We start from the raw sequence: 230,686 nt of genomic DNA, 5'->3' as shown, positions 1-230,686 counted from the left end.
CTTGATGCAACGACATTCGAAATAAATATTCTTTCTAGGATTTACAAATAATAAAAGCCAGAGTTTAATTTACAAGTACCTATTTTGTAGATTAACTCTGGTTTTTTGTTGTGTTGAACAATATTCTTTATAGAAGCAACAATCTTTGAGAAAACAGCCTTTTTGATATACATTTCACTTTACAATTTAAGCTACAAATTCAGGTTTTGCGATAGGAAACGGAACCCGTTAACCTCAATGAGCCTCCTTTTTCAGTGTTACTTGTTCATCATCCGTGCGAAGATACCTTTTTCAGGGGGTTTTTCTTCGATAACTTGTTCGCGTTGCTCAACTCGCAGACTATTAATAACATTCATAATCGCGTTATTTTGCATTTCTACACGATCGAGCTGTTGCTGGTGCATGGCACTTGGTTCGTTTGCTTTTTCTACTAAATGCTGCATCATCGAGCCCAACTCTTGCTTTAATGTATTATTTTGCGTCATTAATAGCTCGTTTTGTTGACGCTGTGCTTGAATCAATGTCAACAGTTGTTCATTTTGCTGCTCAATCCCATAAACATGCCCAGCAAGTAGCTCCATTGACTGGCATAAATCCTCGTACCTCGCTACCTCTAGCACCGGCTGAGGCGCTACACTTTCCGGTTTAAAACCGGGCGCCACTACAACCTGTGCGGCTTCCTTCAATTTCAAACCACGCTCTTTACTTAATGCGATTAACGCCTTAAAAATATCGACGTCTCGATCGGTAAATTGACGATAATTGCGGTGATCTCGTACTACCACATAGCCACAATCTTCTAAAATCGTAACGTAATTTTTGACAGAGGCTTTGCTAACCTCAACAAGCTCGGCGAAATCTGCCGTCGTATACTTACTACTATTCATAGTTCTACGGTGCTCCTTCATCGTTGCGTATGTATTTGTTCAATTATAGCATTTTTACATCAAAAAAGGTTGCCCTGCATAGCATTAGGCAACCTTTTTATCAAAAATAATTAACGTACTTCTGTGCCTTCGATTGTGGCGATGGCTTTTAGTACTTTATTGTGTGCTGCTACAACTTCTTCGTCCGTTAATGTACGTTCTGGGTCGAAGTATGTTAATGAGAAGGCAACTGATTTTTTACCAGCTTCCATTTTCTCACCTTCGTACACGTCGAATATGCGGATGTCTTTTAGTAGTTTTACGTTAGCTGCGCGAATCACGGATACAACTTCGCCTGCCGCTGTTGCGCGGTCAAGAACAAGTGCGATATCACGAGACATTGCTGGGAAACGTGGCACTGGTGTGTAACCAAGAGGTGCTTCGTTCGCTGATGCTGCAAGTAATGCTACTAAGTTCATTTCCATTACGTATGTGTCTTTTACGCCCCAAGCTTTTTGCTCTGCTGGGTGTAAGCCTCCGATAATGCCGACTTTTTCGCCGTCAAGTAAAATACTTGCTGTACGGCCTGGGTGTAAGCCGTCAACTTCTGCTTTGACGAATGATAAACGCTCGCCTAAGCCCAGTTTACCAACAAGACCTTCTACAATGCCTTTTAACACGAAGAAGTCTACTGCTTTGTGCTCGCCTTGCCAAGCGTGATCTACCCATTTACCTGTTAACACAGCTGCAACATGCTCTTCCTCGACCGGTTGACCTTCAGCTGATTGGCCTAAGAATACAGAACCCACCTCATAAAGTGCAACACTGTCAGCTTTACGTGCTACGTTGTATGCTGCCGCTTCGATTAAATGCGGTACCAAACTTTGACGTAATGTTGAGCGGTCTTCACTCATTGGCATTAGTAAGCGAGTAACAGGCTCCGTTTTCAGTGCAAAGCGTTGAGATAAGCTTTCCGACGTTAAGGAGTAAGTTACTGCTTGATAAAGTCCAGCACCTTCCATGAAGTTACGCACAACGCGGCGTTTTTCTTGGTAAGGTGTAAGACGACCCACTTGCGCGCCTTCTGGTAAAGTCATCGGGATTTCATCGTAGCCGTGAAGACGTGCGATTTCTTCCACGATATCTTCTTCAATTTTAATATCTTGACGACGTGTTGGTACGTCGATAATTAACAGACCGTTCGCCGCTTCTACGTCGAATTTCAAACGATCTAAAATTGTTAACATTTCTTCTAAAGAAATTTTCATACCAAGACGTTCGTTGATGAAGTCAGGTGACACAACGACGCGTGCTGGTGTTTTATCTAATTCGTCTACGATACAAGTACCTTCTAGCACTTCGCCGCCAGCTAGTTCAGCTAGTAATGCCGCTGCACGTTCAGCTGCTGGTACAACACGGTTTGGATCAACGCCTTTTTCAAAACGAGCAGATGCGTCAGAACGAAGACCTAAATCACGTGAAGTTTGGCGTACTGTTAAACCGTCAAAGTAAGCAGATTCAATGACTACAGTTGTCGTTTTTTCTGTTACTTCTGAGTTAGCACCACCCATAATACCTGCGATTGCTACTGGCTCTTTACCATTAGTAATGACTAAATCAGACGCTTTTAATGTGCGTTCTTGGTCATCCAAAGTTGTAATTGTTTCGCCTTCCGTTGCTTTGCGGATAACGATTTCACCTGTTGCAAGGCTATCGTAATCGAAAGCATGAAGCGGTTGGCCGTATTCCATTAAAACGTAGTTCGTAACGTCTACTACATTATTATGCGGACGTACGCCAGCTGCCATTAAACGGTGTTGTAACCACATTGGTGATTCAGTGATTTTCACGTTTTTCACAACTTTTGCTACGTACATTGGATTCGCTTGTAAATCTTCCACGCGAAGTTTTAATACATCCTCCGCTTTTTCAGAAGATGTCTTATATGAAATCTCTGGGTACTTTACTTCTTCAGAAAGAATCGCACCCACTTCGTATGCTACACCTAACATAGATAGAGCATCAGAGCGGTTCGGTGTTAAACCAAGCTCTAACACTGTATCGCGTAAGCCTAAAAGTGCAAGTGCATCAGAACCTGGCTCTGCATCTGCAGGTAATACATAAATACCCTCTGCATAAGCTTTCGGTACAAGCTTGCCTTCGATTCCTAACTCTTGTAATGAACAAATCATACCGTTTGACTCATGGCCACGTAGTTTTGCTTTTTTAATTTTGATGCCGCCTGGTAAATGTGCGCCTGGACGGGCTACTATTACTTTTTGGCCGACATCGACATTTGGTGCGCCACAAATAATTTGTTGTGGCTCAGCTTCCCCAACGTCCACTTGGCAAATATTTAATTTATCTGCTTCAGGGTGTTTTTCTTTCGATACGACATGACCGACTACAACTTTATCCATACCGCTTGCACGATCGATTACTGCATCTACTTCAATCCCAGAGCGCGTAATTTTTTCTGCTAGAACTTCAGGTGCTAAGTCCTGAGTACTTACATAATCTTTTAACCATTCTAATGAAACTAACATGTAATTTTCTCCTCCTTAGCCTTCCGTACGCTCGAATTGTGATAAGAAACGCGTATCATTTGTATAGAAATGACGAATATCATCCACGCCGTATTTTAACATCGCAATACGCTCTGCACCGATACCGAACGCGAAACCAGATACTTTCTTCGGATCATAACCGGCCATTTCAAGTACGTTTGGATGCACCATACCCGCACCTAAAATCTCAATCCAACCAGTTTTCTTACATACGTTACAGCCTGAACCGCCGCACTTGAAGCAAGAAATATCCATCTCAACAGAAGGCTCTGTGAATGGGAAGAAACTTGGGCGTAGGCGAATTTCACGCTCAGCACCAAACATTTTCTTCGCTAATGCATCTAATGTACCTTTAAGATCACTCATGCGAATATTTTCGCCGATTACAAGGCCTTCAATTTGCATGAATTGGTGAGAGTGTGTTGCGTCATCGTTGTCACGACGGAATACTTTCCCAGGGCAAATAATGCGAATTGACTCGCCTTTTTTCGCTTCCATTGTTCGCGCTTGTACTGGAGACGTATGCGTACGCAATAATATTTCCTCGGAAATATAGAAAGAATCTTGCATATCACGAGCAGGGTGACCTTTAGGTAAATTTAGTGCCTCGAAATTATAATAGTCTTTTTCCACTTCAGGGCCTTCTGCGATTTCGTAGCCCATACCAACGAATAAGTCTTCAATTTCTTCAATAACACGTGTTAATGGGTGACGGTTACCAACTGCAATAGAACGACCTGGTAACGTTACGTCAATGGCTTCCGTTGCTAATTTTTCAGCAATCGCTGCTTCTTCAAAAACTGCCACTTTTACTTCAAGCTGTGCAGTTACGTTTTCACGCACAGTGTTCACTAAAGCTCCCATCTTCGGGCGTTCCTCTGCCGATAATTTCCCCATACCTTTTAATAAATCCGTAATGGGACCTTTTTTCCCTAAATACGCCACACGCACATCATTTAATTCTTTTAAGTTTGCTGCCGCTTCAATCTTTGCTAACGCTTCTTGCTCTAACTGTTTTAATTGCTCTTCCACGTGTAAAACCTCCTTATAAAAATGCATAAAAAAAACCCCGCCCCTAAGAAAGGGACGAGGACATAATTCGCGGTACCACCCTAGTTATTGCGCGACAAAATTACGCGCAATCACTTCATTGACATAACGACTAAGATTAAAGCCGGCTTACCTTTACAGCACACGCTGGTCCCGGTAGCTGCTCGCGGGGTGAATTCAAAACTGCATTGTACGGCGACGGCTTTCAATCAAAGGCCTACGCTCCCTGTCGTCCATTCACAATCTTTACTACTTCCCGGTCAAAGCATTTACTATAAATTATTTACATTCAAATGTGATTATACAATAATATGCCACTGCAATTCAAGGGGAATACCATACTCATGTAAGTCTATCAGAAATTCCCCATTACTTTTTCAGCTTTGTCATCTCATCTGCAACAAACTGTACATTCGTCCCAACGATGACTTGAATGCTATGCGGCCCTACAATATTAATGCCAAATACGCCTGTGTCTTTAATTTGCTTTTGATTGACCCTCCCCATCTCTTTGACTTCAATACGTAAACGCGTCGCGCAAAAGTCAATAGATTCAACATTACTAGCACCACCTAAGCCTGCGTAAATATCAGCAGCTATCTTCGCAAAAGATGAATTTGACGATAATCCTACCTTTTCCTCTTCCTCATCCTCACGCCCAAGCGTTTTCAAATCAAATTTCACAATTAAAAACCTGAATACAAAGTAGTAAATCACAGCAAACACTAACCCCTGCAACACCAACATCAATGGCATATTGGCTAGTGGCAATCGCATACTTAAGAAATAATCGACAAACCCTGCACTAAAGGTAAACCCCGCAGTCCATTGGAAGGAAGCCGCGATGAATAAAGAAAGACCTGTTAACGCCGCATGCACCACATAAAGCATTGGCGCTAAAAACATGAATGAAAATTCAAGTGGCTCTGTAACACCTGTAAAGAATGACGTAAAGCCTGCTGCCAATACTAAAGAAGCCACTTGCTTTTTCCGTCTGGTTTTCGCCGTATGGTACATCGCAAGACCCGCAGCTGGTAAGCCAAACATCATAATTGGGAAAAAACCAGCCTGATACATGCCTGTTATTCCTTTAACACCCGAGCCGTCCCAGAACTTCCCGATATCATCAATACCAATTGTGTCAAACCAGAATACTGAATTTAACGCATGATGTAACCCCGTAGGTATTAATAGACGGTTAAAGAAACCATACAAACCAGCGCCAGTAGCACCTAAAGTACTAATGCTTTCACCGAATGATACCAATGCGCCAAATACGATTGGCCAAATATAAAATAAGATTGCAGAAACACCAAGCATCACGATCGAAGCCATAATCGGCACAAGTCGCTTGCCACTAAAGAACGCTAAGAAATCTGGTAACTTGACTTGACTAAAACGATTATACAAGGCTGCTGCTATCAAACCTGAAAGAATACCTATAAATGCATTATCAATTTTTTCAAACGCAGCATCCACACTCTCCACATCCACACCTTGTAAGAGTGCAACTGTGTTTGTAGACAGCATCGTCGTCACAACCAAAAAAGCCACTAGACCACTAATTGCCGCTGAGCCATCCTTATCCTTTGCCATCCCAAAGGCAACCCCGACTGCAAACAATATCGGGATATGATCAATAATCGACGCCCCCGCCTTAATTAAAAACGCCGCTAAGACACTGCCCGAACCCCAGCCAGTAGGTGAAGGGTCAATCCAATATCCAATCCCCATCAAAATAGCCGCTGCAGGCAACACAGCAACCGGTAACATCAAAGAGCGACCAAGTCTTTGTAGATATTTCTTCATACGAAACGATCCCCTTTTCATAGTTAATGAGGTAATGACTTTAAAAATATGTGATTAGGAATGAGAGCACTTGCATTTACCTTCTAGTTGTCTAAACGCACCTCCCCTATCTCTACTTCACAAAAACTGTCATTAGCACGGTTTCGCCCATAATACCTTTCGTTGACCCTTCGAATTGTATTTGTCGGTCTACGCTATTTGTGATGACAATTGGTGTAATGATACTCTTCGCATTTGCCGCTATAAAATCCCAATCTACCGCGATTAATAATTGCCCTACTGAAACGTTATCCCCTTCCTTCACCAACACAGTGAAGCCCCGCCCATTTAGTGAAACCGTTTCCAAACCGATGTGAACTAAAATCTCTGTTCCATCCTTTGAACGAAGACCAATCGCATGCTTCGTTTCAGCAAGGAGAATAACCGTCCCAGTAATTGGCGCATGTATATGCCCCTTTGTCGGCAACATCGCCAACCCCTCACCTAGCATTTTTTGGCTAAAAACAGGATCAGGCACTTCCTCAAGCGGCACAATCACCCCGTCTACAGGTGCATAAATGCGCAACTTCCGTTTCCCGAATAATTTTGATAGCATCCGCACGACCTCCCTTGCATATATCACGATAGAAGGACTCAAAAAAATGTATACTCCACTATATTGTTATGTCGGATGATGTAGAACGGAAGAAAGCATGGCACACAGGAAAAGAATGAAAAAATTCTTTTACTGTTTGTTAGCTCTATAAATTGATGCTTTCTATTTGAATATTACCCACAAAAAAACTAACCCTAAAAAGGATTAGTTCAATAAATTTTGCACCGCTCGTACAATACTTGATGGGTTTCCGAGTATTTCTTGTTCCTCAATCTGTTCTGCACCAACAATTAACGTATTATCTTTTAATGCAAAACGATGCTCCGCAAATTGAAAGGCCACCACGAAACAAGAATCTGTTAAACGTGATGAATCCAGTTCGACGATGATATCACGTGAAACACGACGCAATGCTCGCCAAATTGCAAACTCTACTTTGCTTCGTACAAATAAATCTTGTAAACTAATCGCCTCTTCTAGATTTACTTTTGTCGTCATAAAGTTACCCTCTACAATGCTACCATCTACATCAATACCCATATTAGTAGTCCAAGCATCAATCTCAAAAACAATCGAATTCTGCTTTTCCTGTAGAACTTTGATTTTTCCATGTTCAATACGTAATTCACCTTCAATATAAAGCACAAGCCATTTTGCTTGTGAGAAGTTTCCTGGCAAATCAACTGTTAAAACTTCAATTTCGCGTTCCTTTAAATCATAAGAGGGAACCTTAACAAATAATGCTAGATCTTCTTGCGCTGTCCGCTTTGGTTCAAGCAGTCCAATTGGTAAGATCCCTTCTTTTAGTAACTCATCTCCATTTTTATTCAACAAATTATGAATCACTTCTGTTACAAGCTCTGTCGCGTTCGGCAAGAATGGTAAACCGCCAATGTTCACCGTCTCAATGCTTTTATACAAAGGATGTTTCTTAAACCCTTGGCTATCTTTCCACGGGAATAACACATATGCCCCGAACGCAGTACGCTCATATGCCCCGTTATTAGCTACAACAATAGCATCACGGTAACGGTGCATCGTGTTAATGTCTTCTTGTTGCGGAGAAGGCCCTAATTTACTACTAAAATCAATTTTATACTTTGCGTCGAAAATATATTGGAACTCGTAGTTTTTACCTTTTTTCGCAATACTCAACATCGAATCTGGCTTTTGCTGTACAGTCGGAACTTGTTTTCCTGTATCATACTGATAAACTAACGAAATTTTTTCACCCGTTACTTTATGTTCAAATGTACGCTCAATACGTTGACCATCTGTTAAATTTACAAATAAACCATTCGAGTTAAATTCAATGATGTTTTGCGTTAGCGTATGGCACTCTTTTGATAAAATTTGACCTAGCTTTAAAAACGTCCAATATTCGTAAAGCTTCCAAATATTTTTCAAAGACATTTTATAAAGTTCACCTTGAAGAACAATACTCTGTGCTAGAATTGAATAAATTTGATGTACTTCACGGTATCCAGGTGCCATTTGTAACACTAAGCTATGGACTGAGCGATCTAGCTGGCCGATGCTCCGCCAAAAAGGTGAATGTAATCGCTTCTGCATCCAACTTTCAGTAACTCTTAAATCATCTACTAATTTTGGTGAAAGAGTATGTGTTTTATCCTTCGACTTAATCACTTTTTCAAGGACTTCAATTAATCCATGCAACCTCGACGTTATACGCTGAATTGTCCATTTTACATAACGATTTTCAAGTGTATCGAAAGTTTGCTCCTTTTTCATGAGCAATCCTTTAGTCGGCATCATTTTCTTTCCCGCAATATCAAACCCTTTACCATTAGACATCTCCACGAATTGCCGAGCATTTTTTCGTAAATAAGCACGTCCGCTACTATCTTGCTTTCGCAAACTCTCACCACGTACTTCGTTATAATGCTTCGTCAGTTGATGATGTGGCATGCGCTCAATTTGCTCAATAGCCTTTTTATAATTTTCAATATGCGCTGAAAATAATCGGTAAAACTCACCGAGCGTCGGGTCTTTATAATACTTTGCTTCGCCTAATACGTATGTACGCTGCACAAAATGATACGCTAAATTATAAAGCTCTTCCTGTACTTCAAATAATAAGTCCTTATAATCTGTTTTGTAGTCAAGCTTTGTCGGAAACACTTCCATGAGCACATCAAATAATATCGTATCGCCTTCACGTATTTCAAATGAAGATAACCCTACTTCATTTTGAAAATGTAATGTGCCAGATAAAAAATTCATTCGCTTCGTCTTTGTTACCGCTTCTCGGAAAGGTTCATATTCATGATAAAATGATACTTCATGCCCTTTTTCAGGTTCGATGATAATTTGATAAAAACCATTTTCAAAAAATATCGGTGGCAACTCTTGACCTGTATACGGTACAAGCTCACCTGTCCGTGCGTCTAATATTTCCGCACTACGCGCTTCACCTAATGAATCAAAATGAAACTGCATCCTATCTTGCACACTATACGGGACAAAGCGATTATGATAACGGTCGAAATTCAAATCTCCTTTAACAACTAACGTAAACGCATCCGTTACAATACAAAGTAGCTCAATGTTTTTACGCGATCCAGAAGGAAGTGAAGCCATCCGCATCTAACCTCCCTAGCATCTCCTCAACTTTAGCGATACTCTTTGGATATTTAGGCTCTAAACCATCTTCTGTTTGAACAGTCCATGATTCTTTTAAACCTATTAATACCGCACGAACAACTTGTCCACCGCTAATACGAGGTAAAATCTTTTGCATATAGCAAAAATCCATCGCCTCATCTTCACTAAGTATATTAGCTTCTGCATTATGAACCATATAAAAACAGATCTCGTCTCGAACACGATAACCAACTTGGGCGTTTGCATTCGCTAAATGAACATTGACTGCTTCAAGATCTCTTGAAATCTTCTTAATAAGATCCTGGTGCTCCTTAAATACATCGATTAAATGAATATAACTCGCTTCTAGATTTTCATTAGAAATCACCTTTGCCGGCACTATTTCAGTAACCTCTGTTAAAAATTCAAAATGATTGAGCTCAATTTGGTTAAATTCTATTGTATTCGCACGATCTAACACTTTTTTACTAAACGGATGTGTCGTCTCGTCCATATTAACTGTCCCAACAATATAAAGATTGTTCGGTAAATATAGCGGTCCTTTTGGTGATTCACCAAACGCACCTTTTTGATAAAGCTTGGGATCTACAAGTGGTGAAGATGTAATTCGACCGTCCTCACCTTTCTTTCGACTTTCCATAACACTAAGTACATCACTAAAGTAATACTCTACTCGCGCCAAGTTCATCTCATCCAATAAGGCAAAGTGTGGTAGCTCAGGATAATTCATTGCGTGCTCTACAATCTCTGCAAGTGGACCCTTTTTATACTCTTCCTGCAGCGTTAAATACCCTAGCAAATCCGAACTATCGCTCCAATCAGGACGTACAGGAATTAACTTAAATCGTCCATTCTCTTCAGTTGCACCAATACTTTCAGCAAACAGTTGGACAATCTTTGTTTTCCCTGTTCCGGAAATTCCGGAGATTATCACAAATGGTTTGCTGCGGAGAGATAAATAGAGGTTTTTAATATTTTCAAGAGAATAGTAAAATCCTCTCGAAAGAATAAAATTATAAATAAATAACGACAGTTCTGTATCATCATCTTTTTTAGGAGGTTCAACTTTACCTTTATTCATTTGACCCAAACTCCCAATGTCATTGAGTTTTTTCTCAACAAATTGAACCACTTCTCTATTTCCCATTTCTACCAACGCTACTTCATTTTCACCTCGCCCTTTAATTTTATAAATACTACTATTCTCTTTAACTCCATATTGCCATTTTCTTAATCGTGGATTGCCTGGTGGACTGTAAATATAATTAGGGTCTGTGAGCTTAGATAAAAACTCATCTAAATCTCCAATTAATAACTTTTCAAAAAATCTAATAATAATTAGTTTTATTTTTGCTTTTGCAATTAAATTTTTCACTTCAACAATTGTGTTATAGTTCACATCAAAAAGACCACCAACTGCTTGAATCGTAGGCGATAATACAAGAATATGTTCATTTTTAAAAATAACAAATGAACTTACTTTTTCTAATTTTAAATCTTGCGTTAGTAATTCTATATTCACTTCAGATTTTTCTTTATTAAAAGCCATAGAAATTCATTCCTTTCAGAAATTCAGGTCGGTTTTTTTAATAATAGAGTGCTCGTGGTTCCCACGTTAATACCTAATTTCTCTCATGGATTCAGCTGCCCAACCTTATTTAATTAGTTTATTTTTGTATAGTTGCCAGCCACTCATCGCATCACTAGGAACCGTCAAATCATTATCCTAATAACGACATAAAATACGATTATTAGTGACTTTCTCTTCGATTGTTTGCACACGCTCACGTCCTATGGCCACGTTCAGCCGGAACGGAAATCAACCCCAAGTTATAGTGATGATCCATTAATTACTTTGTATTATTAATATAGCTCCTTGCGAATTCACAAGGAGCTATAATTATTATACCAACTGACTCAACGTAGCAGCTGATTCTTTTTTAAATTCTTCCCAACAAGCTACTTGCTTAGCCCATTGAGTTACATTTCGATCACCAGCAGAGTCTTTTAGGAAAGATAATGTGTTTTGAGCAATGGTTCTTACAGTGCTTTCCCAACTATCTGATACGGCTTGCTTATTCCAGATTTCCATTAAATCTATTTGTTCGCCATATAAATAAGCTAGCATTGCTACCGTGTAATAAATTACATTCGCTCTATATCCTTTAAGTCCCATTTGACTTACAATATCGGTAACATATGAATTAATAATTTTTCTTGAAATTAATAATTTATAATAATCTCCATCAATATTCTTTATACTTGATACTCCATCTTCATCCTCTAAAGGCTTCCAATATTGGGCATTAAGATTCATAAATTGTTTAAAGGCTTCTTCCCCACCTTTACTTGATACATGAGGATATCCTTCCCAAGACATAAAGTACTTTGCCAGTTCAACTTTCGTAATGACATTATCTTTAGGGTAAACTTTTTTAAAGACAGTTTGCTCCTTACCTTTAGTTCTACGTCCAATATCAACCATATATTGACCACGTGCACGTTCGAAGTACCATTTAGATTCCTCTTTACGATTATCTTGACTAGGAATCCACGTACTTCTTGAGTATTTTTCAATATCAGACATAAACCTAGTGTTAGCTAGTAAATCAGATTTATTAATTTTATTTTGTGTATTTGCATACTCCGATATTTTAGAAACCAAGTCATCTTCTAATAAATATCGGTCTTGTTCGTCTTCAGCAACTTTAATAATAGTTAATTTTGCTTGTATATATACTCCATCTAAATCTTCACCACTTTTATAAGCTTGGTGTATAGAAGCAGTTGTTTGGCCACCATTAACAATTTGCCAACTTGTTATTCGCGAAATACGATAAAGGTTTGTATCACCAATTCTTTCAATATCTCCACCTTTTGCTACACTTGAAATACCATTGTTATAAGCTACAAACATCTCTCGTTGTACTGGATCTTTTAAAGTATCCCTAATTCCTTTATTTGTTCCACCACGAGCTTGTAGGAATGAGCGAACATTACGCTCTACTAATTTCGGGCCCCATTCATCATAAAGCTCAGCTAATAATTTTGCTGGTATAAAACCTATATAACAATCAAAATCATAGTTGCTTTGGGAACCACTATTTTTTGGTACGTACATCATTTCTATAGCTTGTCCGTACTTCTTTTCAAATTCAATATCAAAATCACGCATTCCTTGCTCAGCTTCAGATAGTCGATAAACTCGATCCATATCCCATACATGTATATTTACTGTTTCTACTCCAGGTATACTTACTTCAACTGGCTTATTCGTCAAATAGAATTTACTTGTTAGCACATAAATATCTACCTCTTCAATAGCATTTCTATTTTCATTTATTAGCTTTGCAAGTTCTCTAAACTCTAAGCCCTCACTGGAGTTAAAGTAAATACCATTTGAATTAGTATAAAAACGTTTGGCTTTATTAGCCAATTCTGTTATTGCCGTTTTACTGATTTCCGGTAAATTCTCTTCATCGAAATCGATATCATAATCAACTACATATAAACTTAACGTATTCGCCTCTTCTTCGTACATAAATCCATTTATTTTAATATTGCCCTTTATATACGGCACAATAATTGAAGGTTCATCTTCTTGATTCATATAAGATAACATTTCTGTGAAAAATGGCGTTTCTCTGCTACCAATTGCAGTTCCTTTTACCTCTACTGCATCTATAAACTCTGTTAAAAATTCTATTTTTTTTCTGTCTTCCCTCATACTTCATCAACCTTCTTTATTCGAATAATAAACTTTATCTGTTTCAATTTTATAATCGATACAATGAGACAAATCAATTGAATATGATACATTTGATACGCCAACAGGTAAATCATTTCTTGTTATCTTCGGAAATTGTTCTGTTACTTCGTAGGCTTCCTCATTGTGTATATAAAAGAAAATATCATTATAGATACCATCTAAAATATATAGTTCAAGTAAAAAATCATTAAACCGAACTAGACCCGTTTGGGATCTTGCATTTAATTGTGACCGTATAGAATCCATTAAATTCTGAATCGACAATCCATCTGACTGTGTATCTTCAATTTTAAGAACATATAAGTAGATTTTCTGTATTACATCACTTAATTCCAGCTGCGTTTCATTTGAAATACGTATCCCATCATGAATTTTCGGTGACGTCGTTTTAATTTCAACTCCGATATTCTTTTTCACAAAATCTACTCTATGTCTTGTCGGCCCCTTCCAAGCATCAATAATTAATGGTGGTTCATCTTCGAATTTCCTTAGCCAAGAGTCTATGTAGTATAATTCGCCGAATACCCCCATTTGTTCTTCCAGGGAAAGACGTATATTTGACTTAAATCGGAAGAAATTATGCCAACGATCCAGTACCCCATAGATGACTGTAGACAAAGGTTGGTCCTCATTTATTAAAATGTGGTCAACTAAGCTTTGTAGCAGCTTTTCAAAAATTTCTTCACTACCTTCATCATCTTGAGCAATAATTAAAAAAACCTTCTCTTTTAAAGGACCAATCTTCTCAAAAAACTCTTTGGTTACGGATACTCCTTTCCATTTAGGAAAAGACTTCATTTGATCATCATTCCAATTTTCATCCGTGATATCAATATAGATTCGTCGTTCTTTCGTAATTAAATCTATCCCTATCATCATAATAGGTTCATTAAATTGGATTGTTTTAAGTTTATAAACTTCTTCATTCTGCGCTGTTTCGGCTTGGTCTATTAACTTTCGGAAAGCTTCTGTAATATTAATCATTTATACACCTCGCTTAACAGTCTTATTCACAACATAATTACCATCTTTTTCAACAACAATTCCTTCATCATCCTCAAATTTTTCTGTTATTTCTGGGAAAGAGAATGCAAATCCAATCGGTACAAATTTTTCATTAAAGTCGTAGCTTAAAGCTTTGAATCTCTTCACTTTTGGATGTAAAGGATAAATCAGCAGAGCTGGATTATTTACATTACGCTCCTCTTGGCTAGCTATATTTAAATCAATAAATTCCTGTTTACTCGCAACTAAAGCACCTATATCAACTGTGTCTGATATCCCATCTACTTTTTTAGTTACAGCACGAATTACAGCACTATCCAATTGGAGTTTCCCAAGACTTACAGGGTATTTTTGAATTCCCTCATTTACTACATCTTTTTTCTTTAATGTAGACACTGTACCATCTACTACAATTACATTAAATTTATTTAATTCCTCTTGAACATTCATTCGTTTAATAAAGGCTGCAATATCTTTACTATTCACCTTATTAACTGAAGCAGCAGTTTGATATTCTTCTAAATATTCAATTACCAAATCACTAGGAACATCACGAGCAATATAATATGACGTATCCCCAGTTTTTTTATTGAATGGTTCTTCGATTTTATTAATTAGATTTATAGTCGCATTCATATTTTGTCGCATTGTTGATTCTTTTGCATCGAAAATACGAGTTTGTCTCATCATACCACTATGACTAAATAATTTTTCTGCAGAACGCATTTTAGCCATACTTGTAACCATCATTTTCTCATGAGCTAACATTTTTACCGCATAGCCTTCTGGCGTAATATTTTCATTATTTGCCACGTATTCAAATTGTTTTCGAAGTTCGACCATAACATATGCCATATGTTCAAAGTAATCCGCGATTGTTTCAGAAGTATATATACGGCATAAATCCATATAGCCTGTTCTAAACCCAAACCATCGACCCATTTGCATTAATGTGTCATACATATTTGTTCCACGATAGTAATATGAAACACTTAGGCCATCAAGTGTTAATCCTCGGGATAATTTATCTCCACCAATCGCTATTACATTTAGACCAACATCTTTATACGTTTCATATTCTAAAGCTTCCCCACTATGTCCATTTATCTCCATTATGCGAACGTTACTCACCAGAGATTTAATCTCTTTAAACACAACTTTCCAATCATAAACGGTAAGTTTTTCATCATATTCTTGCTGCACTAGCACGTGATCATTCAAATATAGATTTTTTAAAGAGGCAATATATTCACTATCACTGTTATATAAAATATCGTTACATAACTCTTGATAATATTTTTCTACTACTTCTTTCATAGCACCTTGTGTATCCGTAAATCGTGAAGTATGGATAAGCATCGAATTATGTTTTCCAGTTTGACCTCGGAGATTACGTATTGCTATCGCAATTAAAAATGCTAAAATTGCTTCTCGCATCGATTCTGGAACCTTTTTAAATTTTTCAGAATCAGTTGTTTTCTTCATACTATCGAATAAATCCAGATCTTCCTCTTTTAAATGTCTTATAAATAATGGTTTATCATCTTCCATATAACCTGTTACGTTGAAATATTCGGCCGGTCCACAATAACCTTTTGGTTTAGGTAATGCTACTACAAAATCTTTCGGATATAAATCTTTACCTGCAGTATCATGTTGCGCATCAGTTCGAATTAGAAGGTTCGCAAAAGGAGTAGCTGTATATCCTACATAGGCTTTCTTTTTAAACAATTCTAATATTTCTCTAATTAGTTTATTTATAGTTTTCGGATCTTCCTCTTTATTCGCATTAGAAGTATCCACACTAGCTTGATCTGCTTCATCATCTATAATTAATACTGGTACATCTTCATTTTTAGTTGATAGCATTATGCTTTGAGATAAAATTTCTTTTAAAGATTCCAATACAGATTTATTTTTTTTCACAATCAGTAAGTTTCGAGAAAGAAAATCCCGTTTTTTTGTATGAGCTAAAGTGATGTCCTTATCTTTAGTAGTCCATGTGTCTACAAGTGGACCATCAATTCTAATTTGAGCTACCCCAATTATTTCATCTGTATTTTCATCAATTCCGCCAACCACTTCTTCTTCTAAACGAATTTGTGTCTGAGAGCGTAAGTCATTATGCATCCCGGCTAGTACAATAACTAATTTATAGCCCACATCAAACGCTTTATTAATTAAGCCCGTAAAATTGGCTGTTTTACCCGATTGAACATATCCAAGTACCAAACCACGAACGTCAAAATCTTCTGTACTTTTAGGATTGCCAATAGAATTAAGAATTTTGTCCGTAGATTCATTGATAGATTCTACAGTTTCTTTTTCCCACTTCTTATATTCTAAAAGATATGTTTTATATCTTGGCCAGAAAAATGAATACGAGGGATGCGTACTTCCAAACCAGTTTTTCGCTCCGTTACCTTGCATGACAGGAGTCTTTGGGATATCAATGGTCCCCCCGTAAGTTTCATACATTTCTAATGCTAAACTTTCTAAATCTGATTTTTTAACATCATAATAGCCATTTTGCAGTTTTTTTTCTGCGATTGCTTGTGCTTGCTCAAAAGGTGAATCAATACCAGTATTTTGCATAACTTGAAATATCGCTTTAAATGTAGCTTTATAATCTTCTCTCATAGCTTCATTCATTTAACTAGCACTTCCTTTTCAATAAAATTCCTAATTGTTCTTCTATTAATGGATTCGAACCCTGGCATTAAAGATATCGAGTCGACAATTGATTCAACCTCTATTTCATCATTAAATGAGAATAAACTATTTGCTAATTCTGAAATGATGAATTTTTTATTATCATCTAACTCTTGAATATCTTCTTCCTTTTTCAGCATTGAATCAGATTGAAGTAAATTGATTGGAGAACCTGATTCGACAAGTTTTAAATAAAAATTTAATTTCCTTCTAGTCTCATCATCTATTTGTTTTAATACTTCCATTAAAATAGGATGATTTCTATTTAATATATATGAGCTATCTATTTCATCATTATAAAGTTCCCAAGTGTGCAGTGACCCTTTCATTTTACCTGTTTTATTTGAAGGTTTTGCACGATATAACATTATTTCTTTAGACACTTGTCTATAGTATTTCCCTATCGCTTTTAGATTTTCTTTAGCGTCTTCAGGAACTGAAATGCTCGACTTCTTAATGTCAATTTTCCAATCTTCATCTGCATCATTTGTAAAATCAATTTTTATTCGAACTAACTCAGAAAAATTATCTTTAGTAAACATGCCAAACCAATCACCGAAGTTCACTAATCGACCTTCTCTGTATATATAAAAGCCTTGTTGATCACGCCATCCCTTAACACCTGCTGCCTCCTTATATTTTGTTTCATTGAATGCAGAAGGGTGTGGTAATACATATGGAGTGATTTTCACTCTTTTTCTATTAACTCGAATTATTTGAGTTTCTCCTTCAATAGTTTTAGGATGTTCACTTAAAAATGGATCCCAAGGGACTAAAAAATTATTATTCATAAATATATTTAAATTATTATTTAATTTTAAGTGAAAGACCATTTCTAGATATTTTTTAATTCTACCAACTTTTCCATAGAAACTACTTGATTGAATTACTTTTGGTGTGCCATATCCACTAAAACGATCTAATTTATCTATTAAAATAATTGTTCCTTCAGATTCAAATTGTCCCATTCTTTCTTTTACTTCTAGAGGGATTTTTTTAAAAAGGGCCCATTCATTATTTTGGCTAACATAATCTAAATCCCAACTACGTTCTGAGATAATTCCATCCTTTTTTGTTAGTACACTTAAACGTTTACCTAATGAAAAAGATGCAGTTTTTAACCCCATACCAAATCTACCTAGTTCATGCTGCTTTCTTTCTTCACGCGGATCTTTTGAACCTATTGTCATAGCTATTTGTAACTCTTCATCTGACATTCCTGTTCCATTATCTTGAATAATAATGTATCCATCGCCAGTATTATATTCAAATGTTATATGAATATCAGTTGCCCCAGCATCTATGCCATTATCTACAATATCTGCAATAGCTGTTTGTGCATTGTAGCCAATATTTCTCAAAGATTGTATTACAGGAGCCGCTGACGGTCTTGTTAATATAGTATCCAATTTTATCATCTCCAACTAATTACTCAGTACTTTAAGATTAACAGATAACAAAAAAAAATACATGAAGAACTAGTCATCATGTACTTTGAATATTAAATTTCAAATTCCTCAGATAATTTTTTATCAGGTTTCTCACCCATTATATACAACATTTGTTCAGCTACTGCTCTTGCTAACAAGGGTGGAACGGCATTTCCAATTTGCTGATATTGTTTATCTTTTGTACCCTTGAAAATAAAATCATCCTTAAATGACTGTAAACGTGCAGCTTCTCTAATACTTAATGCTACAGGATTTTCAGGATGTTGCCACATAGACTTTCTCACATTAATTACTGTTGGAGAGGGTTCATCGTACTTCAATCTCAAATATACGGTATTTTGAGTACGAGATCCATCTGTATAAGAAATTTCTTTCAATTCCTTCGAAAGACTGTGGAAGTTTTTTCCATCATTTTCTTTTAGAGCTTCGAATCTTTGTCTACTTAAAGGCTCACTTGCTGTATTAATGTGATTATAAATCACATCTTCTTTCATATTCGAACGGAAATACTTTTGCATTTTAGTAATGTTTTCTGGTAATTGATAAGGTAAATTATTTTCTACTACATCTTTTGCAGGTTTAATTGTCTCTAAGTCTTTAATTGCATCATAAACAGTAAAAGGCAATTTATTAGATTCAATTGTCGCTGGCATCTTAACATCACCGTTTTTAATTGCACTTTTTTTAACGCCCAAAATCATAAATCGTGCACGCTTTTGTGGTGTATAAAAGTCACTTGCCATCATTACCTGAGGATCGATATCATATTGTATATATTTAAAGAAGACAGTTAAATATTCAACTATATTATAGGACATCACTTCAATACTCACTCTGATTTTCCCAAAATTCACAAGAGAAATTTCTGGTTTTCCTAGACAAATAATTTTTTCTTTCTTTAGTTCATTCATGTATCTTAAGAGCTGATTAATATCAATGAAATCATAAAGTTTATCTAATGTCTCTTTATTATCATTATTACATTGTAAAATTAATGACTCTAAAACTTTTGTAGTTGTATCAATAATTTTCTTCAGACTATTATCTTCATCAGTTAGTGGTGATTCATAGGAATTAATCTCTTTTATAATTTCCTTTATTTCTTCTATTTCTTTAGTTTTTTCAACAACGTATAATTTCTTTTTCTTTAAATTACGAATAATACTACGCATTCTAGATAGATGAGTTTCTTTAAAAATTATAGGATTTTGCACTTCACATGCAGTTAAAGCCTTTATTAATTGCTCTAACTCACAATTGTTCGTTTCAATTAAAGTTAGTTCTTCAGTTACCCAGAATGGTTTATTTTTCGAACCATTAATTTCTTTTAAATGATTTTCTGAACTATAGGCATAAATTGTATTTTCAATATGCTCTGTTACAAAAAATTTATGTTTATCGGAGTTCATGGTCTTAACATTTTCCATTAGAAATGCAATCGGTCTGATTTCGTCGATAGCTCTTGCATACTCTTTTACTAGCTGATTGTTACCTGAAATTAGATGATTTTTTTGTCGATTCGCATTTGAAAACCCCTGACAAGGAGGTCCTCCAATGACAACTGTTTCATTACCATTAATATTTTTTTCTTCTAAAAATCGATTGAAATCAATCTTTGTTATGTCACTTATCCCACTATCTTCAGCTTTAATAATTATGTCTGGGTTTTTACCATGATTATCAATATATGTTTGTGTTGCTTCCTTATTAATTTCAACAGCACCAATTACTTCAAATCTTCCTGTTTGCTCAAATCCGTTGCTTAATCCACCAGCACCTGCAAACAAATCAATTAACTTAAACTTATTACTTTTATTGCTCATGTATTTCTCTCCTATGTTAAAAAACTATAGTTGCAGCATACCTTAAATCTACATCTATTTCAAGCAAACAGCGAACGTATTTTCTATAAAAAGTACATAAGCGTCAAATAACACCCATCTAGAGAATAGATGACGTTGTTCGACGCTTACATCGGATTCCCAAAGTGAAAATCCAGTTTTTTTAGTTTAAGGATTGTATCAATTATATCAATAATGTGCCCGTTATACTTGCGGTGTTCGCTTTTAATTTCCAGATGTATTGTTCACTCCTGCAATAGAGAAAAGGCGAGTAGAATTTTCAGGGTATGCAGGTTTTAGAAAAAAACATAATAATACAAATTCACTTTCCAGTAATTGTAAGAAAAATAACAACGCAGAAGAAGGCCTAATTATAAGTTAAACAATCAAGCCTGTTGGGCCTTGTTGTCTCTTTGTAATTCAAATCTTTTATAATCGCGCCCGACAATTCAATATAAACACGATTAATATATTTTCCCAAATTCATCACAGTGGAATTCAATCGTAAAAGCTTTTTCAAATGTTAGTCCATTATAATTGAAAATGCCTTCAATGTAGATACGATATGTTCGCCCTCCGTCTAGTATCGTAGCTTGCTGAAATGTTTGGTCCCACGTACCACGATGGTTAACCAATTTGGTTGAAATCGCATCCACCTCGCTAAATAATAGACGGTCCTTCTCCGAATTATACTGTGTATCAAATGTCGCTGTGACCCCAATGTTAATTAGGATATCGGAAAAATATAGATACCTGGCTTTCATTGTTTCGCCATTTGGATTAGTTACAGCAGGCTTTAAATTAGTAGACATCGCAGCAAGTTTTTCGCGTTCCGTTGCTAAAAACGCATCCACTCCCGCTTGAATCCTTTTTTCAAACACTTGCGGTTCCACCCAATCCGATTCTTTAAACTCCTCCATTGGTGAAACGCCAATAGAAATACCGATTTTCTTCTCCATTGCTTTCTCGATAATTTCTACATACTGCTGATGATACTGCCGCTTCTGTTCTTCCGTAAGTGTCAACACCTCATTCGACTCGAACGTATCTACTTGCTCCTCTTCTAACGGTGTCGGTACAGCATGCATAGTGGACGTACTTGGCTCCCCCACGCCTTTAAAAGAAAAGACAAATAGACATGTTGCCACTAAAAGCGCCAGACTGACTGTGGCAGGGATAAAGACGTACTTCTTTTTTGAACGTGTTGGATGTTGTGCATTGATTTTTCGTATGACATTTCGCTGTTGCTGTGTCGTATCACCGATTTTCATTTGTAATTGTCGTTTAATTTCATTCACTTGTCAGCACCTCCCATTGTTGAGTAGATAAGTTTTCCTTCAAACACTCCTTCGCCGTTTTCAACCGATATTTAATCGTACTTTCTGATGTATTTATAATCGTTGCGATTTCACGTATCGTTAATTCTTTAAAATAATACAGAATAATGGCTTCTCGAAATTTAATGGGTAAGGATAATACAGCATCAGCCACAATCAATTGTTCATCTTGCATAATGAGACGATTTTTCGGACGAATCATCCCAGTGAAAACATTCGTTAGTGTTTGCGTCCTGTATCGCCAGCTTTTCAAATAATCTTTGCAACGATTAATGGTCATGCGTGTTAAGTAGGTTCGCAAGCTTGATTGCGCTTGAAACTGCTCCGACTTTATCCAATAGTTAATAAACACTTCTTGTACTATATCTTCCGCAGCATTCCAATCTTTCACATAGAGATAACTGAGCTGAAGCAAATAATCATTATGTTCATGTATGATCGTTTGAAAGCTCGCATCCTCTAGTTGAACCATATGTATCCCTCCTTACTACTTATTAGACGATTCTGAAAACACTAAAGTCAAAACATATATATTTTCGTAAAAAAACAAGCCATGAAACATGACTTGTTAATGATGTACTCATTTTTAGTTTAATTGTTTTGTTCAAGTTGTCTTCCCTTTTACCGAATAATAAAGTCCATATTATTCCACTCACGTGCAAAATCAATATAAATTCTGCATGCTTTTTATTCGTTAATATTCATAAAAAAGATTCATTACAGAATAATAAGCTCCGTTTTCAATGACTTTAGTAGAAAAAAACACACTTACTTATGATACAGTTCACCGCAACATGTATATATGCGGTTACTAAAACGGCTTGAAACCTCTTATATATTATTATAATATAATAAAAAATAACCTTTCTTCGCGTAAATAATTTAAATATTTTAGGGGATTTAAATGAATAACAAAAAGCTATATTTCATTTCTAGATTTAAATCAATCGTACTTTATCTATTTTTCTTTTTCATTGTTCTTTTCATTATTTCCAAAATAATAGGTCCTCCTAAACACTATAAAACTCCTATATTAGCGATGATTTTCGGTGGATTTATTTTGGAATGGTGGCAATATCGTGATTGGAAAAAGAACGCTCATAAATAAAATGTAAGACTATCTAAATCATCTTCAAATCAACGGTTTAGATAGTCTTTTTTAAAATCGCCCTTACTTATGATTCAGTTCACCAATAATAATCCTAAAACGCCTAATCAAACTATGTATTTGCTAATAATAACAATATTTAATCACTAAATCAGCAAAAAACCTTACCTTTTGTCTACGAAATCATTTACGTTGACCAAAACACTCCCGTCGCAAATGATGTCAAAAGTGCCACATCGAATCAATTTTTTGTAGATTCCTTTCCAAATTCACCACAAAATTGTGCGCCATTCAATTCTTTACGTTCCTACGGCGAGCTACGTGAGAATGCTGCACAGCTATACATACCAACATCTTTCGTTGACCTCATCGTATTTTTTATGCCCTTTGAAAAAAAACGACGAACATTTTCTAACTCGACTTAGCGCATTTTTCAGAATTGATATACGACATATTTTTAAATAAGTGACCAATATCGCTGAAACCCTTGGTATTACCGATATTTCTCTCAAAATGACACTTATTTTTAAATAAGTTGTATATCGATTTTGACAATCGGGCTTTTTAGCATTTAAAAAGTATTCAAAAAATTATTTTCACTTTGCATTCGCACCACCTTTATGAAAACTTGCAATAATATATTTCTTTAGATAGCCTTAATGCTATCTAAGGAAAAATTGAATGGCCAAAGAATTCATGAAGTTTTATTGGTAAAGCGCTACTACCGTTTGATTCTCTTAGCAAAGCAGATTATATTTCTTCATTAAAAGAGTTTGGAACCTATCATGATGAAGAAACAATTAAATCAGTCGAGAATATGTTTTCGTTAAATTTTCATATGACAGATGATAAGAATAAGTTTGGCATGAAGCCGATTATTGAATTATATAGTGCTCACTATCAATAATTCTCTGACAAAAGCTTCTACTTGTTCTTCCTATATAAAGTAATGTTTCTTTTTCACCGTATGCTCCATACCATTTAATATGTACTCTTGTCATAATCTTTATCATCCGTCGCGCCATTTAAGATGTCGAAATAATTGCCTACTTTTTCATCAATATAGGCGATTCGTTGTTTAGCCTCCTCCAATTGGGTCAGCGCAACAGCCTGTTGCCTGCGCATAATCTCATAGCGCTCCTTCACCGTGGAATCCCCTTCTTGACAAAGGCTGATATACGTTTTTATATCATCAATCGGCATGCCGCAATGCCTTAAATGTTTCACACACAAAAGCCATTTAACCGTTGCCTCATCAAACAGACGATTATTATGATCGTCCCTCCTCAAATTCGGAACTAATCCCTGATCCGTATAGTAGCGCACCGTGTGGTTGGTCATATCAAGCAGTGCTGCTACTTCTTTCACTGTGTACATTGTTATCCCTCCCTATTATGGACGGCCAAATGACTGACTATAAAATTGTCCGGATTGGACCATTTCGCGTACCTTATCTAAACGGAGAGACTCGTACTTCGCTAGTGCTTGAATGGCCTCTTGTCCGTGTATTCCCTTTTCCACGCATTTTCCTAGTGCCACTGCATCTTGTAATGATTCGTTAAATCCGCTAGCCGTGACGGGAGCTGGTACATGTGCCGCATCGCCAACAAGCGCAATCCGCCCGTTCACTAGACGGTCCGGAACATATTCTTTAATCGGGATTCCTATGAGCGTGCGTGTTTGAATCGCATACAGCGCTGCGGACTGCCATGGTTCTGGCCAATATGAAGCCTGTTCCGCCAGCTCATTCAACGTCTGTTCGGGAATATCCGAACCGTTCAATGAATGGCGCACAACCATCCCGTCTACGCTACCAAGACGGCGCAGTAAATCACTTCGTTTATTATCGTACCATGTACAACCAATTCGCCGGCTCTCCGACTCCGAAGAACCTTCCTCTCTTTCAATAACGGAACCGAACTTAAAGCCATCGAAACTATCAAACATTTCCACCGCCGGCCCATCATAGTCAAAGCCTGGACGAAGGTGTTCAGGCAAGTCATCTTCACTCATGGAAGCAATCCACCCCATATATCCCGAGTATGTGGCATGTGGCTTATGCGGTGCAATGTGCCCCCGCACCTGACTGTTATGTCCATCCGCACCAATCAAAATATCACCACGGATCGTCTTTCCCTGATCCGTCACAACCCAAGCCGCGTCATCGTCCTGATCTAGTGCCACAACGCGAGTATTATAACGCAAATCAATTTTGACATTCCTTTTCGCTTCTGCACGTAAACGAGACTCAATCGATGACCAAAGTTGGACAGAACTTTTCCCGCCCGAAACGAGATTTTTGAGTAGCTTTTCCGTCTTGGATTGACCAAATGTTCCGCCATCTACTCGCAGCCCCGAACCACCGCGCCGATTTTCTCCGACTTTATCTACAATAGTTACGTGTACACCTTCTTGTGCAAGTGCAATGCCTGCCATCAACCCTGAAAGCGATGCGCCAACAATGACAGCCGTCGCGATTTGATCCTTTGTATTTTCGAATATATTTTTCACCATGAGCCCTCCCTCATTATTAAGGCAGTATATCACCTTCGAGTAACCCGAAGTCAATATACATCAGCAAGCTTTTAAACGTAAAAAAACCCTTACTACATTAGGATTTTCTCTAGTTTATGGAAATAACGTTCTTTTACACATACTATTTTGCATCCTCGGACCTAGTTCATTCATTTAATTATCTCAATAAAAAAAGATGACACTTAAGTTGGCATTCTTAAGATCATCTTCTGCTGTTTATCAAACTATATTCATTGGTTGTTTGGTTTTAGAGCAATAGCATTTTCGGTAATCTCACTGATATGCGTCACACGATTTCGACCATTCTCTTTCGAAGCATAAAGCGCTTGATCGGCGTTCTTCAAAATCGTAGCATCTGAATCCTGCTCAGTAAATGTAGCGATACCAATACTCACTGTTAGACTACCTGTTTTCCATTGTGCATGCTCGACGGTTTGACGTAACTGCTCTGCTATGATTTTGGACTCCGCAAGATCTGTATTAGGCAAGATGACGACGAACTCTTCACCGCCGTAGCGAGCAGCGATATCTGCCTCACGAGTCTGCGTTGTCAAAACGTGCGCTAATTGTACCAGCACCTCGTCACCTACTTGATGGCCGTATGTATCATTCACCTTCTTGAAGTGATCAATATCCAGGATAAGCAAAGAAAAAAATTTTCCCGTTTCTCTATATAAGGCGATGTGTTCTTCTAACTTTTCTTGGAAGAACCTCCTATTTTTTAATCCCGTGAGCTTATCTGTAACAGACAACTCTACCAAAATAGCATTCATTTCCATGAGCTCGGTTTGTTTTTTTTCAATTTCCAGATGCAATTGCTCCAAATTTGCGAGTGCTTGATCCTTTGCTACATACGCCTCTTCCATTTGCTTTTTAGCTGATCGTAGTTCTAGTTCATAATCAATGCGTTTTTTCATCTGAACGAGTATACAGTCAATTCTCTCCACACCATCATTTTTATATCGTCTACCGTTTAATAAATAGGGAACCGTTATGCCCTTACTATCCTTAAAACTGATAAATAATTCTTCCACATATTCATTCAGATTAATAGTAGGATAAAAATAAGAATGGAAAATAAGCTTATTTGCAATAGACATGAGGCTTTCAACATGCTCATTTAGTAAATCCTTCTGTTCATACCCCATCCATTCAAGGAAGGTTTGATTGACCTCGGTAATGATCCCTTCAGTTGTTATGGACATAAATCCACATGGCGCATAATTCAATCGTTCATACATTTCGATTATCCTTTCCTATTCCTTTCAAGATATTCCTGAATACAGCGAATCGTTTCTTCAGGATGGCTAATATGCGGATAATGACCTTTTGCCTCCATTAATAAAAACGTACTATTTTTTAAATGACTGTGTAGATATTCCCCTGCTTCAATCGGTACAATACTATCCTCAGAACATTGCATGATCAATGTTGGAACCGTCACTTTCGCTAAATCGCCGCGATGATCCGATAAAAATGTTACTTCCGCAAATTCTCTTGCAATAGTAGGATTTCCTGAAATGAAGCTACGTTCTAGATCTTTTGATAATGTCGGATTCTCAGGTTGGTTCATGGCAATAGGTGCTAGATAGCTAGCCCACCCTGCAAAATTCATTTCCATCATATCCAGTAATTCTTTAATATCGCTCTGCTCGAACCCTCCGTGATAACCATTCGTATCATTTAAATAACATGAAGATGGCCCAATCATAATTAGTTTATCAAAATAATCCGGGCGCTCGATGGATGCAAGCATGCCGATCATAGAACTGATTGAGTGTCCGATAAAGATAATATCTTTAAGCCCCATTGACTCGACGACATCTAACACATCCTGTACATAACCTTGCAATGACTTATATTTTTCAGATTGATAGGCACTTAAATCAGAATTCCCCGAACCAACATAATCAAACAACACAAGCTGATACTTTTCCTGAAATGCAGGTGTGATATACCTCCACATACTTTGATCGCAACCAAATCCATGTGCAAACACAATCGTTTTTTCACCTTGTCCAATTACCTTCACATTATTACGGTCAACAATAGCATTCATCGTATATACTCCCTCTAGAAATATCTGTAATACCTCCATTTTGAAGGTGAAAACAATAATTATCAAGATAAATCATATTTCTACTTTTAGCGAAATTTCTTTCATTTTAAGCTCTTTCGTTAAATCCGGGACAAATTTTTCACTAACTCCGCTTTACATGTATACCATTACTCTCTAATAAAATACTAATAAATGTATATTACTTAATAAATATGTATCAGCTTATTTGTTCACCATCTATGAAAACATAAAAAAAAGAAGTTAGCGATAACTTCTCATTTTTGCTTCAAGATTATTATAATTAGGCTTCTTTATCCTATTATTAGTTCCACAATCCTGCTTTTTCAAATTTCTTTTTGCCTTTAAATGCAAAGATAATAGCCCCTACATTCAAGATCAACATTATAAAAATACCATATAACACATAAGAGTAACTACCTGTTAATTCAAAGATAAAACCATATGCAGGTAATGCAACAATACCAGCAACTGCTAATCCCGTTATTGCAAGTCCATAGATTTGACTGAACTCTTTATTACCAAATAAAGCTGTTGTTAAAAGTGGACCTAATGTGCCAAGAGATGCAACAACAAATCCATATAGACCAGTAGCTATTGTAAACATCATTGGATTTTCAGGAACTATTATAAGAATTCCTACTGGAACTAACCCTAGAAGCATAGCGGAAACCGCTGTATTCTTCACGCCTATTTTATCACTGAGGAAACCGAAGAATATCGCTCCAATTACAACACCTACCGACCAAGCGCCCATTGCATTACCGGCAAACTTGATATCATAGCCTAAACCCATCGCGAATGGCGCAACATGTTGGTTAAAAGCAGCTATTGATGTATCAAAGAAGAAGAAAAGTAGTAAAAAATAAAATGCACTCGATTTTTTCGCTATGGCAGCAGTAACCCCGCTATTTGTTGTTGTTTGAACTTTAATCTCTTCATTTGGCTTAACTTCATCCATGCCATATGGCTGTAAACCTTTTTGTTGTGGAGCCATTCTAATCGTTAATAACACTACTGGAATAACAACCGCCATTACGCCTATCCCTAAGAAAATATACGTATTTCTCCAACCTTCACTAGCGATTAAGTTACCTGCTACCGGTTGAAGGAAAGCACCTATTAAACCTCCAGCTCCCACCATAATACCTATAGCCAAGCCTTTGTGCTTTTTAAACCAATTATTAATAAGTACAGGGCCTGCTAATTGTGTTACTAATACAGATCCCATTGCCATTGGGATAGCAAACAGGTACCAACCCCATACGGAGTTCATTAATCCAAACATTGCAAAGGAGCCTGCCTCCAAAATAACAGCTGCTACTAAAAGTATTCTAATGTTATATTTCGCCATCATCTTACCTGCAATTGGTAGTGATATCATTGTTACAATTGAAGATATACTAAAGTACAATGTTAAACTTCCCATTCCAATACCTAAATCTTCTGTAACTGGAGTTAAAAATAACCCACCTGTATTCATAATGCCACCTTTAGCAGCTCCTACCATTACAACTAACCCTAATAATACCCACCAAGCATAGTGGATTTTTTTCTTTGACTGACTCATGATGTCTTCCTCGTTTCAAAATTCAATTGCATGCCATTTTGTTGACACAAATCGTTATTATATTCGCTATCAAAAAGTAAGATTATTTTTCTGTTTAATAGATTTCAATTTTCGGCACCGTTGAATTGAAATTCGCAAGGTAACTTTTAATTCCTGAGTTACTTTATGTAACAACAATAACCTACTAATTATTTTGTGTCAATACTATGAACTTTCTTGTTTAACACTTTTAAATTAATAGAATTTTATGATACAATTACGTTCTTTGTATTTTGTTATTAATAGTGTAGACGAAACAAAGTATTTGTATTTTAAGGAGAGGCTAGTAATGAACGAAACGTACGATGAAGAAGGTACATACAACAAATTTGAAGAAGCCTATCAAATTATAGGGAAAAAGTGGGTATGTTTAATTATTCATTATTTACTAAATGAACCAAAAAGATTTAGTGAAATCAATTCTCTAATTCCTAGTCTAAGTAAGCGTGTTCTTACGGAGCGGATGAAAGAACTTGAAGATTGTGGGATTATTTTACGTAGTGTGATCACAAACCGTCCCGTACGTTCTGAGTATTCCTTAACTAGAAAAGGACACAATCTAGGAATTGCACTTCAAAAAGTTGAATCTTGGGCTGAAAAGTGGTTGTAGATTGATTTTGATATAGAAAGTCACAGACTGACAGATAATAACTAAAAAAATAAAATGTAAAGTGTTTCTCAATATTACTTATTTGTTCATAGTAGCTTTTTCTTCTAACCAATCGCCATCAATTTTGTATTATGCCTTTTTATTCGAGTTTTAATTTCAGTTTATTTTCATTGCTATACTTTGCGATTACGTTATATAGATAAACTTTTTTCGTTTCGTAGTTTTTAGATACAATTAAGTTCTGACATCGCTAGTATCCTTATATATACCTCTACCGATGAGATTCGGCATCTTCATAGGAGAGTGACAAGTCCTTATTTATTCACAAAAAAAGTGTAGACTTCTGTACAAGTTAGTTGTACAAGTCTACACTTTTATTTTGCTATATAGGCGCTCCTTACCAAAACCTCCACTTACAGATGATTCTATAATGAGTAGCATCTTCTATCCACGCTAGTCTAATACATGTTATCGCGCAATACCTAATAACAAAAACCATATTTTTTCATATACTTATATGATTGAGTCTTTTCAATTAAGGAGAGGAACGACATGGATGTATATGTTAGACAAGGGGATTCGCTTTGGTACTATAGCCAAGTATTTAAGATGCCTCTACAACTGATTATCGATTCCAACCGAAACGTTAACCCACAAGTACTTTCGGTAGGTCAGGCAATTAAAATACCAGGATTTGTGACTGTCGATTATCAAATAAGGCAAGGGGATACTTTATGGTCTATTGCCCAAAGTAGAAATCTTCCAGTAGACACCCTTTTTCTTGTGAACCCTGACCTTAATCCAAACCGCTTGCAAATCGGACAGACGATCCGAGTGCCGCAGCGGATTACATCAAGGCTTGTAAACGGTAAACAAAATTATGACTACAACATCATGATGAATGACATCAGAAGATTGCAATCGGTTTACCCATTTTTACAAACCCCTTCAATTGGAAATTCTGTTTTGGGGAGAGAACTACCAGAAATACTGATTGGTAACGGCGCCAAACGAGTTCATTATAATGGTTCATTTCATGCAAATGAATGGATTACGACACCGATTATTATGACCTTCTTAAATGATTATTTACTTTCTCTAACGAATCAACAACCGATTCGTGGGCTTTCTACGCCCCCTCTTTATCAACAAACGACCCTTTCCATTGTGCCGATGGTTAATCCAGATGGTGTGGATTTAGTATTAAATGGCCCACCCGATAATGAACCATGGCACAGCCAAGTTATCGAATGGAACAATGGCAGTTCAGATTTTTCCGGTTGGAAAGCCAACATTAGGGGCGTAGATTTGAATGATCAATTCCCTGCCAAATGGGAGTTGGAAAGAGAGCGGAATCCAAAGGAGCCTGGGCCAAGAGATTATGGAGGTGAAAAGCCTTTATCCGAACCTGAAGCTATTGCGATGGCAGACCTCACAAAGAACATGGATTTTGCAAGAGTACTCGCTTTCCATACACAGGGAGAAGTAATTTATTGGGGTTTTGAGGACCTTGAGCCTCCTGAAAATGAAGTCCTTGCCCAAGAGTTTGGTCGTGTCAGTGGTTATCAGCCAGTTAAAACAACTAATAGCTATGCCGGCTATAAAGATTGGTTTATACAGGACTGGCGAAGACCTGGATTTACAGTGGAGCTTGGTAAGGGAGTAAATCCGCTTCCACTTTCTCAATTCGACGAAATCTACGAAGATGTCTTAGGCATTTTTCTTTCAGGCTTATATTCATGAGTATTCAACAACATTCTGAACTGGGTTATTAACAACTCAGTTGTGTTGAGTAGGTAAATATTAAATTGTAATTTACCAAATAATTCGTTATTTATATTTTTAATACTAGCATATGTTCTTACATTTTTAGTTGATTGGAGCGGAGGGTGCTCGACTCCTGCGGGAAATACAAGCAAACCGAGACCCTGCACGGAACGAAGTGGAGGAAGCGGCTCGGTGCTTGCCCGCGGAAAGCGAGCATCCCGTAGCGGAAATCAACCTACCACTTATATATGAATGGTTAATAAACACGAATATTAACAACTATCACTCCTCCTATAACAACTAAGCTTTCACCAATAATTAATCATTTTATTGCTCATTACATATGATGCATTAATGAAACTGCTTAGGGGGAGAGCTAATGATTATACATGTCGTGAGCGCTGATGAAACGCTTTGGCAAATTGCGAACAGCTATGGTGTCGATGCGAATTCAATTGCTCAAATAAATGCATTACCCAATCCAAATCAATTAGTGGTAGGTCAGTCACTCGTCGTTCCCACACCGTATACAACCCACATTGTCAAAAGCGGAGAAACTTTGTGGTCGATTGCTCAACAATACGGCGTTTCCATTCAATCAATTATTCAAGTCAATCAATTAAGCAACCCAAATGCTCTAACACCTGGTACGAAACTATATATTCCACCCATTACACACATCGTGCAGCCTGGAGAGACACTACAACAAATCGCGAACCACTATGGTACGACCGTTCAAGCTATTATTAATGAAAATCAAATCACAAACCCAAATATGCTTTATGTTGGGATGTACTTAGTCATTCCCAGACCAAAGCCGAAGATTGAAGTAAATGCTTATACGTATCAATCGAACGAGGAAGCTGTCCAATCCCTTAATGCCATTGGCGATCTTCTTACTTATTTCAGTCCATTTGCTTATATGATTAAGGAAGATGGCACTTTAGAGCCCTTTGATGATAAGCAAATGGTGGATGCTGCCATTTCGAAAAATATAGTTCCGATGATGGCGATTACGAACTTCACTTCAACTGAAGCTGGATCCAATTTGGCGCATGTCGTTTTGTCCAATCCTGAACTACGAGAAAAAGTCATTACAAACGTGCTTCAAGTGATGCAAGAGAAAGGCTATAAAGTGCTAAACATCGACTTTGAAAATGTCTTACCTGCCGATCGTGAAAATTATAATCAATTTCTTCAATTAGCTGTTGACCGTCTCCACCCTAAAGGATATTTAGTCTCAACTGCGCTTGCACCAAAAACGAGTGCCACTCAAACTGGGACTTTATATGAAGCACATGATTATGAGGCCCACGGGCGAATCGCTGATTTTGTGGTGCTGATGACATATGAATGGGGCTATCGACTAGGCCCGCCACAAGCCATCTCCCCAATTAACGAAATGCGAAAAGTTGTGGAATATGCTCTATCAGTGATGCCTGCTGAAAAAATATTTTTAGGTTTCCAAATTTATGCCCGAGACTGGCTTCTCCCACATGCTAAAGGCCAAGAAGCGGAGACATTTAGCCCTCAAGAGGCGATTCGAAGAGCTGTAAAATATGGTGCAACTATTCAATATGACATGAAAACACAATCCCCATTTTTCCGCTATGTCGATGAACAAGGTCGGGAGCATGAAGTATGGTTTGAAGATGCCAGAAGCGCTCAAGCTAAATTTGACATGACTAAACAATATAACCTTCGCGGAATCAGCTACTGGGCATTAGGTTTCCCTTATCCACAAAACTGGGTATTGTTGAATAATAATTTTACTATTAAAAAATAAACACCTTAACTAATATGTTTTTAAATACTCTATATGAGCAAAAGTGCATCCTGAAAATACCCAATCTTTCTTATAAGGATTCATCACCATAACGAGGAGTTGATTTCCGTTCCGGCTGGGCGCTTTCCGGGGGGCGTCCGATGAGCCGTTTCACTGTTGAATCTAGTAGAGTCGTAAAATCGCTTCCACTTTTTCAATTGCATGCCATCTACAATTTTCTTAATAAGAACAAAATTCGACTTCAATTATTTCGCAAATAAACACTAAAAACATATTTTTTTATCATATTCTTCATATTTCTATACAACTAAAGACAACAATTCATCTCTTTTCACTTCACTTGTGACAAATTTATGAAACCCTATTTACCCCACACAATATGACATTTTTTTTAAATGGAGTGTTATAAAATGAAAAAGTTGATTTGATATTACTCGACAATTATTTCAAAAACTAGAGAGAAAGATGAGGGTGAATTATTGTGATACGTTTTATGTGTAAAAATTATTTGAAGGTTGAAATTGAAATAAAAAGAAAGGTTATGTATAAAAAAGCGAAAGATTTAGGGTTCACACACCCCCATGTCGTTCACTGTAGTCAAGAATTAGATGTTCTACTAAATAAGTATTCGTCACAATTATTTTAAGCGAATAAAAATAGCGATCCTTTTCTCCATATCACAGAGAAAAGGATCGCTACATACATTTTTGATTGTTTTTTTCAATGAGGCTACTTTATTTCACAAAGCCATAAAGGACAATCCCTGTCGCTACAGCAACATTTAGTGATTCAGCTTGTCCAAAAATCGGGATAATAATATTTTGGTCCGTTTTTGACAACAGCTGCGGATTGATGCCACTGCCTTCATTGCCCATCATAATCGCAAATGAGCCTGAATGTTGAATTTCGCTATACGTCACAGCATCATCTTCAAGTGCTGTACCAAATACCGGAACACCATTGTCTTGTAGCGCATCAATCCAATCCTCTAAATCACCGCGCACAACCGGTATATGGAAATGCGAGCCTTGTGCTGAACGAAGCGTCTTCGGATTGTAAAGATCTGCACAGCCCTTACCAAGCACAACCGCATCTAGTCCAGCCGCATCTGCCGTACGGATCATTGTGCCAATGTTACCTGGATCTTGCACCGCATCCACTAGCAATACCTTGCGCCAAGTAGCCATCAACTCTTCTTCTACTATCTGTTGCTTGCAAATAGCAAATACACCTTGTGTCGTTTCTGTTTCAGCAAACTCTTTCGCTACAGCTGGCGTTACTTCTACGATCGCCACGTCATCAATCGGCCAAAGCAGTGGTAAATCGACACCTTCACGTACGATTAACTGCAAGATCTGTTCTTTATTTTTTAACGCTTCCTCTACCAAATGGAAGCCTTCTACTAAAAATTCTCCTGATCGTTCACGTTCTTTGCGTGTCGTTGCTAACTTCTTCCAATATTTAACTAATGAATTTTGCGTTGATTCAATTCTCTTCATCTTACTTTGTACCGCCCTTTTTTTATATACTGTTCATTATTATAACGTACCAAGCACCAAGTGTCATATTGAAGCGTAAAAAAAGTGAATCCCATAAGCAAACAGTAGGAATTCACTAATGAGCTTATTTCAAATAATCTGGTTCAATCTGATTGTATAAGTATTGCAACTCGAGCAATTTCCATCGATAACGTTGCATCATTTCCTCAGAAGCATTTACTTCAACGTAGTGATTATGTTGGAAGACAATTTTAATCGGACCATTAGCGGTCGTTTGCGTAAGAAAGTTCAAGCTAAATACCCATACTACCTCTTTGAATCCAAAACAAGGTAGCTGCATAGCAAACAAACCTTTTGGTGACAACATAATAGGTGGATTTTTCACAAAACCTGTTGTTTCACGTGTTGCCTGAAGACATCCAGCCAGTGTTGAACCATTCATAATACAAAATCGATTCATGATTTCATTCACGTTCTTTTTCGATAACAGCCTCCCCTTTTCTGTAATCAATACTGATGAATAGCCTCCCAAATAATACGGTGCTATTGCATAAACTTGGTTCTCTTTCAGATATTGAAATTCCTTCATATCACCTTCCGTTGTCAAACTCCCTCAAAATCTTATCCAACTTCCCAGCTCAATGCGTCAATCTATTGTATTTTTCTTCTCGATGTATTGCATGTTATAGGTGACCATTCACATACACTTGGCTAAATGTCCTTCACATCTTGTCGACTCACTAATTACAGCCCGGCACAAGAATTAGCTCTGTATATTTTCTATTGTTGACATTCGTTCTCGAGTTACTAACAGGCATTTTCAACGCTACCGTTGATTACTCAACAAGATTATGTATGTCGAATACTTATGGATTTTTGAAGTGGCTGCATATTTTGACAATACGGCATACCTCCCTTGTTTTTAAAATTGCAAGGTAACCCATACAGCTACAGGTTTTCATCCCTTGCTCACTTTCAACAAAAAAATCTTATTCACCAACTGACCACCAAAGCTACCATTGCAAAAAGTTAGACGTTCACTCACTTTCCTCTTTGCGATAACCACCTCTTCTCTATTACTTATAAACTAATTATAAAATCAATTTTCAGAATTTTCAATATATTTTTACAATAATTTTCAATTACCTGTTAGTAATTACTTATATTCATCATTTAAAATGCATATTGAAAGTATCTAAATACCCATTCCTGCTAAATTATTGGTTATGACGATTTAATTGATGATTCATTTTCTAACTTTTGAAAATTACTTAAATGACTCAATTATATAAGTTAAACATAAGAATCCAGCATACTGATGCCTATACATTTGCTGAGCGCGAATGTCCGTAGTATTGTTTACTCGCTCGATGTTAAGGGCTGCTACCAATTAAAAAAATCTCTACCTTTCATTATAAAAGGAAGAGATTACTTTCAAATTGAATATTCTTCTATAGCATTAAGACGACTGAGAATATCCGCTGTATGGAGATGGAGTTCTTCGAAAGTTGCGACCAATTGCTCGGCAGTAATTGGCTTGCTAAATAAATAACCTTGAATGTAATCACACTCGCCCTCTAAAAAGAATGCGAGCTGATTGATTTCCTCAATGCCCTCTGCAACAACTTTTAACCTTAAATGCTTGGCCATAGATAATATCATAGACACAAGAGCCTCATCATTTTTGTCGTGCTGAATGTTGCGCACGAAAACACGGTCGATTTTTAAGCAATCGATTGGAAAGTCCTTTAAATAAGATAATGATGAATAACCTGTACCGAAATCATCGACAGCAATTTGGATACCAAGAGATTTCAATTCACGTAACAAGAGCGTCATTTGATCAATATTCATCGTCATACTTTCAGTGATTTCAAGCTGTAAGTAATGCGGTTCAAGCTTTGTTCGTATTAAAATATCTTCTACCTTACTGACTAAGTTTTTTTGAAATAATTGGCCTAGTGATAAATTTACGGCTATCTTCATTTTTGGTAGGCCTAATTCTTGCCACGCCTTTGCCTGCAAACAAGCTGCTTCTAATACATATTCTCCTAATTGGATAATAAGCCCAGATTCCTCTGCAATCGGAATAAAAATAGATGGGGAAACTTGACCACGTGTAGGATGTTGCCACCTTACAAGTGCCTCCACAGACTCAATTTTCCCGTTTTTCAAATTGACCTGAGGCTGATATTCCAGAAAAAATTCGTTATTTGCTAGCGCCTGATGTAACTCCTGCTCGAGACTAAGTCGGTCTGCCATGCCATCTGACATGCTTGGCGTATAAAATAGCATTCGCTTTGGAAAGCGACTCGCTTCTTTCATGGCTAACCTTGCTTGCATGAGTAAAGTTTCCTCAGACCCGCATCCTTTTGTATGTAATGCAATGCCGATATTAAGATTTCCATTTAACGAAAAATGCTGTATTTGCAATGGATCCTTCTTCATAGCAGACTTAAGTGTATAGCAAAAATGTAGTAATTCTTCCTTATTTTCATAATGTTTAATATAAATAACGAATTGATCTTCATGTAATTTTGCCGCAAAGTAATTCACTGGACATACGCTTATGATTCTATCTGCAACAAGTTTTAGCATTTTATTGGAATAACTAATACCAAGTGACGAACGAATTGTCGCTAAGCGATCAATTTCAACAGCAATGATAGCTTTTGTTCCATTGTCTACTTGTAAATCTGCCTTCAAAGTTTTCAATAAGAAACGCTCATTTGCAAGTTGTGTCACGTCGTCATGATATGCCTGATAATGTAATTCCTTTTCCGACTGTTCTAAGTTTTTTTGAATTTGCAAAAGCTTTTGGTAAGGTTTCTCTACAGATACATAGTAAATGGATTTAACAAAAAAGAAGTAGGCATAAATCTTATAAATAAGCGCTACTACATTACCGATGGCATAGGGATCCTTATAAATGGCAAATAAGACATCACTTATAATTAAATAAACTGATGCACTTACAAGCCAAGTGACTCGCTTGAATGCAAAATGATATTTTTTTATCAAAATAACAATAGCGATTACTTGTAAGCACGTTGCCGACAATTGCAATATGTTCTGCCAGAATGATTGCTGAATACCTACCACAATAAATGGCTGTAAAAAACTTGGTGGTTTAATTAGGATTACCAGCGTAATAACCGCTAAAATACTAGCTTTTCCGTATTTAACCAAACGGTGATTCGATTGGATAGGCTTTTCTCTTTTCATAATCATCAAGATAAAGCCGACTGCTAATAACAAACGTACTATGAGATGTAACCACATAGCTAAATAGGATGTTTGTATAGTATTCACAGAAACAAATGAATGTACTTCAATAATATTTACCCATTCGAAGAGGGCAATGATAAAGAAAAAGACACCGATGTTTAGCATTCGCTCTAACTTTAAATGTGAAAATACTAACCAAGTCTGTATGGCAATAGCCATTGCAAACACTATTATGATTATCTGTATAGCTAAATGAAAATAAATATATTGTTCATCCTTGAAAACATCATAAAGATGTTCACTATAAAATAGTATTGGCAGAAGTAATAGCAATGGCATGAAAATATAAACTATCTCCTTTTTTTCGATATCTGAATTAAAATGAAATCTCTCCAAAGCTATTCCTCCATTATAAAAAGTCCTTCAATTCGCTTATTACTAAAACCAATAATTACTAACTATTTTTTAGTCACATTATCAATTATTTATATATTTGTATAATTTTCAATCACATTCTACAGAATATCACTATTCCTAGTATTTGTGTACATAATATAAAAACACCCCAATATCCTATTACAATGAGCATTGGGATGTTATTCTTGAGTATTTATTGTTAAAAATTACCTATGAAAAGCTCCGAATTTTAGTCATTAGTCTCATACGTCTTTTTTTAATAGCCTCTACCGAAATAGAAAACTGTTGAGCTATTTCTATATAGCTATAGCCATCAACATAAAGTAATTGAAGTAATTCCACTTCTTCCTTCGATAGAAATTCGAAAAGCATTTCTACTAATTCAGAGCAATCCTCTACTACTATAGATTCACCACGAGTCAGTAAGACATTCAATGTTTCATCTTCCATGAGTGTGTAGCTGCTCTGATAACGCTGTTCGCTTGAAAGCTCGTTCAGAATACGACCTCTAACAGTTGTATAAATATAAGATGAAAACTTACCTTTAGTAGGATTTGCTTTTTGCCATGCCTCCCACACTGCAATCGCGGCAACTTGGCGATAATAGTCATAATTTTTATACACATTACATTTCAATAAAATCGCTGTAATCATTGGTTGCACAAGCTCTAGCACTTCTTCAAACGATTGTTCTGGCGACAACACAATCGCTTTATTCTTTGCATCAATCATTGGTTCATCCTGACGACTGTGCACAATCCATTATTCCTAGGTGATTCCATCGTAGCCTGTTCAAAAAACAGTGTCGAATAGCTTATTCGGCGGTTTTTCTTATGATTATTTTTACTATTTTCTATATGAAAATAGTAAATTATTAAGAGAAATTTTATAAACCACAAGTTTTTTTAGTACTTTACATACATATTTTTTGAAGACCTGGACAAATTATTACTAAGGAGGCGATTTAAGATGAATTTTCAAATTAGAGATGCCATTAAAGCAAATGTAAATGGCCAAACAGCAGCAGAGTTTAAGGACATTGTAGAGGATGCGATTGCACGCGGTGAAGAACATCTATTACCTGGACTTGGTGTATTTTTGGAAAAGTGGTGGCAACAATCAAGTCCTTCTGAAAGAGATGCCTTTACACAAAAGCTAGAGCAGGGATTTGCACACTAATCTATTTTTATGTATACATGCATTCCATTCCTTCCAATAGCATGATAAATTAGATTTATCAGAATTATTCGGAGGCGAGTGGAATGACAATTGGCATTGAACAAATAGTAAACCAACTTAGAAATATTTTAGCGTACGAGCAAGTTTCTACCAATGAAACGGTGCGTGAATTGCATGGAAGAGACGAATCTCACCATGCAACTAGTCTTCCAGATATCGTTGTGTTTCCTCACTCGACAGCTGACGTGAGCGCTATTTTGCAAATTGCGCATGCAGCACGTGTAGCTGTCGTGCCTTTTGGCGTTGGCTCAAGTTTAGAGGGAAACGCGATTCCGATTGAACAAGGTATTTCTATAGACTTCTCAAAGATGAATACGATTTTAGACATTCGTCCTGAAGATTTACTTGTAAAAGTTCAACCTGGTGTCACACGCTCCCAACTTAATAAAGAGCTGAAAAAGCATGGTTTGCAATTTACTGTAGACCCTGGTGCAGATGCGACGCTCGGAGGTATGGCCGCAACAAATGCAAGTGGCACAACAGCTGTGCGCTACGGGGTCATGCGTGACCAAGTACGTGATTTAGAGGTCGTTCTTGCAGATGGCACCGTTATTCATACAGGTAGCTTGGCGGCAAAATCTTCTTCTGGTTATCATTTAAATGGCTTATTCGTAGGATCTGAGGGTACACTCGGTTGCTTTACAGAGTTAACTTTAAAGGTTTATGGGATTCCTGAATTTGTAACAGCAGGGCGAGCAGTCTTTCCGACAGTTGGCGAGGCTGTCAGCGCGGTGGCCGCTTTGTTACAAGCTGGGATTATGGTCGGTCGTGTTGAGCTCGTCGATGAAGCTTCCATGGTACAAGCCAATATATACAATGAAACATCCTATGAAGAAAAGCCGACATTGTTTTTAGAATTCCACGGTAATGAGACCGGTATGCAAGAAGATATTGAATTTGCCACAGCAATTTTCGAGGATTTTAATTGTAGTTCGATTGCCTTTGAGACGGATAACGCCGCACGCAATAAGTTATGGGAGGCTCGTCATTCTCTCGCTTACGCCTATATTCATGCATATCCAGGAAAAAAACTAATGTCCACTGACGTCTGTGTACCCATTTCTGTACTAGCTGAAACAATTTTATATGCACGTAAACAATTAGATGCGGTTGGCCTTGCCGGTGGACTTGTTGGACATGTGGGTGATGGTAACTTCCATGCACTACTAATGCTTGACCCGGCGAATGCAGAAGAACAGGCCAAAGCCGATCGATTCAATGAACATATTGTCCAGTATGCTCTGTTACGTGGCGGTTCATGTACAGGTGAACACGGTGTAGGCATCGGCAAGATGAAGTACCAAGCGACAGAACACGGCGCTTCCTTACTAGTCATGAAGAGCATTAAAGCCGCACTTGACCCACATAATATTATGAATCCAGGGAAAATCTTTACGATGTAGTTTTTTAGATTATGAGGGACTTCTAGGGAAAGTATAGCGACCTAAAAAATTCAGCACTTAAAAACACGGCTCCGCTTAAAATAGGAGACCGTGTTTTTTAATATTATTAAAAAAAGTACACATACACTATTGTTCAACGAATGAAATCCGCAAACACATTAGGTGTATTCACACACCCCCTTCATCTGAAAATAAATACATTGCACTAAAAATTCGAAAACAAATTACAATACCTTTCAAACTATTTATATTTTATAACTATGTCCGTTTCGTTAATCATTTTATTACCATTTATGGGTAAAGTATTATTTTTAAAAAACTTTAATCCCTCTCCCCTAATGCTAATTCCATATTTTACGGTATTTCACTTCAACAAAAGAAACTTAAATAGAAAAATACCATAATTATTTTTGGATAAATATCTTGCATATTCCAAATAAATCTAATAATATACGAATGTGCATTTATACTCATTTTTCAAAAAAATACACACTAAAAAACGATAAAGGCAAACTTATTGAAAAATAAGGACGCAAAGCCACGGGTCTAAAGTTCTAAATTTTTGAGCTACGATCGCCAGGTTACCGGGTAGTCTCTATTTAAGAATGGCTATTCCATATTTATTTGGATATAGTCTTTTTTTTGCCCGTAAATAAAGGAGGAATATTCTGGTAAAACCATTTCTACTTGCACTAACATAATTCTAACTTAGAGGGAGTTCAACATGAAAATCGTAAAAATATTTACTGCATTTATCCTAATGCTATCATTAGTAGCTTTTGGCGGTCACCAATGGAATCAAGATGATACTACTGCAATAGCAAAAGAACGTCTCAATGAAAAAGTTTCAAAGCCTTTTAAAGTAGCAAGCATTCAATTTAACGCAATTTTAAATGAACGCGATAAAAATGTAACAGAGCTATTAAAGTTAACGGAAGAAGCTTTCAAGGCAGGAGCTAAGTTAGTTGTTGCACCTGAAATGTCAACAACTGGTTACTACTACGCTGACCGTAAATCTATTGAACCATTTGTAGACACAATTCCAGGTAAAACTACAAATGCTTTCGCCAAATTAGCAAAACAATATGATGCCTATGTCGTATTCGGGATGCCTGAAGTAGATCAAGAATCTGATTTGTATTATAATTCTGCCGCATTAGTTGGACCAGAAGGATACATCGGCAAATACCGCAAGACACAAATGTGGGAATCTGAAATGCACTGGGCTGCTTGGGGCGACTTAGGCGTACCGGTTTATGATACAAAAATCGGTAAAATTGCTATTAACATTTGTATGGATTCAGCTTATTACGAAACTGCTAGATTAGCAGGCATTAATGGCGCTGATATTCTTGCATTCCCAACAAATTCTTCAGCACAAGCAATCTCAGCTCTACCAGCAAGAGCTATGCAAAATGGTATGTATGTTGTGAGTTCAAACCGTTCAAATACTGAAAATGGTTTCCATATGATTGGTGGTAGTGCTATCTGGTCACCAGAAGGACATAAACTTGCAGAAGCTCCTGTTGTAATGACTGAAAAAGAAGATATTGACGAACCAACTACTATCTACGCACAAATCGACCCAAAACAATTTAATAATAAAAATAAAGAAGCACTACAAGAAAGACGACCTGAGCTTTATAAAGAACTTATGCAAACAGTTGCACCTTGGGACTATACAAAAAATACAACTTCACATGAAATAGTAGCAACTGCCGTTCAGTACGAGCCTGTAATTGGAAATAAAGAGCTCAATAAAACAAAAATCATCAGTTTAATTAAACAAGCAAAGCAAGAGAACCCTAAATTAAACTTAGTTGTTTTACCTGAATTATCATTAACAGGTCCTGTCAATAAATTAACAGAAAAAGAAATTAATAATCTTTCTGAAGATCCAAATGGAGATTCTACACAATTTATTACCGCACTTGCAAAAGAATTGAACATTTCAATTGTTTATGGATTTATCGAAAAAGATAATAAAAATCTTTACAATTCAGCACAACTTATTTCAAATGATGGGAAAATTGCTGGTAAATATCAAAAAACACACTTAAGCACTAGTGATAAAAAATGGGCGACAGCTGGTTCATCACTACCAGTATTTGAAACAGAAAACCTCGGGAAAATTGGCATACTTTTAGGCGAAGATGCGATGTATCCTGAAGCATCTGGTGTATTAGCGGTGAAACGCGCAGATATGATCGCAATTCCATCGGCTTGGAACGGCCAATATGGCGGTAAAATGGAAATCAACAAAGTTATGTCTGTTAACAAATATCCAGAAAATTCCATGGTTATTTGGGATGCAGTAGCCATTGGTGCACAAGCTTATACTGTAGTAGCCAATTACGTTGGTACTGAAGATAACTACTTAGGTGGCAGTAGTTTATATACACTAGATCCTCTATATGGACTTGACCAACCAGTAGTAGCATCAAGTAACAAAGAAGAAGCGGTAACTGTTACATTTGAAACGATTCAAGCAGATGCTTGGTTTAACCAAGAGATGTTAATTCTTTCAAGACAGCCTGCTTACTTTAAACCATTAATATTAGAATAAATGCATTAGAAGAAGGTACAGTGGTGTACCTTCTTCGTGCATAAACAGAGGTGGAAATGTGAGTAAAGGTAGATTTTCATTTAAAGCAAAGCTATTAATTTATTCATTACTTCTTTCATTATTACCAATGACCTTAATTGGACTGTTTGTTAATGCTGAGGTTAGTGAATCAACAGAGGAAGATTATATTAAATTTAGTGAACGAGAAATTAAGCAAGTTGACAATGCACTTTCAATCTTCTTCCAATCAATTAGAGAAAATGCGATGTTGTTAGCTACCAACCCATCTATAGTGAATGCCGATAATAGCATTACATCTTATGTAGATATTACAGATAGTAATTTACTAGAAATGACACCGTCAAAAAATGGGGCAAAAGAGAAAGCCATCTATGACGTATTTGCACAATTCGGGAAAACACATCCTGATGCAGCCTATGTTTACATGGGTACTGCTGATGGTGGATATGTTCAATATCCTGAAGGTCCTACTATCCCTAATTTCAACCCAACTGATCGTCCTTGGTATACGACAGCTTTAGAAAATCCAGGAAAAGTAAAAGTAACGAGTGCCTATGCTGCAACTGGAATTGATGGGGTTATCGTAAGTAATGTAGTGACTATTGAACAAGATGGAACGCCAATAGGTGCACTAGGTATCGATGTTAGTCTAGACGGATTAACTACTATTATTAATGATATAACAATCGGAAAAAATGGCTATGTAATTTTAGTACAAAACGATGGCACGATATTAGCAAACCCTGCTAATCCTAAACTAAATTTTGAAAAAGTCTCTAAATTAGACGTACCTGCTTTAAAGAATTTAGAAAAAGATGGGACAGTTGAAGCAAAAATTGATGGGAAAGACTTCTTATTAAACGTAGTAAGTTCTAACAATGAAGGTATGAAGTACATCGCTGTTATTGAACAAAATGAGCTTGCTGCTACTGGGGATTACATAGGGAAAATCATCATTTTCTTAGGCGCCATTTTTGCAGGTCTTGCGGTGTTAGTTTCGTTTGTAATGAGCTCTCGTATAACTGGAAACATCAAAAAAGTGAGTGACATATCTTTAGCCATGTCTACAGGCGATTTAACACAACGCATTTTCATCAAAGCCAACGATGAAATTGGAGATATGGGTAAAAATTACAACATTATGGCTGAGAGTTTGAAAGAAGTCATTACAAAAATCTCAGATGGCTCTCAACAATTATCAGCGACATCTGAAGAACTAGCTGCTGGTGCAATAGAGAACCAAAAAGCATCAACTCAAATATCAGAATCTATTCAAAGTGTTGCTGCAGGGACCGATGAACAGAATATGGCTATGGAGCATGCTGTAGGAATAATAAATGAAGTTTCCAAGCATGTAGAAGACGTTACTGGTAGCATGAATGATGTAAGTAATTCGATTGATCTTTCAGCTGAAACAGCTAAACAAGGTAGTGAAGTTGTCAATCAAACTGTTAAACAAATGGATGAGATTGATAGAAACGTTACCTCTTCTGCTGAAAAAATCGGCGAATTACATGAAAAATCGAATGAAGTAAGTCAAATTAGTTTGATGATACAATCAATTTCCGAACAAACAAATTTACTAGCATTGAATGCTGCAATTGAAGCTGCAAGAGCTGGCGATCACGGTAGAGGCTTCGCTGTTGTAGCAGATGAAGTTCGTAAACTTGCGGAACAATCAAGCCATTCGGCACTACAAATAAGTGAAATTGTTATGGATATTAAAGTTGGTATTCAAGATTCCATGGACCTTGTAGCACAGGGATCGAATTCAACAAAGGAAGGTTTGAAACTTGTGAATCAAAGCGGAAGAGCCTTTAACGAAATCAAAGACTCCGTTTTAACTGTTTCAACGAATATTAATGAGGTTGGTTCAGCCATAACTAATATGAAACATCGTATTTCAGAGGTGGTCAATCAAATTGAGCATGTGTCTCGAACTTCTCTAAGTGTGAATGACCATTCTCAAAATGTTGCTGCATCTTCTGAAGAAATGAGCGCATCCATGGAAGACGTATCATATGCAGCTAAAGAATTAGCGAAAATGGCAGTAGAACTGGAAGAAGTAATACATCAATTCAGGTTGTAATTGTAAAAAGGAGCTAGCTAACGCTGAGGGCACGGAAAAAATGTTTTTTTAATAAATTCTCTAATAAAAATAGGACCTAAAGGATTTTGCGCTCTAGCATTCGCTTTCCGCAGGCACAGCGTAAGCCGCAACCCTCGCTACGCGCGGTTTGTTGCGTCTTACGTCTTGTGCTGTTCCTGCTGGAGTCTCACGCTGCCGCGCAAAATCCTTGCATAGTAAAATAATACCCTATGAAAAATTACTATAAAATAATCTTAGTTTAGAGTTTTTCAGTGCCCTTCTAACGCTAGTTCTTTTTTGTTTACAATTTGACAAAACAGAACTAATCCAATTATGGTGTAGAATTGCGACATCTATCTCGTGTTCTATTGATTTACTACGTGCCGCACAGTTGGCTATACTCCGCTATAAATAACATACAGGATAACTTTTAACTGAGGAAAATACGGCCTCATCACAACAAGTTCCTCAATTTAAAAACCAAACACCATTTTTTTGTGCTTGGGGTACGTAGCCATCACGCTTTGGTGTTTTTTGGCCACCTGAGCATGCTGAAGTTTTAATCTCAACAGAAAATGGCGGTGTAGTCATGTACATAGATACACACTCCACTAGTGGTAAATGGATTATTACAACGCTGGATCTAGATTTCCACTACGGCTCTTACTTCATACCAGCAACTGATTGGTTTTTCGAAGGCTTCTTCCCTTATTTAGCATACGGGGAAATCTAATATGTAATCATATTGAACTGCGAATTTTGTGCGGTTTTTTCCTATTCATAACAAAAAAAGCAACCCAGCGTCTCCCAGGTTACTTTCACTATGTAGCGATGAAGCCATCCATCTTGATAACGTACATCGCGCGTGGTTTACATCCCTCTGTCTGCATGCCACTGATTATGTTATTCACATTGGCACCCTCTGTTGCCAATGTGAACTCTATATATAGTACTTCTCAACCAGAGAAGCATATGTCGAACATTACGCTAGAATTGAAGCGAGTACTGCCTTTTGAGCATGTAAACGATTTTCTGCTTGCTCAAAGATGTAGGAATTTGGACCATCGATAACAGATGTTGCAACTTCTTCCTCACGGTGAGCTGGTAAACAATGTAAGAACATGTAATCAGGTTTTGCATTTGCTACAAGCTCATCGTTGATTTGGTAACCAGCGAAGTCTTGTAAGCGTTTTGCAGCTTCCTCTTCTTGTCCCATCGATGTCCAAACGTCTGCATATACAGCGTCAGCATCTTTGACTGCTTCTACAGGATCATTCGTAATTGTAATTGTACTACCGTTTGCTGCTGCGATAGCGTGTGCTTTTGCGATAACCTCTGAATCGCATTCATAGCCAACTGGCGTTGCGACTGCCACGTGCATACCTACGTGTGCAGAAGCGACTACTAATGAGTGCGCCACATTGTTGCCATCTCCAACATATGCAATTTTAAGTCCTTTTAGTTCACCTTTATTTTCAGCGATTGTTTCTAAATCCGCTAAAGCTTGGCAAGGGTGATAAATATCTGTTAAGCCATTGATCACTGGAATTACTGCATGCTCGGCAAGTTCTTTCACCATCGCATGAGAGTTTGCACGAATCATAATGCCGTCCAAGTAGCCTGATAGCACATGTGCTGTATCATGAATTGACTCACCGCGTCCGATTTGTAAATCACGTGCATGCATAAACATACCTTTACCGCCCAACTGATTCATACCTACTTCAAATGAAATACGTGTACGCGTTGAATGTTTTTCAAAAATCATGCCAAGCGTTTTACCTTCTAGTAATTTAGGGCATTTCCCTGCTTTTGTAATTGTCTTTAGTTGCGTTGACAGTGCTACTAATTGCTCTACCTCTTCACTTGTATAGTCAAGCAATGTCAGTAAGTCTTTCCCTTTTAAACTGGATACTAACTTTAACTGAACTTCTTCTAGTAATTTCATTGCTCTCGCTCCTTGCTTTCGTTGCTGTTGAGTTTATTATATACATGCATAAATATAAAATCAACTGAATTTTTATGTTTATTTCAAAAAGTTAGAATTCACATATACTTTGTGTCAAAAATACGACTTAACGCATTTTTATGCATATTACATCATTACACTTCCACCATATACCCTCTTAAATTTATAGTCAAAGACATTGAAAAATTTAATTGCTGATAAATAGAGATGGGTACTTTTACAAGAGTATCGCATCACCGTACCTACTTCTTTCTATTTAAAGAAAAGCAATCAGGCGTATTGATTAATCATTTTCACCCAATCCTAATAATAGAAAAAGTTGATTTCCGCTACAGACTACTAGCTCCCCTGCGGACGAGCGTCGAATACCCCCTGCTACACTCTACAAAAATAGCTCTCTATTTCCGGTAAATCTTTTTATGAGAAGATTAGTATATAACGTCAAAAATACAATATTACCCCAATTGACACTTAAAAAAGCAACAGATTTTTTGAGTGCCCACCATGCGTTTGATAGCAAATTATTGATTTAAACAGAAAATTATTAATTTTACCTACAAATTAAACGTTTTTTCCTCTTATACTTCTTAATAACTAGTAACTTCCAATCATTTACTAAATTATACTTGATATGACTTACAAATATCCCTTAAAATACAATTAGTGATAGTGATGCTATCATTTTCTGAAGATTCAATACATATTTTATATTATAGGAGGTATAACCATGCCAGCAAAAAAACCTGCACAATGGCACGAAGAAGTCGATGTAGTAGTACTCGGAACAGGTGGAGCAGCATTTACATCAGCTATTTTAGCTGCTGACCAAGGCGCAAAAGTTTTAATGCTTGAAAAAACACACCAAATTGGTGGTACTACTGCTTATTCAGGTGGCGTTCCTTGGATTCCAATGAACCGCTATATGAAAGAAGCAGGCATTGAAGATTCACGTGAAGATGCACTCAACTTCATTAAACGTCTTTCACAAGGGAAAGAACCAAATCCGGCATTAATTGATGTATTTGTAGACAACGGTCATGCAATGATCGACTATTTACATGAAAATACACCCGTACGATTCTCTGTACCGGGAACATATTCAGAATATTACGCCCATTTACCTGAAGCACTTCATAACAGTACACGTTCGCTCGATCCAGATCCATTTGATTTAAATACAATTGGCGAATGGGGCTCATTAGTTCGTCAAAATCCATTATTCCCGCCTCTTACACTAAATGAGGGTGGTGCAATTGGTGGAATCGATTTTACAGTCGTAGCAGACCGTATGGAAAATAACATTGTCACAATGGGACGTTCTCTCATCGCTTCATTATTAAAAGGTGCTCTTGACCGCGGTATCGATATTCGCATCAATACACCAGGTAAAGAGTTAGTAGTAGATGACAACGGCAATGTTATTGGCGTTGTGGCGGAAAAGGACGGCGAAAAAATTTACATCGGCGCACGTAAAGGTGTTGTTTTAGCATCTGGTGGCTATGAATGGAATAAGGAATTAGTGAAAACCTTCCTTAAAGGTGAAATCACGCATCCAATGTCCCCTCCTGGAAACGAAGGAGATGCACTGATTATGGCAATGGAAGCTGGTGCCGCGCTTGGCAATATGAGTGAAGCTTGGTGGTATCCATCCATGCAAGATCCAACATTTGAATACGAAGGCCACATTATCAACCAGACTGGTAGTGGTCGTATGGGTCCTAACAGTATTATGGTCAACAAGTATGGTAAACGTTTCGTACACGAAGGCACTACATACAATGATTTACCACGTGCATTCTACGAGTTCGATCCTGTAAAACTGGAGTATCCAAACGAACCGCCTGTATGGATGGTTTTCGACCAACAACTAAAAGACAGTACAATGATTATTACAATGATGCCAGGCGAGCCTACTCCTGATTGGGTAGACCAAGCGCAAACGCTAACGGAATTAGCTGAAAAAATCGGTGTAGACGCTGCTGGCTTAGAAGCGACAGTTGCTCGTTGGAATGAACATTGCGATAACGGTGTGGATCCGGATTTCCACCGAGGCACAACGCATTTTGAAAACATTTTAGGCGGTGGCGGTAATGCCGAAGCCAATCTTGGTCGCATTGAAAAAGCACCATTTTATGCAGTACCTGTAAACTTTGGCGCACTTGGCACGAATGGTGGACCAAAGATCAATGAACAAGGACAAGTGATGAATCTTCGCGGCAATGTAATTGAAGGCTTATATGCTGCAGGTAATGCCGCAATGAGCATGCTTGGCCCAATTTATCCAGGTGCTGGTGGTACGATCGGGCCAGCTATGACAATGGGATATGTACTAGGAAAAGTAGTAGGTGCCACAGCATCTCGTACTATCTAATCTAACTAGAGAAATGAGCGTAAACAACTATGCCAAACGGAACACATACAGTAGAACTACAAGTACCAATCGAAAGAATTTGGGCTTTCGTGCAAGACATGAACAACTGGGCACCTCTTGTACCTGGTTACATTCATCACGAAATATTAAGTGAAAACCAATCTACTTGGGAATTCAAAGGCGATCTTGGCTTCATGAAGAAAAAAGTTAAATTACAAGTAGATATTACTGAATGGCTAGAGCCAACAAAAGTAACATTCAACCTTAAAGGACTTTCTGACAACTTTAACGGTGGCGGTTACTTCGAGGCACAAGTCATCGATGCGAACTCCACGCGCATGACTGGTTATTTAGACATTACAGCTGGTGGTATGATGGGTGCAATGATTAACACCATTCTGAAAAACTTCGTACCGGAAACAGCTACTGAGCTAACAGACACAATCGCTGCAAAAATCCACGAAGTTGAAGGTGTAACAGCTTAAATTTCCAAACTCAACAAAGAGGTTAGTTCACCTATGTGAACCAACCTCTTTTTTTTAGAAAATAATTACCTATGTAGTCTTTAGATTAGTGTTTCGGTTTTAAATAATCTAAAAATATATTTTTCACAATCATCGCTTGATCGGTTGGAATGAAATCCAACGTTCCCATTCGCGCACTTTCAAAAAATGATAGCTTTCTTCCAAAAATGCCAAACACATTTGCCATGGCACTCATCGTTGCTTCTATTGAAATGTCTTCTCGTACAGACTTATCCTCAAGTCCTTCACGAATCATTTGCGCAATAGTATTCGTAATATTAGCATAGGCCTCGTAGTATTGAGCGATATCTTCAAGTGGTTCCTGTGAAAATGCTACATACGTCTCAAATGCTTCAAGTAGCTTCATCTTATCTAATAATTCTGGTTCTGATAACTTTATGTAGTGATTGAGTACCTTTTCAAATTTCTCATAGCTCGTCCCACCACTTTGTAATATTTTTTCAAATGTCGGTAGACTTTGCTCTAATATTTGCCTGATCACCGCAATAATTAGCTTATTCTTCTTTGGGAAATAACGAAATACTGTTGCAACACCAAGCTCTGCCTCATGTGCCACATCCTGCATTGTCGACCACTCAAAACCCTTCCTCACAAAAACTTTAAAAGCTGCCTGCAAAATATGCTGTGTGCGGCGCTCACGTAGAACCTTACTTTTTTGTTCATTCATGCTTTACAACCTCACCCCTATTAATCACTAGTGACCTTACTAAAAATTTACAATTTTGTCAATTAGCAATTTTATTATTTTATGTAACTCCATTGAGAAAAAAGAGCCTACCTCTGAAGGCAAGCTCACTTTACGTATTTAGTCAAAAATAATTTTATTCACTGCATCACGGTCTAATTTCTTAATCACTTCTACGATTAATTTAACGGCATTATCGTAGTCGTCACGATGTAAAATTCCCGCATGTGAGTGGATGTAGCGTGTCGCAATACCGATTGATAGTGCAGGGATACCGTTTGCAGTTACGTGAATAGAGCCAGCATCCGTACCGCCACCAGCCATCGCCTCAAATTGATAAGGGATGTTATTTTCTTCTGCTACATCTAGTACAAATTCACGTAAGCCACGGTGTGATACCATCGATGCATCGAACACGACGATTTGTGGGCCAGCACCCATTTTACTATTTGATTCTTTTGGAGTTACTCCAGGTGTATCTCCTGCAATACCTACATCCACTGCAAATCCGATATCTGGTTGGATTTTGAATGTAGACGTTTTCGCACCACGTAGGCCGACTTCCTCTTGTACATTGCCCACTGAGTACAAAATGTTTGGATGTTTTTCATCTTTTAATGCTTTCATCACATCAATTGCAATAGCACAACCAATACGGTTATCCCAAGCTTTTGCTAATAAGTATTTGTCGTTTTTCATGACGTTGAATTCAAAATATGGTGTCACCATATCGCCAGGACTAACGCCCCATCCAAGTACTTCATCTTTAGAAGCTGCACCGATATCGATGAACATATCTTTAATATCTACGACTTTGTTGCGTACTTCAGCCGGTAAAATGTGAGGTGGTTTAGAACCGATTACCCCGATAATTTCTTCGCCTTTACGAGTTGTAATCGTCACACGTTGTGCAAGCATTACTTGGCTCCACCAACCGCCAACAGTTTGGAATTTGATAAATCCTTTGTCATCGATTTGTGTTACCATGAAGCCGACTTCATCTAAGTGTCCTGCGACCATAATTTTAGGACCATTTTCATCGCCCACTTTTTTGGCGATTAGGCTACCTAAATTATCTGTTTCAATTGAATCTGCATAAGGTGCAATGTATTGTTTCATCACTTCACGTGGTGCACGTTCGTTACCTGGGATACCATTTGCATCTGTTAAATCTTTAAACATTTGCAATGTTGAATCTAATTGCGTCATGATTTTTCCTCCTAAATCTTATGTCTTCCCCTATTATAATTCGTTTACCGAAATATTTCTAATAAATCGTCTGAAAATTGAGGTAAAAAATAAGCATTCCCGAAAGAATGCTTATTTATCTTAATCTTGTTCAAAAATTGTGTCAGCAATGTTGTTGGCATGGTCGCCAATACGTTCTAGATTACTGATAATATCCGCAAATACAATGCCTGCTGAGCCCGAGCAAATACCTTCATTCAAACGTCGAATATGGCGTTTGCGTAATTTACGTTCCATTTCATCAATACGGTTTTCTTGCTCTCTCACTTGCTGTGCCAACGACACATCGCGTGTATCAAGTGCCTGCATTGCTACTTTTACTGTATCAATGACAAGCTCAAACATTTCCTCTAGCTCTTGCGTTGCTTCTTGACTAAGTTTTATGCGGTTCGATTCTTTATAGTCAATAAGCTCGATTAAGTTTTCTACATGATCACCAACACGCTCAATATCCCGAATATTTTCAAGTAACGCATGATGGATATGAGAATTTGCACCTGATAATGATTGCTTCGATAAGCTAACTAAATAATCCGTTGTTTTTTGATCGAGATTATTAATTGCCTCTTCTAATTGTGCAGCTGTGTTTGCCTGCTTCGTATCCATTGTTTTTAAATAATCGAGTGATGCAAGTAAGCCTTGTACACCAAAATCACCCATACGCACAACCTCTTGTTTTGCTTGTCCTAACGCAATACCTGGCGATTTTGTAATCAACGAGTAATCTAAGAACTGCGGTTTATATTCAACAATTGTGTCCTCACCTGGAATTAGTTTCGTCACGACATAAGCCCAAACACCTATTAATGGTAGCTGAATAAGTGTATTAGCAACGTTGAACGATCCATGTGCAAAAGCAATTTGCATTTTAGGTTCTAATCCTAATACGCCCGAAATCCACTCGATATAATTCGTAAATAATCCAAGGATGAGCAAGAAAATAATTGAACCAAATACATTAAATAATACGTGCGTTGCCGCTGCACGCTTTGCCGCAACAGAAGCCCCTAATGCTGCCAAAATCGCAGTAATCGTTGTCCCGATATTATCACCGAAAAGTACTGGTAACGCACCATCAAGCGTTATTAAGTTTTCTGCATATAAGCCCTGTAAAATACCTACTGTTGCAGAAGATGACTGTACAATTAACGTAAAAATCGTACCAACAATGACGCCTAGAAACGGCGAATCACTCATATTTAGAGTTAAATCAATAAAAGCCGGCCATTCGCGTAAAGGTTTCATACCGCTCGACATCAACTCTAGGCCGATAAATAAGCCCGCGAAGCCGAATAATACTTGACCAATATTTTGAATTTTACTTTTCTTAAAGAAAAATAGCAGGACTGCCCCAAGTGCCATAATAGGATATGCATATTCCCCTACATCTATCCCGATGATGAAGGCAGTAACTGTCGTCCCGATATTCGCCCCCATGATGACACCAATCGCTTGTCGTAATGTCATAAAGCCAGCGCTAACTAAACCGACCGTAATGACGGTTGTCCCTGAGCTCGACTGAATAAGTACTGTGACAAAAATACCAACTAATACACCCATAAATGGATTGGTCGTAAAACGATCTAATATATCTCTTAAACGGTCTCCAGCTGCTTTTTGCAGACCATCGCCCATATATTTAATTGCAAATAAAAAGAGCCCTAGACCTCCTAAGAATTCGAAAATCATTTCCTGCCAATTTAACTCCATGTTGCCACTCCTTCATGTTTGATCACATTCATTATAAAAAATCGCGCCCTTCTGTGTTGACCTTCAGCAGAGTTTTAACATTTTCTTTACATAGTGTTTACAATACAGCCGTATTTTCGGCATATTTCTTTATAATTTTATGTTACGCTTTATGTTTAAAGAATTTTCCCTCTTTTAGGCAAAAAAAACCTTATGAAACACAATGAATGTGTTTGCATAAGGTTTTTCGCTAATAGCCCGTACGTTGGCGTTTATAATTTTCCTCATTTTTTTCTATATACGCACGCACCACATCTTCAAAGCTAAAACCTAAATTATAAGCAATTAATCCATAGCATTGCCAAATAGCTAGGTAGTCATCCTCTGTCGGATTGTGGATAAACGTTAAAATTGTATTTTGCGTCATTAAGAAAATTTCTGTTAAATCCTGCTTTTCTTCAATAACTGGCCACTTCTCGATTGCCGTAAAGCCTTTGAGTAAGCCCAGTGATAAAATAAAGTGGATTGAGTCTACATACTCTTCTAAAATTACATTTCGTTCAGAAGGACCCTTCGTGCTCCAAAATTTAAAGCACCGTGTTTCATTAGCAAGCTCTGCAAGCTCTACCATGAGTGCAAGTCCCTTCTCCTTAAAAACATCGCGCTCAATCTTCTGCGTTTTCTCGATAAAGGTATCTAGCCCTTTTTGCATTTCAAACAGTTTTTGTAAATTCATTATATTTCTCCTAATTTTTTTTTTTGAAAAATGAAACTAATTGCACCCCCTAATCGTATAGAAAAGAATAACCTTTATACAAGGGGGAAAATCTAACATGTTGCCATTACTAATTCGACTTGCTGTCATTGCGCTTATTATTTATGTATTTTATAAAGCGATTCGTTATATAACAGACCCAAAGCGAAAACTGGACGAGGCCTACGAAAAAAACCAATATTATTTTTATGATGATGTCAAAAATGTCCGTAAGAATTTCTTCATCTCCTACAAGGGTGCACTTTTTGAAGGCGAAAAATACTTAGGCACTACAGAAGATGCTTTTGAAATCGTGACAATTTTCATCGGTGCACGTGACGCCGCTACATTGCAAGGTCTCACAAAAAATGACTTCGAATACCTGCAACAAGAGATTTTAACGAGCTACCCAAATGCAAAAATTAACTGGAAACAACCTATTGAACAGCTTATGCGCGATACGTCCTCGAACTGAGGGCGTATTTTTTTGTTATCGAATCGAATTTTAGATTTATCAAACAGTTTACTAATTTTATCGGATAACTTTATTAAATTATCTACACCAACCTTACAAACACATAAAAAGCACCTCCCAACTAAAGAGAGATGCCCCATAAACGCACAATCATGAATATTTGCAACGCGGCCAGTAATGGAAAGCCGAATGCGAAGCTATTATGACGCGTTTTGTGGCGAAATAGATACATGCCTAGTACACCACCAACAGCACCACCACAGATTGCTAGAGTAAATAATGTACGTTCAGCAATTCGCCACTCCTGCTTTTTCGCACGAGATTTATCCATCCCCATGAAAACGAGCAATACAAGTGAAACAACTGCCATATAAGCAAGTAGAGCCTGTGCCATAACTACCTCCTTAGCTAGAAAAAAAGACTGACGGAAAAATCCATCAGCCTTAAATGTAAATATTTTTGACATAATCAAAAATTATTTAGCAATTGCACTTTTAGCAGCATCTGCTAGTTGTGTGAATGCTTGTGCATCAGTTACAGCTAGGTCAGCTAACATTTTACGGTTAACTTCGATACCAGCAAGTTTTAAACCGTACATTAAACGGCTATATGAAAGACCGTTCATGCGAGCAGCTGCGTTGATACGAGTGATCCATAATTTACGGAAATCACGTTTCTTTTGACGACGGTCACGGTATGCATATTGACCTGACTTCATTACTGCTTGGTTAGCAACTTTGTATAATGTATGTTTTGAACCGTAATAACCTTTTGCTAATTTTAAAACCTTTTTACGACGCTTGCGCGTTACTGTTCCGCCTTTTACGCGTGGCATACTAATTACCTCCTGCTTTTCATTTAAAAATGAATTTTATGTTTTTGTTCGATCTTATTTCATGTAAGTAAGTAACGTACGGATACGTTTGAAATCACCAGATGTAGCGATTTTAGCTTTACGTAGTTTACGTTTAGCTTTTGTAGATTTGTTAGCGAATAAGTGGCTACCAAAAGCACGGTCAAATTTTAATTTCCCAGTACCCGTTTTTTTGAAACGTTTCGCAGCTCCACGGTGTGTTTTCATTTTTGGCATGTCGAATTCCTCCTAAACTGTTCGTTTAATATTATTTCTCGTTCTTTGGTTGAAGAACTAAGAACATGCTTCGGCCTTCCATCTTCGGCTTTTGTTCAACCGTAGACACTTCAGCACAAGCTTCAGCAAAACGATCTAGCACACGCTGACCAATCTCTTTGTGTGTAATCGCACGACCTTTGAAACGTAGGCTACATTTAACTTTATCGCCTTTTTCAAGGAATTTGATAGCGTTACGTAGCTTCGTTTGGAAATCATTTTCATCGATTGACGGGCTCAAACGAACCTCTTTCATCACGATTACTTTTGAATTTTTACGAATTTCGCGGTCTTTCTTTTGCTGTTCAAACTTAAATTTACCATAGTCCATGATACGAGCGACTGGCGGCTTGGCTTGAGGGGCCACAAGGACAAGATCCAAGTTTACACGAGTGGCGATTTCCAACGCTTCATTACGTGTCTTTACACCAAGCTGGTCACCATTGTGATCGATTAATCGAAGTTCACGTGCGCGAATGCCTTCGTTTACATACATGTCTTTGCTAATAGTAATCCACCTCCAAGTAGTTGTCGCGAATACATGGTTTGGGCAAAGCCTTGCCCGGTTGAACGGTACAACCTTCTAGCGTCTGTCCATAAAAAAAAGACGGACATTTTGAAGATGTCCGCCCGCTATATGTGCATACGCCATCAAAGCGTAAAACAATTCAACGTGTCATAACCTTGAAACAACTCATAAAGAGCGTTAATCAGGTGAGAAGCGGGCAGCCTCTACTTCAACCACAAACTTTGTATTCATTAACCTTCACAATAGTATCATGTCTTTTTTTGAAAGTCAACTATATTTTATATCATCCATATATAAGCTCGATTCTACTACTAAATTACGATAGGAACACTCGTGTTTCTTCCTACTATAATATACACGATTATTTATTAATTTCAAAATTAAGACAAAAATACTTAATGCCAAATATTACCTTAACATTTCTTGGTATTTGTTTTATGATTATTATGAAAGTACAAATATTCTAACGAATTGAGGAAAAGCAAATGACTATTCGTAAAAAACTTTTATTAAGCATTGGCATTTCTGTTATTGTAACATTACTCGCATGTACCGCTTCTTTCTGGCAATTACGTAGCATCGAATCGCAATACAACAACACAATAACAGTCGGATTACCGCAATTAAAACTAGCTTCCGACATTGAATACTACACACAAATGCAAATGACACAGGTACAGAGCTATCTACTGGGCGATCAAGAAGCACTTGGTCTAGTTAAAGAAGTGCAGCAACAAATAAATAAAAACACTCAAGAGTTAAATACAACACTCAAAAACGATGAAGCACAACTGTTACTAAAAGATGTTATCCGAGATGTTGAGGCGCTTGAAAAAAGTGTAAATGAAACTATTAATCTTAATGATACGAAGGATGTAACTACTGCAGCTGCCTACTACGTGACAGATGTAAAAGAAAAAAGCACACAAGCAATTGCATCAACAGGTGAATTAACAATATTAATCAGTACTTTTTTTGATAATGCAATACTTGAGGCCGATAAAAAAGCACAACAATCGTTATATACTGGCACTCTAATTTTTATTATTGCTATTTTCATCGGAATTGCAACTTCATTCATGTTAAATCGATTAATCGCTATGCCATTAAGAAATTTACAAATTAACGTACAACAAATTGCCGATGGTGATTTAAGCGTTCCTACATTAGAAATAAAATCAAAAGACGAAATAGGACAATTAACAACTTCGTTCAATGTAATGAAGGATTCATTACAAAAGCTAATCATACATTTATCAGACAATGCTACTCATTTAAGTTCGTCTGCTGAAGAGTTAAGTGCATCAACCGAAGAAGTGACTGCCTCAGCCATTGAGATGGCACAGCGTTCTGAACTAGGTGCTCAAAATACGCTATCAGCAGCACAAACTGCTCAGGAAAGTGCAGTAGCGATGGATGAAACTGCTTCTGCAATTCAGCGGATTGCTGAATCTTCACAAATGCTACACAATAAAGCTTCTGATACAGCAGAAATAGCCGATCAAGGGGCAACAAATATCAATTCTGCTAGCAAGCAAATGACAACAATTTACGAATCAACTAAGTTAACAACTGAACTCATTCAAAAATTAAGTAAGCAATCCGAAGAAATTGAAAGCATCTCGCGCGTAATCACAAGCATTACAGAACAAACTAACTTACTGGCACTAAACGCTGCCATTGAAGCTGCACGTGCCGGAGAACATGGTAAAGGCTTTGCCGTTGTAGCTGATGAAGTACGTAAACTCGCTGAAGAATCAAATGCATCCGCAAGTCAAATCGTCGCATTAACAAATGAAATTCAAACAGAAACGAAAAATGTGGAAAAAGCAGTTCAAGAAAGTTTACAAACTGTAGAAGCTGGAGTTGGGATTATTAACGAAGCTGGCACATCATTTAGCCAAATCGAAAATGCCGTAGACGATATGAAATCACAGATTGAAGATATTTCTGCCATCACAGAAGAAATTTCTGCAGCAGCTGAAGAGGTAGCCGCTTCTGTTACTGAAATCGCAATAGCTGCGAAAACTACAGCTGAACAAGCTGAAAGTTCAACAGAGGCTTCACAACAACAATTATCGACAATGCAAGAAATTAGCGCTGTCTCAAATGACTTAAGTAACCGTGCAATCGATTTACAAAATGCGGTCAATCAATTCCGCATTTAATAGAAAAAGACCTCGTTCCTATTTTGGGACGAGGTCTTTCATTTAATCATGTTAAAAATTAGAAGCGAGCTACTTCCGCTTTAATATTTGCCAAGAATTCTTCAAAGCTAATTGTTTCTGAATCTTTAGAGCCGTAACGACGAACGTTTACGCCACCAGCTTCTACTTCTTTATCCCCAATGACAAGCATGTACGGGATTTTTTTCATTTGTGCTTCACGGATTTTGTAACCTAGTTTTTCTTCTCGGTCATCCATTTCTACACGTAAGCCTGCAGCTGTTAATTGTTCTTCGATTTGTTTTGCATAATCGAAGTGTGCTTCATTCGATACAGGAATCACTTCTACTTGTACTGGTGCTAACCAAGTTGGGAAGGCACCTTTGTATTCTTCGATTAAGAAGGCTACGAAACGTTCCATTGTTGATACAACACCACGGTGAATAACAACCGGACGATGTGGTTTACCATCTTCACCAACATACGTTAAATCAAAGCGTTCTGGTAATAAGAAGTCAAGTTGAACTGTAGATAAAGTTTCTTCTTTACCAATTGCAGTTTTTACTTGTACGTCAAGTTTAGGACCATAGAATGCAGCTTCGCCTTCAGCCTCGAAGTGATCTAAGCCAAGTTCATCCATTGCTTCTTTTAACATACTTTGTGCTTTTTCCCACATCGCATCGTCATCGAAATATTTCTCAGTATCTGCCGGATCACGGTATGACAGGCGGAATGAGTAATCGTTTAAATCGAAGTCTTTATAAACTTCTTGGATTAACTGAACTGTTTTTTGGAATTCTGCTTTAATTTGATCTGGACGAACAAAGATATGTGCGTCGTTTAAAGTCATCCCACGTACACGTTGTAGTCCTGAAACAGCACCTGACATTTCATAACGGTGCATTGTACCAAGTTCAGCGATACGTAATGGTAAGCTACGGTAAGAGTGCATACTATTTTTGTACACCATCATATGGTGAGGGCAGTTCATTGGACGCAAAATTAATGTTTCATTATCCATTTCCATTGGAGGGAAAATAGAATCTTGGTAATGATCCCAGTGACCAGAAGTTTGATAAAGTTCTTTTGAACCAAGTACTGGTGTGTACACATGTTTATAACCAAGAGATAATTCTTTATCCACGATATAACGCTCAATCACACGACGAATTGTCGCACCATTTGGTAACCAAAGTGGTAACCCTTGACCGACTTTTTGTGAAGTTGTGAATAACTCTAATTCTTTACCGATTTTACGGTGGTCACGTTCTTTTGCTTCTTCAAGCATTTGTAGGTGATGTTTTAGCTCTTCTTTTTTGAAGAAAGCTGTACCGTAAATACGTTGTAGCATTTTGTTATCAGAGTTCCCTCTCCAATAAGCACCTGCTAATGAAAGAAGTTTAAATTCACGAAGTTTCCCTGTTGATGGTACATGAATACCACGGCAAAGATCGAAAAATTCACCTTGGTAATAAATTGACACTTGCTCATCAGCTGGAATAGCCTCAAGCAGTTCTAATTTGTATTCATCGTCAATTTCTGTGAAGATCGCTTGTGCTTCAGTACGTGAAACGTTTTTGCGTTCGATTTCAAAGTTTTCAGCAATGATCTTTTTCATTTCTTTTTCGATTACAGGTAGATCTTCTGCAGTGATTGGTGTTGGTGAATCGATATCGTAGTAGAAACCACCTTCGATCACTGGGCCAATTCCTAATTTAGCGTCAGGGTATAGACGTTTCACCGCTTGTGCAGTTAGGTGGGCTGTTGAGTGACGTAGAATTTCAAGTGCTTCTGCATCATCTTGAGTAATAATAGCAATTGTTGCATCTTCTTCAATTGGTGTTTTTAAGTCGACTAACTCACCGTTTACTTTACCTGCGTAAGCTTTTTTACGAAGACCTGGACTAATTGATAATGCGACATCATCAGTAGATGTGCCCTTTGCAAATTCCTTTACTGCGCCATCTGGAAAAGTTAATTTAATCATATCTGACATTTTGTTTGCACTCCTTCTTAGGTTTAATTGTGATGCATGATGCGACGGAAATTTCGTATTCGCCTTATGTTGAGCGATTTACCACCGATGTTAAGCGACTTACTTCAAAAATCGCCTGAAAAACAAAAAAGCCCCGTCCCTAACGAAAGGGACGAAGCGTATGCTCGTGGTTCCACCCTTCTTCCTTCCGACTAAAAAGTCAGACGAAGCTCAAGGCTAGCTAACGGGCTAGTACCGGCGAAAGATTATTCCCTTTCGCTGCTCAGTAGGTAGTAAATCATATGCTCATACTAGGAAGCTTACAGCCGGCGACTTCCCTCTCTAAAAGCAGATACACAAGATTCATGTCCTCATCAATGCATTTCATTGATATATATTATATGTGACAGTATACGCTCGATTGTCATAAAATGCAACCTTCAAAATTACCCTCGGCGATTTTTCCCACCCATTTGAACGGGCTCGGTAATCGCCTTAATGCGCTCCATAATACGCGCCGCTTTCACGACCTCTAAATCGCCCTTTTGTGATTGTGCTAAATGATGCTCTAGCTCATCATAATTAAAGTTCGACGTAATAAAAGTCGGCAATTGCTCGGCCATACGATAATGAAAAATTGTCCCGAGTATTTCATCACGTGTCCAAGCCGACATCGTTTCCGCTCCTAAATCATCGAGCATCAGTACAGGTGCTTTTTTCACGTAATCAACTTTCTCTTGCAACGTATTATCACCAATAGCATTTTTCATTTCTCGTAAAAATTCTGGTACAAACACGACTACAGATTTCACTTTAAGCGTCGCAAGCTCATTTGCTAGTGCACCTAAAACAAATGATTTACCAACGCCAAACTGACCATATAGATAAAAGCCCTTTGTCGGTAATACTCCTGTTTCACGCGTTTTTTGTACAAAATCAGCAGCACGATTTGCAATATCTACACGTGAATAATCATCAATGAATAAATCACCTATTGTCGCTTGTAGCACATCTTTTGGCATATGCATACTTGCAATCATATTAGCGACATCACGGCGATCATCCTCACGTATTTTTTGCTCACAGCGTACATAATCGATTTCCACTGTATTTCGTACTGTGCGCAACTTCGGAATAAAGCCTTTTAAGTAATTTGTGCAATGAGCCGTATTGTCACAGCCGCAACATTCCGTTGATTGATTAATAAATTCTTGTAATTTTGGCAAATTGCGTTCAATTGCGTCATAGCTCAATTCCTCCATATGTTCAGCTAAAAAAGCCTGCACACGTGGATTTTCTAAAATTTCTCGACGCATCGCCTCGTAGCGTTCTTTAAAAGATGGTACTTTTACTGCGCGCTGTAGCGGTCCATTAATTGGTTCGATGGTTATTCACCTACCTTACTTTTGTTGATTGCCTAACTTGTCTAATATTTTTTGACGTTCTTTTTCAAAATCCGTTCCGCCTGTACTTGTCTTGTCTGCCGGTACTTCTTCTGATTTTTCATTACGCTTATAAAACCAATCGGGCACTTTTTCCTCACGGCGATTAGTCGAGCGTCCTTTTGTATAATTATTAGTTTTACTTGGTGTTTGCGGCTTGTTTTTCCAAGCCGTATATTTATCATGCTCTTTGCGTGCAAGCTCCATTGCCTCTTTAGCTGTTTGCAAATTTTTTCGCACCCAATGGTCAGCAATTGTTTCTACATATTTTTTCGGCAACTTCATGTCAGTTGTCAACATAACGTACTCTAGCAGCGCGTTAACTACGCCAACAGGCATGCCGTGTTGCACAATTAAGCTATCCGCAAGCTGGACAGATGTTTGTAGCGGCTCTTTGCCGTTATTGATATCGCGTAATACTTGTACGGGCGGTGTTGTCTCTAAATAATGTTGCAATTCCTGATCCTTTGTCATTTGGGCTGTATCCTCGACACTCGGCGTATCATAAACACGCGCAAGTTTCGGTGGTTCCTTAGAAACTGTCAGCTTATAATAATCAGCTGCTGCCTTACGCAATCGTTCCAATGAAATACCTAAATCATCATCGAGAGCTAAAATAACGACCTTTTGCATATCCAACGCCGTTAAATTATATAAGAAGGCAAGCTTCGCAATCGCTTCACGCACCTCAAGTGTCAGCAAACTCGACGGTACCAACTGCTCAGACAGCCCTGCTTGTAATAAATTAAAGTCGAACTGTTCAAAGTAGAAAGGATATGCTTTTTGAGGCTTTACTTTTAAGCCATCATCACTTTGTAAATCAGCTGGAATATTCGTATTCACTGGCTTATAAACATCAATAAAAGCACGCGATACATCCTTGTATTCCGCCTCTCTTGCCGGTAAAATAAAGCGCTGACGCAACTTACGATACGCCTGTTCTCCTATTTTACTAAATAAAAACATCGACAAAAGCGGGTCCTTCAAAAAGCTGTCTGCATCAAGTGGACGTGCTAGTTCATATAAAAAGGAACGCTGTTCTTCACTTTCTTTTTTCCACGTACGTAACAAACCAATTGCCTCTAAAGCAACTCGCGCCTCAAACACTTTGCCAATTGGCATCCCAAGCACATTCATTAAATAATAATGCGATAGATGTTGTGACTTCATTTGCTCGGCCTCAGCCCATAACGTCAAATACAAACTAATCGGCTCAGCACCAGTTAATGGCTGATAAAACAGTGTCACCAGCTGACGTTCCTGCGTTGAAAGCGCATGAGGTAAGCGAATGTCAAAAGTATCCGATGGCTGTAACTCCTTATACAAATGAATCAACGCCATTCATCCTCTCTTTTTGCCACATTATTTTTGCTCAGTTTGTCGTTGGATAATTTCTTTTAATTCCTCAATGAATACGTTGATATCCTTAAATTGACGATAGACAGATGCAAAGCGTACATAAGCAACCTCATCAATTTTCGCTAAGCGATCCATCACCATTTCACCAACATCCTCAGAACGCACTTCTGCATTACCGATACGGCGTAAATCTTTTTCAATTGAAAGTACCATTCCCTCTAACACTTCAAGTGAGACAGGACGTTTTTCGCACGCGCGAATTAAACCACGCAGTACTTTTTCTCGGCTAAACTCCTCGCGTGACCCTTCTTTTTTCACAACGACTAATGGCGTTTCTTCAATTTTTTCAAACGTTGTAAAACGGAAACCACACGACTCACATTCACGACGTCTACGTATTTCTTTATTATCATCTACAGGCCTCGAATCTACTACACGTGTTCCGTTAAATTGGCAAGATGGACATCTCATATATTTACTCCCCTGATTTTCCTACAATTTAGTATTTCTATTATAACAAAATTTCCCCCGTGGACAAAATCACTTTCTTTTTCGGAAGTTAAGTCACTTCCTATCGACCTTATACAACAAGAAAGCACGTCAATCATACACCAACATGTTTCTATCATGCATTTACTCATGGCAATCATGCACAACTTACCTTCTATTATGCACGCTCTATAGCAAATTGTATATTTCACCAACTAATTCACACGAAAAAACACACTGAAATCGAGAAGATTTCAGTGTGTTTAAATTCTACGTATTAAGCGTTTACTGCTGTTAGAGCTTTTGAAACTTTTTTCGCAAGATCCACTACACGTGCAGAGTAGCCCCACTCATTATCGTACCAAGCTAGTACTTTCACTTTACGGCTAGCCATAACGATTGTAGAAAGACCATCTACTGTAGATGAGAAAGTTGTTGTATTGAAGTCAGACGATACAAGTGGTTCCATTGTGAAGTCTAAAATACCTTTCATCGGACCTTCAGCGGCTGCTTTTTTAAATGCAGCATTGACTGATTCCACTGTTACATCAGTATCTAAATCCACAACAAGATCTACTAGGGATACGTTTGGAGTTGGAACACGTAGTGCCATACCATGAATCTTGCCATCTAGCTCTGGTAATACTAGTCTTAAAGCTTTTGCAGCACCCGTTGATGTCGGGATGATTGATTGTGCACAACCACGCGCTCGACGTAAGTCTTTATGCGGGTTATCAAGATTCTTTTGGTCGTTTGTGTATGAATGAACCGTTGTCATTAAACCGTTGTTAATGCCAAATGTGTCGTTTAATACTTTTGCTACTGGTGCTAAGCAGTTTGTTGTACAAGAAGCGTTTGAAATCACGTCATGTTTTTCAATATCAAGTAATTCGTCGTTTACACCTAATACAACAGTGATATCTTCGTTTTTACCTGGTGCTGTTAAGATAACTTTTTTTGCGCCTGCTTCTATGTGCATTGCCGCTTTTTCACGTTCGTTGAATTTACCAGTTGCTTCAATAACGATATCTACGCCCATTGCAGCCCATGGTAATTGTAGTGGGTCACGTTCGCTAATAATTTGTACGCGCTTACCATTTACCAATAGTGCATCGCCTGCTGTTTCAATTGTACCTTCGAATGTTCCGTGATTTGTGTCATACTTAATCAAATGTGCTAACGTTTCAGCTGGATAGCTGGCGTTAATCGCAACGATATTTAAATCCTTTTGTACGATCGCTTGACGGAAAACCATACGTCCGATACGTCCGAAACCATTAATAGCAATAGATACTGTCATTTGTAAATCCTCCTGTGAATACGTTTTCATATTAGTTATATACTATACGAAATTAGTATAACACAATTTTAAAAAAGATGAACATTAAATACTCACATTAAAAAAGTTCTTTTATTCTGACAAATAAAGCGAACATAATACCCTCAAAGTTTATGCTTATTTTTCGTCGAAATGCATAAAAAAAAATGCATAGCGATGATTTTTCGCTACGCACCTAAACTATATAACTTCCCAATGAGTAAGGATTTTTTCCAGTTGCTCCTTCGTTTGTTCTAGCTTTTCATTATTGTAAATAACGGCGTGTGCACCCTTTTCCTTCACAGAAACTGGCAATTGCGAATGAATGCGAGCAAGTGCATCTTCTTTAGATAATGCGTTACGTTCCATTAAACGTTGTAGTTGCACTTCTTCTTTGACCGACACAACTAAAATGCGCTCAACAAAATGTTGTAATTTACTTTCAAATAACAATGGAATATCCATCACGACATGCTTTTCGCCTGCTGCTAATAATGCATCACGTTGACGGATCATTTCCGCACGAATAGCCGGGTGCATGATATCATTTAAGATTTTTCGTTTAGCAGGTTCGTGAAAAATAATATCGCCAAGTTTCGCCCGATTTAAATTGCCATCTTCAAGTAAAATATCTTCCCCAAAGTTTTGAGCAATTATTCCGAGCGTCTCAGTACCTGGTTCTACCACGACACGTGCGACAACATCCGCATCAACAATAGGTAGGCCAAGTTCCTTCATCATTTTCGCTACTGTACTTTTTCCGCTTGCAATACTGCCTGTTAATCCGATAATCATAAGCTAAATCCCCTTTAATGTTGACAATTTGGACAAAAGACAGACGTGCGTCCCCCAATTGTCATTTGACTCGTTGGTGTCCCACACGCTGGGCACACCTTTTTGCCGTACATTTGTAGCCGATTTTGCATACTACCAGCCTCGCCGTTAATATTACGGTAATCTGAAATCGTCGAGCCACCCGCTTCAATACTTTTACGCAATACAGCTACAACTGCATCAAATAGCGCTCGTTTACGCTTTTCACTAATGCGATTCACTTTACGTGCAGGGTGAATCCTCTCTGTGAATAACGCTTCAGTTGCGTAAATATTGCCACAACCTGATATTACTTGCCCATCCATAATTACTTCTTTGATAGCCTTTTTCTCGTATTTTGGCAAAAGAGTTTTCGCAATGAAATAATCACTAGCTTCCTCATCAAATGGCTCTGGGGCCATTTTGGTTAGGGGTGCATGATCCTCCAAATTCGCTAAAAAACGTAGTTCCCCAAAACGTCGGATATCCGAATAAATTAAAAATCGACCATCCGTTAAATGAAACGTCGCATGAATATGCTTTTTAAATTTTGCCTCACTAATATCATCCGGGGAATCAACGACAAACCACGCGCCTGTCATTCCTAAATGACTCACTAAAAAATATGGCACATCTTCTTTTAACAAATGAAAAAAAATATATTTTGACCGACGCACAACTTTCGTAATTGTTGTATCGGCAAGTACCGCTTCAAATGCATCAGGCTCAGCTTGTTTGACGATACATTGCTTACCCTCACTAAAAGATAAGCGAATCGTCTCTGAAAGCTCGACACTTTCTATTGTTTTGCCCTCAATTTCTGGTTTTAATGCCCTTACGACACCTTCTACCTCTGGTAATTCAGGCATACACTCTGCCTCCTTACTTTGCTTCGTACCAAGTTGCACCGTAGTTGACATCCACTTTTAATGGCACGGCAAGCGCGATCGCATTTTCCATTACTTCTGGTACGATTTTTTCTAGCATTGCTAATTCTTCCTGTGGTGCTTCGAAGATTAATTCATCGTGCACTTGTAGTAGTAATTTCGCCTGCATATTTTCTTTTTTCAAGCGTGCATCCATATCAATCATCGCTTTTTTAATAATATCGGCCGCCGAACCTTGAATCGGCGTATTCATCGCTGTACGTTCTGCAAAACTACGTAGGTTAAAATTAGAGCTCGTAATATCCGGTAAATAGCGACGTCGATTTAAAATTGTCGTCACAAAGCCATTGAATTTCGCATCTTGTATGATATTGTCCATATAACCCTTTACACCAGGGAAGCTCGCCAAATATTTCTCAATAAATATCGCCGCCTCTTTACGTGTGATGTCTAAGTTTTGTGACAAGCCATAATCACTGATACCGTACACAATCCCAAAGTTAACAGCCTTTGCTGCACGACGCATATCGCTATCCACTTCATCTGCAGATACGTGGAACACGTCCATCGCCGTACGTGTATGAATATCCATTCCTTCACGGAAAGCTTCCACTAAGTTTTTATCCTCTGACATATGCGCAAGTACGCGTAGTTCGATTTGTGAGTAATCGGCAGAGAACAATATCCAGTTTTCATGCGACGGCACAAATGCTTGACGAATTTTACGTCCTTCTTCTAAACGGACAGGGATGTTTTGTAAGTTTGGGTCGGTAGAACTTAAACGACCAGTCGACGTTAATGCCTGTTGGAAACGCGTATGCACTTTCCCGTCATCTTCATGAATTTCTTTTAATAGACCTTCAATATATGTCGATTGTAACTTCCCTAATTGACGATACAAGAGGATATGCTCAATAATGGCATGCTCTGGTTTTAATTTTTCTAATACATCAGCCGCTGTTGAATAACCTGTTTTTGTCTTTTTAATAACAGGTAATCCTAGTTTATCAAAGAGGATAACCCCTAGTTGCTTTGGTGAATTAATGTTAAATGCTTCGCCAGCTTCCGCATAAATATCCTGCTCAATGACAGTCAGCTTTTCACCTAACTCTTGGCCCATCTTTTCAAGCGTTGCTCGGTTGACCGTAATCCCTTCACTTTCCATCTCGCTTAAAATCGAAGCAAGTGGCAGCTCAAGGTTTTTATATAAATCAAACTGTTCGTTTTCGCGTAGTAGTGTTTCAAGTTTCGGTTGCAGTGTCCAAACAGCAAATGCTTTACGGCTCACATGTTCAGCAAGTACATCTTGCTCTGGTACAGCACGCTTTGCACCTTTTCCGTATACGGATTCATTGGCTTGCACATCACGGTAACCAAGATCTCTCGCTAGTGTCGCTACATCATCACCACTAAGTGCAGGATTATTAATGTATGAAGCTAGTAGTAAATCAAATTCAACACCAGCAAGTTTAATACCAGCACGTTTTAACGCTGCTTGAGATGCCTTAGAGTCTGCCATATACTTCGTTTTCGTCGCATCCTCTAACCATAATCGGAGTGTATCCGATTTGGCAGCATTCTCAAATGTTACATAAAAAGTATCCGTTCCATCCGTTAGAGCCAGTCCAAGTTGCTGACAAGTATGGTAATGCTCGTCTTCAAGCTCTACATGTACTGCCATCGTATCTTTCAACTGTTCAGGCTTCACATCTTCTACAATTTCATATGCGAACGGCGCTCGTTCTTCTTCCTCGACCACAAAATCACTTTTCTCAATCAATGATTTAAAACCAAGCTCCTGCCACACATTGATAAGTTCTTCCTCATTAGGCCCGTTATAGGCAAGGTCTGCAAGTGACACCTCGATTGGCGCCTCTGTAAAAATTGTTGCAAGCTTCTTACTCATATGCGCCTGCTCTTCATTTGCCACAAGCTTTTCTTTCATTTTTGAAGCTTTCAACGTGTCGATTGCCTCATAAAGCGCCTCAACTGACCCATGCTCTTTTAATAATTTCACCGCTGTCTTTTCACCGACACCCGGCACGCCAGGGATATTATCTGAAGCATCACCCATTAAGCCCTTCATATCAATTATTTGTAATGGTGTTAACCCGTACTTTTCTTCGATAAATGCAGGTGTATTTTTCTCAATTTCCGAAATACCTTTTTTCGTAATGTAAACAGTTACCTGCTCTGTCGCAAGCTGTGTTAAGTCGCGGTCACCTGATACGATAATGACGTCCATATTTTGCGTTGCCGCTTCTTTCGCCAATGTACCAATAATGTCATCTGCCTCATACATCTCAAGCTCATAACGCTTAATCCCATATGCATCAATCAACTTACGAATATACGGAAATTGCTCCGATAATTCTGGGGGCGTTTTCTGACGTCCACCCTTATATTCTGTAAACGTATCGTGACGGAATGTTGTTTTGCCAGCATCGAATGCTACCAACATTTTTGTCGGTTTCTCTTCTTCTAATATCCTCTGTAGCATCGTCGTAAAACCATACGCTGCATTTGTGTGAATTCCACTATCATTCGTTAAAAGTGGCAACGCAAAAAACGCGCGGTACGCCAAGCTATTACCGTCTAGTAATAGCAACTTATCTTTTGTCATCTCATGTCCTCCTGAATTCTCATCTCTTCTTATTGTAAAACGAAAACGTATGTTTGAAAATGCTTGTCTTCCCTACTTTATCGGGAAAATAAACTTTTTACCAATCATAGAGTGATTTTTCGTAAAAAAAGCCGACTGCACGTAGCAATCGACTTCTTCTCTTATTGACTATTTAGCTCATTCGTTTTATCTTTGCCATAAAAAATCTCTTCATAAATAATCGTCAAAATAAATGCATTCATGAAAGCAAACACTAAAAATAATGGCATGCCACCTAACTTTGGCTGTGTAAGCTCCGTACTAAACACCATCACAATACCAATTTGCGCAAGAAAGAAAATAAATCCAATCCCAACTTGCCAAATAGGACGCTTCTCCTCACGTTTCTCGTACCAAAACATTCTTTTAAACACTTTACGCACATCTTCAGCAATCATAAGTCCTAACAAAAATAAAACCACAAAAAATACAGGTATATTAAAAACACTCTTCGTCACCCATTCAAATTCTGTCAGGCGGAAAAAAAGTGTAAAGAACGACGCAATACTACAAGCAATCCCTAGATTTTGGAGCCACGTGCTAATTTTCAATTTCACAACAATTACCCCCATTTATCTCTTTTTAACACCATAATTTTATCAAAAAATAGCATTCTATGAAACATAGAGTTGTGAATATTCACTAGTAAAAAGCGGAAAATAAGTTATATCGGTACTTTTATAGTTACCATCCTATTTTCGGCACAAAAAAAAGCATCTCAGAAAAAACTTCTGAGATGCCTCTATCCTCTTTCACAAATCCCAACACGGATTGCTTGTTTATTCTAGGTAACCCGATAATATTTTTGCATATGGCGATGTTGATGGCAAAATAATCACTGTATCTTCGCCAATAGTTTTCTTATAGGATTCTAGCGTACGATACAGTGAATAGAATTCAGGGTCTTTCGAGAACGCATTATTGTAAATTTTTGCCGCCTCAGCTTCTCCATCTGCTTGAATTAACGCAGCTTCTTTATTTGCTGTTGCAAGCAACTCTTGAACTTCTTTATCTGTTTGCGCTTCAGTACGACGCTTCTCCGCATCACCCTCTGATAAATACTTTTGAGCAATCGATTCGCGCTCTGACACCATATTCGTAAAGACGGACTGTTCATTTTCAGCTGGTAAGTCGATACGACGAATACGTACATCGACCACTTCTATACCATATTTATCGTCTGATAATAATTTATTAACGCGTTCTGTTACGCGGTCATTAATACCCCCACGCTCTGAACTTTTATCATTAATAATATTTTTGTATTTAATCTGTCCAAGCTCTGTACGAATTACTGAATAAATGAATTCCTCCATACGAGCCTCTACCTTTTCAATCGTACCTGCATTTGAAATTAATAGCTTTGGATCCGTAATACGCCAGACCGCATAATTATCAATAATAATGCGCTTTTTATCCTGAGTATTAATTTCCTCTTCCGAAATCTCATAAGTCATTTGGTTTTTCGGTAATCTCGTCACACTTTGAATGAACGGCACCTTCATATTCAAGCCAGGCTCACGTTCAAATTTCACCACTTCTCCAAATTGACGAACAACGACATACTCAGATTCTTTGACAATATAAACATTCGCAAATAAAATGACTGCAATTGCGAAAACGACTGTTAACGTGACCGCAATTGAAATATATTTCTTTGGATCCATTGGACTCTTTTGGGACATTTCCACAACATTGTCTACAGTCCCATCTTCAGTAGGAGCGGATTTTTTCGTTTTTCCAGATAAAAAATTCAGAAATTTATCAAGATCATTATTCTTTTTGTCCATTAGTTACCGCTCCCTTCTTTTTTCTCCGTTGTGGTCTGCTGTGCTGTTGGTTGAAGACCTGGCAGTGGCAAGTACTTCATCGTGCCACCATCATCATTCATAATGTAAAGTTGCGCTTTCGGTAAAACATTTTCAAGTGTTTCTAAGATTAAACGCTCACGTGTTATTTGTTGGTTCCCCTTATACTGCTCATACATTTTATTGAAGACTGCTACATCCCCCTGCGCTTGCTGGATACGTGCAGTTTTTGCACCTATGGCTTTGGAATTGATGGCATCCTTTTCACCTTGCGCTTCATTAATACGCTTATTCACATATTTTTCTGCTTCATTTATTTTTGTGTTTTTCGTTTCTAGCGCATCAGTTACCGCTGTAAAAGCCGCTCGTACATCTTTGTTAGGTAGTTCAACATCCTGTAATTTCACCCCTAAAATACTGATACCAATATCGTATTTTTCAATGAGATTGACGAGTAAGTCACGTGTTTCTACCTCTATTTCGCCTTTTCCATCTGTTAACGCTTCATCGATTTTCGAGCTTCCAATAATCGAGCGGATGGCACTTGATGTAGCGCTATGTAAAATTTCCTCTGGTTTTTGTGCATTGAATAAGTATTTACGTGGATCTGTAATTTTCCATTGGACAACTAAATCCGTTAAGACAATGTTGTCATCCCCTGTAATCATTTTTGTTTCAGCATCATAGGCCTCCAACTCGCCTGACTTATCTTGCTTATAACCAAACTGCAAACTAAAGGTTTCTTTTGATAAAATCTCAACCGACTGCACTGGCCAAGGTAATTTAAAGTGCAAACCTGATTCTGTCACTGTTTCGTCTGCACGACCAAATGTGATTACAACCGCCTGTTCTGACTCATCTACCGTGTACCACGAAGTAAATACTGCGATAAGAGCCACAATACCAAAAATCCCAAGTCCCACCATCATTAGTGTTCTTTTCACACTCATGTATGTTCCTCCCTTATGCTTTGTACTACTCTTTACGGAGGACTACGCGTAAAAGTTTCATAATTTTCAAATAAAAAAGCCTGCTACCTATTAAGGTAACAAGCTACTCATCACAAATTGTTCAAAAACAGGGAAAAGTGTCGTTGATAAGACAATACTAATTAGGGCAGCTACCACCATCGCAATACTTGAAAATGTTCCTTCTAGCTCTCCAAACTCAAAAGCCTTCGACGTTCCCGTACCATGAGCACCCATACCGAGCATTAAACCTTTCGCAGATGGTGTATTAAAATGACATGTTCGAATCAGCATCGGCGCTAACAAACCTCCGAGAATACCTGTTGTCATAACAAAAATGGCCGTTAATGTTGGCGAACCACCAATCATCGTTGAGATATCCATGGCAATCGGTGTTGTGACAGAACGCGGCACTAAGCTATGCGTAAGTTCTTCATTTAAACCAACAAGTAACGCTAGTAAAAAAGACGACGTGATGGCCACCGCAGAACCAACCGTAATGCTCACCATTATTTCTATCGCATATTTTTTTAACAGTACAAAATTTTTATAAATCGGCACTGCAAAAGCAACAGTTGCTGGGCCAAGGAGATTTGATAAAATACTACCCCCTGCATTATATTTTTCATAGGGCGTACCGGTTACAAGCAATATCAGAATGACTACAACCGGTGTAAGGATAATGGGCGATAGCCATGCGAATCCAAATTTAGCGTATATGGTTTTACTACCGTAAAAAATCGCGATTGTACCTAGTAAGCTAATAAACGCTATTAAAAATGTCATACAACGTCACCTTTTTTCCTATGACCAAACCACTCAGCCATATAGCCCGTTGCAAGCATAACAACAATTCCACTACCAACAATCACTGCGATCACTTTCATGCCCTGAACTCCAAAAAGTTCATCGTAATTGATAACCCCAATTGCTGATGGAATGAAAAATAATAATAGCTCACTTAGTAGTAAGCCCGCTCCAAGCTCAACCCATTCTAGCTTGATAATATTGAACTGTAATAATAAAAATAATAATCCGAGTCCAATGATGCTCCCCGGGATTGGAATATGTAGTACACTCGAAATACTATTACCAATAAACAACATGACGTAAAGGTATCCAATTTGCAGGATACTTTTAGCAAACCTCATTATAATCCTTCTTTCAAACTAATTATTCCTATATACTTTACTCCTATTTAATATAATAGTAAAACAGAAAAAACCTGTATGCAGGTGCATACAGGCCTCTCAATTATCTATTCGTCTCTCAAACTATATAAGGGGGTTTCTAGAATTGATTATAGTCCCTTATTATGAAGCTACCATATAGCTAATGTAAATGTTTTGTTAACTTTTGGAACTGATTCGATCAATGTCTCGCTTGCTGAATCAGATTAATGTCTCCGTTGAATATTTCGGAATCGATACGCTTATTTTTGTTCCTTTACCGACTTCACTTTCCACCAGAATACGCCCATTATGCGCTTCCACTAAGTGCTTAACAATGGCTAATCCTAACCCTGTGCCCCCAGAATTTCGGCTACGTGCACGATCAACACGGTAAAAACGCTCAAAAACACGCGGAATTTCATTTTTCTCAATTCCAATTCCTTCATCTTCTATTTCGAGTATGCCGTATTCCTCATTTTCCTTCAAACGAATCGTCACCACCGTATCCTCTGGCGAATACGTAATGGCATTCGTAATTAAATTAGTAACAATTTGAATAATACGATTAGCATCACCCATGACCTGCACATCACGAGCAATATCAACGTTAAAACTCATATTTTTCTCATCCAAACGTGGACTTGTTAGCTCCGCTCCACGAATGAGTACTTCCTGCAAGCTCATCGGCATTATATTGACTGTGAAGCCATGCTGCTCAATTTTCGATAATTCTAGTAAATCCTGAATCAGCATTTGCAATCGATTACTTTCCTTATGAATAATTTCTAAAAATGATAGTAGCATCGTCTCATCTTTATAGGCACCGTCTAGTAATGTTTCTGAAAATCCTTTAATGGAAGTAATCGGCGTCCGTAGCTCATGTGACACATTCGCAACGAAGTCTTTTCGAATTTGTTCTAGACGTACCAGTTCCGTTATATCGTGCATAACAACAACGACACCAAGCCAACGCCCATGATCCCCAATAACTGGCGCTCCATACACTTCATTGTTGTAATACTCCTGTTGTATTTCCATTTTTATTTGCTGACGATAAGGCATCTCTGTTAAAAAGACATGGTCGATAAACTGCTCCAATGATTTCGGCAAACCAATCGTCCGGAATACTTTTCCTTTGACATCCTCTAGCGGCATACCAAAGCGATTTAAAAATACGCGATTCACGATCGACACATTACCCTCTCTGCCAATCATCATTAGTGAACTACCCATGTTTTCAATTAGTGTTTTCAGTCGTTCTTCTTCGACCTCACGAATCGTTGTAATGTCCTGTAAATTACGTGCCAAAATATTAATAGAATGACTTAGCGGCATCGAACGTTCCTGCTCATTTTCATGAGCACGTGCACGATAATTACCCTTAGCCAGTTCAAGCGCCGTTTCGGTTACATTATCAATCGGCGCTGTGAAATCACGAATCATATAGCGACTCACAATACCCAGTAACAAAATCGCAATGATAAACAAGATTGCAAGTAACGTAAAAAGACGTGTATGACTATACGATAGTGCCTGTTCGTCTATTCCTACGGTTTGTACCACAAACAAGGCTTCTTTATCATCTTCAGATAATTCGATTTGTCGTTCTTCTATAACTTTATTCAGCTCTTCTTGAATGGCTGAGCTCGCCTGTGAATTGTATTGCTCCAAGTAAACAGGAAAAAGCTGACCTATGACAATGACTAGGACAGCTAATATTGTTCCGAGCAATAACATAAACGTCAAGAATAAGCGGTTGCTCATTGATTTCATGTCGTTTTCGGCTCCTCAAATTTATAACCAAGACCACGAATCGTTTTTATAAATAGTGGCTTACGGCTATTCTCTTCGATTTTATCGCGCAAATGGCTAATATGCACCTCTACAATACGTGTATCGCCCGCAAAATCATATTTCCAAACCGCACTTAGTAACTGATCACGCGTTAACACACGATTTTTATTTTCTAATAAATAGATAAGCAGTTCAAATTCCTTTGGGGTAAATTCAAGTGCCACATCTTGAAGAAACACTTCGAAGCGCTCAGGATACACACGTAAATGCCCAAATTCATACATTTTTTCTTGTAACTCATTCTTATCCTCTACCACCACACTTTGTGAAAAGCGTCGTAGTACTGCCTTCACACGTGCTAGCATTTCGCGAGGACTAAACGGTTTCGTCATATAATCATCGGCACCAAGCTCTAGACCAAGAACTTTATCGAACTCATCGTCTTTTGCTGTTAGCATAATAATTGGTGTGTTCATACGTTGTTGGCGGATTTGTTTACATACTTCAGTGCCATCCAGTTTCGGCAGCATTATATCCAGAAGTACTAAATCAGGCTGAATCCCAATGGCCTTGTCTAAACCTTCTTGACCATCATGTGCCGTCTCTACCACGTAACCAGCCTGCTCTAAATTATATTTTAATAAGGTAGCAATTGAGTGTTCGTCTTCTACAACTAAAATAGTCTTTGTCATGTTTATGCCTCCGGGTAATAATTTGAAACCCCCATTTCAAATCATTAAGACGTACTAATACGATAATGGTGGTGTAACCGTTAAGTTTCCTTCTATGACAAGTTTCTTTTGCTCGTCATAAGAATGTACTGCTACAGTAATCGTATTATTTTCTTTGTTTACTTCTGTAACTTCTAAGAATGTATCGAATAATTCATAATGATAGAGCGGTCCTAAATATTTTAAATGCTGTTCAATGATACGTGCACCAGGCCCTGGGATGTATTTAGAAACAGCAGACGTGATAATGCCATTTAACATAATTGTCGGCACAATCGGCTTTTTAAAAGGCGTTGTCGCTGCATAATCATGTTGAATATAGAGCGGATTACTATCATTTGTCAATCCTAAATAAAGAAGTAAATCTTTGTCTTCTATTTTTTCAGTAATTTGAATCTTCTCGCCAATCGTAATTTCGTCAATAGTGAGACCAATCTTACTGTTTTTTTGAAGCAATGACTCGCCAACCCCTTTTCTCTCATATCTACTTTTATAGTATCAATTTTTTTCTAAAAGCACAATGAAAAGCCAAATGCAGGGAATGTGACTTTATGATTTAAGTAAATGCTCTCAAAAGAGAAAAAATCGAACTGGAATGGATCCCCGCTCGATTTCATAAGCTTACTATTAAGCTAGAACTTCCATAACTGCTCTAACAGCTTTAGCAGAATTGTCTAACGCAGCTTTCTCTTTGTCAGTCAATTCAAGTTCGAAGATTTTTTCGATTCCGTTAGCGCCAAGTACAGTTGGTACACCTAGGTAGATATTTTCGTAGCCATATTCACCTTCAAGAAGTGCGATTGATGGAAGTATACGTTTTTGGTCTTTAAGAATCGCTTCAGTCATTTCAATAATTGCAGCAGCTGGAGCGTAGTATGCAGAACCATTACCAAGTAGGTTGACGATTTCAGCACCACCGTTACGGGTACGATTTACGATTTCTTCTAAACGTTCAGGAGCGATTAAAGTTTCTAGTGGAATACCACCGGCACATGAGTAACGAGTAAGTGGAACCATAGTGTCACCGTGGCCACCTAGTACGAAACCAGTGATGTCTTTAACAGAGATGTTAAGTTCTGCAGCTATGAATGAACGGAAACGAGCTGTATCAAGTACACCAGATTGACCAATTACACGGTTTTTAGGGAATCCAGTTTCTTTGTATACAGTGTAAGTCATAGCATCAACAGGGTTTGTCAATACGATAATTGTTGCTTCTGGAGAGTATTTAACGATTTCTTTAGATACAGATTTCATAACGTTTTGGTTGATATGCACTAAATCATCGCGGCTCATCCCTGGTTTACGAGCAATACCAGCAGTGATGATAACTACAGCAGAATCAGCAGTATCTTCATAGTTAGAAGTACCAATTACTGAAGAATCAAAACCTTGGATTGGAGAAGCTTCGAACATGTCAAGAGCTTTGCCTTTTGTTGGGTTTTCTGCTGCTGGGGTGTCAACTAATACTACATCACCAAGTTCTTTTTGCGCTGCTAGGAATGCTACCGTAGCGCCAGTAAAGCCGCCACCTATAACTGAGATTTTTTTACGTTTCAAAGTCATTTGGAATACGCTCCTTTTGATTTGGAATAAATGTTTTTAAAAAAAGGAGGAGATTAATTCTCCCCCCCTTACTTAAACAAGTATATTGTAGACACTTAATTGTACTAAAGTCAATAAGTTGCCTGAATATTATAGATTTTCAATTAATGCATCAGCGAATTTAGAACAAGAAACTTCTGTAGCGCCATCCATTAAACGTGCAAAGTCGTAAGTTACAACTTTAGAAGAGATTGTTTTTTCTACTGATTCTGTAATCATATCCGCAGCTTCTTTCCAACCAAGGTGTTCTAACATAAGAACGCCAGAAAGTAATACTGAAGATGGGTTTACTTTATCTAAACCAGCATATTTAGGTGCAGTACCGTGAGTAGCTTCGAAGATCGCATGTCCAGTTACATAGTTAATGTTTGCGCCTGGAGCGATACCGATACCACCAACTTGTGCAGCTAATGCATCAGAAATATAGTCACCATTTAAGTTCATAGTAGCTACTACTTCGAACTCTTTTGGACGAGTTAAGATTTGTTGTAAGAAGATATCAGCGATTGAATCTTTAATTAAGATTTTACCTGCTGCTAAAGCGTCAGCTTGTGCTTTGTTTGCTGCTTCTTCACCTTGTTCAGCTTTAATAGCATCATATTGGTTCCAAGTGAATGTTTTGTCAGCAAATTCAGTTTCAGCTAATTCGTAACCCCATTTTTTGAAACCACCTTCAGTGTATTTCATGATGTTACCTTTGTGTACTAGAGTAACAGAATCACGGCCTTGTTCGATTGCATAGTTGATTGCAGCACGAACTAAACGCTCAGTACCTTCTTGAGATACTGGCTTAACACCGATACCTGAAGTTTCTGGGAAACGAATTTGGCTTACAGCAAACTCAGTTTGTAAGAAGTTGATGATTTTTTTAGCTTGTTCAGAGCCTGCTTCGAATTCGATACCAGCGTAGATGTCTTCTGTGTTTTCACGGAAGATAACCATATCAACGTCTTCAGGGCGTTTAACTGGAGAAGGTACACCGTCAAAGTGACGTACTGGACGTAAGCATACATATAGGTCAAGTTGTTGACGTAATGCTACGTTTAAAGAGCGAATACCACCACCGATTGGAGTAGTAAGAGGACCTTTGATTGCGATTAAGTATTCGTTAATTTTGTCTAAAGTTTCTTGTGGTAACCATTCACCAGTTTGGTTGAATGCTTTTTCACCAGCTAAAACTTCTAACCATTCGATTTTCTTTTCGCCATTATAAGCTTTTTCAACAGCTGCGTCGATTACGCGAGATGCTGCAGCCCAAATATCAGAACCGATTCCGTCTCCCTCGATGAATGGAATTACCGGATTGTTTGGTACGTTAAGTACGCCATTTTCTACTACAATTTTGTTTGACATAATTGTTGCCTCCTAAATTCATAATCATAGGACTGTGTTAAAGCTAACACAGTCCCACATATTCTAGCATATTTTTCTAATTAGCGCGCTGATTGGAACATATTTTTGCATGCCAGGTCCAACATAATCTGCACGTGGACGGATAAGACGGTTATTTGAATATTGTTCAAGAATATGAGCTACCCAACCAGAAGTACGAGATACTGCGAAAATTGGTGTGAATAAGTCATGATCAATACCTAAAGAATCGTATACCGAAGCAGAGAAGAAATCTACGTTTGCTGGTAGTTTTTTCTGTTCAACGATCATATCATGAATTTTAACTGACATATCATAAAGTTCTGGTTTCCCAGTTAATTCAGTTAATTTCTGTGACATTACGCGTAAGTGCGGTGCACGTGGGTCGCCTTTGCGGTATACGCGGTGACCGAAGCCCATAATTTTTTCTTTGTTGTCTAATTTAGTTTGAATATAAGATTCAACGTTATCTAGTGAACCGATTTCAGTTAACATTTTCATAACTTGCTCGTTTGCACCACCGTGAAGTGGTCCTTTTAATGCACCTATAGCTGCAGTAACACCAGAATAAACATCTGAAAGTGTCGCTACACATACACGTGCTGTAAATGTAGATGCGTTTAATTCATGGTCAGCATGTAAAACTAAAGCTTTATCGAATGCTTCAACTTCGATTGCTGCAGGTTCTTCACCTTTTAACATATATAAGAAGTTAGCTGCGTAACCTAGTTCTGGTTTTGGCGCAATTGGCTCTAACCCTTTACGAACGCGTGCAAATGCAGTTACTACTGTTGCAATCTTAGCTTGTAGACGGATAGCTTTACGGTAGTTAGCTTCTGGATCCATTACATCCGCTTCTTCATCGAATACACCCAGTAAAGATACTGCAGTACGTAGCGCAGCCATTGGATGTACAGTTGATAGAGGGTATGATTTGAATTGGTCTACAATTGCTTGTGGAATAGACATGTTGTCTGCTAATTGTTGTTTTAATTCAGCTAGCTCGTCCGCTTTAGGTAAACGAGTGTGCCACAATAAATAAATTACCTCTTCAAAAGATGCATTAACAGCTAAATCATCGATGTCGTAACCAACATATGTAAGTGTGTCATCGATAATCGAACTGATTTTAGATTCCGCTGCTACGATACCTTCTAAACCTTTTGTTGCTGACATAAATTATCGCTCCCTCATACTTTGTTTTGTTTGTGTAAGTGCTTTCTATTTTATGAACACTTACGTTTTTGCTCAAATGAACCATTAAGTAAATCGCTTACATTGTTATTATAATCATTTTTGACAGTTTTGTGAATGCCATTCCTTTAAATAAAGAAAAAAACGCGCGAGCGACTGTATTATTGTATTTAAGAGTTTATTGTGAATTTTTCAACAATATCGATTCATTTAAAAAGAGGTGATTTTATTAAAAATGAAGAATTTTAAGTATTTTTCATACGAAAGAACCATAAACATTACACTTCTATTATTTTACTTCCTGATTCTTTGGTTTGTTCTACCGGTATCACTTGCGATTTTTTTATCTTTTTCTACTTACCCTATAATAAATTTCTTTCATAAGTATTTTAAAATCGCCTATTGGCTCGCGGCAATTTTAGTAGAAATTTTCATTCTTTCAAGCATTATTCTCCTTATCATTATTTCCATTAACAGTATTATTCTCATTTTTCCCGAAATACGAGACACACTTCAAAATTTCCACTTATTCACTGAATATGAATCGATGTTCATACAAGTACTTCAAGAAAAATCACTGTCGATTTTCGACACGATCCTGATATACACAGCAAATATACTACAACTCTTCATGAAACATCTTATTGAAGTGTTTATCTTCCTTGTTGCTTATTACATCGCACTTTTGGAAACACGAAAATCTCGCTATTGGTTCTTCCAATACGTACCTAAAAAATATCGTATCGAGTGGCAATCTCACTTTTCTAAAATAATGAAGCTCTTTCATTACTTTCTGTTTGTAGAATTCCAACTGTTCACGATTACATTATTCCTACTATGCGCAGGCTTTATGCTACTACAATTTGAGAATGCAATTATAAAAGCATTCGTCGTTGCTTTTGCTGATGTACTTCCCTTTTTCGGAATTGGCGTATTCCTCATCCCCATGAGTATTTACTTTTACTTCAATGGCAATACATTTTTATGTATCTCTATTTTGTTATTATATTTATTCATACAACTAACAAGGCAGCTAGCTGATTCTATGCTTTGGTCCAATACGTTACAATTACGTACTGTCCATACATTTTTCATCAGTGCTGCCTCAATATTACTATTCGGTTTTTACGGCATTTTACTCAGTCCGATATTTTTATTCCTGGCTGTCAAGCTAAAAGAAAATGCTATCTTTGAACGATAATGAACTGGCCGTTTTTCATTTTTTTTCGCATCCAGTAAAAGACTAACGGTTGGAACATTTTTCGTGTAAATGGCAACAATAAGAGTAAACCCAGTATATCTGTTAGGAAACCTGGAAGTGCTAATAACAATCCACCACTAAAATTCAACATTGTATCTATGACAGCGGGACCCGGTGCTTCACCAAGCGCTAAAGAGTTCTTTACTTTTTGAACCGAATTCATGCCCTTATTTTTCGCTACATAAATACCAATAACACTTGTTGCAACGATCAATAACAGCGTGTTAAAAATACCAATTTTTTGACCAATACCTATTAATAACGCCAATTCGACTAAAGAATAGACAACGAAACTAAGAAAAATCTTTTTCATACTTTTCTCCCTTCGAAAAAACTACTACTTACTATACGTTATTATAGCTCAATAAGTTTCACTAGAAAAAAGAAAAAGCTCTAGTACTTTTATGCGTACTAGAGCTTTTCATTTCGATATTATAGAACACTCGCATGTCCTTTATAAATAACACCTGTTTCAGCATCCATCGTAATTTCTTGTCCGTGGCGAATTAAAGTAGTTGCTTCTTTCACACCAACAATAACTGGAATACCAAGACTTAAGCCCACCACTGCTGCGTGACTTGTAAGCCCACCTTCTTCAGTAATTAGCCCGATACAGTTTTCAAGAGCCGGCATCATTTCGCGATCAGAACCGACCGTTACTAAAATGTGCCCTTCTGTTTCATACGCAAGTGCTTCTGCAGCATTTTTCGCTATAACTGTTTTGCCAACAACAGAGGCTTTACCGATTCCTTGACCACGTGCTAGTAAGTCACCGATGATATGAACTTTCATCAAGTTCGTTGTGCCTGCTTCGCCAACTGGTACACCAGCTGTGATAACAACTGCATCACCGTGATTTACAAAACCGTGTTTCAGGCTTTCATCTACAGCTAACTCTAAAATTTCATCAGTTGAAGTCACACGTTGACAAACAACTGGCTGCACACCCCATACAAGTGTTAACATTTGCGCTGAATTCACAGAACCAGTTACCGCTATAATCGGTACACCTGGACGATATTTTGCAATCATTTTTGCAGTGTTACCACTTTCAGTTGGTGCAAGTACAGCTTTTACGCCTAAATTGATAGACGTATAAGCAACAGCTTGCGAAATTGCCTCTGTCATATTTGCTTCTTTTTCACGGCTACGTTTTGACACAATTTGTCTGTAGTCAAGTGAATTCTCTGTACGCTCTGCAATTTTATTCATTGTTTGCACCGATTCAACAGGGTAAAGTCCCGCTGCTGTTTCACCTGAAAGCATAATAGCGTCTGTACCATCAATAATTGCATTCGCAACATCACTTGCTTCCGCACGTGTTGGACGTGGATTACGTTGCATTGAATCCAACATTTGCGTAGCTGTAATAACTGGTTTCCCAACTTGATTGCATTTTAAAATTAATTTCTTTTGTACTAATGGTACTTCTTCTGCTGGGATTTCCACACCAAGATCACCACGTGCAACCATTAAACCATCTGATACAGTAATGATTTCATCGATGTTATCGACACCTTCTTGGTTTTCGATTTTCGGGATAATCTGAATGTGGCTACCACCATTTTGCTCTAGCAACTCACGAATTTCTAACACGTCTTTTGCACGACGCACGAACGATGCCGCAATAAAGTCTACGCCTTGCTTAATACCAAATAGAATGTCTTGCGCATCTTTTTCAGTAATACCAGGAAGCTGTACAGACACACCTGGCACATTGACACCTTTTTTATTTTTTAAGACACCAGCATTTTCAACAATTGTATGGATTAAACCATTTTCAATATCCTTAGCCAGAACACGTAATTCAATTAAACCATCGTCTAACAAAATTTTAGAGTTTTGCTCAACGTCTTCGATTAAACGATCATACGTCACAGAAAAACATTTTTCTGTCCCTTCAACTTCAGTCATTGAAATATCGATTACTTGTCCTACCGTTAAGTGAAGTTCACCGTTACGCATATTATGTGTACGAATTTCGGGACCTTTCGTATCGAGTAAAATACCGACTGGCTTGCCTAATTTTTCTGCTACTTCACGAATTAAGTTAATGCGCACTTCATGTTCTTCATGTGTTCCATGCGAAAAATTTAAGCGAGCAACGTTCATACCTGCTTCGATTAATTTCTCTAAAGTTTCTGTTGACTCACTTGCTGGACCAATTGTACATACTATTTTCGTTTTTCTCATTATCTGCCCACTCCGTTTTACACCAATTTATATTGAAAGTTCTTTCATTAAGGTATACAAACCTACATCTGACTCATGATGCTTTTCAAAAGCTTCTGTCATATCATAGTCAATCAATTGATGATTACGAATACCAACCGCTCGACCAGATTTACCTTCCATTAGTAATTCTACTGCATGTGCACCAAAACGACTTGCAAGTACTCGGTCACGTGCTGTAGGTGATCCACCGCGTTGAATATGACCCAACACAGATACACGTGTTTCAATGCCAGCTTTATCTTTTATCAATTTCGCTAGCTCACTGCCTGCCATAACACCTTCAGCGACGATAATAATACTATGTTTCTTACTACGTGTAGCACCACGTTCTAATCTTGCTATAATTTCATCTAAATTATACTCTTCTTCAGGTATTAATACCGTTTCTGCTCCTGCTGCAAGACCTGCCCAAAGTGCGATATCACCTGCATCTCGTCCCATCACTTCAACAATGAAGGAATTTTCATGAGAAGTGGCAGTGTCACGAATTTTATCTATAGATTCCACTACTGTGTTAAGTGCTGTATCAAACCCAATTGTGTACTCTGTTCCCGGCACATCATTATCAATCGTGCCCGGCACACCAACAACTGGGAAACCCTTTTTCACTAAAGCCATGGCACCACGATATGAACCGTCTCCACCAATTACCACTAAACCTTCGACGTTTGCCTCACGCATTTTTGCGATACCTTGCTCTTGTACAGCATCCTCTTTAAATTTAAGGCAACGTGCTGAGTATAATTTTGTACCCCCTCGCTGAATAATACCACCTACTGAACCTAAATCTAAAGGTTCAATACTACCATTGATAAAGCCTTCATAACCATGATTAATCCCGACAACCTCGATTCCATGATAAGCCGCCTTACGTACAACTGCACGAATAGCCGCGTTCATTCCAGGTGCGTCTCCACCGCTTGTTAATACAGCAATTTTTTTCATAGTTGAATTACCTCCTGCCTTTACCTACTATTATTCACATTAACATGAAAAAACAAACTAGGAAAGTGTACAAAAAACACAAAAACATAACTTGTACAAAAAAAAATGAAAAGAATGCGTTTTTCGCATCCCTTCCATCTAAAATTAAGCATCTGTAAAGTTCTGCTATTCGGCAAACTGACCAATTTTATTAAACTTATCATAACGATCTTCGACTAATTGCTCGGCATTTAAAACACTTAGCGTTTTTAATGTATCACTAATACAATCTTTTAAATACAGTGCTTGCTTGGCTACGTTTCGATGTGCACCACCTGCTACTTCTAGAATAATACCATCAATAACACCTAGTTCTTTTAAATCTGGTGCTGTAATACGTAGCGCCTCTGCTGCTTGCTTCGCTAAGCTTCCATCTCTCCATAAGATTGAAGCAGCCCCCTCTGGAGAAATCACCGAATACGTCGAGTTTTCCAACATAAAGACACGGTTGGCAACACCTAAAGCAAGTGCGCCGCCGCTTCCACCTTCACCAATAACGATGCTAATAACAGGTACTTTTAAACCCGCCATCTCGATTAGATTACGTGCAATGGCTTCACTTTGCCCTCGTTCTTCCGCTGCTTTCCCAGGATACGCACCCTTCGTATCAATGAAGCAAATTATCGGTCGATTAAATTTTTCAGCCTGCTTCATTAAGCGTAGTGCTTTTCGATACCCTTCAGGATGGGGCATTCCAAAATTACGGCGGATATTTTCTTTCGTCGATTTTCCACGTTGATGACCAATTAGTGTGACCGGCTGCCCTTCAAAAAAGGCAATACCACCAATGATTGCCGCATCATCACCAAAATTACGATCACCGTGTAATTCGATAAAGTTTTCACACATTGCTTCTATATATTGTAATGTTGTTGGGCGTTCAGGATGGCGAGCAACTTGCACGCGGTCCCACGGTTTCATATTCGCATAAACGGACTGCTCCAACTGGGATAATCTTGTTTCAAGCTTTTCAATTTCCCCAGCCATATCCACATCTGCCTCGGCAGCTATTGTTTTAAGTTCATCAATTTTTTCTCGTAATTGTACAACCGGTTCCTCAAACGCTAGTGTTTTAGACATGTTGGACGCCACCCTTCGTATGCATTTTCACAAGCATTGCGACTTGTTTTCGCATATCTTTTCTATGGAAAATCGCATCAAGTTGACCATGAGCTAATAAAAACTCAGCAGTTTGAAAATCACTCGGTAATTTTTCTCGTACAGTCTCTTCAATAACGCGACGACCAGCAAAGCCAATGAGTGCTTGTGGTTCTGCAATATTAATATCGCCAACCGATGCAAAACTTGCGGATACACCACCTGTTGTTGGATGCGTTAAAATTGATATAAATAACAACCCTTGATCGCTATGGCGTTTTAAAGCTACACTTGTTTTTGCCATTTGCATTAGTGACAGCACACCTTCTTGCATACGCGCACCACCACTCGCTGTGAAAATAATAAACGGCACACGCATTTTAGTTGCTTTTTCAACAGCACGTGTAATTTTCTCTCCCACGACAGAACCCATTGAGCCCATACGGAAATGAGAATCCATAATAGCTACCACAATTTCTTCACCTTCTATTGTTCCTACTCCCGTTAACACAGCTTCATTTAATCCTGTTTTTTGCTGATCCACGGTTACTTTCTCCACGTAAGCAGGAAAATTCAGGGGATTGATCGTTTGTAAATGATCATCCATCGAAACAAAAGAGCCTTCATCTAAGAAAATTGCAACACGTTCCTGTGCCTTCATTTTAAAATGATGCCCGCATTTCACGCAAACTTTATAATGCTTTTCTAGTTCTTTTGTTAGCTGAATATGACGACATTCTGAACACTTTGTCATCAACCCTTCTGGAAATGCCTTTTCTTGTCCATCTTGAATCATTGTTTTCTTTTTACGATTACCACTAAATAAATTGCGTATTGCCATTTTGTATCCCCCTCTGTTGTAAAGATGATTTATACAGTTTCCATCCACTTTTCATACGCTTGTAATGCCTCTTTTTCATAACCTAGTTGCATTGACTTTAGCATGGTTTGAATAATGAGCTTTTCCTCTTCCATTGAAAGGCGGTTCAAACGGTCACCATCATACGCCACTAACTGAAACCAAATCTTCAATGATAGTCGGTTGCCTGAAGTAATCAATATTTCACGTAAAACATCTCTACAATTCACGGCACCGTCGATTTCTAATTTCACAAAATAACTGTCCCACACCGGAAGTGTACGCAGTACCTCTGTACAAGTTATTACGCGAATTGCTTCCTTTTCATGAATTTGTCGCGTTAACTCGACATCTTTTTTTGATTTTTCATTATCTAATATAAACATCGACAAAACTTCTACAAGCTGATGATTATGCGTAGTAGCAAGAAATGTTCCACCACCATGTCTTGTTTCAATTAGCCCTAGTAACTCTAAACTTCTAAGTGCTTCCCTTACAGAAGAACGCCCAACACCTAATCGCTCTGAAAGCACACGCTCAGAAGGAAGTTTTCCTCCTGATTGAATTTGTTCTACTTGAATGAGTTGACGAAGCTGATGCACGATTTCCAAAAAAACTTTTTTGTTTTCGGTTTGTTTATCCATATGACAACTCCTCTGTTACCATACTTACTTCTTCCGCCCAAAAGTGGTCAGACCACTTTTTGTGATGATTTTATCTTACAAAATAACTGTTTAAAAGTAAAGAAAAAACTGCATAAATTTTATGCAGTTTTTAATATATCTTTAGTAATCACTATTATCTCGTCGTTTGCGCATGTTTTGCTTTCACTTGTGGTTTACCGAACCGTAGTTCAAGTGTACCTTCAATATAAAGCATCTCGTCCTCTTGTAGCACATCTTGCACGAGTTGGAACACTTGTGGAAACAGTGTAATTGAAGCGGAACTGTATTCATCTTGTAGTTGCACGAAAGCCATTTGCTCGCCCTTTTTCGTGCGAATTATTTTCACTTCTTCAATCATACCAATCATTTTCACGTACGTTCCCTCACGCATCTGCTTTAACTCTCGGCACGTAGCATTAACCTCTTGCCAGTACGCTCTTTCCTCCGACACCGGATGCGCTGAAATATAAAAGCCAAGACTTTCCTTCTCACGCTGAAGCATTTCTTTTCTTGGCATCAGTTCTGCCTGCATATATTTTGGTTTACCAAAGCTAAACGCAGTGGCAGCTTCCAAATCAATATCATCAGTTGGACGCAGCAATTCTGCCTGCTTCAAAGCAGCTTCTAATGTGGCAAGCAATACAGCTCGGTCTTTCTCCAAATAATCAAGTGCCCCAGCGAAAATTAATGATTCTATAATTTTCGGCTTAAAATGCTGCGCACTCAATAAAACAGCCAAATCAAATAAATTATCAAATGCAGGTCTATTTGCTTTACGTAACGTCAGTAACTTCTCTAAAAATGGCTGTGGAACACCCTTCACACCCGATAAGCCATAGCGAATACCTTCATTTTCTACTGTGAAAAACTTTGTACTCTGTATAAGGGAAGGAGGATAAAATACGATTCCTTTATCCTTTGCCTCTGCAACAAGCTGCTGAATTTTATCGGCATTACCTGTGGCATTTGACAGTAACGCTGCGTAAAAGCTTTGTGGGAAATGTGCCTTTAAATAAGCCATTTGATAAGAAATGACACTATAAGCTACTGCATGACTTTTCGGAAAGCCGTAATCCGCAAAACGTACGATTAACGCATATACTTCCTCAGCTACTGCCGTCGTATAACCTTGCTGCATTGCACCACTTACAAACGCTGCACGTTGTTCTTCTAACACTTCACGCTTTTTTTTACTTACCGCACGGCGTAATAAATCGGCTTGTCCCATCGTAAAGCCAGCCATCACTGAAGCGATGCGCATAATTTGCTCTTGATACACAATAACACCAAAGGTTTCACGTAAAATCGGCTCTAACACAGGATGCGGCAACACAACCGGCTCTTTCCCGTGCTTTCGCTTTGCATACACAGGTATGAAATCCATTGGGCCAGGTCGATACAAGGCATTGACGGCCACAATATCTAAAAAATGCGTTGGACAAATATCTCGTAATGCCTGTCGCATGCCGTCAGATTCTAATTGGAAAATACCCGTCGTATCACCTTCTTGCAATAACTGAAACGTTTTCTCATCATGCATTGGGATTCGTTCAAACTCTATCCACGGACCATTTGCCTTATAAATTGACCAACGGATTTGCTCTAATATTGTTAAATTCCTCAAGCCTAAAAAATCCATTTTCACAAGTCCACTTGCTTCAACATCTCCCATTGGCCACTGTGTTAAATAGATCCCGTCATGTCCTTCTTCAATCGGTACCGTTTCCACTAGTGGCGTTGGAGCAAGAACAATTCCAGCAGCATGTGTTGAAGCATTTCGTGGTAAGCCTTCTAGCTTTAATGCCACATCAAACCACCGGCCGTGTGCCTCATTTTCTGCAATCCATTGCTGAAGGGCAGGTGATTCCGCATATGCTCTTTGCAAGGTCATACCGGGCTTATTCGGAATCATTTTTGAAATTTTCTCAAGTGTTTCCGTCTCAAAATTAAAGACACGCGCGACGTCTCGCGCAACAGCCTTTGCCGACAATGTCCCGAATGTAATGATTTGTGCTACATTTGCCTTGCCATATTTTTGCGCTACATATTGAATAACCTTTTGTCGTTTGGCATCAACAAAGTCAATATCAATATCCGGTAGTGATACACGTTCTGGATTTAAAAATCGCTCAAATAGTAAGCCGTACATCAGTGGATCCACTTGTGTAATCGATAGACTGTATGCCACTAGTGAACTTGCAGAGGAGCCCCGACCCGGACCAGTTAAAATACGATTATCTTTCGCAAAGCGCATAAAATCAGCTACGATTAAAAAATAATCTGCGTACCCCATCGAACAAATGACATCAAGTTCATAATCCAGCCGTTCCTGATAATCCTGTGTTAACGGTTGCTGTAGGCGGGCTGTTAATCCTGAATACGCCTCCTTCACAAGTAAGCTCTCAGCTGTTTCTTCAGTTGGTACTGGGAATTTGGGCATTTGCGTATGCGCTTCTGGAACTTCAGCCGTACAACTTACTAGCATACTAGCACTTTTTTCAAGCCATTCTGGTCGGTCTAAAAACCAAGTATTCCATTCCTCCGCTGTTGGAACGAATAGCCCTTGCGAATCCGCAGTAACCATTTCCTCACTTAGTTTTTCACCCGTGTCAATCGCTCTAGCTACCTCGTAGGCGAAGTGATCCTCTGGACGTAAAAAACAACTAAATTGTGTAGCACCTATGGCCACATTTTCAGAAGTACACCATGAAACAATCGCCGCTTCTTGTTCAGAAACAATCCCTAATGGCCTTGCCACCCCAACAAAAAAACGCTCACCAAATACGCCATGAAGACTACTAGCAAAGGATTTCCACATATCCAATTTTTCTTGACAATCTGTTCCAACAAGCATCGCCATACAACCAGTCTGATAGCCTTCAAGCCATTTCCACGGTAATAACTCATCTTGTCTAATAGACACAGCGCTACTGATTTTTAATAAATTTTGATAACCTTCCTGCGTCTGTGCATAAAGCACAAGTGGCATCGTCATTTCTCGCCATTGCACGATCACAGTTAGTCCCATCACTACATGTAAATTCGCTTGCTGCATTGCTTTACAAAAAGGCAAAAGCCCGTACAATTTCGTATTCACGATTGCACAGGCTTGTGTTTCTTGTTCTTGTAGAAAAGGGATCAATTGTTCAAGTCGAATCGTACTTTTTAGTATATCCGCGCTCGTATGCATTTGTGTATATACATGTGTCAATAGTATCCCGACCTTTCACTTATACGTTATACGTTGCACAAACTTCTTGCAAACGTTTGATCACTTGCTCTGCCTCTTCCCATGAATAAGCTGTAGCACCTGAGGCAAGTGGATGTCCACCACCATTGAACTCTTTAGCTAATGTATTAATTACTGGGCCTTTAGAGCGGAGGCGTACACGAATTTGATCGGATTCTTCAATAAACACTACCCACGCACAAATATTTTTCACACTTCCCAGACAACCGACTAATAAAGAAGCCTCTGACGGTACTGCGTCAAATTCTGCTAGTAATTCTTTTGTTAGTTTTACATAGGCAGCTCCGTTTTCATCCATTTTAAAATTTTGATAGATATAGCCTTGTAGATTTAGTAATTTATGGTCCATTTCATACATACCGTCAAAGATTTGATTACGATCAAAATTATATGTAATAAGCTCACCAGCAACTTTAAATGTTTTGACCGTCGTACTTGGGAATTGGAATCGCCCTGTGTCCCCCACAATACCAGCAAATAATAGTCTTGCCGATGCATCTGATAACTTCCAATTTGCTACTTCTTTTCCTTCTTCGAATAATTCATAGATCATTTCACTGCACGAGCTAGCAGTCGTATCTACCCAACGGAAGTCACCGTATGCATCGTCATTGGGATGATGGTCAATTTTAATAACCATTTTACCTTTTGTATAGCGTTGATCGTCTATACGCTCTGTATTTGCCGTATCTGTTACAATTACGAGCGCATCTTTATATACTTCATCTGCAATTTCATCAGGCATCGCTAAAAATGATAGAGACGTTTCATGCTCGCCTACTGCATAAACCTTTTTTTCTGGGTAGTTCGCTAAAATGAGCTCTTTTAAACCTAATTGTGAACCATATGCATCTGGATCTGGACGCACATGACGGTGAATAATAATTGTGTCGTATTTCGCAATTGTGTCAATGATTTGTCTTTTCAAAATAGTTTCCTCCAATATGATAGTAAAATCCATTCGCATTTTTTTTCGTTTATCGTTACAATTATGACTAGTTATGCTAGGAGGTTTACTATGCTCAATTTAATTTTTGTCTTCGCGATCATAATATCGTTTGTTGTTTACTTTTACTTTAAAACAAAACAGTTTCGCTCGGCATTACCAATCGCTAAAAATTGGTATAAATGCAAAGCTAACATAGGACTTGGTGCGTTTATTCTACTATTCGCCCTTAACCAAGCTTATTTATTCCCTGGTTTGTATACATTTATTATTGTAGCAATTCTTGTCATTTTAGGCATCTTTGTTATTATGGAAAATGTTAAAAAAGTACGCCATTATGGACAATTTGTAGAAGAAGAATTCCAAATCAATAAATAATCGAATCCATTACACCTTGGCGTAATTGGCCTACTACTTTGCTCACACTGACAAATAATGCTTTCAGATTTCGAATGAAAGTCGGGATTTCTACTGATTTATGTTAAAGGGGTGACCTAGCGTCTAGGTCACCCCTTCGTCAATGAATGCTTTATTTAGCGTTCCAATAGTTGGAACGTCATCATCGCTTTACCAACAAGTGTTTGATTACTAAAGACCTCGAAGTCCATTTTTACGAACTTACGACTCATATCTAGTATACGAGGTTTAACCGTAAGAATACTTTCCATTTGCACTGGCTTAATAAAGTAAATTGTCATATTCTCTGCAATCGCATCACCGCGTTTACGACGTTTTAATGCAAATGAACCTACCTCTGCTAGTAATGTTGTAAAGGCACCATAAGAAATCGCGCCATATTGATTCGTCATTTGCGGGGTTACTTTAAACTCAACGATTAAATTCTCATCGCCAAGCACCTTCATCTCATTCTTCACCAAATCATCGATGGTCTCACCCTGATGCGGCTGACGTTGTGCCAGTTGCAAAGCCTTTAAGACATCTTGACGGCTAATTACACCTTGTAAGATATTATCATCATCCACGACTGGCAATAAATCAATGCCCTCCCAAATCATACGATGTCCCGCTGAGGCAACACTCATCTTCATTGATCCAGCAATTGGATTTTTCGTCATCACCTTTTCAATAGGCTCATCTTCTTCTTTACCGATAACGTCTTTTACTGTCACCATTCCCACTAATTTGTTATTCGCCGTTACAACTGGGAATGCCCCATGCGTTGTACGTTCGTTTAACTTATGGAAATGTTGAATTGTTTCGTCGTTTCGAAGCACAGAAGTTTCAGTCATAGGAATAAAGATATCTTCGATAAATAAAATATCTTTCTTAATCAGTTGATCATAAATCGCTCGGTTAATCATCGTCGCCACTGTAAATGTATCATAGCTCGTTGAAATAATTGGCATATCGAGTGAATCTGCGAGCTGCTTATTATCCTCTGTCGTATCAAAACCACCTGTGATGAGTACTGCAGCTCCAGCACGCAACGCATTTTCATGCGCTTTCATTCGGTTACCAACAATTAACAAGCTACCTGCATCTGTATAACGCATCATATCTTCTAACTGCATGGCACCAATAACAAATTTCGTTAACGTTTTGTGGAGACCTGACTTCCCACCAAGTACTTGTCCATCTATGATATTGACAATTTCAGCAAATGTTAATTTTTCAATGTTTTCTTTCTTTTTCTTCTCAATACGTATCGTTCCTACACGTTCAATCGAGCTAACTAAACGACGGTTTTCCGCTTCTTTAATGGCACGGTAAGCTGTTCCTTCACTTACTTGCATTTCTTTTGCGATTTGGCGCACAGAAATTTTATCGCCCACCGGTAAGGATTCAATATATTGTAAGATTTTTTCATGTTTAGTAGACAAAATATCACCTATTTCTCAATCAATCAATTCTACTCTTAGTGTACCATATTTTTCACGAAAGCATTGAGTATAAAGAGATGAAATATCACATCTTTGCCCACCATTTCAACTATTAACATGATGTTAAACTATATAGTACAGCTTGTAAATTTGTTAGTAACAGTTTACTTTTTCACCGATTTTCAAAATTTGCACATCTGTATTTTCCACTAAATCTGCAAAAACTTGTGGATCCTGCTCGATTGGTGGGAACGTATTGTAATGAATCGGTACAACAATCTTCGGCTTGAGGAAAGCCACTGCACACGCTGCATCCTCTGGTCCCATTGTGAAATTATCGCCAATCGGTACGAAAGCTACATCGATTGGATGGCGCTCACCGATTAATTTCATATCGCTAAATAATGCCGTATCTCCAGCATGATAGATCGTTTTCCCTTCAATAAAAAGCAAAATTCCAGCAGGCATGCCCATATAAATGATTTCATTGTTATCCGTCGTATAAGAAGATCCATGGAAGGCTTGAGTAAACTTCACCTTTCCAAAATCAAACTCCCTCGCTCCACCAATATGCATCGGGTGTGCTCTCACACCCTGCCATGAAATCCAGTTGGCCAGCTCATGTGGTGCGATAACGAGGGCATCCTTTTTCTTTGCAAGCTCAACCGTATCACCCACATGATCATTATGTCCGTGTGTTAACAAAATAATATCTGGTGCTTCCTCCTCAACTTTTAAGTCCGTTAACCCATTTCCATTAATGAAGGGATCGATTAAAATTGTTGTACCATTTGTTTGAATCTTTACAACTGAATGTCCGTGATAACTAATTTCCATCAATAATTCCTCCTAACATTATGCTTTCTACCCTTGCTTAATTCTCCACAAATGCGGTATTTCCCTTTTTTTGATATGCTACTATATGAGTTAAAAAAAATCCGTTGTTGCACGGGAGGATATACATTATGTCAAAGTATGAAGAAATTAAAAGTTATTTACTAGAAAACAATATTGATGCTGCTTTTGTAACGACACCAGACAATGTCTTTTACATTTCGGGTTTTAAAAGCGACCCTCACGAAAGATTGCTAGGCGTTATGATCTTTAAAGAAGCTGAGCCTTTCTTAATTTGCCCTCAGATGGAGATACCTGATGCAAAAGCTGCTGGTTGGTCATATGAAGTTATTGGTCACCAAGATACAGAAGATTCTATGGTTGTACTTGCTGACGCCATTAAAGCGCGTGGAGTTGATCCAGCAATTTTCGCTATTGAAAAAGCACACTTAATCGTAGAACGCTTAGAATCACTTCAACAATTATTCCCACAAGCAAGCTATGTACGACTTGATGAAAAAATTAATGCAATGCGTGTTATTAAAGACGAAACAGAGTTAAATAAATTACGTAAAGCTGCCGAGCTTGCAGATTATGCAATTGAAGTTGGCTGTAAAGAAATTGCTGAAGGTAAAACAGAAATAGAAATCCTAACAGCAATTGAAAATGCTATTCAGGAAAAAGGTTGCAAAATGTCATTTGAAACAATGGTTTTAAGTGGTCCTAAAACTGCTTCCCCACACGGTATACCAGGGACTCGTAAAATTCAAAAAGGCGATATGGTGTTATTCGACCTAGGTGTGATTTACGACGGCTACTGCTCAGATATTACACGGACAGTTGCATTCGGCGAACCTTCTGAAGCACAAAAAGATATTTACAATGCCGTTCTTGCTGCCAACACAAATGCAATTGCAGCAGTTAAACCTGGCGTTCGTGCAATGGACTTAGACAAAATTGCACGTGATGTCATTACCGACGCTGGCTACGGCGAATACTTCACACACCGTCTCGGTCATGGCCTTGGCATTTCTGTTCATGAGTTCCCATCTGTCACAGGTACAAATAACATGACAATGGAGGCAGGCATGGTCTTCACGATCGAACCAGGTATATATAAATCAGATGTGACAGGCGTTCGTATAGAGGATGATGTCGTTGTTACAAAAGACGGCGTAGAAGTACTAACGAAGTTCCCAAAAACATTGACAGTGCTTTAAATTAATAAAGGAAGCGTCCATTTAAAAATGGCGCTTCCTTTTTCATTATTTCAATGTCATTAAATCATCAACATACGTATAGTTTATACCTTGTGCATCAGCAACAGCTTTGTAAACTACATGTCCGTCTAACGTATTAACACCTTTTCTCAATGCCGCATTTTCAATACATGCTTGCATAAAGCCCTTATTTGCAATTTGCAGTGCATAAGGAATCGTATTATTTGTTAATGCTATTGTAGACGTACGAGGTACCGCACCCGGCATATTAGCCACTGCATAATGTACAACCCCATACTTTTCATACGTTGGATTGTCATGTGTCGTCACACGATCAGACGTTGCAAAAATACCACCTTGGTCAATCGCAATATCAACGACTACTGAACCAGGCTGCATCGATTGAATCATTTCTTCCGTCACAAGCTTAGGAGCCTTAGCACCCGGAATTAACACAGCACCAATAACTAAATCCGAATTTTTCACAGACTCTGCGATGTTATAAGGGTTAGACATTAATGTTTGTACTTCTCGTCCAAATACATCTTCTAATTGGCGAAGGCGTTCAGGGCTTAAATCAATGACTGTTACGTCTGCTCCCATACCGACAGCCGTTTTGATGGCATTTGTTCCTGCAATACCACCACCAATAATCGTTACTTTACCACGAGGTACACCTGACACCCCTCCTAGTAAAATACCTTTTCCACCGTTAGTTTTCTCTAAAAACTGCGCACCCACTTGTGTTGCCATTTTACCAGCAACTTCACTCATTGGTGTTAATAACGGTAATGAGCCATTTGCTAATTGCACAGTTTCATAGGCGATACCTACTACTTTTCTATCTAAAAGAGCTTGCGTTAACTCCCGTTCTGGTGCTAGGTGCAAATATGTAAATAATATTTGTCCTTCATAAAAATAATCATATTCTGATGAAACAGGTTCTTTCACTTTTAATATTAACTCTTGTGACCATGCTTCTTTTGCTGTCGTCACAATATGTGCACCAGCTGCTACGTAATCTGCATCAGAAAAGCTAGAACCGATACCAGCTCCAGACTCAATAAATACCTCATGGCCTGATTTTGTTAGCGTCACAACACCCGCTGGTGTCATTGCTACTCGATTTTCATTATTTTTAATCTCTTTAGGAATCCCAATTTTCATAAATTTCTACCCCTTTCACTACATATGAAATATAAATAATTTCTTAAACATCCCTTGCCCTTCCATATTACCAAATAAATTGTGAAAATGCTTTAATTAAAGCGCTCCCAATCAAATTTTATAAAGGTTTTCATCTACAAAATCTATTGATTATTAACGAGATATAAAGCATTTCACAGTGAATACTTTCATTTTTTCACAATTTTTATCTATGAAAGTATTTCCTTTAGGCAATCATTTGGTATAATCAGAATATAAAGATAGGGAGGTAATACAAATGGCTAATCATTATAAAAGTATTGTAGTTGCAGTTGACGGTTCAAAAGAAGCTGAATACGCTTTCCGTAAATCAATCGATGTGGCAAAACGTAACGAAGGTGCAGTTCTTAACTTAGTAAACGTTATCGACACTCGTTCTTTCGCTGCAATCGAGGCATATGACCGTTCAATCGCTGAGCGTGCACAAGCATTCTCTGAAGAATTATTAAACGGTTACAAAAAACAAGCAGAAGAAGAAGGCTTAACAAATGTAAATCTTGTGATTGAATACGGTTCTCCGAAAAATATCATCACAAAAGAGCTTTCTGCTATTGTAGATGCAGATCTAATCATCTGTGGTGCTACAGGTCTTAACGCAGTAGAACGTTTCCTTATCGGTTCTGTTTCTGAAGCAATCGTACGTTCTGCAAAATGTGACGTACTTGTTATCCGTACGCCAGAACAATAATTTCTCCGTACATAAAAAGGTATCCAATTTTCTTGGATACCTTTTTTATTATTGTCTAGGCTAAAATCCATCCCCTCGAGGTCACTTGTTGGGGTAACCCGGATCTTTAGCATTTTTCTTTTTATTATTTCGATTCTTTCCACATTTGTACTTTTTCAAAGAACATGGCAAGTGCTTGTTTATTTTGCATATTCGGTACTTTTGCTAGAAGTACTTCTTTTGGTGCCTTAAATGCTTCACCTTGCTTTTGTAAAATAACAATACTCTTTTCATGTGCTTTATTGGCAAACATTGTGTCTGGCAACTGAATAATCGCTTGAATCCATGCATTCTTTTTAATGTATTTATGAAGTTGTTTTGATTGCTCTGATTCAAACAAATGCGTTGGTGCCAAGAAAAATAAGTAGCCTCCATCTTTTGTATAATTCACCGATTGCTCTATAAATAAGTGATGTGCATAGCTCATGCCTTCTGCTGCGCATAGTTCATAATCAAGTGCCACTTCGTCATTAGGATAATAGCCAACTGGTAAATCACATACTACTGCATCTGCTGGATTAGCTAGTAAATCTTGCAAAGCATCTTGTCGATATAACGATACAGGTTGCTCTGTTAAATCCGCTGTCGCTGCTGCTAAACGAATAAGCAATTCATCCACTTCTACACCAGTTGCCTCTACCTTGCCATCGAGTAAATTCATCACTGTTAATAATAAATTCCCTGTTCCAACGGCTGGGTCCATTATCGAAATTTTCTCTTTCGCTAGACGTTCCTCGAAAAATTGCTCCACAAAGTAACCAACAAGTAAGCCAAGTGTATCGGGCGTCATTTGATGATTTGGCTGCGAACCTTTACGCATCCCTTTTAAAATAGCAATTTGTACTGCTTTACGTATATCTTCCTTTGTTGCCCCTTCAACTGTGAAATCTACCTCACCGTTTAACCACGCCTCAAGTGCATCTAAAATACCCTCTAAAAACGTAGCCTCTTGCTCTTTTTCTATTTTCTCAGCATGAGCATTCATCATGCCAAATAACTTTTCAATCTTTTCCATACAAAACTTCCTTTCACGCAGAAAGGAGCCGTGACAAACATCTTTGTCACAGCCCCCGTTGTCTGGTACTATCTTAGCCTAAAAGAATCAAATTATGCTAGTGCTTTTACAGCAGCAATTGCTGCTTCGTAGTTTGGATGATCTGTTGCTTCTGGTACATACTCAACGTAAGTTACTTTACCAGTTGCATCCACTACGAATACGGCACGTGTAAGTAAACGTAATTCTTGAATGTATACTCCGTACGCTTCACCAAATGAAAGGTCACGGTGATCAGAAACAGTTTGTACTGCGTCAATACCCGCAGCGCCGCACCAACGTTTTTGAGCAAATGGTAGGTCAACTGATACTGTGTAAATTACAACATTATCCCCTAATTCAGCTGCAGCTTCATTGAATTTACGTGTTTGGGCATCACATACGCCTGTATCTAATGATGGGACAACACTAAACAAACGAATTTTACCCTCTGAATCTTTTAAAGTAACCGGTGCTAGTCCATTATCTAAAACTGTGAAATTTGGTGCTTGGTCTCCAACCTTAACTTCGTTTCCTATTAGTGTTACTGGGCCATTTTTGAAAGTAACTTGTACCATGTCAACGCCTCCTATTTCATCATATGTACATAATACTACTAAATGTAGGGAATTAAATGCAACTCAGACAGCTCGAATATACATATGAAAACCTCTAACAGCATATTAGAGGTTTTCATTCACTATTCTTTTGTTGGTTCTTCTTGCACTCCAGGCTCTATCACTGTTTCTTTTACTGTTGGTGCTGGATGCTCAATTTCTTTTTCTACATAGATTTTCTCATGGACAACTGTTGTGTCCGCAAAGTAATCATGTAAGCCTTGATTGTTTGGTAAAATGGCTACAAAGACATAAAGTAGCATAATAATATTGCTAATAAAACGGCCAATCCATTCACGGAATAAAACATCAGACCACGATAACGTTTCATGTTTCAATGATACAACACGTAATCCAAAAGCCATTTTCCCTAATGTTTGCCCTAAAAACTTTGTCATTAACACGAAATATGCGTAGTAAATGACTGCAGAAATGATAGAGATGGGCGCATACCAAATCGATTCCGCTAACGACCAATCCATTATATAAAATATTGGATTAATACAAATACCAATAACCGCTGATATAACAAGTGAGTCAATCAAAAATGCCCAAAAGCGCACCCAAAATCCCGCTGTTTTTAATGTATAATGTTTTTCTTTTGTCGGCATTGTTGGAATATAGCTCGCTAATATTGCTTCACTAGGAAGTGGCCCTTGCACAACGAATTCATTATTAGTCATGATACGCCCTCCTTAGTATTCGCCGTATAAGTACATCATTTTCGGCGCGCTATAATCTGACATAATTTTCATCAGCATTTTTTCTTCTGTTGAAGGTCCAATGAATGATCCAATTTTCACACCTAGATACGACTGCCAGCCGCCCATATCAGATGTGTATTCAAATAGCTCTGCGTCCTCTAAGTCATAATCAGCACGTAATGCAGCAATTGTCGCTTCTTCATCGCCAATTTCGTCGATTAAGCCTGCCTCAAGGGCTTTTGTACCACCAAGAACTCGGCCATCCGCTACTTTTTTCACGTCTACTTCCGACATATTACGGCCCTTTTCAATAATATCAACAAACTCTTCATATGATTCATTAATCATATCTTGCATCATCGCTCGTTCTTCTTCTGTGACATCACGCATCGGGCTTAGCATATCTTTATGCTCACCTGATTTAAACGTCTCAAATTTGACACCAACTTTTTCAGCAAGCGCTTGATAGTTAATGGATTGCATAATGACACCGATTGAACCTGTTATCGTATCGCGATTTGCGAAGATTTTATCTGCTGGTGCTGCAATATAATAACCTCCTGAGGCCGCCATAGAACCCATCGATACGTAAATTGGAATTTGTCGTTCTTCTTTAATTTGTAGTAGCTTTTTATAAATTTCAGCAGACTCTGTTACGCCACCACCTGGTGTATTCACACTTAATATAACTGCCTGCACCGTTTCATCATTTAAAATATTTTCTAATTGCCCTAAGAAAAACTGATGATCATAGGCAACCTGCTGCCATACCGTACCGGAACCAACATCTTGAATCGTACCATCCAATGTCAAATGTGCAATTCGTTTATCAAAATTGCCACTTTCTACTACAGTTTCATAAACATCTAAATTATTGCCCTCCATTACGCTGTCAAAATTACCGAAGAAATCAGCTTTTAAAAACGCAAATACCGTATTTATTCCTAGTGAAAACACTAGTAATACACCCGCAACAACTAAGGCTCCCCACCTTTTTGCATTCATTCTTTTCCGCCTCCTTAAAACGTTATACGTCTCAATCTATAAAACGTTTCATTTTTATTCAAGATTATGCAAGAATTATCTCTAATTCATTGTTCCATAAACAACAATTTTAACACATAAAAAAATCAAAGTTCATAAAATTTACTTGAACTTTGATTTCCGACATTATTCCCCAGGAAATAACTAATAATACTATTGAATTTGCTCTTGTTGTCGTAGCTCTACACGGCGAATTTTGCCGGAAGCTGTCTTTGGCAACGCCTCTACAAATTCAATTGCTCGAGGATACTTATATGGTGCTGTTAATGTCTTAACATGATTTTGTAGTTGTTGGATAAGTGACTCATCTCCTGTAATACCTTCTCGTAAAACAACAAAAGCCTTCACAATATTGCCTCGCACCTCATCTGGACTTGCCACAACGGCCGTTTCCTTAACAGCAACATGCTTTAATAACGCATCCTCGACTTCAAATGGACCAATCGTGTAACCTGAGGAAATAATCACATCATCGCCTCGTCCTTCAAACCAAAAATAGCCTTCTTTATCTTTATAAGCACGGTCCCCAGTAATATACCAATCTCCTCGGAATTGCAGATTTGTACGCTCTGGGTCCTTGAAATATTTCTTAAATAGCGCAGGTGTCTCTTTGTGTACGGCAATATCGCCAACAACGCCTTCGGAAAGTGGATTACCCAAATCATCAATGATCTCTACAGTATTTCCCGGGGTTGGTTTACCCATTGAACCAATACGTGCCTCCATACCAACCATTGTCCCAACAAGTAGCGTGTTTTCTGTTTGTCCATAGCCATCACGCACTTGCAAGTCAAATGTAGTTGAAAAAACCTTAACCACTTCACTGTTTAGCGGCTCTCCTGCAGAAACAGCTTGGCGAACATCCGTTAAATGAAAATCACGTAAATTCTCGAGCGCAGCCATGAAACGATATTCTGTTGGCGTACAGCAAAGTACATCGATGTTGAATTTTCCGATTAATGTTAAATACGTTGCCGCATCAAATTTACCCTTGTATACAAAAGCTGTTGCACCGCTCCCCAACGTTGCAAGGAACGGGGTCCAAATCCATTTTTGCCAGCCCGGAGCCGCAGTTGCCCATACAATGTCATTTTCTCGGACACCTAACCAATTCGGTGCTGTCGTACGTAAATGCGCATAACCCCAACTATGTGTATGAATTGCTGCCTTTGGATTGCCTGTTGTGCCACTTGTGTATGCAAGAAATGCGATATCTGTACTTTTGGTAGGTTCAGTATTTGTATAGGTTATAGGCTGTTGTTCCATTTTTTCAAGTAATGACTGCCATGGTGCATGTGCTTGTCCAATAACAAATTGTTGTAAACCTGCTAAATTTTCAACATCGTCAAATTGTTCAATATACGGTTCATAGGCAATAACAGCCTTTGCATTAGCATGTGTAATGCGATAATCAATATCCTTTGCACGTAACATTTCTGAGCTTGGAATAATTGCTAAACCTACTTTTAAAGCTGCTATGTACGCAACATAAGCCTCTATGGATCTAGGTACCATGATGAGAATAACATCCCCTTTTGTTAATCCCTGCGCCGTTAACACATGCGCTGCTTGATTTGCTTTTTCTAGTAAACTTACATAGGTTATGTACTCAATTCCTCCGTTTTCATCATAAACTATTAGTGCGTTTTTATTGAAATCCTGTGCATGTTTTTCAAATTCCTCTACAATGTTATAGCATTCTGGTGCGATTAAATCTTGTCTTCTCATCAGTATTGCCCCCTTTGTTACGCTCATTATAAAACTTGATTTTTATAGTTTTCAATAAAAGACTCTCTTATTTTAAAAGTCATGACAATTATCATGCTCTTACATATGGCATCGGTCATCGCTTTTAAAGCAAAACAAAATTGTCCTTGTTCCTACAGGTAAAGTATGGTACATTTGGTCAAATCAATTATTTGCAGGGGAACTCATCTTGAGTTGAGAAGGTTAAAACCTGACCCTTTGAACCTGTTAGTTAACACTAACGTAGGGAGCAATGTACAATTGCACTTATGCTTTTTTTGTACATACGCTCTCCTCATTTGTAGGGGAGCTTTTTTCATTCTAACTTCCAACTAAATATTTTGATTGCGGGGGGACTCATCTTGAGTTGAGAAGGTTAAAACCTGACCCTTTGAACCTGTTAGTTAATACTGACGTAGGGAGCAGCACATCATTTTCTTGATGAAGAAGCTCTTTTTATGTGTATTTCACGCACGAGAAGAGCTTTTTGCATACTTACGTCCACCAACCAAGGAGGACTTTATATGACATTTTGTGATGAATTAAGAAAAGAAACGGATATCTATTGGGAAGGAAGCTTTCAGCATCCCTTTGTAAAAGGGATTGCAGACGGTACATTATCTATCGATAAATTTAAATACTATATGATACAAGATGCGTTTTATTTAAAGCATTACGCAAAGGTCTTAGCATTTGCGGCTGCTAAATGTGAAACACCCGAAGAATTTGCTTACTACACAGATATGGCAAAATTTATTACGGAAGCTGAACTCGAATTGCATCATTCTGTTTTCTTAGAACTAAACGTAACGCCAGAGGAAATTGAACAGAGTGAACCTGCACCAGGTGCCATTAATTATATTAACCATATGTATAGTGCCGTGCATAATGGGGACGTGGCAGAAGCATTTGCAGCTATGATGCCTTGTCCTTGGCTTTATTTAGAAATAGGCTTGTATTACAAGGACGCTAAACCTGGTGTTAAGCTATACGAAGATTGGATTGCAATGTACAGTAATGAGGATTTCCAGGCTACAATTCAAACACAAATTTCAATGATGAACGCTTATGCTGCTGCAGCTTCTCCTGAAAAATTAGCGATCTTAAAGAGTCATTTTAAAAATAGCTGTTATTACGAATTACAATTTTGGGAAATGGCTTGGACAAAGGAAAATTGGGTTCCGGAGACAGTGCGATGATTTTACAAGCCATTCGAAAAAAACAGCCTCTCGTTCATAGTATCACGAATTATGTTGTAGCAAATTTTCAAGCAAATGGCTTACTGGCAATCGGTGCTTCTCCAGTCATGGCAGATGAATTACATGAAGTTGAAGAAATGGTATCGATTGCGTCTGCCTTATTAATCAATATCGGTACGCTAAATGAACGGACAAAAGAATCGATGCTACTTGCTGGGAAAAAAGCAAATACAATGGGTATTCCCGTTATTTTAGATCCAGTAGGTGCTGGCGCGACAGCTTTCCGAAAAAAAACGGTACAACATCTCTTAGCACAAGTGAAATTTAATCTTATCCGATGCAACGTTGGTGAACTTGCTGCTATCGCAAATGTAAGGTGGCAACAAAAGGGTGTCGATAGCGGTAATGGTTCAATAGCAATTACCGATGAAGCAAAAAAAATTGCCCAACAATACAATTGTATTGTCATTGTCACAGGTGAAAAAGATTTCATAACTGATGGTGTACAATCACAGTGGATTGCTGGAGGTCATCACCAAATGACAGAAATTACAGGTACCGGTTGCCTACTAAGTGCAATTTGTGGCGCTGCCTTGGTTGTCGGAAATGACCCCTTCACTCAGTTAGCAGATACGTTGATGACCTACAAAAAAATCGCTGAAAATGCCAAGATGTCCACAAAATATATTGGTGATTTTCAGATAACTGTACTTAATGAATTACATCGTCTTTCACAGGAAGGTGAAAAATAATGCGAATTGTTACTACAATTGCTGGCTCTGATAGTGGTGGAGGTGCTGGCATTCAAGCAGATTTAAAAACGTTCCAAGAACTAGATGTATTTGGTACTTCCGTCATTACAGCTTTAACGGCTCAAAATACATTGGGTGTATCTGGCGTTTTACCGATAGAAGTAAGTTTTATTGAAAAGCAAGTTCTTGCGCTATTAGAAGATTTCCCACTTAGTGCAATTAAAACCGGTATGTTATTTTCATCTAAGATTATTCAGGTAATCGCAAGTCAGATTAAAGATTTAGAAATCCCTCTGATTGTTGATCCAGTAATGATCGCAAAAGGCGGCGAAAACTTATTGCAGCAAGAAGCCATCGAAGCATTACGAATATATTTATTGCCGTTAGCTACTGTCCTTACACCGAATATTCCTGAAGCAGAAGTGCTAACAGGAAAAAAAATCGAAAGTATTGCTGATATTAAACATGCCGCAGAAACACTGATACGTTTAGGTGTACAATGTGTTGTTATTAAAGGTGGCCATTTAGTTGATGAAAAATATGCTACCGATTATGTATTTTTTAACAATGGTCGGACATTTTCAATGCAAGCAAAACGCATAAACACTAAAAATACGCATGGAACAGGCTGTACATTTTCTGCAGCATTGACCGCTTTTATTGCTCAAGGACTGCCATTAGAACAAGCAATTATCGAAGCAAAAAAATTTATTCAAATGGCGATTACGCATGATTTAAACATTGGCAACGGCCACGGTCCAACAAACCATTTTGCCTATCGAAAAAATATGGAAATATCCGAGGTGACTGTGCTTGAAGCGTGAAAATTTACAGCTCTATTTCATCATGGGCTCTGAAAATGCGAAGCAACGCGAACCTTTAGTTATACTGAAAGAGGCTTTACAAGCAGGTATTACGATGTTTCAGTTCCGTGAAAAAGGACCAAATGCGTTGACTGGCCATGCCTATGAACATTTCGCGCACGATTGTCTAAAACTTTGTCAGCAGTATCATGTACCATTTATCGTCAATGATGACGTTGAGCTTGCCTTAAAATTAAAAGCGGATGGCATTCATATCGGCCAAGATGATTTGCACATTTCACTCGTGCGAGAAAAAATTGGCGATATGCTAATCGGTATTTCTGTACATACAGATGCAGAACTACAAATAGCTTTACAATATAAAGCTGATTATGTTGGCATAGGACCGATTTTTGCAACTCGTTCAAAAAATGATGCCAATGTGCCAAGTGGAACTGCTTTTTTACAGCAAGTACGTTTAAAACATCCCGATTTGCCGATTGTAGCGATTGGTGGCATTGACAACGCTAATGCACGCACAGTAGTTGAAGCTGGCTCTGACGGAGTAGCGGTCATCTCCGCTATTTGTGAAAGTAATGATATTCATAATACTGTTGCTCAATTTAAAAAACTTACCATTCATAATAACCAACATATTTAAGCAAACTAAAAACCAGTGCCTTTGAAGGTCACTGGTTTTCAGCCAAATAATTACTCATTATGTGAGTTTTTATTTGTTATTGTTTTGGCATCCCTTTTAATTGGGCTTCTGCCATTTGTACAAGACGTTTAGTGATTTCACCGCCGACGGAACCGTTAGCACGGGCTGACGCGTCAGCTCCTAATTGAACACCAAATTCTTGTGCAATTTCGTATTTCATTTGATCAAGTGCTTGTTGTACACCAGGTACTGCAAGCTTGTTTGAACTGTTGTTGTTTGAAGTCATGTCTCTCACCTCCTTGTGAATATAGAATGTGCGTTATTAGATTTTTAATACAAAAATAAATGCAGGTAAAATGTAACTGTATAGGAAACCATCCTTTCATAATAAAAGAACCGTCTCAAAAGTACTTTTGAGACGGTTCCTTTATTATTATAGAAGATCTGCGAATTTATCGACTGGCTTTTCTTTTTTCGGGAAGATGTACACTTCACGATTTTTTACAGCACGTTCGATTAATTCATCGAAGTCAGAGAAACTTTCGTAGTGCTCTACTTTTTCAAGCTTTGGTTTTGTTTTTGGACTAGCTGGTGTGAAAATTGTACAGCAGTCTTCAAAAGGCTGAATCGATGTTTCATATGTGCCGATTTTTTCAGCAATATTGATAATTTCTAATTTATCAGTTGAAATTAACGGACGTAAAATTGGTGTATTCGTTACTGCATTTATGGCAGTTAAGCTTTCAAGTGTTTGACTTGCTACTTGTCCAAGACTTTCACCAGTAACAATTGCAAGTGCATCGATTTCTTCGCGTACTTGATCTGCAATTTTTAACATCATACGACGAGTCGTTGTCATTGAAACATTTGACGGTACTTTATCTTTAATAAGTACTTGAATTTCTGTAAAAGGAATAACGTGCAGACGAATATTCGCACCGAATTTTGTTAATTCATTTGCTAACACTTTTACTTTTTCAAGTGAATTTTGACTTGTATATGGAGGACTAAAGAAGTGAATTGCTTCTAAACGCACGCCACGTTTCATCATTAAATAACCAGCAACCGGGCTATCAATACCACCAGATAACATCAATAATGATTTACCATTCGAACCGACTGGCATGCCGCCAGCGCCTGGAATTACTTGTGCCATCATATACGTTGCATCATGACGTACTTCTACACGAAGTTCTACATCCGGTTTTTTTACTTTTACCGATAAGTTTTGATATTGCGGTAGAACGTGACCACCAATTTCACGCTGAATTGCATGAGAATCTAATGGGAATGTTTTATCTGTTCGTTTTACTTCGACTTTAAATGTTAATTGTTCGTCTTTAAATGTATCCATTATCGTAATCGCAAGATCCTTCATTATATCCATATCTTTTTCACAAGCTGCTACTGGACTGAATGATTGAATCCCAAAAATTTTCGGCAAACCTGCAAGTAATGCATCCATTTGCGCTTCATCTTGAATAGCAATAAACATACGATCGCGCTCTGTGCGGATGTGTAACTGACCTAAATCAACAAAAGCATGGCGGATATTTTCACGTAGGCGACGGATAAAGTCCATTTTGTTGCGCCCTTTTGTCGATAACTCACCGTATCGAATTAAAATTTCTTTCCAAATCATCGTAAAAGCTCTCCTTTTAGTTCCATTAGTACTTCTTTTAATACAAGTTTAAACTGTGCAATTTCTTCATCTATAACATGTGCACCGAAGCTTATACGAATAACACCATTTTTAAAATGTTCCTCAATACGTAATGCTTCCACCACATGGCTTGTTTTCGTTTGTTTCGATGAACAAGCACTGGATGTCGATACAATAACACCACGTTTTTGTAAGGCATTAATAATCACTTCACCTTTTAAATCACGTACGCTAAACGATAAAATATGTGCTGCACCTTCAGCTGTCGATAAAATATGCACTTCGTCACCATAGCTTCTTAACTCAGCACAAATTTCGTCATGCCACTTACGAAACTTTGCCGCATTTACATCCATTGTTTCAATTGCCATACGTGCTGCTTTTGCTAAGGCAACTGCTTGTGGTACAGCGACTGTTCCACTTCGTAAACCGAATTCTTGACCACCACCAAATGCATATGGCTCCCATTGCATCTGTTTGCGGAATGCTAGTACACCAGAACCTTTGAAGCCGTGAATTTTATGCCCTGAAATCGTAATGCAGTCTGGACCTTCTTCACCATTAAAGGTAATCGGTAATTTCCCAAAACTTTGCACAGCGTCTACATGGAATGCTGCACGACTCTTCTCATGCACAATTTTTGCTGCGTCAAAAATAGGTTGAATCGCACCTATTTCGTTATTAACATGCATGATACTGACTAGCACAGTATCTTTACGTACTTTTACGCGCAATTCTTCTAATGAAATAACCCCGTTATTCCCAACATGTAAATACTCAACCTCGAAGCCTTCTTTTTCAAGCTGCTTCACTGATTCTAACACAGATGGATGTTCAATTTCCGTTGTTAAAATATGTTTTCCTTTATGTGTATTGCCACGTGCTAAACCAAAAATAGCAGTATTATTTGATTCTGTGCCACCCGACGTAAATAACACACTTTTTGCATCAGTATGCAAAATATCCGCTAATTGCTCGCGTGCACGCATTAATAATTCATTCGATTCTACACCCATTGCATGAATCGAAGCAGGATTTGCGTAATACTGCTCATTAACCGTCAAAAATGTTTGCATCACTTCTTTATGAGGCTTCGTCGTTGCACTATTATCAAGATAAATCATTGTTCAACCTACTCACTTTTTATCGTAAATTTTTCGATCTTCTCGTTTCTCATAAGAAAACCACCAACACGAAAACAGTGTGGTGGTTGCTCTTTTTCGATACCATTATAACGCTTTTATACATCTACGTATACTGTCTTGACTTAATGACCTTAACGAGAAAATAGTTCTTCTGAAACCATTGCTTGAATACGTTTTAATGCACCCGGCTCCATTTCTTCAACAGCCGTTCCTGCGTCTTCTAGCGCTTTTTTATATCGGAATTGATGGAAAGCTTCTTCCGCTTCCTTCAGTCGCGCATTTAGTCTCGGATTTGTTGCTCGGTGTCGATTTCCGTATTGAATAATTCGTTCAATTAACATAACATTCTCAATCATTTCGCGCGCTTTTGCATGTACGTCTTCAATACATAATTCAGTAGCAGCTAAATTACTATGCACAACGCCCATATTAAGCGGTACTTCCTGCAAGCTCTGTATCACCACATAAATATGTTCAGCCGCCTCATCTAAACGTGCATCCATTTCTTTTGGAATACCAGGCATATTTGCCTTGTTCAGTATGCGATCTGTTTCCTGCAACATTTTTTTTAACTCTTCTACTTTATTTCGGGCCATATTTTCATCAATACGTAAGTTTTTCATCGTATTTGATAAACGCTCTTGTTCCTCATGAATACGCTCGAGCTCATTACTAATTGTCACTAACTCTTCTTGCAAACTAGAATAAGCTGATTTTTCATCTGCTACACGCATTGAAAGTAACTCATATCGTCGTTCCAATGCCTCCAATTGTTTTAAAGCTGCTTTAGGAATTTCTACGTCTTTTTCATTTAAATGATAGCTTTGTTGAACGAATGCCGCTTCATCACTTACAACTCTTGTTGAGCTAATGACGTTAGTAATCGAACTATGTAGTCGTTCACAATTTTGATCGACATAATTTTTTGCAATTACTTCTTTTTCTAATAAGTCATAGAAATGATCGATTTCTTCGTTTATTTCACTGACACGTGGCTTAACAACTGCTAAATTTAGTCGTGCTAATTCATCTTTTAATGTTATAAATTCCTCTTCTAATTTGTCGAGTGCCTCTGTCAACTCAAGATGACGTAAATAATAAGACTGTTCTTCCATTTCACGTTGACCACTACGTAATTCTTGTATAGCACCAGGTAATTTCACTTGTAGCTCGGTCAAAATTGTCGGTACATCGTTGATATAATTGAATGTTTCTTGTGATTCATTATTTAAGCTAATGACGATTTCACGTGCTTGTAAGTAATTTCCGTCTTTTGTTAGCGTATCGAATTCTTCAAACTTCTGAACAAATACTTCTAACCTTTGCTCAAGTGATGGCAATGCTACGCCAAATGAATGTTGGTGTGCGAGCAATGTTTTACGTGCAGAGCGATAATATTCCTTTAATTGTTCGATTTCTATACGATTTTTCTCTTCGCTACCAATTAATTCATTTAATTCTTCTAAAATATTATTTTTGTCTTGCTCACATTTTACAATATAATCTTCAATTTCACGCTCGATTAACGTTGCTTTTTTAAAGCGAAGATGATTAATTTGATCCTCTGCATCAAATAGTAAGGAATCGATTTTTGTCATATGTACATCAATGACTTCATCCCAACTGTTACGCCAACGCTCAAACATTTCCTCAGTTTCACCATTCATATTCAAAGATTTCACTTTCGAAATTTCTTCATTGATTGGATTATTTTGTATTTGTAATTTTTCATTTTCAAGTTGCTCAATTATTGCAGTATGTTTTCTTCTCATAATAAATCCCGTTACCACTAAAATTAATAGTAGGATAATCGGAATGATGATATACTCCATCGTAAGCCTCCTATTCCACAATAAACGAATTGGCTATTTTTACTTATTATATACTATGTTTTCTCATTTGTACTAGATTTTAAGTGTTTTAACGAAAGAGTTATAGTAGAAACCTTCATTCGCGTCCGTTTATTCCAAAAAATTCTGGAGTACCCCACTCTTTTAAGTCTTCACCCGAGGAACTCGAACGCGACCTCTAAGGGATGGCACTAATGCTTAGACACTAAGTAAGAAAATTTATTTTTGCTTATAAATCGGAACAAAATAAAGGAGTGTACACTTTATGAAACGAGATGGGCATATACATACCCCTTACTGTCCGCATGGCACAACTGATTTATTGACACAATATATTGAAAAAGCCATAGCTGAAAATTTTACTGATATTACTTTTACTGAGCATGCTCCGTTACCTAAAAGTTTCATCGATCCAACACCCAAAAAGGATAGCGGTATGAATCCTGACTATTTAATGCCTTATTTCAATGAATTAAAGCAACTACAAAAAAAATACGAGCAAGATATTCATATTCGCATCGGACTTGAGGTCGATTACATAGCAGGCTTTGAAAAGGAAACAACCATTTTTTTAAATCAATACGGCCAATTTTTAGATGATGCTATTCTTTCAGTCCATTTTTTAAAATGGCAGGACACCTATGTATGTATTGATTATTCACCAGAAACCTTTTTAGCATTCGCAGAAAAAATTGGTTCTGTAGAAGATGTGTATAATTTGTATTATAACACTGTACTACAATCTATTCATGCAAACCTAGGACAATACAAACCAAAGCGCATTGGTCATCCTTCACTTGTTCATAAGTTTCAACTAGCGCATAATGAAACAATTGACGATACCGTGCGCATCCAACAAGTGTTAGCTGAAATGAAGGAATATGGTTATGAACTGGATTTGAATAGTGCAGGTTTAAGTAAAACTTTTTGCAAAGAACCCTACCCACCATTTTCGCTAATTGACTATGCCAAGTCCATTCACCTTCCCTATGTATTTGGCTCTGATGCTCATTCAGTTGTAGATTTACATCAACATTATAACGTTATATTCACAAAATAAATAGTTTAATCTGAGGTGCTTATATGTTTTCACAAATAAATTATGAAGGTTCCGTTTCTGCTCAATATGAAACTTTAGCGAAACAATTAGACGCCTTGTTAACAGGCGAAAAAAATCGCATTGCCAACTTAAGCAATGCATCTGCCCTGCTCAATCAATTTTTATCGAATATTAATTGGGTTGGTTTTTATATCATGCACGAAGGTGAGCTTGTATTAGGTCCATTCCAAGGTTTACCTGCCTGCGTTAGAATTCCTGTAGGACGCGGTGTTTGCGGAACTGCTGTCGCTAAAAAAGAAACGCTTATGATTGAGGATGTCTATGCCTTTCCTGGGCATATAGCCTGTGATGCTGCCTCACAATCTGAAATCGTCATTCCTCTTATCTTAAACGACACTGTCATAGGTGTTCTTGATATTGATAGCCCAATTAAGAACCGTTTTACTCCAGAAGACAAATTTGGTTTAGAACAATTTGTAGAGACACTCTTAACTCATATTGTATAAAAAAACTGCCCTATGATTGTTAGGCGCTCCTAACAATTATGGGGCAGTGATAAATTTTCCACTACTTTATGAATTTGTTTGTAATGTATGGTCATGCATACAAAATTGATTTTTTCCACTATTTTTCGCTTCATACAACGCATTATCTGCATGTAGAAACACAGATTGAAATGCAGGTCTATACTTTTGGTTCCACGTGATTAATCCTGCTGAAATTGTTACCTGAGGGTCTGTCTCCATCGGTATAACCTCTACAATATCGGTAGCCAATTGTATAGCTTCGTTTTCATCAATATTCGGCACATAAATGGACATTTCTTCTCCGCCCCAGCGTGCACATATACCCTTTGAGCCTACTGTTTTTCTCAATTGTTTAGCTATTTGAACAAGAACTCGATCTCCTATTTGGTGACCATATGTATCATTCACACGTTTGAAGTTATCAATATCAATGAGTAGAAACATACCAGAGTCATCTTTATCAAGTGATTTTTCAACATAGCGGTCTAAATAGTTACGCGCGAATAGTTTTGTTAAATGGTCGCGGTCTACCATTTCTTGCAATTGGTCGCGTAAAATCGAGTTGGCAATCGCCAAAGAAGAATGATGAATTAATGACTGCATTAATTTAAAACTATCAAATGAGAAGAAATACGGTTCCTTGTGTAAAACAATACTAAAACCATTAATAGTCTCTTCCATCAATATCGGAATTGCCATAACCGAACGATACTCTATATCATTAGAAGCTAATCGACTAAAATCTGCGATAAATAATGGATCAATAGTATTTTCAAAATGCTGCTCTACATGTTTAACATAAACGGATCCTTCATCTGTTTTAAAAAATGAAGTACTTGCTCCTGTTATTTCAAACTTATTTTTATTTTTAAAAGCAAAGCAAACTTCCATCGGTTGGAAAGATTTCATTAATTGTTTTTGTAAAAATAACAACATTTCACTAATATCTATCCTCATGTTAAGACGATGTGATGTTTCGTTAATAAGCTGTAAGTCCCTTACTAGACGGTGTGATTGATGATAAAGCTTCGCATTCTCAAGTGCATTTCCAGATGCTTGCGCTAGCATACACACAAAATCTTTTTCACTTGATGAAAAAATATATGTCATCGGTGCATTTACTTGTAAAATTCCATAAATCGCCTGTCTCCCTTTTATAGGGACATTTAATAATCTGCAATTCAAATCATTAGCCAATTCAATTGTAAGCTCCCCAGATACAAAGGCTTCAATTGTGGCAGGTCTTTCAGATAAATAATCAAAAAGCTTAATATCAATTGTCGTATGTCGGTCTTGATCATTCGATAAAATAAGCTCCACATTAAACTCTGGGAAATTATCTTTTATATTTTTCAAGACGTTTTCTAAAATTAAATCTATATCCATTGTCGAATGGAATAAATCAGTCATATTGTATAGTTTTCTGTATTGGTCTTCATTCAATTTTACTTCCAAGTTTTCATTAATCATTTTAATAGTTTTTGTAATTATTTCTACAAAACTTTCACCAGCATCAGAATGTATAAAATCCGTCCACAAATCTGTCGCTTCGACTAATAAAATTCCAAATGGGTCTTTATTCTCTATTTGAAAAAGCACCATATCAGTCATGTCCTTATATGACTCATTTTCATTTAGTATACTTGGAATTCCCACTACCTTTTGCTGATAGAAGCTAGGTTCTATCATAGGCCATGGGACTGATTTTTGTCTTGTTTCTATTGTAATAGCCGTTGCTTCCTCTACAGGAGCTAAATGATTCTCCTCATAACTAAGAAAGATAGCATTTGAAATATTTAAGTGCTTCTTTAGACACTGCTTAAGTAAAAGAAAGTATTCACTAAAACTAGCCAGTTCCTCATTCGAACTCACCCAAAGGCTCAATACATCAGATTTTATATATTTTAGCGTTTGTAAATGGTCTGTCATGAAATCACCTTTTCTTTATAACGTCACATATCAATTACTATTAACTTATACTTTATTATACATATTTTGAGTCATTTTGACTATGTAAATCTTCTTTATTTTTACATTTCACATTCATTACATCAACTTTAACTATAGCTAAACAAAAAAACTATATTTAAAGGACCTTTTCAACTATTTTTCATAACAAAGTCTTCATTATTTTCCCACTTCAAGTTTTAGTATAGGAAATTCCTTTCAAGTGAAAAATATCAGCTGTTATAATTGACGTATACAAAATAAAAAGCTACAATGAGATTTATGTAAAATGAACGCAGCAGTGGTATGAGCTTATAATTGTATTTTATTCCTCTATATTATTATTGTTGTTTCTGAACAGCTTTCAAATATAGATGGTGTATTGTGTAACCTAATGGCTGCATAGGCGAAAATACATGAAAATAAAATGCGTATAAGAACGGGTACTACTGGTTTTTATTTTACAAAAAAACCAAATTTGAAGGAGGAGACAACAATATGTCTCGTTATACAGGTCCATCTTGGAAATTATCACGTCGTCTTGGTATCTCATTAAGCGGTACTGGTAAAGAAATCGAAAAACGCCCTTACGCGCCAGGTCAACACGGCCCGAACCAACGTAAAAAATTATCAGAATACGGTTTACAATTACAAGAGAAACAAAAACTTCGTCATATGTATGGTATGACTGAACGCCAATTCCGTTCTGTATTTGATCGTGCTGGTAAAATGAAAGGTGTTCACGGTGAAAACTTCATGATTCTTCTTGAAACTCGCCTTGACAACTTAGTTTACCGTTTAGGTTTAGCTCGCACTCGTCGTGGAGCTCGCCAATTAGTTAACCACGGTCACGTTTTAGTAGACGGCAAACGCGTTGATATTCCATCATTCAGCGTTAAACCAGGTCAAACGATTTCTCTTCGTGAAAAATCTCAAAACCTATCTGTAGTTGGCGAAGCTATCGAAGTAAACAACTTCGTACCTGACTACTTAACATTTGATGCAGACAAAAAAGAAGGAACATTCACTCGTCTTCCAGAACGTTCTGAACTATCTGCTGAAATCAACGAAGCATTCATCGTAGAGTTCTACTCTCGTTAATTAAATTGCTCTGCAAAGAGTAGTTTAAAAAGCCCTAGAAAGCCTTTTGTATTAAGGTTCTCTAGGGTTTTTGCTTTTTCATCGACAATGCGCAATAGTACATTAAATATCTTTATTTTGGGGCTAGTTTGGGGCTAATTATTACCTCTTTTGGTGAGCATGTTTATATATATGACGAAATACCTCGATTGCGGCTAATTGCTTCAATCTTTTTTATTTGGTCAATTATAAGAATAGCTTACTTACATAAAAAATAGCACTGCTGGGCACAGTGGATTTCTAAGGACATAATAAAAGCCTTCCTTAATTGATATGGAAGGAAAATAAAAAACAAGTTAATATGAATCCGCCTATTTACATTAGCATTTGTACACGCTGTTGCTTCAATAATTTCTACACCTTTTCTTTCACACAACTGACGTAGAATTCTTCCTAGACCCTCCTTGATTAGTCCATAAATAGCTTGTCTTCTGTATTTCGGCGCAAAGAGAATGTGATACTTACAATTCCATGTTGTATGTGCAAAAATTTTATTATCCATTTTGGGAGGCTCCTTTTGCACGAAGTCGGTTGACCAGACCTGACTTAATTGTATGATTGAAGTTTTTTTATTGTCCAAAGCATAAAAGAAAAACCAGAATGGAGAAATCCATTCTGGTAAAAGTCTAACTTTTGGTGTTCACTACAACCGAGTGTCTTTTTATTTACATGAAAAAATACCCGGCTCACTAATTAATAGTGAGTACCTGGTATTTGTCGTTTAAAGAGTACGTTTTACAACAGAAATCAATAATCCTAACGCTTCACTATCTGTCATACTGCTTACCCGATCACTGTGATCTACCTTCATAATACCGCGTTTATGCGTCTCTTTTAATAGGTCCTTTAAATCCTGTTTTGCTGTGCTTGTAAGAGTCATATTTAAGTTCTCCTTTTGTTCCTTTTTCGTTTCTGGGTTCATCGCTGCTTCTATCCTTTTCAAAAAGCTGTTCCAACGCCCCTCAATTCTAATACGATGTGGACAATTTTTCTTTGACCAATCATATTGTTGTTTTACCCGTTCAATGCCCCATTTAAACTCTTTCAGTAATTTTGCGATGTATTGCACCTCATTTTCTTCTTTCTAAGTGGATCGTAATCCACCTGACTTAGAGTAACAAACCTCCACGCCAATAGATTTGCGATTACCATCACCTCGTCCATCCCCACAATCCCAAGCATTAATCCTTTATCATCTATAGCGACGTAATAAGATACTTCGTTTCTATTACTATTCATGTATTTAATCTCGTTAGGTGTGGATACATCGTAAGTAGTATTGTGAACTGTGATAAATTGTGGTGTCATGGCGTACGGCACTTTAATTCAGTAATTACTTGCTGCTAACAAGTTTTGTTTGAATGTATAAGTCATACAGATTAGGTTTTACAGTGCAAAAAAAATTTACTAGACGAAAATGTCCACAATGCTGCAAACTCGCTTGAATCTTTAATTCAATCTATATAGATGAATATGTTAAACGAATATTTTAAATAATCCGAATGATCAATATATAAAAATCCACCTCAAAACACCGAGGGCACTGAAAAAGTCCAAAATTTAATTTAAGCAGTGGAAAGCTCGTTTGCATCGAACTTTCCACTGCTTTTTGTTTTATACTAAGGTTATCAATGTATGTAGGTGGTATTTAAAATGATTTCAAACCAAGAAACGCTGAAACTTAGCCCTTTTATGGCGATCTATGATATCGTCGTACCCAAAAATAATATGCTTCGCCAAATCAATGAACTTGTCGATTTCTCATTTATTTTAGATGAGTTGAAAACTAAATATTGTCTCGATAATGGTCGTAATGCTGTGCCTCCTATTCGTATGTTCAAATATTTATTATTAAAAGCGATTTATGATGTATCCGATGAAGATCTGGTTGAACGCTCGAAATACGATATGTCCTTCAAATACTTTTTAGATATGGCGCCTGAAGAAGATGTCATTCATTCAAGTTCATTAACGAAATTTCGCCGACTCCGTCTTCAAGATGTGGGTTTATTAGATTTGTTGATTGGAAAAACGGTTGAGATTGCGTTAGAGAAAAACATCATTTCGAGTAAAACGATTATTGTTGATGCCACACATACAAAAGCACGTTACAATCAAAAATCACCAAAGGAATTTTTACAGGAGAAATCAAAAAACGTCCGTAAAGCTGTCTATCAATTTGATGAAACAATGAAAGAAAAATTCCCGCCCAAAACCACTTCTAACGAAGTAAATGATGAACTCGATTATTGCCGTCAAGTCGTAGAAATCGTGGAAGCACAACCAAAAATAGCGTGTGTCCCTGCTGTCAAAGAAAAATTAAATGTTTTAAAAGAAGTGGTCGAAGATTTTGAAGTACAACTTAGCTATTCCGCAGACCCAGACGCACGTATTGGTCATAAATCAATGGACTCTTCTTTCTTTGGATTTAAAACGCATATTGCTATGAGCGATGAACGCATCATTACTGCCGCTGTCGTGACAACGGGTGAGAAAAGTGATGGGAAATACTTAAAAGAATTAATAGAAAAAAGTAAAACAACAGGCATAGAAATTGACACAGTGATCGGTGATGCAGCTTATTCAGAGAAAGACAATCTCCAATTAGCTAAAACAGAGGAATTTCAACTTGTATCAAAACTAAATCCGCAGATTACACAAGGTGGACGTACGAAAGAAGAAGAATTTGAGTTTAATAAAGATGCTGGTATGTATGTGTGTAAAGCAGGACATATGGCAATTCGCACAGCACGTACGAATAAAAAGAACGTCGGAAAGAACCAACGTCAAACCTATTATTTTGACATAGAAAAATGTAAAGTATGTCCTTTGCGCGAAGGTTGTTATAAAGAAGGTGCTAAAAATAAGACCTATTCGGTGACCATAAAATCGATGGAACACGCAGAACAGGAAGTCTTTCAGAACACAGATGATTTTAAAGAACTGGCGCGTTCACGTTATAAAATTGAAGCCAAAAACAGTGAGTTAAAGAACGGACACGGGTATGATGTAGCATCATCTGCGGGTCTATTTGGGATGGAAATGCAAGGAGCCACAACTATATTCGCCGTCAATTTGAAACGGATACTCACGTTATTGAAAGAAAAAGAGTAAAATAACCGAAAGAAATAGGCGACTTCCTGTTCCAAGATGAACAAGAAGTCGCCTATTTTTATCTTAAATGAACCTACAAATTTAAAAACGTAAGTTTTTCAGTGCCCTCCAAAACACCAAGTGGATTTTTATCATGATCGTGATATTAATAAGCTATTCCAACACGAGATTTCAAAAATTTTGTACTCTTAACTTGCTGATAGGTAAACTCCGCAGTATCTCCTACAGTTATTACAGTTCCACCCTCAGGCAAAAAGCTACTTTCAACTCGATATTTACTAGTACAATCTCCATCAGGTAAATATGTAGGACAAACAATTGTCCACTCAACTTCAGAGTCAGTAAGCATATCAAAAACCCTATGATGTTCTTGTGCTGCTTGTGTTGACTTCCGTTTTGATTCACTTGACTGATAACGAAGTAAACCAGGAGTCACCCGACTTTGTAAAATACCGGCAGTACCAATCGTTATTATTCGTTTGACATCTTCTTTTTTCATCGCTTCTAAAATTAGTTGCATGCTTTCAGATAAAGTATTAGTTCCATCCGTATTTAATGCACTAATGACTATATCAACTCCTGCCATCACAGATTCAACATCATTTTTGTTTAGGGCATTCCCTTGAATAATATGTATATTTTCATCAATCACTTTTATTTTATCTGGTGTGCGAACTAATATTGTAACATCGTGTCCGTCCTCTAGTGCACGTGGAATTATTTGGCTCCCCACTCGTCCTGTTGCACCTAAAACTAAGATTTTCATGAGAATCACCTCTTTCAAATCGATTATATCATATGTAATTTTTATAACTCCCACTGTAAATCACAAAAATATCCATACGGCATTTAGCTGTCTTCCCCTGGTTTATTTATAACGTACATCCACTCTTGTTATTTCATTTGTTCTTAAAAGTCCAACTCATTTTTTGTAAAAGCTCTTCATCACTAGTTATTAATATTGAAATTACTGAATTTATTTGCTGCCTTACAGCTATTTCAGTTAATTAACCTTTACATTCTCCAAATGTCTCGCTTTCTTTTCTTCAGTCTACGAAATATACATAATTCCCCTATCTCTTAATTAATCCAAGGGGTTTAACCGGCAATACTAAATCTAATTAATTGAAAGCATTATTTTTCAAATCTATGAAAACCTCATATATTTACAAGATATACAAGTTTTCCACTATATTAATAGTCGAAAATAACCTTTATTATTTTTATTTTCATAAAAAAATAATTTACTAACTATAAATAAATCTATATTGGCATTTCTATTAGAATTTTTGCATAAAATAAGATTAGTAACCTTTTTGTACAATAACATCTACTAAAAATTTACATTTTTTTAGTAGATAATGGTTGCGTTTTTACAATAAATAGAATAATATAAATTTTGAAAGGTGTTTCATTGCCATTCAAGCAATAACTAACATTGAAAAAGGGGTTGGAAACATGTCAGACGTTCTAAAGCAATTTGTAATGCCGACATCAAACTTATTTGGACCTGGTGCAATTCAAGAAGTTGGTAACCGCTTAAATGACTTAGAAGTGAAAAAGACATTGATCGTAACAGATGAGGGCTTACACAAATTAGGCCTCTCAGAACAAATTGCTAACATCATTACAGCTGCTGGAATTGAAGTTGCAATTTTCCCGAAAGCAGAACCAAATCCAACGGACAAGAATATTGAAGACGGTATCGCGGTTTATCATGCCGAGAACTGTGATTCAATCGTATCGGTTGGAGGCGGAAGTGCACACGATGCTGCAAAAGGTATTGGAATTATTGCTTCGAATGGTGGACGCATTCATGATTATGAAGGCGTTGATCAAACACAAAATCCGCTAGTTCCATTAATCGCAATTAACACAACAGCTGGTACAGCTAGTGAAATGACGCGTTTTACTATTATTACAGATACAGCGCGTAGAGTGAAAATGGCGATTGTGGATAAACATGTTACCCCTCTTGTTTCTATTAATGATCCTGAGTTAATGATTGGATTACCGCCAGCACTAACAGCAGCAACTGGCTTAGATGCATTAACACATGCAATCGAAGCATTCGTATCAACAAATGCAACTCCAATTACTGATGCTTGTGGTGAAAAAGTACTTCAACTAATCCCTGAGTTTTTACCACGTGCCTATGCAAACGGAGCAGATTTAGAAGCTCGTGAGCAAATGGTTTACGCTCAATTCTTAGCAGGGATGGCATTTAATAATGCATCTTTAGGCTACGTGCATGCGATCGCCCATCAATTAGGTGGCTTCTATAACTTGCCACACGGTGTATGTAACGCGATTTTACTGCCACACGTTTGCCGCTTCAATTTAACAGCACGCACAGAACGCTTTGCGAAAATCGCTGAATTATTAGGTGCAAACGTAGAGGGTCTAAGCAAACGCGATGCTGCTGAAAAAGCAATTGCAGTAATCGAAGGTCTATCAAAAGACCTAAACATCCCAAGTGGCTTCCGTGAATTAGGTGCGAAAGACGAAGACATCGAAATTTTAGCTAAAAATGCGATGTTAGATGTTTGCGCAGCGACAAATCCACGTAAAGCTACGCTAGAAGACATTAAACAAATTATTACTAATGCAATGGGACCTGTCGTTGCAGAAGCTAAACAACGTGAAACAGTAACCGTTTCTTAGTATTAAAAAATAAAAACCTTTGGATTTAATATCCAAAGGTTTTTTTAATTGTGTACGTGCCAGGCACTAGCTATACTTTACTTAAAAAGAATAGAGGTAATGATTATGCGCTTAATCTCAATTTGTCCAAGTAATACAGAACTAGTTGCATATCTAGGCTTAACTGATCAACTAGTCGGTGTGGACGATTTCTCGGATTGGCCTACATCCGTGCAAAATCTTCCGAAACTCGGACCAGACTTATCCATCGACATAGATGCACTAGAATCACTAAAGCCTGATCTTGTGCTCGCATCACTTAGCGTGCCAGGTATGGAAAAAAATATTGAAGCTTTACAGGAACGAAAAATCCCTCATCTTGTCTTTAACGCCAACTCTCTAAAGGAGATTGCAGAAGATTTACATACACTCGGTACTGCTTGTGGTGTCGAAAAACGAGCTAAAGAAATTTCTCAGGACTATTTGCTCTTTGTTGAACACCTTCGAAGTATTGCCCAAACCATCTCTTACAAGCCCACGCTTTATTGGGAATGGTGGCCAAATCCAATTTTCACACCCGGGATGATAAATTGGCTCACAGAAATCAGTCAAATTGCAGGTGGACGTAATGTATTTCAAGATGTGGAATTAGCAAGCGTCCAAACGGATTGGACAGATATTATCCAGCGCAACCCAGATTATATTTTCATGGCATGGGTGGGTGTTGCTTATGAACGCATTAAGCCTGCGCACTTACTTAAACGTCCACAAGCAAATGAGTTACGCGCCGTCGAGCAGGAACAGCTCCACGTTATGGAAGAATGGCTTTACTGTCGCCCATCTCCACGTCTATTAGAGGGGGCATTAAAGCTCGCACAGTTACTACATCCTGAGAGTTATCGCCATGTTGAGCTTCCCAGCTTTCTAAAATAAATAAGAAACCCCCTTGAAACAAAAATTCAAGGGGGTTTTTCACTGCATTAGATTTAGTTAAATTTCACCATATGGTATTTTTTCTTACCACGACGTACAATGCTAAATGCATCCTCAAGACGATCTTTTTCATCCACTGTATAGGCAAGGTCTGTCACCTTTTCACCATTTACGCTTATTGCACCATTTGTAACATCTTCACGTGCTTGACGTTTAGAAGACGAGATTCCCGCTTCTACAAGTAAATCCACAATATTTTTACTTTCTTTCACCATTTCGATAGAAGGAACATCTTTAAAAGCGTCTTTCATTTCTTCTGCTGAAAGTGCTTTTAAGTCACCAGAGAATAATGCTGCTGTAATACGGATAGCTTGATCTAAAGCTTCTTGTCCGTGTATTAAGCGCGTCATTTCTTCTGCAAGTGCTTTTTGCGCTTTACGTAAATGTGGCTCTTGCTCAACAGATTCTGCTAAAACTTCAATTTCTTCACGCGTTAAGAATGTAAAGATTTTTAAGTATTTTACAACATCTGCATCTGCCGCGTTGATCCAGAACTGGTAGAATTCATACGGAGAAGTTTTCTTACCATCTAACCAAATGGCCCCACCAGCTGTTTTACCAAATTTAGTGCCATCCGCTTTTGTTACTAACGGAATTGTAATACCAAATGCTTTTGTCTCTTCTTCATGCGTTTTACGAATTACCTCTAGACCAGTTGTAATGTTCCCCCATTGATCAGAACCACCTACTTGAATACGGCAATTGTAGTGGTTGTATAAGTGATTGTAGTCAATTCCTTGGATTAATGTGTAGGCGAATTCAGTAAATGAAATTCCTGTATCCAAACGTGATGCAATTGTATCTTTTGCAAGCATATAATTAACGTTAATTAATTTCCCGTAGTCACGTAAAAATTCAATCGTGTTCATTTCGCCAATCCAGTCGCGGTTGTTCACTAGTTGTGCACCATTACCATCTTCAGCAAATTCAAAAATACGCTCTAATTGACCGCGAATACCTTGCACGTTTTTGTCAATTTGCTCGACTGTTTGTAGTTGACGCTCCTCAGAACGACCAGATGGATCCCCAATCATACCTGTTGCACCACCCACCAGTAAAATTGGACGATGCCCTGCTTTTTGGAAACGACGAAGCGTTAAAAGTGGCACGATATGACCAATATGCATAGAGTCCGCAGTTGGGTCAACACCACAGTATAAAGAAACTGATTGTTCTTCTAGTAATTTTGCCATACCTTCAGCATCAGTTTGTTGGTATAGTAGGCCACGCCATTCTAAATCTTGTAATAATTCGTTTGTCATCTTAATTCCTCCTAGAAATGTTTGTTATCTGCTACGTGCAATGACATAAAAAAGTCCCCACACGCAACAAGTTGCATGCAGGGACGTTAAATTTCACTTAACGCGGTACCACCCGGCTTGAAGATGTCATCCATCTTCCTCTTCATTGACCGCCTTTATCGCAGGCGCGCACGTCTAAGCTCCAAGTACGTAATTCATTTCTACATTATGACTAGCTTTCACCAACCGCTAGCTCTCTAAACAGGGAATATAGAAACTACTGCAAACTTTTCATCACTAGAAAACTATAAGCATTATTCTAAACGAATCTCTTTCAAAGTCAATAACTATGTTCTAGTTAAATCAAAATATGCTATAATAAATCTTGATTTTAGGAGGTCGATTAAGTGAAAGATTGGATTGAAAAAATCAACGCAAAGATCGATGAGTTACTCGAACAAAAATGGATGAAGACATTACGTATTTCAGGCAGTGTGACCTGGAACTTATTTTTACTATTTTTAATCTTTGTACTTGTTGGTTTGGTTTTTGTTGGCTCGGTTGGTGCAGGTTATTTTGCCTCACTTGTAAAGGATGAGCCACTTCGCTCAAAAGAAGAGTTACGTGAACTCATCTTCAATTACGATGAAACGAGTGAAATTTATTTTGCCAATGATGTTTACATTGGCAAATTACGAACAGATTTAGACCGTCGTGAAACCTCATTAAGCTCAGTTTCACCAAATGTAATTAATGCAGTACTGGCAACTGAGGATGAGTATTTCCGTGAGCACAATGGGATTGTGCCAAAAGCTGTATTTCGTGGGCTACTACAAGATGTCACAAACTCATCAACACAAACAGGTGGTTCTACACTGACACAACAACTTATTAAAAACCAAGTATTAACAAATGAAGTATCCTATGAACGAAAAGCGAAAGAACTTTTACTCGCGATGCGATTAGAGCACTTCATGACAAAAGAAGAAATTCTAGAAGCATATTTAAACATTATCCCTTATGGCCGTAATGCATCAGGTCGTAATATTGCAGGGATTGAAACTGCTGCAGATGGGATTTTCGGAGTTAAAGCGAAGGATTTAACACTTCCACAAGCAGCTTATATAGCTGGTATTCCACAAGCACCTTACGCCTATACACCATTTACAAATAAAGGTGTTTTAAAGAGCGCGGAGGCACTACAACCTGGGATTGACCGTATGAAGACGGTTCTATATCGTATGAAGGAAGCAGGTTATATAGATGATACGGAATATAAAACGGCATTAGAATATGATATTACAGCTGATTTCCGCGAACCTGAATTGCGTCCAGAAGATCAATACCCATGGTTAACATATGAACTAGAAGGCCGGGCGAAAGAAATCATTGCAGAAATTTTAGCAAAAGAAGATGGAATCGACCCTGAGCGCTTAAAGACAGAAGAAAAACTCAAAGAAAAATATATGATTTTAGCAGACCGTGATGTGCGCTCAAAAGGCTATCGTATTTATTCCACTATTAATAAAGATATGTACGATGCAATGCGTAAAACAGCGGACAACTTTAAATACTATGGTCAAACGTATACAAGTAAAGGGAAAGATCCTGTCACTGGGGAAGAAATTGATATTGAAATGCCTGTTCAAGTTGGAAGTATTTTAATCGAAAACAGCACAGGTAGAATTTTAAGCTTCCTTGGCGGTCGTGACTTCCAAACAGAAGAATTAAACCATGCGACACAAGCTTATCGTTCAAACGGTTCAACGATGAAGCCTTTACTCGTTTATGCACCGGCAATTGAATACGGTGTGATTGGTGCAGGTAGTCCAGTAGTTGACGTTAAATTCTCTCTTGGTGGCTGGAGTCCAAGCAACTATACAGAAAGTGATGAACGAGGCATTATCCCTGCACGTGAAGCATTAGCAAGCTCACAGAACTTATCGGCGCTACGTTTATATTACAACATTTTAAACAAACGTCCGGCACAGTTTTTAGCACAGATGGACTTTTCAAAACTACAGCCAGCAGACTATGAAAATCTAGCAACTGGAATCGGAGCTTTAGAAGTCGGCACAACTGTAGAGGAAAACACAAATGCCTTCGCAACATTTGCAAATGGCGGGCAGTTTATAGATGCCTATATGATTGAAAAAATCGAGGATCTTGATGGCAATATTATCTATCAACATGAAGTAGAGCCTGTTCAAGTATTTAGTCCTGAAACATCATATATCATTACAGATATGATGCGTGATGTATTAAAATCTGGTACAGGTACAGAAGCGAATAGAACGTTAAAATTCTCATCGGATTTCGCTGCAAAAACAGGGACTTCACAAAACTATAATGACGTTTGGCTAGTCGGCTATAACCCAAATGTTTCACTAGGCGTATGGATGGGCTATGACAAACAGCGCTCACTTTATGCATTCAATAATACGTATTTACAACCAAGTACACGTATTAATAAACTATGGGGTACATTAATGAATGCCATGTACGATGTAGATACTGAACTAATTGATGCTAAAACAAGCTTTAAAGCACCTAAAAATGTTGTCACTGCATCATTCTGTGGTATTTCTGGCTTAGCACCTTCTGCAGCATGCCAGAGTGCAGGACTTGTACGTTCAGATTTATTTAATGCCAGCGTATTTTTACCTTCACAGCCGGATGATAGCTTTGGCTCAGCTGGAGCGAATGTGGTTACAATCCAAGGTAAAACGTACAATGCACATCCAAATACACCAGCAGAGTTCGTCAAAAAGGGTGGTTTAGGTCTTAACCCTGCCTTTATCAATCGTATGCTTGGTAAGCTTGGCGGAAATCCATCAAGCCTACTACCTAAAAATTCGTCACTATCCAATTCAGCAGTGGCAGCAGTGGACTTCCCTGCAGATGGCAGTGCACCAGCAACAGTAACCGCATCTCTTAGTGGAAATACATTATCTTGGACACGTTCTTCTAATGATGTTGTAGGCTATCGCATTTATAACGTCGCAAATGGCAGTAGCACACTTGTCAATTCGGTTCTCGAATCTACTCAAAGTGTTTCGGTCTCAAGTGGTGGATCTTACGTTGTAGTTGCTGTAGATATTACTGGTTTATCATCCGCACAATCTAATGTTGTATCTAACGGTGGAGAATCAGAGCCAGATAACGAAACTGAAGAAACTCCTCTACCACCTACAGATGGTAGTAACAACGGTGGTGGTTCTAATGGAACTAATAACGGGAATTCAAATGGGTCTAATAATGGAAACTCAAATGGATCCAATAATGGGAATTCAAATGGGTCCAACAATGGAAACTCAAATGGCGATGGAAATTCAGGGGGCAGTGGCTCGAACGGAGAAAATAATAATGGTGGGGTAGTTCCACCTATCGATATTCCAACTGAGTAATTTCTAAGTCTTTTTTAGCTAGTAGCAGACAAGCTTACTACGATCATTTTACGATTGTAGTGAGCTTGTTTTTTTGTCATGATAGAGAAGACTAAAAAGTTAGGGGTGGGGAGAAATATGAAAATTTTAGTTTTAGGTGGGACACGTTTTTTTGGAAAAAAGCTAGTAGAACTTTGTATTCAAAATGGGCATGAGGTGACGATTTTAACTCGTGGGCAAAGCAGTAACCCTTTTGGCAATCAGGTACTTCATTTGATTGTTGACCGCAATGATGCGAATGCTCTAACACAAATACTAGACGGTATGACTTGGGATATTGTCTATGATAATATTTGCTATTCTCCAAACGAAGCACGTGATCTTGCAAAAATTCTACAAAGTAAAACAAAAAAACTAGTCTTCACATCAACCCTAGCTACATATGAGGCAGATGGCGTTATAAAAAATGAAGCCGATTTCGATCCATATACGTTTGGAATTCGTATGGGTGGTATAGATGATTTCACATATGGTGAAGGAAAAAGACAAGCTGAAGCCGTTTTGTTTAAACAAGCGACATTCCCTGTAGTTGCTGTACGTTTCCCTATAGTAGTTGGTGAGCATGATTACACACGCCGTTTACATTTTCACGTTGAAAAGATACTAAATGAAGAGCCTATTTCATTACCGAATATTGATGCGAAAATGAGCTTTATAACAGATGATGAAGCAGCTACATTTTTATATTTTGCTGGTATTTCTGCTATTGAAGGTCCTTTTAATGCGACAGCAACAGGTCCTATTTCTTTGAAAGATTTACTTGGATTAATTGAAGATGCAATTGGCGAAGGTGACACTTATAGCTGGTGATGACAAATCTCATTCACCATATGGTATTCCCGCAGATTGGTATATGGCAACTGCTAAAGCAGAGGTAGCAGGCTTTACGTTTAGTCAATTAAAAGATTGGTTACCTGGCTTAGTACAAACACTAGTAAAACATGAAGGCGGCAACTAATATATTTGTCACATGCAGCCTGTTTGGCCGTTCTGAAAGTATTTATCGCTACGTGGATAGATAACGCGGGGAGAAGATACGCTTGCTCGCTATCCAAATATCCCTGCTGCTTTCATTTGTTCTTCTAGTTCTTTAACTCGTTGAATTACAGCCAGAATTGCTTTATCCCCCGTCTCATCTCGCCATTCCTCACCATAACGCAAAATACGAAATCCCTTTTCGATCGACGGAGCCATCTGTCGATAAAAAAATGTATATGTTAGAAGAATTAAGTAAGTGAGCGCTTAATAGAATTGTTTCTGGTTTAAAATAAACGACAAAAGAATTAGATTTCTTGAACCATTAAGCGAATGGGAGTCATTGTCTTTAATAAGACGAAAAATAAGCATCGTCTGTATGAAAAAATCATGAACCGTTTAGTATAGTAAACAAAAGATAAGTTATATTGTAGCCAAGTCTCTATCGACTTTGTATGGATTTTTAGCAACTCCTTCATCAATAGATTTTAAATAAAAGACCTCCTATTATATAAAATAGGAGGTCTCTTTATTAATATTGATATAATACCGCAACAATATGATAGCCGATTCCGACTGTCCATAATAACACTTTGTCGCCACGTTGGATACGTCCATCTTCCACTGCTTTATAGAACGCTAATAAAGGACTTGTTGTGCCCGTATAACCAAACTCATCACTTACAAAGACAACTCTTTCTTCCTCTACACCAAAATGAGCCTGCAGTTTATCGAGATTGCTCTTTGCAAATTGTGAGAAACAATATGCTTTAACATCCTCAGGTGTTAGATTATTACGGCTTAACATTGGGTCAATCAATTCTTTTGTACGTTCGATAGAGATGTCTCCATTAAACGGCAGCCACGTCGTGTAGTCAATAGAATTGTCTTCCATGCCTTTGGATAGTCCATTGCGAGGGAAGACTACTTTATCAAAAATTGATGAATCTGTGAAATAGTCAGAATCTATTAATCCGCCTTCTCCCTCTGTTTTTTCTAATAGAACAGCCACAGCAACATCACCAAAGTTCGCATACGTGATTACATCTTTCGGATTAGAAATTCTCAAAAAGTTATCAGAACCAACTAAAAGAATACGGTTCATTCGCGGATGCGATTCCAAATAGCGAGATGCGTTGTCTAACGCCATCGTCATGCCCGAACAATTCGCATTAGTATCATACACCGCTGTTTTGCCACCTGCTCCAAGCGCTTGATGAATCATTATTGAATTCGTTGGAAGTGTGTATTCTGGCACTTGAGAAGAAAACATAATCATGTCTAAATCTTCCGCAGAAACTCCTGCTTTAGCCAGTACCCGTTTTGAAGCCTCTATTGCCATCGTTAGAGAATTTTCTTCTTTCCCTGCGATATAACGATTGTTTCTACCTAAAACTTCTGTTAAAAATTTCGTGTAATCTTCATTATCTTTTTGTTTGAAATGCTCTATATAGAAATCGTTTGAAACCTTTTCTTCTGGATGATAAATCGCCATTTCTTTAATTATTACATTTCTCATTTTATTAAAAATCCTTCTTTTATTTAGTTTTTTGTAAAACTTTATACTTTTTTAACAAATATGTATCTTAACTAATAAGGATAATTGAATCTCATTAGATTTTCTTATTCTTATTAAAGAAAAAAGTAATGAAGGAAATGCCTCCACCTTTTTAAATTTAGCCTTGTGTAATTGATAGATTTGTTAATCCAGCAGTTCTAGCCATTCGATTCATTTGCATTTTAAGAATTGGATTAGAATTTAACTCAAGGACGATGTTATTAAAATTAGATTGCTTGTATAGCAAGAAGCAGCTTTCTAACGAAGGAACCAATTCCTGCGTTACTAAATTCAAATCTTTTAGGTCTAAGCGTAATGTGAAATTAGAAGGTTGGATTCTAGAAGTATTTCGGTTGTAATCTGCGATGAATTCTTTCGCTTGTTGCTCAGTAAAGCTTCCTTCAATTTGTACAAACATCTCACTTGCTGCTTGGTTTAGCTGCATTTTATATTTTCCACTCATTAAAAAAATCTCCTTTTTAGGTAATCAGATATTCCGACCCCATTATTAATAAATTATTGAACCCTCTACTCTAAGCAGTAAGGCATCTTTTTATAAAAGAATCTTTAGTTTTTTAAAAAAAGAAAAGCGCATTCGCGCCCTTTTAGCTGCGACAAACGTTTCAAAGTCTCCTAGGAATAGAGACTTCGAAACGACCTCAAGTAGCCGGAGCGAATGTCTAGACACTGATAAAATATTTAAACTTTTTTATCTTTTAAAAAGGATACCTTTTCTCCAAAAGGATAGACAATCATAAACCGCGCATTCATAGAAAGTACGACAGCGACATATTGTAGCGACTAGATTCAAAAACCATAATCAATATTTTAACATAACTTTCCTGAAAAACAATATAGTTCTATTTGTAGATATGTGTAATTACTCATTATTTCAGAAAACTTTCTATTGGCTAGATCAATAGATACACCATTACCTAAATCAGCTAATAATGTACCCATCATTGAACTTCCAACATGAAAGTATCCAGTAGGAGCCGTTGCCACCGATACGCCTCTTACCCCAATGTAGTAGACGTTTGACTACAAATTCCCATTAAAAAGCAAAGTATCTTATGCTTAATAGTAAATAAATAGCTGTTGTTAAACTTAACTGTCCTATCCAAATGAGTGTAATGATCAAAGAGCAAATGAATATCCGTGATATTAGATGTTCACCAGCCTTTTCAAATGATTCATTGTGATATATTCATAACAATGCATAATAAAAGAGTTCATCTTATCTTTTATAGAAAGATAAGATGAACTCTTTTATTAGAATATCAGCCTTTTACAGTAAAATTTTCTTCAAAACAGCAACAACTTCGTCAATTTCTGCTTTAGTAACAGTTAACGGCGGCAGTAAACGAATAACGTTTGGCCCTGCACCGACTAATAGCAAGCCTTTCTCCTCTGCTGCTGTAATATACGATGCAACTTCAGTGTCTCCACAGCCTACGCCAAGTAATAATCCTTGCCCTTGTATTGTATAAGTAGCTGGCAAATGCTCCTTTAATTGCTCAACAAAATAGGCTGACAGCTCTTGAACGTGTTGTAAAAATGATGGATCAAAAACTTGATTAAGTACTGCTTCAGCTACACTCATAGCAAGTGGATTGCCACCGAAAGTTGTACCGTGTGTACCTGGTCCAAACGTATCGTAAAACTCAGCTGTACCAAGCATAGCGCCTACCGGGAATCCGCCTCCCAGCCCCTTTGCTAATGTCACGATGTTTGGCTTTAATACGGTTTGTTCATATGCATAACGAGTACCCGTACGACCAATACCTGTTTGTACTTCGTCAATAATGAGTAATACGCCCTTGTCTTCACAAATCGTCGAAATTGCTTGTGCAAATTCAGGTGTTACTGAATTGACGCCACCTTCACCTTGAATCATTTCAAGCATAATCGCTGCAACTGAATCATCAATAGCCGCTTCAAGCGCCGCTACATCATTAAACGGTAATGTCGTGAATTTATCAACTAACGGACCAAAGCCATTATGAATCTTGCCCTGCCCTGTTGCAGACATAGCCCCAAACGTACGCCCATGAAAAGACTTTTCAAATGTAATGATATGTTTTTTCCCTGTATGCTTTCGTACCAATTTGATCGCCGCTTCATTTGCCTCAGCACCACTATTACAGAAAAACGCATAGGATAAATGTGTATCTGCAACTAGCTTCTCTGCAACCTTCTCTTGCCCTGGTATACCAAATAAATTTGAAATATGCCAAAGCTTTTCACTTTGTTCTTGCACAGCCTTCACAATCGCAGGGTGCGCGTGTCCAAGACTTACAACTGCAATCCCGCTTGTAAAATCTAAATATTTTTTACCCGAGGAATCTTCTACAATCGTCCCTTGACCTTTTACAATTTCCGCACGACGTTTCCCGTAATTTCCAAACAATGCACTCATCTTACTAGCTCCTCACTTAAAATTGTTGTGCCGACTAATGTGTCGCCAACAATTTGTACTGATGGGATACCCGCATTTAAGCAATCAATCGCCCCTTGCACCTTCGGAATCATCCCACCGTAGATATGCCCTTCCTCAATCCATTTTCCGATTAAGGAAGGCGTTACCTTTGTTTGAAATTCATCATTAATACGAATACCTTTAACATCTGTTACAAGTAATAAGCTATCTGCGCCAATAGCCAGTGCAATTTCACTTGCCACTGTGTCGCCATTAATATTTAAAGCCTGACCTTTCGCATTCGCACCAACACAAGCGATAACAGGTACAAGTCCAGAACTTATCAATGCTTCTAATAATGACGTATTCACTGCTTTTATTTCACCAACATACCCGTATATGTCCTTGTCTAAAAAGTCTGCCGCGATCAGCTGTCCATCAAAACCATTTAAGCCAACCGCCATAATGCCAGCTGCCGTTAACTCATGCACAAGTGCTGGATTCACTTTGCCGATTAACGTTGACTGTACAATATCAATAGCCAACTCACTCGTTACACGAATACCGTTTAATGCATGCGACTCTACTTGACTTGCAGCAAGCTCACGATTAATAGCAGGCCCACCTCCATGTGTAATGATGAGCTCCACACCTTCATTTTGTAGCTTTTTAAAATTCTCAAAAAACTCTTCATTCAAGCCCTCAAGCGTACTGCCACCAAGCTTTATGACCATACGCTTACGAGCGGTATGATGCGTTAATTTGAACGTAGTCATAAGTTAAATCACATCCCCAAGCGTGTCCGTGGCCTTCCCCAATACCAAGTGACACGTAGATTTTTACTTCGTGCATTTTTAAAATCTGAATTAATTCATCTTCTGAAAACGGAATTGGCTCGCCATTTTCAACCATTGTCGCGCCACCAATTTGAATCGTAATTTTATCTGGATCAACTGTCGCACCACTATAACCAACTGCAGCAATAATACGGCCCCAGTTTGCATCACAACCAAATACTGCTGTTTTTACAAGTGGTGAACCTACTACCGTTTTTGCTATTTTACGAGCCTCTTCATCTGAAATAGCTCCTTCTACTTCTACCTCGATTAATTTTGTTGCACCTTCTCCGTCTTTTGCAATCATTTTTGCTAAATCCTGTGCCACTGTTTTTAATGTGTAGTAGAAGTTTTGCCAATCTGGATGTGCTGGCGTTAATGTATCGTTGCCAGCTAAACCATTTGCCATCACAACTACAGTATCATTTGTAGAAGTATCGCCATCAACTGTAATAGCATTAAAAGTTAAGTTCGTAACTTCTGACAAGGCAGCTTGTAATACATCCGATTCAATATTTGCATCTGTTGTAATGAAACCAAGCATAGTCGCCATATTCGGCTCAATCATCCCTGAACCCTTCGCCACACCTGCCATCACAACTTCCTTGCCATCAATTAATGTGCTATAGCTCGTGTTTTTCATCACTGTATCGGTTGTCATAATCGCCTGTGCAAAATCAATCGCACTTTCTAAGCTATTTAACGGCTCTAATTGTGCAATCCCAGTTGATATTGGTGTCATATTTATAATTTCACCGATGACACCAGTAGAACAAACACCTACTAAACTTGCATCAATACCTAATTTCTCAGCTGTTAGAGCTTGCATTTCTAATGCGTCCTTTACACCTTGCTTCCCAGTACATGCATTGGCATTACCTGAGTTCACAATCATCGCTTGCATTTTTTGCGTTGAATAGACAACTTCTTTTGTCACTTTTAGTGGTGCCGCCTGTACAGCATTTGTTGTAAAAACGCCGGCAACACTTGCTGGGACATCACTCACTAATACAGCTAAATCCTTTTTCTTATGCTTTAAACCACAGTGCATACCTGCTGCTTTAAAGCCTTTTGGTGAAACAATATTTTTACTTGATAATTTTTTCATGATATTTGTTGATGCTGTTAATGTCATAATCAAACTCCTCCTTGGGTTTTATCAATTACGCCTCGGCGTTTACTGCAGAATGAAGATAGAATAAGAGAAGCACACAGCAATCTGCGGCGTGCTTAATAATTTTTTAAATAAATAATGGTACGACATCTAACCCTGTCGTTTGTGGCAAATCAAATTGAACGTTCATATTTTGAATGGCCTGCCCTGCTGCTCCTTTGACTAAATTGTCAATGACGCTGACGATCGTAGCCCGGTTCGTACGGCTATCTACTTTAACGAAAATATCGCAATAGTTCGAACCCTTAACACGATTTGTAGCTAATCCATTTGCATCTGAAATGATTCGAACGAATGGTTGCTTTTCGTATTTTTCTTGTAAACAAGCGACTAATTGTGCCTCTGTAACCCCCGGCATAACCGGTGCATAAGCTGTCGATAAAATCCCACGCGTCATCGGCACTAAATGCGTATTAAAAGAAATCGTTGCATCGATACCAGCAAACATAGAAATTGCTTGCTCAATTTCCGGTATATGCTGATGCGTATTTGTCTTATAAATCGAGAAGTTATCGTTTGCCTCACTGTAATGAGTTGCTTGTGATGGCTTATTACCCGCGCCAGAAATACCACTTTTGGCATCAACCACTAAAAAACTCGGATCAATTAATCTATTTTTTAATAATGGTAACAAAGAGAGTAGAACAGCTGTTGGATAGCAACCAGGATTCGCAATCAAGGGTGCATGCCTTACATTCTCTGCGTTCCATTCTGTTAAGCCGTAGACGCTTTTAGCAATAGCCTCAGCAGGTGCTGCTTTTTTTCCGTACCATTGTTCATAGCTTGCTAAGTCCTTTAAGCGGAAATCCCCTGACAGGTCAATTAGCTTCGGACCTTTTCCTATAAGTGGCGGTAGTAGCTCACTTGTCACACCTGATGGGGTACTTGTAAAAACTACATCAAATTGCTCTAAAGCATCATAATCAATTTTTTGTAATGGTGTATCCGCAATATTGATTAAATGTCCAAACTTCGAAGAGAATACAACGCCCTCTTCTGAAGATGTAAATAAATCAATCTGCTCAACTTCTTGATGATTATGTAAAAAACGGATTAGCTCTAATCCACCGTATCCTGTTGCGCCAATAATTCCTACTTTCATTGCATTCACCTCAAAAGTAATAAGATCAAATTCACCAAGGCTATAATCCTGTTCAGCCGACACTTCATTTTCTCCATAGAAAACGTTTTGGCATCCGCTGAATAAAAAATTAAAATCTAATTGCTTCTCACCAACGATGAAAGTGAGAAAGTCCTGTTGAATTAAGTTAAAAATAGTATACGTCTGCATAATTATTAAGTCAACTGTATTTTTATTTATTTTCTCAATAATCTATCAAAATATTTTTCTCCTATAAAAGTAAGTGCTTTATTCATCGTACAATAAAAAAATAAGGTGGGAATTCTTTCGGTAACCGAATGAATCTCCACCTTATTTTTATGCTCTTTTTGTATAGATAATCATTATACCTCGGTGTAATTTTATTTAGTTGGTATTTGAACGCCTACTGAATAAAATTAATCTTCCATTGTAGACAGATCACCTGCTGGTAAATTTAGCTCCCATGCTTTTAACACACGTCGCATAATTTTACCACTTCTAGTTTTCGGTAACTTATCTTTAAATTCGATTTCACGAGGTGCAGCATGTGCAGATAAACCTTTTTTCACGAAGTTTCGAATGTCTTCGATTAGTTCATCAGATGGCTCAACGCCCTCACGTAATGATACAAATGCTTTTATAATCTCACCGCGCACTGGATCCGGCTTACCAATTACACCCGCTTCAAGTACATCTGGATGCTCTAGTAATTTGCTTTCAACTTCGAATGGTCCCACACGTTCGCCAGCCGTCATAATTACATCATCTACACGACCTTGGAACCAGAAGTAACCTTCATCATCCATATAAGCTGAGTCGCCAGATACGTACCATTCACCTTTTAAGAAATACGATTCATAACGCTCTGGATTCCCCCATATTTGACGCATCATTGCAGGCCAACCACGACGTATTGCTAAATTCCCCATTGTAAATGGTGGTACTTCATTACCCGAATCATCAACAATTGTCGCATGCACACCTGGTAATGGTTTACCCATTGACCCTGGTTTAATATCCATACTTGGATAATTACAAATCATATGCGCACCTGTTTCTGTCATCCACCACGTATCATGGATACGATGTCCAAGCTCTTCAAATCCCCAACGAATTACTTCAGGGTTTAACGGCTCTCCAACAGATAATACATGTCGCAGCGAAGAAAGATCATAGTTTTCTAAAATACCGCTACCTGCTCCCATTAACATACGGAACGCAGTTGGTGCACTATACCAAACCGTTACACTATAATCTTCAATTGCTTGATACCAAGCTTGTGGAGAGAATCGTCCACCGACTATTAACATTGTCACACCGTTTAACCATGGTCCAAAAATACCATAAGATGTTCCTGTAACCCAACCTGGATCTGCTGTACACCAGTAAATATCATCATCACGTAAATCAAGTACCCATTGTGTTGACTGATACTGTTGTAACATCGCATTATGCACATGCAGAACGCCCTTTGGTGTACCTGTTGACCCTGAAGTATAGTGAAGAATCATACCATCTTCACGATCTACCCATTCAATGTCGAACTCTATTGATGCTGCTTGTAAATGTTTATTAAAGTCTAGAATTTGCTCTGACTCTTCAATGTCATCCCCTACAAGGAAAACTCTTTGCAAGTTCGGTAGTTTGTCTAGTGGCACACGACCGATAAGTTCTGGTGTTGTCACCAATACTTTAGCATCACTATCCGATAAACGGTCATATACTGCACCTTCCATAAATGCTTCAAATAATGGTCCTACAATAACACCCATTTTTAATGCACCTAAAAGAGAGAAGTAAAGCTCTGGTGAACGTGGCATGAAAATAAACATCCGGTCACCTTTTGCTAAATCTGTTGATGATTTTAAAACGTTCGCGGCTTTATTTGTCATTTTTTTCATTTCATTGAATGTATAGGCCTCTTTACGTTTCCCATCATTATAGTAAAGCGCAACTTTGTTTTTTCGGTATGTCTCAGCATGACGATCGATTGCCTCGTACGCCATATTGACATTACCTGTCTCATACCAACTAAATCCTTTTTCTGTTTCCACCCAATCATGAGTTGCAGCTGCAACCTCATAATTTGGTAAATTGTACTGCATTGGTAAAGCTCTTAATTTCTCCATCGTTTTCATCCCCATGAAACTACCCCTTTCTTTACATTCGCCTCAACATATGAATCTACAGATTTTCAACCGTCCTCACCAGGACATATTCCCCAATAAAATCTGCTTCACCTGTTAAAAGCATCTACGTTATTTCACCTTTGTTATAGAACAGAGTAATCACTACAAAGCATGTGAATACTGAGTAGTTCTATAAAAATCTGTTAAATAACAGTTGCAATATAAATCTATTTTACACGAATTTTCCCAAAATGTCTCAATGTTTTTATTTTTCTAATAATTAAGTTATATTTCGTAAAATTAAGCGTATTTTCGCATAATATCCGTTATAATGGGAATATAAAAGTCAGGTGGTGTATATATGGAACACAAAAAAACTTTTTTTTCTGTTACAAAGGAAACGAAGCATGGTACTGTGTATGTGGAAGGACCTGTTCCTCCAGAAAAATTAGCTGAGTATTCATTCCATGAGGACTTAGTTGCATTTAGACCTCCAAAACAACAACATCAAGCCATCATCGAGATTGCTAGACTTCCAGAAGGACGAATTATTATTATTCGAAACGAGAATACCGTCGTAGGCTATGTCACCTATCTATATCCAGATCCACTCGAAAGATGGGCGGAAGATCCAATCGAAAATATGATTGAGCTAGGTGCCATTGAGGTAATCCCAGCATATCGTGGCACAGGTGTTGGAAAAGCACTATTAGCCGTTTCCTTTATGGGCGACGAAATGGAAGATTATCTAGTACTTACTACTGAATACTATTGGCATTGGGATTTAAAGGGTACAGGCTTGAATGTATGGGATTATCGTAAAATGATGGAACGAATGATGAGCTCGGCTGGCTTTGTATATTTTGCGACTGATGACCCAGAAATCACATCTCATCCAGCAAATTGTCTTATGGCGCGCGAGGGGAAACGTGTACTACCAGAAACAATGGAAAGATTCGACAGGCTACGCTTTAGAAGCCGGTTCATGTATTAAAACCAACACAAAGGGGAAGAGTATATGATCGTTGAAGAAATTATGAATCATGAGCCATACACATTGGCTCCGACAAACACAGTGCGTGAGGCACTTAAAAAGATGCGTGAGAAAAAAGTGCGTCATTTACCAATCGTAGATGAGGAAAATCATGTTCTTGGTGTTATTACTGAACGAGATATTAAAGAAGCATTACCATCCTCACTGCAGGACGAACCAAATTCACCTGTATTTGAAGCAACTGTTGAAGAAATTATGGTGAAAAACCCACTCATTGGGCATCCACTCGATTTTGTTGAGGAAGTAGCACTCACTTTTTATGAATCCAAAGTAGGGTGTTTACCGATTGTATCTGGCGGAAAATTAGTTGGCATCGTAACAACAACAGACTTGCTGTATACATACATCGAGCTAACTGGTGCAACTGAACCTGGGTCTAAAATCGAGATTCGTGTGAATGATACGCCAGGAGTCTTATTTGAAATCACAAAAATTTTCTCTGATCACCATGCAAATGTCCAAAGCGTCTTAGTTTATCCAGATTCTGAAAAGACTCAAAATAGAATTTTAAGTGTCCGCGTTCAAACGTTAAACCCACTAGCCATGATTGAAGATCTGCGTAAAGCAGGTTTCGACGTATTATGGCCCAATTTACCAGGCGTTCCACTATGACGAAAAAATCTGTTTTCGTCTATTCACCTGAGCAACTCGGATACAAATTTTCAGATTCACATCCTTTTAATCATAAACGTTTGACGCTAACAATGGATCTACTTAAAAACATCGGCGCTTTAGATGACGTTGATATTGTGCCTGCTCGTATTGCAACTGATGAGGAACTACTGCTTGCTCATGATTCTAAATATATTGAAATTGTCAAAAAGGCTGGACACGGTGAGTTAACAGAAGCACAAGGCGAGAGCTACGGCATCGGAACGGAAGATACGCCTATTTTCGAGAACATGCATGAGGCGAGTGCACAACTAGTTGGTGGTACATTAACAGCTGTCGACTATGTTATGGAAGGAAAAGCTGAGCATGCACTTAATCTTGGTGGCGGTCTTCATCACGGTTTTCGTGGGCGTGCTTCAGGCTTCTGTATTTACAACGATAGCAACGTAGCGATTCGCTATTTACAGGAAAAGTATAATGCCCGTGTCCTATATGTTGATACCGATGCACATCACGGGGATGGAGTACAGTGGAGTTTTTACGATGACCCAGATGTATGTACTTTATCAATTCATGAAACTGGACGTTATTTATTCCCTGGGACAGGTAATATTACCGAGCGTGGAAATGGTCAAGGTTACGGTACATCGTTTAATTTTCCAATTGATGCTTTTACAGAGGATGAGAGTTTCCTAGAAATATATGAAAAATCAATGCGCGAAATTTTCGAGTTTTTCAAACCAGATGTTGTATTAACTCAAAATGGTGCTGACGCACACTACTTTGATCCACTGACACACTTATATGGAACGATGAACCTTTATAAAGAAATCCCAAAACTTGCGCATAAACTTGCCCATGAATATTGTGGAGGTAAATGGATTGCTGTTGGTGGCGGTGGCTACGATATTTGGCGCGTTGTTCCCCGTGCCTGGTCCTTGTTGTGGCTCGAAATGACAGACCAAGCAATGCCCTCAGGACCACTACCCCAAGCATGGTTAGACCGCTGGCAACCAGAATCACCTGTACCGTTTATCCCGACTTGGGAAGATCCTAGCCTACTCTATGAGCCAATTCCACGTAAAGCTGAAATAGAGGAAAAAAATGCACAAATGCTCAGCAAAGCACTACATATTATTCGCAATGAAAAACGAGTGTAACGCTACGCCTCACAATTATCGTGAGGCGTTTTTTGTTGCAGAGCGTCTAACATTTACATCGCAACAAAAAACACGTAAATCACTATTAGGAGTTACGTGTTTTTTGTTTATTTACATTTCACAGATTGTCGATGTTCAATACGATAAGGTAAAATTACCGCTTCTTCCTCGACCTTTTCTTTATTCATTAATTTTGTTAGTAAACGCATTGCTACAGCTCCAATATCATAAAGCGGCAATACAACACTTGTTAGTTGTGGGCGTACCATGCGTGCTAATTTCGAGTTTTCGAAACTAATCACTTCTATATCTTCGGGGACGTTTTTACCAACATCCTGCGCACCGTGAACTAGACCAATAGCTAGCTCATCACTACCAGCAAAAAATGCTGTTGGTGGGTTTTCTAATAACGCTAAAGTTTCCCATGCTTCTAATCCTGAGTCGTAGCTAGATTCTTCAGCCACAATCAATGATTCGTCAAGAGTCAATCCAGCATCTTGTAATGCTTTTTTATAAGCCTCTAATTTAAATTTACCATTAATTGTGTACGTAAGCGGCCCTGTAACGAAGCCAATACGAGTATGTCCATTATCTATGAGTAACTTAACCGCCTCATAAGCTGCCTCAAAATAATCAATATTAACTGTAGCCATTGTTTGGGTTTCATCAACTGAACCCGCTAATACAATCGGTACAGGTGAATGGTCCATCGATTGTTGCATCTTTTCTGTTACTTCATCGCTCATCATGACAATGCCATCTACTTGTTTACCCAGCATTGTATCGAGAAGTTGTAACTCTTTATCTTCATTTTGGTCTGAATTGGCTAAAATGATATTGTAGCGATACATCGTCGCAATATCCTCCACACCACGTGCTAGCTCCGCATAAACATTGTTTGCAATATCGGGAATGATCACGCCAACTGTTGTTGTTTTCTTACTTGCAAGTCCTCGCGCTACTGCGTTTGGACGGTATTCTAATCGCTCAATTACTTCTAATACTTTTTTTCTCGTTGCTGGCTTTACATTTTGATTGCCATTGACTACACGAGAGACTGTTGCCATTGAAACATTCGCTTCACGTGCAACATCATAAATTGTAACAGTCATCGTACGCGCCTCCCTTTTCCTTTATATAGCCTTATCATACGATAATTTTAATATTACTTTCAATAATAAGTACATATAGGACTTGAATTTCCGAGCGAAAATAGACCTATTCTAGACATTTTTTTGTCACTAAACAAGAAATGCAGACTCTTTCACTCTCGTAAGGATCGTGCTCGATCCTAAATATTGAAAAATCTTACTTATCATTACATTAACGAGAAAACCGCCTACCAAAATGGCAAGCGGTTTAACATGATTATGCGTGAATTTCATAGTTTTTCATGAATTTTTGTAACGTATCGTAGAATGCATCAAATGTAGGAATATCCATTTGTTGTTGCTGATCAGAAAGTGCTACCGATGGATCTGGATGCACTTCAGCCATTACGCCATCAGCGCCAATAGCAATCGCTGCTTTCGCACATGGAAGTAGTAAATCACGGCGACCAGTAGAATGCGTAACATCTACGAATACTGGTAAATGTGTTTCTTGTTTTAGAATTGGTACAGCTGAAATGTCTAGTGTATTACGTGTCGCTTTTTCGTACGTACGAATTCCACGTTCGCAAAGGATAATATTTTCATTTCCTTTAGACATGATGTATTCTGCTGCGTGAATGAACTCATCAATAGTTGCAGCTAATCCACGTTTTAAAAGAACTGGTTTATTTGTTGCACCGGCAGCTTTTAATAACTCGAAGTTTTGCATATTACGTGCACCAATTTGGATAACATCGATATAATCAAGTGCTTCATCTAGGTGACCTGGTGTCACAATTTCAGTAATAACACCTAAACCGAATTCATCAGATACACGTTTTAAAATTTTCAGTCCCTCTAAACCAAGACCTTGGAAGTCATATGGAGAAGTACGCGGTTTGTACGCACCACCACGGATAAGTTTTTCGCCTTTAGCTTTAATTGATGCTGCTACGGCCGCAACTTGTTCATAAGATTCAACTGCACATGGACCAAATACGAAAGATGGTTTTCCTTGGCCAATTAGCTCACCATTGATATTAATAACAGTATCTTCTGACTTTTTCTTGCGTGATACAAGTAATTCTTTCTTTTTATCAGCCTCTAATTGTTTAAGTGCTGTTTTGAAGATTTGTTTAAAAATATAATCAACCGTCATTTGGTTTAACGGACCGTTGTTATGTTCTTTAATAAGGTCAAGCATGTGACGCTCACGCATTGGATCATAACGATTTACACCTTGTTTTTCTTTGATTTTACCTATTTCATTAACTACAGTTGCACGTTCATTAATTAGACGTAAAATTTCTAAGTTTAATCCGTCAATTTGACTACGTAAGCTTTCTAAATCTTTTTGGCTCATACTTCTTGCTCCTCTCCCCTATGACAGACACTTTCAGAACTCTGAAATGTATGTTACATTTTTAGATATTAGCATTATTATAATCAATGTTGTTCAGAATGTCACGCATTTTTAATTTAGCGCTTCAACTCGCTAAATTATTTTAAGCTATTTCGAGAAAGGAAGCGATTACATTGGGTTCAAAATTATTTGCACTTGATATCGGTACGCGTTCTGTTGTCGGCATTATTTTAGAGGAGGATCATGACCATTTCCACGTGCAAGATATTATTGTAAAAGAGCATAAAGAGCGTGCAATGGTCGATGGTCAAATACATAATGTTTTATATGTAGCAGAGCTAATTAAAGAAATTAAGCATGAGCTTGAAGAGAAACATGGACCACTAGTAAAAGTAAGTGTTGCAGCAGCAGGTCGTTCATTAAAAACGGAACAAGCTAGCGTGAAAATTAATATTCGTAATCGACCTATTTTTACGGAAGAAGATATTAGCCGTCTAGAATTACAAGCTGTTCAACAAGCACAGCAGCAGCTATTACAACAAAAAGAAGATGCAAAAACGAGCCATTATTACTGTGTAGGTTATTCTGTTTTGTTTTATCGCTTAGATGGTGAGGAGATTGGTAACTTACTCGATCAACAAGGGGATGAAGCAGAAATCGAAGTTATCGCAACGTTTCTACCACGTGTCGTAGTGGAATCGCTGATTGCTGCGTTAAAGCGTGCTGACTTAGAGATGGAGGCATTAACGCTGGAGCCTATTGCGGCCATTAACGTGCTCATCCCTCCGACAATGCGTCGCCTCAATGTTGCATTGGTGGATATTGGTGCAGGTACATCTGATATTGCGATTACCGATAAAAGCACTGTTGTGGCCTATGGCATGGTACCAACGGCTGGTGATGAAATTACAGAGGCACTTAGTGATCACTATTTACTAGACTTCCCTGTAGCAGAAACAGCGAAACGTCAACTTCAAACGGATGAAGAAATTTTAATTCAAGATATATTAGGCTTTGACCAATTCTTCCCGAAAGCTGAAGTACTAATAGCAATCGAACATGCTGTGAAACAACTTTCCAAAGCAATAGGCGATGAAATTTTACGTCTAAATAATCAAACTGCACCAAAGGCTGTCATGCTGGTTGGTGGTGGTAGTTTAACACCTGGTTTGAGTGAAAAACTTGGAGAGGTATTAGGGTTACCAGCAAATCGTATTGCAGTACGTGGAGTTGATGCGATTCAGAACTTAACAAGAGAAGAACATATAAAACCTTCACCAGAACTTGTCACACCAATCGGCATCGCCATTGCTGCAAAAAAAATGCCAATTCAATATATGAGTTTAACCGTTAATGACCAAGTTGTACGTCTATTTGAATTAAAAGAAATGACAGTCGGTGATGCTTTCTTAGCTGCAAATATTCGTGCCAAACATCTGTATGGCAAGCCTGGACATGGCCTATCTGTCAGTGTGAATGGACAAGATATTTTCATTCCTGGCGAACACGGACAACCCGCGCAGATTCTAGTGAATGGGCAACCAGCTTCAACGAAATCGGTAATTCAATCAGGTGATGCTATTCAATTAATTGCAGGTCAGGATGGGCAAACTGCAACCGCAACCGTACGAGATTTAATTGATGGAGCTGCAGTTAAAAAAGTGACACTTCAAGATACAATGTATGTTGTTGAACCGAAAATCATCGTGAATGGTAAGCCGTCTTCACTTGATACACTACTAAAGGACCGCGACACTGTTTTATTTGAACCTGCAGAAACAATTGGGGATATTTTTAAATTAACAAATAATATGGATTTACTGAAGAAAATCGAATCATACTTTATTCATGTCGATGGTAAACCATTATATTTGCCGGAATTTTCAGCGTCGCTCTCTAATAATGGCAAGCCTTGTAAGCCTCAATACGCGGTACAAGAAGGTGACATATTATCATTCCAACAAGCCGCGCAACCCTCTGTTCAAATGATTGCCAACCAAATGAATATTCTCTTAGAGGATAAAATTGTCGTGCACTTCCAAAACGAAATTTTGGAACTGACAAAAATGGCGAATGAGGTCCTAGTCAATCATGTTGTAATGTCACCTTTATCTTCGGTGCCAAATGGGGCTACCGTTTCCTTTAAAGAAAAAGATCACAGCCCTTGGATTTATCAAGATGTTTTCCGCTTCTCCAATTGGCAACTACCTACTACGTTTAAAGGCAATTTTACTATTTTGCGTAATAACCAACCCGCTAGCTTCGATATGGAAATATTCGGAGGAGATAAATTAGAGATTTTATTAGCAGAGACACCTATTTCAATATAGTGTTCAAAGTGCTCAATCCTAATTCCTTTTATCATAATAAATTATTTATCATTAACAGTAGTGGATAATATTTTATGAAAGACTGTTATTTATTTCTCTTCGTTCCAGCTGGGCGACTCCTAGAGAATTATCGTTCTAGATGAGACCCCAAAAAGCGCCTAACTGGAACGGAAATCAGCCCCAATTTATAGTGAGTAACCTAAAAAAGGGATGCTGTACGTCATATGTGACGTACAGCATCCCTTTTTGCATTCAGATCATCAAACACGAACTTCCTCAACTTTTTTTTCTACTGCATCTTCAACAGTTTCTGTTACAGCTTCTACGCTGTCTACTACTGCCTCGATCGTATCCTCGAGAGGTTCTTCGCCTTCTAAAGAAACAGTACCATCATCAAAAACAGCTGGCGCTTTCTGTGATTTTAATGTTTTTACTTTCTCTACTAATTGTGTAGATTGTTCTTGAATTTGTTTTGATAGTTGTAACGTTTTATCTTTTGCTGTTGACGAAATATCAGCACTTTTATCTTTTAAATTAACAGCTTGTACAGCCACATCGCTTCGCAATTCTTTTCCTGGTTTCGGTGCTAATAATAAGCCTGCAGCAGCCCCTACAATCCCTCCAACTAATGCGCCAATAACGAAATCCTTCATGTTCACATGCTCCTCTTCATAAATCGATTCTTGTGGACTGTAAAGCTGTGGTAATGAATTTTCAAATTGTTGTTCTTTCACTTCATTAAAATTTGGTTTCTGTGATGTCACGCTACAATTCCTCCCCCATTCTAAAATTCGCCTTGGCGTTTTTACGTCTAGATTTTGAATCATGCAAGTACAATAACCCCTTTCAAAATCTGAAATATCCGCCAAAGGCATATATTTTAGTCAGTTAGCATTTTACCGCTCGCTGATTAAAAATCAATTACGCCTCGGTGTAATTGCGACTAGATTTTGAATTGCGGAATGCACAACTCAAAATCTGTGACATCAGCCGGAGGCTTTAACCTGATACAGTTGGCATTTGGACAATCACTGCATCGGGTTAGAAATTATTTTTTACGACTCCAACTTCTTTTTCTCTTTACTAGTGGTGCTGTATCGCAAGCATTTGCGTCATCTTGCACAGCTTCAAGTGCCTGCTCGATCACTTTGCGTTGTTTCCACTTATCAGCAATTCCCATCGCAACATTACTCCATTGTACGACTTGTGCTATCTTTTCCTCATTTTGCTCAACACTCGATGATATCGATGTCGTAATGCGTTGGACCGACGTATTCAGTCCATTGACAGAATCACCAATTCCTTTGACAGCTTGTACAACGGTATTTAGCTGCTCTGATTTACCTTGAATATCCTCAGCTAAACTATTTGTTTTTGTCAATAAGGACGTCGTTTCACGTGTAATACCTTCCATTTGCCCTTCAATACCAGCTAATGTGCCCGCTAAGCTATTTAGAGTCGTTTTGAGAGAGAATAACGTCATACCGACACTAACACAAAGTACTAAAAATCCAATTGCCGCAATAATCGCAGCAATGTACAAAACTATTTCCATAAATAATCCTCCCACTAGTAAGAATTTACATTACTATTATTTAATACTTTCGACAAAAGACACTGAATCCCTTCCCATTTTTGAGAAAAAACAGCTTATTCCTTTCGGATTAAGCTGTTTCGTTTTCTTGTAATACATTCTCAAAAGCTTCTTGAAATTTGTGAACATCGCCTGCACCCATGAATAAAAATACTGCACCTTCATGCTTCTTAAGCTCTGCAATGCATTCTGTTGTAACCACAGCACTTCCTTCAATAAGTGAAGCTAAATCATCAATCGATAAGGCTCCTTGTTGTTCCCTTGCTGAACCAAAAATATCACATAAATAAGCTGTATCAGCAAGACTTAAGCTTTCAGCAAAGTCTTGTAAAAATGCTTGTGTACGTGTAAATGTATGCGGTTGGAAAATCGCCACTAGTTCACGTTCAGGATACTTTTGTCTAGCCGATTGAATTGTTGCACGAATTTCCGTTGGATGATGTGCGTAATCGTCGATTAATACATTATTCCCAATTTCAGTCTCCGTGAAACGTCTTTTCACACCTTTATATGTGTGTAAACGTTCTTGAATTATTTCTGCCGGAATACCTTCATATTGACAAAGTGAAATCACTGCTAATGTATTTAAAATAGCATGATCACCAAATAGTGGGATAAAGAATGTGCTATAAAATTCATTACGTACAAATACATCAAATGTTGTACCTTCAGTTGTTTTCTCTACATTCCGTGCTTCAAAATCATTTTCTGCTCCAAAACCATAATAAACAACTGGAACATTCGCTTGAATACGCTGTAAATGCTCATCATCACCACACGCAATAATAGCCTTTTTCACTTGTAGTGCAAGCGATTGGAAAGCAGAATATACGTCTTCTATATTAGCAAAATAATCTGGATGGTCAAAATCGATATTCGTCATGACTGCATAGTCTGGATTATACGCTAAGAAATGACGACGATACTCACATGCTTCCATGACAAAATAGTTAGCATCTTCGTGCCCAGCACCCGTACCATCACCAATTAAATACGAAGTTGGCTTATAACCACCAACAACATGTGCCATTAAGCCTGTTGTTGAAGTTTTACCATGCGCACCTGTAATGGCAATCGATGTGTAGTTGCCAATATATTCACCTAAAAACTTATGGTAGCGAATTACTTCTAAACCGATTTCCCTTGCGCGTACGATTTCAGGATGCTCGTCAGGAAATGCATTCCCTGCAATGATCGTCATACCTTCTTTAACATTATCAGCATCAAACGTAAAGATTGGAATATTCCGTTCACGTAACGGCTGTTCTGTAAAGAAATACTTATCAATATCTGAGCCCTGTACTTGTTCACCAGCATCAAATAAGATTTGTGCAAGTGAACTCATCCCAGAACCTTTAATGCCTATGAAATGAAAAACTGTCATTAATTAAACCCCCCGGGAAATACTAAATCCCATCTATCATCTATTATGTGTATCGCATTTATTAATCATACAAATATAGGTAATAATACCTTTACAAGTACAAAAAAATGCGTACTAGTCAAAACATCTTGTCTATTATAGCACTATTTATGCATAAGGATAAATGTGTAACTTTTCCAAAAAAACATTTTTTGTCGAAAGTAAGATAATCCATACTAAATAACATTATTTTTTACTCAAACATAGCAATTAAATCCTGTTCAGTAATATAACTTTCACGTGGCTTGCTACCTCTTGCCTCCGATACAAATCCATTGGACTCAAGCATCTCTATTAGTCGCGCTGCACGGTTAAAACCAATATGGTATTTACGTTGAATGAGTGATGTTGAAGCACCGCCTTGTTCAAAAATAAAGCGACATACATCCTCAAACAAATCATCCTGCTCAGCTGACACCTCTGTTTTTTTCAGAAGCTCCTCTTGATCAAAAATATAATCAGGCTCTCCTTGCCCTCGTACATGATCGATAATTGCCTCAATTTCATCGTCCGTCACAAATGTGCCTTGTAAACGCACTGGCGCAGACATCCCGTTCCCTAAATATAGCATATCTCCACGCCCAAGCAACCTTTCAGCTCCTTGCCCATCTAATATCGTACGTGAATCGATTTGTGACGATACCGCAAAGGCAATACGTGTAGGAATATTCGATTTAATAAGACCTGTAATAACATCTACAGATGGTCTTTGCGTCGCAACAATTAAATGAATACCACAAGCACGCGCTTTTTGTGCGATACGACAAATCGCCTCTTCAACGTCGGCAGGTGACATCATCATTAAATCTGCAAGCTCATCAATTACAATTAAAATATACGGTAACTTTAAGCTATGCTCATTATTTTTATCAGCAATCGCATTGTAACGTGTAATGTCACGTGCACCCGCGTGCGCAAATAGTTGATAACGGCGTTCCATTTCTTCTACGGCCCATTTAAGCGCTGCAGTTGCTGCCTTCACGTCAGTAATGACTGGACTCACTAAATGCGGGATATGATTGAATGGTGCAAGCTCAACCATTTTCGGGTCTATTAACATTAACTTTAATTCATGTGGCGCAGCTTTATATAATAAACTAACCAAAATCGAATTTATACAAACCGATTTCCCCGAACCCGTTGCCCCAGCAATTAACCCATGTGGCATTTTTCGCAAATCAATCGTTACCGGCTTACCTGTTAAATCTAACCCAAGTGCAGCTTCTAGAGGGGAATCAGATTCAATAAAGGAGTTACTATTCGTTACTTCAGATAGGCGCACAGCACGTGATACTCGGTTCGGAATTTCAATCCCAATTGAACTTTTCCCTGGAATCGGCGCTTGAATTCGAATATCCTTCGCAGCTAAAGCTAGCTTTAAATCATCTGCCAAATTACGAATTTTACTTACTTTCGTGCCATGACTTACTGTAATTTCAAACTGCGTAACAGCTGGCCCTTGCATAATTGATTCAATTTGAGCAGACACTTGGAAATGCGAAAGTGACTCGACTAATGTTTGACCTTGCGCTTCCATCCACTCTGTATCTTGCGTTTCTTCTTCAGGTGGCTCTAAAAATTCATCAGCGGGCTTATGATATACTCTCAAAGGCTTAACTGGCTCTTCTATTACTTTTGCTTCTATAACAGGGATTTCGTCGGTCAAAACTACTTCTTGCTGTACTAATTTTTCATTTATTTCTTTAGGTGGCTCCTCTATATCTAGAGTTGGTTCATTAGCAATAACATTAAGCTCTTGTGCAGTTGTATTTAGCTTTTCTTCAACAATCATTGTTGTAGCCGCAATTTCATCTTCTACTACCATCTCAATAGTTGGTCTTTCTAATGTCGCTACTGGTGCCATCGTAATGACGGATACAGCTTCCTTTTCATAATTTGTAGTTGCTTTAGGCTGTGTAAGTTGAACTTCTATAGATGGCATACTAACATTTACTGGTTCAGGATCCTCTATTATTATTTCTTTCCGTTCCGCTGTTTCAACTGGAATTAGTGGAGAAGTAATTATTTGTTTCACTTCTTCATTTACAGAAGGTTCCTCTAACTTTGATTGTTGTCGATTTTTCCATTTTTCTTTATCTGATTTTAGCATTAATACATTAAACGGAATACGACTTCTCTCCCGCTTCGGTGTATATTCTATTGATTGCTCTTCAACATCCCCTTGCAGTCCTGTTTCTGAAGTTATTGGCTGCATAACTGTAACTCCGCCAATATGGAAAGTTGAATTTTCAATTTGTACTTGCTCAACAATTACTTCGTTCACTCGAATGTCAGCTTGATCGGCTGATAATTGCTCCACAGTAAGTTCCTGCTGTATAGCCGCCTTCACTTGATTTTCAAAATCAACCGCAAATGAAGTCGTTTTTGGCACCGTTATTTGCTCATCAGGCGGGCCATCTGGTTCAAGCATATCTTCGAATTCTAATTGATCGAATGTCAGTACCGATTTGTTTACTTCCTCAGTTATAACAGGTATTTTTTCGTTTTCTTGCATACTATTTACAAGTTGCTCTTGCATAGTAATTTGACCTTTTTCTTCTATTATATTTTCAATACCTTCATTTGATGTCGTTTCTTTTCCATGTATTAATATCGAAGTGACTTCTTCTTGTCCTTCCTTACGTTTCTCTAACAATGTTTCAATTGGGCTTGGTTTTGCAAAACCATAAACCGGTGACGGGACATCCGTTGGTACAAAGCGTTTGCGATTCGGTGGTGAACTATTTTCGACAGGTCGTTCTTGTTTTGTAATAGAATCTTGTTTTTTAGGAAATTCTTGCTTTTTAGTAGCTTCTTGTTTTTTAGGGAAGCTTTGTGTATCACGAAAAACCTTCTGTTCCCTCGTGCGAGGTTCTTTTATAGACTGACTACGTGTAATTGTGGTTCTACCTGTACGCTTAGAACGGTTTTCTAATAGCTCGCGAATCCCCGAAATTTCCACATCATAGACACTTGAATCGACTATATGGTTATTTAAGTGCTTTGGTAATGATAAGTCTTCTTGTTGTCCGTAATAAGTATCATCCATTTGATTGAAAGCTTCTTTTTGTTTCGACTGAGTTGAAGCTGCAACTTCTTTGTCTTCTATTATTGGAAAACGAAAAGTTCTTTGTTTTTGTGGTGCCATATAATCAGATTGTTCTTGCTGCGAGAAATCTTGTTCGTCTTCATACTGATCATCATATCTCTCATTATCTTCATTTTTATCTAAGTATTTATTAACTTGTTTTTTAAACCAATTCATGTTAATTCACTCATTTCTGATACACTTCATTTATAGTGTTGCTGACGTTTTTAAAAGATTGACTTTTTGAAAAACAGAACGCATCTTCTGTATAAAAAAAGCATACCATAAAAGTCACATAGAAACTCGTATTTATCAGCCCAAAAACAACAAAAAATCGTTAAGTCAGCTATCTATTAGCAACTCAACGATTTTTCTAAAAACCTATGATATTTTAGCGAGTTGGGGCTTCAAATGCACTTCCGACTACTGCATCTGCTGGTAGCACCAAAATCCCTTTTTCAGAGGGTGCGTTCGGAATCGCTAATTCACGCGCTGAGCAAAGCATGCCGAAAGAATCTACACCACGAAGGTTTCCTTCTTTAATAAGCATACCTGAAGGCATAACAGCACCTATTTTAGCAACAACTACTTTTTGGCCTGCTTCGACATTTGGTGCTCCACATACGATTTGTAAAGATTGTTCACCTACGTTAACTGTACAAATGCTTAATTTATCTGCATTTGGATGTTTTTCTTTTGTCTCCACAAAACCTACTACGAATTTTGGTGAGAAGTCTACATCCAAACTAATAGATGCACCATTTTTTTCAATTGCAGCCTCAATCTGTTCCACAAGCTCCGGTGTTACTTCAACATTACCTTGTGCTTCTGTTTTTACATAGCTACTTGCATTGAATAAATTAAAGGCTTTGATTTCGCCTGTTTGTGCTTCTTTTAAAATCGCAATGTCGCCAGCACGTTCCACAACTGTTTTTACGATTGCTTCTGTTGCTAATTGTACTAGTAATACATCTCCGACATATTGCTTGTTATAAAATACGTTCATGATTCCTTTTTCTCCTTTTTCACTCTGTTTTTTGCCAGTATAAAGATTGGTTCTAGTTCCCCGTCTTCATAGATAAATGACAATGACGTGATTGGTACAGTACCTACTGTGAAAAAATGCATCGTCATCTGCGCTAATACATCATAACCTGTTTCGTTACGAATATCACCTATAATTAACACATCCTGATGCGGTACAGATACCGTCATATCCCCTTCAATTTGTGCGTGCATGTCTTTCAAAAAGCCTTCATTTAAAATACGGCTCGCATCGTAACCATCATTGGCATTCACAAAATAAAACTGATTTCCTGCTACTTCATCTTTTTTATAGGTTACCGGTAATTGCTTCACTGAAAAACGCGCCATTTCACGGATTTGCTCAACTGTTAATTGGAGCTCATCTAGCATCGACTCGTCAATAAAGCGGTACGTTCTCCCAACATCAAGCCCATAAAAAATACGTGTTTCTGCTGTATGTTCCGTCGTAATAAAGGCATGTCCTTCTTTTGAGGACTGCGGAAAAGATGTAGCACGAATAACAGGATAAATTTGTGTAGTCGCACTAAACCCCTGCTCTTTTTCTTGCTCCATCGCCGAAAACGTCTGCTCGATTGTATAGATAACTTCATCAAGCGCTGCATCTTGCTTTTCATTATATTTCGTTAAAATCCCTGGTAATGATAATTCCATCCCATGTCCTAACTTTGTATGATTCAAGCGTAATTTATCTTGTTTTTTATCGTATTCATAAGTAAAACGAGCATCACCTAATCGCGTTTTTAATAAAGTTACCAATTGATTTGAATCCATTTGCTTCACTTATCTTCACATCCTTTCACAAAATGAGACGGCTCACAATTTGTGAACCGTCTTGTTCAAAACTATGCAATTACTTTATCTTAACCGAATGAACGATTTTCGTCATCTCATGTAGATTATCCTCTATATCTTCCACCGGTGAAATGGTAGTCATTTTCACGCCACCACTACTAACAACAAGTTCAAATTCTTCCTCATTTTCTGTTTTAGAAACAGCTGCGAATCCAAAAACATTGTCTTTTTCATAAGTTTTTTCATCAATGATTTCCTTTGTATTATCTTCCTTTAATAAATTGTAATATAATTTACTATCCGATTTTTCGCGATCATTAATAAAAAGAATATATGATTGTTTGCCTTTAGAAACTAAAATATTATATTTATCTGAGCTATCATCGACATTATATTTTGAAGGTAAATATAATTGAATATTACCAATTGTATCAGTATGTTTTTCTGGTTTTTCAGCAAACACATTTTCGGTTAGTTGAAATCCTTTTGTAATTTGTTCATCCATAGATTGATTGCAGCCAGTTAGTCCCAAAAGTAAAAATATAAGTCCTGATACTTGTAGCCATTTACGAGACATTTTTCTCTTCCTTTCATTACTATATGAGTTGCACTTAATAATTCTACATACTACTACCTATACATATACGCTAGGCAGGAATGTCCGTAGCGTTACTTACTTGTTCAAATCTTCAATTCAATATATATCTGTTTATATTTTAATGAAAATTCAAACAATAATCAATCGCAGTATGTGTTTTTAACTATAATGAACAGTCTAATTATGTGATAATACAAACAGATATTGACCTACAAGTAGCGCTACAATATGCTCAAACATTGCCTGACGATCCACTAAACCTTGTGTGAAAATACCCACGGCTCCTATATGTTGTCTAATGTCACGTCGTTGTGTGTACGCCTCCATTACTGGCCCTAGTTCTTTGCCAGCTCTTATTTCCTGGGCAATTTCTATTGGTAATACAATTTGTGCACCAGCTGCTGTAAATACCGTACCATCTGCTAATACAAGTGCTCCCCAGTTACAAACATACATAACACCTTCAATTTCCGTGACACCGCCTTCTAGGCCAAAAGATAGAGCAGATCCAGTCGATGCCATTGTATTTCTCGCACGATTTATTGCACCTTGTCTTGTTTCTTCTGTAGTCATCGGCTGCTCAGAAACATCTGATGCCGCCTTATAATATGTAAATTCAGTATTTTCGAAAACTCTGTTAGATATAACTTCCACAGCGCCAATTTTCGCCTTATTTGTTGTACCAATTGCTATGTTCATGTAAATTCCTACTTTCTAAGTATAGAGATTGATCCAAAAAGAGGGCACTGAAAAAGTGGTTCTCTCAATAAAACTCTTATAAAAATCAGTCATTAGGATTTAGCGCTCTGGCGTTCGTTTTCTGCGGGCGAGCGACGAGCCTCCTCCTGTGCTTTGCTTCGTACGGGGTCTCGTCTGTCTCACTTTCCCGTAGGAGTCTCACACCGCCGCGCTCACTCCTTAACGAAAATGTAATGTTTCCGCAAATAATTACTATAAAAAATTTCAACTTTAGAGTTTTTCAGTGCCCTCCTCCAGAAATGATAAACTTGAATTATACATTCTTTCCTGTTAGCTTCACTTTTCTCGCAGAAAAAGGGTGTCTCAAATTACTTTTGAGACACCCTTTTTTTCTCAAAGCATTCAATGAAAGCTATTATACATTACTATAAATAGACGATAAAGTTGAACGATCTGTTTTTTTCACTAATTCTACAATCATCGCTTTGGCTGCTGCATAGTCATCAATATGAATAATAGATGCTGATGTATGAATATAACGAGAGCACACACCAATTACTGCACTAGGAATACCGTCATTTGACGTATGCACCCGACCTGCATCTGTGCCACCTTGTGAGACAAAATATTGATAGGGAATATTATTTGATTCCGCTGTATCTAATATAAATTCACGCATCCCACGATGTGTTACCATTGTGCGGTCAAAAATACGTAATAATGTCCCTTTACCAAGTTGACCAAATTGATTTTTGTCACCAGCTGCATCATTTGCTGGTGACGCATCTAATGCAAAGAATAGGTCTGGTTTTATCATATTTGCAGACACTTGTGCCCCGCGAAGTCCTACTTCTTCCATTACATTTGCGCCTGAATATAAATGAGAAGCTAATTTTTCGTCCTTTACTTCTTTCATTAGCTCGATTGCAAGTCCACAGCCATATCGGTTATCCCAAGCTTTGGCCATAATTTTCTTCGGATTTGCCATTGGTGTAAATGGACAAACTGGCAGGATTGATTGACCAGGACGAACGCCTAGTGCCAACGCATCTTCCTTGTTATCTGCACCAACATCAATCAGCATATTTTTCATATCCATCGGTTTTGCACGCTCTGCATCCGTTAAAAGATGTGGTGGGATGGATGAAATAACACCAGGAATCGCGCCATTTTTCGTGTATACTTCCACTCGTTGCGCGAGCATCACTTGGTTCCACCAGCCGCCAAGTGTCTGGAAACGAATCATTCCATTATCTGTAATTGACGTCACCATAAATGCAACTTCATCCATATGACCCGCTACTAAAATTTTCGGTGCATCTGCCACTTCACTATGTTTGACGCCGAAAATGCCTCCTAAATTATCTTGGACAATTTCATCTGAATACTTCTCTAGTTCAGAACGCATGAACGCACGTACAGCATGCTCATTCCCAGGTGCACCAGGCAATTCCGTTAAGGTTTTAAATAATTGTAATGTTTCCTCGTTCATGATGTTCTCTCCCAACGAAGTAATATTTTCTTCCTTTCTTATTGTATCATATTCGTTTTTTAAGTCGAAATATTGGTACTATACTAACTATTTAATAAAAAGAGCTTAATTATGAACGTGCACTCACTCTAATAGCTATGCTAAAATGAAACCATAGAAAAAGGAGGAAATAACCATGAAATTACGTGATTTTTTAATTGGTGTTGCCACTGGCCTAGCAGCCGCTGTCATTATTAAAGAAGCAAGTGAAAAAGTTTCTCCATATGTACCTGCAGGTCAAGTATTAGAAAAAATAAAAAAAGAATTTAAAAAAGATGCCCCTATTGATGGCTCTTGGATTTATATGAAAACAGATAATTTTACAAATGGCTTTATGACGATTCCGGTTTACCGTGGTGGTATTTCACGAATGAACGAAGGAGAAATGCAAACATTTGAATTTGCAGCCGACGCTCGTTCTGGTGTCGTTGTTGAACTAACGGAAGTCTAATGTCAGGCATAAAGAAAAAGCATGTGGACATCGAGTCTACATGCTTTTTCTTCGACTTATTCTTCTAGCCCTTTATTATTAAAGTACTTTTTGTATTTACGGTAGTAGTTTAAATTGTTTAACGTGAGTTTCACCCAGCGTTTAGCATTCATATCTTCATTAAAGTATAAAGAGTTCGTATACTTACCTTCGCTAATCAGTTTTTTCGCTTCGAGTTTTAACTTTTCATTCGATGCATATTTAAATAACACACCTTTTGGAATGATCATCCATAAGTGCTTGTCCTGCACATATGTCAAATCTTGCTCAATATTTAGCATATGGTCGTCAGCAACATACTTCATTAAGTTATGACCACTTGCTGTTACATAGTAACTTGAACGGCCATTACGTAAGTTGATTTCGAACAGTTTGTATTTTTTATCACGCACATCATATTTCATGTCAAAGTTGGCAAAACCAGTGTAGCCGATATCTTCAAGGAAATGACGCACTTGGTCCATTAACTCTTTGTCATATGTCGTAATGATTGCTGCATAACTGCCGATGCCCTCTGGAGAATGTTCTTCTAAAATCGGGTTCCCTAAGCACATTAGCTTTACTTTTCCGTCTTTGCCAACATACGCATTTAACACACGCATATACGAATCATCACCTGGGATAAATTCTTGAATAATCATCGTATCTTGGTATGTTGAGCTATAGATTGCTTTTAGAATAGCCGTTTTTTCTGCTTCATCATGTGCCACGAACACCTTTTTCTTCCCTGGGAATGAACAAGCCCAGTATTCAACAGAATTCGATGCTTTTATAATGATTGGATACGCAAAAGGTGGTGTAAAGTTTTCATAGTTTTCTGCAGTTACCGTCGTCGTACCTGGGTATTTGAAGTTATACTTCTCACACATTTTATAAAAGTTTTCCTTCAATAAAATTTGGTCCATTAACGATTCGTCGATGTATGGTACTGTGAAATGTTCTTGTAAAGCTGGTTTGTTTTTAATGATTAACTTTGCATAGTCATCCCCGCAAGCGAGTAGCAGTAAATTTTGGCCTGCGTATTTTTTTGCTACCTCTGCCAGTGCAGGTGCAAACACGTCTTGCTCATTTAAGCGATCAATTTCTTGGAAATTAAGTATATGACTATCTTGTGTGGCAGTTAAATGTGAACGGCCAAGTACAAGCGGTTTAATGCCATATGCCTCATAAAAGGCACGTGCCATACCATATGCATTCATATCTGATCCTAATAGTATTGGTAAAAATGTTTTTTCCATTGCCATTGGGTATTCAACTCTCTTTTGTGTTTTAGTATAGTGTTTAGTGTATCATATTTTTTAACATGTTCACGAAAAAAAAGCCCCCTAAGGAGACTTTTCCATCATTCATAATTCACTTTATAATCCTCTGAAGTAATCCATTTGAATTTTGTCGAGAAGATACGTAACAGAATCACGTTCATGATAATAGGTAGCGCAATGAATAATGATACAGCAACTGTAATATGATACGGTGTCCAGCCCACTAAGCTTAAATATTTTAGAGGCCCTACAAAGCCCCCTAACCCGAAACCTGCACTATAAGGTGTACCAACAATTTCAAAAACACCAGCTAATGCGCCTAAAACACCTGCCGTAATTATCATCGGAAAAGCAATTTTCGGTTTCATAAAGAAATTCCGCATTTGAATTTTTGCAGATGCTACGTGCGCAATCGCTGTTCCAATATTATTCGCTTTGTAACTCGCAATACACATCCCAACGCCCGATGCACAAACACCTAGGTTCGCAGCACCTGCTCCAATACCTGACAACATAATTATTGTTGCTACGCCAATTGTAGAAATCGGTGAAATGATTAAGATAGAGAATATCATGGCAATTAATGAGCCCATTACTATTGGCTGTAATGTTGTTAACTGTTCAATAATAATACCCACATAACCTGAGCCTTTTTGTACGTAAGGTAAAATTGCATTGCCCATTAACCCTGGAACAAACATAGAAAGAGCAGGCATTAAAAGAAGCGTAAAGTCTTTTAGTTTATTGCCTAAAAATTGTACAAATAGAACAGCTAAACCCGTAGTAATCCCTATATTAATAACTACACCAATGCCAGCAATCGTAATGCCCGCTTCTGGATCAATCGTATATACGCCACTACCCACAAATGCCGCTAGCCCGACACTACATGTTTGTACAGGCGTTAGTTTAAAGCAAATGCCTGTCATGACTCCTATGATTACAGGTAATAGACTCATAGCCAATATTGAAGTATTTAAAATGATTTCAAGTTGAGGTACATAGGGAATAATAAGTTTTAGTATCTCGCCCACTAATGCATTTGGTATTAAACAAACGACAATCCCCATACTCATACCGGTCAGTACATTATTGATAAAATTTTTCATTAATATTCATTTCCCTTCTGCCAATAATACTCTAAGTTGATGTACCTTAGTATAGTAATGTCACTTTAATCAGTCAATACTAAATATTCAGATAATTAATGATGTTTTTAGTAATCTAGCAGATAGTTTCAATAGTCAGAAAGTAGACGTTTTCATTTAGTTGAATCTTGTAAAAAAATATACTGTGTTTTTTTAAAAACGCGAAAATAATATGGGTTATCTCTTTCAAAACCCATAAAAAAACGCATGAGCTCTATTTGCTCACACGCTTTCCTCTTAAAATTTGATACTCGCTTGTCGGCTACGTTCTAACTTACCAACAATTTCTTTACCTGTCGCATCCCATTTAATCATACGGTAATACGCATCATGGTAGAAAATAAAGCCGTAGCCATTTGCTAGTGCCTCTTTCATAATACGTTCTTTCGCATATATACTTGCCATCGGGTAGTCATCATATGCCATGACCCATAACGGATTTTGATGCGCATGTGTTGGCATAATATCTGCCATATGAAGCAATACTTCACCATTTTGTGTTAGCTTAATGATGGCATGTCCGTCACTATGGCCTCCTGTATGAATCATTTCGATGCCAGGAACTACTTCTAATGTACCTTCAAATGTTTCAACTAGATGCTGCACTGGCTCCCAGTTTTCTTTCCAATACGTATTTTTCGAGCGAATATTCGGCTTGCGCATTTCATCCCACTCGATTTTTGATACATAAATTTTTGCATTTGGGAAAGTTGGTACAAGTACTTCACCTTCCCACTGAGTTAAACCACCTGCATGGTCAAAGTGTAAATGCGTCATTAGAACATAATCAATATCGGCTGTTGTTAAGCCAAGTTCTTCAAGGCTTGCCGCAAGAGTTGATTCCTCTGTTACGCCGTAATTTCGCAGTTGCTTTTCATTTAATTTATTGAAGCCAACGCCTGTATCAACCACATAGTTTTTGCCTTCAAATTGAATTAAAATCGGTTCTGTCGGTAATTCGATTTGATTGTTCTCGTTCACCGGATATTTGCGTGACCAAAGTGGCTTTGGCACGACTCCAAACATTGCACCCCCATCTAGGCAAGTGACACCCCCGTTTAGCCATGTCAGAGACATCTTGTGAAATTGTAGTTGATCCATACTTTCTCCCCCTAGAAAACATTTTGTGATAAAGCGAACTTTCAAGCAGTAAGGTTATTTAACCCTGCCAGTAAGAAATTGCGACTCTAGTCGATAAATTGGTTGTCCCTTTGCAGAAAACTTCTGCTCGTACTCTGTCATAATATTATCTTCTGGCATATTTGCATGTAGGTCGAGTGATACATACTTTAACAACATACCGTATTCAGACATACTGATGAGAGAATACTCGAAAAGGCCACGGTTATCCGTTTTAAAATGGACTTCCCCATTATCTACTAAAATAGACTCATATAATTTCAAAAATCCTTCGTGCGTTAAACGTCGCTTTGCATGGCGAATTTTCGGCCAAGGATCTGAGAAATTCAAGTACACGCGTTCTACATCATTTTTCTCGAAATATTTATATAAATCTGCGCCATTTACTTTTAATAAACGTAAATTCGCTGGAGATTTAGCCTCTAAAATCTTTTCTAATGCACACACAATTACGCTATCATATAGCTCAATACCGATGTAATTTATATCTGGATTTTGTAATGCCATTCCTGTCACAAATTGGCCTTTCCCAGTACCAACCTCGATATGCAGTGGATTGTCATTGCCAAAAACAGCTTGCCAATTCCCTTTAAAATCTTCAGGATTCGGAACCACAACCTCTGGATGACTTGTCAATAATTCATCTGCCCAAGGCTTATTTCGTAATCTCACTTTACTTCCTCATTTCTTTCTACTAATTATTGATTTTTTTATAGTATAGCGTAAAAACGTCAAATTCGCATGAAATTATTGCGAAATGACGTTTTTTCATTTATCCATATTTACACGTTTCCATACAGCTGTTTCAACTGTACAGCGAATATTCATATCTTGCCCTATCTCCCCGATATAGTCACCGTCAGTATGACAAACCATTTTATCGGTATGTACCGTAATATCAAATTGCTCATTTTGCAAAAACGTAATTTCCTTAAACTTCGTATGCTTCTCAAAAAACACAGTGGCAAATACAAGGAGTAACTTAATACGTGAAATATTGTAGACAATCGTTACTTCGATTTTCCCATCATTCGGGTTAGAAGCTGGTGAAATTTTCATCCCTCCGCCGAAATATGGTTGATTGCTCACAGCCACGAACCAAGCTTGTTTAAAATACAGTTCTTCTTCGTTTGAACGAACTGTTACATCAAAGCGTTGGAAGCTAAATATCCCCTTTACGACGAAAGCTGCATAGGAAAGCTTACCAAGCCCAATTCTATTCATATAAACTTTAAAGCGAGACGTATTCGTCAACTTCGTGACATACGCATCAAAACCAATTCCTGCATTGTTAACGAAAAGCTCTGTTGGTGCTATCCCCAATTGAATCCTACCGACATCCATGAGGGTCCCACTGTTTTCAATAAGCAGAAATTCCTCAATTTGCTTTGCTTGTTGAAATACTCGAAAATTTCTCGCAAAATCATTACCAGAGCCAGCAGATACCACTCCTATGATAACGCGCTCATTATATACAGCACCACTTACAACCTCATGAACCGTCCCATCACCGCCAATCACAACAACTAACCATCGCTCATTATTAGATTGTGTATATTGTCTGGCAATCTCTTCACCATGCCCTTTGTACTGTGTAAACGCAACCCTATAGTCTATTGTTAAATTTTGTTGAATACGGCTCCAAGCTTTCTTCCCTTTACCATTTCCAGCATATTCATTGACAATAAACAGAACCTGCATAGGCTAATCCTTAGCTATTGGCGCTGCTTGCTGCCAAATATCTCGATTAAAAGAAGTCGTTTGAACATTGTTTAAAATGGTTTGTGCCGCACGAATTTGCATATGTTTCATTGGAGAAGAAGATTTTGTTAACTGATCGAACCATTCGCCGTAATTTCTGTGATCCACTAATTGAATATTATATGGTGCACCTGGATAATCGAAATAGCCATTGCGCGTTAACACTACTTTACGGATAGGCATATCCACCCCATCTTGCTTAAATAATTGTGTTAACACCGATTCCATACGGCTTAAATTGATTGTTGGATTTAGTATTTTCGAATCTTTTGTCCCTACCTTTTTCACCCAAAAACGCTCGCTATTCCCAACGTACACGGCTTGATTTTCCGCTTCAAGTACCTTGATACAAATACATTCAGTCGGTGACATTAACACAACATCTAGCTCAATCGGCGCTTTTTTCACTTGTAAAATCGGATAATAAAATACTAAATAATTGTCCGGCAAATTGAGTAGTAACGTACGCAGTAACGAATCACGCATAAACCTTGGATCCACATATGACTTCTCACGTAGTGTTGAACTCGCCCATTTCATTTGAAAATGGAAAAATTGATCCTTAAACATGCGTTTTAATTCATGAACGGATTGTGGTGCATACATAATTTTCGGCTCAAACGTTAAAGTCGTTTCTTCTTCCGGAATTTTATCTTCGTCATCCATTAAATCATTGGAAACATCTACTTGTTCGATATCCTCTAACTCTCTCTTTTGACGTCCAGAAAATATTTTTTTGAAGAAAGCAAATCGTCCTTTATCTTCAAACAGCTCATTAGCAGTCTCATTGTCGTCATGGTGCCACTCAGTAATGTCTTCACCTGATATCCATTGCCTTTTCACACGGTCCCACTGGCTTTTCTTTAAACGAACAAATTGTGTTGGATATCTCGCCAAATCAATTTGATAACGTGATACATAATCCTGTATTTTCACTAATTGCGCCAACTCGTTGTCACTCCAATCATAAAAGCATGCATATCGTTGTACATGGCTATTTTATATATTTTACATGACGCTTCATAAGAAAACATCCATTTTTATCCCTATAAAAAAAGAACTACCTTTTAAACTTAGTAGGTAACCAAGTTTTGGGTAGTCCTTTTTTCAGGTTTATCGGCTTAAGATTTTATTGAAATTGGTAGTTTCGCTTCGAAAGCTTCTTGTAGCTTTCTTGTCCATTCACCTACAGCACCTGTCCCAATAGCATGTCCATCTACATCGATTACAGGTGTTACTTCAGAAGATACTGATGATACGATTACTTCGTCCATTTTTAGTAAATCACCTTTTGTCATTGCTTCTTCAATCACTGGTAGTCCGATTTCAGTAGCACACTTCAAAATAATTTGACGTGTAATACCATTTAAAATGAAGTTATTAGCCGGGTGTGTGTAAAGCTTACCACCTTTAATGCCATAAACATTCGCTGATGAACATTCTGTAACTGTATCACCACGATGTAAAATCGCTTCATAGCAACCTTTTTCAGATGCTTCTTGTTTTGCAAGAACTGCACCCAATAGATTTAATGATTTAATGTCGCAACGTAACCAACGAATATCTTCTACAAATGTAGCTTTTACGCCGTTTTGGAAGTTTTCGATTGAACGCTCGCCTACTTTAACATTGCCTGTTAACACAGCAGGTACACTTGCATCTGGGAAAACGTGGTTACGCGATACGGTACCACGTGTAATTTGGAAATAAACGTGACCATTATCTAATTTATTCGCTTCGATTAGGTCATGTAATAACTTGTGTAATACGTCTTTTGTATAAGGGATGACAAGACGAATTTTTTCGGCACTTGCGTAGAAACGATCAATATGCTCCTGTGCTGTAAACATTTGTCCGTTATATACTTTTACTACTTCGTAAATACCGTCACCAAATTGGTAACCACGGTCTTCTGGCGATACTGTAATAGATCCTTCTTCAACAATTTGATCATTCCATAATGAATATGCCATTGTCACTCATCCTCTTCTGTTTGTTTTATTTGTTACTAGCAAGTTCAACAATTGCTTCTGCATAAATAGCCGCGGCCTTCACTAAGTTTTCTACGATGACAAACTCGTCAGCACGATGCGCAACATCAGGTTCACCCGGGAATAACATACCGAATGCGACGCCCTTTTTCAGAACGCGCGCATATGTCCCGCCACCTGTAGAAAGTAAAGGTGTTTCATAATCACCCGTATTACGACGATAAACATTCGCAAGCGTTTGAATTAATTCATCATCCTCGTTCACATAATGTGGTTTAGAATCATCTTGAATATCAAGTGAAAATCCTTTTTTCACAGCTAAGCCTTGCGCTTTTGTAATTTTTTCTTCAAATGGATACGATACAGAATAGCGCATACTAATAACCAAACTGCCACCTTGTGACGCGTCATAAGCCACAATTCCAGGATTCAATGTTGTTTTCCCGGACATTTCATCCTCAAAATCAAGCGCTAGCGCGTTACCATAGTGATCGTTATGGAAAACATCTGCAATAAAGTCGACAAATCGCTTACTAGCCTCAGTCGTCAACTCCTGTTGTAAAAATGCTGCAAGATAAACAGCCGCATTGATTCCCTTTTCAGGTTCCATTGCATGGGCTGCTTTCCCTTTGATAGTTATTATATAGCGAGAGTCCTCATTTAATAAAGACCCTTCTAGCTGATTTTTACTTAAAAATGTTTGAAAATTCTGTTCAAACTGAGGAGTTAGGTGCTGAATTGTTGCTTCTGCTTGATCTGGTACCATATTTGAACGTTTTCCTGCATAAAATGAAAGGAGCTGTTCTTTCTCTTTATCACCCTTTTTGTTTTGGGAGAAAACAAGCTCTGCAATACCCTTTTCGGCATTAATAAGTGGGAAATCTGCATCTGGTGCAAAGCCTATAGTAGGCATCTCTTCATATTCGAAATAATGATCGACACAGCGGAAGCCTGTTTCTTCGTCTGTACCGATAATCATACGCACACGTTTATTTAGCTTGATGCCGGCATCCTTAACAAGCTTCATTCCCATCCAAGCTGCAATCGTCGGGCCTTTATCGTCAATAGCACCACGCGCAAATAATTTGCCATCCGCTACAGTACCGCTAAAAGGCGGATATGTCCAATTCTTTTCATTACCGACTGGTACAACATCTACGTGACATAAAATGCCGAGTAATTCTTCACCCTCGCCCATTTCAATATGCCCTGCGTAGTTATGAATGTTTTTTGTCTGTAGCCCTTCCATTTGCCCTTTTGCAAGTAACCATTCGAGTGCTTCTAGCGGACCTTTACCAAAAGGCATTTCAGCAGTCGCAGTTTCTTCATCCAACACACTATTGATTTGCACAAGTTCCTGCAACTCCCGTACTAATTCATCCTGTCTTTCCTTTGCAGCTTGTAACCAATCCATGACATTTACCTCCTTCTGTATATTAATGTTATTTTACGCTTTACATGAAAAAATTCAATAAACATCCCTTTCCATTACACGCGAATTCAATAATTAGGACCTGTTCTCACCATATATAGTGTTTTTTTCCTTGAATCCCACTAAATACGGTTATGGTTATTATGTCTATATTGTAAATTTCAATTAAACACACTAGAAAAGTAGTACGTTTTTTTATATAATGAAGTTATCAGAATAATCGTTCTGATCATAACATTAGTAAAGGGGATGTCTAAGGCAGTAACTTAAGAGCCTAAGTGCACTCCGCACAAATTGTCGTCCGCTAGTCTTTGCCAAGAGAATTAAGATGAAGGAGTGGTTCATTTATGAAACCAACTACTGATCGAATGCTTAATCGAATTAAAGATGTGTACATGTTTATTTTAGACAAAGGAACAGTGTCTACACAGGATTTAGTCGAAGAGTTTAGTATCACTCCTCGCACCGTTCAAAGGGATTTGAACGTGTTAGCCTTTAACGATTTGGTCATGAGTCCAAGTCGAGGCAGATGGACAACGACGAGTAAAAAAGTAAAAATGACATCTTAGTTTTTGCGCAGTGTGCGTAAAGGATTTTGTATTAGAAAAAGCATGACCTTTCGTCGGGGTCATGCTTTTTTTTCCTATTTACAGCACTTATTCAATCCCTTACACTCGATACATTCTACTTTTCGATGAGAGGACGTTCTATATGAAGGTTACACAATTGTTTCATCCACTTGTTTGGATTATTTTAGGAGGGACTATTTTCACACGTATTGCAAGCTTTATGGCAATGCCTTTTTTAGCAATTTATCTACATAACGAAATTGGTGCTTCTCCTTTACAAATCGGACTTACGATTGGTATTGCACCGCTTATTTCAACGTTTGGTGGTTTTTTTGGGGGTTATTGAACAGATCGTTTCGGTAGAAAAAGTGTCATTTTGTTAACAATTCTTGTATGGAGCTTTGTTTTCTTCGGCTTTGCTATCGCCCATGTTATTTGGGTCTTTATCATTTTAAATGCTTTGAATGGGTTATGCCGCTCATTCTTTGAACCTTCCACACAAGCACTGATGATCGACTTTACACCTGCTACCAAACGAAAAAGACTTTTTTCATTACGTTATACAGCGATTAATATTGCTGCTGTTATTGGCCCGATTATCGGCGTTTACATTGCGAGTTTATCTAGTCCAAGCATACCGTTCATACTGACAGGCATCATGTATATTCTATATGCTGTATTTTTATTGTTCGTCTTGAATCACTATGAAATGCAACAAATACAAGCAAAAGCTCCAAAAAAAATTCTGCATACCTTTACAATTCTCTTTTCAAATCGTGTCCTGCTGTGCTTTATTGTTGGAGGGATTTTAATCAACATTGGTTATTCGCAATTCGATTCAACACTCCCTCAATTGATTAATCTCAAAATTGAAGATGGTGCCAAATTGTATTCACTTCTAATATCACTAAACGCCGCTGTTGTATTGTTATTACAATTACCCATTAGCATTTTTTCAGAGCGTTTATCATCCACGATAACGCTTCTCGTCGGTATTATATTTTTTGCAGTTGGTCTCATTTTATTCGGTGTATCCGATAATTACCCACTATTCATCGTTGCCATGACAATGTTTACAATTGGTGAGATTTTTGCCTTTCCTACAATGAATGTCATGATAGATGAAATCGCACCGGATACACAAAAAGCTACTTATTTAGGTGCATCGCAATTTAAGAATCTTGGCGGCTTTATAGGCCCAATTATCGGCGGATGGCTCCTAACTCATTATATAGATTATATGTTTGTAATTATTGCGTTATTGGTTTTATGTAGTTCTGTGGTTTATAAACTTGGAGCAAACTATCGTCAGTAGGTGCACATTACTTATGCATTTACATACAGAAAAAGAATGACCTTTCGACAGGGTCATTCTTCTTTGCTTATTATTTCTTTATCTGTTGCTACTTCATCGTAACTAGAATAACAGTTTTTCCCTTCATTTTTAGATCGGTATAGCGCTTGGTCTGCTCGCTCAAACAAACTAATTTCAGATTCAGCTACACTTTCATAAATTGCTCCACCTATACTCACAGATAATGTGGCCCAACTTTTTGTATCCATATATTTTAAACTACGAATTTTATGCAAAATTGCATCTGCAATTTTCTTTATACCGTGATTATCGGTATCATACAGCACGATTGCAAATTCATCGCCACCTAGTCGAACGACAAAGCCTTCATTTTTCATAGCCTGATTTAAAACACTCGCCGTTTCAACAAGAACTTTGTCTCCTTCTGCATGTCCAAACTGATCATTCACTTGTTTAAAGTTATCCAAATCAATTAATAATAAGCCAGGGGTATTTTCTTTGCGCTTTTTCAACAAATTGTCCATTTTACTAATATAGGTTGCCCGATTGTAGACTCCTGTTAATGAATCATAAGTTGCTAAATTTATCGTTTTTGTCAGCAACCGTATTATAACAAATAGCATGATCAATGATGTCACCACTGCAATAACTAGTAAAAACCAAAATTGCTTTGTATTTTTAGCCAGTGCTGTTAGTTCACTAAGATTCCCATACTTTACATACACAATTCGATTCGTCGAGTCTCCTCGAGCTGTTTCTGCTTCGTAGGGTAAAAAGCGAACAGTCTCTACATAGCCATTTTCTAGCTGTTTTTTGTACTCAGTCGGCTGCATTGTTTGCTTCGCCTTCTTATAATACTCTTGGAACAATTCGGATTGATCACCTACAACAATTCGTGTATCCTGTGAATCATCTAAAAAGATTCCTCCTGCATTAATCGTTTTCACTTCTATTAAATCGCTATATTTTTCCACTAAAGAATTTGCGGTTGTTACAAAGTTAAACGCATGAAAAACAGGCACATCATTTAAATCAACACCAAGCTCAAATAAATATTTTTGATCTGGTGTTCCTAAATAGCCAAACTTCCGAATTGCTCCTGTAGTCGTAGATACATCAATACCATCTGTGTAAAATTTGCCACTTTCTCTTCGTTCATCTAATAGTGAAGAAAAGTTTTTACAACACTCCGAAAAACTGAACCCTTTATCTTGCATAAATGTTGTATAAATAATTGTATTTGTCTGATCTAATATGTATATATCCATTTCATGCTCTTTTTTCATTTGTTGTAAATCCCACGTAGAAATACTTGGGTTTTTCGCATAATATGAAACTAATGCTCGTAACTCTGTCTCAATCTTATCAGAAATATTTTTATCAAAATAAAGATGCGCGTTATCTACAGTTTGCATATCATTAAGTATATGATCTTCAATTAATGTTCTATTGGCGGCTTCTTGTTCCCGAATATCTACCACCAGTATCTGTCTATTTACATATGACATGACAACAACAAGTATCAGTGCGAATGTAACTAGCGATAATAATAATTTAAATCGCAGTCTTTTCATTCGAGACTCCTTTCATTAATTATATTTACTGCTCTAAATACTCCATCCCCTCTATGACAAGCTTTTTGCAAAATCTCAAACACAGCGTGAGTATCTATACGCTAACAATCAACAATACTTCCTTTTAAAAGATAATCACCATGACTTAGGTTTTATTTCCACTCCTGTTAGGTGCTTTCCTGAGGTCGTCTAGCCCCCACTCCAATCAACAAGCATGCTAAAATCAATAGGTTTTTTAATCAATTGTCATACTAGAGTGGATGAACCTTTTTTAAAAGAAATAACAATTTTATTAATTATTTAGTTATAACATTATTATACAATTATTCAGGACGAAAGTGTGCATAAAAAAAATCCTCTTGATAGTGCTCAAAACACTATCAAGAGGTACCTTATTCTCTATTTTGTAAACTTGCCAATTCCTCAGGTGTTAATTCGCGGTATTCGCCAAGATCTAAACTTTCATCAAGCTTAAGACTTCCCATCGATAGTCGCTTTAAGTAGGTCACACGCTTTCCGACTGCTTCGAACATACGCTTTACTTGATGGAATTTGCCTTCTTGAATCGTCAACTCGATTTCTGATTGCTCTGCTGATTTTAAAATAACGAGCTTACCTGGCTTAGTAACATAGCCATCATCAAGCTCCACACCACGTGCAAATGCTTCTCCATCAGCTTCTGTTACCACACCATCAATTTGTGCGTAATACACTTTAGGTACATGCTTTTTCGGTGACAATAAATTATGTGTAAGCGTACCATCATTTGTTAGTAAGAGTAAGCCTTCTGTATCTTTATCAAGGCGCCCTACCGGAAATGGTTCAAAATGCTGGTGTAATGGCTCTAATAAATCAATAACCGTTGCTTCACGTGAATCCTCTGTAGCCGAAATAACACCTGGAGGTTTGTTCATCATGAAGTAAACAAACTCCGTGTAAATTACTCGTTCATCATAAACTGATACATCCTGCTTGTCTGGATCCACATGCATCGCGGCATCTTTGACATGAATACCATCAACAGTAACCGCCTTTTGTTTGAGTAATTGTTTGACTTCTTTTCGTGAGCCATAGCCCATATTTGAAAGTAATTTATCTAATCGCATAGTTCCTCCTATTTAAATCCTATCTTACTCGTAAATCGAGTTAGGCGTTCGCCAAGTAATTTCTGTGCAAGTCCCAATCGTAGTGATAAAAAACCGTAAACAGCAATACCCACTGCCGTACAAATCACTGAAAAGATTAGGGCGGAGAATTTACTATCGACAGGCCCCATTATAAATTCTAACAATTTATAAGCGACTAGTACATTTAGCGCCATCGCAGCTGTTAAAATAGAAATTAGCATGACACGTCGTACTACCATTTCGGATTTATAATTGAGCGCTCTCTTTAACACTAACATATTAATAATAATTGATACGCCATAACCAATCGCAGTTGCTAATATTGCCCCATCCGCTTCCATCATGCGAATAAGGGGAATATTGAGTGCGAGCTTCACTAAAATCCCTGACAGTAAACTGAATACAATCCATTTTTGGTAGTCGATGCCCTGTAAAAGAGCTGCTGTCACTTGGAACAATGCAAACAAAATAGCGACTGGTGCATAATGCGCTAAAATCGACCCACCCATTTCACTTTCCGAATACAGCAAGAAGTATATTTCATTTGATAATAGCGAAATACCTACAACTGCTGGTAGCGTAATGAAAATTAAAATTTGATAGGTTTTATCCATCGCATGGCGTAGTGATAAATACTCGCCTGACGTAAAATATTTTGTAATTGTTGGCACTAACGCCATAGAAAATCCGGTTGCTAACATGACTGGGATGATGACCACTTTATGTGTTGTAAAGTTAATCATAGATAAGTATTTATCCGTTACATCGGCTAAACCAATTGAAGCCATCGCTCCATTGAACGTTACCATATCGACTAGTTGGAATAGTGGGTTGGCAATCCCTACAAATACCATTGGAATTGAATACGTAATTACTTCTTTATAAATAGTAGACAATGGTAACTGTTTAGAAGTAACACTTTGACTACGGAGCAAATTAAATTCTGGCTGGTATTTTTTCCAGTAATAATATAGCACTCCTAAACCGCCAATTGCTCCAATAAAAGCTGCAAATACTGCAAAGGAAATAGCCGTTTCCGCTTTACCTTTAAAGACCACAACTACAAGGAATGAACCACCTAATAGGACCACAATTCGAACAATTTGTTCAACTAATTGTGAAACAGCAGTCGGTTGCATTTTGCCATAACCTTGGAAAAAGCCTCGCCATAAACTCATAAACGGCACAACAATTAATGCGAAACTCACCCATCGAATTACAGAAGCAATTTGCTCAACTGTAAATACTTGCTCCTCACTTTTGATGACGAGCCCAGCAATTGGTGTCGCGAGCGCAAAAAGTGCAATAAACGAAAGAAAGCCCGTAATTAACATAATAAGTATGCCGGATTTCATAAGTTTGCGACCCGATTGATAATCACCTATCGAATTGTATTTAGAAACAAATTTTGACACTGCTATAGGCGCCCCAGAGATGGCTATAGCCAGCATGATTGAGTAGGGAATGTATGCGTATTGATACAGTGCAATATTTTCTTCACCGACAATTGCATAAAACGGAAAAATATAAATTAAGCCGAGCACTTTCGATAAAAACATCCCGAGTGTTAATATCGCAGTACCTTTCATTAAAGAGGACATCGTATCCATCCATTCATTATTAAAATCATACTTCTTTTAGTAGTACACAACGATCACTTTTCTCACCTAAAACGAATAAACTAATTGTTATTTTAACATATTTATAGGAAAACAGACGCAGTAATACGTTAAAAGTTGCAAAAAGAAGGTGTCTCATAGTATTTGAGACACCTTCCTTTCTGCGCCAAAGCAAAACGCCAGCGCATAAACAGGCTAAAAATGCACTTTCCCAAGAAAAAGATGTCCAAAAAAGTCTTTACAATTTATTAGACATCCTGCTTCTAGTTACATATCTACGAAGAATTGCTTATACCATACTAGGAATACATATACAGTCCAAATATAGCGACCACGATTAGCTTTACCTTCGTAATGCTCATCTAAATAACCGACTAATTGATCTGTATCGAAGAACTCTCTTGCAAAATCAGTTGTGAACATATCTTTAACTAAATTATAGTACTTCTCTTCACGTAACCAGTGACGAATTGGTACTGGGAAACCAAGCTTTGGACGCTTTGCCCATTCCTCTGGTAGCTCTTGATGTGCTGCTTGGCGCAAGACGTATTTTGTATCAATATCGTTGACACGATATTCGGACGGAATATTTTTCGCAAGCTCCATCACTTCTTTATCTAAGAATGGTACACGTAATTCAATAGAATGCGCCATACTCATTTTGTCAGCCTTTAATAAAATATCGCCAGGCATCCATAGATTTAGATCTAAGTACTGCATTTTTGTCACATCATCATCACCTGGTACTTCATCGTAAATACGCTTAGTAATCGATTTGACAGATGGACCATTTTTATAGTCTGGTTTTAAAACGTTTAATGCATCCTCTTCATCCCAAACGACCGCTTCCCCAATAAAGCGTTCCTCAACGGTTTGACCACCTTTTACAAGGAAGTTTGTATATTGGTTTTTCGGTAGCGCTTCTGCAATACCTCGGAGTGCTTTACGCAGACCCATTGGCACTTTTTCATATTTTTGCATTCTGCCTGAGTTTTGGTACCAAGAATAACCACCGAAAATTTCATCGGCACCCTCACCCGAAAGAACAACCGTTACATCTTTCGCAGCTAATTCTGATAAGAAGTAAAGCGGCACTGATGATGGATTTGATTGTGGCTCATCCATATGCCACTGGATTTTAGGTAGCGCCTCAAAGCACTCATCCGCAGAAATGTATTTACGTTCATTTTGAATATCTAATGTGTCTGAAAGCTCTTTAGCTAAGTTTGTTTCATTGAACATATCTTCATAATCAGAGAAACCAACAGAGAATGATTTGTCTGGACGAAGTAACGCTGTAATATAACTTGAGTCGATACCACCTGATAAGAAGGACCCAACTTTTACGTCACTTATTTGATGTGCCTCCACAGATTCTTTCACTGTTTCACGAATTTCTTCCACATACTTTTCAATAGGTGCTTCTTTTGCATGGAATTTTTTATCCCAATATTGCACGATTTTCATATCGCCATTTTTGATGACCATATAGTGAGCTGGTGGAAGCTTAAACACACCTTTAAAGAATGTTTCATCCATTGAAGAATATTGGAAAGTTAAATACGGACGTAACGCGTCTTTATTTAATTCTTTAATGAAAGATGGGTGTGGTAAAAAAGATTTAATCTCTGAACCGAAAATGAATGTATTATCAGTCGTATGGCTTGTGTAGTAAAGTGGTTTTATACCAAAGCCATCTCGTGCGATAAATTGTAAATCATTCTTTTTATCCCAAATACAAAACGCGAACATACCGCGAAGTTGTTTAACGAACTCTACTCCATATTCCACATAACCATAAATGATTACTTCACTGTCTGATTGTGTTTTAAACGTATAACCTTTTGCTTTTAGGTCTGCGCGTAATTGTTGGAAGTTGAAAATTTCCCCGTTAAATACCAGTACGATGTTACCATCCTCACTGTAAAGAGGTTGGTTTGCAACGTCTGATAAATCAATAATACTTAAACGACGGAAACCTAAAGTTACTTTATCGTCAGTATGAATACCACCGCTGTCTGGACCACGGTGAATAATCGTATTCATCATATTTTCAATTGTTTGATGATGATCAATTACATTTGTTCCGTTAATATAGCCAATAAATCCGCACATCTATTTTTCACCTCATAATTTAGTGCATAACAACTACCATAATAGCACGAAAAGCCGTTCATTTCATACTGTCATTGCAGATAAGAAATTATAGAACACTTTAGCTCAATTTTCAATGTTAAGAAGTCACCTTAACTATAGGACTTCATGTATAATAGTAAAGATTCGTGAAAATGAAAAGAAAGTGAGTTTATATATATATGTATGATGTAATTGTTATTGGTGGAGGGCCGTCTGGCTTAATGGCTGCTATAGCCGCAGGAGAACATAAAAAGAAAGTACTATTACTTGAAAAAGGGACTAAGCTTGGCAAAAAACTAGCTATCTCTGGTGGTGGTCGTTGCAATGTTACAAACCGACTACCTGTAGAAGAAATCGTCAAGCATATTCCGGGGAACGGTCGTTTTCTATATAGTCCATTTACGGTTTACAACAATGAAGATATCATTAACTTTTTTGAAGGACTTGGTGTCGCTTTAAAAGAAGAAGATCACGGGCGTATGTTCCCTGTGTCAAACCGTGCACAAGATGTGGTCGATGCACTTATTCGTCAGCTACAACGCTTACATGTAGAGGTTCGTTTAAATACACCGGTTAGCAAGCTTTTAATGGATGATGAAAAAATTCTCGGTGTGCGCTTAGCAGATGGCATCGAAGTACGCAGCAAAGCAGTAGTTGTAGCGGTCGGTGGCAAGGCGGTTCCACAAACGGGTTCCACAGGCGATGGCTACCCTTGGGCAGAGCGTGCTGGGCATACCGTTACAACACTATTCCCTACTGAGGTACCTGTGTTATCCAAAGAAGATTTCATTCAAACTCGTGAATTACAAGGCTTAGCACTACGTAATGTTGCGGTTTCTGTACTGAATAAAAAGGGCAAAACACTTGTTACGCATCAAATGGACATGCTCTTTACACATTTTGGTCTAAGTGGACCAGCTGTCCTACGCTGTAGCCAATTTGTCGTCAAAGAGCTCATGAAATCCGGCTACGAACCCGTGACAATGCGAATTCAAACACTTGTCGATCAAAACGAAGAAACTTGTCTTCAATATTTAAATAAACTAGTTAAAGCTGAACCGAAAAAAGCTGTAAAAAACGTTTGGAAAGGGATTGCTCCTGAACGTTGGTTATTATTTTTATGTGCACGCGCCCAGATCGATGTCCAATTAACAGGCATTGAATTATCCCAAGAAAAAATCCGTCATCTTGCTCGAGAGCTAGTGAACTTCACTATGTCTGTAAGTGGCACACAATCGCTTGAAAAAGCATTTGTCACAGGCGGTGGTGTATCAATTAAAGAAATCGAACCAAAAACTATGGCTTCTAAGAAAAAAACTGGCTTATTTTTCTGCGGTGAGATTTTAGATATCCATGGCTATACAGGTGGCTATAACATTACTTCAGCACTCGTTACCGGAAGAATTGCTGGCATGAACGCTGCACTATAAAATACAAGCATTATTCAATAAATAGAAAACGAGTTAATGGATTAATCATATTCTCTGAAAAATGTGTCCATATAGAACGCTATCTTGTATCAACCACTTTGCTTCACTATAAAAAGAAAGGGCTGTCCTATTGGTTAGCCCCTTCTTTTATTTTTCTATTCGACATATTCAAATAGCACAACACTTTCCATATAATTCACGAAGCGTCGTAGCTCCTTCGCTTCTACTTGTGTTACTTCCTCTTTAAGTAACATTTGCGAGATAGCTTTACGTTGCCCCTCAATTGCGTAGATACACAATACTTCTTGAGCTTCTGTTAATTCATCCGAATTGTCCCTATCTAAATTGAACTCAAATTTACGCACTAAGCGCTTATAATAATAAATTACATGTTGTAGAACTTCTGGATTAAATTCCGTTTTAATCTGTTGATTTAGCTGTTCAAGTACTTTTGAGAAAATATAGAAATGCATATTTATTTCAGTATTCGATAATGCCTCTTGCTCATGACCTTTTAAATAAGAACGCCTCCAATTTTGCATCACTTGCTTTAGTTTACGACTAACTATATGAGAGGACCCTGATATTACGGCTCGTTCTCGTTCGGAAATTGATTGATGTATTTGCTTGATAAGCAGTGCAGGAACATCCTCGAATGAACAGTATTCCTCTAAATAAATTCGTTCCATTCTTAATGCCTTTATACGTTCTTCCTTTAATTGCTCATTATACTTTTGCAATTGCTGCTCGTCCTTCATTTTAGATTTTAATAAGTGAAGCATCATAACATATTCATTGATAAGCTCATAAACAACTTCTGTGTTCTCCTCTGAACGTTCTTGTTTCAAACGTTGAATTGCGCCAGTAATCATCCGCTGCTTTTGTACGTTTACATTTTTCGGATTAGGAGAATTAACCTTTTCACTTAGAAGCGGTAAAAATATTGTGGCTACAAGAAGTGTAAACAAAATAACTCCTGCTGCTAAAAATATAATCAATGACCGCATAGGAAATATTTCGTTTGACTCAGTGAAAAATGGGAGTGACAGCACCCCAACCATAGTAATGGTTCCCCTCACACCAACCAAGCTCGTAATAATCGCGTCTTTAATAGACGGTAAGTCATTCTCTTGGTTTTTCATGACATAATAAGTAATAGTGTTAAAGACTAATGTCCACACAAAACGAATACCTAATACGAATGTACCAAGCGCTAAGACATAGCATAATAATCGCCAGTTATTTATTTGTTCATTGGCAATCAACGTATGCATGGCTGAAGGCAGTGTAAGACCCAACAATAAGAAAATTACACCGTTTAATGTATAAATCATAATCATCCAAATACCATCTGTTAGTATTTGCTCTTGCGCTATCAAATTTTCTGTCTTTTCTTTAACAAGTGCATAAATAAGTGCAGCAGCTACTACAGCAATAACACCCGAAGCGTGTAAAAGTTCCTCTGCAATAAAAAAAATAATGAATGGCGTCAAAATTTGTAAAAGCGCATGAAAAACAACATCATTAATACCTTTATCGCGCAATGCGTAGCGAATGACATTCATTGAAATTCCTAGAACGACCCCAAGTAATGCTCCTACAAAAAACATATATAAAAAGTCTCCAGTTGCCTCTTTTAAAGAAAAATACCCTGTTACCACTGCGGCAACAGCATAATTAAAAGCCACAAGTCCTGATGCATCATTAATAAGTGATTCTCCACGCACTAGATTCATAATATGATTAGGAATTCGTATACGCTTTGCAATACCATTCACCGCTATAGGGTCCGTTGGCGATAAAATAGCTGCTAAGGCAAAAGCGGCCGCTAGTGGAATAGTAGGCACCATCCAATGAATCACATACCCCCCTACAATAGTCGTCAGAAGCACTAAGAAGATAGCATTCCCTAAAATGGATGCCCTCATTTTCCATAATTGTTCACGAGGGAAATGAGCACCATCATAATAAAGTAGAGGCGCAATAAATAAGAGCAAAAACCACTCCGTTTCCACTTCTATCTTAAAATCCTTCACTAATACTGAAAAAACTAATCCTATGCCTATTTGAATTAATGCGGTTGGCAAAAATGAAATATAATGACTAATTATATTTGTTATGAGCACAAGCACTAATAGTATCAATATATTCGTTAATATCTCCATAATTCTTTCACCTCACGAAGTCCTTTTTTCACATTACCCGTTCAGGTTCATAATTATGCTAATGGTAGAAAATCGCTCAATTCCTCTAAAATTCAATTTATTCCGGTAAATCTTATTGACAGGCAAACACCTCTGTTATATGTTAGTTACAGATTAATCTGGTGTACTATAACAAAATACAACAAAAAATCCGAATAGTGTCATATGCGAAATGACAACTATCCGGCTTGTACTTTCAAATGCGAATTGAAAGTAGTTTATCTTTATTATTATGCTGTAGTTGAGACGTCTCCAACTTTTTCTGCTGAAGCTTTTTGGGCATTTAATGCCATTTGTTTGCGTACATCTGCACGTAAAGTTAATGAAATAATTAATGAAATCGCAATTAAACCTGCAAATACATAGAATACCGGAATATAACTTCCGTAATTATTTTTGATTGCGCTTACTAATAGCGGACCAAAAACCCCACCTATCGACCATGTCGTTAATAGGTATCCATGAATCACACCAAGTTGCTTGGTTCCGAATAAATCACTTGCGAATGCTGGTAAATTCGAGAACCCACCACCATAACAACTAACTACTAAGAAAATAAGCGCTTGGAAAAGCATAACGTTTGTCGTATGCGGTAAAACGATAAATGTTATTAACTGTACTGTAAAGAAAATAACAAAGACGTTCGAACGACCAATATAGTCAGACACAGCTGCCCAAATTAAACGGCCACCACCATTGAATAACCCCATAATTCCTACCATCGCTGCGGCACCCGCAACTGATAAACCTACGATTTCTTGCGCCATAGGAGATGCTACAGAAATCATCATGATTCCTGCTGTTACATTCACTAAATGCATCGACCATAACATCCAGAAATGCTTTGTCTTCACTGCTTCACGCGCCGACATTACAGCTAAATCTTTTTTCACAACTTTCTTGCCAGAATCTGATGCTACCTTCATATTCGCTGGCATATAACCAGGAACTGGAGGCGCAATATATAGTGACCCCAAAATCATTAACGTGAAATAACTTGCCCCTAGAATAAAGTACGTTGTAGAAATGCCTACTGCTTCCATCAAGTTCGCCGCAACTGGAGCTGTAATCAATGCACCCGATCCGAATCCTAGTACAGCCATACCTGTTGCTAAACCTCGGCGATCAGGGAACCATTTTACTAATGTCGATACAGGCGCAATATAGCCAATCCCCATACCTAAACCACTAAGCACACCATATGTAAGCCAATATAATACAACTGAATCCATCATAATTGCGACACCCGCACCAGCTTGTCCAGCACCAAATAATACAGCTGCTACCATCGCTGCTTTACGCGGCCCCAATTTCTCTACTACACTACCAAACAATGCTGCTGCGAAACCAGCAAGACCCATCATAATAGTAAAGGCAATCGTTACCTTCGTCTCACTCCATCCCATCTCTGTGACAATCGGTAGTTTGTATACGCTATATGCGTAAGCGCCTCCAATTGAAAGATGAATTGCAATTGCAGATAATGCAATTAACCATCTATTTTTATTCATAAATACTCACTTCTCCCCTCTTTTGCTACATGTGAAGACTTTATGAACGTCTACGTACAACAATTTACCACTTATAATTATTCAAAAGCAAGATGTTTTTCTAAAAATTATTATTTCTCTAAAAAGTAATGCAAATCAAATAATGTAAATTTTAATGTTTTTTACTTACAGCCTCTAAGTAAAACGACGTTTAACGAACAATATTCACACCTTATTTCAGCTAATAATATTTTTCTACACTACTTATTAAATAAGTGTTAATTATGTTAAGATAACTAAAAACGTGCATGTTTTCACATATTTTATGTACTTCTATTCCTATCTATATGAAATTTTTTCCTATTAAGAGGCCGAACTATTAGAGTTTAAAGTGAAGTCCATCATTTAACAAAATAGAAACATGCCGAACAATAGAGTTTTTTTAAATCCTTAAGAAGAAAATAAAAACAATACATACTAATAGCAAAAAAACTACACCAAAAGACAGAATCCCTGTTAATGGATTAGTTATGAATTTTTACAAAATCCTTCTTTTTTTCAACACATTCCTTCAAAAATAGTTTATGCTGATTTTTATTATTTGAATATACTTTAATCTTCCCCTCCCATCTTCATTATTCATTAAAAATACATCAAGAAACACAGAACTCTCTTCATCAATCCGCGGAATAACATTACAAAAATAATCCAAAATTGTTATATTACACAAGTAAAAATATGTAATATAGTTAGTGTTATATTACAACAATCTACTTATTTATGCATATTTGTAATAGAATGAAATTCCCAGTTCATCTGACTGTGGTAAAATAGTAAAAATATTCATCATTATCTAAACAAATAAATTTTCACTCTCATATATACACTAGCATCAAAAATTCACATATAAAGAGGTGTACAATTAATAGAAGGTTGCCACTTTGGCATCTCCTTTTACATACTTATGAAAAACATTTCTTTGCGCCTAAAGATGTTTATTTTTTCATTTATTATTGTCATATCTTCTATTGCTACAAGTGGAGCTATTATGATTCATAATCTAGCAGGCGCCTTCGAAAAGGAATTTGGTGCCCGCGCTATTGCGATTGCTAGAACCGTGTCGCAGCTATCAGATATTCAAAATAATATAGGAACAGAGGAAGGCTTTGAAAAAATCCAACCTATTGCGGAACGAATTCGTCTAGCAACTGATGTTGATTACATCGTTGTGATTGATATGAATCGTATTCGTTACTCCCACCCTTCAGAAAGTAAACTTGGTACAGTTTTTGAAGGTGGGGACGAAGTAGAGGCTTTTTCACAACATGAATACATCTCAAAAGCTCGTGGCGTACTTGGCTACTCGATTCGCGCGTTCGTACCAATTATGAATGAAGAAAGTACGAGGCAAGTTGGTGTCATTACAGTCGGTCTTCTTTCACCAAAGTGGTATAGCCTTTTAGACGAGTATCAATATGATATATTAATGTCGCTGTTTTGGGGCTTGGCAATAGGCTTGGGTGGCTCCGTTTTAGTAGCAAATCACTTGAAACGACAAACATTTAATTTAGAACCTTATGAAATCGCTCGACTTGTAGAAGAACGTTCAGGGATTATTCAAGCAATGGATATCGGAATATTGGCAACGGATGAACACGGGAATGTAACGTTTATTAACAGATTAGCAAGGCAATACACACATTTCTTCGGACAAACAATCTCAAGAAAAACCTTATTTAAAGATACATGGCTCGCGGAGGATACGATTCAACAATACGAAGCATATCGACCACTTCTAATGTACGAGCAAATGTATTTAGTGCGTACCATTTCTATACGAATTATGGATCAAAGTGCTGGTTATCTCATTATGTTGACGGACAGAAAAGAAGCCAATATGCTTGCTGAAGAATTAACTGGTATCAAAATGCTTGTGGATTCACTGCGAGCACAGCAGCATGAATACATGAATCGTCTACATAGTATCGCTGGTCTGATCCAACTTGAACGTAATGATGATGCTTTAAGCCTCATTATTGATGAAATAACTGACGAAGAAGAGATTATTCAAAGCCTACGTGACAAAATTTACGACTACTCAATTCAAGGCTTAATGCTCGGCAAGTATTCACGTGCAAAGGAGCTCGGTATAGAACTCACCATCGACGAAGATTCTAAACTAGTAGAATTCATGAGTGGTTTTTCGAGTGGAGATATGGTAACAATTATCGGAAATTTACTCGACAATGCTATGGAGGCCTGTCTAGAATGCGTGCATAAAGATGTTCATTTAACGTTAATCGGTGATAAACATCACCTATTTATTGAAGTGCAAGACAGTGGTAAAGGAGTTCAAGGAATACCGCAACGAATTTTCGATTATGGCTTTAGTACGAAGCAAAAAGAAGGTCGTGGTATCGGTCTCGCTCTTATCAAACAGATTGTCGAATCAAACAACGGAACAATCCAGGTAGAGTCTACTGTTCAAATTGGGACAACGATTACAATTAAAGTGGGGGTGACTGAGGAATAATGAGTAATCTTTCAGTTTTTATCGTAGAAGATGATCCTATGGTACTTGAAGTAAATAAAGGGTTTTTAGAAAAAATGAATGGCTTTGAACTTACAGGTGAGTCTACAAACGGTCGAGATGCTTATGAGAAAATCGTAGCCAAACAGCCAAATCTCATTTTACTTGATATGTTTTTACCGGATATGACGGGTATGGAGCTCTTTTTAAAACTTCGTGCCGACCGTATTCCATCAGATATTATTATGATTACAGCAGCAAGGGATGCACAAACTGTACAAGAGGCACTTCGCCTAGGTGCTATTGATTATCTCATTAAACCATTTCGTTTTGATCGCTTTGAAAAAGCTTTGCAACAGTATAGAAACACTGTAAAAAAGCTTGCAAATACAAATTCCTTTAAACAGGAAGATATCGATCAGTGGCTAGGAATCCAAACTGAAGCAATAGAGCTTCCTAAGGGACTAAATGACATCACTATGAAACAAATTTCAGAGTATTTAATGGCAAATCGAGCACCTATTACTTCTGAGCAACTTGCTCAAAATGTTGGTATGGCTAGAGTAACAGTCCGGAAGTATTTAGATTTTTTAGCAACAAAAGGTAGCGTTCATATCAATTTAAAATATGGAGCAGTTGGTCGACCAACAAAATACTATTCTATCAAATAACTATGTAAGAAAAGCTTGCAAACAATATGTTTGCAAGCTTTTTTCATTTTATAACAGTTTACTAGAATAGAAAACTGTTATATACCACAAATACCAAAATGTCCATTAACACCATAATATTGTATATTTCGACATTAGAACTAAAATAAAATCAGTTCAGATGTAAATTTGTTAGGGGTCGTTTAGTATGTGGCGAAAGCGGATTACCATCAGTTTTGTTAGCGTTCTCATTCTCATTTTATTAGTTTCATGTCAAGAGACCGATTACCCTACAGACAATGAACAGCTAAGTCATGAAGAACAAATCGTGATTCGATTTTCACATGTTGTTGGTGAAAATACGCCAAAAGGAATGGCGGCTATTAGATTTGCCGAGCTTGTCAAGGAACGTAGTAATGGTCATGTAGAAATTCAAGTATTTCCAAATGGCGTTCTTTATAAAGACGGTGAAGAAATGAATGCACTTTTACGCGGGGATATTCAAATGATAGCACCTGCGATTTCTAAAATTACAACACTCGTACCAGAGTGGTCAGTTATGGATTTACCTTATGCATTTAAAAATGCAGATGAAGTTCATACATACATAGACAGTAAAACCGGTCAAATTCTGATGAATAAATTAAGCGAGCATAACCTATTGTCAATGGGCATTTGGGATAGCGGATTTAAACAGCTAAGTAATAGCATTCGACCAATCGAGGAGATTAAGGATTTAAAAGGATTGCGAATGCGGATTATGCCAAGTGATATTTTAGCAGAACAATTTTCAAGTGTCGGAGCGTTTCCAAGGCGAATTGATTTTAATACTGTTTTTAATCAATTACAAAAAGGGCATGTTGATGGGCAAGAAAATACGTTCACAAATATTACAAGTAAAAACTTACATTCATTGCAAGACTATTTAACAGTTAGTAATCATGGTTATTTGGGCTACTTACTGCTCATGAACAACAATCACTGGAATGCTTTACCGAAAGATGTTCAAACACTACTTATCGAAACACTTGCCGAAGTACAAGCCTGGCAATGGCAACTGGCAAAAGATTTAAGTACGGAGCGTCTACAAGAGATTGAAGCATGTGATTGCATTGATATTAACTACTTAACAGAGCAAGAGGTTCAAAAATGGGAGTCAGCTTTTGATCCTGTTTACCAATTTTACACAGAGCGCTATAGCGAAAAATATATCGAGGCGCTACCGAAAAATCAAGTACACCATTAACTTGGGTTTAAAAGGTTTTCCTTTTTTACTATATAAAATTTTTTAGGGGGATATACAATGAAGAAATGGCTTTTAATGTCACTTATGGCTGTGCTTGTACTAGCACTTGCTGCTTGTGGTGGCGACAAAAAAGAAGAAGCTTCGGCTCCAGCAGCTGACGGCGACGGCGGCTATACAAAAGAAAAACCGCTTGTACTTAAGTTCTCTCACGTAACATCTATCGATAGTGTTAAAGGTAAAGCGGCTGACGCTTTTGCTAAATTAGTAGACGAGAAGACTGAAGGTAAAGTAAAAGTTGAAGTTTACCCTTCATCTCAATTATATGGCGATGCAGATGAACTTGATGCGTTAGTATCAGGAAACGTTCATATGATTGCTCCATCTGTAACAAAAATGGTGAAAATTGACCCGCGTTGGCAATACGTTGACATGCCTTACCTATTCGAGAACGAAGAGCATGTTCGTAAATTCTTTGAATCTGACGTAGCAAAAACAATTCTTGAATCAGATCAATTAGCAGCAAACGATGTTAAAGGATTAGTATTCTGGGGAAATGGTTTCAAACATTTCTCTAACAACAAACACCCACTTGTAAAACCGGAAGACTTTAAAGGTCTTAAATTCCGTGCACAAGCAGGTAAAGTTCTTGAAGAACAATTTAAAGCTTTAAACGCTGGTTCTGCCACAATTTCATTCGGTGAAACATACGCTGCCCTACAACAAGGTACAGTGGATGGACAAGAAAACACATTCAATAACTTTGATACACAAAAATACCAAGAAGTACAAAAACACTTCTCAGTTTCTGAGCACGGTCGTCTTGACTACGCAATTTTCGTAAACAAACCATTCTGGGATAAAATCCCTGCTGATTTGTTAACAGCAGTAGAAGAAGCTTTAGACGAAGCTACTACATTAGCATTGGATTTAGCTTCTGAAGAAAATGAGAAATCATTCGAGAACATTAAAAACTCTGGTATTGAAGTAATCGAATTAACTACTGAACAAAAAGAAGCAATTAAAGCACAACTTGATCCAGTTTACGAAGAATTTGGCGAAGTAATTACTGAAGAATTAATCAACGGCATCCGTGATTTAAAATAAGTTCTTCTAGTTTGAGTGTCGATAGAATCGGCACTCACTCTTTTTTTGAAAATAAGCCGCTCACGCTTATGTGTTGAATGAAATCTTAACATGAATTTTTAAGGAGGCAACAGGATGAACGCATTATATAAGTTATGGGGCTATTTAGAGGAAATCCTCGCTGGATTCTTCTTCCTAGTCGGTATTACACTAATATTTTACGGCGTAATTATGCGCTACGCTTTCAATGATCCGCAAGCTTGGGTAGAAGAACTTGCCCGTTATTCGATCATTTGGGGGACATTCCTTGGTTTTGGATTAGCACTTCGTCATAACCAACATATTCAAGTGGACATTTTATACGATCAATTAAAACCGTCTATGAAACGTATCTTAGACTTAGTCGCAACTGGCTTAAGTATCACTTTCTGCCTTATTTATACGTATTACGGCTTTGTATTAGTAGAGAATCGCTTCTCTTCCGGCATGGTGTCTCTTGATATTGGGATTCCGATGTGGATTGTCTATTTAGTATTACCAATATCAGGAGTACTGTTCCTAGCACGTTTCCTTGAGCGTCTAGTAAATATCCTGCGAGGAAAGGATGAAGTATATGCTAATCCTCTTAATTAGTTTCTTTATTTTATTATTTTTACGTGTACCAGTGGCGATTAGTTTAGCCTTATCAACTATTTTTGTCTTGTTCCAAATCGACTTTAATATGAACATGGTTCCACAACGTATTTTTACTGCGCTGGATTCTTTCCCGATGATGGCGATTCCAGGTTTCGTACTCGCTGGGGTGTTAATGGCACGTGGTGGTATTTCTAAATATTTAATCGAAGCTTTACGTGCTTGGATTGGTCACCTTCCGGGTGGTCTTGCAGTTGTAACCATTTTAGCATGTGCGATTTTCGCAGCGATTTCAGGTTCTTCACCTGCAACGGCAGCGGCAATCGGATCAATCATGATTCCTGCAATGATTTCTGCTGGCTATAAAAAACGTTACTCAATGGGTCTTGTAGCAGCTGGGGGTACATTAGGAATTTTAATTCCTCCAAGTGTACCGCTTATTATTTACGGGATTACTTCTGAGCAATCAATCGGCGAATTATTTATGGCCGGCGTTATCCCTGGTCTTGCTTTAACAGGTATTTTAATCGTTGCTGCTATTTTCTATGCAAAGAAAAATGGCTTCAAAGGTGATGCAAAGGCATCTTGGGGTGAACGTGGTCGTAAATCTCTTAAAGCCATTTGGGGTGGATTTTTACCATTCCTGATTTTAGGAACAATTTATTCTGGCGTTGTTACACCAACAGAATCAGCTGTAATCGCAGTATTCTACGGTTTAGTCGTTTCCTTGTTCATCTACCGTGAAATGAAGCTCAAAGACTTCCGCGAAGTGTTAGTAGAATCTATTAATATTACAGCGATGATTTACTTAATTATCGGTGCGGCTTCACTATTCGGTCTATATTTAACGAATGCGCAAGTTCCACAAAATGTAGGTGCTTGGATTGCTGAAAGTGATATGAACAAATGGATCTTCATGATTATCGTTAATATTCTGTTCTTCTTCATGGGGATGTTCTTAGAAGCAGTATCTATTATTTTAATCACGTTGCCAATCCTATTACCGATTCTTGTACACTTTGATATTAACCTCATTCACTTTGCGATTATTATGACGATCAACATGGAGCTTGGTATGATTACACCACCAGTAGGTCTGAATCTCTTCGTTGTTAGTGGTATCGCAAAAGAAAAACTCGGGGAAGTAGTAAAAGGCGTAATTCCGTTTATCGTTCTTATGATTGTGTTCTTAGCACTAGTTGTTCTATTACCACAATTGTCTCTTTGGTTACCAGAACAAATGAAGTAAGGTCTTTTATATGGATAATTTCAAACAAGGGTATTCCATTAAAGACAGACAGTTTTGGGTAATTGTTACGAGTTTAGGTCTTGCATCGGTATTCGTATTTGCGGCGATGTATTCGGTGCAACCACTCCTACCCTTCTTTACAGAGCAATTTCAAATATCTGTATCGTATGCTAGTATGTCGATGTCCATGACAACATTGTCTGTTATTTTCGGGTTAATTGTTTTAGGATTTTTATCAGACCGACACGGACGATTAGTCTTTATCAGATTTTCAATCATCCTGACTGTACTTCCTTTTCTTTTCATGCCTTTAACAGATTCATTTTTCATCATTGTTGTTTTGCGATTTATACAGGGATTTGCCATTGCTGGTGTCCCAGCAGCGGCACTGGCATACATTAGCGAAGAAATTGATCACAAATCGATGGGTATAGCGACTTCACTCTATATTTCCTGTAACGCACTTGGTGGGACGATTGGACGCCTTGTGATGGGCTATGTGACTGAACGTTTTTCTTGGGAGATGGCGTTCTCTGCACTCGCTATATTGGGTATTATTATCTTTGCCATCGTGTGGCTACTACTACCGAAATCACGCAATTTCGCTATGAATGAAAGAACAATACAAAAAGATTTACAAGGCTTTTGGTTCCATTTAAAAAACCCAAATTTGCTGAAGTTATTTGGTCTTGGAATCATTTTACAAGTGTCCTTTACAGGTGTGTGGTCGTTTATTCCTTATCATTTAACAGAACCACCATTTTCGCTTTCGTTAAAAACAATTTCGTTCATTTTTTTAGCATATAGCGTCGGCATTGTCGGTTCACCAATCGCCAGTGCACTTGCAGGGAAAATTGGTATTCACATTGTACGAACATTAGGGGTGTTTTTATTAGTAATCGGGATTCTTTGCACCTTAAGCGGCTCACTTTTCGTCATTGTAGTAGGCTTATGTATGGCTTGTTTAGGGTTCTTTTCTGCACATGCCTTAACTTCGTCAACCGTCAGTCGAACGGCTACATACCAAAAAGGGAGTGCTTCAAGCCTGTATCTCGTTTCCTATTATATAGGGGTTGCTTGCGGTAGTACGTTATTTAGCCCGATTTGGTCCTTTTTCCAATGGACAGGCATTGTAACCATCGCTGCTATCCTACCAATAATCTATATACTATTTTTAAATCGCACGTTACAAAAACAAGCATGAGAAAAATAGATTTCATTCAACACTATGACCGTTGAGCATATAAAGAGATGTCCGCTATACATGCGAGACATCTCTTTTACGTTACATTTTAATTAAAGGAAGAAGAGTATAAAGAAAGGAATACCAACCAACATCCTGGCAATCGTTACATAATGCCTTTTCTCCTCTCGCCCATAATAATAATCAATTGCAATATTTGAAAAAGTTAAGCTAAAAATAATAGCCAAGATAACTCCTTTATAAATAAGCCATCCATTTATCAGCGAAACAAGTACGATAATGGAATTTACGATACTGATAATAATCGTGGCACGTTTGTGAGCTTTAGAGACATATTTCTCCCCCTTTTGGATGTTGAAAACTTTTCGTACGACTTTTTCTACAATCCATACTAATAATATAAAACTCAGCATAAAAACAAGTAACAAGTTTGAATCCAAGCTGTCATCTTCAATGGAAATAGAAGTAAACTTGGCTGCCCCCACAGCATCTACTTTGTAAAATAAATTCGTGTCCATATCAATAAATACAAGCTGCTCATCCTCCACTTGCATTTTCAACTTCGCTATTTGTCCATTTTCAAACTGGAGCCATACATCGCGAAAATTTCTATAATACTCATGCTTTTCACTCAACACAGCATGTTGTAAAACCTGCTGTAATAGCTCCGTTTCCTTACCTTGTTGAAATTCTTGTTGCCCAAATATCCAGCCTATTCTTCCAGCCGCAAATGTATCGTCCCTCCAGTTCAAGGCGCTTGTAAATTGCTTCACTGCTTCGTTTTTGGCGATTTCTTCAATGGTCGCCTGCTTAGACGTATTTGTCATTGTCCACGGACCAATGATTATGAAAAACAGCACAATCAAAGTCGCTGAAACAAGAACCATAGGGTATTGCCAATGTCTTTTCTTTTTTGCTGGCTGTTGTGCCTTTTGCAAAATTTCTGCTTGTAATTCTCGTGTAAAGAAAGAGGCCTCTCCCAGCTCCTTATTTAACTTTTTCTTAAAAGGTGTCATCTACTAGCACCTCCCACTCACTTTGTTCGAGCTGCTCTTGCAATAACCTCCGTGCACGTCGCAATCTCGTTTTCACCGTGTTTTCTGAACAACCTAAAATATCTGCAATTTCTCGAACTTTTAGCTCCTTATAGTAATGCAATATCAAAACTTCCCTATACATAATTGGCAACGTGAATAATGCATCCTTCAATATAGTGCGCTCTTCACCTTCAATTAACTCTTTTTCAGCCGTTCTCTTACTTGCCCCGATATGTAATTTCTCAAATAAAACAAGACGCTTATTTTTCCAGCTACGTAAGTAATCGTGACTTTTATGAACCGTAATTTTCACTAAATATGTTTTCAATGAAGATCTTTGTTCAAAACGTTCCTGCTGTTGGTAAAATGCAAGGAAAACATCTTGGATAATTTCTTCAGCAATCGCCCAATCCTTGACATATAAATAGGCCACACGTAAGCAATATTCGCCGTGTTCTTCCATAATTGCTGACAAGTGCTCACTCAAACAAACACCCCCATTTCCATTCACACTATAGTCGGAAAAATTATATGTATAGTTTCATTTTCATAAAAAAAATTGCTAAACGAATTATTTATTATCGTTTAGCATTTCAATTATTTTACACTTAAATTTAGCATCATACAGTATCTATTCTCACCGACGCCAAATTCATCTGATCTTGTTTCCTTTATCATAAACCCACAGCGCTCATATTAGGAAATAGCAGGAGTATTTTCGACATTAACTGTAAGCGTTACGTTTGAAAAGCGATCCTAGAAAACGCATCTTATTCTAGCTCAATCATCATTTTCTGTATGGCAGGTGTCTGGACACTTGCTGAATAAAAGATAAAAAGCCAGGAAAGTAGTGCTCTCCCGGCTAAAAATTCTTATTTTACTACGATATTAACAAGCTTGCCTGGAATGACAATGACTTTTACTAGTTCTTTGCCAGCCATATGCTCTTGTACTTTTTCATCAGCTAATGCTACTTTTTCTAACTCATCTTTAGAAGCGTCTTTAGATACAGTAACTTTCGCACGTACTTTACCTGCTACTTGTACCGCTACTTCTACTTCGTCGTCTACTAATTTAGACTCGTCGTATGTTGGCCACTCTTGATAAGAGATTGTCCCTTCATGACCTAGTAGTTGCCATAGTTCCTCAGCTACGTGTGGTGCAAGTGGTGCTAGCATTTTCACAAAGCCCTCTGCGTATGCAGTTGGAATAACGTCTGCTTTGTAGCAATCGTTAATGAATACCATCATTTGTGAAATAGCTGTATTGAAACGGATACCTTCATAGTCTTCCGTCACTTTTTTCACAGTTTGGTGGTACGTTTTTTCTAATGTTTTATCATCAGAAGCTTGGATTTTCGCTGCGATTGTTCCTTCTTCTTCGTTGACAAATAAACGCCAAATACGATCTAAGAAACGACGTGCACCGTCTAGGCCATTTGTAGACCATGATACTGAAGCTTCAAGAGGACCCATGAACATTTCGTATAAACGTAATGTATCGGCACCATGTGAAGCAACGATTTCGTCAGGGTTTACTACATTACCCTTAGATTTAGACATTTTTTCATTACCTTCACCAAGAATCATTCCTTGGTTGAATAATTTTTGGAATGGCTCTTTCGTATGAACAACGCCTAGATCGTACAATACTTTATGCCAGAAGCGCGCATACAGTAAATGAAGTACGGCATGCTCTGCTCCACCAATATAAATATCAACTGGTAACCAGCGCTTTAGTAATTCTGGATCAGCAATTGCTTCTGTATTTGTCGGATCAATGTAGCGTAAGAAATACCAGCTTGAACCTGCCCATTGTGGCATTGTATTCGTTTCACGACGGCCTTTCATACCTGTTTCAGGATCTACAACATTTACCCACTCTGTAATATTCGCAAGTGGTGATTCACCTGTACCAGATGGTCGAATATTATCTGTTTTCGGTAATATTAATGGTAATTCAGATTCTGGAACTGGTGTTATTGTGCCATTTTCCCAATGAATCATTGGGATCGGCTCACCCCAGTAACGTTGACGAGAGAATAACCAGTCACGTAAACGATAAGAAATTTTCTTCTCACCGACACCTTTTTCTTCTAACCATGCGATTGCTTTTTCGATTGCCTCTTCTTTACCAAGACCATCTAGGAAACCAGAATTGATGTGCTTGCCATCGCCCGTAAATGCCTCGTTTTCAATGTCTCCACCTTCAAGCACGGCTTTGATGTCTAAGCCGAATTCTTTTGCAAATTCATAGTCACGCTCATCATGTGCAGGAACCGCCATAATCGCACCAGTACCGTAAGTTGCAAGTACATAGTCTGCAATCCAAATTGGCATTTTAGCGCCATTTACAGGATTTACTGCATAAGCTCCTGTGAAGACACCTGTTTTTTCTTTCGCTAAATCTGTGCGTTCAAGATCAGATTTAAGTTTTACTTTATCCAAGTATGCTTCAACCGCTTCTTTTCGGTCAGCCGTCGTGATTTGAGCCACTAGTTTATGTTCTGGCGCAAGTACTGCGTAAGTTGCACCAAATAACGTGTCAGGACGTGTTGTAAATACAGTGAAGTTTTTGTCCGTACCTTCAATACCAAATGTTACTTCAGCACCTTCAGAGCGGCCAATCCAGTTACGTTGCATATCCTTAATAGATTCCGGCCAGTCAACTTCCTCTAAGTCGTCGATTAAACGGTCTGCGTACGCTGTAATTCTTAGCATCCACTGTTTCATCGGACGGCGTTCTACTGGGTGACCACCACGCTCTGATTTACCATCGATTATTTCTTCGTTGGCAAGAACTGTACCTAGTGCAGGACACCAGTTTACAGCCACTTCATCCACGTAAGCTAAACCTTTATTGAAAAGTTGGATAAAAATCCATTGTGTCCATTTGTAATACTCTGGATCAGTTGTATTAATTTCACGATCCCAGTCATATGAGAAACCTAGTTCTTGAATTTGGCGTTTGAACGTTGCGATATTTTTCGCAGTGAATTCCGCTGGGTCATTCCCTGTATCAAGTGCGTATTGCTCTGCTGGTAAACCAAATGCATCCCAGCCAATTGGATGAAGAACATTATAACCTTGCATACGTTTGAAACGTGAAAGGATATCTGTCGCAGTATAACCTTCAGGGTGTCCTACGTGAAGACCAGCACCTGATGGATATGGGAACATATCTAATGCATAAAATTTCGGTTTGTCTGTTTCATTTTCTGTTTTGAATGTTTTGTTGTCAGCCCAGACCTGCTGCCATTTTTTTTCGATTTGTTGATGATTGAAACTCAAAATTATTTCCTCCTTTATATGTGCAGTGTTGCTCACTATTAGAATTGACAAAATATTTAAAAAATAAAAAAACTCGCCCCTTTTAGTTATAAAGGGACGAGAGAATACGCATCTCCCGCGGTACCACCCAAATTAGTGATCACACTCGGCTCAAATTTCCTTAACGCGGAAATAAACGGCAACTTGCTTGCAGACTCAGTAGGCGAGTTCAACTTGCGTTCCTACTAGCTTTCACCAACCGCTAGCTCTCTACAAAGAACGTCAAATCTACTATTCCTCATCATTGTCTTTACATGTATTGCATTAATTCTAATAGATAGCTGGGAAAAGTACAAGTGTAAAATGGGTGCCTGGCACTACAACTACTATTGCACAGATAAGCTATTGCACTCCTTAAAAGCAAAGTGTTTGCACCCTAAACATTTATTCGTATTCAAACGTGTTAATGCCGCATTTATAGCTTCACCTGTTTGGTTATAAAAATTCTCCTCACCAATTTCAGCAACTAGCCCACTTTGTTCCAGCATTTTTTTTAATTCGGGCTGTACGCCAGTGACGAAAACTGTGCCACCACGCTTTGTGAAATTTTGCACAATACTACTAAAATAAGATTCCCCTGTCGAATCCATAAATGGCACTTTGCTCATACGTAATATTAATATACTTGGATGATAATGAATCGAGCCTAATATTGATTGTTCAAACGTTTGGGCAGCACCAAAAAATAGCGGTCCTTCAATCGTATAGATACTAACTTGCGGGCAATCATGCTTTTGATTGACTACATGGGAAAGCACCTTGCCGCTTTCTTTCGTATGATCTGGTAAAACCTTTGATACAACAAGCATTTCACTCATACGTTTTGCAAATAATACAACCGCTAAAACAAGCCCTACTTCTACTGCTAAAGTTAAACTCGTAAAAACCGTGAGCACAAAAGTGATAATCAAGACAAGTGAATCACCAGATTTCAGTTTTAAAATATGTGCAAAATGCTTCTGTTCACTCATATTCCATGCAACGACCATTAAAACCGGCGCCATACTTGCCAGCGGAATATGTGACGCATAAGGTGCTAACAATAATAATGTAATTAATACAAATGCACCGTGGATAATACCTGACATCGGCGAAGTCGCACCCGTTTTTATATTTGTTGCTGTGCGGGCAATCGCCCCAGTTGCAGGAATACCACCAAATAATGGCGTGACAATATTAGCAATCCCTTGCCCAATAAGCTCTCTATTACTATTATGCTTACTATTTGTCATGCCATCCGCGACGACTGCAGATAACAACGATTCAATCCCCCCTAGCATCGCTATGACAAATGCTGGGCCAATTAATAACTGAATACGTTCAAAAGTAATTTCAGGTATCGCAAACTGCGGCAAGGTATTTGGAATACTTCCATAAGCTGTAGCAATAGTCGCAACTTGTCCAGACAAAAATACAGTTGCCACAATCGTAGAAACGACAATCCCAGCTAACGCACCCGGTACTTTCGGTAAGACTTTCGGCGTCATAAGAATGACAACGAAACATAATAACGCAATTAAAATGCTATAAAAATTCGTAGCACCAATATGTATGAGTAGCTCTTTAATATTGGCAATGAAATACTCATGCCGTTCAATTTTAATTAATCCCAAGAAATTTGCAATTTGCCCTGTGAAAATAAGGACCGCAATTCCTGCAGTAAAGCCAACTGTCACAGGACGAGGGATAAATTTAATAAGTGAACCTAACTTGAAAATCCCCATTAAGCACAAAAGAACACCTGCCATGAGCCCTGCTATTAACAAATTTTCATAGCCATAGGTCAGCACAATGCCTAAAAGAATTGGCACGAAAGCACCTGTTGGTCCGCCGATTTGATACTTCGAACCACCAAGTAACGAAATAAGGATGCCTGCAATACAGGCAGTATAAATCCCATACTCTGGCTTCACACCAGAAGCAATGGCAAAGGACATGGCAAGTGGAATCGCTATAATGCCGACGATGGTACCAGACAATAAATCCTTCTTAAAATGACCAACTGAATACCCTTCAAAACGTCCCGTAAACAGTGACTTCATATTAAATCTTCCTTTCGAAATTTACTTGTCCACCTAATCTAGTGCAACAAAAACATTTTCAATCAGATTTTGATATACTTTCCAAGAAGATTTTTTATCAATTACGCCTCGACGCAATTGTATTTGTCCCTATGAGTTTGCGCATAAAACATCTGGGCTTCTGTTAAATGGAGTTACACAACTGTAAGATACACTATGATACTAACTTCGTTTCCACAGTACATAGTTTATAAGTCCACATCATTATTTTCACTAACAGTCATTTCTTCTAATCTTGAAATGGTATTAATCAAATGATTGTTAAAAATAGTTCGGGCAACTTCGAGTAATTCAATAATCATCGGGTCGCGTAAAGAATAGTAAACTTTTTTTCCATCTTTCGTCCCATACACGATATTTTTAGCACGTAATACACTCAATTGTTGCGAAACGGCAGAGCCATCTTTCTCTAGGCAACTTTGAATTTCATTTACACTTTTCTCTCCATCTACTAACAGTTCAAGGATTCTTATTCGTAATGGATGTGCTAATGCTTTAAAAAAATCTGCCTTGAAACGCTGCATTCCGTCTTCCATAAAGATCTCCCCATTTCTAGCGTAACACTATCGATTTTGCCTTTTGCGCCGGGATAACTTTCTCCCTCACTTTATTAGGCATAAATATCATATATTCATATATTTGAATATGTATGATTGTAATTGTAAAATAATCCAATTTCAAGGACATAATAAAAAAACGAACAAAAAAAGCTGCTTTAACAACCTTTTCGTTCGTTTTGTGCGAATTTTGCTATTCTATCATTATTAATCTGGCACTGTATTTATCTTGTCTCTATTAATAAGTGGTCTATCATACACGAGGCATGGGATAATCGCGGTTACCACAATGACAACTAAAATTGACATGAGGGCCATCATACCAAACTGATCTACCATAATGCCACCAAATAATGGACCAATCATCCGCCCACCTGTTGCGGCACTATTAATAATCCCTTGATAGAAGCCTTGACGACCTCTTGGTGCAAGCTGATTTGCAATCGTCGGTAATACTGGTGTATAAAACATCTCACCGAACGTTAAGACGACCATCGCGATTGCGAACATTTTAAAATCACCTGCAAATGCAACAACGCCAAAGGAAATGGCAATTAATAAAACCCCAAATACTAATTGACGCTTTAAATTATTTTCCCATCTTTTCACAAGTGGTGCGATTAACGGCTGTGCCGCTACAATCAGTAATCCGTTAATTGTCCAAAGTAGGCTATATTGTTTTAAACTTAAGCCCAAGTCCTGGGTGTAAGAAGAAATTGTCGCACTCCATTGCGAATAGGCTAACCAACATAGAACAGATGATGAGCTAATTATTAATAGTGCATAAAACGGTGCCTTATCTATGATTCGTTTACGTTCACTGACTACACTTTTCGGTGCAATACTTCCAGTCTCAAAACGTTTAAATGTCAATAGTGCTATAAAGAAGAACAATACATACATCCATAAATTCACCTTAAACACATTGTCAAAACCATTATCAGCGACAATCCCTGCTAATGCTGGGCCAACAGCAACACCCAAGTTTTGCGCTAAATAAATAGCATTAAACGCCTTCCGACCACCTTCTGGCCAAGCCGTGCCTGTTAGTGCAAACATACTTGGAAAGACAATGCCACCGCTAAAACCGAGTAATGTTAAAAACCATACATATTGCGGCCATTCATGCCACATCGTGAGTCCAACTAATGTCACAACTGTAAGTACACTACCAAGCATTATCGCTTTGTAACCACCGATTTTATCAAATAAGTATCCCCCAAGTAAGTTTCCTATAACACCTGCTGCTGAATTTAGCATTAAGACAAAACCCGCCATCGCGAGTGTTTTCCCTAAATAATCATGCATATAAATGGCATTTAGAGGCCATAAAAAAGAGTTGCCCGTTGTGTTCACGAGCATCCCTAGAATTAAAAACCAAACACTTTTTGGCATTTCTAGCCCCCCATTACTTCGACTCTCTAAATAGTTAGTTTATGTCGAATTCCGAAAATTGACAAGAAAAATAATTTTGCCATTCCTCCATATAAGGATTACCCCATGACGGAACGCTCCTTGCATGATAAAATATACCGTTAGAGGAGTGAAACACATGACAGAAACAAACTTTCCTTTTCCTTCCGAAGGGAAAAGATACTATACATGGAATCGCTATTTACGCGACCATTTCGGCCATAAGGTATTTAAAGTCGCACTAGATGCAGGCTTTGACTGCCCAAATCGCGACGGTACAGTAGCCTTTGGTGGCTGTACATTTTGTAGTGCTGCAGGCTCAGGGGATTTCGCAGGGAATAAAGTTGACCCTATCGACGTTCAATTTGCAGAAATTCGCGATAAAATGCATCAAAAATGGAAAGACGGCAAGTATATGGCGTACTTCCAAGCCTACACTAATACGCATGCCCCCCTTCCTGTCTTAAAGGAAAAATTCGAAGCTGCCCTTGCACAAGAAGGTGTTGTTGGATTATCGATTGCCACTCGCCCAGACTGCTTACCAGATGATGTAGTGGAATATTTAGCAGAGTTGAATGAACGCACATACTTATGGGTTGAGCTTGGGTTACAAACTGTACACGAAAAAACAGCAAACTTAATTAACCGCGCACATGACTATGCAACATATGTAGAAGGTGTAGAAAAACTTCGCAAACATGGTATTCGAGTATGTTCGCATATTATTAATGGGCTTCCTCTTGAAGACTATGACATGATGATGGAAACGGCTCGTGAAGTAGCAAAACTTGATGTACAGGGTATTAAAATTCACTTACTTCATCTATTAAAAGGTACGCCTATGGTGAAGCAATATGAAAAGGGTATGCTTGAATTTTTAGACCAAGATGTCTATACAAAGTTAGTAGCAGACCAATTAGAAATTTTACCACCAGAAATGGTTATTCACCGAATTACCGGTGACGGGCCCATTGACTTAATGATCGGTCCCATGTGGAGTGTAAACAAATGGGAAGTACTAAATGGCATCGATGCGGAACTTGAAAAAAGGGGTAGCTGGCAAGGCAAATATTTTAATGCTGAGGTCTCAAAATGAAGTTACAACGCGTTTTACAATATGCACAACAGCTATTAAAAGAAGCCATTGAAGAAGGCGATACTGTCGTGGATGCAACAGCTGGTAACGGACATGATACATTGTTTCTCGCTCAACTAGTTGGGGATGGCGGACAAGTATACGCATTTGACGTACAAAAGTCAGCAGTCGATGCAACATTACATCGCTTACTTGATCATTCATTAGAGCACCGGGCACTTGTCCTACATGCAGGGCATGAACAAGTTGCAAAACATGTACAAAAGCCAGTAGCCGCTGCTATTTTTAATCTTGGCTATTTACCTGGTAGTAACCATGATATTATTACAAAGCCGAACACGACGATTCAAGCTATTGAAGATTTACTAGGATTGCTTAAAATCGGTGGTCTGATTGTGCTTGTGATTTATCACGGCCACCCAGGTGGTAAGGAAGAACGCGATACAGTAATTGACTATGTAAGTACACTTCCACAAAAATATGTACATGTATTAAAATACGAATTTCTAAACCAACAAAATGACCCACCTTTTGTTATTGCTTTAGAAAAAATGAAAGAACTACCAAAAAATCCGTAGCGGCTAACGCTACGGATTTTCATTTATTTTTTATTACGTTTATCGTTATATTCAATCCAAAAATCTGCATCTTTAATTCCTAAAGTACGAGGATCAAAAACTGGATCTTTCCCCTCTTTTTTCTGTCGCTCATAATCTTTTAATGCGAGCATGGCTGGCTTTGTCATGAGCAACATACCGAGGACATTGACCCAAACCATCAGACCAAGTCCAACGTCACCGAACGCCCAAGCAAGGTCAGAGGTACGTACTGTCCCATAGAATGTTGCTACAATAACAATACATTTCACAACCCAAATGGCTATTTTCTCCTTACTACCCCTAAATAAGTAGGAAGCATTCGTTTCAGCAATATAGTAATATGACATAATAGTTGTGAAAGCAAAGAAGAATAATGCAATCGCAACGAAAGCTGAACCAAAGTTATTTAATGATGGGAAAGCTCCGTTTACTGCACCTTGTGTGAAGTCAGAGTACGTCATATTTGGTACGTTCTCTTCAATCATCGGGCCAGTTGAGCTACCATCTTGGACATTATATGTACCCATAAATAAAATCATTAACGCTGTAGCCGAACATACGAATAATGTATCAATATAAACAGAAAATGCTTGTACTAAACCTTGTTTTGCTGGGTGAGATACTTCTGCAGCTGCTGCTGGGTGAGCACCGTTACCTTGTCCCGCTTCGTTTGAATAGATTGCTCGTTTCACACCCCAAGCAATGGCAGAACCAATCAAACCTCCAAATACCGCATCAGCACCAAATGCACTGCGGAAAATTAGACTAAAAACTGCAGGAACATCTGAAATATTCATAAAAATCACAACTAATGCTAACAAAATATAAGCAATTGCCATGAATGGTACTATTAAAGTCGCCGCACTCGCAATACGTTTAACACCACCAATAATGATGAATGCTAATAACGATACGATCGCTAATCCTGTTACCCACATTTCAATTCCAAATGCATTTTCAACTGCAGATGAGATTGCGTTGGATTGAACCCCTGGCATTAAAATACCCGTTGCTAAAAGCGCCGCAATGGCAAATAATGCACCAAACCATTTTTTCCCTGTGCCTTTTTCAATATAGTACGCAGGCCCACCACGATATACACCGCCGCGTTTTTCTTTATATATTTGTGCTAATGTCGACTCTACAAAAGCTGTCGAAGCACCAATAAAAGCCGTCACCCACATCCAGAAAATTGCCCCTGGTCCACCAAACGCAATGGCAGATGCTGTACCAACGATATTTCCGGTACCAACACGACCTGCTAAAGCCATTGATAACGCTTCGAATGAAGATACCCCTTCTTCAGACTTCTCTCCTCTTATCATTAAAAGAATACTGTCTTTTACAAGTCTGACTTGTACAAACCTCGTCATTATGGTGAATAATACACCCACGATTAGAATTCCATAGACTAACCACGGACCCCATAAAATATCATTTAATATCTTTACTAAATTTTCCACCTTATCCCTCCCTATACTAATCTTGTGATTAAGACATAATAGTATTACATTTTTCTGAAAATTACAATATTGTTTTTGGGTTACTATTATTTTAGAAAAGTACTATTAAAATAGGGAGGGAAATTGATTATTTAATTATATATCCTACTGATCGTAAAACGTTATTCATAAAATCCTTCATATAAATAAAAATCTCTTCACGCTCTACTTCGTGAAATAGATTATGATAACTTTTAGGCCACTCTTTATATTGAATTTCCGTTAATTCCTGCTGATATAGCCAGTAACGAGCCATTCTTGAATCTGTAATTGCGTCCCTTTCGCCAGTCATCACAAGCATAGGTCTATTCGGAAAGTCACCTTTAGGTATAACTATTATATTTTTCATCATCATTTGCAGCTCACGATACCATTTTACGGAGACAACCGTCAAAAAAGGGAAATCGTCTTTCATCTCTTCTTTACCTTCAACACTGCGTGTTAATTTACCAAAATCAATTTCATGTGTCATTTTCATATTCGCAGTTAATGCACTTATAGAAATTAAAGCGTTGGATAACTTTCCTGGTTGTAGTTTTAATTGCAGCCAGGGCGAACTTAAAATAATCCCTGCACACTCATACTTTTTCTTTTGCATCATATGCAGTGCCAGTGTTGCACCTAATCCATGACCAATTATAAAAACAGGTAACTCATAAGAAAAAGCATTTTCTATGAGCTGTCTTGTATATTTATTATATTCTTTAAATTCTTCATCATGGACACGTGAAAACTGCAGATTTGTCCCATGATTCGGTAAATCCCCCATAACAACGTGGAAGCCTTCCATTCTAAGTTTTTCTATAAGCCACGCATACCAGCGATGATTTTCATAAGCACCATGAAGAACGGCAACTACAGCCTTGGCTTGTCCATCAGCTTCCCATTTCCACATTTAACATACTCCTCCTGAAACTTAGTTACTCAATTATTATAACGAATATCATGGATTTTTTACATTATTCGACGATATGTCCAAATAATCGTCGAATAATGTTAAACCGCAATATAGTTATGGACCCACATGATGTAAGCACGTTAGTCGTTTTCTTATGGATGCAGCAATCTCAGGCTACTATCTTTATTGTAAAGGAATATACCAAGTAAGCACGATGCAAAATCTGGATGTAACATTTTTATGTATAAAAATGTAGCTTCAAGTACAATTGCACTAAGGTGTAGTTTATTTTCAACTTTCCAATATCTTGCGTATTTGATACGATAATATCACATCACAAAAAGAAAAGAGGCGATTTATTTGATCTACCCTTTTAAAGATAAAACTCCTAATATCGATCCCTCTGTTTTTATCGCAGACTATGCGACTATTACGGGAGACGTCACAATTGGAGCTGAAACAACAATTTGGTTTAATACGGTTATTCGTGGAGATGTATCTCCTACAATTATCGGTAAACGTGTAAGTATTCAAGACCTTTGCTGCTTACATCAAAGTCCTAAATACCCGCTAATAATTGAGGATGAAGTAACAATTGGTCATCAAGTAACCCTACATAGCTGTACGATTCGCAAAAATGCACTAATTGGTATGGGCTCAATTATTTTAGACGGGGCTGAAATTGGTGAAGGTGCTTTTATCGGCGCAGGTAGCCTCGTGCCACCTGGTAAGGTAATTCCGCCAAATAGCTTAGCATTAGGGCGACCAGCAAAAGTTGTTCGTGAATTGAATGCAGAAGATAAAGAAGATATGGAACGCATTGTTCGTGAATACGCTGAAAAAGGACAATACTATAAATCACTACAAAAAGAATAAATGCGCTAAAGCGCTCGTTTACATCCGATCGGCAAAAACGCCACATCCATGTGGCATTGCCGAAATGACTCACATCGTGTGAGCCTCAGCTGCTTGCGAACCCGAAGCAAAAGTATGCGTTTCACCACTTTTGCCCGTGGGAGCAGACCGCGACCTCGAGGATGTAGCGCTTTAGCCTAGACGACAACTATGCCCTAGGTTATCCACAATTAATAAATCTATAATTTCCTTAACAATGAAAAAAAGGGGAACTAAGATAATTTCTTAGTTCCCCTTTCATCATTACAGACCAGCTTTAGCTCTTAATTCGTCAGCTTTATCTGTCTTTTCCCATGGTACATCTAAATCATTACGACCGAAATGACCATATGCTGCTGTTTGTTTGTAAATTGGGCGACGTAGGTCAAGCATTTTAATAATGCCTGCTGGACGAAGGTCGAAGTATTCTCGAATCCATTCAACGATTTGGCTTTCTTTTACTTTACCAGTTCCGAATGTATCAACAGCAATTGACACAGGCTGTGCTACGCCGATTGCATACGCAAGTTGCACTTCTGCACGATCTGCAAGTCCTGCTGCGACGATATTTTTCGCCACATAACGTGCTGCATACGCTGCTGAACGGTCAACTTTTGTAGCGTCCTTACCAGAGAATGCACCACCGCCATGACGTGCATAACCGCCATACGTGTCAACGATGATTTTACGTCCTGTAAGACCTGCATCACCTTTAGGTCCACCGATTACAAAGCGACCAGTTGGATTAATGAAATATTTTGTATTTGCATCAAGTAATTCACTTGGTACAACTGGTGCAATAACAACTGCTTTTAAATCTGCTTGAATTTGTTCAAGTGTCACATCTTCATCATGTTGTGTTGAAATAACAATTGTATCCACACGAACTGGGTGGTTATTTTCATCATATTCAATCGTTACTTGTGTTTTACCATCTGGACGTAAGTAAGATAGTTCACCTGATTTACGTACTTCTGTTAAACGACGAGCCAATTTATGTGCTAAGCTGATTGGTAATGGCATAAGTTCAGGTGTTTCGTTACATGCGTAACCGAACATTAACCCTTGATCTCCTGCGCCAATCGCTTCGATGTCATCATCTGTCATTGTACCTTCGCGTGATTCTAATGCTTGGTCAACACCTTGTGCAATATCTGGAGATTGCTCACCGATTGCGACAAGCACAGCTAAATTTTCTGCATCAAAACCATACTTCCCACGAGTGTAGCCAATTTCTGCTACAGTATCGCGTACGACACCTTTAATATCTACATATGTAGAAGTAGTGATTTCTCCTGCTACTAATACTAAGCCTGTTGTTACAGTCGTTTCACACGCTACACGTGCATTTGGATCTTCTGCTAATATGGCATCTAAAATTGCGTCCGAAATTTGGTCGCAAATTTTATCTGGATGTCCTTCTGTCACACTCTCTGATGTAAACAGTCGACGGTTTGTCATTTGGTTTCCTCCTATTACTCTTGCGAATAGTGCTCGCGAAATTAATACGGTACTCATTACCCATGTCAAGTTCGCTCCAAAAGGATAGAACTTCAAGCCGTTGCTGCTTTTAACACGAGGATTTCGAAAGGCTCATCCTTACTTATAATAAGGAAGAAAATAATTATCGTTACGACGGTAGCTATTTTTACAAATAAAAAAATCCTCTGCCCACGCTTGTACATGAGGAAAGGATTTGTAATTTCGTAACCTTTCACTCTTATCGTTCAAGGGAAATTCCCCTTGCATCAGGTTGGCACCAACGCATAAAGTGAAATAGTTCATGCAGGTTGCCGGGTTTCATAGGGCCTGACCCTCCACCAGCTCGGGATAAGAGTATCCGTTCAATTCCACATGTTACGCAAAACAGTACTCTATGTCAAATATTTTATGACGTTTTTTTTAATTGTAATAAATTCGCAAAAATTAATTCTTGAATTAGTATAGATTATTTAGTCAATTGTGTTATACTATTTTTGAAATTAAGAAAAAATCCCTGACTCAGGGAATACTATAAAAAAGGATGGTATTTAATCGATGAATTCAGTAGAAATCGCAAACGAACTGAAGGAATTATTAAGCGGCGGGAACATTAAAGTTCAACTTTCAGTACCACAACTCGTAGAAAAAGCTACATCTCGCGGTGAAGCAATGTTAACAGTAGATGGCGCAGTTCGCGCAGAAACTGGTAAATACACTGGTCGTTCACCTAAAGATAAATATACTGTAGAAGAAGCAGACTCAAAAGATCAAATTGATTGGGGTAATGTAAACCAACCAATATCATCTGAAGTTTTTGATAACTTATATGTAAAAGTAGTGAACTACTTAAAAGAAAAAGATGAACTTTTCGTTTTCAAGGGCTTTGCCGGCGCTGATAAGGACTCACAATTAAGCATCCAAGTGATTAACGAATACGCTTGGCACAACCTTTTCGTTCATCAATTATTTATCCGTCCAACTGAAGAAGAATTAGCATCTCACGTTGCAGACTTCACAATCGTTTCAGCTCCTAACTTCAAAGCAGACCCTGCTGTTGATGGCACAGCTTCTGAAACATTCATTATCGTGTCTCTTGAGAAAAAAATCATCTTAATCGGTGGTACTGAGTATGCTGGCGAAATGAAAAAATCGATTTTCGGTATCATGAACTACTTATTACCACAACAAGGTATCCTTTCAATGCACTGTTCAGCAAACGTTGGTGAAGCAGGCGATGTAGCATTATTCTTCGGATTATCTGGTACTGGTAAAACGACGTTATCAGCAGATGCTGACCGCAAATTAATCGGTGATGACGAGCACGGGTGGTCTGATAATGGCGTATTCAATATTGAAGGCGGCTGTTACGCAAAAACTGTTAATCTTTCAGAAGAAAAAGAGCCAGAAATTTACCATGCAATCCGTTTCGGTTCTGTATTAGAAAACGTTGTTGTTGATCCGGAAACACGCATATGTGACTATGATAACATCTCATTAACTGAAAACACTCGTGTTGCTTACCCAATACAATTTATCGAAAATATTGTTGACCCATCTGTTGCAGGTCACCCAAAAACAATCGTCTTCTTAACAGCTGACGCATTTGGTGTATTACCTCCAATCAGTAAATTAACAAAAGAACAAGCAATGTACCACTTCCTAAGCGGGTTCACTTCAAAACTTGCTGGTACAGAACGTGGTGTTACAGAGCCTGAACCAGTATTCTCTACATGCTTCGGTTCTCCGTTCCTACCACTTCCAGCAACAGTTTACGCTGAAATGTTAGGTCAAAAAATTGACGAGCACGGTGCACAAGTATTCCTAGTGAACACTGGTTGGACTGGCGGCGAATACGGTACAGGTAGCCGTATGAAGCTTTCTTACACTCGTACAATGGTACGTGCAGCAATCGACGGTAAATTAAACAACGTTGAAACAACGCAAGATTCTGTATTTGGCTTACACATCCCAACAGCTGTTGAAGGTGTTCCAACTGAAGTACTTAATCCTCGTGATGCATGGGCAGATAAAGCAGCTTATGATGTAAAATCAGCTGAACTTGCTGGTTTATTCAATGAAAACTTCAAGAAATTCTCAAACGTTTCTGAAGCAATCATTAAACAAGGCGGTCCTTTAAAATAAGACGCATTCAAAGAGGAGACGATTAAATTCGTCTCCTCTTTTGTTCATATTATAATAGTTTCACAAAATCATAAACAGCTTGATTCATGTCCGGCTGATGAGTACCCACCATCGTGTAATGATTGCTTGGCGTTACTAATGTTTTAATGTTTTTCGTATAGTTCTTCGTGTCTTCAAAAAAATGTGGTGCAAACAATGCAGGTAAAGGACCAATATTGCCTGTTGCTGTCACTAACAGCACGGGACATTCCACTTTTTCTGCGATTGCTTTCGGATTATAATCTGCAAAACCTTGTAAATCTTCATTTATATTGCGGACATTCATTTTACTTTTCCATATGCCATCCGTCTCTACAACTTCATACAATACCGCTTTTTCGATTTCTTCCGTCCAAGTAATACCTAACAGTGCATATAGTTGTTGCATTTCTTGCAAGTACTGTTTTTTTGTATCGTACATTTTTTGGAGCCTACTTAGAGACGGCTGTAGCGCTGCGCTAAGTACAGGGTCAACTTTACAGGCACCGTCTAAATACACTACCCCTTTTATATGTGGATACTCACTAGCAATAATCGATGTGATAAAGGCACCCATGGAATGACCAATAAGTATTGGCTCCTCTATTGCCAGTTTTTCTAATAGTACTTTTACGTCTCTTGCATGCTGTTGCAGGGAACTTTTTTCTGACGGGTCACTCTCCCCCCGCCCTGCCAAATCTACTGTCACCGTTTTAAAATTATTTTTCAACAGCTGGACTAAATGATAAAAATTATACTGATGTCCTGTTAAACCATGCAAGAAAACAATCGTATTCTCGCCTTGTCCATCCATTGTGACCGCTAAATTTCTTCCCCCTACATCCACAAGCAATTGCTCCATTGCCCCACCCCTTCATGATAGAAAATTCTAGTAATTGGATAATAACTTGTGATAAAGTCGATCACAATCGCGTCAAAAGTGCCTTTTTACATAATCTGTTTTTCTTTTGCTTCTTTTAGCCACACTGGAAACTCCTCGAGTAATTGCTCATATAACTGTTCATCACTGACAGCTTCCATACTTTCTAGATGAAAGAAATTAGCATTATCAACTACCCGTCCTTCCATCGTATCTAACTTGCGTAATACATCAAAGTTCGATTCCCCAATTCCTATGAACTGCCAAAACAAAGGTTTATTCGATGATTTCACAATGGAGCGTTTAATGCCAGCCCTACAACCCCCATCATTAATGAAAACAATAAATACAGGATCCTGACTTGGCTCTTCATATACATATTTTTTTATAACATCTGCCATAACTTGTGGTTCATCATTACGTCCAAATTTATGCACACTCGTATTATTTAAAATTTCACGATCCACATACCCAATAAAATCCTTTTCAGTTACTGCAGGCAGTCTTGAAAATTCATTATCATATACCCATACATCAAGAGCCCCATCATCATCAAACTGACTTGCTACGGCAAGCACTCGTTCAACAGTCTCTTGTACGACACCTTCTTGATAAAGCTTACGCATGGAACCTGAAATATCTAGCACAACCCCAACACGTGCAACGACACCCTTTAAATTCTTCTTCTCTAATACAATCTTAGCGGCTTGCTTCTTTAAATTAATAGAATTCATCTCACAACACCCCCGACAGTTAATAGATTACAATTAAATTATACAATATAATCCAAATATATAAAATTAGGGTCTATCTATATAACTTGACTTAGGGTTGATTTCTGTTCCGTTTGGGATCTTTCCAGGGGGCGTCCACTTCAATCAACGAAAATTCTAATTTTATTAAAAACCTAATTGAATGCTGAATACAAGGTTAAAGTGCTGATATTTTCCACTGAACGTTGATTTTAATGATATTAGCACTGAAATATTCCTTGAACGCTGATTTATTGATACTAGCGCTGAAATATTCTTTTGAACGCTGATTTATTGATACTAGCGCTGAAATATTCTTTTGAGCGCTGATTTATTGATACTAGCGCCGAAATTTTCTTTTGAGCGCTGATTTATTGATACAAATGCCGATTCATATAAAAACAGTCATTCTAATATTAGAATGACTGTCATTACATTTATTGTGCTTTCATCCATTTACACAGCTTTCGAACAACTTGTCGATTCACTTCTGGTGGAAAAAAATGTGTTAACTTTTCATAATACCATGTTTCAACGGTTTTCTTTTCCTCTTCTAAATAAAATTCAAGCTGCCTTGCATGTTCAATATCAACATTTTCATCTCGCAGTCCATGAATTATCAGTGCAGGTGCTGTCATTTTTCCCACTTCAAACAACGGTGTTCGAGCATCATATGCTTCAGGCACACGGTTTGGCGTGCCACCAATAACACGTTTCATCATACGACGCATATCCATTCGTTCCCAATATGTAGCTGTTGCATCTGAGACACCTGCCCATGTAACAATAGAAGTAATATCATTTCGTAAAATCGCTGTCCACAATGCCATCATACCACCACGTGAGAAACCAAAAACATGAACGCAGTCATTGCAAAATTGCTTTAACACATCAACACCATATATCGCATCGAAGCGATCCTCTCCTGCAAACTCATCACGCCCTTCGCCGCCACGATTGCCACGGTAATAAGGCGCAAAAACGATAAATCCCTGTGCTGCAAACTGCGTGATACGAGGTGCCCTTACCATACCAACATTTTGTATGCCACCACGTAAATAGAGAAATCCATCATAGGTTCCTTTTGCTTTTGGCTCCGCTAATAGCCCTTTCACCCGTAAACCTTGTGACCAATATGTGATTTCTGTTAAACGAATGGTCGGATTCGGTGAAGGGTATGCACGTTTTTCAAGAATTTCACCATTGATGGTCATAACGCTTCACTTCCTCTAGCATTTTTTTCATTCCTTCATCCTTCATATAAAAGCTCAAATTCGGATGATTCACTAGTTCATCTTCTGTCAGCCACATCATGCCTGACGTTTCCAAATCAAAGGATATCTCTTCTTGACCAGCAAACTGTGCAGTAAACACCGTTTTACAAAATAAAGTGTCATCATGTACAGCGTATTCCGCGAACCACTTTAAGTTCTTCACCCGCACCCCAGTCTCCTCAAACACTTCACGTACAGCCGCTTCCTCTAAAGTTTCACCAGGCTCTAACTTACCCCCCGGAAATTCAACGCCTCTACGTTTATGAATTGTACAAAGCCACTTGTTCTCATGCTTTAAAAACACGAGTACATGCTTTGACTCCAAGGTAATTTCCCCTCTTGTGAAACTTAAATCTACTTGAAAGCCATTTAAATCTTGAAATGAAAACATTTACGTCAACTCCTATATTCATAGTGTAACGAACGTGTTCCATGCATTCAACTTTCACTGAAAAAAGTACTGTACTTAACCTGAAAAAGCATAACATATATTGCTTTTATGTCGTGAATTTATCACCATGATACCTATTTCTTCACCTGTGTGGAATCAATCACAAGGAAATAACGACACTCTTCTTTTCCAATATTAATAAATCTATGTTCTGTATCTGCTTCGAAAAAGAATGAATCCCCCTCTTCTAATTCATCGTTGAAAACTCCTTCCCCTAATTCCACGCGTAATTTTCCACTCTCAACAAAAATATATTCTTGAACACCCGATTTGTGTGCTGGAAATACCCCCGATTCTTCATGAGGTGGAATAGTATTTAAAACAAATTCAATGCCTCTTGATGGAAAAGACGGTGACAATAAGTGTCGTTGAAAACCGGATTTTTCATCTACATAAACGGGACGATTGTTTTTTCGCATCACGACAACATCTCTTTTTTCCTGCTGATCTAATAAAGCTGAAAGAGTCGTATTTAAAGCCTCCGCAATTTGACAAGCTACCTGAATAGTTGGATTCTTTTCTTCTCTTTCAATTTGAGACAGCATGGAAGCACTCACTTTACTTAAAGAAGAGAGATCCTGTAAGGTCATATTGCTTTTCTTCCTAATAAAATATACTTGTTTTCCAAAACCCATTATATTAAGCTCCTTCAATTCCATTTTCATTATAGTGTATTTTCAGAGACGTATTTCTTCTATGATATGGCACAACAGCTATAACTTTCAACATTAATAAAACCTTATAGCGTTATTGCGAATCTGTAATTCCAATATTTTAGTTGCTTTCACAGATTAAATAAATATAATATTCAATATTTTTATACTATAGTGTAATTTTATATACTATAATGAATTGAAGTCATATAAATTAGGAGTGTATGAAATGTTAAAAGTAATTCTTGCTTTGCTACCTCTACTTAGTATTTTGTTTATGATTTTCATCTTAAAAAAATCTTCAATTTTTACAGGGATGACCGCTTGTATTATTACAACAGTCATCGCTATTTCACCTGTCTTTAATACGAATATGAAAATATTACCTGAACCTATCACGAAAGGTTTTCTGACGACATCCATTATTGTGTACATCTTATTTTTTGGTATTTTTTTATTTCACTTGATGGACAAAGCGGGGGCTATAAATGGAATTGCTTCTTCTATCACGAACTCGACCAACGATAAAATATATCAGGTTTTGATATTAGCTTTAGGATTATCTCCTTTAATAGAAGCTGTTAGTGGCTTTGGTTTAGCCGTAATTGTCATTGCCCCTATCTTAATTGCATTAGGATTTAGTCCAGTTCAATCATCCGTAATTGCTTTAATTAGTTTATGTATTATACCTTGGGGAACTTTATCTTTGGGTACAATCATTGGAGCTACATTAGGCGGTATTCCCTTACATGAGTTAGGCATGGGCAGTGCCTTAATGTGCATACCTATATACATCTATTTTGCAATTTTGGTTACATACATAGGCGCCGGGAAAGAAGCTTTAAAAGAGCGCTTTTTACAAGTGCTTTTTATTGGGTTTTTATTAGGCTTTTCTGTATGGATCTGTAATCGTTTTGCTAGTGTCGAACTTGCAGGTATATTTGGATCTCTAACTGTAATCGTCGTTATTTTTCTAATGATCAAGCTAAAGAATAAAAGAAGTAAATCTACACAAGAAAATCCATCTGCTTTTCTAAAAAATATTTCTCCTTATTTACTATTAATCATCCTGTTATTTACTTCAAGAATTATTCTTCCTATTAAAGAATTTCTCTCTGGCATATTCAACATTACGATAGAAAAATATAATTTTCAGTTAGCACTACTATATTCACCAGGTTTTTTTCTCATGCTTGTTTGCATTTTCACACTCTTCTTCTTCCGTTTAAACAGAAGTGCCATCATAGATAGTCTTAAGTTAACAATCAATAAATGTTATCCCGTCGTCTTAACTACTTTTTTATATATTGTCGTTTCGGAGATTATGTCAGAGGCAAAGATGATAGAAATTTTATCATCAACAGCGGCACATTCTTTTGGCCAATTTTTCTTATTTATTGCACCTTTAATAGGAGCTACTGGCGGTTTTTTAACTGGAAGTAACACCGCGTCCAATACAATGTTTATTAGACTGCAAACAGAGACGGCCGTACAAATTGGAATCTCTCCAATTCTCGTAGCTTGCGTTCAAAATGTCAGTTCATCTCTGATGACAATGGTGAATCCATCAAGGGTTGCACTTAGTTGTTCTGTATGTGAAATTAGCCCTTTGGAAAATGAAATTCAAAATAAATTAGCCTTCGTTGGCATGGGTACCCTTGCAATTATTATCATAGAGGTAGACATAATATATTCACTATTATAGTTAGTTTTATTATGCTTCAGTAGAATAGGATCCATAAAAAATTGATCCTTTTTTCAAAATACTAAACTGTCTTTTTTCAGTAGACATCGAAATGAAACTTCCTCCACCAAATCAAAAAATGCCTAGCCGCAAGCTAGACACGTTTATCGAAATACGGCAACTGCTCCACAAATGCTTTTGTGTCATCATCACCATACTCATGCACTAAGGCATATATTTTTTTTAACCTCAAATCAATAGCATCATTTTCTTTATCTAAATGATAGGGTACATAAGGAAGCTGTGCTCTCCACATATTCGATATTTCGAGTAACTGCATTTGCTGAAAGATTTTTTCAAAAACATCTAGTGCTTGTCGGTCAATATTTAGTTCAAAATTCCAAGGTCCTGCATGGGGATTTGTATAATACGTTTGGTTGGCAAGTGAAAAATATACGCGTTGGCGATCCATCAAAACACTCCTTTTTCTATAGTATGATGGAAAAGGAATTTTTTTATTCGTTGGAATGTCAAACTTCCTTCACAATTACCATGCGTGTATATTCTATAATAGTAATGATGAATCCGAAACGGAGTGAAGTAAATGAGTTTGACCGCACTACTAATCGTAGCGATTATCATTGTTGTTTTAATAACGGTTGCAACAATTACAAGTGTCAATCGTGCTTATGCCTTTAAACATACAGTCGATGAAAAACCTGTTCAAAATGGTCAACACGACAATAAGTAGATTGATACATAATTTATCCCTGGTTCAATTAATACGTTTTTAGCAAAATAACTATTATAATAAAAATACTGAAACGGATTTGGAGTGAAAATAAATGGGCGTCCCATTACCAATAATTATTATGATTGCCATGATGATGCTAATGTTTGGTGTCTCTGTCATCGTACTTTTAAAGAAAAAAGGCGATGTTTTTAAACATACAATCGATGCTAAACCTGAGCAATCAACGATACAGCACAAGGATGGTCAAACATGAAATATCCCTTTATATGGCTCATTCAGTTTTACAGAAAATTCATCTCACCTATGACGCCACCTTCTTGCCGCTTCCATCCTACATGCTCCTCTTACGGATTAGAAGCATTTCAAAAGCACGGTGCAATTAAAGGACTTCTCATGACGACAATTCGTATTTTAAAATGCCAGCCACTACATCCTGGTGGCTTTGACCCAGTTCCAGAAAAATGGCCTTCGAAAAAGAATTAATTTCGAAGGTCATTTTTTCTTGTACTTTTCTCTAAAGTACGTTATTATAAAAAACGTTAAAATAAATCGTAATGATTACTGTTTAAAGGAGTTTTATTTAATTATGAAAAAAATATTTTTACTATTCACTGTAGCCACACTCGCGCTATTCACAGCAGCATGTGGTGAAAAGTCATCTACTTCAGATAAGACGTCTGATTCTATAGACAAACTTTCCATTTACACGACAGTTTACCCTTTAAGCTATTTCACTGAACGTATTGGTGGCGACTTTGTAGATGTATCTTCTATTTATCCACCTGGTGCAAATGAGCATACATTTGAACCTACACAAAAAGATATGATGAAGTTAGCAGATGCTGATTTATTTTTCTATGTTGGGCTAGGTCTTGAAGGCTTCGTTGAAAATGCAAAAAAAACGTTAGCTAAAGAAGACGTAACAATGATTGCAACAGCGGACCAAATATCTGATGAAAAATTAGCTATTAGCACAGGTCATTCACATGACGAATCAACAGAAGCTGTTCATGACCACGACGATGAAGCAGAAGGTCTTAGTCATGAAGACCACGATCACAGTGATGTCGACCCACACGTTTGGCTATCGCCTATCATTAGCCAAGACTTAGCACTTTCTATTAAAAATGCATTAGTTGAAAAAATGCCTGAACAAGAAGCTACTTTTACTGCAAATTACGAAGCCTTAGTAAATGAGTTACAAGAGTTAGACAGTCAATTTAAAACAATGGCTAATACAGCAACTGATAAAACATTCTTCGTATCACACGCAGCATTTGGTTATATTGCGGGTGAATATGGTTTAACACAGGTACCAATTGCAGGCTTAAACTCACAAACGGAACCTTCACAAAAGGAATTAACGGCGATAGTCGACAAAGCGAAGGACTTAAGCATTCACTACATTTTATTCGAACAAAACGTTTCATCCAAACTAGCGGAAGTTATTCAAAAAGAAGTTGGTGCTGAATCACTTGTCTTGCACAATTTAAGCATCCTAACAACCGACGATGTGAAAAACAAAGAAACTTATTTCACTCTTATGGAGAAAAATATTCAAACTTTAGAAAAAGCATTAAACGCTCAAACCCATTAATAACTGAAGAAGGGTGCCTCGAATATAAAAATTCGAGACACCCTTTTCTATGACGACTAGCTTTTTATGAGATATTCTCTGTTGTGCAATATGCAACCTCTTATACTGTTGATTGTAAATTAGATGATCTACTCCTTTGCTATCAAAAGATAAATGCATCGACAAAATAGCCATAAGAAATTTCGCGTTCAGGTTCGCTTCATATATTTTTGAAAACTTGTCGACCTTTGAATAGCCACCCTCATAAATCGTGTTTTTTACTACTGCAAGAAATTGAATGCCATAGTCAGAAAACCCCATTAAACGTGGCAGTCCTACATTTTTAACAGATATGTTTTGATTACTGTCAATATAAAGGTCATTTAGTGAAAATACGCTATTCTTACTAATTGCCGTGGAAGCGTATTCACGGTTTGCTACTGGATATTGAGTACGATCCCATTCATGATCTTCTGCCAATTGCTCATCTGACAGAAGGAAATAGTTATAACGTACTTCGTTTGGTTTATCTGGTACTGGATCATCCCATGTGACATCAATGTGATACCACGCACCTTCTAAATTTACTAGTACCCAAGCATGAAGCTGCTCCTTTGCATCTCCAGCAACATAACGTACGTCAAATCCCAACTTTTCTAGCATACGATAAAGCACTAATGCATACGCTTGGCACACCGCCTTGTTTTCAGTTAACAATGTGTACGGTGAATACTGACTGTTGACTGTTTGACTTGAATACTCTGTAGACAAGACGATAAAGTCATGTGCAGCTTTAACTTTCTCAAAGTTACTAAGTCCACGCATAGGCGCAATAATGTTATTCAATGTATAATCTACAAATGCTTCTTCAACTTTTGAGTGATGATAAGTAAATTGAAATTTTATTATAATATTATCTACATAACCGCTATATTGCCATTTAAAACTCGCTATATTCGCATACATATATTGATCTGTAACAGCCTCTTTAATCATTGCTGTTAGCTCATCTTTCATCAAAGCACTTTTTCCAGTATAACGAATATCAAAGTCTGTTTTTAATTGCATTACAGCTTGTTGAATTTGATGTGTTAGTTCATTTGTTGTATTTGCTGTTTCCATATTTTCATGATAATTATCGGCCAGAACATGCAGATGACTCATTTGTAAGAAAGTTAAAATAATCATGGTCATACATAAATATTTTTTCATATGAGTCTGTCTCCCTTACTAACTAATTTATGTAGTTTTCCAATTTTTTATGCAAACTACTAGTAAATAAGTGACTACTACTATAGAAAAATAAGGCTTATCGCATAACGTGGGGTTGATTTCCGTTCCGACTGGGCGCTTTCCAGGGGGCGTTCGATGAGCCGCTTCACTCGCTAAGCTCGCTCCAGGGTCTCATCTAGAACGCCTAATCCACCAGGAGTCGCCCAGCCTCCACTCCAATCAACAAACATTCTAAAATCTAAACCAAAAAGAAGCCTTCTCATATGCAGAAAGCTTCTTTCTTAGACTATAATTCCTTCAATTTTCTTCTTAATAATTTATTAGATCCATTTCGAGGTAACTCATGAACAAAATTTATCTCCTTAGGCATTTTATATTTAGCGAGGTTATGTTTACAAAAACTTATTAGTTCCTCAACTGATACTGGTTCCTTCAGTACTATATAGGCTACTGGTACCTGACCCCATTTTTCATCATCCTTGCCACATACGCCTGCTTCCTTCACAGCTGGATGTGCGAGAAGTGCATTTTCGATTTCTGCAGGATAAATATTTTCCCCACCTGAAATGATTAAATCCGCACGTCGATCAACAACAAATAAATAGCCATCCTTATCGATATAGCCAATATCACCCGTATGCAGCCAACCATCTATTGTCGCTCCTTTTTGAGCAAAGCGACCAATATAGCCAGGTGTCACGTGCGGGCCACGAATACAAATTTCTCCCTCACCTTGTTCATTTGGCTCAGCAATACGAATTTGGTTGAAAAATAGCGGCTTCCCAGCAGAGCCAATTTTAAGCATCGCATCCTCACTCGCAAGCGTTGCCGTTTGTGAAGAAGTTTCTGTCATGCCATAGGTTTGTGCAACCGCTAAATTTCGCGCCCCGGCACGTTGTAAGTAATCAACAGGCACAGGTCCTCCACCTGCAAGCATCATTTTAAAACGTGATGAAGCTTTTGCATTTTTCTCCTCTAGTACATGTAAAATACGTTCTAATGTGACAGCTACGACAGACATATGTGTCACATCCCCATTCACAATATTATGTGTAATCGCGTCGACATCAAATTGCTCATATAAATGCACTTTGTTTCCATAGAGTAAGGAGCGCACTAAAATAGAAAATCCGCTAATATGAAATAAAGGTACAGCGCACAGCCATACATCCCCTATATGTAAGCCTAAATTTAATACAGAGGCGGTCGCACTCGCCTGATGATTACCAACTGTTTGGCGTACTCCTTTTGGAAAACCAGTTGTGCCAGACGTATACATAATTGAAGTTGTTTGTTCTAATGGCCATTCTTTAGCAATCGTCACTTCTTTTTCAATACCTTGCTCAATTACAGAAAATAAATGTACTGGCGCATTTTGTGGAAGCTTGTTGGCATCCTCATCCGCAACAAGTAATGCTACTACTTCCGCATCAGCTAACTGATACGCAATTTCTGATGCTGATAAACGCCGATTAAGCATGACTAATTCACACTGTAAATGCATACAAGCATACATCATAACAATAAGATTTGGCATGCTTGGCCCCATGATCGCAATACGATCACCTTCCTGTATGCCAAGTGCCGTTAATTGTCGTGCCCGTTTTATCGCAAGTTCATTTAACTCATTGAATGTCCATGTTTGTCCTTCATATGTTAAAGCTTCGCGCAATGGTGTTAAATAGGCGCGCTGTAAAATCCAGTTTGGATACATATTGTTACCTCCAATCATTCACAATGCTAATCTTACTGCTTTTTTGTATAATTTGCATAGATATTCTGCGGTTTTATCCGTCACTTTCATGATTTTATCCGTCGCATTTTCAATTTTATCCGTCAGACTCATACTTTTATCCGTCTAAACACATTACCAAAAAAAAACACGTATCCTATGAAAAGATACGTGTCTCTATTATTGACTAGCCATCAAGGGAATCTTGGGAATTGACCGAAGTCTGGTTTGCGTTTTTCTTTGAAAGCGTCGCGGCCTTCTTTTGCTTCATCTGTTGTGTAGTAAAGAAGTGTAGCGTCGCCTGCCATTTGTTGAAGACCTGCTAAGCCGTCTGTGTCAGCGTTCATCGCTGCTTTTAAGAAGCGAAGTGCCATTGGTGACATTTCTAGCATTTCTTCACACCATTGAACTGTTTCGTCTTCAAGTTGCTCATAAGGAACAACTGTGTTAACTAAGCCCATATCAAGTGCTTGTTGTGCATCGTATTGACGGCAAAGGTACCAAATTTCACGTGCCTTTTTATGTCCGATAATACGTGCAAGGTATCCAGAACCATAACCAGCATCGAATGAGCCAACTTTTGGTCCTGTTTGTCCGAAGCGAGCATTGTCTGCAGCGATTGTTAAGTCACATACTACGTGTAGTACATGTCCACCACCAATTGCGAAACCTGCAACCATGGCAACAACTGGTTTTGGAATAACGCGGATTAGGCGTTGTAAGTCTAATACGTTTAAGCGAGGAATTTCGTCGTCTCCAACATATCCACCATTTCCACGTACTTTTTGATCTCCACCTGAACAGAAAGCTTTTTCGCCTTCGCCTGTTAAGATGATGACTCCTACATTTTTATCATCACGCGCGCGTGAAAATGCATCGATCATTTCCGTTACCGTTTTTGGACGGAATGCGTTGCGTACTTCTGGTCGGTTAATCGTAATTTTTGCGATACCGTTATAAAACTCATACTTAATATCTTCATAAGTATGTAATGAAGTCCATTGACGTGTCATTAGATTGCCTCCTAAATTTAAGAAAATAAATACTCCTCTACTATTGTAGCAAACTCCGCAGGATTTTCCACATGAATTGCGTGGCTAGCGTCATTTACTGTCATATGTTGCGCATTCTTGAATAACGCTGTCATGTCAGTAGCAATTTTACAAAACTTTTCATCAAGCGAACCTGTAATCAGTAGGACAGGTAAGTTGAGTATTTCCAAAAAGGGCCAATTAGATGGTTGCATGCCCGTCCCTATACCACGTAGACTGCCAACTAAGCCCTGCTCACATTGCGCAAGTCGCTCTGTTCGAATCGCATGCCGTACCATTTCTGGTAACCTTTTTTGAGATTCAAAGAGCGGGATGTTTTCCCATGCATCCACAAAGGATGTAAGTCCGTTTACCTCAATTTTATCGGCTAATGCGTTATCTCTCTGACAACGCTCTATGCGTTCTTTTGATGTACGTAAGCCCGGTGATGCACTTTCTAACATTAACTTTTCAATTCGCTCTGGATACGCAATGGCATAAGACAAGGCAATACGGCCTCCCATGGAATACCCGAGTAATGAGAATGTCCCTAATTGTAATTGAGTGAAAATTTCTTCTAGGTCCTTTACTTGCTCCTCCATTGAGAAGCGACTTGCCTGCTCAGGTACCTCTGTTTTGCCGTGACCAATTAAATCAATTGCCACGACGCGAACATTCGGTAGCGAATTCGCCAAATTTCGCCAAGTGGCCGTACTACCTGTAAATCCATGTAATGCTACGACTACTTGCTCAGCCGCTTCATTCCACACTTCTACATTTGTCTCAATGCCACGGATACTTAACTTTGCCATGCTTTTAAACCTGAATTTATTCGTTGCCATAGCGCACGATGCGCAAAAACATTTTCCTCACGATCTGTGAAGATTTCTACTAAACGTAAAGGCCGTTGCTTCGCCATCATAAATTTCGGGAAAAACTCTGTAATTTCATCCACACGTAAATATTCCATTCCATACATATGCGCAATATCACGAAACTCAAGCGCAGTGGGTGTACCAAATAAATTCTCATAATGTTCTTGAACTGTTGCCTGCGGTAAATAAGAGAAAATACCACCACCATCATTGTTCATGACGATTATTGTGATATTGCATTCCTGATAACGTGAAGCAATCAGACCATTTATGTCATGTAAAAATGCTAAATCACCTATGAGTAAATAGGTTTCACGTTTATTTACTTGGCTAAAGCCCATCGCTGTAGAAACAACTCCATCAATACCATTCGCACCACGGTTCGCAAACACACGAATATCCTTCGTTGTTTTAATTAAAAACGTATCAATATCACGAATTGGCATACTACTACTTACAAAAATATCACTACCCTCTGGTATGCATTCAAGAAGTAAGCTGACCATTGCGCCTTCATCAATTGCTCCGTCTGTGTAATGCTCTATATATTCAAGTGCAAGATCATCGGCATCTTGCCACTCAGCTAAGTATTCCGCTTCAAGCATATTATCACGAACATCTAATTCACTTAACCACTCACCAATAGTCGCCTGTATAAAGTGTGTGGATGCACCTGTTGCATCACGGAACATTGGATTTTCATCGACGACAATATACGCATTTGGCTGTGATTTAGTAATAAATTGCATTATAAATTTCGAAATCGGCTGTGCGCCTAAACGAAGCACCGTTTCTGGCTTCACTAACGCTGTAAAATCATCGCTCTTCATAATCGCATCGTACGTGGCGATCACATATGGCATACAGTCTTCTGGTACTGAAGTTCGCATATTCGACAGACTTTCCACGAGTATTGGCCATTTTAACTGACGTACAAAATCCCATATAATCGTTAAATCTGTACCAAGTGGAAGCTCCCCAATTACAATAAATCCTCGTTTAGTCGCACATAAAATGTCTCTAAGTTCTCGTTTCGTTTCCACTGATGGCGTTAGCTCCGCGATACTACTGTGCTTAAATGTTGCTTTCGGTAGCTCGTCACTAAAGTCAATTAGTAATGGCTCACGAAATGGCACATTCAAATGCACAGGTCCAAATGGTGCACTCGTTGCAATTGCGACTGCACGTGCGATATGACGCTCTATAAATGGCAATGTCGGTGCTGCGCCATCCGCTAAAGGAAAATCGACACTCCATTTCACATGTTCTCCGTAAAGGTTTGGCTGATTAATTGCTTGCGGTGCGCCTACCTCACGTAATTCATGTGGACGGTCTGCTGTAATAACTATTAAAGGTACACGCGCATAACTCGCCTCAACAATAGCTGGGAAGTAGTTAGCTGCCGCTGTCCCTGATGTACACAACAACACAACTGGCTTTGCTGTTGCTTTTGCGATACCTAAAGCAAAAAACGCCGCGGATCGTTCATCCACCTGGCGATACATCGTTAATTCTTTTGTTGATGCAAAGGCATAGGCAAGCGGTGTTGAACGAGAACCAGGACTTACGACAACATGTTCGACTCCACCTTGTACTAGTGATGCAACCATTTTATAAACATAATCAGTTAAAATCTGACGATCATTCATCTAATTGACCTCCTAAAGCGCGAAGCATTGGGCGAAATTTCACTAATGTTTCTTCATATTCAGATTGAGGCTCTGAATCTGCCACAATACCACCACCTGCATATAAATAAGCTTTATCATCGACTAAGCTTGCAGAACGAATCGCTACAGCAAACTCCCCGTTTCCTTCTGCATCCAGCCAACCAATTGGTGCAGCATAGAGCCCTCGGTTCATTGGTTCGTATTTACGAATCGCCGCCATTGCCTCTTGTCTTGGAACGCCACCTAAAGCTGGTGTTGGATGTAGATGCTTCGTTAATTGTAATATTGTTGCCGTATCGTTTAACTGACCTTCAACAGGCGTATATAAATGTTGAATATCTCGGATTTTCAATAAACGTGGACCAGCAGGAATTTTCGTATCCGTACAATTTTTGCGGAATGTTTCAGCAATCATATCGACGACATACTGATGCTCACCGCCATTTTTCCGGTCATTCAAAAGACTTTGACCTAATACGCCATCTTCCTCTGCCGTTTTGCCACGTTTAATAGAACCTGCAACGCAAGACGAGAAGGCTCTGCCATTTTCCACTTTCACAAGACGCTCTGGTGAAGCACCGAAAAATAGTAAATTATTTCGCTCTAAGCCAAATAAATAACTTTCAGGTTGCTCATTGATAACCTGCGAGAGCACTTGTGGTGATGATACTCGCTCTTTAAATTGCAGCGCAAGTGAGCGGGCGATAACTACTTTTTCTGCTTCTTTCGCCTTAATGAGTGATGTCACCTGATTGATTGATGCTAAATACTGCTCCTTATAAGGTTCGAAATAGTTTATCATTGCAGGCTTTGTATATGTTTTTACTTCTTTAACCTGTGCCGCGTGAATTAAATGATCACGCTCCTTAAGAAGTGTTTCAAATTGTTCTTCTGCTTGTGCATTTTCAGATACAAGGTTCACACTTATATAAGCTTTGTCATCACGCAAAACAAGTTGATACGTTGCGAGTGCAAAATAAGCTTCTGGAAAGTCTGTCCACTCTCCACTCATATCATTTTGTGGATCAAACGTAAAACCACCAAAAAGAATTGGCTGTAATTCCGCTTGCCCCTTAACACAATTTTTCGTTAAGCTGATCCATTCCTTTTCTACATCATCAAAACGGTCGTTTTTTGCGTTATTTTGAATTGTATAGGCATGTCCTAAGCCCACTAATGTCATTGTTTTTTCTCTATTTTGCCAATAAAATCGTTCACCTTTATAACGCTCCTCACCGGCTGCGTAAAACGCTAGTGCCGATAAGCGACTCACTTCGATCGTTTCCATATAAAAATGAAGGTTTTGGCCCAAAGAGTCCACATTTACTTCTGTGGCTTGGTACCACTTCTGTTGCATGAAAATTCCCTCCGTTGTTGCAATGTAAACTCGTTAAAAGAACCGTCCCCTAGTTCCTCTGACGGCTATTAATTACTGTATCGTTCTATAAATTCAGTTTCTATTGTATCATATCATTTTTTTTGACTTAACTGTATGTAATAAGCTGATAACCTACCCAATTTCTCCTTCTTCGTATAAAATAGAAAGAGTCTACAACAATCGAAGGAGAGAATCACCTTATGACCAAAGTCATTGAAGCTGATAGGGGTTTTAAAGTTTGGTGGCATCTAACACGTCCACATACTTTAACCGCTTCATTCGTTCCGGTATTTTTGGGAACAGCAATTGCACTAGCAATTGACAAAGAAACTATTAATTTTGTCCTGTTTTTTGCCATGCTTATTGCAAGTATGCTCATTCAAGCGGCAACAAATATGTTCAACGAATACTATGATTACAAACTAGGACTCGATAATGAACATTCAGTAGGTATCGGCGGGACAATTGTCCGTCATGGTGTTCAACCAAAAACAATTATGATTATTGCACTTAGCTTTTATGCCATTGCTGCACTAATCGGTATTTATATTTGCGCCTCAACTTCTTGGTGGCTTGCAGCTGTCGGACTTGTTTGTATGCTTATTGGCTTTTTGTATACAGGAGGACCTTATCCAATAGCGTATACACCATTTGGGGAGCTTATTTCAGGGGCTGTCATGGGGATGGGGATTGTATTAATCGCCTTTTATATTCAAACAAGAACAGTTACACTGGATGCTGTATTACTTTCTGTACCAAGTATGATTTTAGTTGGAGCAATTATGCTCTCAAATAATATACGTGACATTGTCGGAGATGCAGAAGGTGGACGGAAAACACTCGCAATTCTAGTTGGTCGTGACCGTGCTATCACTATGCTATCCGGCTTCTTTATCATCTCTTATTTATGGATTATCGCACTCGTAGCAGTTGATGACATTACCGCATGGGCACTCATTATTTTCTTAAGCATACCGAAACCACTACGTGCTATCCAAATTTTCCGCGATAAAAAAGAAGCAAAAGAAGTAATGCCTGCGATGAAATATACAGCGCAAACAAATACTTTCTTCGGCTTCCTACTTGCTCTTGGCTTATTATTTAATTATTTCTTTTATTAATAGGTGTGCAACATCCTTAACGGGTTGTCGTTTTTTTATCTTCATTCAGCAAATTTTTTCTGCGCGAAAGCGAAGCGTCAGCGACAAACACTGAATGAAGATAAAGCCTCCGGCGGATGTCACAGATTTTGCAAAGGAGTGAATTGTGCAAGCACAATTCAAAATCCGGACGCATTGTTTATCTGCGCGAAAGCGAAGCGTCAGCGGCAATTACGCTAAGGCGTAATTGATATAGCGACGAAAATTCGCATTAGCGATCCCTCGTACTTCTTCAATCGAAAAATGTTCTCGTAAGGCTTCTAATAAATTTTGCGCCTCACCTGCATGTGCTAACCCATCTACCGTTACATCAATACCATCAAAGTCAGAGCCTAAGCCTAGATGCTCTACACCTACTAAATCAGCGAAATGTTTAACATGTGCTACTAAATCCTCCATTGAAGCATTATCTCCGATAAAATGTGGATAATACACCACATGGATATGTCCACCATGTTCTACTAGTGCTCTTGCTTGTTTATCCGTTAAATTACGTGGATGATCACATAATGCACGTGCATTACTATGACTCGCAATAATATGCTTTGCGAGTGGTAGGACGTCCCAAAATCCCTGTTCATTTAAATGCGACACATCAATAATTATATCTCGCTCATTTAAAATGTTCACGACCTCTTTACCAAATGGCTTTAAACCAAGCTTTGCATCTTGCTCAGCGCCGTATGCCACACTGTTTTCACCATTCCATGTTAAGCCAACAAGCTTTACCCCAGCATCTAACACTGCCTGCAATTTTGTAATATCATCACCAATTGCATCACAACCTTCTAAACTTAAGATTGCACCTATTTCATGTGGTGCTAAACACTCAAGCTGTGACCAGTCGGTAATATGAACCATACCTTCTGTTTGCAGTACATGCATATGAAATGCTTCTATTTGACGCATTACCTCTAAAAACTTCATGCTTTGAGGAATTTTCGGGTCAATAAAAATAGCAAATACTTGCGCTTTTACTTGGCCTAATTGCAAGCGACCTTTATTAGACTGTAAACGCTCATCATCTTTAAAGTTCGCAGTTTCTAGCGTAGTTAATTTCATCAGCACATCGCAATGTAAATCAATAATGTCCATACTTCTTCACCTCATACAGCTATTATACTGCCAGAGGTAAAGAAAGCTTACATATTTTGATCTGACTCTGTATCCGATGAGCCAAATGCCTCGACCTCTTCAAAATCATCCGAAAATTTAGGTGAAGCCGATAGCACTTCCTCTTCCACAGGTCTTAAACCCTCATCATGATGCTCCGCATGCTCTACACACGTCAACGCTTTTGGCATTGCCTCTAGTCGTCCAAGTGGAATCTCTTCTCCACATACCGAACAAACGCCATATGTGCCGTCCTCCATTGCTTGGAGGGCTCGTTTAATTTCCTCAGCATTGTCACTACGGTGCTCATCTATTGCCATTTCCGTTAATTGATCTGTTAAGTCACTCGCATTATCGGCTGGATGATTATCATAATTTGATAATTCCGTTGTCTCAGGCATCTCAGAAGCTTCCATCTGTTGCTCTACTTCCTTTAATTCCTGTTCTAATTGTTTTTTTAACTTGGCTATTGTTTGTTCTTTCAAAAAAACGCCTCCCTTTGCCTTTTCTGTATTTTTTCCTAAAATATCTTTTCTAAACACCAGTCAAAGGGATAGTTCGTTTAATTTTGTGTATAGACAAGAATAGCATCGTGTAAAAACTGCGCTGCACCCGGCGTTACACGCTCATCATAGTAGGCCGTAAATCGCTCATCTGCTACATACATCTGCGCTAAGCCAGCATGTGCTTCCTTCGAATATTTCGACCAATTGAAGCTTAACCAGCGCTTGTGTAATTCCGCTACCTCCATTGCTATATCACTTGATGTATCGCCAATTTCCATCGCTTCTTTTAAGCGATCAAATAACTGGTGCTCGAGCTGTTGCATTGCTTCATACTGTTTCTCTGTCATATTTCTTAGTTTCGCGTTGGATGCATCAACTGTTTCATCCCCATATTTTTCACGAATTTCCTCACCGTATTGTTTTTCATTATCCCCGATAAGCTTTTCTTTAAAGCCCTTAAATTTTTCTTCGTTCGTCATTGGTATATCCTCCTCTAGTGATTGAATGCTTTGTTCAACTGTTTGTAATAACTGGTCGAGTTGTTGTTTTCGTTGTAGTAGTGCAACTCGATGCGATTCAAGTGCCTCTTTTTGCTGAAAATCAGGAGCTTGAATGATTTTTTGAATCGTCGCCAACTTCATATCCAACGCTCGGTAAAATAAAATTTGCTGTAACATATCAAGCTCATCTTGTTCATAAAATCGGTAACCTGCCTCATTCGTTCTTGCTGGCTTCAACAAGCCAATTTCATCATAATAGCGCAAAGTTCTCGTACTAACTCCAGATAATTTCGCCAGCTCTTGAATCGTATATTCCATAGCTTTCACCTCCACTATCCATACTGTAAACCTTTACGCAACGTCAAAGTCAAGAAAAAATACTGCCCTCAGAAACCTATATATTCAACACAATAATCTCAATAAACATCCCTCTCCCTGATTTTATAAAAAAAGCTATGTTTCTCATAAAAAATTGTGAGAAACATAGCTTTTTTAGATCACGTATTATAGGCATGCGGTCCGATTCATCGTCATAAGCCACTACACCTATTTTTTTGCTTTCAAAGGAGAATCATTTTATTAAATAATTACAGTCCAATCAAATGTGTCTTCAATTGTTCCATTTTGAATACCTGTTAACTTGTCGTACAATGATTGCGTCAATAGTCCAATTTCATTGTTATTGACAAGTATTTGTTGCTCCCCATATTTAAATTCACCAATCGGCGAAATTACAGCAGCTGTTCCTGTGCCAAATGCCTCTTCAAGTGTGCCATTTTCATATGCTTCCACAACCTCATCTACAGAAATACGACGTTCTTCAACAGGGATATTTTGCGAATGTAGCATATGGAGAATCGAGTCCCGTGTAATACCAGGTAGTATACTGCCATTTAATGCTGGTGTAATGACTGTTCCATTAATTTTAAAGAAAATATTCATACTTCCTACTTCTTCAATATATTTATTTTCTATACTGTCTAGCCACAGTGTTTGTGCATAGCCTTCTTTGGACGCAAGCTCAGCTGCTTTTAAACTACTTGCATAGTTTCCGCCTGTTTTTGCTTCGCCTGTACCACCTTTAGCAGCACGCACATATTGCTTTTCAACTAAAATTTTCACAGGATTAAGCCCCTCTTTATAGTAAGAACCGACTGGCGACATAATAATAATGAACTGATAATTCTTTGATGCAGCCACGCCTAAATATGGTTCTGTTGCAATAATGAATGGTCGAATGTATAAAGATGTACCTGGCGCTGTTGGAATCCACTCACGATCAAGCTGCACAAGCTCCTTCAGTGCAACCAATGCATGCGCCTCATTAATCGTTGGAATACACATACGATCATTCGAATGATTTAAGCGTTGAAAGTTACGTTCCGGGCGAAATAAAAGAACTTCATTTGTAGCCGTTACATATGCTTTCATCCCCTCAAAAACTGTTTGGCCATAATGGAAAACCATCGCAGACGGATCAAGTGTAATTGGTTGATACGGCATAATACGCGCGGAATGCCAACCTTCCCCCTCTGTATAGTCCATCACAAACATGTGATCTGTGAAAACTTGACCAAAACCTAATGTATGTATATCTGGCTTATCCTTTAATGTTCTCGTACGTTCAACTTGAATAGGAAATGCTGTCATCTAAAAAACTCCTCACTCTACCAACTTTACTTTCTATTATAGAATACCAGATATTTTCAAACAATCTGAAACTTTAAAATAAATCTTACTTCACTTTCGTTTTTAAATAGTTGGATATTTCCCATGCCACATAATATCACGATAATTGTTAACATCCGTATCGCCTTCAGTGTTAACTAATAATACACGCGAAGTGGTATTTATTTGCAGCACCTCTTTTAAATCCTGATAGTTACTGTCGGTCATAATGGCATAAAAACATCCTGCTGGCACCGCACCAGACTCTCCTGCAATAATTCTAGGATCCATTTCTAGTGGATTTCCCAGTACTCGCATTCCTGTAGCAGCGACGTCCTCAGCACAGCTAACGCTCACCTTCGTATAGGCTTTCAATATATTCCATGCAACCGGACTCGGCTCCCCACATGCAAGCCCCGCCATAATCGTCTGCATCGCGCCACCAACATTCACAGATTGTTCTGTCCCCCGTTTAAAGCTTTCATAATAACAATTTGCTACATGTGGCTCCACCAATACGAACGTTATATCCGGCTTGTAATACTGCTGTAAAAACGCCACCATTGCACTTGCAAAAGAACCTACCCCCGCCTGCAAAAATACATGCGTTGGTGCTTCTTCAAGTTGTTGTACAACTTCTTTCATTAACGTTGTATAGCCTTGCATGATCCATAGTGGGATTTCTTCATAGCCTTCCCACATCGTATCTTGCACAATAATCCAACCGTTTTCCTCAGCAAGCTGTGAGGTATAACGAACCGTATCATCATAATTCATTTGTGTAATTTCAGCATAAGCGCCTTCATTTTTTATATTGTCTAGACGTTCCTCTGCACTGCCAGCTGGCATATAAATACGCGCCTTAAAGCCAAGCTCTCTCGCAGCCCAAGCCACACCACGTCCATGATTACCATCCGTCGTTGAAATAAACGTCAATTCTCCTAACCGTTTCTTCACTTCTGGCAACTTCAATTCCTCAAACGACAGCTCATCAATATTTTTTCCTAACACCTTTGCTAAATACTGTCCTAACGCATAAACGCCACCTAGCACCTTGAACGCATTTAAGCCAAATCGGTAGGACTCATCCTTCACACAAATCTGATCTACGCCTACATCAGCTGCTAAAGCATCCAATCTTCGCAAAGGAGTCTCTTCAAACTTCCCATATGTACGATGGAATCGCTCCACACGATCCACCTGCTCTACGGTGAAATGTTCTAGCAAAGTCACTACTTGTTCTTTGTTTCCTTGCACACGGAGTTGTTTATTTTTAACCCACTTTAATTTGTCTTTCATATCAATGCCCCCTATCTTTATTCTATCAACATCTTATCTGAAATAATTTCCAAATACAAAAAAAAGCACAGATGACGTTTTTCAACATCTTCTGTGCTTTAAGTATGACCCCTACGGGATTCGAACCCGTGTTACCGCCGTGAAAGGGCGGTGTCTTAACCGCTTGACCAAGGGGCCGAATTTTTATTGTGGCGGAGAAGGAGGGATTCGAACCCTCGCACCGCTTACGCGATCTACACCCTTAGCAGGGGCGCCCCTTGAGCCGCTTGGGTACTTCCCCACAAATAAAAAAATGGCTCCGAAGGCAGGACTCGAACCTGCGACAACCTGATTAACAGTCAGGTGCTACTACCAACTGAGCTACTTCGGAATAATGATGGGCCTAAATGGACTCGAACCATCGACCTCACGCTTATCAGGCGTGCGCTCTAACCAGCTGAGCTATAGGCCCTCTATGGAGCGGGTGAAGAGAATCGAACTCTCATCATCAGCTTGGAAGGCTGAGGTTTTACCACTAAACTACACCCGCGAATATGGTGGGTCAGGACGGAATCGAACCGCCGACACTTAGAGCTTCAATCTAATGCTCTACCAACTGAGCTACTGACCCATATTCGATTAGAATTAACTAATCTTTTTTTAAAAAATGGCGGTCCCGACCGGGATCGAACCGGCGATCTCCTGCGTGACAGGCAGGCATGTTAACCGCTACACCACGGGACCATTTTGGTTGCGGGGACAGGATTTGAACCTGTGACCTTCGGGTTATGAGCCCGACGAGCTACCACTGCTCCACCCCGCGACAATATTATTCGAGTTTATAAGACACCAATTATTTACAATGAAAATGGAGGAGGTAGAGGGATTCGAACCCCCGCGCGGTGTTACCCGCCTGTCGGTTTTCAAGACCGATCCCTTCAGCCGAACTTGGGTATACCTCCGTAACAATATATAAATGGTGGACCTTGCAGGACTCGAACCTGCGACCGGACGGTTATGAGCCGTCTGCTCTAACCAACTGAGCTAAAGGTCCTTTAAGATGGCGGCAGAGGGAGTCGAACCCACGACCTTTCGGGTATGAACCGAATGCTCTAGCCAGCTGAGCTACGCCGCCAGGATCTTTATATGGTTATAATTTATGGTGGAGCCTAGCGGGATCGAACCGCTGACCTCCTGCGTGCAAGGCAGGCGCTCTCCCAGCTGAGCTAAGGCCCCATAATGGGTATGTTTTTAAGAAATGGTCGGAATGACAGGATTCGAACCTACGACCCCTTGGTCCCAAACCAAGTGCTCTACCAAGCTGAGCTACATTCCGAAATATATATGGCGCGCCCGGCAGGAGTCGAACCCACAACCTTCTGATCCGTAGTCAGACGCTCTATCCAATTGAGCTACGGGCGCTAATAAGCATAAAATAAAATGGTGCCGAGGGCCGGAATCGAACCGGCACGGTGATCACTCACCGCAGGATTTTAAGTCCTGTGCGTCTGCCAGTTCCGCCACCCCGGCACATTTTGGAGCGGAAGACGAGGTTCGAACTCGCGACCCCCACCTTGGCAAGGTGGTGTTCTACCACTGAACTACTTCCGCATGTGCTTAGATTTATTTATCCTGGCAATTATGAAATTAAAGAAATGGTGCGGGTGAAGGGAGTCGAACCCCCACGCCTTGCGGCGCTAGATCCTAAGTCTAGTGCGTCTGCCAATTCCGCCACACCCGCATATTTACTTGGCAATTTAAATGGTGAGCCATGAAGGACTCGAACCTTCGACCCTCTGATTAAAAGTCAGATGCTCTACCAACTGAGCTAATGGCTCTAAAAATGGTGCCGGCGATAGGAGTCGAACCCACGACCTACTGATTACAAGTCAGTTGCTCTACCAACTGAGCTACACCGGCATATGGTGGAGGATGACGGGCTCGAACCGCCGACCCTCTGCTTGTAAGGCAGATGCTCTCCCAGCTGAGCTAATCCTCCTGGGTATTATGCCTAGCGACGTCCTACTCTCGCAGGGGGAAGCCCCCAACTACCATCGGCGCTAAAGAGCTTAACTTCCGTGTTCGGTATGGGAACGGGTGTGACCTCTTTGCCATCATCACTAGACTATGTATTTCGTTTTGAATTTTTTTAACCTGTCCTTCAAGACAAGAATTAGTATATAACGTTTTTCTTCATTACGCAATACCTTTTTATAAAATAAAAGAAATCCTTACTTTCCGAAGAATTTATTGTCATTTTAGAGATTTTTTCGCTCTGTCAACCATTATAACAATTGTCATTTCAAAAGAAAACATTAAATTAATGTCTCCAACAATATAAAGTGCATTGCCAGATTTTTAATGCTAGATTAATCAATGTATTACATTCTATTAATAACGAAGTAACTACCCCTAACCTCTAGTTGGATTTAATAATTGCATGTAAGACACATTTGTCGGCAATATCGTATAGATAGACTTTTATGCCTACCCAAATATGGATGGATCCTTACTAAATACACCCTCCTCCTTAAATTACAACTTAGCTGTCCATTAAACAGCAGGTACAGATGCGAAAATTTGTGACACACGTAAATCGATGCCAGGCTTACATATGCTCGATAAACATGCCGTTCGTACAGTTGGTGTTTACAATCATCGTAGTGGGCTATACGATGCTATTATGCTAAAGGATAATCATATCGCGTTTGCTGGAAGTATTACAAAAGCTGTTCAAACAGAATGCGCTAAAATTAGTCATAGCGTCAAAATTGAAGTTGTGATTTAAACAAAAGCACAATTGGATGAAGTCATTATAGCAGGCGCGGATATTATTATGTTCGACAATCGTACATCAGAAGAAATTCGTGCTTGGCTTCCAACTGTCCCTGCGCACATTGCAACAGAAGTTCCAGGTAGTATTACACTCGAAACCTGCATGCATATGTCGATTCTGGCATTCAGTGGATTTCACTCGGTGCGATTACCCGTTCTGTGAAAGCTTTTGATATTAGTGCACTTGTGTAAACGAACGGAACTCACTCCCTTATCAATCACTAGTTTATTACAACAAACTTCATTACTCCCAGAGTATTACAGATTATTAACTAGAGCGGATATGGCAGCTCGAATTATAACCATAAAAAAAAGATTAGGCAGAAACTATTTATCCCTGAACATAACTATCAGAAAGATGAAGTAATTCAATTTGCCGACGCAACAGGAGATTCCTTATAGCTCGCTCAATTATCCGCTACTAATAAAGAAGCTAATTACATTGTTTTTTGCGGCGTACATTTTATGGAGGAAATAACCGAAAAACATCATATCTGCTTACCAGATATGCGTGCAGGCTGCTCGATAGCTATATGGCCGATTTTACAACAACTTTCTGGCGACACTATCATCCCATTAACATACGTAAATTCGTCAGCCACCATTAAAGTCTTTTTGGACGTTAAGGCGGTGCCTGTGCCACATCATCCATTGCAAAAAACTGCTGGAATGTGCTTTTACACAAAAACACCGTATTGCCTTTTTACCTGACCAATCTTTAGGAAGAAATACTGCGTTCGACGTAGGTGTGCCACTTGAAAAAAGAGCAGTCTGGAATCCTCATACGAATACGCTTGAAACGGAACAGTCACTAGAAAACATTCAGGTGATTTTATGGAAATTACATTGTTCTATCCATGCAGGATTTACCGTACAGCATACAGACAATATCCGTCAAACAAAGTCGAACATGCGCATCATTGTACATCCCAAATGTAGTCGTCAAGTTAATGCAGCCGTCGATGACGCAGGTTCAACGAAATACATTATTGATATGCATCAAATCGTTCAAACCGGTACAGAAATGAATCTCGTTAATCGCATCATCAAGCAAAATTCAGATAAACATATCATTTCCTTTAACGAAAATTGTTGCTTTTATCTAACGATGAATCGAATCGATCTCTCTCATCTACTATGGTCACTCGAGAGCATTGACCAAGGCCATCCACATAATCGTATTTAAGTAGATTCACCCATAGTCGAAGAAGCACGAAGTTCCCTCGAAAGAATGCTCTCACGAGGGTAAAGAAAGTTAAGAAATCTATCCTCCCTCAACATTTGACGAAACATCTTTTAGATGAATTTCATCAAATACTTCTTACAAAACCAAATTACACTTGTCTAACAATACCAACAATTAACTACTCATTTCAAAAACGAAATTTACATTATTGTGTAAAGTTTGAATTAGATGTTAATTCCTTGTTAACACACATTTATAAAAAGATATTTGGCGCTCTAAATTATGGTTCTATAATATTTGTTGGGCATTTAAACAATTCCATGCATAAAAAAAGCACAGAAGATGTTTTTCAACATTTTCCGTGCTTTATGTATGACCCCTACGGGATTCGAACCCGTGTTACCGCCGT

General features: G+C 38.1%; 192 protein-coding genes, 20 tRNA genes, 1 rRNA gene, 4 pseudogenes, 4 riboswitches and 2 other annotated features (1 of these 223 cut by a window edge). Of the genes and pseudogenes, 60 read left to right on the top strand and 157 right to left on the bottom strand.

Annotated elements, in window-relative coordinates:
• On the top strand, window positions 1-51 hold the final stretch of the coding sequence (locus AEA09_RS03505; RefSeq protein WP_053582527.1) for a hypothetical protein. It extends 480 nt beyond the left edge of the window; the window shows 51 of its 531 coding nt (coding positions 481-531); its start codon lies beyond the left edge, outside the window; it ends in the stop codon at window positions 49-51.
• A 206-nt stretch (window positions 52-257) separates the two neighbouring features.
• Here AEA09_RS03505 and AEA09_RS03500 read toward each other — a convergent pair whose 3' ends face one another.
• The 14 genes from AEA09_RS03500 to AEA09_RS03435 form a co-directional block, all read right to left on the bottom strand.
• Window positions 258-887: a MerR family transcriptional regulator gene (locus AEA09_RS03500; RefSeq protein ID WP_053582526.1), complete on the bottom strand. Its 630-nt coding sequence runs from the start codon at window positions 885-887 to the stop codon at window positions 258-260.
• Window positions 888-997: 110 nt separating this feature from the next.
• Window positions 998-3,412 carry a phenylalanine--tRNA ligase subunit beta gene (pheT, locus tag AEA09_RS03495; RefSeq protein WP_053582525.1) on the bottom strand — a complete coding sequence of 805 codons (2,415 nt, stop codon included), beginning with the start codon at window positions 3,410-3,412 and terminating at the stop codon, window positions 998-1,000.
• Between the two features lie 15 nt (window positions 3,413-3,427).
• Window positions 3,428-4,465 carry a phenylalanine--tRNA ligase subunit alpha gene (gene pheS / locus AEA09_RS03490; protein ID WP_053582524.1) on the bottom strand — a complete coding sequence of 346 codons (1,038 nt, stop codon included), beginning with the start codon at window positions 4,463-4,465 and terminating at the stop codon, window positions 3,428-3,430.
• Between the two features lie 387 nt (window positions 4,466-4,852).
• The gene (gene nagE, locus AEA09_RS03485; protein WP_053582523.1) at window positions 4,853-6,292 is read right to left on the bottom strand and encodes an N-acetylglucosamine-specific PTS transporter subunit IIBC; all 1,440 of its coding nucleotides are present in this window, start codon (window positions 6,290-6,292) and stop codon (window positions 4,853-4,855) included.
• 112 nt (window positions 6,293-6,404) lie between these two features.
• Window positions 6,405-6,887, bottom strand: coding sequence for a PTS sugar transporter subunit IIA (locus AEA09_RS03480; protein ID WP_053582522.1), 483 nt, complete (start codon window positions 6,885-6,887; stop codon window positions 6,405-6,407).
• A gap of 204 nt (window positions 6,888-7,091) precedes the next feature.
• Entirely contained in the window at window positions 7,092-9,488 is a 2,397-nt protein-coding gene (locus AEA09_RS03475) for a restriction endonuclease-like protein (protein WP_053582521.1), read from the bottom strand.
• A complete protein-coding gene (locus tag AEA09_RS03470; protein ID WP_053582520.1) occupies window positions 9,460-11,061 on the bottom strand; it encodes an McrB family protein in 1,602 nt (533 codons plus the stop codon). The genes AEA09_RS03475 and AEA09_RS03470 overlap by 29 nt, the downstream gene beginning before the upstream one ends.
• Window positions 11,062-11,415: 354 nt before the next feature.
• Window positions 11,416-13,239 (bottom strand): AIPR family protein, encoded by a 1,824-nt coding sequence (locus tag AEA09_RS03465; protein WP_053582519.1) that lies wholly within the window; start codon window positions 13,237-13,239, stop codon window positions 11,416-11,418.
• Between the two features lie 6 nt (window positions 13,240-13,245).
• Window positions 13,246-14,265, bottom strand: a complete 1,020-nt coding sequence (locus AEA09_RS03460) for a PD-(D/E)XK motif protein (protein ID WP_053582518.1) — start codon at window positions 14,263-14,265, stop codon at window positions 13,246-13,248.
• Window positions 14,266-16,938: a Z1 domain-containing protein gene (locus AEA09_RS03455; RefSeq protein WP_053582517.1), complete on the bottom strand. Its 2,673-nt coding sequence runs from the start codon at window positions 16,936-16,938 to the stop codon at window positions 14,266-14,268. It abuts the gene before it with no gap.
• On the bottom strand, window positions 16,935-18,407 hold the full coding sequence (locus tag AEA09_RS03450; protein WP_053582516.1) for an ATP-binding protein: 1,473 nt from the start codon (window positions 18,405-18,407) through the stop codon (window positions 16,935-16,937). The genes AEA09_RS03455 and AEA09_RS03450 overlap by 4 nt, the downstream gene beginning before the upstream one ends.
• A gap of 92 nt (window positions 18,408-18,499) precedes the next feature.
• Window positions 18,500-20,272, bottom strand: a complete 1,773-nt coding sequence (locus AEA09_RS03445) for a DNA cytosine methyltransferase (RefSeq protein WP_053582515.1) — start codon at window positions 20,270-20,272, stop codon at window positions 18,500-18,502.
• 482 nt (window positions 20,273-20,754) lie between these two features.
• Window positions 20,755-21,588, bottom strand: a complete 834-nt coding sequence (locus AEA09_RS03440) for a hypothetical protein (RefSeq protein ID WP_053582514.1) — start codon at window positions 21,586-21,588, stop codon at window positions 20,755-20,757.
• Window positions 21,581-22,099, bottom strand: coding sequence for a sigma-70 family RNA polymerase sigma factor (locus AEA09_RS03435; RefSeq protein ID WP_053582513.1), 519 nt, complete (start codon window positions 22,097-22,099; stop codon window positions 21,581-21,583). Before AEA09_RS03435 ends, AEA09_RS03440 begins: the two co-directional genes overlap by 8 nt.
• A gap of 1,342 nt (window positions 22,100-23,441) precedes the next feature.
• Between AEA09_RS03435 and AEA09_RS20695 the strand changes: the two genes are divergently transcribed.
• Window positions 23,442-23,642: a DUF8090 domain-containing protein gene (locus tag AEA09_RS20695; protein WP_483806701.1), complete on the top strand. Its 201-nt coding sequence runs from the start codon at window positions 23,442-23,444 to the stop codon at window positions 23,640-23,642.
• Between the two features lie 74 nt (window positions 23,643-23,716).
• Here AEA09_RS20695 and AEA09_RS03425 read toward each other — a convergent pair whose 3' ends face one another.
• The 5 genes from AEA09_RS03425 to AEA09_RS03405 form a co-directional block, all read right to left on the bottom strand.
• Window positions 23,717-24,112, bottom strand: coding sequence for a MerR family transcriptional regulator (locus tag AEA09_RS03425; RefSeq protein ID WP_053582511.1), 396 nt, complete (start codon window positions 24,110-24,112; stop codon window positions 23,717-23,719).
• Between the two features lie 15 nt (window positions 24,113-24,127).
• Entirely contained in the window at window positions 24,128-25,249 is a 1,122-nt protein-coding gene (locus tag AEA09_RS03420; RefSeq protein ID WP_082332545.1) for an FAD-dependent oxidoreductase, read from the bottom strand.
• A 251-nt stretch (window positions 25,250-25,500) separates the two neighbouring features.
• On the bottom strand, window positions 25,501-26,511 hold the full coding sequence (locus AEA09_RS03415; protein WP_053582509.1) for a sensor domain-containing diguanylate cyclase: 1,011 nt from the start codon (window positions 26,509-26,511) through the stop codon (window positions 25,501-25,503).
• Between the two features lie 5 nt (window positions 26,512-26,516).
• The gene (locus AEA09_RS03410) at window positions 26,517-27,329 is read right to left on the bottom strand and encodes an alpha/beta fold hydrolase (RefSeq protein WP_053582508.1); all 813 of its coding nucleotides are present in this window, start codon (window positions 27,327-27,329) and stop codon (window positions 26,517-26,519) included.
• A 322-nt stretch (window positions 27,330-27,651) separates the two neighbouring features.
• A complete protein-coding gene (locus AEA09_RS03405) occupies window positions 27,652-28,917 on the bottom strand; it encodes an MFS transporter (RefSeq protein WP_053582507.1) in 1,266 nt (421 codons plus the stop codon).
• Between the two features lie 328 nt (window positions 28,918-29,245).
• Here AEA09_RS03405 and AEA09_RS03400 point away from each other — a divergent pair, with 328 nt between their 5' ends.
• From AEA09_RS03400 to AEA09_RS19415, 4 genes are all read left to right on the top strand, one after another.
• A complete protein-coding gene (locus tag AEA09_RS03400; protein ID WP_053582506.1) occupies window positions 29,246-29,566 on the top strand; it encodes a winged helix-turn-helix transcriptional regulator in 321 nt (106 codons plus the stop codon).
• 552 nt (window positions 29,567-30,118) lie between these two features.
• Window positions 30,119-31,309, top strand: coding sequence for a M14 family metallopeptidase (locus tag AEA09_RS03395; protein WP_053582505.1), 1,191 nt, complete (start codon window positions 30,119-30,121; stop codon window positions 31,307-31,309).
• A gap of 403 nt (window positions 31,310-31,712) precedes the next feature.
• The gene (locus tag AEA09_RS03390) at window positions 31,713-33,119 is read left to right on the top strand and encodes a glycoside hydrolase family 18 protein (RefSeq protein WP_053582504.1); all 1,407 of its coding nucleotides are present in this window, start codon (window positions 31,713-31,715) and stop codon (window positions 33,117-33,119) included.
• 493 nt (window positions 33,120-33,612) lie between these two features.
• Entirely contained in the window at window positions 33,613-33,765 is a 153-nt protein-coding gene (locus tag AEA09_RS19415; protein ID WP_211263253.1) for an aspartyl-phosphate phosphatase Spo0E family protein, read from the top strand.
• Window positions 33,766-33,853: 88 nt separating this feature from the next.
• Here the strand turns inward: AEA09_RS19415 and AEA09_RS03385 are convergent, their stop codons facing one another.
• The 4 genes from AEA09_RS03385 to AEA09_RS03370 form a co-directional block, all read right to left on the bottom strand.
• Window positions 33,854-34,618 (bottom strand): TrmH family RNA methyltransferase, encoded by a 765-nt coding sequence (locus tag AEA09_RS03385; RefSeq protein WP_053582503.1) that lies wholly within the window; start codon window positions 34,616-34,618, stop codon window positions 33,854-33,856.
• A 124-nt stretch (window positions 34,619-34,742) separates the two neighbouring features.
• Entirely contained in the window at window positions 34,743-35,225 is a 483-nt protein-coding gene (locus AEA09_RS03380) for a competence protein ComK (protein WP_053582502.1), read from the bottom strand.
• An 827-nt stretch (window positions 35,226-36,052) separates the two neighbouring features.
• A complete protein-coding gene (locus tag AEA09_RS03375) occupies window positions 36,053-38,242 on the bottom strand; it encodes a bifunctional diguanylate cyclase/phosphodiesterase (protein ID WP_245622772.1) in 2,190 nt (729 codons plus the stop codon).
• A 231-nt stretch (window positions 38,243-38,473) separates the two neighbouring features.
• Entirely contained in the window at window positions 38,474-39,019 is a 546-nt protein-coding gene (locus AEA09_RS03370) for a sigma-70 family RNA polymerase sigma factor (protein ID WP_053582501.1), read from the bottom strand.
• 213 nt (window positions 39,020-39,232) lie between these two features.
• Here AEA09_RS03370 and sspI point away from each other — a divergent pair, with 213 nt between their 5' ends.
• From sspI to AEA09_RS03350, 4 genes are all read left to right on the top strand, one after another.
• Window positions 39,233-39,442 carry a small acid-soluble spore protein SspI gene (gene sspI / locus AEA09_RS03365; protein WP_053582500.1) on the top strand — a complete coding sequence of 70 codons (210 nt, stop codon included), beginning with the start codon at window positions 39,233-39,235 and terminating at the stop codon, window positions 39,440-39,442.
• Window positions 39,443-39,525: 83 nt separating this feature from the next.
• Window positions 39,526-40,905 (top strand): FAD-binding oxidoreductase, encoded by a 1,380-nt coding sequence (locus AEA09_RS03360; RefSeq protein ID WP_053582499.1) that lies wholly within the window; start codon window positions 39,526-39,528, stop codon window positions 40,903-40,905.
• A gap of 497 nt (window positions 40,906-41,402) precedes the next feature.
• Window positions 41,403-41,494: riboswitch (cyclic di-GMP riboswitch) on the top strand.
• Between the two features lie 135 nt (window positions 41,495-41,629).
• On the top strand, window positions 41,630-43,471 hold the full coding sequence (locus AEA09_RS03355; RefSeq protein ID WP_245622771.1) for a nitrilase-related carbon-nitrogen hydrolase: 1,842 nt from the start codon (window positions 41,630-41,632) through the stop codon (window positions 43,469-43,471).
• 58 nt (window positions 43,472-43,529) lie between these two features.
• Entirely contained in the window at window positions 43,530-45,581 is a 2,052-nt protein-coding gene (locus AEA09_RS03350) for a methyl-accepting chemotaxis protein (protein ID WP_053582498.1), read from the top strand.
• A gap of 468 nt (window positions 45,582-46,049) precedes the next feature.
• Here the strand turns inward: AEA09_RS03350 and AEA09_RS20425 are convergent, their stop codons facing one another.
• Window positions 46,050-46,178, bottom strand: coding sequence for a hypothetical protein (locus tag AEA09_RS20425; RefSeq protein WP_281176694.1), 129 nt, complete (start codon window positions 46,176-46,178; stop codon window positions 46,050-46,052).
• Between AEA09_RS20425 and AEA09_RS19780 the strand changes: the two genes are divergently transcribed.
• Window positions 46,171-46,314: a hypothetical protein gene (locus tag AEA09_RS19780; RefSeq protein ID WP_156312025.1), complete on the top strand. Its 144-nt coding sequence runs from the start codon at window positions 46,171-46,173 to the stop codon at window positions 46,312-46,314. The two genes, AEA09_RS20425 and AEA09_RS19780, sit on opposite strands and share 8 nt — an antisense overlap.
• Window positions 46,315-46,563: 249 nt before the next feature.
• Here the strand turns inward: AEA09_RS19780 and argF are convergent, their stop codons facing one another.
• A complete protein-coding gene (gene argF / locus AEA09_RS03345) occupies window positions 46,564-47,529 on the bottom strand; it encodes an ornithine carbamoyltransferase (RefSeq protein ID WP_053582497.1) in 966 nt (321 codons plus the stop codon).
• A gap of 748 nt (window positions 47,530-48,277) precedes the next feature.
• Between argF and AEA09_RS03340 the strand changes: the two genes are divergently transcribed.
• Both AEA09_RS03340 and AEA09_RS03335 read left to right on the top strand, forming a co-directional pair.
• Window positions 48,278-49,921, top strand: coding sequence for an FAD-binding protein (locus AEA09_RS03340; protein WP_053582496.1), 1,644 nt, complete (start codon window positions 48,278-48,280; stop codon window positions 49,919-49,921).
• A gap of 29 nt (window positions 49,922-49,950) precedes the next feature.
• Entirely contained in the window at window positions 49,951-50,406 is a 456-nt protein-coding gene (locus tag AEA09_RS03335; protein WP_053582495.1) for an SRPBCC family protein, read from the top strand.
• Between the two features lie 85 nt (window positions 50,407-50,491).
• Here the strand turns inward: AEA09_RS03335 and AEA09_RS03330 are convergent, their stop codons facing one another.
• The 4 genes from AEA09_RS03330 to AEA09_RS03315 form a co-directional block, all read right to left on the bottom strand.
• The gene (locus tag AEA09_RS03330) at window positions 50,492-51,133 is read right to left on the bottom strand and encodes a TetR/AcrR family transcriptional regulator (RefSeq protein ID WP_053582494.1); all 642 of its coding nucleotides are present in this window, start codon (window positions 51,131-51,133) and stop codon (window positions 50,492-50,494) included.
• 138 nt (window positions 51,134-51,271) lie between these two features.
• Window positions 51,272-52,360, bottom strand: coding sequence for a M42 family metallopeptidase (locus AEA09_RS03325; RefSeq protein WP_053582493.1), 1,089 nt, complete (start codon window positions 52,358-52,360; stop codon window positions 51,272-51,274).
• Window positions 52,361-52,480: 120 nt separating this feature from the next.
• Complete coding sequence (locus AEA09_RS03320; RefSeq protein WP_053582492.1) at window positions 52,481-54,109, bottom strand: Na/Pi cotransporter family protein; 1,629 nt, start codon at window positions 54,107-54,109, stop codon at window positions 52,481-52,483.
• Between the two features lie 229 nt (window positions 54,110-54,338).
• Window positions 54,339-54,824, bottom strand: a complete 486-nt coding sequence (locus tag AEA09_RS03315) for a dUTP diphosphatase (protein ID WP_053582491.1) — start codon at window positions 54,822-54,824, stop codon at window positions 54,339-54,341.
• Between the two features lie 97 nt (window positions 54,825-54,921).
• Between AEA09_RS03315 and AEA09_RS03310 the strand changes: the two genes are divergently transcribed.
• On the top strand, window positions 54,922-55,317 hold the full coding sequence (locus tag AEA09_RS03310; RefSeq protein ID WP_053582490.1) for a hypothetical protein: 396 nt from the start codon (window positions 54,922-54,924) through the stop codon (window positions 55,315-55,317).
• 121 nt (window positions 55,318-55,438) lie between these two features.
• On the opposite strand, the gene AEA09_RS03305 is transcribed toward AEA09_RS03310, so the two are convergent.
• From AEA09_RS03305 to infC, 4 genes are all read right to left on the bottom strand, one after another.
• Window positions 55,439-55,711, bottom strand: a complete 273-nt coding sequence (locus AEA09_RS03305) for a DUF1294 domain-containing protein (protein WP_053582489.1) — start codon at window positions 55,709-55,711, stop codon at window positions 55,439-55,441.
• Window positions 55,712-55,792: 81 nt separating this feature from the next.
• Complete coding sequence (rplT, locus tag AEA09_RS03300; RefSeq protein WP_053582488.1) at window positions 55,793-56,152, bottom strand: 50S ribosomal protein L20; 360 nt, start codon at window positions 56,150-56,152, stop codon at window positions 55,793-55,795.
• 54 nt (window positions 56,153-56,206) lie between these two features.
• Window positions 56,207-56,407, bottom strand: coding sequence for a 50S ribosomal protein L35 (rpmI, locus tag AEA09_RS03295; protein ID WP_053582487.1), 201 nt, complete (start codon window positions 56,405-56,407; stop codon window positions 56,207-56,209).
• 31 nt (window positions 56,408-56,438) lie between these two features.
• The gene (infC, locus tag AEA09_RS03290; protein ID WP_053582486.1) at window positions 56,439-56,942 is read right to left on the bottom strand and encodes a translation initiation factor IF-3; all 504 of its coding nucleotides are present in this window, start codon (window positions 56,940-56,942) and stop codon (window positions 56,439-56,441) included.
• Between the two features lie 518 nt (window positions 56,943-57,460).
• Here infC and AEA09_RS03285 point away from each other — a divergent pair.
• On the top strand, window positions 57,461-59,143 hold the full coding sequence (locus AEA09_RS03285; RefSeq protein WP_053582485.1) for a methyl-accepting chemotaxis protein: 1,683 nt from the start codon (window positions 57,461-57,463) through the stop codon (window positions 59,141-59,143).
• 58 nt (window positions 59,144-59,201) lie between these two features.
• Here the strand turns inward: AEA09_RS03285 and thrS are convergent, their stop codons facing one another.
• From thrS to citZ, 19 genes are all read right to left on the bottom strand, one after another.
• Window positions 59,202-61,136 carry a threonine--tRNA ligase gene (gene thrS, locus AEA09_RS03280; RefSeq protein WP_053582484.1) on the bottom strand — a complete coding sequence of 645 codons (1,935 nt, stop codon included), beginning with the start codon at window positions 61,134-61,136 and terminating at the stop codon, window positions 59,202-59,204.
• Between the two features lie 425 nt (window positions 61,137-61,561).
• Entirely contained in the window at window positions 61,562-62,491 is a 930-nt protein-coding gene (dnaI, locus tag AEA09_RS03275) for a primosomal protein DnaI (RefSeq protein ID WP_245622851.1), read from the bottom strand.
• Window positions 62,492-62,515: 24 nt separating this feature from the next.
• The gene (locus tag AEA09_RS03270) at window positions 62,516-63,898 is read right to left on the bottom strand and encodes a replication initiation and membrane attachment family protein (protein WP_245622770.1); all 1,383 of its coding nucleotides are present in this window, start codon (window positions 63,896-63,898) and stop codon (window positions 62,516-62,518) included.
• A gap of 21 nt (window positions 63,899-63,919) precedes the next feature.
• On the bottom strand, window positions 63,920-64,387 hold the full coding sequence (gene nrdR, locus AEA09_RS03265; protein ID WP_053582482.1) for a transcriptional regulator NrdR: 468 nt from the start codon (window positions 64,385-64,387) through the stop codon (window positions 63,920-63,922).
• Window positions 64,388-64,682: 295 nt separating this feature from the next.
• Window positions 64,683-65,705, bottom strand: a complete 1,023-nt coding sequence (locus AEA09_RS03255; RefSeq protein ID WP_053582480.1) for a glyceraldehyde-3-phosphate dehydrogenase — start codon at window positions 65,703-65,705, stop codon at window positions 64,683-64,685.
• Between the two features lie 219 nt (window positions 65,706-65,924).
• Window positions 65,925-66,518: a dephospho-CoA kinase gene (gene coaE / locus AEA09_RS03250; protein ID WP_053582479.1), complete on the bottom strand. Its 594-nt coding sequence runs from the start codon at window positions 66,516-66,518 to the stop codon at window positions 65,925-65,927.
• A gap of 14 nt (window positions 66,519-66,532) precedes the next feature.
• Window positions 66,533-67,405, bottom strand: coding sequence for a bifunctional DNA-formamidopyrimidine glycosylase/DNA-(apurinic or apyrimidinic site) lyase (gene mutM, locus AEA09_RS03245; RefSeq protein ID WP_053582478.1), 873 nt, complete (start codon window positions 67,403-67,405; stop codon window positions 66,533-66,535).
• 13 nt (window positions 67,406-67,418) lie between these two features.
• Window positions 67,419-70,046, bottom strand: a complete 2,628-nt coding sequence (gene polA / locus AEA09_RS03240) for a DNA polymerase I (protein WP_053582477.1) — start codon at window positions 70,044-70,046, stop codon at window positions 67,419-67,421.
• A 161-nt stretch (window positions 70,047-70,207) separates the two neighbouring features.
• The gene (locus AEA09_RS03235; protein ID WP_053582476.1) at window positions 70,208-70,642 is read right to left on the bottom strand and encodes a hypothetical protein; all 435 of its coding nucleotides are present in this window, start codon (window positions 70,640-70,642) and stop codon (window positions 70,208-70,210) included.
• 222 nt (window positions 70,643-70,864) lie between these two features.
• On the bottom strand, window positions 70,865-71,875 hold the full coding sequence (gene hflC, locus AEA09_RS03230) for a protease modulator HflC (RefSeq protein WP_053582475.1): 1,011 nt from the start codon (window positions 71,873-71,875) through the stop codon (window positions 70,865-70,867).
• Entirely contained in the window at window positions 71,875-72,843 is a 969-nt protein-coding gene (hflK, locus tag AEA09_RS03225) for an FtsH protease activity modulator HflK (RefSeq protein WP_053582474.1), read from the bottom strand. The genes hflC and hflK overlap by 1 nt, the downstream gene beginning before the upstream one ends.
• 90 nt (window positions 72,844-72,933) lie before the next feature.
• On the bottom strand, window positions 72,934-73,647 hold the full coding sequence (locus AEA09_RS03220; protein ID WP_053582473.1) for an LrgB family protein: 714 nt from the start codon (window positions 73,645-73,647) through the stop codon (window positions 72,934-72,936).
• Window positions 73,644-74,012 carry a CidA/LrgA family holin-like protein gene (locus AEA09_RS03215; RefSeq protein WP_053582472.1) on the bottom strand — a complete coding sequence of 123 codons (369 nt, stop codon included), beginning with the start codon at window positions 74,010-74,012 and terminating at the stop codon, window positions 73,644-73,646. Before AEA09_RS03215 ends, AEA09_RS03220 begins: the two co-directional genes overlap by 4 nt.
• Before the next feature lie 240 nt (window positions 74,013-74,252).
• Entirely contained in the window at window positions 74,253-75,806 is a 1,554-nt protein-coding gene (pnpS, locus tag AEA09_RS03210; protein WP_053582471.1) for a two-component system histidine kinase PnpS, read from the bottom strand.
• Window positions 75,803-76,519: a response regulator transcription factor gene (locus tag AEA09_RS03205; protein WP_053582470.1), complete on the bottom strand. Its 717-nt coding sequence runs from the start codon at window positions 76,517-76,519 to the stop codon at window positions 75,803-75,805. The genes pnpS and AEA09_RS03205 overlap by 4 nt, the downstream gene beginning before the upstream one ends.
• Before the next feature lie 54 nt (window positions 76,520-76,573).
• Window positions 76,574-77,014, bottom strand: a complete 441-nt coding sequence (locus AEA09_RS03200; protein WP_053582469.1) for a MaoC/PaaZ C-terminal domain-containing protein — start codon at window positions 77,012-77,014, stop codon at window positions 76,574-76,576.
• A 171-nt stretch (window positions 77,015-77,185) separates the two neighbouring features.
• Window positions 77,186-78,124, bottom strand: coding sequence for a malate dehydrogenase (gene mdh, locus AEA09_RS03195; protein WP_053582468.1), 939 nt, complete (start codon window positions 78,122-78,124; stop codon window positions 77,186-77,188).
• A 129-nt stretch (window positions 78,125-78,253) separates the two neighbouring features.
• A complete protein-coding gene (gene icd / locus AEA09_RS03190) occupies window positions 78,254-79,516 on the bottom strand; it encodes an NADP-dependent isocitrate dehydrogenase (RefSeq protein WP_053582467.1) in 1,263 nt (420 codons plus the stop codon).
• Between the two features lie 63 nt (window positions 79,517-79,579).
• On the bottom strand, window positions 79,580-80,710 hold the full coding sequence (gene citZ / locus AEA09_RS03185; protein ID WP_053582466.1) for a citrate synthase: 1,131 nt from the start codon (window positions 80,708-80,710) through the stop codon (window positions 79,580-79,582).
• Between the two features lie 253 nt (window positions 80,711-80,963).
• Here citZ and AEA09_RS03180 point away from each other — a divergent pair, with 253 nt between their 5' ends.
• Window positions 80,964-81,929 (top strand): AI-2E family transporter, encoded by a 966-nt coding sequence (locus tag AEA09_RS03180; RefSeq protein ID WP_053582465.1) that lies wholly within the window; start codon window positions 80,964-80,966, stop codon window positions 81,927-81,929.
• On the opposite strand, the gene AEA09_RS03175 is transcribed toward AEA09_RS03180, so the two are convergent.
• The 8 genes from AEA09_RS03175 to AEA09_RS03140 form a co-directional block, all read right to left on the bottom strand.
• Window positions 81,913-82,302 (bottom strand): FxsA family protein, encoded by a 390-nt coding sequence (locus tag AEA09_RS03175; RefSeq protein ID WP_053582464.1) that lies wholly within the window; start codon window positions 82,300-82,302, stop codon window positions 81,913-81,915. The genes AEA09_RS03180 and AEA09_RS03175 overlap by 17 nt on opposite strands.
• 119 nt (window positions 82,303-82,421) lie before the next feature.
• Window positions 82,422-84,182, bottom strand: coding sequence for a pyruvate kinase (pyk, locus tag AEA09_RS03170; RefSeq protein ID WP_053582463.1), 1,761 nt, complete (start codon window positions 84,180-84,182; stop codon window positions 82,422-82,424).
• Between the two features lie 27 nt (window positions 84,183-84,209).
• Window positions 84,210-85,169: a 6-phosphofructokinase gene (pfkA, locus tag AEA09_RS03165; RefSeq protein ID WP_053582462.1), complete on the bottom strand. Its 960-nt coding sequence runs from the start codon at window positions 85,167-85,169 to the stop codon at window positions 84,210-84,212.
• Between the two features lie 165 nt (window positions 85,170-85,334).
• The gene (locus AEA09_RS03160; RefSeq protein ID WP_053582461.1) at window positions 85,335-86,288 is read right to left on the bottom strand and encodes an acetyl-CoA carboxylase carboxyltransferase subunit alpha; all 954 of its coding nucleotides are present in this window, start codon (window positions 86,286-86,288) and stop codon (window positions 85,335-85,337) included.
• Window positions 86,281-87,147, bottom strand: coding sequence for an acetyl-CoA carboxylase, carboxyltransferase subunit beta (gene accD, locus AEA09_RS03155; protein ID WP_053582460.1), 867 nt, complete (start codon window positions 87,145-87,147; stop codon window positions 86,281-86,283). The genes AEA09_RS03160 and accD overlap by 8 nt, the downstream gene beginning before the upstream one ends.
• A 29-nt stretch (window positions 87,148-87,176) precedes the next feature.
• Entirely contained in the window at window positions 87,177-87,809 is a 633-nt protein-coding gene (locus AEA09_RS03150; protein ID WP_053582459.1) for a FadR/GntR family transcriptional regulator, read from the bottom strand.
• A gap of 154 nt (window positions 87,810-87,963) precedes the next feature.
• Entirely contained in the window at window positions 87,964-91,041 is a 3,078-nt protein-coding gene (gene dnaE / locus AEA09_RS03145) for a DNA polymerase III subunit alpha (RefSeq protein WP_053582458.1), read from the bottom strand.
• A gap of 19 nt (window positions 91,042-91,060) precedes the next feature.
• Window positions 91,061-92,008, bottom strand: coding sequence for a DHH family phosphoesterase (locus tag AEA09_RS03140; RefSeq protein WP_082332542.1), 948 nt, complete (start codon window positions 92,006-92,008; stop codon window positions 91,061-91,063).
• Between the two features lie 90 nt (window positions 92,009-92,098).
• On the opposite strand from AEA09_RS03140, the gene AEA09_RS03135 reads away from it, so the two are divergent.
• Window positions 92,099-92,404, top strand: a complete 306-nt coding sequence (locus tag AEA09_RS03135) for a YtpI family protein (RefSeq protein WP_053582456.1) — start codon at window positions 92,099-92,101, stop codon at window positions 92,402-92,404.
• A 155-nt stretch (window positions 92,405-92,559) separates the two neighbouring features.
• Here the strand turns inward: AEA09_RS03135 and AEA09_RS03130 are convergent, their stop codons facing one another.
• Together AEA09_RS03130 and AEA09_RS03125 are read right to left on the bottom strand one after the other, a co-directional pair.
• The gene (locus AEA09_RS03130) at window positions 92,560-93,867 is read right to left on the bottom strand and encodes a DRTGG domain-containing protein (protein WP_053582455.1); all 1,308 of its coding nucleotides are present in this window, start codon (window positions 93,865-93,867) and stop codon (window positions 92,560-92,562) included.
• Window positions 93,868-94,020: 153 nt separating this feature from the next.
• Window positions 94,021-94,704: a metal-dependent hydrolase gene (locus AEA09_RS03125; RefSeq protein ID WP_053582454.1), complete on the bottom strand. Its 684-nt coding sequence runs from the start codon at window positions 94,702-94,704 to the stop codon at window positions 94,021-94,023.
• Between the two features lie 128 nt (window positions 94,705-94,832).
• Here AEA09_RS03125 and AEA09_RS03120 point away from each other — a divergent pair, with 128 nt between their 5' ends.
• Window positions 94,833-95,921: a M24 family metallopeptidase gene (locus AEA09_RS03120; protein ID WP_053582453.1), complete on the top strand. Its 1,089-nt coding sequence runs from the start codon at window positions 94,833-94,835 to the stop codon at window positions 95,919-95,921.
• A gap of 45 nt (window positions 95,922-95,966) precedes the next feature.
• Here AEA09_RS03120 and ald read toward each other — a convergent pair whose 3' ends face one another.
• On the bottom strand, window positions 95,967-97,088 hold the full coding sequence (gene ald, locus AEA09_RS03115) for an alanine dehydrogenase (protein WP_053582452.1): 1,122 nt from the start codon (window positions 97,086-97,088) through the stop codon (window positions 95,967-95,969).
• Window positions 97,089-97,365: 277 nt separating this feature from the next.
• Here ald and AEA09_RS03110 point away from each other — a divergent pair, with 277 nt between their 5' ends.
• Window positions 97,366-97,815: a universal stress protein gene (locus AEA09_RS03110; protein WP_053582451.1), complete on the top strand. Its 450-nt coding sequence runs from the start codon at window positions 97,366-97,368 to the stop codon at window positions 97,813-97,815.
• A gap of 124 nt (window positions 97,816-97,939) precedes the next feature.
• On the opposite strand, the gene AEA09_RS03105 is transcribed toward AEA09_RS03110, so the two are convergent.
• From AEA09_RS03105 to mbcS, 5 genes are all read right to left on the bottom strand, one after another.
• A complete protein-coding gene (locus AEA09_RS03105) occupies window positions 97,940-98,869 on the bottom strand; it encodes a class I SAM-dependent methyltransferase (protein WP_053582450.1) in 930 nt (309 codons plus the stop codon).
• Window positions 98,870-98,961: 92 nt separating this feature from the next.
• Window positions 98,962-99,465, bottom strand: coding sequence for a thiol peroxidase (gene tpx, locus AEA09_RS03100; RefSeq protein ID WP_053582449.1), 504 nt, complete (start codon window positions 99,463-99,465; stop codon window positions 98,962-98,964).
• A gap of 122 nt (window positions 99,466-99,587) precedes the next feature.
• A complete protein-coding gene (locus AEA09_RS03095; RefSeq protein WP_082332541.1) occupies window positions 99,588-100,187 on the bottom strand; it encodes an RDD family protein in 600 nt (199 codons plus the stop codon).
• Window positions 100,188-100,199: 12 nt separating this feature from the next.
• On the bottom strand, window positions 100,200-101,213 hold the full coding sequence (sppA, locus tag AEA09_RS03090) for a signal peptide peptidase SppA (RefSeq protein ID WP_053582448.1): 1,014 nt from the start codon (window positions 101,211-101,213) through the stop codon (window positions 100,200-100,202).
• Between the two features lie 192 nt (window positions 101,214-101,405).
• Window positions 101,406-102,980: an acyl-CoA synthetase MbcS gene (gene mbcS / locus AEA09_RS03085; RefSeq protein WP_053582447.1), complete on the bottom strand. Its 1,575-nt coding sequence runs from the start codon at window positions 102,978-102,980 to the stop codon at window positions 101,406-101,408.
• A 185-nt stretch (window positions 102,981-103,165) separates the two neighbouring features.
• Window positions 103,166-103,265: riboswitch (TPP riboswitch) on the top strand.
• Between the two features lie 72 nt (window positions 103,266-103,337).
• A riboswitch (TPP riboswitch) is annotated at window positions 103,338-103,437 on the top strand.
• Window positions 103,438-103,522: 85 nt separating this feature from the next.
• On the opposite strand from mbcS, the gene tenA reads away from it, so the two are divergent.
• From tenA to thiE, 4 genes are read left to right on the top strand one after another with little or no spacing between them, the layout of a single operon-like run.
• Window positions 103,523-104,197, top strand: coding sequence for a thiaminase II (gene tenA / locus AEA09_RS03080; protein WP_053582446.1), 675 nt, complete (start codon window positions 103,523-103,525; stop codon window positions 104,195-104,197).
• On the top strand, window positions 104,194-104,949 hold the full coding sequence (gene thiM, locus AEA09_RS03075) for a hydroxyethylthiazole kinase (protein WP_053582445.1): 756 nt from the start codon (window positions 104,194-104,196) through the stop codon (window positions 104,947-104,949). Before tenA ends, thiM begins: the two co-directional genes overlap by 4 nt.
• On the top strand, window positions 104,949-105,773 hold the full coding sequence (gene thiD, locus AEA09_RS03070) for a bifunctional hydroxymethylpyrimidine kinase/phosphomethylpyrimidine kinase (RefSeq protein ID WP_053582444.1): 825 nt from the start codon (window positions 104,949-104,951) through the stop codon (window positions 105,771-105,773). The genes thiM and thiD overlap by 1 nt, the downstream gene beginning before the upstream one ends.
• Complete coding sequence (gene thiE / locus AEA09_RS03065; protein WP_082332540.1) at window positions 105,763-106,413, top strand: thiamine phosphate synthase; 651 nt, start codon at window positions 105,763-105,765, stop codon at window positions 106,411-106,413. Before thiD ends, thiE begins: the two co-directional genes overlap by 11 nt.
• A 76-nt stretch (window positions 106,414-106,489) precedes the next feature.
• Here thiE and AEA09_RS03060 read toward each other — a convergent pair whose 3' ends face one another.
• From AEA09_RS03060 to ezrA, 4 genes are all read right to left on the bottom strand, one after another.
• On the bottom strand, window positions 106,490-106,699 hold the full coding sequence (locus AEA09_RS03060; RefSeq protein ID WP_053582443.1) for an alpha/beta-type small acid-soluble spore protein: 210 nt from the start codon (window positions 106,697-106,699) through the stop codon (window positions 106,490-106,492).
• 147 nt (window positions 106,700-106,846) lie between these two features.
• Window positions 106,847-108,055, bottom strand: a complete 1,209-nt coding sequence (gene thiI / locus AEA09_RS03055; RefSeq protein WP_053582442.1) for a tRNA uracil 4-sulfurtransferase ThiI — start codon at window positions 108,053-108,055, stop codon at window positions 106,847-106,849.
• A complete protein-coding gene (locus AEA09_RS03050; RefSeq protein ID WP_053582441.1) occupies window positions 108,052-109,200 on the bottom strand; it encodes a cysteine desulfurase family protein in 1,149 nt (382 codons plus the stop codon). Before AEA09_RS03050 ends, thiI begins: the two co-directional genes overlap by 4 nt.
• Before the next feature lie 152 nt (window positions 109,201-109,352).
• Window positions 109,353-111,053, bottom strand: coding sequence for a septation ring formation regulator EzrA (gene ezrA / locus AEA09_RS03045; RefSeq protein WP_053582440.1), 1,701 nt, complete (start codon window positions 111,051-111,053; stop codon window positions 109,353-109,355).
• Between the two features lie 283 nt (window positions 111,054-111,336).
• Between ezrA and hisJ the strand changes: the two genes are divergently transcribed.
• Both hisJ and AEA09_RS03035 read left to right on the top strand, forming a co-directional pair.
• Entirely contained in the window at window positions 111,337-112,131 is a 795-nt protein-coding gene (gene hisJ, locus AEA09_RS03040) for a histidinol-phosphatase HisJ (protein ID WP_053582439.1), read from the top strand.
• Window positions 112,132-112,154: 23 nt separating this feature from the next.
• The gene (locus AEA09_RS03035) at window positions 112,155-112,637 is read left to right on the top strand and encodes a GAF domain-containing protein (protein WP_053582438.1); all 483 of its coding nucleotides are present in this window, start codon (window positions 112,155-112,157) and stop codon (window positions 112,635-112,637) included.
• Between the two features lie 66 nt (window positions 112,638-112,703).
• On the opposite strand, the gene AEA09_RS03030 is transcribed toward AEA09_RS03035, so the two are convergent.
• Window positions 112,704-114,587 (bottom strand): sensor domain-containing diguanylate cyclase, encoded by a 1,884-nt coding sequence (locus AEA09_RS03030; protein WP_053582437.1) that lies wholly within the window; start codon window positions 114,585-114,587, stop codon window positions 112,704-112,706.
• Between the two features lie 516 nt (window positions 114,588-115,103).
• On the opposite strand from AEA09_RS03030, the gene rpsD reads away from it, so the two are divergent.
• Window positions 115,104-115,706 (top strand): 30S ribosomal protein S4, encoded by a 603-nt coding sequence (gene rpsD, locus AEA09_RS03025; protein ID WP_053582436.1) that lies wholly within the window; start codon window positions 115,104-115,106, stop codon window positions 115,704-115,706.
• A gap of 370 nt (window positions 115,707-116,076) precedes the next feature.
• On the opposite strand, the pseudogene AEA09_RS03020 reads toward rpsD, so the two are convergent.
• Together AEA09_RS03020 and AEA09_RS20200 are read right to left on the bottom strand one after the other, a co-directional pair.
• A pseudogene (locus tag AEA09_RS03020) lies at window positions 116,077-116,247 on the bottom strand (transposase); the annotation flags it as partial.
• Between the two features lie 219 nt (window positions 116,248-116,466).
• Window positions 116,467-116,814, bottom strand: coding sequence for a hypothetical protein (locus AEA09_RS20200; RefSeq protein ID WP_245622769.1), 348 nt, complete (start codon window positions 116,812-116,814; stop codon window positions 116,467-116,469).
• A 584-nt stretch (window positions 116,815-117,398) separates the two neighbouring features.
• On the opposite strand from AEA09_RS20200, the gene AEA09_RS03010 reads away from it, so the two are divergent.
• Window positions 117,399-118,859 carry an IS1182 family transposase gene (locus AEA09_RS03010; protein ID WP_053581933.1) on the top strand — a complete coding sequence of 487 codons (1,461 nt, stop codon included), beginning with the start codon at window positions 117,399-117,401 and terminating at the stop codon, window positions 118,857-118,859.
• A 145-nt stretch (window positions 118,860-119,004) separates the two neighbouring features.
• Here the strand turns inward: AEA09_RS03010 and AEA09_RS03005 are convergent, their stop codons facing one another.
• Entirely contained in the window at window positions 119,005-119,625 is a 621-nt protein-coding gene (locus AEA09_RS03005) for an NAD(P)-dependent oxidoreductase (RefSeq protein ID WP_053582435.1), read from the bottom strand.
• 692 nt (window positions 119,626-120,317) lie between these two features.
• Here AEA09_RS03005 and AEA09_RS03000 point away from each other — a divergent pair.
• Window positions 120,318-121,523: an iron-containing alcohol dehydrogenase gene (locus tag AEA09_RS03000; RefSeq protein ID WP_053582434.1), complete on the top strand. Its 1,206-nt coding sequence runs from the start codon at window positions 120,318-120,320 to the stop codon at window positions 121,521-121,523.
• 105 nt (window positions 121,524-121,628) lie between these two features.
• Window positions 121,629-122,435: a cobalamin-binding protein gene (locus AEA09_RS02995; RefSeq protein WP_053582433.1), complete on the top strand. Its 807-nt coding sequence runs from the start codon at window positions 121,629-121,631 to the stop codon at window positions 122,433-122,435.
• A gap of 53 nt (window positions 122,436-122,488) precedes the next feature.
• Here the strand turns inward: AEA09_RS02995 and tyrS are convergent, their stop codons facing one another.
• Window positions 122,489-123,757, bottom strand: coding sequence for a tyrosine--tRNA ligase (gene tyrS, locus AEA09_RS02990; protein ID WP_053582432.1), 1,269 nt, complete (start codon window positions 123,755-123,757; stop codon window positions 122,489-122,491).
• A gap of 76 nt (window positions 123,758-123,833) precedes the next feature.
• Window positions 123,834-124,040, bottom strand: a binding site (T-box leader).
• A 103-nt stretch (window positions 124,041-124,143) separates the two neighbouring features.
• Between tyrS and AEA09_RS02985 the strand changes: the two genes are divergently transcribed.
• The 3 genes from AEA09_RS02985 (at window position 124,144) to AEA09_RS20195 (ending at window position 128,140) form a co-directional block, all read left to right on the top strand.
• Window positions 124,144-127,143, top strand: a complete 3,000-nt coding sequence (locus AEA09_RS02985; RefSeq protein WP_053582431.1) for a transglycosylase domain-containing protein — start codon at window positions 124,144-124,146, stop codon at window positions 127,141-127,143.
• Window positions 127,144-127,260: 117 nt separating this feature from the next.
• Window positions 127,261-127,992: an NAD-dependent epimerase/dehydratase family protein gene (locus tag AEA09_RS02980; protein WP_245622768.1), complete on the top strand. Its 732-nt coding sequence runs from the start codon at window positions 127,261-127,263 to the stop codon at window positions 127,990-127,992.
• Window positions 127,958-128,140: a hypothetical protein gene (locus tag AEA09_RS20195; RefSeq protein ID WP_245622767.1), complete on the top strand. Its 183-nt coding sequence runs from the start codon at window positions 127,958-127,960 to the stop codon at window positions 128,138-128,140. Before AEA09_RS02980 ends, AEA09_RS20195 begins: the two co-directional genes overlap by 35 nt.
• A 549-nt stretch (window positions 128,141-128,689) precedes the next feature.
• Here AEA09_RS20195 and AEA09_RS02975 read toward each other — a convergent pair.
• The 8 genes from AEA09_RS02975 to acsA form a co-directional block, all read right to left on the bottom strand.
• On the bottom strand, window positions 128,690-129,676 hold the full coding sequence (locus AEA09_RS02975; protein WP_053582430.1) for a ketoacyl-ACP synthase III: 987 nt from the start codon (window positions 129,674-129,676) through the stop codon (window positions 128,690-128,692).
• 157 nt (window positions 129,677-129,833) lie between these two features.
• The gene (locus AEA09_RS02970) at window positions 129,834-130,178 is read right to left on the bottom strand and encodes a hypothetical protein (protein WP_053582429.1); all 345 of its coding nucleotides are present in this window, start codon (window positions 130,176-130,178) and stop codon (window positions 129,834-129,836) included.
• A 365-nt stretch (window positions 130,179-130,543) separates the two neighbouring features.
• A complete protein-coding gene (locus AEA09_RS19775; RefSeq protein WP_156312023.1) occupies window positions 130,544-130,720 on the bottom strand; it encodes a hypothetical protein in 177 nt (58 codons plus the stop codon).
• A gap of 283 nt (window positions 130,721-131,003) precedes the next feature.
• The gene (locus tag AEA09_RS02965; protein ID WP_053582428.1) at window positions 131,004-132,134 is read right to left on the bottom strand and encodes an acetylornithine transaminase; all 1,131 of its coding nucleotides are present in this window, start codon (window positions 132,132-132,134) and stop codon (window positions 131,004-131,006) included.
• The gene (gene argB / locus AEA09_RS02960) at window positions 132,131-132,910 is read right to left on the bottom strand and encodes an acetylglutamate kinase (protein WP_053582427.1); all 780 of its coding nucleotides are present in this window, start codon (window positions 132,908-132,910) and stop codon (window positions 132,131-132,133) included. Before argB ends, AEA09_RS02965 begins: the two co-directional genes overlap by 4 nt.
• Window positions 132,873-134,105 (bottom strand): bifunctional glutamate N-acetyltransferase/amino-acid acetyltransferase ArgJ, encoded by a 1,233-nt coding sequence (argJ, locus tag AEA09_RS02955; protein WP_053582426.1) that lies wholly within the window; start codon window positions 134,103-134,105, stop codon window positions 132,873-132,875. Before argJ ends, argB begins: the two co-directional genes overlap by 38 nt.
• A 106-nt stretch (window positions 134,106-134,211) precedes the next feature.
• Complete coding sequence (gene argC / locus AEA09_RS02950; RefSeq protein ID WP_053584583.1) at window positions 134,212-135,246, bottom strand: N-acetyl-gamma-glutamyl-phosphate reductase; 1,035 nt, start codon at window positions 135,244-135,246, stop codon at window positions 134,212-134,214.
• A gap of 416 nt (window positions 135,247-135,662) precedes the next feature.
• The gene (gene acsA / locus AEA09_RS02945) at window positions 135,663-137,384 is read right to left on the bottom strand and encodes an acetate--CoA ligase (RefSeq protein ID WP_053584582.1); all 1,722 of its coding nucleotides are present in this window, start codon (window positions 137,382-137,384) and stop codon (window positions 135,663-135,665) included.
• A gap of 352 nt (window positions 137,385-137,736) precedes the next feature.
• Between acsA and AEA09_RS02940 the strand changes: the two genes are divergently transcribed.
• Genes AEA09_RS02940 through AEA09_RS02930 form a run of 3 tightly spaced genes read left to right on the top strand, consistent with a single transcriptional unit; the run spans window position 137,737 to window position 140,201 of the window.
• A complete protein-coding gene (locus tag AEA09_RS02940) occupies window positions 137,737-138,369 on the top strand; it encodes a GNAT family N-acetyltransferase (protein WP_053582425.1) in 633 nt (210 codons plus the stop codon).
• 24 nt (window positions 138,370-138,393) lie between these two features.
• Window positions 138,394-139,041: an acetoin utilization AcuB family protein gene (locus AEA09_RS02935; protein WP_053582424.1), complete on the top strand. Its 648-nt coding sequence runs from the start codon at window positions 138,394-138,396 to the stop codon at window positions 139,039-139,041.
• A complete protein-coding gene (locus AEA09_RS02930; RefSeq protein WP_053582423.1) occupies window positions 139,038-140,201 on the top strand; it encodes an acetoin utilization protein AcuC in 1,164 nt (387 codons plus the stop codon). The genes AEA09_RS02935 and AEA09_RS02930 overlap by 4 nt, the downstream gene beginning before the upstream one ends.
• A 107-nt stretch (window positions 140,202-140,308) precedes the next feature.
• Here AEA09_RS02930 and ccpA read toward each other — a convergent pair whose 3' ends face one another.
• A complete protein-coding gene (gene ccpA / locus AEA09_RS02925; protein WP_053582422.1) occupies window positions 140,309-141,313 on the bottom strand; it encodes a catabolite control protein A in 1,005 nt (334 codons plus the stop codon).
• A gap of 256 nt (window positions 141,314-141,569) precedes the next feature.
• On the bottom strand, window positions 141,570-142,655 hold the full coding sequence (locus AEA09_RS02920) for a bifunctional 3-deoxy-7-phosphoheptulonate synthase/chorismate mutase (RefSeq protein WP_053582421.1): 1,086 nt from the start codon (window positions 142,653-142,655) through the stop codon (window positions 141,570-141,572).
• A gap of 173 nt (window positions 142,656-142,828) precedes the next feature.
• Between AEA09_RS02920 and pilM the strand changes: the two genes are divergently transcribed.
• On the top strand, window positions 142,829-144,985 hold the full coding sequence (gene pilM / locus AEA09_RS02915; protein ID WP_053582420.1) for a cell division protein FtsA: 2,157 nt from the start codon (window positions 142,829-142,831) through the stop codon (window positions 144,983-144,985).
• Between the two features lie 260 nt (window positions 144,986-145,245).
• On the opposite strand, the gene AEA09_RS02910 is transcribed toward pilM, so the two are convergent.
• The 9 genes from AEA09_RS02910 to AEA09_RS02870 form a co-directional block, all read right to left on the bottom strand.
• Window positions 145,246-145,749, bottom strand: a complete 504-nt coding sequence (locus AEA09_RS02910; protein ID WP_053582419.1) for a YtxH domain-containing protein — start codon at window positions 145,747-145,749, stop codon at window positions 145,246-145,248.
• Between the two features lie 284 nt (window positions 145,750-146,033).
• Entirely contained in the window at window positions 146,034-146,540 is a 507-nt protein-coding gene (locus tag AEA09_RS02905; protein WP_053582418.1) for a DUF948 domain-containing protein, read from the bottom strand.
• A 109-nt stretch (window positions 146,541-146,649) separates the two neighbouring features.
• Window positions 146,650-147,963, bottom strand: a complete 1,314-nt coding sequence (gene murC, locus AEA09_RS02900) for a UDP-N-acetylmuramate--L-alanine ligase (RefSeq protein ID WP_053582417.1) — start codon at window positions 147,961-147,963, stop codon at window positions 146,650-146,652.
• Window positions 147,964-148,195: 232 nt separating this feature from the next.
• On the bottom strand, window positions 148,196-151,267 hold the full coding sequence (locus AEA09_RS02895) for a DNA translocase FtsK (protein WP_053582416.1): 3,072 nt from the start codon (window positions 151,265-151,267) through the stop codon (window positions 148,196-148,198).
• Window positions 151,268-151,481: 214 nt separating this feature from the next.
• Complete coding sequence (gene ytpR / locus AEA09_RS02890; protein WP_053582415.1) at window positions 151,482-152,096, bottom strand: YtpR family tRNA-binding protein; 615 nt, start codon at window positions 152,094-152,096, stop codon at window positions 151,482-151,484.
• Window positions 152,093-152,917 carry a DUF1444 domain-containing protein gene (locus tag AEA09_RS02885; RefSeq protein ID WP_245622766.1) on the bottom strand — a complete coding sequence of 275 codons (825 nt, stop codon included), beginning with the start codon at window positions 152,915-152,917 and terminating at the stop codon, window positions 152,093-152,095. The genes ytpR and AEA09_RS02885 overlap by 4 nt, the downstream gene beginning before the upstream one ends.
• Window positions 152,918-152,987: 70 nt before the next feature.
• Window positions 152,988-153,506, bottom strand: coding sequence for a hypothetical protein (locus AEA09_RS02880; RefSeq protein WP_053582414.1), 519 nt, complete (start codon window positions 153,504-153,506; stop codon window positions 152,988-152,990).
• Window positions 153,507-153,704: 198 nt separating this feature from the next.
• Window positions 153,705-154,226 carry a DUF84 family protein gene (locus AEA09_RS02875; RefSeq protein ID WP_053582413.1) on the bottom strand — a complete coding sequence of 174 codons (522 nt, stop codon included), beginning with the start codon at window positions 154,224-154,226 and terminating at the stop codon, window positions 153,705-153,707.
• 415 nt (window positions 154,227-154,641) lie between these two features.
• On the bottom strand, window positions 154,642-155,718 hold the full coding sequence (locus AEA09_RS02870; RefSeq protein ID WP_053582412.1) for a M42 family metallopeptidase: 1,077 nt from the start codon (window positions 155,716-155,718) through the stop codon (window positions 154,642-154,644).
• Window positions 155,719-155,893: 175 nt separating this feature from the next.
• On the opposite strand from AEA09_RS02870, the gene AEA09_RS02865 reads away from it, so the two are divergent.
• On the top strand, window positions 155,894-156,208 hold the full coding sequence (locus AEA09_RS02865) for a peptidase M4 (RefSeq protein WP_053582411.1): 315 nt from the start codon (window positions 155,894-155,896) through the stop codon (window positions 156,206-156,208).
• Window positions 156,209-156,264: 56 nt separating this feature from the next.
• Here the strand turns inward: AEA09_RS02865 and AEA09_RS02860 are convergent, their stop codons facing one another.
• The 8 genes from AEA09_RS02860 to pepV form a co-directional block, all read right to left on the bottom strand.
• Complete coding sequence (locus tag AEA09_RS02860) at window positions 156,265-157,491, bottom strand: carboxylate--amine ligase (RefSeq protein ID WP_053582410.1); 1,227 nt, start codon at window positions 157,489-157,491, stop codon at window positions 156,265-156,267.
• Between the two features lie 98 nt (window positions 157,492-157,589).
• Window positions 157,590-158,618, bottom strand: a complete 1,029-nt coding sequence (locus AEA09_RS02855) for a PTS sugar transporter subunit IIC (protein ID WP_053582409.1) — start codon at window positions 158,616-158,618, stop codon at window positions 157,590-157,592.
• Between the two features lie 276 nt (window positions 158,619-158,894).
• The gene (locus AEA09_RS02850) at window positions 158,895-159,758 is read right to left on the bottom strand and encodes a YtnP family quorum-quenching lactonase (protein WP_053582408.1); all 864 of its coding nucleotides are present in this window, start codon (window positions 159,756-159,758) and stop codon (window positions 158,895-158,897) included.
• Window positions 159,759-159,812: 54 nt separating this feature from the next.
• Entirely contained in the window at window positions 159,813-160,469 is a 657-nt protein-coding gene (gene trmB, locus AEA09_RS02845; RefSeq protein ID WP_053582407.1) for a tRNA (guanosine(46)-N7)-methyltransferase TrmB, read from the bottom strand.
• Between the two features lie 96 nt (window positions 160,470-160,565).
• Window positions 160,566-161,498: a diacylglycerol/lipid kinase family protein gene (locus AEA09_RS02840; protein ID WP_053582406.1), complete on the bottom strand. Its 933-nt coding sequence runs from the start codon at window positions 161,496-161,498 to the stop codon at window positions 160,566-160,568.
• 3 nt (window positions 161,499-161,501) lie between these two features.
• The gene (locus tag AEA09_RS02835) at window positions 161,502-162,506 is read right to left on the bottom strand and encodes a nuclease-related domain-containing protein (RefSeq protein ID WP_053582405.1); all 1,005 of its coding nucleotides are present in this window, start codon (window positions 162,504-162,506) and stop codon (window positions 161,502-161,504) included.
• A 173-nt stretch (window positions 162,507-162,679) separates the two neighbouring features.
• On the bottom strand, window positions 162,680-163,531 hold the full coding sequence (dat, locus tag AEA09_RS02830) for a D-amino-acid transaminase (RefSeq protein ID WP_053582404.1): 852 nt from the start codon (window positions 163,529-163,531) through the stop codon (window positions 162,680-162,682).
• Window positions 163,532-163,556: 25 nt separating this feature from the next.
• Window positions 163,557-164,963, bottom strand: a complete 1,407-nt coding sequence (gene pepV / locus AEA09_RS02825; protein WP_053582403.1) for a dipeptidase PepV — start codon at window positions 164,961-164,963, stop codon at window positions 163,557-163,559.
• A 365-nt stretch (window positions 164,964-165,328) separates the two neighbouring features.
• Here pepV and AEA09_RS02820 point away from each other — a divergent pair, with 365 nt between their 5' ends.
• The 3 genes and pseudogenes from AEA09_RS02820 to AEA09_RS02815 form a co-directional block, all read left to right on the top strand.
• Window positions 165,329-165,550: a DeoR family transcriptional regulator gene (locus AEA09_RS02820; protein WP_053582402.1), complete on the top strand. Its 222-nt coding sequence runs from the start codon at window positions 165,329-165,331 to the stop codon at window positions 165,548-165,550.
• 142 nt (window positions 165,551-165,692) lie between these two features.
• Complete coding sequence (locus AEA09_RS20190; protein WP_245622765.1) at window positions 165,693-165,896, top strand: hypothetical protein; 204 nt, start codon at window positions 165,693-165,695, stop codon at window positions 165,894-165,896.
• A gap of 12 nt (window positions 165,897-165,908) precedes the next feature.
• Window positions 165,909-166,865 (top strand): annotated as a pseudogene (locus tag AEA09_RS02815) (MFS transporter); the annotation flags it as partial.
• 53 nt (window positions 166,866-166,918) lie between these two features.
• Here the strand turns inward: AEA09_RS02815 and AEA09_RS02810 are convergent.
• The 4 genes from AEA09_RS02810 to asnB form a co-directional block, all read right to left on the bottom strand.
• Complete coding sequence (locus AEA09_RS02810; protein ID WP_053582401.1) at window positions 166,919-168,439, bottom strand: GGDEF domain-containing protein; 1,521 nt, start codon at window positions 168,437-168,439, stop codon at window positions 166,919-166,921.
• 392 nt (window positions 168,440-168,831) lie between these two features.
• Window positions 168,832-169,545: a pseudouridine synthase gene (locus AEA09_RS02805; protein ID WP_053582400.1), complete on the bottom strand. Its 714-nt coding sequence runs from the start codon at window positions 169,543-169,545 to the stop codon at window positions 168,832-168,834.
• An 8-nt stretch (window positions 169,546-169,553) separates the two neighbouring features.
• A complete protein-coding gene (locus AEA09_RS02800) occupies window positions 169,554-171,167 on the bottom strand; it encodes a putative polysaccharide biosynthesis protein (RefSeq protein WP_053582399.1) in 1,614 nt (537 codons plus the stop codon).
• Between the two features lie 285 nt (window positions 171,168-171,452).
• The gene (asnB, locus tag AEA09_RS02795; RefSeq protein ID WP_053582398.1) at window positions 171,453-173,300 is read right to left on the bottom strand and encodes an asparagine synthase (glutamine-hydrolyzing); all 1,848 of its coding nucleotides are present in this window, start codon (window positions 173,298-173,300) and stop codon (window positions 171,453-171,455) included.
• A gap of 200 nt (window positions 173,301-173,500) precedes the next feature.
• Here asnB and AEA09_RS02790 point away from each other — a divergent pair, with 200 nt between their 5' ends.
• Entirely contained in the window at window positions 173,501-174,751 is a 1,251-nt protein-coding gene (locus AEA09_RS02790; RefSeq protein ID WP_053582397.1) for a BaiN/RdsA family NAD(P)/FAD-dependent oxidoreductase, read from the top strand.
• Between the two features lie 155 nt (window positions 174,752-174,906).
• Here AEA09_RS02790 and AEA09_RS02785 read toward each other — a convergent pair whose 3' ends face one another.
• Together AEA09_RS02785 and AEA09_RS02780 are read right to left on the bottom strand one after the other, a co-directional pair.
• Window positions 174,907-176,916 (bottom strand): Na+/H+ antiporter, encoded by a 2,010-nt coding sequence (locus AEA09_RS02785; protein WP_053582396.1) that lies wholly within the window; start codon window positions 176,914-176,916, stop codon window positions 174,907-174,909.
• 269 nt (window positions 176,917-177,185) lie between these two features.
• On the bottom strand, window positions 177,186-178,466 hold the full coding sequence (locus tag AEA09_RS02780; protein ID WP_053582395.1) for an L-lactate MFS transporter: 1,281 nt from the start codon (window positions 178,464-178,466) through the stop codon (window positions 177,186-177,188).
• Window positions 178,467-179,493: 1,027 nt separating this feature from the next.
• On the opposite strand from AEA09_RS02780, the gene AEA09_RS02775 reads away from it, so the two are divergent.
• The 7 genes from AEA09_RS02775 to AEA09_RS02745 all read left to right on the top strand — a co-directional run bounded on the left by AEA09_RS02775 (window position 179,494) and on the right by AEA09_RS02745 (window position 187,040).
• Window positions 179,494-180,978 (top strand): ATP-binding protein, encoded by a 1,485-nt coding sequence (locus AEA09_RS02775; protein WP_245622763.1) that lies wholly within the window; start codon window positions 179,494-179,496, stop codon window positions 180,976-180,978.
• Window positions 180,978-181,646, top strand: coding sequence for a response regulator (locus AEA09_RS02770; RefSeq protein ID WP_053582394.1), 669 nt, complete (start codon window positions 180,978-180,980; stop codon window positions 181,644-181,646). The genes AEA09_RS02775 and AEA09_RS02770 overlap by 1 nt, the downstream gene beginning before the upstream one ends.
• 187 nt (window positions 181,647-181,833) lie before the next feature.
• Complete coding sequence (locus AEA09_RS02765; RefSeq protein ID WP_053582393.1) at window positions 181,834-182,871, top strand: DctP family TRAP transporter solute-binding subunit; 1,038 nt, start codon at window positions 181,834-181,836, stop codon at window positions 182,869-182,871.
• A gap of 57 nt (window positions 182,872-182,928) precedes the next feature.
• Window positions 182,929-183,975 (top strand): DctP family TRAP transporter solute-binding subunit, encoded by a 1,047-nt coding sequence (locus tag AEA09_RS02760; protein WP_053582392.1) that lies wholly within the window; start codon window positions 182,929-182,931, stop codon window positions 183,973-183,975.
• A gap of 114 nt (window positions 183,976-184,089) precedes the next feature.
• The gene (locus tag AEA09_RS02755; protein WP_053582391.1) at window positions 184,090-184,587 is read left to right on the top strand and encodes a TRAP transporter small permease; all 498 of its coding nucleotides are present in this window, start codon (window positions 184,090-184,092) and stop codon (window positions 184,585-184,587) included.
• The gene (locus AEA09_RS02750) at window positions 184,568-185,836 is read left to right on the top strand and encodes a TRAP transporter large permease (protein WP_053582390.1); all 1,269 of its coding nucleotides are present in this window, start codon (window positions 184,568-184,570) and stop codon (window positions 185,834-185,836) included. The genes AEA09_RS02755 and AEA09_RS02750 overlap by 20 nt, the downstream gene beginning before the upstream one ends.
• Before the next feature lie 10 nt (window positions 185,837-185,846).
• Window positions 185,847-187,040 carry an MFS transporter gene (locus AEA09_RS02745; RefSeq protein ID WP_053582389.1) on the top strand — a complete coding sequence of 398 codons (1,194 nt, stop codon included), beginning with the start codon at window positions 185,847-185,849 and terminating at the stop codon, window positions 187,038-187,040.
• Between the two features lie 92 nt (window positions 187,041-187,132).
• Here the strand turns inward: AEA09_RS02745 and AEA09_RS02740 are convergent, their stop codons facing one another.
• The 6 genes from AEA09_RS02740 to AEA09_RS02715 form a co-directional block, all read right to left on the bottom strand.
• Window positions 187,133-188,056, bottom strand: a complete 924-nt coding sequence (locus AEA09_RS02740; protein WP_053582388.1) for a hypothetical protein — start codon at window positions 188,054-188,056, stop codon at window positions 187,133-187,135.
• Complete coding sequence (locus AEA09_RS02735; protein ID WP_082332538.1) at window positions 188,043-188,564, bottom strand: sigma-70 family RNA polymerase sigma factor; 522 nt, start codon at window positions 188,562-188,564, stop codon at window positions 188,043-188,045. The genes AEA09_RS02740 and AEA09_RS02735 overlap by 14 nt, the downstream gene beginning before the upstream one ends.
• Window positions 188,565-188,949: 385 nt before the next feature.
• Window positions 188,950-191,367, bottom strand: coding sequence for a leucine--tRNA ligase (gene leuS / locus AEA09_RS02730; protein ID WP_053582387.1), 2,418 nt, complete (start codon window positions 191,365-191,367; stop codon window positions 188,950-188,952).
• Between the two features lie 89 nt (window positions 191,368-191,456).
• Window positions 191,457-191,660 (bottom strand) — a binding site (T-box leader).
• A 72-nt stretch (window positions 191,661-191,732) separates the two neighbouring features.
• Window positions 191,733-193,448: a SulP family inorganic anion transporter gene (locus tag AEA09_RS02725; RefSeq protein WP_053582386.1), complete on the bottom strand. Its 1,716-nt coding sequence runs from the start codon at window positions 193,446-193,448 to the stop codon at window positions 191,733-191,735.
• Window positions 193,449-193,675: 227 nt separating this feature from the next.
• Window positions 193,676-194,023, bottom strand: a complete 348-nt coding sequence (locus AEA09_RS02720; RefSeq protein WP_053582385.1) for an ArsR/SmtB family transcription factor — start codon at window positions 194,021-194,023, stop codon at window positions 193,676-193,678.
• 228 nt (window positions 194,024-194,251) lie between these two features.
• Entirely contained in the window at window positions 194,252-195,439 is a 1,188-nt protein-coding gene (locus AEA09_RS02715) for an MDR family MFS transporter (protein ID WP_053582384.1), read from the bottom strand.
• Window positions 195,440-195,596: 157 nt separating this feature from the next.
• On the opposite strand from AEA09_RS02715, the gene mnmL reads away from it, so the two are divergent.
• Together mnmL and mnmM are read left to right on the top strand one after the other, a co-directional pair.
• Window positions 195,597-196,553 (top strand): tRNA modification radical SAM protein MnmL/YtqA, encoded by a 957-nt coding sequence (gene mnmL, locus AEA09_RS02710; RefSeq protein ID WP_053582383.1) that lies wholly within the window; start codon window positions 195,597-195,599, stop codon window positions 196,551-196,553.
• On the top strand, window positions 196,550-197,131 hold the full coding sequence (mnmM, locus tag AEA09_RS02705) for a tRNA 5-(aminomethyl)-2-thiouridylate-methyltransferase MnmM (protein WP_053582382.1): 582 nt from the start codon (window positions 196,550-196,552) through the stop codon (window positions 197,129-197,131). Before mnmL ends, mnmM begins: the two co-directional genes overlap by 4 nt.
• A 23-nt stretch (window positions 197,132-197,154) precedes the next feature.
• On the opposite strand, the gene AEA09_RS02700 is transcribed toward mnmM, so the two are convergent.
• Together AEA09_RS02700 and AEA09_RS02695 are read right to left on the bottom strand one after the other, a co-directional pair.
• Window positions 197,155-198,615 (bottom strand): alanine/glycine:cation symporter family protein, encoded by a 1,461-nt coding sequence (locus tag AEA09_RS02700; RefSeq protein WP_053582381.1) that lies wholly within the window; start codon window positions 198,613-198,615, stop codon window positions 197,155-197,157.
• Between the two features lie 127 nt (window positions 198,616-198,742).
• Window positions 198,743-199,549, bottom strand: coding sequence for an alpha/beta hydrolase (locus tag AEA09_RS02695; protein ID WP_053582380.1), 807 nt, complete (start codon window positions 199,547-199,549; stop codon window positions 198,743-198,745).
• A 363-nt stretch (window positions 199,550-199,912) separates the two neighbouring features.
• Between AEA09_RS02695 and AEA09_RS02690 the strand changes: the two genes are divergently transcribed.
• Window positions 199,913-200,428, top strand: coding sequence for a gamma carbonic anhydrase (locus AEA09_RS02690; protein WP_053582379.1), 516 nt, complete (start codon window positions 199,913-199,915; stop codon window positions 200,426-200,428).
• Window positions 200,429-200,710: 282 nt separating this feature from the next.
• Here the strand turns inward: AEA09_RS02690 and metK are convergent, their stop codons facing one another.
• The gene (metK, locus tag AEA09_RS02685) at window positions 200,711-201,907 is read right to left on the bottom strand and encodes a methionine adenosyltransferase (protein WP_053582378.1); all 1,197 of its coding nucleotides are present in this window, start codon (window positions 201,905-201,907) and stop codon (window positions 200,711-200,713) included.
• Window positions 201,908-202,163: 256 nt separating this feature from the next.
• Window positions 202,164-202,283: riboswitch (SAM riboswitch) on the bottom strand.
• A 200-nt stretch (window positions 202,284-202,483) separates the two neighbouring features.
• Here metK and pckA point away from each other — a divergent pair.
• Window positions 202,484-204,070 (top strand): phosphoenolpyruvate carboxykinase (ATP), encoded by a 1,587-nt coding sequence (pckA, locus tag AEA09_RS02680; protein ID WP_053582377.1) that lies wholly within the window; start codon window positions 202,484-202,486, stop codon window positions 204,068-204,070.
• A gap of 49 nt (window positions 204,071-204,119) precedes the next feature.
• Here pckA and AEA09_RS02675 read toward each other — a convergent pair whose 3' ends face one another.
• From AEA09_RS02675 to AEA09_RS02655, 5 genes are all read right to left on the bottom strand, one after another.
• The gene (locus AEA09_RS02675; protein WP_053582376.1) at window positions 204,120-204,950 is read right to left on the bottom strand and encodes an alpha/beta hydrolase; all 831 of its coding nucleotides are present in this window, start codon (window positions 204,948-204,950) and stop codon (window positions 204,120-204,122) included.
• Window positions 204,951-205,036: 86 nt separating this feature from the next.
• Entirely contained in the window at window positions 205,037-205,702 is a 666-nt protein-coding gene (locus AEA09_RS02670) for a vWA domain-containing protein (RefSeq protein WP_053582375.1), read from the bottom strand.
• Window positions 205,703-206,157: 455 nt separating this feature from the next.
• Window positions 206,158-206,934: an alpha/beta hydrolase family protein gene (locus AEA09_RS02665; RefSeq protein WP_053582374.1), complete on the bottom strand. Its 777-nt coding sequence runs from the start codon at window positions 206,932-206,934 to the stop codon at window positions 206,158-206,160.
• Entirely contained in the window at window positions 206,918-207,385 is a 468-nt protein-coding gene (locus AEA09_RS02660; RefSeq protein WP_053582373.1) for an NUDIX domain-containing protein, read from the bottom strand. Before AEA09_RS02660 ends, AEA09_RS02665 begins: the two co-directional genes overlap by 17 nt.
• Window positions 207,386-207,519: 134 nt before the next feature.
• The gene (locus AEA09_RS02655; RefSeq protein ID WP_053582372.1) at window positions 207,520-208,080 is read right to left on the bottom strand and encodes a helix-turn-helix domain-containing protein; all 561 of its coding nucleotides are present in this window, start codon (window positions 208,078-208,080) and stop codon (window positions 207,520-207,522) included.
• A 247-nt stretch (window positions 208,081-208,327) separates the two neighbouring features.
• On the opposite strand from AEA09_RS02655, the gene AEA09_RS02650 reads away from it, so the two are divergent.
• Window positions 208,328-209,803 carry an L-lactate permease gene (locus AEA09_RS02650; RefSeq protein WP_053582371.1) on the top strand — a complete coding sequence of 492 codons (1,476 nt, stop codon included), beginning with the start codon at window positions 208,328-208,330 and terminating at the stop codon, window positions 209,801-209,803.
• 133 nt (window positions 209,804-209,936) lie between these two features.
• On the opposite strand, the gene AEA09_RS02645 is transcribed toward AEA09_RS02650, so the two are convergent.
• Window positions 209,937-210,254: a hypothetical protein gene (locus AEA09_RS02645; protein WP_053582370.1), complete on the bottom strand. Its 318-nt coding sequence runs from the start codon at window positions 210,252-210,254 to the stop codon at window positions 209,937-209,939.
• A gap of 132 nt (window positions 210,255-210,386) precedes the next feature.
• On the opposite strand from AEA09_RS02645, the gene ytzI reads away from it, so the two are divergent.
• The 4 genes from ytzI to AEA09_RS02635 all read left to right on the top strand — a co-directional run bounded on the left by ytzI (window position 210,387) and on the right by AEA09_RS02635 (window position 212,133).
• On the top strand, window positions 210,387-210,533 hold the full coding sequence (gene ytzI / locus AEA09_RS19770) for a YtzI protein (RefSeq protein ID WP_156312021.1): 147 nt from the start codon (window positions 210,387-210,389) through the stop codon (window positions 210,531-210,533).
• 94 nt (window positions 210,534-210,627) lie between these two features.
• Window positions 210,628-210,789 carry a hypothetical protein gene (locus AEA09_RS20080; protein ID WP_169778055.1) on the top strand — a complete coding sequence of 54 codons (162 nt, stop codon included), beginning with the start codon at window positions 210,628-210,630 and terminating at the stop codon, window positions 210,787-210,789.
• Window positions 210,786-211,019 carry a membrane protein insertion efficiency factor YidD gene (yidD, locus tag AEA09_RS02640; RefSeq protein ID WP_053582369.1) on the top strand — a complete coding sequence of 78 codons (234 nt, stop codon included), beginning with the start codon at window positions 210,786-210,788 and terminating at the stop codon, window positions 211,017-211,019. The genes AEA09_RS20080 and yidD overlap by 4 nt, the downstream gene beginning before the upstream one ends.
• 103 nt (window positions 211,020-211,122) lie before the next feature.
• On the top strand, window positions 211,123-212,133 hold the full coding sequence (locus tag AEA09_RS02635) for a metal ABC transporter solute-binding protein, Zn/Mn family (protein ID WP_053582368.1): 1,011 nt from the start codon (window positions 211,123-211,125) through the stop codon (window positions 212,131-212,133).
• On the opposite strand, the gene AEA09_RS02630 is transcribed toward AEA09_RS02635, so the two are convergent.
• The 6 genes from AEA09_RS02630 to AEA09_RS02605 all read right to left on the bottom strand — a co-directional run bounded on the left by AEA09_RS02630 (window position 212,113) and on the right by AEA09_RS02605 (window position 220,010).
• On the bottom strand, window positions 212,113-213,324 hold the full coding sequence (locus AEA09_RS02630; protein WP_053582367.1) for a transglutaminase domain-containing protein: 1,212 nt from the start codon (window positions 213,322-213,324) through the stop codon (window positions 212,113-212,115). The genes AEA09_RS02635 and AEA09_RS02630 overlap by 21 nt on opposite strands.
• 307 nt (window positions 213,325-213,631) lie before the next feature.
• Window positions 213,632-215,059 (bottom strand): o-succinylbenzoate--CoA ligase, encoded by a 1,428-nt coding sequence (locus AEA09_RS02625; RefSeq protein ID WP_053582366.1) that lies wholly within the window; start codon window positions 215,057-215,059, stop codon window positions 213,632-213,634.
• Window positions 215,060-215,271: 212 nt separating this feature from the next.
• Window positions 215,272-216,090 carry a 1,4-dihydroxy-2-naphthoyl-CoA synthase gene (gene menB / locus AEA09_RS02620; RefSeq protein ID WP_053582365.1) on the bottom strand — a complete coding sequence of 273 codons (819 nt, stop codon included), beginning with the start codon at window positions 216,088-216,090 and terminating at the stop codon, window positions 215,272-215,274.
• 17 nt (window positions 216,091-216,107) lie between these two features.
• A complete protein-coding gene (gene menH / locus AEA09_RS02615) occupies window positions 216,108-216,920 on the bottom strand; it encodes a 2-succinyl-6-hydroxy-2,4-cyclohexadiene-1-carboxylate synthase (protein ID WP_053582364.1) in 813 nt (270 codons plus the stop codon).
• Complete coding sequence (menD, locus tag AEA09_RS02610; protein ID WP_053582363.1) at window positions 216,908-218,632, bottom strand: 2-succinyl-5-enolpyruvyl-6-hydroxy-3-cyclohexene-1-carboxylic-acid synthase; 1,725 nt, start codon at window positions 218,630-218,632, stop codon at window positions 216,908-216,910. The genes menH and menD overlap by 13 nt, the downstream gene beginning before the upstream one ends.
• A complete protein-coding gene (locus AEA09_RS02605) occupies window positions 218,625-220,010 on the bottom strand; it encodes an isochorismate synthase (protein ID WP_053582362.1) in 1,386 nt (461 codons plus the stop codon). Before AEA09_RS02605 ends, menD begins: the two co-directional genes overlap by 8 nt.
• A gap of 221 nt (window positions 220,011-220,231) precedes the next feature.
• Between AEA09_RS02605 and AEA09_RS02600 the strand changes: the two genes are divergently transcribed.
• Window positions 220,232-221,152 carry a 1,4-dihydroxy-2-naphthoate polyprenyltransferase gene (locus AEA09_RS02600; RefSeq protein WP_053582361.1) on the top strand — a complete coding sequence of 307 codons (921 nt, stop codon included), beginning with the start codon at window positions 220,232-220,234 and terminating at the stop codon, window positions 221,150-221,152.
• Between the two features lie 210 nt (window positions 221,153-221,362).
• Here the strand turns inward: AEA09_RS02600 and AEA09_RS02595 are convergent, their stop codons facing one another.
• The 26 genes from AEA09_RS02595 to rrf all read right to left on the bottom strand — a co-directional run bounded on the left by AEA09_RS02595 (window position 221,363) and on the right by rrf (window position 228,381).
• The gene (locus tag AEA09_RS02595) at window positions 221,363-222,286 is read right to left on the bottom strand and encodes a dipeptidase (RefSeq protein ID WP_053582360.1); all 924 of its coding nucleotides are present in this window, start codon (window positions 222,284-222,286) and stop codon (window positions 221,363-221,365) included.
• A 47-nt stretch (window positions 222,287-222,333) separates the two neighbouring features.
• Window positions 222,334-222,789, bottom strand: a complete 456-nt coding sequence (locus AEA09_RS02590) for a TraR/DksA C4-type zinc finger protein (protein WP_053582359.1) — start codon at window positions 222,787-222,789, stop codon at window positions 222,334-222,336.
• Window positions 222,790-222,866: 77 nt separating this feature from the next.
• Complete coding sequence (locus tag AEA09_RS02585) at window positions 222,867-223,628, bottom strand: MerR family transcriptional regulator (protein WP_053582358.1); 762 nt, start codon at window positions 223,626-223,628, stop codon at window positions 222,867-222,869.
• Window positions 223,629-223,889: 261 nt separating this feature from the next.
• Entirely contained in the window at window positions 223,890-224,960 is a 1,071-nt protein-coding gene (locus tag AEA09_RS02580) for a branched-chain amino acid aminotransferase (protein WP_053582357.1), read from the bottom strand.
• Between the two features lie 102 nt (window positions 224,961-225,062).
• Window positions 225,063-226,277 carry a diaminopropionate ammonia-lyase gene (gene dpaL, locus AEA09_RS02575; RefSeq protein ID WP_053582356.1) on the bottom strand — a complete coding sequence of 405 codons (1,215 nt, stop codon included), beginning with the start codon at window positions 226,275-226,277 and terminating at the stop codon, window positions 225,063-225,065.
• A 105-nt stretch (window positions 226,278-226,382) separates the two neighbouring features.
• Window positions 226,383-226,454, bottom strand: a tRNA-Glu gene (locus AEA09_RS02570).
• A 12-nt stretch (window positions 226,455-226,466) separates the two neighbouring features.
• A tRNA-Ser gene (locus AEA09_RS02565) sits at window positions 226,467-226,557 on the bottom strand.
• A 13-nt stretch (window positions 226,558-226,570) separates the two neighbouring features.
• Window positions 226,571-226,647 (bottom strand) — tRNA-Asn (locus tag AEA09_RS02560).
• A 7-nt stretch (window positions 226,648-226,654) separates the two neighbouring features.
• Window positions 226,655-226,728, bottom strand: a tRNA-Ile gene (locus AEA09_RS02555).
• A gap of 4 nt (window positions 226,729-226,732) precedes the next feature.
• A tRNA-Gly gene (locus AEA09_RS02550) sits at window positions 226,733-226,806 on the bottom strand.
• A 5-nt stretch (window positions 226,807-226,811) separates the two neighbouring features.
• Window positions 226,812-226,887 (bottom strand) — tRNA-Phe (locus tag AEA09_RS02545).
• Window positions 226,888-226,924: 37 nt separating this feature from the next.
• Window positions 226,925-227,000 (bottom strand) — tRNA-Asp (locus AEA09_RS02540).
• Between the two features lie 4 nt (window positions 227,001-227,004).
• Window positions 227,005-227,079, bottom strand: a tRNA-Met gene (locus AEA09_RS02535).
• 46 nt (window positions 227,080-227,125) lie between these two features.
• Window positions 227,126-227,218 (bottom strand) — tRNA-Ser (locus AEA09_RS02530).
• 15 nt (window positions 227,219-227,233) lie between these two features.
• Window positions 227,234-227,310 (bottom strand) — tRNA-Ile (locus AEA09_RS02525).
• A gap of 7 nt (window positions 227,311-227,317) precedes the next feature.
• Window positions 227,318-227,391, bottom strand: a tRNA-Met gene (locus AEA09_RS02520).
• 25 nt (window positions 227,392-227,416) lie between these two features.
• Window positions 227,417-227,492: transfer RNA gene (locus tag AEA09_RS02515), tRNA-Ala, on the bottom strand.
• A gap of 23 nt (window positions 227,493-227,515) precedes the next feature.
• A tRNA-Pro gene (locus tag AEA09_RS02510) sits at window positions 227,516-227,592 on the bottom strand.
• 9 nt (window positions 227,593-227,601) lie between these two features.
• Window positions 227,602-227,678: transfer RNA gene (locus AEA09_RS02505), tRNA-Arg, on the bottom strand.
• A gap of 19 nt (window positions 227,679-227,697) precedes the next feature.
• A tRNA-Leu gene (locus AEA09_RS02500) sits at window positions 227,698-227,786 on the bottom strand.
• 6 nt (window positions 227,787-227,792) lie between these two features.
• Window positions 227,793-227,867: transfer RNA gene (locus AEA09_RS02495), tRNA-Gly, on the bottom strand.
• Window positions 227,868-227,912: 45 nt separating this feature from the next.
• Window positions 227,913-227,997 (bottom strand) — tRNA-Leu (locus AEA09_RS02490).
• Between the two features lie 21 nt (window positions 227,998-228,018).
• Window positions 228,019-228,094: transfer RNA gene (locus AEA09_RS02485), tRNA-Lys, on the bottom strand.
• Between the two features lie 6 nt (window positions 228,095-228,100).
• Window positions 228,101-228,176 (bottom strand) — tRNA-Thr (locus AEA09_RS02480).
• Window positions 228,177-228,179: 3 nt separating this feature from the next.
• Window positions 228,180-228,255: transfer RNA gene (locus AEA09_RS02475), tRNA-Val, on the bottom strand.
• A 10-nt stretch (window positions 228,256-228,265) separates the two neighbouring features.
• Window positions 228,266-228,381, bottom strand: a 5S ribosomal RNA gene (gene rrf, locus AEA09_RS02470).
• A gap of 432 nt (window positions 228,382-228,813) precedes the next feature.
• On the opposite strand from rrf, the pseudogene AEA09_RS19410 reads away from it, so the two are divergent.
• Both AEA09_RS19410 and AEA09_RS02460 read left to right on the top strand, forming a co-directional pair.
• Window positions 228,814-229,283: pseudogene (locus AEA09_RS19410) on the top strand (nicotinate-nucleotide diphosphorylase); the annotation flags it as partial.
• Window positions 229,276-230,340, top strand: a pseudogene (locus AEA09_RS02460) (quinolinate synthase). The pseudogenes AEA09_RS19410 and AEA09_RS02460, both read left to right, overlap by 8 nt.
• Window positions 230,341-230,686: the final 346 nt, after the last annotated feature.

Origin of the sequence: Lysinibacillus contaminans, from assembly GCF_001278945.1 — a bacterium.
Classification (GTDB): Bacteria; Bacillota; Bacilli; order Bacillales_A; family Planococcaceae; genus Lysinibacillus; species Lysinibacillus contaminans.
The sequence above is the reverse complement of the archived record's forward strand: the minus strand, read 5'-3'. Positions and strand labels throughout refer to the sequence as shown.

Bases quoted from the DNA above. Each gene is read 5' to 3' on its own strand.
- AEA09_RS03500 (WP_053582526.1), bottom strand. From the start codon at position 887: ATGAATAGTAGTAAGTATACGACGGCAGATTTCGCCGAGCTTGTTGAG.
- pheT (WP_053582525.1), bottom strand. From the start codon at position 3,412: ATGTTAGTTTCATTAGAATGGTTAAAAGATTATGTAAGTACTCAGGAC.
- nagE (WP_053582523.1), bottom strand. From the start codon at position 6,292: ATGAAGAAATATCTACAAAGACTTGGTCGCTCTTTGATGTTACCGGTT.
- AEA09_RS03480 (WP_053582522.1), bottom strand. From the start codon at position 6,887: ATGCTATCAAAATTATTCGGGAAACGGAAGTTGCGCATTTATGCACCT.
- AEA09_RS03475 (WP_053582521.1), bottom strand. From the start codon at position 9,488: ATGGCTTCACTTCCTTCTGGATCGCGTAAAAACATTGAGCTACTTTGT.
- AEA09_RS03470 (WP_053582520.1), bottom strand. From the start codon at position 11,061: ATGGCTTTTAATAAAGAAAAATCTGAAGTGAATATAGAATTACTAACG.
- AEA09_RS03465 (WP_053582519.1), bottom strand. From the start codon at position 13,239: ATGAGGGAAGACAGAAAAAAAATAGAATTTTTAACAGAGTTTATAGAT.
- AEA09_RS03460 (WP_053582518.1), bottom strand. From the start codon at position 14,265: ATGATTAATATTACAGAAGCTTTCCGAAAGTTAATAGACCAAGCCGAA.
- AEA09_RS03455 (WP_053582517.1), bottom strand. From the start codon at position 16,938: ATGAATGAAGCTATGAGAGAAGATTATAAAGCTACATTTAAAGCGATA.
- AEA09_RS03445 (WP_053582515.1), bottom strand. From the start codon at position 20,272: ATGAGCAATAAAAGTAATAAGTTTAAGTTAATTGATTTGTTTGCAGGT.
- AEA09_RS03435 (WP_053582513.1), bottom strand. From the start codon at position 22,099: ATGGTTCAACTAGAGGATGCGAGCTTTCAAACGATCATACATGAACAT.
- AEA09_RS03425 (WP_053582511.1), bottom strand. From the start codon at position 24,112: ATGTACACAGTGAAAGAAGTAGCAGCACTGCTTGATATGACCAACCAC.
- AEA09_RS03420 (WP_082332545.1), bottom strand. From the start codon at position 25,249: ATGGTGAAAAATATATTCGAAAATACAAAGGATCAAATCGCGACGGCT.
- AEA09_RS03415 (WP_053582509.1), bottom strand. From the start codon at position 26,511: ATGTATGAACGATTGAATTATGCGCCATGTGGATTTATGTCCATAACA.
- AEA09_RS03410 (WP_053582508.1), bottom strand. From the start codon at position 27,329: ATGAATGCTATTGTTGACCGTAATAATGTGAAGGTAATTGGACAAGGT.
- AEA09_RS03405 (WP_053582507.1), bottom strand. From the start codon at position 28,917: ATGAGTCAGTCAAAGAAAAAAATCCACTATGCTTGGTGGGTATTATTA.
- AEA09_RS03400 (WP_053582506.1), top strand. From the start codon at position 29,246: ATGAACGAAACGTACGATGAAGAAGGTACATACAACAAATTTGAAGAA.
- AEA09_RS03395 (WP_053582505.1), top strand. From the start codon at position 30,119: ATGGATGTATATGTTAGACAAGGGGATTCGCTTTGGTACTATAGCCAA.
- AEA09_RS03390 (WP_053582504.1), top strand. From the start codon at position 31,713: ATGATTATACATGTCGTGAGCGCTGATGAAACGCTTTGGCAAATTGCG.
- AEA09_RS19415 (WP_211263253.1), top strand. From the start codon at position 33,613: ATGTGTAAAAATTATTTGAAGGTTGAAATTGAAATAAAAAGAAAGGTT.
- AEA09_RS03385 (WP_053582503.1), bottom strand. From the start codon at position 34,618: ATGAAGAGAATTGAATCAACGCAAAATTCATTAGTTAAATATTGGAAG.
- sspI (WP_053582500.1), top strand. From the start codon at position 39,233: ATGAATTTTCAAATTAGAGATGCCATTAAAGCAAATGTAAATGGCCAA.
- AEA09_RS03360 (WP_053582499.1), top strand. From the start codon at position 39,526: ATGACAATTGGCATTGAACAAATAGTAAACCAACTTAGAAATATTTTA.
- AEA09_RS03355 (WP_245622771.1), top strand. From the start codon at position 41,630: ATGAAAATCGTAAAAATATTTACTGCATTTATCCTAATGCTATCATTA.
- AEA09_RS19780 (WP_156312025.1), top strand. From the start codon at position 46,171: ATGTACATAGATACACACTCCACTAGTGGTAAATGGATTATTACAACG.
- AEA09_RS20425 (WP_281176694.1), bottom strand. From the start codon at position 46,178: ATGTACATGACTACACCGCCATTTTCTGTTGAGATTAAAACTTCAGCA.
- argF (WP_053582497.1), bottom strand. From the start codon at position 47,529: ATGAAATTACTAGAAGAAGTTCAGTTAAAGTTAGTATCCAGTTTAAAA.
- AEA09_RS03340 (WP_053582496.1), top strand. From the start codon at position 48,278: ATGCCAGCAAAAAAACCTGCACAATGGCACGAAGAAGTCGATGTAGTA.
- AEA09_RS03335 (WP_053582495.1), top strand. From the start codon at position 49,951: ATGCCAAACGGAACACATACAGTAGAACTACAAGTACCAATCGAAAGA.
- AEA09_RS03330 (WP_053582494.1), bottom strand. From the start codon at position 51,133: ATGAATGAACAAAAAAGTAAGGTTCTACGTGAGCGCCGCACACAGCAT.
- AEA09_RS03325 (WP_053582493.1), bottom strand. From the start codon at position 52,360: ATGACGCAATTAGATTCAACATTGCAAATGTTTAAAGATTTAACAGAT.
- AEA09_RS03320 (WP_053582492.1), bottom strand. From the start codon at position 54,109: ATGGAGTTAAATTGGCAGGAAATGATTTTCGAATTCTTAGGAGGTCTA.
- AEA09_RS03315 (WP_053582491.1), bottom strand. From the start codon at position 54,824: ATGAATTTACAAAAACTGTTTGAAATGCAAAAAGGGCTAGATACCTTT.
- AEA09_RS03310 (WP_053582490.1), top strand. From the start codon at position 54,922: ATGTTGCCATTACTAATTCGACTTGCTGTCATTGCGCTTATTATTTAT.
- AEA09_RS03305 (WP_053582489.1), bottom strand. From the start codon at position 55,711: ATGGCACAGGCTCTACTTGCTTATATGGCAGTTGTTTCACTTGTATTG.
- rplT (WP_053582488.1), bottom strand. From the start codon at position 56,152: ATGCCACGCGTAAAAGGCGGAACAGTAACGCGCAAGCGTCGTAAAAAG.
- rpmI (WP_053582487.1), bottom strand. From the start codon at position 56,407: ATGCCAAAAATGAAAACACACCGTGGAGCTGCGAAACGTTTCAAAAAA.
- infC (WP_053582486.1), bottom strand. From the start codon at position 56,942: ATGTATGTAAACGAAGGCATTCGCGCACGTGAACTTCGATTAATCGAT.
- AEA09_RS03285 (WP_053582485.1), top strand. From the start codon at position 57,461: ATGACTATTCGTAAAAAACTTTTATTAAGCATTGGCATTTCTGTTATT.
- thrS (WP_053582484.1), bottom strand. From the start codon at position 61,136: ATGTCAGATATGATTAAATTAACTTTTCCAGATGGCGCAGTAAAGGAA.
- AEA09_RS03270 (WP_245622770.1), bottom strand. From the start codon at position 63,898: ATGGCGTTGATTCATTTGTATAAGGAGTTACAGCCATCGGATACTTTT.
- nrdR (WP_053582482.1), bottom strand. From the start codon at position 64,387: ATGAGATGTCCATCTTGCCAATTTAACGGAACACGTGTAGTAGATTCG.
- AEA09_RS03255 (WP_053582480.1), bottom strand. From the start codon at position 65,705: ATGACAGTATCTATTGCTATTAATGGTTTCGGACGTATCGGACGTATG.
- coaE (WP_053582479.1), bottom strand. From the start codon at position 66,518: ATGATTATCGGATTAACAGGCAGTATTGCAAGCGGAAAAAGTACAGTA.
- mutM (WP_053582478.1), bottom strand. From the start codon at position 67,405: ATGCCTGAATTACCAGAGGTAGAAGGTGTCGTAAGGGCATTAAAACCA.
- polA (WP_053582477.1), bottom strand. From the start codon at position 70,046: ATGACAAAAGATAAGTTGCTATTACTAGACGGTAATAGCTTGGCGTAC.
- hflC (WP_053582475.1), bottom strand. From the start codon at position 71,875: ATGGACAAAAAGAATAATGATCTTGATAAATTTCTGAATTTTTTATCT.
- hflK (WP_053582474.1), bottom strand. From the start codon at position 72,843: ATGAGTGTGAAAAGAACACTAATGATGGTGGGACTTGGGATTTTTGGT.
- AEA09_RS03220 (WP_053582473.1), bottom strand. From the start codon at position 73,647: ATGACATTTTTAATAGCGTTTATTAGCTTACTAGGTACAATCGCGATT.
- AEA09_RS03215 (WP_053582472.1), bottom strand. From the start codon at position 74,012: ATGAGGTTTGCTAAAAGTATCCTGCAAATTGGATACCTTTACGTCATG.
- pnpS (WP_053582471.1), bottom strand. From the start codon at position 75,806: ATGAAATCAATGAGCAACCGCTTATTCTTGACGTTTATGTTATTGCTC.
- AEA09_RS03205 (WP_053582470.1), bottom strand. From the start codon at position 76,519: ATGACAAAGACTATTTTAGTTGTAGAAGACGAACACTCAATTGCTACC.
- mdh (WP_053582468.1), bottom strand. From the start codon at position 78,124: ATGACTTTGAAACGTAAAAAAATCTCAGTTATAGGTGGCGGCTTTACT.
- icd (WP_053582467.1), bottom strand. From the start codon at position 79,516: ATGTCAAACAAAATTGTAGTAGAAAATGGCGTACTTAACGTACCAAAC.
- citZ (WP_053582466.1), bottom strand. From the start codon at position 80,710: ATGTCAGCAACAAAAGGTTTAGAAGGTATCGTAGCAGCGGAATCTAAA.
- AEA09_RS03180 (WP_053582465.1), top strand. From the start codon at position 80,964: ATGAAGAATTTTAAGTATTTTTCATACGAAAGAACCATAAACATTACA.
- AEA09_RS03175 (WP_053582464.1), bottom strand. From the start codon at position 82,302: ATGAAAAAGATTTTTCTTAGTTTCGTTGTCTATTCTTTAGTCGAATTG.
- pyk (WP_053582463.1), bottom strand. From the start codon at position 84,182: ATGAGAAAAACGAAAATAGTATGTACAATTGGTCCAGCAAGTGAGTCA.
- pfkA (WP_053582462.1), bottom strand. From the start codon at position 85,169: ATGAAAAAAATTGCTGTATTAACAAGCGGTGGAGACGCACCTGGAATG.
- AEA09_RS03160 (WP_053582461.1), bottom strand. From the start codon at position 86,288: ATGTCTAAAACACTAGCGTTTGAGGAACCGGTTGTACAATTACGAGAA.
- accD (WP_053582460.1), bottom strand. From the start codon at position 87,147: ATGGCAATACGCAATTTATTTAGTGGTAATCGTAAAAAGAAAACAATG.
- AEA09_RS03150 (WP_053582459.1), bottom strand. From the start codon at position 87,809: ATGGATAAACAAACCGAAAACAAAAAAGTTTTTTTGGAAATCGTGCAT.
- AEA09_RS03135 (WP_053582456.1), top strand. From the start codon at position 92,099: ATGCTCAATTTAATTTTTGTCTTCGCGATCATAATATCGTTTGTTGTT.
- AEA09_RS03125 (WP_053582454.1), bottom strand. From the start codon at position 94,704: ATGGAAATTAGTTATCACGGACATTCAGTTGTAAAGATTCAAACAAAT.
- AEA09_RS03120 (WP_053582453.1), top strand. From the start codon at position 94,833: ATGTCAAAGTATGAAGAAATTAAAAGTTATTTACTAGAAAACAATATT.
- ald (WP_053582452.1), bottom strand. From the start codon at position 97,088: ATGAAAATTGGGATTCCTAAAGAGATTAAAAATAATGAAAATCGAGTA.
- AEA09_RS03110 (WP_053582451.1), top strand. From the start codon at position 97,366: ATGGCTAATCATTATAAAAGTATTGTAGTTGCAGTTGACGGTTCAAAA.
- AEA09_RS03105 (WP_053582450.1), bottom strand. From the start codon at position 98,869: ATGGAAAAGATTGAAAAGTTATTTGGCATGATGAATGCTCATGCTGAG.
- tpx (WP_053582449.1), bottom strand. From the start codon at position 99,465: ATGGTACAAGTTACTTTCAAAAATGGCCCAGTAACACTAATAGGAAAC.
- AEA09_RS03095 (WP_082332541.1), bottom strand. From the start codon at position 100,187: ATGACTAATAATGAATTCGTTGTGCAAGGGCCACTTCCTAGTGAAGCA.
- sppA (WP_053582448.1), bottom strand. From the start codon at position 101,213: ATGAATGCAAAAAGGTGGGGAGCCTTAGTTGTTGCGGGTGTATTACTA.
- mbcS (WP_053582447.1), bottom strand. From the start codon at position 102,980: ATGAGAAGACAAGATTTAATCGCACCAGAATGCTATAACATTGTAGAG.
- tenA (WP_053582446.1), top strand. From the start codon at position 103,523: ATGACATTTTGTGATGAATTAAGAAAAGAAACGGATATCTATTGGGAA.
- thiM (WP_053582445.1), top strand. From the start codon at position 104,194: ATGATTTTACAAGCCATTCGAAAAAAACAGCCTCTCGTTCATAGTATC.
- thiD (WP_053582444.1), top strand. From the start codon at position 104,949: ATGCGAATTGTTACTACAATTGCTGGCTCTGATAGTGGTGGAGGTGCT.
- AEA09_RS03060 (WP_053582443.1), bottom strand. From the start codon at position 106,699: ATGACTTCAAACAACAACAGTTCAAACAAGCTTGCAGTACCTGGTGTA.
- thiI (WP_053582442.1), bottom strand. From the start codon at position 108,055: ATGATTTGGAAAGAAATTTTAATTCGATACGGTGAGTTATCGACAAAA.
- AEA09_RS03050 (WP_053582441.1), bottom strand. From the start codon at position 109,200: ATGATTTATCTTGATAATAGTGCAACGACGAAGCCTCATAAAGAAGTG.
- ezrA (WP_053582440.1), bottom strand. From the start codon at position 111,053: ATGGAGTATATCATCATTCCGATTATCCTACTATTAATTTTAGTGGTA.
- hisJ (WP_053582439.1), top strand. From the start codon at position 111,337: ATGAAACGAGATGGGCATATACATACCCCTTACTGTCCGCATGGCACA.
- AEA09_RS03035 (WP_053582438.1), top strand. From the start codon at position 112,155: ATGTTTTCACAAATAAATTATGAAGGTTCCGTTTCTGCTCAATATGAA.
- AEA09_RS03030 (WP_053582437.1), bottom strand. From the start codon at position 114,587: ATGACAGACCATTTACAAACGCTAAAATATATAAAATCTGATGTATTG.
- rpsD (WP_053582436.1), top strand. From the start codon at position 115,104: ATGTCTCGTTATACAGGTCCATCTTGGAAATTATCACGTCGTCTTGGT.
- AEA09_RS03010 (WP_053581933.1), top strand. From the start codon at position 117,399: ATGATTTCAAACCAAGAAACGCTGAAACTTAGCCCTTTTATGGCGATC.
- AEA09_RS03005 (WP_053582435.1), bottom strand. From the start codon at position 119,625: ATGAAAATCTTAGTTTTAGGTGCAACAGGACGAGTGGGGAGCCAAATA.
- AEA09_RS03000 (WP_053582434.1), top strand. From the start codon at position 120,318: ATGTCAGACGTTCTAAAGCAATTTGTAATGCCGACATCAAACTTATTT.
- AEA09_RS02995 (WP_053582433.1), top strand. From the start codon at position 121,629: ATGCGCTTAATCTCAATTTGTCCAAGTAATACAGAACTAGTTGCATAT.
- tyrS (WP_053582432.1), bottom strand. From the start codon at position 123,757: ATGACAAACGAATTATTACAAGATTTAGAATGGCGTGGCCTACTATAC.
- AEA09_RS02980 (WP_245622768.1), top strand. From the start codon at position 127,261: ATGAAAATTTTAGTTTTAGGTGGGACACGTTTTTTTGGAAAAAAGCTA.
- AEA09_RS20195 (WP_245622767.1), top strand. From the start codon at position 127,958: ATGCAATTGGCGAAGGTGACACTTATAGCTGGTGATGACAAATCTCAT.
- AEA09_RS02975 (WP_053582430.1), bottom strand. From the start codon at position 129,676: ATGAGAAATGTAATAATTAAAGAAATGGCGATTTATCATCCAGAAGAA.
- AEA09_RS02970 (WP_053582429.1), bottom strand. From the start codon at position 130,178: ATGAGTGGAAAATATAAAATGCAGCTAAACCAAGCAGCAAGTGAGATG.
- AEA09_RS02965 (WP_053582428.1), bottom strand. From the start codon at position 132,134: ATGAGTGCATTGTTTGGAAATTACGGGAAACGTCGTGCGGAAATTGTA.
- argB (WP_053582427.1), bottom strand. From the start codon at position 132,910: ATGACTACGTTCAAATTAACGCATCATACCGCTCGTAAGCGTATGGTC.
- argJ (WP_053582426.1), bottom strand. From the start codon at position 134,105: ATGACATTAACAGCATCAACAAATATCATGAAAAAATTATCAAGTAAA.
- argC (WP_053584583.1), bottom strand. From the start codon at position 135,246: ATGAAAGTAGGAATTATTGGCGCAACAGGATACGGTGGATTAGAGCTA.
- acsA (WP_053584582.1), bottom strand. From the start codon at position 137,384: ATGAAAACGATGGAGAAATTAAGAGCTTTACCAATGCAGTACAATTTA.
- AEA09_RS02940 (WP_053582425.1), top strand. From the start codon at position 137,737: ATGGAACACAAAAAAACTTTTTTTTCTGTTACAAAGGAAACGAAGCAT.
- AEA09_RS02935 (WP_053582424.1), top strand. From the start codon at position 138,394: ATGATCGTTGAAGAAATTATGAATCATGAGCCATACACATTGGCTCCG.
- AEA09_RS02930 (WP_053582423.1), top strand. From the start codon at position 139,038: ATGACGAAAAAATCTGTTTTCGTCTATTCACCTGAGCAACTCGGATAC.
- ccpA (WP_053582422.1), bottom strand. From the start codon at position 141,313: ATGACTGTTACAATTTATGATGTTGCACGTGAAGCGAATGTTTCAATG.
- AEA09_RS02920 (WP_053582421.1), bottom strand. From the start codon at position 142,655: ATGAGCCAAAAAGATTTAGAAAGCTTACGTAGTCAAATTGACGGATTA.
- AEA09_RS02905 (WP_053582418.1), bottom strand. From the start codon at position 146,540: ATGGAAATAGTTTTGTACATTGCTGCGATTATTGCGGCAATTGGATTT.
- murC (WP_053582417.1), bottom strand. From the start codon at position 147,963: ATGACAGTTTTTCATTTCATAGGCATTAAAGGTTCTGGGATGAGTTCA.
- AEA09_RS02895 (WP_053582416.1), bottom strand. From the start codon at position 151,267: ATGAATTGGTTTAAAAAACAAGTTAATAAATACTTAGATAAAAATGAA.
- ytpR (WP_053582415.1), bottom strand. From the start codon at position 152,096: ATGAACGTATTTTATAACAAGCAATATGTCGGAGATGTATTACTAGTA.
- AEA09_RS02880 (WP_053582414.1), bottom strand. From the start codon at position 153,506: ATGTCTCGTAAATGGCTACAAGTATCAGGACTTATATTTTTACTTTTG.
- AEA09_RS02875 (WP_053582413.1), bottom strand. From the start codon at position 154,226: ATGAACATAGCAATTGGTACAACAAATAAGGCGAAAATTGGCGCTGTG.
- AEA09_RS02870 (WP_053582412.1), bottom strand. From the start codon at position 155,718: ATGAACGAGGAAACATTACAATTATTTAAAACCTTAACGGAATTGCCT.
- AEA09_RS02865 (WP_053582411.1), top strand. From the start codon at position 155,894: ATGAAATTACGTGATTTTTTAATTGGTGTTGCCACTGGCCTAGCAGCC.
- AEA09_RS02860 (WP_053582410.1), bottom strand. From the start codon at position 157,491: ATGGCAATGGAAAAAACATTTTTACCAATACTATTAGGATCAGATATG.
- AEA09_RS02855 (WP_053582409.1), bottom strand. From the start codon at position 158,618: ATGAAAAATTTTATCAATAATGTACTGACCGGTATGAGTATGGGGATT.
- AEA09_RS02850 (WP_053582408.1), bottom strand. From the start codon at position 159,758: ATGGATCAACTACAATTTCACAAGATGTCTCTGACATGGCTAAACGGG.
- AEA09_RS02840 (WP_053582406.1), bottom strand. From the start codon at position 161,498: ATGCAGGTTCTGTTTATTGTCAATGAATATGCTGGAAATGGTAAAGGG.
- dat (WP_053582404.1), bottom strand. From the start codon at position 163,531: ATGGCATATTCATTATGGAATGATCAAATTGTTGAAGAAGGATCTATT.
- pepV (WP_053582403.1), bottom strand. From the start codon at position 164,963: ATGGATTGGTTACAAGCTGCAAAGGAAAGACAGGATGAATTAGTACGG.
- AEA09_RS02820 (WP_053582402.1), top strand. From the start codon at position 165,329: ATGAAACCAACTACTGATCGAATGCTTAATCGAATTAAAGATGTGTAC.
- AEA09_RS20190 (WP_245622765.1), top strand. From the start codon at position 165,693: ATGAAGGTTACACAATTGTTTCATCCACTTGTTTGGATTATTTTAGGA.
- AEA09_RS02810 (WP_053582401.1), bottom strand. From the start codon at position 168,439: ATGAAAAGACTGCGATTTAAATTATTATTATCGCTAGTTACATTCGCA.
- AEA09_RS02805 (WP_053582400.1), bottom strand. From the start codon at position 169,545: ATGCGATTAGATAAATTACTTTCAAATATGGGCTATGGCTCACGAAAA.
- AEA09_RS02800 (WP_053582399.1), bottom strand. From the start codon at position 171,167: ATGTCCTCTTTAATGAAAGGTACTGCGATATTAACACTCGGGATGTTT.
- asnB (WP_053582398.1), bottom strand. From the start codon at position 173,300: ATGTGCGGATTTATTGGCTATATTAACGGAACAAATGTAATTGATCAT.
- AEA09_RS02790 (WP_053582397.1), top strand. From the start codon at position 173,501: ATGTATGATGTAATTGTTATTGGTGGAGGGCCGTCTGGCTTAATGGCT.
- AEA09_RS02785 (WP_053582396.1), bottom strand. From the start codon at position 176,916: ATGGAGATATTAACGAATATATTGATACTATTAGTGCTTGTGCTCATA.
- AEA09_RS02780 (WP_053582395.1), bottom strand. From the start codon at position 178,466: ATGAATAAAAATAGATGGTTAATTGCATTATCTGCAATTGCAATTCAT.
- AEA09_RS02775 (WP_245622763.1), top strand. From the start codon at position 179,494: ATGATTCATAATCTAGCAGGCGCCTTCGAAAAGGAATTTGGTGCCCGC.
- AEA09_RS02770 (WP_053582394.1), top strand. From the start codon at position 180,978: ATGAGTAATCTTTCAGTTTTTATCGTAGAAGATGATCCTATGGTACTT.
- AEA09_RS02765 (WP_053582393.1), top strand. From the start codon at position 181,834: ATGTGGCGAAAGCGGATTACCATCAGTTTTGTTAGCGTTCTCATTCTC.
- AEA09_RS02760 (WP_053582392.1), top strand. From the start codon at position 182,929: ATGAAGAAATGGCTTTTAATGTCACTTATGGCTGTGCTTGTACTAGCA.
- AEA09_RS02755 (WP_053582391.1), top strand. From the start codon at position 184,090: ATGAACGCATTATATAAGTTATGGGGCTATTTAGAGGAAATCCTCGCT.
- AEA09_RS02750 (WP_053582390.1), top strand. From the start codon at position 184,568: ATGCTAATCCTCTTAATTAGTTTCTTTATTTTATTATTTTTACGTGTA.
- AEA09_RS02745 (WP_053582389.1), top strand. From the start codon at position 185,847: ATGGATAATTTCAAACAAGGGTATTCCATTAAAGACAGACAGTTTTGG.
- AEA09_RS02740 (WP_053582388.1), bottom strand. From the start codon at position 188,056: ATGACACCTTTTAAGAAAAAGTTAAATAAGGAGCTGGGAGAGGCCTCT.
- AEA09_RS02725 (WP_053582386.1), bottom strand. From the start codon at position 193,448: ATGAAGTCACTGTTTACGGGACGTTTTGAAGGGTATTCAGTTGGTCAT.
- AEA09_RS02720 (WP_053582385.1), bottom strand. From the start codon at position 194,023: ATGGAAGACGGAATGCAGCGTTTCAAGGCAGATTTTTTTAAAGCATTA.
- AEA09_RS02715 (WP_053582384.1), bottom strand. From the start codon at position 195,439: ATGCCAAAAAGTGTTTGGTTTTTAATTCTAGGGATGCTCGTGAACACA.
- mnmL (WP_053582383.1), top strand. From the start codon at position 195,597: ATGACAGAAACAAACTTTCCTTTTCCTTCCGAAGGGAAAAGATACTAT.
- mnmM (WP_053582382.1), top strand. From the start codon at position 196,550: ATGAAGTTACAACGCGTTTTACAATATGCACAACAGCTATTAAAAGAA.
- AEA09_RS02695 (WP_053582380.1), bottom strand. From the start codon at position 199,549: ATGTGGAAATGGGAAGCTGATGGACAAGCCAAGGCTGTAGTTGCCGTT.
- metK (WP_053582378.1), bottom strand. From the start codon at position 201,907: ATGACAAACCGTCGACTGTTTACATCAGAGAGTGTGACAGAAGGACAT.
- pckA (WP_053582377.1), top strand. From the start codon at position 202,484: ATGAATTCAGTAGAAATCGCAAACGAACTGAAGGAATTATTAAGCGGC.
- AEA09_RS02675 (WP_053582376.1), bottom strand. From the start codon at position 204,950: ATGGAGCAATTGCTTGTGGATGTAGGGGGAAGAAATTTAGCGGTCACA.
- AEA09_RS02670 (WP_053582375.1), bottom strand. From the start codon at position 205,702: ATGAATTCTATTAATTTAAAGAAGCAAGCCGCTAAGATTGTATTAGAG.
- AEA09_RS02665 (WP_053582374.1), bottom strand. From the start codon at position 206,934: ATGACCATCAATGGTGAAATTCTTGAAAAACGTGCATACCCTTCACCG.
- AEA09_RS02660 (WP_053582373.1), bottom strand. From the start codon at position 207,385: ATGTTTTCATTTCAAGATTTAAATGGCTTTCAAGTAGATTTAAGTTTC.
- AEA09_RS02655 (WP_053582372.1), bottom strand. From the start codon at position 208,080: ATGGGTTTTGGAAAACAAGTATATTTTATTAGGAAGAAAAGCAATATG.
- AEA09_RS02650 (WP_053582371.1), top strand. From the start codon at position 208,328: ATGTTAAAAGTAATTCTTGCTTTGCTACCTCTACTTAGTATTTTGTTT.
- AEA09_RS02645 (WP_053582370.1), bottom strand. From the start codon at position 210,254: ATGGATCGCCAACGCGTATATTTTTCACTTGCCAACCAAACGTATTAT.
- ytzI (WP_156312021.1), top strand. From the start codon at position 210,387: ATGAGTTTGACCGCACTACTAATCGTAGCGATTATCATTGTTGTTTTA.
- AEA09_RS20080 (WP_169778055.1), top strand. From the start codon at position 210,628: ATGGGCGTCCCATTACCAATAATTATTATGATTGCCATGATGATGCTA.
- yidD (WP_053582369.1), top strand. From the start codon at position 210,786: ATGAAATATCCCTTTATATGGCTCATTCAGTTTTACAGAAAATTCATC.
- AEA09_RS02635 (WP_053582368.1), top strand. From the start codon at position 211,123: ATGAAAAAAATATTTTTACTATTCACTGTAGCCACACTCGCGCTATTC.
- AEA09_RS02630 (WP_053582367.1), bottom strand. From the start codon at position 213,324: ATGAAAAAATATTTATGTATGACCATGATTATTTTAACTTTCTTACAA.
- AEA09_RS02625 (WP_053582366.1), bottom strand. From the start codon at position 215,059: ATGTATCCAAACTGGATTTTACAGCGCGCCTATTTAACACCATTGCGC.
- menB (WP_053582365.1), bottom strand. From the start codon at position 216,090: ATGACACGTCAATGGACTTCATTACATACTTATGAAGATATTAAGTAT.
- menH (WP_053582364.1), bottom strand. From the start codon at position 216,920: ATGGCAAAGTTAAGTATCCGTGGCATTGAGACAAATGTAGAAGTGTGG.
- menD (WP_053582363.1), bottom strand. From the start codon at position 218,632: ATGAATGATCGTCAGATTTTAACTGATTATGTTTATAAAATGGTTGCA.
- AEA09_RS02605 (WP_053582362.1), bottom strand. From the start codon at position 220,010: ATGCAACAGAAGTGGTACCAAGCCACAGAAGTAAATGTGGACTCTTTG.
- AEA09_RS02600 (WP_053582361.1), top strand. From the start codon at position 220,232: ATGACCAAAGTCATTGAAGCTGATAGGGGTTTTAAAGTTTGGTGGCAT.
- AEA09_RS02595 (WP_053582360.1), bottom strand. From the start codon at position 222,286: ATGGACATTATTGATTTACATTGCGATGTGCTGATGAAATTAACTACG.
- AEA09_RS02585 (WP_053582358.1), bottom strand. From the start codon at position 223,628: ATGGAATATACGATTCAAGAGCTGGCGAAATTATCTGGAGTTAGTACG.
- AEA09_RS02580 (WP_053582357.1), bottom strand. From the start codon at position 224,960: ATGACAGCATTTCCTATTCAAGTTGAACGTACGAGAACATTAAAGGAT.
- dpaL (WP_053582356.1), bottom strand. From the start codon at position 226,277: ATGAAAGACAAATTAAAGTGGGTTAAAAATAAACAACTCCGTGTGCAA.